Source organism: Nitrosopumilus sp. Nsub, from assembly GCF_001541925.1.
Lineage (GTDB): Archaea > Thermoproteota > Nitrososphaeria > Nitrososphaerales > Nitrosopumilaceae > Nitrosopumilus.
Genome location: NZ_LQMW01000019.1, coordinates 1 through 168,171, shown reverse-complemented (window position 1 = coordinate 168,171; position 168,171 = coordinate 1). Strand labels below are relative to the sequence as shown.

General features: G+C 32.0%; 197 protein-coding genes, 10 tRNA genes and 1 rRNA gene. 127 read left to right on the top strand and 81 right to left on the bottom strand.

The window, feature by feature from the left end; translation table 11 throughout:
- A partial coding sequence (locus tag AW732_RS05685; protein ID WP_253805576.1) for an FAD-binding oxidoreductase occupies window positions 1-463 on the bottom strand: 463 nt, incomplete at its 3' end.
- 123 nt (window positions 464-586) lie between these two features.
- Between AW732_RS05685 and AW732_RS05680 the strand changes: the two genes are divergently transcribed.
- Window positions 587-660, top strand: a tRNA-Ala gene (locus AW732_RS05680).
- Window position 661: 1 nt separating this feature from the next.
- Here the strand turns inward: AW732_RS05680 and AW732_RS05675 are convergent.
- The gene (locus tag AW732_RS05675; RefSeq protein ID WP_067959770.1) at window positions 662-1,198 is read right to left on the bottom strand and encodes a HEAT repeat domain-containing protein; all 537 of its coding nucleotides are present in this window, start codon (window positions 1,196-1,198) and stop codon (window positions 662-664) included.
- A 111-nt stretch (window positions 1,199-1,309) separates the two neighbouring features.
- Here AW732_RS05675 and AW732_RS05670 point away from each other — a divergent pair, with 111 nt between their 5' ends.
- On the top strand, window positions 1,310-1,597 hold the full coding sequence (locus AW732_RS05670) for a DNA-binding protein (RefSeq protein ID WP_067959767.1): 288 nt from the start codon (window positions 1,310-1,312) through the stop codon (window positions 1,595-1,597).
- Window positions 1,598-1,618: 21 nt separating this feature from the next.
- Here AW732_RS05670 and AW732_RS05665 read toward each other — a convergent pair whose 3' ends face one another.
- On the bottom strand, window positions 1,619-2,467 hold the full coding sequence (locus AW732_RS05665) for an isocitrate lyase/PEP mutase family protein (RefSeq protein WP_067959761.1): 849 nt from the start codon (window positions 2,465-2,467) through the stop codon (window positions 1,619-1,621).
- 611 nt (window positions 2,468-3,078) lie between these two features.
- On the opposite strand from AW732_RS05665, the gene AW732_RS05660 reads away from it, so the two are divergent.
- A complete protein-coding gene (locus tag AW732_RS05660) occupies window positions 3,079-3,282 on the top strand; it encodes a DUF1059 domain-containing protein (protein WP_067959758.1) in 204 nt (67 codons plus the stop codon).
- 94 nt (window positions 3,283-3,376) lie between these two features.
- Here AW732_RS05660 and AW732_RS05655 read toward each other — a convergent pair whose 3' ends face one another.
- Window positions 3,377-3,862 (bottom strand): PadR family transcriptional regulator, encoded by a 486-nt coding sequence (locus tag AW732_RS05655; RefSeq protein ID WP_253805574.1) that lies wholly within the window; start codon window positions 3,860-3,862, stop codon window positions 3,377-3,379.
- Between the two features lie 119 nt (window positions 3,863-3,981).
- On the opposite strand from AW732_RS05655, the gene AW732_RS05650 reads away from it, so the two are divergent.
- Genes AW732_RS05650 through AW732_RS05635 form a run of 4 tightly spaced genes read left to right on the top strand, consistent with a single transcriptional unit; the run spans window position 3,982 to window position 7,242 of the window.
- A complete protein-coding gene (locus tag AW732_RS05650) occupies window positions 3,982-5,694 on the top strand; it encodes a succinate dehydrogenase/fumarate reductase flavoprotein subunit (RefSeq protein ID WP_067959751.1) in 1,713 nt (570 codons plus the stop codon).
- On the top strand, window positions 5,695-6,126 hold the full coding sequence (locus tag AW732_RS05645) for a succinate dehydrogenase (RefSeq protein ID WP_067959748.1): 432 nt from the start codon (window positions 5,695-5,697) through the stop codon (window positions 6,124-6,126).
- A 1-nt stretch (window position 6,127) separates the two neighbouring features.
- Complete coding sequence (locus tag AW732_RS05640; RefSeq protein ID WP_067959745.1) at window positions 6,128-6,472, top strand: succinate dehydrogenase; 345 nt, start codon at window positions 6,128-6,130, stop codon at window positions 6,470-6,472.
- Between the two features lie 2 nt (window positions 6,473-6,474).
- A complete protein-coding gene (locus AW732_RS05635) occupies window positions 6,475-7,242 on the top strand; it encodes a succinate dehydrogenase iron-sulfur subunit (RefSeq protein ID WP_067959742.1) in 768 nt (255 codons plus the stop codon).
- Here the strand turns inward: AW732_RS05635 and AW732_RS05630 are convergent.
- Window positions 7,239-7,583 (bottom strand): iron-sulfur cluster assembly protein, encoded by a 345-nt coding sequence (locus AW732_RS05630; protein ID WP_067959739.1) that lies wholly within the window; start codon window positions 7,581-7,583, stop codon window positions 7,239-7,241. The genes AW732_RS05635 and AW732_RS05630 overlap by 4 nt on opposite strands.
- Before the next feature lie 48 nt (window positions 7,584-7,631).
- Here AW732_RS05630 and argH point away from each other — a divergent pair, with 48 nt between their 5' ends.
- Window positions 7,632-9,089, top strand: a complete 1,458-nt coding sequence (gene argH / locus AW732_RS05625) for an argininosuccinate lyase (protein WP_067959735.1) — start codon at window positions 7,632-7,634, stop codon at window positions 9,087-9,089.
- Window positions 9,090-9,100: 11 nt separating this feature from the next.
- Here the strand turns inward: argH and AW732_RS05620 are convergent.
- A tRNA-Lys gene (locus tag AW732_RS05620) sits at window positions 9,101-9,174 on the bottom strand.
- Between the two features lie 95 nt (window positions 9,175-9,269).
- Here AW732_RS05620 and AW732_RS05615 point away from each other — a divergent pair.
- From AW732_RS05615 to AW732_RS05605, 3 genes are all read left to right on the top strand, one after another.
- Window positions 9,270-9,347 (top strand) — tRNA-Asp (locus AW732_RS05615).
- A 111-nt stretch (window positions 9,348-9,458) separates the two neighbouring features.
- The gene (locus tag AW732_RS05610; protein ID WP_067959732.1) at window positions 9,459-10,175 is read left to right on the top strand and encodes a hypothetical protein; all 717 of its coding nucleotides are present in this window, start codon (window positions 9,459-9,461) and stop codon (window positions 10,173-10,175) included.
- A gap of 15 nt (window positions 10,176-10,190) precedes the next feature.
- Window positions 10,191-11,267 carry a hypothetical protein gene (locus AW732_RS05605; RefSeq protein ID WP_067959729.1) on the top strand — a complete coding sequence of 359 codons (1,077 nt, stop codon included), beginning with the start codon at window positions 10,191-10,193 and terminating at the stop codon, window positions 11,265-11,267.
- A gap of 6 nt (window positions 11,268-11,273) precedes the next feature.
- Here the strand turns inward: AW732_RS05605 and AW732_RS05600 are convergent, their stop codons facing one another.
- The 3 genes from AW732_RS05600 to AW732_RS05590 all read right to left on the bottom strand — a co-directional run bounded on the left by AW732_RS05600 (window position 11,274) and on the right by AW732_RS05590 (window position 13,225).
- A complete protein-coding gene (locus tag AW732_RS05600) occupies window positions 11,274-11,438 on the bottom strand; it encodes a DUF1059 domain-containing protein (RefSeq protein WP_082697423.1) in 165 nt (54 codons plus the stop codon).
- A 68-nt stretch (window positions 11,439-11,506) separates the two neighbouring features.
- The gene (locus AW732_RS05595) at window positions 11,507-12,349 is read right to left on the bottom strand and encodes an FAD-binding oxidoreductase (RefSeq protein ID WP_067959722.1); all 843 of its coding nucleotides are present in this window, start codon (window positions 12,347-12,349) and stop codon (window positions 11,507-11,509) included.
- 78 nt (window positions 12,350-12,427) lie between these two features.
- Window positions 12,428-13,225: an inositol monophosphatase family protein gene (locus tag AW732_RS05590; protein ID WP_067959810.1), complete on the bottom strand. Its 798-nt coding sequence runs from the start codon at window positions 13,223-13,225 to the stop codon at window positions 12,428-12,430.
- Between the two features lie 82 nt (window positions 13,226-13,307).
- Between AW732_RS05590 and AW732_RS05585 the strand changes: the two genes are divergently transcribed.
- From AW732_RS05585 to AW732_RS05560, 6 genes are all read left to right on the top strand, one after another.
- Entirely contained in the window at window positions 13,308-14,429 is a 1,122-nt protein-coding gene (locus tag AW732_RS05585) for a hypothetical protein (protein WP_067959719.1), read from the top strand.
- Between the two features lie 8 nt (window positions 14,430-14,437).
- Window positions 14,438-15,595, top strand: a complete 1,158-nt coding sequence (locus AW732_RS05580) for an AAA family ATPase (RefSeq protein WP_067959716.1) — start codon at window positions 14,438-14,440, stop codon at window positions 15,593-15,595.
- The gene (locus tag AW732_RS05575; protein ID WP_067959713.1) at window positions 15,592-15,903 is read left to right on the top strand and encodes a hypothetical protein; all 312 of its coding nucleotides are present in this window, start codon (window positions 15,592-15,594) and stop codon (window positions 15,901-15,903) included. Before AW732_RS05580 ends, AW732_RS05575 begins: the two co-directional genes overlap by 4 nt.
- Window positions 15,904-15,991: 88 nt before the next feature.
- Window positions 15,992-17,539 carry an acyl-CoA carboxylase subunit beta gene (locus tag AW732_RS05570; protein ID WP_067959710.1) on the top strand — a complete coding sequence of 516 codons (1,548 nt, stop codon included), beginning with the start codon at window positions 15,992-15,994 and terminating at the stop codon, window positions 17,537-17,539.
- 6 nt (window positions 17,540-17,545) lie between these two features.
- Complete coding sequence (locus AW732_RS05565) at window positions 17,546-19,033, top strand: acetyl-CoA carboxylase biotin carboxylase subunit (RefSeq protein ID WP_067959807.1); 1,488 nt, start codon at window positions 17,546-17,548, stop codon at window positions 19,031-19,033.
- Between the two features lie 5 nt (window positions 19,034-19,038).
- Window positions 19,039-19,554 (top strand): acetyl-CoA carboxylase biotin carboxyl carrier protein subunit, encoded by a 516-nt coding sequence (locus tag AW732_RS05560; protein WP_067959705.1) that lies wholly within the window; start codon window positions 19,039-19,041, stop codon window positions 19,552-19,554.
- A gap of 11 nt (window positions 19,555-19,565) precedes the next feature.
- On the opposite strand, the gene AW732_RS05555 is transcribed toward AW732_RS05560, so the two are convergent.
- Window positions 19,566-20,030: a peroxiredoxin gene (locus AW732_RS05555; RefSeq protein WP_067959701.1), complete on the bottom strand. Its 465-nt coding sequence runs from the start codon at window positions 20,028-20,030 to the stop codon at window positions 19,566-19,568.
- A gap of 154 nt (window positions 20,031-20,184) precedes the next feature.
- Here AW732_RS05555 and AW732_RS05550 point away from each other — a divergent pair, with 154 nt between their 5' ends.
- Genes AW732_RS05550 through AW732_RS05500 form a run of 11 tightly spaced genes read left to right on the top strand, consistent with a single transcriptional unit; the run spans window position 20,185 to window position 30,516 of the window.
- A complete protein-coding gene (locus tag AW732_RS05550) occupies window positions 20,185-20,517 on the top strand; it encodes an NADH-quinone oxidoreductase subunit A (RefSeq protein WP_067959698.1) in 333 nt (110 codons plus the stop codon).
- Window positions 20,518-20,557: 40 nt separating this feature from the next.
- Window positions 20,558-21,082 (top strand): NADH-quinone oxidoreductase subunit NuoB, encoded by a 525-nt coding sequence (gene nuoB / locus AW732_RS05545; protein ID WP_067959805.1) that lies wholly within the window; start codon window positions 20,558-20,560, stop codon window positions 21,080-21,082.
- Window positions 21,082-21,645, top strand: a complete 564-nt coding sequence (locus AW732_RS05540) for an NADH-quinone oxidoreductase subunit C (RefSeq protein WP_067959695.1) — start codon at window positions 21,082-21,084, stop codon at window positions 21,643-21,645. Before nuoB ends, AW732_RS05540 begins: the two co-directional genes overlap by 1 nt.
- Before the next feature lie 2 nt (window positions 21,646-21,647).
- A complete protein-coding gene (locus tag AW732_RS05535; RefSeq protein WP_067959692.1) occupies window positions 21,648-22,784 on the top strand; it encodes an NADH-quinone oxidoreductase subunit D in 1,137 nt (378 codons plus the stop codon).
- Window positions 22,785-24,098, top strand: coding sequence for an NADH-quinone oxidoreductase subunit NuoH (gene nuoH, locus AW732_RS05530; RefSeq protein WP_067959689.1), 1,314 nt, complete (start codon window positions 22,785-22,787; stop codon window positions 24,096-24,098).
- On the top strand, window positions 24,095-24,595 hold the full coding sequence (locus AW732_RS05525) for an NADH-quinone oxidoreductase subunit I (protein ID WP_067959686.1): 501 nt from the start codon (window positions 24,095-24,097) through the stop codon (window positions 24,593-24,595). Before nuoH ends, AW732_RS05525 begins: the two co-directional genes overlap by 4 nt.
- Window positions 24,588-25,100 (top strand): NADH-quinone oxidoreductase subunit J, encoded by a 513-nt coding sequence (locus tag AW732_RS05520; RefSeq protein WP_067959683.1) that lies wholly within the window; start codon window positions 24,588-24,590, stop codon window positions 25,098-25,100. The genes AW732_RS05525 and AW732_RS05520 overlap by 8 nt, the downstream gene beginning before the upstream one ends.
- On the top strand, window positions 25,081-25,386 hold the full coding sequence (nuoK, locus tag AW732_RS05515; RefSeq protein WP_067959680.1) for an NADH-quinone oxidoreductase subunit NuoK: 306 nt from the start codon (window positions 25,081-25,083) through the stop codon (window positions 25,384-25,386). The genes AW732_RS05520 and nuoK overlap by 20 nt, the downstream gene beginning before the upstream one ends.
- Window positions 25,386-26,939, top strand: a complete 1,554-nt coding sequence (locus AW732_RS05510) for an NADH-quinone oxidoreductase subunit M (RefSeq protein WP_067959676.1) — start codon at window positions 25,386-25,388, stop codon at window positions 26,937-26,939. Before nuoK ends, AW732_RS05510 begins: the two co-directional genes overlap by 1 nt.
- 3 nt (window positions 26,940-26,942) lie before the next feature.
- Window positions 26,943-29,018, top strand: a complete 2,076-nt coding sequence (locus AW732_RS05505; protein ID WP_067959674.1) for an NADH-quinone oxidoreductase subunit L — start codon at window positions 26,943-26,945, stop codon at window positions 29,016-29,018.
- Window positions 29,019-29,031: 13 nt separating this feature from the next.
- Complete coding sequence (locus tag AW732_RS05500; protein WP_067959671.1) at window positions 29,032-30,516, top strand: NADH-quinone oxidoreductase subunit N; 1,485 nt, start codon at window positions 29,032-29,034, stop codon at window positions 30,514-30,516.
- Here AW732_RS05500 and AW732_RS05495 read toward each other — a convergent pair.
- Both AW732_RS05495 and AW732_RS05490 read right to left on the bottom strand, forming a co-directional pair.
- Entirely contained in the window at window positions 30,506-31,357 is an 852-nt protein-coding gene (locus AW732_RS05495) for a polyprenyl synthetase family protein (protein WP_067959668.1), read from the bottom strand. The genes AW732_RS05500 and AW732_RS05495 overlap by 11 nt on opposite strands.
- Window positions 31,358-31,397: 40 nt before the next feature.
- Window positions 31,398-31,476, bottom strand: a tRNA-Glu gene (locus AW732_RS05490).
- 81 nt (window positions 31,477-31,557) lie between these two features.
- Here AW732_RS05490 and AW732_RS05485 point away from each other — a divergent pair.
- Together AW732_RS05485 and AW732_RS05480 are read left to right on the top strand one after the other, a co-directional pair.
- Window positions 31,558-32,190 (top strand): iron-containing redox enzyme family protein, encoded by a 633-nt coding sequence (locus AW732_RS05485; protein ID WP_067959663.1) that lies wholly within the window; start codon window positions 31,558-31,560, stop codon window positions 32,188-32,190.
- Window positions 32,191-32,231: 41 nt separating this feature from the next.
- Window positions 32,232-32,305: transfer RNA gene (locus AW732_RS05480), tRNA-Ile, on the top strand.
- A 111-nt stretch (window positions 32,306-32,416) separates the two neighbouring features.
- Here AW732_RS05480 and pyrE read toward each other — a convergent pair.
- Window positions 32,417-33,022, bottom strand: a complete 606-nt coding sequence (pyrE, locus tag AW732_RS05475; RefSeq protein WP_067959660.1) for an orotate phosphoribosyltransferase — start codon at window positions 33,020-33,022, stop codon at window positions 32,417-32,419.
- 50 nt (window positions 33,023-33,072) lie between these two features.
- Between pyrE and AW732_RS05470 the strand changes: the two genes are divergently transcribed.
- Window positions 33,073-34,155 carry a transcriptional regulator gene (locus AW732_RS05470; protein ID WP_067959658.1) on the top strand — a complete coding sequence of 361 codons (1,083 nt, stop codon included), beginning with the start codon at window positions 33,073-33,075 and terminating at the stop codon, window positions 34,153-34,155.
- Here the strand turns inward: AW732_RS05470 and AW732_RS05465 are convergent.
- Window positions 34,147-35,253: a site-2 protease family protein gene (locus AW732_RS05465; RefSeq protein WP_067959656.1), complete on the bottom strand. Its 1,107-nt coding sequence runs from the start codon at window positions 35,251-35,253 to the stop codon at window positions 34,147-34,149. The genes AW732_RS05470 and AW732_RS05465 overlap by 9 nt on opposite strands.
- Window positions 35,254-35,326: 73 nt before the next feature.
- Here AW732_RS05465 and rimI point away from each other — a divergent pair, with 73 nt between their 5' ends.
- Window positions 35,327-35,824, top strand: coding sequence for a ribosomal protein S18-alanine N-acetyltransferase (gene rimI / locus AW732_RS05460; RefSeq protein WP_067959653.1), 498 nt, complete (start codon window positions 35,327-35,329; stop codon window positions 35,822-35,824).
- 41 nt (window positions 35,825-35,865) lie between these two features.
- Window positions 35,866-36,096 (top strand): transcriptional regulator, encoded by a 231-nt coding sequence (locus tag AW732_RS05455; protein ID WP_067959651.1) that lies wholly within the window; start codon window positions 35,866-35,868, stop codon window positions 36,094-36,096.
- On the opposite strand, the gene AW732_RS05450 is transcribed toward AW732_RS05455, so the two are convergent.
- Entirely contained in the window at window positions 36,089-36,916 is an 828-nt protein-coding gene (locus AW732_RS05450; protein ID WP_067959799.1) for a class I SAM-dependent methyltransferase family protein, read from the bottom strand. The genes AW732_RS05455 and AW732_RS05450 overlap by 8 nt on opposite strands.
- Before the next feature lie 5 nt (window positions 36,917-36,921).
- Complete coding sequence (locus tag AW732_RS05445) at window positions 36,922-38,709, bottom strand: ribosome biogenesis/translation initiation ATPase RLI (protein ID WP_067959646.1); 1,788 nt, start codon at window positions 38,707-38,709, stop codon at window positions 36,922-36,924.
- 94 nt (window positions 38,710-38,803) lie between these two features.
- Here AW732_RS05445 and rrf point away from each other — a divergent pair.
- Both rrf and AW732_RS09000 read left to right on the top strand, forming a co-directional pair.
- A 5S ribosomal RNA gene (rrf, locus tag AW732_RS05440) occupies window positions 38,804-38,923 on the top strand.
- Between the two features lie 54 nt (window positions 38,924-38,977).
- Window positions 38,978-39,106 (top strand): hypothetical protein, encoded by a 129-nt coding sequence (locus AW732_RS09000; RefSeq protein WP_256381645.1) that lies wholly within the window; start codon window positions 38,978-38,980, stop codon window positions 39,104-39,106.
- A 2-nt stretch (window positions 39,107-39,108) separates the two neighbouring features.
- On the opposite strand, the gene AW732_RS05435 is transcribed toward AW732_RS09000, so the two are convergent.
- Together AW732_RS05435 and AW732_RS05430 are read right to left on the bottom strand one after the other, a co-directional pair.
- Window positions 39,109-40,584, bottom strand: a complete 1,476-nt coding sequence (locus AW732_RS05435) for a leucyl aminopeptidase (RefSeq protein WP_067959643.1) — start codon at window positions 40,582-40,584, stop codon at window positions 39,109-39,111.
- Between the two features lie 23 nt (window positions 40,585-40,607).
- Window positions 40,608-40,997, bottom strand: coding sequence for a hypothetical protein (locus AW732_RS05430; RefSeq protein WP_067959641.1), 390 nt, complete (start codon window positions 40,995-40,997; stop codon window positions 40,608-40,610).
- Between the two features lie 75 nt (window positions 40,998-41,072).
- Here AW732_RS05430 and AW732_RS05425 point away from each other — a divergent pair, with 75 nt between their 5' ends.
- From AW732_RS05425 to fsa, 3 genes are read left to right on the top strand one after another with little or no spacing between them, the layout of a single operon-like run.
- Entirely contained in the window at window positions 41,073-42,740 is a 1,668-nt protein-coding gene (locus tag AW732_RS05425) for a ribulose-phosphate 3-epimerase (RefSeq protein ID WP_067959638.1), read from the top strand.
- On the top strand, window positions 42,737-43,711 hold the full coding sequence (locus tag AW732_RS05420) for a transketolase family protein (protein ID WP_067959636.1): 975 nt from the start codon (window positions 42,737-42,739) through the stop codon (window positions 43,709-43,711). Before AW732_RS05425 ends, AW732_RS05420 begins: the two co-directional genes overlap by 4 nt.
- Window positions 43,708-44,373, top strand: coding sequence for a fructose-6-phosphate aldolase (gene fsa / locus AW732_RS05415; protein WP_067959633.1), 666 nt, complete (start codon window positions 43,708-43,710; stop codon window positions 44,371-44,373). Before AW732_RS05420 ends, fsa begins: the two co-directional genes overlap by 4 nt.
- 75 nt (window positions 44,374-44,448) lie before the next feature.
- Here fsa and AW732_RS05410 read toward each other — a convergent pair whose 3' ends face one another.
- Window positions 44,449-44,676 (bottom strand): hypothetical protein, encoded by a 228-nt coding sequence (locus tag AW732_RS05410; protein WP_067959631.1) that lies wholly within the window; start codon window positions 44,674-44,676, stop codon window positions 44,449-44,451.
- Window positions 44,677-44,836: 160 nt separating this feature from the next.
- Here AW732_RS05410 and AW732_RS05405 point away from each other — a divergent pair, with 160 nt between their 5' ends.
- A complete protein-coding gene (locus AW732_RS05405) occupies window positions 44,837-45,619 on the top strand; it encodes a hypothetical protein (RefSeq protein WP_067959627.1) in 783 nt (260 codons plus the stop codon).
- A gap of 10 nt (window positions 45,620-45,629) precedes the next feature.
- Here the strand turns inward: AW732_RS05405 and AW732_RS05400 are convergent, their stop codons facing one another.
- On the bottom strand, window positions 45,630-46,652 hold the full coding sequence (locus AW732_RS05400) for a magnesium transporter CorA family protein (protein ID WP_067959624.1): 1,023 nt from the start codon (window positions 46,650-46,652) through the stop codon (window positions 45,630-45,632).
- A gap of 162 nt (window positions 46,653-46,814) precedes the next feature.
- On the opposite strand from AW732_RS05400, the gene AW732_RS05395 reads away from it, so the two are divergent.
- Window positions 46,815-46,886, top strand: a tRNA-His gene (locus AW732_RS05395).
- A gap of 10 nt (window positions 46,887-46,896) precedes the next feature.
- On the opposite strand, the gene AW732_RS05390 is transcribed toward AW732_RS05395, so the two are convergent.
- Genes AW732_RS05390 through AW732_RS05375 form a run of 4 tightly spaced genes read right to left on the bottom strand, consistent with a single transcriptional unit; the run spans window position 46,897 to window position 48,682 of the window.
- Window positions 46,897-47,244, bottom strand: coding sequence for a hypothetical protein (locus tag AW732_RS05390; protein ID WP_067959621.1), 348 nt, complete (start codon window positions 47,242-47,244; stop codon window positions 46,897-46,899).
- Window positions 47,245-47,281: 37 nt separating this feature from the next.
- A complete protein-coding gene (locus AW732_RS05385; protein WP_067959619.1) occupies window positions 47,282-48,043 on the bottom strand; it encodes an SAM-dependent methyltransferase in 762 nt (253 codons plus the stop codon).
- 25 nt (window positions 48,044-48,068) lie between these two features.
- A complete protein-coding gene (locus AW732_RS05380; protein ID WP_067959616.1) occupies window positions 48,069-48,338 on the bottom strand; it encodes a UPF0147 family protein in 270 nt (89 codons plus the stop codon).
- A 35-nt stretch (window positions 48,339-48,373) separates the two neighbouring features.
- Entirely contained in the window at window positions 48,374-48,682 is a 309-nt protein-coding gene (locus AW732_RS05375; protein WP_067959613.1) for a non-heme iron oxygenase ferredoxin subunit, read from the bottom strand.
- A 39-nt stretch (window positions 48,683-48,721) separates the two neighbouring features.
- Here AW732_RS05375 and AW732_RS05370 point away from each other — a divergent pair, with 39 nt between their 5' ends.
- Window positions 48,722-49,501: a GNAT family N-acetyltransferase gene (locus AW732_RS05370; RefSeq protein WP_067959610.1), complete on the top strand. Its 780-nt coding sequence runs from the start codon at window positions 48,722-48,724 to the stop codon at window positions 49,499-49,501.
- On the opposite strand, the gene AW732_RS05365 is transcribed toward AW732_RS05370, so the two are convergent.
- Genes AW732_RS05365 through AW732_RS05325 form a run of 9 tightly spaced genes read right to left on the bottom strand, consistent with a single transcriptional unit; the run spans window position 49,498 to window position 57,558 of the window.
- Window positions 49,498-50,367, bottom strand: coding sequence for a fumarylacetoacetate hydrolase family protein (locus tag AW732_RS05365; RefSeq protein WP_067959607.1), 870 nt, complete (start codon window positions 50,365-50,367; stop codon window positions 49,498-49,500). The genes AW732_RS05370 and AW732_RS05365 overlap by 4 nt on opposite strands.
- Window positions 50,368-50,373: 6 nt before the next feature.
- Complete coding sequence (gene gltX / locus AW732_RS05360; RefSeq protein ID WP_253805572.1) at window positions 50,374-52,104, bottom strand: glutamate--tRNA ligase; 1,731 nt, start codon at window positions 52,102-52,104, stop codon at window positions 50,374-50,376.
- Window positions 52,105-53,085, bottom strand: coding sequence for a polyprenyl synthetase family protein (locus tag AW732_RS05355; protein ID WP_067959604.1), 981 nt, complete (start codon window positions 53,083-53,085; stop codon window positions 52,105-52,107).
- Window positions 53,072-53,722, bottom strand: a complete 651-nt coding sequence (idi, locus tag AW732_RS05350) for an isopentenyl-diphosphate Delta-isomerase (RefSeq protein WP_067959601.1) — start codon at window positions 53,720-53,722, stop codon at window positions 53,072-53,074. The genes AW732_RS05355 and idi overlap by 14 nt, the downstream gene beginning before the upstream one ends.
- Window positions 53,715-54,467: an isopentenyl phosphate kinase gene (locus AW732_RS05345; protein WP_067959598.1), complete on the bottom strand. Its 753-nt coding sequence runs from the start codon at window positions 54,465-54,467 to the stop codon at window positions 53,715-53,717. Before AW732_RS05345 ends, idi begins: the two co-directional genes overlap by 8 nt.
- Window positions 54,468-54,490: 23 nt before the next feature.
- Complete coding sequence (gene mvk / locus AW732_RS05340) at window positions 54,491-55,432, bottom strand: mevalonate kinase (RefSeq protein WP_067959596.1); 942 nt, start codon at window positions 55,430-55,432, stop codon at window positions 54,491-54,493.
- A gap of 18 nt (window positions 55,433-55,450) precedes the next feature.
- Window positions 55,451-56,074 carry a 30S ribosomal protein S2 gene (gene rpsB, locus AW732_RS05335; RefSeq protein WP_067959593.1) on the bottom strand — a complete coding sequence of 208 codons (624 nt, stop codon included), beginning with the start codon at window positions 56,072-56,074 and terminating at the stop codon, window positions 55,451-55,453.
- 7 nt (window positions 56,075-56,081) lie between these two features.
- Window positions 56,082-57,320: an enolase gene (locus AW732_RS05330; RefSeq protein ID WP_067959590.1), complete on the bottom strand. Its 1,239-nt coding sequence runs from the start codon at window positions 57,318-57,320 to the stop codon at window positions 56,082-56,084.
- Between the two features lies 1 nt (window position 57,321).
- A complete protein-coding gene (locus tag AW732_RS05325; RefSeq protein ID WP_067959587.1) occupies window positions 57,322-57,558 on the bottom strand; it encodes a DNA-directed RNA polymerase subunit N in 237 nt (78 codons plus the stop codon).
- A 50-nt stretch (window positions 57,559-57,608) separates the two neighbouring features.
- On the opposite strand from AW732_RS05325, the gene AW732_RS05320 reads away from it, so the two are divergent.
- Window positions 57,609-57,693: transfer RNA gene (locus AW732_RS05320), tRNA-Leu, on the top strand.
- 7 nt (window positions 57,694-57,700) lie between these two features.
- On the opposite strand, the gene AW732_RS05315 is transcribed toward AW732_RS05320, so the two are convergent.
- Entirely contained in the window at window positions 57,701-58,315 is a 615-nt protein-coding gene (locus AW732_RS05315; protein WP_067959584.1) for an RNA-binding protein, read from the bottom strand.
- 72 nt (window positions 58,316-58,387) lie between these two features.
- Here AW732_RS05315 and AW732_RS05310 point away from each other — a divergent pair, with 72 nt between their 5' ends.
- The 5 genes from AW732_RS05310 (at window position 58,388) to AW732_RS05290 (ending at window position 61,621) form a co-directional block, all read left to right on the top strand.
- Window positions 58,388-59,035 carry an NAD(P)H-hydrate epimerase gene (locus tag AW732_RS05310; protein WP_067959581.1) on the top strand — a complete coding sequence of 216 codons (648 nt, stop codon included), beginning with the start codon at window positions 58,388-58,390 and terminating at the stop codon, window positions 59,033-59,035.
- Window positions 59,032-59,640, top strand: a complete 609-nt coding sequence (locus AW732_RS05305; protein WP_067959578.1) for a hydroxyacylglutathione hydrolase family protein — start codon at window positions 59,032-59,034, stop codon at window positions 59,638-59,640. Before AW732_RS05310 ends, AW732_RS05305 begins: the two co-directional genes overlap by 4 nt.
- A 7-nt stretch (window positions 59,641-59,647) precedes the next feature.
- Window positions 59,648-60,718 (top strand): nicotinate mononucleotide-dependent phosphoribosyltransferase CobT, encoded by a 1,071-nt coding sequence (gene cobT / locus AW732_RS05300; RefSeq protein WP_067959575.1) that lies wholly within the window; start codon window positions 59,648-59,650, stop codon window positions 60,716-60,718.
- A gap of 65 nt (window positions 60,719-60,783) precedes the next feature.
- Window positions 60,784-61,185, top strand: coding sequence for a plastocyanin/azurin family copper-binding protein (locus tag AW732_RS05295; RefSeq protein ID WP_067959571.1), 402 nt, complete (start codon window positions 60,784-60,786; stop codon window positions 61,183-61,185).
- A gap of 112 nt (window positions 61,186-61,297) precedes the next feature.
- The gene (locus AW732_RS05290; RefSeq protein ID WP_067959568.1) at window positions 61,298-61,621 is read left to right on the top strand and encodes a hypothetical protein; all 324 of its coding nucleotides are present in this window, start codon (window positions 61,298-61,300) and stop codon (window positions 61,619-61,621) included.
- An 86-nt stretch (window positions 61,622-61,707) separates the two neighbouring features.
- Here AW732_RS05290 and glmS read toward each other — a convergent pair whose 3' ends face one another.
- From glmS to AW732_RS08760, 4 genes are all read right to left on the bottom strand, one after another.
- The gene (glmS, locus tag AW732_RS05285; protein WP_067959565.1) at window positions 61,708-63,465 is read right to left on the bottom strand and encodes a glutamine--fructose-6-phosphate transaminase (isomerizing); all 1,758 of its coding nucleotides are present in this window, start codon (window positions 63,463-63,465) and stop codon (window positions 61,708-61,710) included.
- Window positions 63,466-63,513: 48 nt separating this feature from the next.
- Window positions 63,514-64,125 (bottom strand): 30S ribosomal protein S4, encoded by a 612-nt coding sequence (locus tag AW732_RS05280; protein WP_067959562.1) that lies wholly within the window; start codon window positions 64,123-64,125, stop codon window positions 63,514-63,516.
- 9 nt (window positions 64,126-64,134) lie between these two features.
- Complete coding sequence (locus AW732_RS05275) at window positions 64,135-64,692, bottom strand: 30S ribosomal protein S13 (protein ID WP_067959560.1); 558 nt, start codon at window positions 64,690-64,692, stop codon at window positions 64,135-64,137.
- Window positions 64,693-64,819: 127 nt separating this feature from the next.
- Window positions 64,820-64,972 (bottom strand): hypothetical protein, encoded by a 153-nt coding sequence (locus AW732_RS08760; protein ID WP_172790403.1) that lies wholly within the window; start codon window positions 64,970-64,972, stop codon window positions 64,820-64,822.
- An 80-nt stretch (window positions 64,973-65,052) separates the two neighbouring features.
- Between AW732_RS08760 and AW732_RS05270 the strand changes: the two genes are divergently transcribed.
- Window positions 65,053-65,364, top strand: coding sequence for a hypothetical protein (locus tag AW732_RS05270; RefSeq protein ID WP_067959557.1), 312 nt, complete (start codon window positions 65,053-65,055; stop codon window positions 65,362-65,364).
- On the opposite strand, the gene AW732_RS05265 is transcribed toward AW732_RS05270, so the two are convergent.
- The gene (locus tag AW732_RS05265; RefSeq protein WP_067959554.1) at window positions 65,356-65,862 is read right to left on the bottom strand and encodes a hypothetical protein; all 507 of its coding nucleotides are present in this window, start codon (window positions 65,860-65,862) and stop codon (window positions 65,356-65,358) included. The genes AW732_RS05270 and AW732_RS05265 overlap by 9 nt on opposite strands.
- 146 nt (window positions 65,863-66,008) lie before the next feature.
- Between AW732_RS05265 and AW732_RS05260 the strand changes: the two genes are divergently transcribed.
- Both AW732_RS05260 and AW732_RS05255 read left to right on the top strand, forming a co-directional pair.
- A complete protein-coding gene (locus tag AW732_RS05260; protein ID WP_067959551.1) occupies window positions 66,009-67,040 on the top strand; it encodes a multicopper oxidase domain-containing protein in 1,032 nt (343 codons plus the stop codon).
- On the top strand, window positions 67,018-68,205 hold the full coding sequence (locus tag AW732_RS05255) for a divalent cation transporter (RefSeq protein WP_082697421.1): 1,188 nt from the start codon (window positions 67,018-67,020) through the stop codon (window positions 68,203-68,205). The genes AW732_RS05260 and AW732_RS05255 overlap by 23 nt, the downstream gene beginning before the upstream one ends.
- Here the strand turns inward: AW732_RS05255 and AW732_RS05250 are convergent.
- Window positions 68,202-69,554, bottom strand: coding sequence for a cation diffusion facilitator family transporter (locus tag AW732_RS05250; RefSeq protein ID WP_172790405.1), 1,353 nt, complete (start codon window positions 69,552-69,554; stop codon window positions 68,202-68,204). The two genes, AW732_RS05255 and AW732_RS05250, sit on opposite strands and share 4 nt — an antisense overlap.
- A 185-nt stretch (window positions 69,555-69,739) precedes the next feature.
- On the opposite strand from AW732_RS05250, the gene AW732_RS05245 reads away from it, so the two are divergent.
- The 3 genes from AW732_RS05245 (at window position 69,740) to AW732_RS05235 (ending at window position 71,583) form a co-directional block, all read left to right on the top strand.
- The gene (locus AW732_RS05245) at window positions 69,740-70,714 is read left to right on the top strand and encodes a CFI-box-CTERM domain-containing protein (protein ID WP_067959546.1); all 975 of its coding nucleotides are present in this window, start codon (window positions 69,740-69,742) and stop codon (window positions 70,712-70,714) included.
- A 54-nt stretch (window positions 70,715-70,768) separates the two neighbouring features.
- Complete coding sequence (locus AW732_RS05240; RefSeq protein WP_067959544.1) at window positions 70,769-71,092, top strand: hypothetical protein; 324 nt, start codon at window positions 70,769-70,771, stop codon at window positions 71,090-71,092.
- A gap of 116 nt (window positions 71,093-71,208) precedes the next feature.
- Window positions 71,209-71,583, top strand: a complete 375-nt coding sequence (locus tag AW732_RS05235; RefSeq protein WP_067959791.1) for a hypothetical protein — start codon at window positions 71,209-71,211, stop codon at window positions 71,581-71,583.
- Window positions 71,584-71,588: 5 nt separating this feature from the next.
- Here AW732_RS05235 and AW732_RS05230 read toward each other — a convergent pair whose 3' ends face one another.
- Window positions 71,589-73,169, bottom strand: a complete 1,581-nt coding sequence (locus AW732_RS05230) for a radical SAM protein (protein ID WP_172790402.1) — start codon at window positions 73,167-73,169, stop codon at window positions 71,589-71,591.
- Between the two features lie 138 nt (window positions 73,170-73,307).
- On the opposite strand from AW732_RS05230, the gene AW732_RS05225 reads away from it, so the two are divergent.
- The 3 genes from AW732_RS05225 (at window position 73,308) to AW732_RS05215 (ending at window position 76,037) form a co-directional block, all read left to right on the top strand.
- On the top strand, window positions 73,308-74,219 hold the full coding sequence (locus AW732_RS05225; RefSeq protein WP_067959541.1) for a PEFG-CTERM sorting domain-containing protein: 912 nt from the start codon (window positions 73,308-73,310) through the stop codon (window positions 74,217-74,219).
- Between the two features lie 120 nt (window positions 74,220-74,339).
- The gene (locus AW732_RS05220; protein WP_348625416.1) at window positions 74,340-75,149 is read left to right on the top strand and encodes a PEFG-CTERM sorting domain-containing protein; all 810 of its coding nucleotides are present in this window, start codon (window positions 74,340-74,342) and stop codon (window positions 75,147-75,149) included.
- 69 nt (window positions 75,150-75,218) lie between these two features.
- Window positions 75,219-76,037, top strand: coding sequence for a PEFG-CTERM sorting domain-containing protein (locus tag AW732_RS05215; protein ID WP_067959537.1), 819 nt, complete (start codon window positions 75,219-75,221; stop codon window positions 76,035-76,037).
- On the opposite strand, the gene AW732_RS05210 is transcribed toward AW732_RS05215, so the two are convergent.
- Genes AW732_RS05210 through larC form a run of 3 tightly spaced genes read right to left on the bottom strand, consistent with a single transcriptional unit; the run spans window position 76,034 to window position 79,220 of the window.
- Complete coding sequence (locus tag AW732_RS05210) at window positions 76,034-77,203, bottom strand: cysteine desulfurase family protein (protein WP_067959535.1); 1,170 nt, start codon at window positions 77,201-77,203, stop codon at window positions 76,034-76,036. The genes AW732_RS05215 and AW732_RS05210 overlap by 4 nt on opposite strands.
- A complete protein-coding gene (gene larE / locus AW732_RS05205; protein ID WP_067959533.1) occupies window positions 77,200-77,997 on the bottom strand; it encodes an ATP-dependent sacrificial sulfur transferase LarE in 798 nt (265 codons plus the stop codon). Before larE ends, AW732_RS05210 begins: the two co-directional genes overlap by 4 nt.
- Window positions 77,997-79,220, bottom strand: coding sequence for a nickel pincer cofactor biosynthesis protein LarC (gene larC / locus AW732_RS05200; protein WP_067959530.1), 1,224 nt, complete (start codon window positions 79,218-79,220; stop codon window positions 77,997-77,999). Before larC ends, larE begins: the two co-directional genes overlap by 1 nt.
- 89 nt (window positions 79,221-79,309) lie before the next feature.
- Here larC and AW732_RS05195 point away from each other — a divergent pair, with 89 nt between their 5' ends.
- From AW732_RS05195 to AW732_RS05140, 12 genes are all read left to right on the top strand, one after another.
- Window positions 79,310-80,224, top strand: coding sequence for a malate dehydrogenase (locus AW732_RS05195; protein ID WP_067959527.1), 915 nt, complete (start codon window positions 79,310-79,312; stop codon window positions 80,222-80,224).
- A gap of 33 nt (window positions 80,225-80,257) precedes the next feature.
- On the top strand, window positions 80,258-81,037 hold the full coding sequence (gene larB, locus AW732_RS05190) for a nickel pincer cofactor biosynthesis protein LarB (RefSeq protein WP_067959524.1): 780 nt from the start codon (window positions 80,258-80,260) through the stop codon (window positions 81,035-81,037).
- A gap of 103 nt (window positions 81,038-81,140) precedes the next feature.
- The gene (locus tag AW732_RS05185; protein ID WP_067959521.1) at window positions 81,141-81,392 is read left to right on the top strand and encodes a DNA-directed RNA polymerase subunit H; all 252 of its coding nucleotides are present in this window, start codon (window positions 81,141-81,143) and stop codon (window positions 81,390-81,392) included.
- A 2-nt stretch (window positions 81,393-81,394) separates the two neighbouring features.
- Window positions 81,395-84,742: a DNA-directed RNA polymerase subunit B gene (locus tag AW732_RS05180; RefSeq protein ID WP_067959518.1), complete on the top strand. Its 3,348-nt coding sequence runs from the start codon at window positions 81,395-81,397 to the stop codon at window positions 84,740-84,742.
- A gap of 1 nt (window position 84,743) precedes the next feature.
- A complete protein-coding gene (locus AW732_RS05175; protein ID WP_067959515.1) occupies window positions 84,744-88,538 on the top strand; it encodes a DNA-directed RNA polymerase subunit A' in 3,795 nt (1,264 codons plus the stop codon).
- A 15-nt stretch (window positions 88,539-88,553) separates the two neighbouring features.
- Window positions 88,554-88,784, top strand: a complete 231-nt coding sequence (locus AW732_RS05170; protein WP_067959512.1) for an LSM domain-containing protein — start codon at window positions 88,554-88,556, stop codon at window positions 88,782-88,784.
- 44 nt (window positions 88,785-88,828) lie between these two features.
- Window positions 88,829-90,007, top strand: coding sequence for a hypothetical protein (locus AW732_RS05165; protein ID WP_067959509.1), 1,179 nt, complete (start codon window positions 88,829-88,831; stop codon window positions 90,005-90,007).
- Window positions 90,008-90,111: 104 nt separating this feature from the next.
- Window positions 90,112-90,435 carry a ribosomal L7Ae/L30e/S12e/Gadd45 family protein gene (locus AW732_RS05160; protein ID WP_067959506.1) on the top strand — a complete coding sequence of 108 codons (324 nt, stop codon included), beginning with the start codon at window positions 90,112-90,114 and terminating at the stop codon, window positions 90,433-90,435.
- Between the two features lie 64 nt (window positions 90,436-90,499).
- A complete protein-coding gene (locus AW732_RS05155; RefSeq protein ID WP_067959502.1) occupies window positions 90,500-90,964 on the top strand; it encodes a NusA-like transcription termination signal-binding factor in 465 nt (154 codons plus the stop codon).
- Window positions 90,965-90,966: 2 nt separating this feature from the next.
- Window positions 90,967-91,404 carry a 30S ribosomal protein S12 gene (locus AW732_RS05150; protein WP_067959499.1) on the top strand — a complete coding sequence of 146 codons (438 nt, stop codon included), beginning with the start codon at window positions 90,967-90,969 and terminating at the stop codon, window positions 91,402-91,404.
- A 4-nt stretch (window positions 91,405-91,408) separates the two neighbouring features.
- Window positions 91,409-92,008, top strand: a complete 600-nt coding sequence (locus tag AW732_RS05145; RefSeq protein WP_067959496.1) for a 30S ribosomal protein S7 — start codon at window positions 91,409-91,411, stop codon at window positions 92,006-92,008.
- Between the two features lie 64 nt (window positions 92,009-92,072).
- Window positions 92,073-92,160: transfer RNA gene (locus tag AW732_RS05140), tRNA-Gln, on the top strand.
- Window positions 92,161-92,167: 7 nt separating this feature from the next.
- Here the strand turns inward: AW732_RS05140 and AW732_RS05135 are convergent.
- On the bottom strand, window positions 92,168-92,488 hold the full coding sequence (locus AW732_RS05135) for a hypothetical protein (RefSeq protein WP_067959493.1): 321 nt from the start codon (window positions 92,486-92,488) through the stop codon (window positions 92,168-92,170).
- Window positions 92,489-92,523: 35 nt separating this feature from the next.
- On the opposite strand from AW732_RS05135, the gene AW732_RS05130 reads away from it, so the two are divergent.
- Complete coding sequence (locus AW732_RS05130; RefSeq protein WP_067959490.1) at window positions 92,524-93,228, top strand: YkgJ family cysteine cluster protein; 705 nt, start codon at window positions 92,524-92,526, stop codon at window positions 93,226-93,228.
- A gap of 44 nt (window positions 93,229-93,272) precedes the next feature.
- Window positions 93,273-93,722, top strand: a complete 450-nt coding sequence (locus AW732_RS05125; RefSeq protein ID WP_067959486.1) for a GNAT family N-acetyltransferase — start codon at window positions 93,273-93,275, stop codon at window positions 93,720-93,722.
- Between the two features lie 2 nt (window positions 93,723-93,724).
- Here AW732_RS05125 and AW732_RS05120 read toward each other — a convergent pair whose 3' ends face one another.
- Complete coding sequence (locus tag AW732_RS05120; RefSeq protein ID WP_067959483.1) at window positions 93,725-94,738, bottom strand: NAD(P)/FAD-dependent oxidoreductase; 1,014 nt, start codon at window positions 94,736-94,738, stop codon at window positions 93,725-93,727.
- Between the two features lie 557 nt (window positions 94,739-95,295).
- On the opposite strand from AW732_RS05120, the gene AW732_RS05115 reads away from it, so the two are divergent.
- Entirely contained in the window at window positions 95,296-95,499 is a 204-nt protein-coding gene (locus AW732_RS05115) for a hypothetical protein (protein ID WP_067959481.1), read from the top strand.
- A 300-nt stretch (window positions 95,500-95,799) separates the two neighbouring features.
- On the opposite strand, the gene leuS is transcribed toward AW732_RS05115, so the two are convergent.
- Complete coding sequence (gene leuS / locus AW732_RS05110) at window positions 95,800-98,670, bottom strand: leucine--tRNA ligase (protein ID WP_067959477.1); 2,871 nt, start codon at window positions 98,668-98,670, stop codon at window positions 95,800-95,802.
- 7 nt (window positions 98,671-98,677) lie between these two features.
- Window positions 98,678-101,347 (bottom strand): alanine--tRNA ligase, encoded by a 2,670-nt coding sequence (gene alaS / locus AW732_RS05105; protein ID WP_067959473.1) that lies wholly within the window; start codon window positions 101,345-101,347, stop codon window positions 98,678-98,680.
- A 79-nt stretch (window positions 101,348-101,426) separates the two neighbouring features.
- Here alaS and AW732_RS05100 point away from each other — a divergent pair, with 79 nt between their 5' ends.
- The 3 genes from AW732_RS05100 to AW732_RS05090 all read left to right on the top strand — a co-directional run bounded on the left by AW732_RS05100 (window position 101,427) and on the right by AW732_RS05090 (window position 103,016).
- Complete coding sequence (locus AW732_RS05100; protein WP_067959470.1) at window positions 101,427-101,936, top strand: hypothetical protein; 510 nt, start codon at window positions 101,427-101,429, stop codon at window positions 101,934-101,936.
- Between the two features lie 60 nt (window positions 101,937-101,996).
- Window positions 101,997-102,299: a 50S ribosomal protein P1 gene (rpl12p, locus tag AW732_RS05095; RefSeq protein ID WP_067959468.1), complete on the top strand. Its 303-nt coding sequence runs from the start codon at window positions 101,997-101,999 to the stop codon at window positions 102,297-102,299.
- Between the two features lie 78 nt (window positions 102,300-102,377).
- Window positions 102,378-103,016: a trimeric intracellular cation channel family protein gene (locus tag AW732_RS05090; protein ID WP_067959465.1), complete on the top strand. Its 639-nt coding sequence runs from the start codon at window positions 102,378-102,380 to the stop codon at window positions 103,014-103,016.
- Here the strand turns inward: AW732_RS05090 and AW732_RS05085 are convergent.
- Both AW732_RS05085 and AW732_RS05080 read right to left on the bottom strand, forming a co-directional pair.
- Window positions 103,013-103,879, bottom strand: a complete 867-nt coding sequence (locus AW732_RS05085) for a 50S ribosomal protein L10 (RefSeq protein ID WP_067959462.1) — start codon at window positions 103,877-103,879, stop codon at window positions 103,013-103,015. The genes AW732_RS05090 and AW732_RS05085 overlap by 4 nt on opposite strands.
- Entirely contained in the window at window positions 103,872-104,534 is a 663-nt protein-coding gene (locus AW732_RS05080) for a 50S ribosomal protein L1 (protein ID WP_067959460.1), read from the bottom strand. Before AW732_RS05080 ends, AW732_RS05085 begins: the two co-directional genes overlap by 8 nt.
- Window positions 104,535-104,725: 191 nt before the next feature.
- On the opposite strand from AW732_RS05080, the gene AW732_RS05075 reads away from it, so the two are divergent.
- Window positions 104,726-105,157 (top strand): Lrp/AsnC family transcriptional regulator, encoded by a 432-nt coding sequence (locus AW732_RS05075; RefSeq protein WP_172790401.1) that lies wholly within the window; start codon window positions 104,726-104,728, stop codon window positions 105,155-105,157.
- Here AW732_RS05075 and AW732_RS05070 read toward each other — a convergent pair whose 3' ends face one another.
- The 3 genes from AW732_RS05070 to AW732_RS05060 are packed head-to-tail and all read right to left on the bottom strand — an operon-like array spanning window position 105,158 to window position 106,307.
- On the bottom strand, window positions 105,158-105,637 hold the full coding sequence (locus AW732_RS05070) for a 50S ribosomal protein L11 (RefSeq protein ID WP_067959455.1): 480 nt from the start codon (window positions 105,635-105,637) through the stop codon (window positions 105,158-105,160).
- Window positions 105,638-105,672: 35 nt separating this feature from the next.
- A complete protein-coding gene (locus AW732_RS05065) occupies window positions 105,673-106,131 on the bottom strand; it encodes a transcription elongation factor Spt5 (protein ID WP_067959452.1) in 459 nt (152 codons plus the stop codon).
- Between the two features lie 2 nt (window positions 106,132-106,133).
- Window positions 106,134-106,307 (bottom strand): protein translocase SEC61 complex subunit gamma, encoded by a 174-nt coding sequence (locus AW732_RS05060; protein ID WP_067959449.1) that lies wholly within the window; start codon window positions 106,305-106,307, stop codon window positions 106,134-106,136.
- A gap of 39 nt (window positions 106,308-106,346) precedes the next feature.
- Between AW732_RS05060 and AW732_RS05055 the strand changes: the two genes are divergently transcribed.
- A complete protein-coding gene (locus tag AW732_RS05055) occupies window positions 106,347-107,123 on the top strand; it encodes a D-aminoacyl-tRNA deacylase (RefSeq protein ID WP_067959446.1) in 777 nt (258 codons plus the stop codon).
- Window positions 107,120-107,419 (top strand): MGMT family protein, encoded by a 300-nt coding sequence (locus AW732_RS05050; RefSeq protein WP_067959442.1) that lies wholly within the window; start codon window positions 107,120-107,122, stop codon window positions 107,417-107,419. Before AW732_RS05055 ends, AW732_RS05050 begins: the two co-directional genes overlap by 4 nt.
- On the opposite strand, the gene AW732_RS05045 is transcribed toward AW732_RS05050, so the two are convergent.
- Window positions 107,416-107,871 carry a 50S ribosomal protein L19e gene (locus tag AW732_RS05045; protein ID WP_067959439.1) on the bottom strand — a complete coding sequence of 152 codons (456 nt, stop codon included), beginning with the start codon at window positions 107,869-107,871 and terminating at the stop codon, window positions 107,416-107,418. The genes AW732_RS05050 and AW732_RS05045 overlap by 4 nt on opposite strands.
- Window positions 107,855-108,259 (bottom strand): 50S ribosomal protein L32e, encoded by a 405-nt coding sequence (locus AW732_RS05040; RefSeq protein ID WP_067959437.1) that lies wholly within the window; start codon window positions 108,257-108,259, stop codon window positions 107,855-107,857. The genes AW732_RS05045 and AW732_RS05040 overlap by 17 nt, the downstream gene beginning before the upstream one ends.
- A gap of 196 nt (window positions 108,260-108,455) precedes the next feature.
- Between AW732_RS05040 and pckA the strand changes: the two genes are divergently transcribed.
- Window positions 108,456-110,012: a phosphoenolpyruvate carboxykinase (ATP) gene (gene pckA / locus AW732_RS05035; protein ID WP_172790404.1), complete on the top strand. Its 1,557-nt coding sequence runs from the start codon at window positions 108,456-108,458 to the stop codon at window positions 110,010-110,012.
- Window position 110,013: 1 nt separating this feature from the next.
- On the opposite strand, the gene AW732_RS05030 is transcribed toward pckA, so the two are convergent.
- Complete coding sequence (locus tag AW732_RS05030; RefSeq protein ID WP_067959434.1) at window positions 110,014-112,041, bottom strand: S8 family serine peptidase; 2,028 nt, start codon at window positions 112,039-112,041, stop codon at window positions 110,014-110,016.
- Between the two features lie 77 nt (window positions 112,042-112,118).
- On the opposite strand from AW732_RS05030, the gene AW732_RS05025 reads away from it, so the two are divergent.
- The 15 genes from AW732_RS05025 (at window position 112,119) to AW732_RS04955 (ending at window position 122,495) form a co-directional block, all read left to right on the top strand.
- On the top strand, window positions 112,119-112,742 hold the full coding sequence (locus AW732_RS05025) for a superoxide dismutase (protein ID WP_067959432.1): 624 nt from the start codon (window positions 112,119-112,121) through the stop codon (window positions 112,740-112,742).
- Window positions 112,743-112,826: 84 nt separating this feature from the next.
- Window positions 112,827-113,252 (top strand): prefoldin subunit alpha, encoded by a 426-nt coding sequence (pfdA, locus tag AW732_RS05020; protein ID WP_067959428.1) that lies wholly within the window; start codon window positions 112,827-112,829, stop codon window positions 113,250-113,252.
- 3 nt (window positions 113,253-113,255) lie between these two features.
- Window positions 113,256-114,587 carry a signal recognition particle-docking protein FtsY gene (gene ftsY / locus AW732_RS05015; protein WP_067959424.1) on the top strand — a complete coding sequence of 444 codons (1,332 nt, stop codon included), beginning with the start codon at window positions 113,256-113,258 and terminating at the stop codon, window positions 114,585-114,587.
- Complete coding sequence (gene argF / locus AW732_RS05010) at window positions 114,584-115,498, top strand: ornithine carbamoyltransferase (protein WP_067959421.1); 915 nt, start codon at window positions 114,584-114,586, stop codon at window positions 115,496-115,498. Before ftsY ends, argF begins: the two co-directional genes overlap by 4 nt.
- Window positions 115,499-115,534: 36 nt before the next feature.
- Window positions 115,535-116,017 carry a 50S ribosomal protein L18 gene (locus AW732_RS05005; RefSeq protein ID WP_067959418.1) on the top strand — a complete coding sequence of 161 codons (483 nt, stop codon included), beginning with the start codon at window positions 115,535-115,537 and terminating at the stop codon, window positions 116,015-116,017.
- A gap of 2 nt (window positions 116,018-116,019) precedes the next feature.
- Window positions 116,020-116,733 carry a 30S ribosomal protein S5 gene (locus AW732_RS05000; RefSeq protein WP_067959416.1) on the top strand — a complete coding sequence of 238 codons (714 nt, stop codon included), beginning with the start codon at window positions 116,020-116,022 and terminating at the stop codon, window positions 116,731-116,733.
- Window positions 116,734-116,737: 4 nt separating this feature from the next.
- A complete protein-coding gene (locus tag AW732_RS04995; protein ID WP_067959414.1) occupies window positions 116,738-117,205 on the top strand; it encodes a 50S ribosomal protein L30 in 468 nt (155 codons plus the stop codon).
- A 1-nt stretch (window position 117,206) separates the two neighbouring features.
- Window positions 117,207-117,653, top strand: a complete 447-nt coding sequence (locus AW732_RS04990) for an uL15 family ribosomal protein (protein ID WP_067959411.1) — start codon at window positions 117,207-117,209, stop codon at window positions 117,651-117,653.
- Between the two features lie 13 nt (window positions 117,654-117,666).
- A complete protein-coding gene (secY, locus tag AW732_RS04985; protein ID WP_067959408.1) occupies window positions 117,667-119,100 on the top strand; it encodes a preprotein translocase subunit SecY in 1,434 nt (477 codons plus the stop codon).
- Window positions 119,078-119,665, top strand: a complete 588-nt coding sequence (locus AW732_RS04980; protein WP_253805571.1) for an adenylate kinase — start codon at window positions 119,078-119,080, stop codon at window positions 119,663-119,665. Before secY ends, AW732_RS04980 begins: the two co-directional genes overlap by 23 nt.
- A gap of 3 nt (window positions 119,666-119,668) precedes the next feature.
- Window positions 119,669-120,298 (top strand): EMC3/TMCO1 family protein, encoded by a 630-nt coding sequence (locus AW732_RS04975; protein WP_067959401.1) that lies wholly within the window; start codon window positions 119,669-119,671, stop codon window positions 120,296-120,298.
- Entirely contained in the window at window positions 120,295-120,855 is a 561-nt protein-coding gene (locus AW732_RS04970; RefSeq protein WP_067959397.1) for a cytidylate kinase family protein, read from the top strand. Before AW732_RS04975 ends, AW732_RS04970 begins: the two co-directional genes overlap by 4 nt.
- Window positions 120,852-121,853, top strand: coding sequence for an RNA-guided pseudouridylation complex pseudouridine synthase subunit Cbf5 (locus AW732_RS04965; RefSeq protein ID WP_067959394.1), 1,002 nt, complete (start codon window positions 120,852-120,854; stop codon window positions 121,851-121,853). The genes AW732_RS04970 and AW732_RS04965 overlap by 4 nt, the downstream gene beginning before the upstream one ends.
- A complete protein-coding gene (locus AW732_RS04960) occupies window positions 121,820-122,326 on the top strand; it encodes a hypothetical protein (protein WP_253805570.1) in 507 nt (168 codons plus the stop codon). The genes AW732_RS04965 and AW732_RS04960 overlap by 34 nt, the downstream gene beginning before the upstream one ends.
- A gap of 67 nt (window positions 122,327-122,393) precedes the next feature.
- A tRNA-Ser gene (locus AW732_RS04955) sits at window positions 122,394-122,495 on the top strand.
- Between the two features lie 2 nt (window positions 122,496-122,497).
- Here the strand turns inward: AW732_RS04955 and AW732_RS04950 are convergent.
- Window positions 122,498-123,808 (bottom strand): FAD-dependent oxidoreductase, encoded by a 1,311-nt coding sequence (locus tag AW732_RS04950; RefSeq protein ID WP_067959391.1) that lies wholly within the window; start codon window positions 123,806-123,808, stop codon window positions 122,498-122,500.
- A 76-nt stretch (window positions 123,809-123,884) separates the two neighbouring features.
- Between AW732_RS04950 and AW732_RS04945 the strand changes: the two genes are divergently transcribed.
- Both AW732_RS04945 and AW732_RS04940 read left to right on the top strand, forming a co-directional pair.
- Window positions 123,885-124,163 (top strand): hypothetical protein, encoded by a 279-nt coding sequence (locus AW732_RS04945; RefSeq protein ID WP_067959388.1) that lies wholly within the window; start codon window positions 123,885-123,887, stop codon window positions 124,161-124,163.
- A 40-nt stretch (window positions 124,164-124,203) separates the two neighbouring features.
- Window positions 124,204-124,578 (top strand): ChuX/HutX family heme-like substrate-binding protein, encoded by a 375-nt coding sequence (locus AW732_RS04940; protein ID WP_067959385.1) that lies wholly within the window; start codon window positions 124,204-124,206, stop codon window positions 124,576-124,578.
- 195 nt (window positions 124,579-124,773) lie between these two features.
- Here AW732_RS04940 and AW732_RS04935 read toward each other — a convergent pair whose 3' ends face one another.
- The gene (locus tag AW732_RS04935; protein WP_067959381.1) at window positions 124,774-125,742 is read right to left on the bottom strand and encodes a D-glycerate dehydrogenase; all 969 of its coding nucleotides are present in this window, start codon (window positions 125,740-125,742) and stop codon (window positions 124,774-124,776) included.
- 52 nt (window positions 125,743-125,794) lie between these two features.
- On the opposite strand from AW732_RS04935, the gene AW732_RS08755 reads away from it, so the two are divergent.
- From AW732_RS08755 to AW732_RS04925, 3 genes are read left to right on the top strand one after another with little or no spacing between them, the layout of a single operon-like run.
- The gene (locus AW732_RS08755) at window positions 125,795-125,935 is read left to right on the top strand and encodes a hypothetical protein (RefSeq protein ID WP_172790400.1); all 141 of its coding nucleotides are present in this window, start codon (window positions 125,795-125,797) and stop codon (window positions 125,933-125,935) included.
- A 53-nt stretch (window positions 125,936-125,988) separates the two neighbouring features.
- Complete coding sequence (locus tag AW732_RS04930; RefSeq protein WP_067959378.1) at window positions 125,989-127,896, top strand: 2-oxoacid:ferredoxin oxidoreductase subunit alpha; 1,908 nt, start codon at window positions 125,989-125,991, stop codon at window positions 127,894-127,896.
- A complete protein-coding gene (locus AW732_RS04925; RefSeq protein WP_067959374.1) occupies window positions 127,886-128,848 on the top strand; it encodes a 2-oxoacid:ferredoxin oxidoreductase subunit beta in 963 nt (320 codons plus the stop codon). The genes AW732_RS04930 and AW732_RS04925 overlap by 11 nt, the downstream gene beginning before the upstream one ends.
- A gap of 5 nt (window positions 128,849-128,853) precedes the next feature.
- Here the strand turns inward: AW732_RS04925 and AW732_RS04920 are convergent, their stop codons facing one another.
- Entirely contained in the window at window positions 128,854-129,402 is a 549-nt protein-coding gene (locus tag AW732_RS04920; RefSeq protein ID WP_067959372.1) for a hypothetical protein, read from the bottom strand.
- Between the two features lie 96 nt (window positions 129,403-129,498).
- Here AW732_RS04920 and AW732_RS04915 point away from each other — a divergent pair, with 96 nt between their 5' ends.
- Window positions 129,499-129,828, top strand: a complete 330-nt coding sequence (locus AW732_RS04915) for a hypothetical protein (protein ID WP_067959370.1) — start codon at window positions 129,499-129,501, stop codon at window positions 129,826-129,828.
- Between the two features lie 14 nt (window positions 129,829-129,842).
- Here AW732_RS04915 and AW732_RS04910 read toward each other — a convergent pair whose 3' ends face one another.
- Entirely contained in the window at window positions 129,843-130,397 is a 555-nt protein-coding gene (locus AW732_RS04910; protein ID WP_067959367.1) for a hypothetical protein, read from the bottom strand.
- A gap of 47 nt (window positions 130,398-130,444) precedes the next feature.
- Window positions 130,445-131,221, bottom strand: a complete 777-nt coding sequence (locus AW732_RS04905) for a coenzyme F420-0:L-glutamate ligase (protein WP_067959782.1) — start codon at window positions 131,219-131,221, stop codon at window positions 130,445-130,447.
- Window positions 131,222-131,293: 72 nt separating this feature from the next.
- On the opposite strand from AW732_RS04905, the gene AW732_RS04900 reads away from it, so the two are divergent.
- The 4 genes from AW732_RS04900 to leuD (AW732_RS04885) are packed head-to-tail and all read left to right on the top strand — an operon-like array spanning window position 131,294 to window position 135,056.
- A complete protein-coding gene (locus AW732_RS04900; RefSeq protein ID WP_067959363.1) occupies window positions 131,294-132,565 on the top strand; it encodes a 3-isopropylmalate dehydratase large subunit in 1,272 nt (423 codons plus the stop codon).
- Window positions 132,562-133,053: a 3-isopropylmalate dehydratase gene (gene leuD, locus AW732_RS04895; RefSeq protein WP_067959360.1), complete on the top strand. Its 492-nt coding sequence runs from the start codon at window positions 132,562-132,564 to the stop codon at window positions 133,051-133,053. Before AW732_RS04900 ends, leuD (AW732_RS04895) begins: the two co-directional genes overlap by 4 nt.
- A gap of 1 nt (window position 133,054) precedes the next feature.
- Window positions 133,055-134,470, top strand: coding sequence for a 3-isopropylmalate dehydratase large subunit (gene leuC / locus AW732_RS04890; RefSeq protein ID WP_067959358.1), 1,416 nt, complete (start codon window positions 133,055-133,057; stop codon window positions 134,468-134,470).
- A gap of 1 nt (window position 134,471) precedes the next feature.
- Window positions 134,472-135,056, top strand: coding sequence for a 3-isopropylmalate dehydratase small subunit (leuD, locus tag AW732_RS04885; RefSeq protein ID WP_067959354.1), 585 nt, complete (start codon window positions 134,472-134,474; stop codon window positions 135,054-135,056).
- Here the strand turns inward: leuD (AW732_RS04885) and AW732_RS04880 are convergent.
- Genes AW732_RS04880 through AW732_RS04860 form a run of 5 tightly spaced genes read right to left on the bottom strand, consistent with a single transcriptional unit; the run spans window position 135,034 to window position 137,696 of the window.
- Window positions 135,034-135,750: a nucleotidyltransferase family protein gene (locus tag AW732_RS04880; RefSeq protein WP_067959349.1), complete on the bottom strand. Its 717-nt coding sequence runs from the start codon at window positions 135,748-135,750 to the stop codon at window positions 135,034-135,036. The two genes, leuD (AW732_RS04885) and AW732_RS04880, sit on opposite strands and share 23 nt — an antisense overlap.
- A 3-nt stretch (window positions 135,751-135,753) precedes the next feature.
- The gene (locus AW732_RS04875) at window positions 135,754-136,200 is read right to left on the bottom strand and encodes a 30S ribosomal protein S9 (RefSeq protein ID WP_067959346.1); all 447 of its coding nucleotides are present in this window, start codon (window positions 136,198-136,200) and stop codon (window positions 135,754-135,756) included.
- Between the two features lies 1 nt (window position 136,201).
- Window positions 136,202-136,711, bottom strand: coding sequence for a 50S ribosomal protein L13 (gene rplM / locus AW732_RS04870; protein ID WP_067959344.1), 510 nt, complete (start codon window positions 136,709-136,711; stop codon window positions 136,202-136,204).
- On the bottom strand, window positions 136,704-137,051 hold the full coding sequence (locus AW732_RS04865; protein WP_082697418.1) for a 50S ribosomal protein L18e: 348 nt from the start codon (window positions 137,049-137,051) through the stop codon (window positions 136,704-136,706). The genes rplM and AW732_RS04865 overlap by 8 nt, the downstream gene beginning before the upstream one ends.
- Window positions 137,052-137,096: 45 nt before the next feature.
- The gene (locus tag AW732_RS04860) at window positions 137,097-137,696 is read right to left on the bottom strand and encodes a DNA-directed RNA polymerase subunit D (protein WP_253805569.1); all 600 of its coding nucleotides are present in this window, start codon (window positions 137,694-137,696) and stop codon (window positions 137,097-137,099) included.
- 85 nt (window positions 137,697-137,781) lie between these two features.
- On the opposite strand from AW732_RS04860, the gene AW732_RS04855 reads away from it, so the two are divergent.
- Genes AW732_RS04855 through AW732_RS04815 form a run of 9 tightly spaced genes read left to right on the top strand, consistent with a single transcriptional unit; the run spans window position 137,782 to window position 143,169 of the window.
- Window positions 137,782-138,468 (top strand): ribosome assembly factor SBDS, encoded by a 687-nt coding sequence (locus tag AW732_RS04855; RefSeq protein ID WP_067959339.1) that lies wholly within the window; start codon window positions 137,782-137,784, stop codon window positions 138,466-138,468.
- Between the two features lies 1 nt (window position 138,469).
- The gene (gene rrp4 / locus AW732_RS04850) at window positions 138,470-139,150 is read left to right on the top strand and encodes an exosome complex RNA-binding protein Rrp4 (RefSeq protein ID WP_067959337.1); all 681 of its coding nucleotides are present in this window, start codon (window positions 138,470-138,472) and stop codon (window positions 139,148-139,150) included.
- On the top strand, window positions 139,150-139,884 hold the full coding sequence (gene rrp41 / locus AW732_RS04845; protein WP_067959335.1) for an exosome complex exonuclease Rrp41: 735 nt from the start codon (window positions 139,150-139,152) through the stop codon (window positions 139,882-139,884). Before rrp4 ends, rrp41 begins: the two co-directional genes overlap by 1 nt.
- A gap of 2 nt (window positions 139,885-139,886) precedes the next feature.
- The gene (rrp42, locus tag AW732_RS04840; RefSeq protein WP_067959333.1) at window positions 139,887-140,705 is read left to right on the top strand and encodes an exosome complex protein Rrp42; all 819 of its coding nucleotides are present in this window, start codon (window positions 139,887-139,889) and stop codon (window positions 140,703-140,705) included.
- Window position 140,706: 1 nt separating this feature from the next.
- Window positions 140,707-140,919, top strand: coding sequence for a 50S ribosomal protein L37 (locus AW732_RS04835; protein ID WP_067959331.1), 213 nt, complete (start codon window positions 140,707-140,709; stop codon window positions 140,917-140,919).
- Window positions 140,903-141,148: a KEOPS complex subunit Pcc1 gene (locus AW732_RS04830; RefSeq protein ID WP_067959329.1), complete on the top strand. Its 246-nt coding sequence runs from the start codon at window positions 140,903-140,905 to the stop codon at window positions 141,146-141,148. Before AW732_RS04835 ends, AW732_RS04830 begins: the two co-directional genes overlap by 17 nt.
- Window positions 141,149-141,171: 23 nt before the next feature.
- On the top strand, window positions 141,172-141,564 hold the full coding sequence (locus tag AW732_RS04825; protein WP_067959327.1) for a prefoldin subunit beta: 393 nt from the start codon (window positions 141,172-141,174) through the stop codon (window positions 141,562-141,564).
- A 50-nt stretch (window positions 141,565-141,614) separates the two neighbouring features.
- On the top strand, window positions 141,615-142,295 hold the full coding sequence (locus tag AW732_RS04820; protein WP_067959324.1) for an ERCC4 domain-containing protein: 681 nt from the start codon (window positions 141,615-141,617) through the stop codon (window positions 142,293-142,295).
- Between the two features lie 55 nt (window positions 142,296-142,350).
- On the top strand, window positions 142,351-143,169 hold the full coding sequence (locus AW732_RS04815; protein ID WP_067959321.1) for an SIMPL domain-containing protein: 819 nt from the start codon (window positions 142,351-142,353) through the stop codon (window positions 143,167-143,169).
- A gap of 13 nt (window positions 143,170-143,182) precedes the next feature.
- On the opposite strand, the gene AW732_RS04810 is transcribed toward AW732_RS04815, so the two are convergent.
- Complete coding sequence (locus AW732_RS04810) at window positions 143,183-143,659, bottom strand: nucleotide-binding protein (protein ID WP_067959318.1); 477 nt, start codon at window positions 143,657-143,659, stop codon at window positions 143,183-143,185.
- Window positions 143,649-144,464, bottom strand: coding sequence for an NAD(+)/NADH kinase (locus tag AW732_RS04805; protein ID WP_067959316.1), 816 nt, complete (start codon window positions 144,462-144,464; stop codon window positions 143,649-143,651). Before AW732_RS04805 ends, AW732_RS04810 begins: the two co-directional genes overlap by 11 nt.
- Before the next feature lie 169 nt (window positions 144,465-144,633).
- On the opposite strand from AW732_RS04805, the gene AW732_RS04800 reads away from it, so the two are divergent.
- Together AW732_RS04800 and AW732_RS04795 are read left to right on the top strand one after the other, a co-directional pair.
- Entirely contained in the window at window positions 144,634-145,581 is a 948-nt protein-coding gene (locus tag AW732_RS04800) for a ferredoxin family protein (protein WP_067959313.1), read from the top strand.
- A gap of 51 nt (window positions 145,582-145,632) precedes the next feature.
- Window positions 145,633-147,699, top strand: a complete 2,067-nt coding sequence (locus AW732_RS04795) for a glycosyltransferase (protein WP_067959312.1) — start codon at window positions 145,633-145,635, stop codon at window positions 147,697-147,699.
- On the opposite strand, the gene AW732_RS04790 is transcribed toward AW732_RS04795, so the two are convergent.
- Complete coding sequence (locus AW732_RS04790) at window positions 147,696-149,201, bottom strand: chemotaxis protein (protein WP_067959309.1); 1,506 nt, start codon at window positions 149,199-149,201, stop codon at window positions 147,696-147,698. The genes AW732_RS04795 and AW732_RS04790 overlap by 4 nt on opposite strands.
- Window positions 149,202-149,633: 432 nt before the next feature.
- Here AW732_RS04790 and AW732_RS04785 point away from each other — a divergent pair, with 432 nt between their 5' ends.
- Window positions 149,634-150,962, top strand: coding sequence for a cation:proton antiporter (locus tag AW732_RS04785; protein WP_067959306.1), 1,329 nt, complete (start codon window positions 149,634-149,636; stop codon window positions 150,960-150,962).
- Entirely contained in the window at window positions 150,955-151,383 is a 429-nt protein-coding gene (locus AW732_RS04780) for a hypothetical protein (RefSeq protein WP_067959303.1), read from the top strand. The genes AW732_RS04785 and AW732_RS04780 overlap by 8 nt, the downstream gene beginning before the upstream one ends.
- Before the next feature lies 1 nt (window position 151,384).
- On the opposite strand, the gene AW732_RS04775 is transcribed toward AW732_RS04780, so the two are convergent.
- Window positions 151,385-151,461 (bottom strand) — tRNA-Gly (locus tag AW732_RS04775).
- Between the two features lie 64 nt (window positions 151,462-151,525).
- Here AW732_RS04775 and AW732_RS04770 point away from each other — a divergent pair.
- On the top strand, window positions 151,526-151,789 hold the full coding sequence (locus tag AW732_RS04770; RefSeq protein WP_067959299.1) for a hypothetical protein: 264 nt from the start codon (window positions 151,526-151,528) through the stop codon (window positions 151,787-151,789).
- On the opposite strand, the gene AW732_RS04765 is transcribed toward AW732_RS04770, so the two are convergent.
- Entirely contained in the window at window positions 151,781-152,290 is a 510-nt protein-coding gene (locus tag AW732_RS04765; RefSeq protein WP_067959295.1) for a 50S ribosomal protein L16, read from the bottom strand. The genes AW732_RS04770 and AW732_RS04765 overlap by 9 nt on opposite strands.
- Before the next feature lie 97 nt (window positions 152,291-152,387).
- Between AW732_RS04765 and endA the strand changes: the two genes are divergently transcribed.
- A complete protein-coding gene (endA, locus tag AW732_RS04760; protein ID WP_067959291.1) occupies window positions 152,388-152,951 on the top strand; it encodes a tRNA-intron lyase in 564 nt (187 codons plus the stop codon).
- Here the strand turns inward: endA and AW732_RS04755 are convergent.
- The 4 genes from AW732_RS04755 to AW732_RS04740 form a co-directional block, all read right to left on the bottom strand.
- Window positions 152,948-153,604: a DNA repair helicase gene (locus AW732_RS04755; protein ID WP_067959288.1), complete on the bottom strand. Its 657-nt coding sequence runs from the start codon at window positions 153,602-153,604 to the stop codon at window positions 152,948-152,950. The two genes, endA and AW732_RS04755, sit on opposite strands and share 4 nt — an antisense overlap.
- 1,512 nt (window positions 153,605-155,116) lie before the next feature.
- On the bottom strand, window positions 155,117-155,641 hold the full coding sequence (locus AW732_RS04750) for an Lrp/AsnC ligand binding domain-containing protein (RefSeq protein ID WP_067959285.1): 525 nt from the start codon (window positions 155,639-155,641) through the stop codon (window positions 155,117-155,119).
- A complete protein-coding gene (locus AW732_RS04745) occupies window positions 155,642-155,881 on the bottom strand; it encodes an Lrp/AsnC ligand binding domain-containing protein (RefSeq protein ID WP_067959776.1) in 240 nt (79 codons plus the stop codon).
- A gap of 853 nt (window positions 155,882-156,734) precedes the next feature.
- On the bottom strand, window positions 156,735-156,938 hold the full coding sequence (locus tag AW732_RS04740) for a hypothetical protein (protein WP_067959282.1): 204 nt from the start codon (window positions 156,936-156,938) through the stop codon (window positions 156,735-156,737).
- An 893-nt stretch (window positions 156,939-157,831) separates the two neighbouring features.
- On the opposite strand from AW732_RS04740, the gene AW732_RS08750 reads away from it, so the two are divergent.
- Entirely contained in the window at window positions 157,832-158,008 is a 177-nt protein-coding gene (locus tag AW732_RS08750) for a hypothetical protein (RefSeq protein WP_172790399.1), read from the top strand.
- Between the two features lie 282 nt (window positions 158,009-158,290).
- Here the strand turns inward: AW732_RS08750 and AW732_RS08745 are convergent, their stop codons facing one another.
- A complete protein-coding gene (locus tag AW732_RS08745; RefSeq protein ID WP_172790398.1) occupies window positions 158,291-158,446 on the bottom strand; it encodes a hypothetical protein in 156 nt (51 codons plus the stop codon).
- Window positions 158,446-158,685 carry an Lrp/AsnC ligand binding domain-containing protein gene (locus AW732_RS04735; RefSeq protein ID WP_067959279.1) on the bottom strand — a complete coding sequence of 80 codons (240 nt, stop codon included), beginning with the start codon at window positions 158,683-158,685 and terminating at the stop codon, window positions 158,446-158,448. Before AW732_RS04735 ends, AW732_RS08745 begins: the two co-directional genes overlap by 1 nt.
- Before the next feature lie 138 nt (window positions 158,686-158,823).
- Here AW732_RS04735 and AW732_RS04730 point away from each other — a divergent pair, with 138 nt between their 5' ends.
- The gene (locus AW732_RS04730) at window positions 158,824-159,030 is read left to right on the top strand and encodes a hypothetical protein (RefSeq protein ID WP_067959275.1); all 207 of its coding nucleotides are present in this window, start codon (window positions 158,824-158,826) and stop codon (window positions 159,028-159,030) included.
- A 92-nt stretch (window positions 159,031-159,122) separates the two neighbouring features.
- On the opposite strand, the gene AW732_RS04725 is transcribed toward AW732_RS04730, so the two are convergent.
- Window positions 159,123-159,515, bottom strand: a complete 393-nt coding sequence (locus AW732_RS04725) for a hypothetical protein (RefSeq protein WP_067959272.1) — start codon at window positions 159,513-159,515, stop codon at window positions 159,123-159,125.
- A 783-nt stretch (window positions 159,516-160,298) separates the two neighbouring features.
- Here AW732_RS04725 and AW732_RS04720 point away from each other — a divergent pair.
- On the top strand, window positions 160,299-160,535 hold the full coding sequence (locus tag AW732_RS04720) for a hypothetical protein (RefSeq protein WP_067959269.1): 237 nt from the start codon (window positions 160,299-160,301) through the stop codon (window positions 160,533-160,535).
- Between the two features lie 360 nt (window positions 160,536-160,895).
- Here AW732_RS04720 and AW732_RS08740 read toward each other — a convergent pair whose 3' ends face one another.
- Window positions 160,896-161,042, bottom strand: a complete 147-nt coding sequence (locus AW732_RS08740) for a hypothetical protein (RefSeq protein ID WP_172790397.1) — start codon at window positions 161,040-161,042, stop codon at window positions 160,896-160,898.
- A 335-nt stretch (window positions 161,043-161,377) separates the two neighbouring features.
- Here AW732_RS08740 and AW732_RS04715 point away from each other — a divergent pair, with 335 nt between their 5' ends.
- Complete coding sequence (locus tag AW732_RS04715; protein WP_253805567.1) at window positions 161,378-161,776, top strand: hypothetical protein; 399 nt, start codon at window positions 161,378-161,380, stop codon at window positions 161,774-161,776.
- A 46-nt stretch (window positions 161,777-161,822) separates the two neighbouring features.
- Here the strand turns inward: AW732_RS04715 and AW732_RS08995 are convergent, their stop codons facing one another.
- A complete protein-coding gene (locus tag AW732_RS08995) occupies window positions 161,823-161,957 on the bottom strand; it encodes a hypothetical protein (RefSeq protein WP_256381643.1) in 135 nt (44 codons plus the stop codon).
- Window positions 161,958-162,131: 174 nt separating this feature from the next.
- On the opposite strand from AW732_RS08995, the gene AW732_RS04710 reads away from it, so the two are divergent.
- From AW732_RS04710 to AW732_RS04690, 5 genes are all read left to right on the top strand, one after another.
- Complete coding sequence (locus tag AW732_RS04710; RefSeq protein WP_067959265.1) at window positions 162,132-162,413, top strand: hypothetical protein; 282 nt, start codon at window positions 162,132-162,134, stop codon at window positions 162,411-162,413.
- Window positions 162,414-162,778: 365 nt separating this feature from the next.
- On the top strand, window positions 162,779-164,290 hold the full coding sequence (locus AW732_RS04705; RefSeq protein WP_067959262.1) for a hypothetical protein: 1,512 nt from the start codon (window positions 162,779-162,781) through the stop codon (window positions 164,288-164,290).
- A 39-nt stretch (window positions 164,291-164,329) separates the two neighbouring features.
- Entirely contained in the window at window positions 164,330-166,195 is a 1,866-nt protein-coding gene (locus tag AW732_RS04700) for a plastocyanin/azurin family copper-binding protein (RefSeq protein ID WP_156416071.1), read from the top strand.
- Window positions 166,196-166,381: 186 nt separating this feature from the next.
- Window positions 166,382-166,909 (top strand): hypothetical protein, encoded by a 528-nt coding sequence (locus AW732_RS04695; RefSeq protein WP_067959256.1) that lies wholly within the window; start codon window positions 166,382-166,384, stop codon window positions 166,907-166,909.
- 59 nt (window positions 166,910-166,968) lie between these two features.
- Window positions 166,969-167,178, top strand: a complete 210-nt coding sequence (locus tag AW732_RS04690; RefSeq protein ID WP_156416070.1) for a DUF6356 family protein — start codon at window positions 166,969-166,971, stop codon at window positions 167,176-167,178.
- 191 nt (window positions 167,179-167,369) lie between these two features.
- Here AW732_RS04690 and AW732_RS04685 read toward each other — a convergent pair whose 3' ends face one another.
- Window positions 167,370-167,792 (bottom strand): universal stress protein, encoded by a 423-nt coding sequence (locus AW732_RS04685; RefSeq protein WP_067959250.1) that lies wholly within the window; start codon window positions 167,790-167,792, stop codon window positions 167,370-167,372.
- Between the last annotated feature and the right edge of the window lie 379 nt (window positions 167,793-168,171).

Below are 168,171 nucleotides of genomic sequence, written 5' to 3'. Positions count from 1 at the left end.
AGACAACGATCTCTCTTTTGTCGTTTGTGTCATGAAGATGTTGTGCAAAACTGACAAAAGGTGCCAATCCTGTTCCACCGCCAATGCAGACAATTCTTCTATTGTCTTTTTCACCGTTTGGTAGTTCTTGACTAATTCCTAATGCTTTACCTGCTGGTTTTAACCAAAGAATTTCATCTCCTTCTTTTACATCAAATAATTGAGTAGTTAATCTACCTGGAAGTGGTTTTCTTACCCATCTAATTACAAATTCAATGTAATCCTTATTTTCAGGATGTGATGCAATTGAGTATGCTCTTCTAACAATTTTTCCACCATCCAATTTATTTGGTAAACCTAATGTGAGAAATTGACCTGCTTGGTAATCTGGAATTGGACCATCTTTTGGCACAATTCTCATTACAAGAAGATCTTCTTTTAACAATTGAACATAAGTGACCGTTGCTTTATTGTCTACTACCATGATAATTCAACCATCATATTGAATCTTAAATATATTGTGTTAATTTCAATTATCTCTCATAATTAATCGCTAAACGTTAATAACCAATTTACAAAATATTATTCAATCAGAATTCTGATTATTGGGCCGGTCGTCTAGTCTGGTAGGATAGGTGCATGGCATGCATCGGATCAAGGGTTCAAATCCCTTTCGGTCCACTTATTTTTTTAATTTCAATAATAGATTTTGTATTTGGACATCATTATTTTTTGATATTTCTTTAATTTTATGTTCTGGAATTGAAATTTTTGTTTGAATTGCTGTATTTAATGCACTAATTTGTACTTCCAAACTAGCATCTGAAATTAATTTTAAAACAATCTTTGAAATATTTTCTGCTTTAAGATATCCTAATGCACCAATAGCACAAGATCTTACTCTTTCGTGTTTATCATTTACAATTTTGATAATTTCTGGAATTGCATTTTTTTCATTTCTGTTAGCTAAAACTAGTGATGTAAAACCTTTGATATTTTTATTTGTAGAATCAAGATTTTTAATTAAAATTTTTGAAATTTCATTTTTGTTTAATAAAAGTGCATTAAATGCTTCACCCCTAACTTGTATGCTGTCATCATTTAATCTTGAAATAATCTGTTGTAATATTTTCAAATCATCGGTATTTTGTAGAGTTTCTAAAATTTCAATTTTTTTTTGACTTTCTCCTGTTTCTAATGCCTCTAAAATATTTTCCAACTTATCTTAAATTAAATTTTGAACTTAAAAGTCCTAGATTTTCTCAATTTTTTATTATTTTAAGAAAAAATTCATTTTAACTTTAAATTATCGTTAAATACTATATTATCCATGTCCACTGAAACAAGAGACACCATATTCATTGGTAAAAAACCATTGATGGCATATGTGACATCGACGCTAATTCAATTAGCAAATGTACCATCCGTAAACATCAAAGCTCGGGGACTCAGTATCGGTCGTGCAGTAGACGTAGCACAAATCGTTGCACGAAAAACTGAAAATGCCGGATATTCCATTGGAAATATCAAAATTGATTCAGAATCATTAGAATCTGAAGATGGTAGAACCCGAAATGTTTCAACAATAGAAATTGAAGTAAAGAGAAACGAACCTTAATCGTACTTTACTTGAAATTTTTTATTTTCTTTTTGAAAATTTGTATTTTGTTTCCATTTTTTTGAATTTATCTAATTCAACTAACTTATTGAATTGATCAAAATTTACTACTTTTTGTTTATATTTTGAGGTTGTTCCAGTATTTTTTAATTCTTGTAAAATATTCATTGTTGCAAAAGTATTTGCAAATAATACTGACAAAGGATATAGAATAATGTTAAATCCAATTTTGCTCAAAGTTTGAGCTGAATTAATTGGAGTCGCTCCTCCTTCAATCATATTTGCAACTAATGGTGCTTTGATTTCTTTTCCAATTCGTTTCATTTCATCTAATGATTTTGGTGCTTCAATAAACACTGCATCTGCTCCTGTCTTTTTATTTTGAAGTCCTCTTTCAATTGCTTTATCTAATCCTTCTGTTGCCCTTGAATCTGTTCTGGCTACAATAATGAAATCTTTGTTTTCACGTGCATCCATTGCGGCACCAAGTTTTTCAGTATATTCTTCTTGTGAAATTACATCTTTGCCTTGCATATGTCCACATCTTTTAGGCCATTTTTGGTCCTCTAGAAAAATTCCTGCTGCACCTGCTGCCTCTAATTCTTTAACTAATTTCCAAACACTTAATGCATTTCCATAACCTGTGTCTGAATCAACAATAAGTGGAACTGAAATTGCATTTGAAATTCTCCTTGCATTGTCAACTGTTTCAGTTGCACCAATGAATCCATAATCTGGCATTCCAAACAACGTTGCTGAAGTTCCATATCCAGTTTGAAACATTGCATCAAATCCAACTTTTTCTGCAATTTTAGCTCCAATTGCATCATAGATTCCTGGAATAACCAGTGGTTTTTTTGATTTAATCATACTGGATAATTTTTTCATAAGTTTCTACTTTTTTTGAATTATTTATGATTTATAATCTGACAAAAAATCATAGTTTGCCGTTTTGGAATGTTATTTTCGGTTTGAAAAAGGCCTTTTCTTGTAAGATATGGAACAAATGGACAATGTCACTTTTTTAAGAATAACCATCTACCATAGGGTTAATCATTTTAATCATATCCTTATGCTGTGCAAAAGATGTCGTGCTATGTGTGATAAGATATCTGCAACAGATACAGTTTGGAACGTATGTCCAAACTGCAAGTTCTATTATCAAGTAGAATGATAGTATAGTATTGGAATCTACTGATTATCTAATATTATTGGTATTATTGAAATCTCCAATTCTAGCTTTCATTGGTTACAAACTCAACAATAGAAAATCCAAGATTACAGCAACAGTAGAATGAAAGTCTTAAAAATAATTTGGCATTATTGATAATGAGAAATGATAATCCGTCAATATCATTATCCTCTTGATATTGTTGGTATCTTTCTCGCATAATTAGGTACGAAAAAGTCAATATTTCCAAGAAATATAAATTTCCAAAGGAAAGAGTTACTTGATATTTGATTAATTTGGGAAGTAAATTATGACAAAAACAATTAATTGTAATTTTACGGGTACAGATTGTAATTGGTCCGAAGAATCAACAAGAAATGATGATGAAGAATTATTGTCAAGGATCAAAGAACACATTTTAGCAGAACACAAAGAATTTGAATTGAATTCTGAAAATATTGAAAATATCAAATCACTAATTAAAGTCACGAAGAGATTTTGGTGGTGGGGTTAAGATTAAAAATTAATTGATGGATTTCAAATTTAAGATATTGTAATGCTTTAGTTATTTTGCAATTAGTGATTTTAATAATTTATTTTTAGATGTATTATTCGATTTTGATTTCTTTTCCTTTTTTCTTTACTGCTTTCCCATCCATTTTATTTAATTCATCTTGAAGAAACTGTTTATATTTTTGAGTTTCTTCATCTGTCATATTTGTTACATTTGAACTTAAAATCGATCCCATTGATGATATTTTTTCTAGTAAATCCAATGCAACAAATCTCCCTACATTTCCTAATCTGAAAAGAACATCTAATTGATTTTTAACAATATCGTTGATTTTATCTACATCTTGTGCCGTTTCTAAACCGTGTTTTGTTAATTGATATCTTCCATCTTTTGTTTCTTCAATTAATTTTTCATCTAACAATCTACCTAATAATGGATAGATTAATCCTGGAGATGGTTTCCATATTCCGTTACTTTGTTCAACTGCATAATCGATAATTTCTTTTCCTGTGTATGTTTTCTCTTTTAATAATTCTAAAATGAAATATCTTGAAAATCCTCTTGGTACTGAACTCCCCACTCTTTGAAACCATTCTGAAATCATCACTAGTGATATCGCTAGTGATATATTTTAATATTTCTGAATACTGTTGAACAATACTTCATATTTAACCCAAAAATACTATTTTTGTATTAAAAATGGCTAATTCGTTAGATTTTGATCTTATCATTTGTGGTTCTGGTCTTGCAGGATTAAGAGCAGCAATTTCTGCTGCAAAGAAGGGCCCAAATCTCAAGATTGGAGTTGTTTCTAAAGTTCAGGTAATGCGTTCTCATTCTGTTTCTGCAGAAGGTGGAACTGCTGCAGTTCTTTTTGAAGATGAAGGCGATACAATTGAATCTCACGTTTATGATACTGTAAAAGGAAGTGACTTTCTTGCAGATCAAGATGTTGCAGAAAGACTTTGTGTTGAAATGCCTAAAGAAGTTCATCAATTAGATCATTGGGGAATGCCTTGGTCTAGACGAGATGATGGTAGAATTGATCAAAGAAATTTTGGTGGTTATAGTTTTCCTAGAGCAACATATGCATCTGATAAAGTTGGTTTCTTTGAAATGCAAACATTGTATGACACATGTCAAAAATTTGATAATATTGAATATCTTAACGAATGGTTTGTAACATCAATTATTCATGATGGTAAAAAATTCATGGGTGTTACCGCAATTGAATTATCTTCAGGAAATTTTTACACCATTAAAGGAAAAGCACTAATTATTGCAACTGGTGGTGCTGGACGTTTGTATAGTTTTTCAACATATGCCCTTTCTTCAACTCCTGATGGATTAGATATGGGATTCCGTGCAGGTATGGCATTAAAGGATATGGAGTTTGTACAATTCCATCCAACTGGAATTTTACCTTCTGGAATATTGATTACTGAAGGTGCCAGAGGTGAAGGTGGATATTTGCTTAACAGTCAAGGAGAGAGATTTATGAAAACTTATGCTTCAGGAAAAATGGAATTAGCTCCTCGTGATATTGTGTCAAGATCAATTATGACAGAAATTCAAGAAGGTCGTGGATTCAAACATGAAACTGGAGTTAATTGTATGAAGCTTGATTTGAGACATCTTGGTGATGAAAAAATCAAAGAAAAATTAGGTGGAATTAGAGAAATATCAATTAAATTTTCCGGAATAGATCCTGCAAAAGATTTACTTGATATTCGACCAGTTTGTCATTATATGATGGGTGGATTACATACTGACATTGATGGTGCAACTGAGATTCAAGGTGTTTGGGCAGCTGGTGAAGCCGCATGTAATAGTGTTCACGGTTCAAATCGTTTAGGTGCAAATTCTACTTCAGAATGTATAGTTTGGGGAAAAATTACTGGTGAACTTGCAGCAGAATATGCAATGAATAACAACAACAGTGATCAATGGCCTCATCATTTAGTTGCAGCTGAAGAGAAGCGAATCTATGACGGAATATTTAGAGGAAATGGTGATGTTAATCCATATGAAATTCGACAAGAACTTACAGATACTTTGAATGATAAAGCATATGTCTATAGAAATGAAACTGACTTAGTTGATGGTCTAAAGAAAGTTCGTGAATTAAAAAAGCAATCTTGGAAACACGTTGATGATAAAGCAAAAGAATACAATACTAATTTTGCAAATGTAATGGAACTTGACTCTATGTTTAGAGTTGCTGAAGTTCTTTTAGTTGGTGCTATCAATCGTAAAGAATCTCGTGGTGCACATGCAAGAACTGATTATCCTAAACGTGATGATGAAAATTTCTTATATCATACACTTGCTTATTATGATCCAAACGAACCAATTATGAAAAAACATCCTGTAACAATTACTAAATACAAACCAGTGGAGAGAAAATATTAGATGACTCAAGATGAGAATAAAGAAGGCATTAAAGGAATGGCCAATCCTGGCCGATATGGGATTGAAAGAATAGCCTATTTGTTAATGCGTTTAACTGGATTAGGATTACTAGGTTACTTTATTGCACATGTTTATGAAACAAGTAATATTTTACGAGGTCGAATGGGCTGGGATGAATTTCTAGCTTTAACTCAAACTACTGAGGGACATATCTTTTTAGTTCTTGTAATTGGTATGTGTGTTTTTCATACTGGTAATGGAATTAGAATTATGTTGGGACATGGTGGTGTTGGTGTGGGAAAACCTGCCAGACCAGATTACCCGTATGATCCTGCATCTCAAAATTATCGACATAAAATAGGAATTTACTCTTCCATTGTTCTTGCAGCAGTTGCAATGATGTATGGTATGGCAGTAATGTTTGGAGAATAAAATGAAAGAAAGTACAATTATGAAAATTCACTATGGAACTGCTTTAGCATCAGTTGGTTTAGTGGCTGTACACATTTTGATGCGTCTAACAACTGGATTTTCAGATTCCTTATCATATGAAAATGTATTAGCTAATTACCAATCTATTCCATATGTTATCATGTTAGAATTAATTTTGATTTTACTTGCAGTTCATGGATTTAATGGATTAAGAGTAATTTTACTAGAATTAAAACAAGGTAGGGTTTATGAAAAGGCTGTTTCGTATGGTTGTGTAGTGGGAATGATTGTATTAATTGGATATGGATCTAATACAATTATTCAGACAAATATGGGGATGATATAGAGATGGCTCAAGTTTCTAGTATTGCAGAAGAACAAGCAACAACTCCTCTATCTGCATCAAAATCTGTTTTACTTCGAATTTCTAGATTTAATCCTGAAACTGACGAATCAAATAAATTCATGGAGTTTAGTGTTCCTTATCAAAAATGGACAACAGTACTAGAAGCGATTCTTGATGTCAAAAAGCATTTTGATCATTCTGTGGCAGTTCGTTATTCTTGTAGACAAGCTACATGTGGATCTTGTGGCATGTTGATTAATGGAAAACCTAGATTGGCTTGCTTTACTAAAATTAGTGAATTAAATTCTAATGTAGTAACTGTAGAACCAATGAATAATTTTCCAGTAATTCGTGATTTAGCAGTAAAATTTGAAAGACTGTTTGACACACATCAAAAAATTAAACCATATCTAATTCGTGATGATACTGAACTAGAATCTGATGAAAAAGAATTCTTACAATCTCCTGAAGAATTAGAAAATTTTATCCAATTTGCAAATTGTATCAAATGCGGATTATGTAATTCTGCTTGTCCAACTATGACTACTGATTCTTCGTTTGTAGGACCTCAAGCATTAGCACAAGCATATCGATATGTTGCTGACAGTAGAGATAAAGGAAAAGATAGTAGATTAGATATTATTGATGAATCTCACGGAATTTGGAGATGTCATTTTGCTGGTTCATGTAGTCAAGTATGTCCAAAAGGCGTTGATCCTGCAATGGGAATCCAATTCCTTAGAGGATATTTGTTAGGATTTAGAAGTTAATCTGTTTTTTTTGGAAGTTCATTTATTTTGTTTGGATTAGGACTATTGTTAACTTGATTATTGATTTGTTCTGCCATAAAATGATTTGATACATTTACTTTGACATCCTCAACCCCGTCTACCTTCAAAAGATAATCGTGAACATCTTGACAAATTTTGAAACCAAAAACTGCTGGACAAAATGGACTCGTGAGATGTAAATCTACTTTGACGTTACTATCATTGATGTCTACTTCATCAATTAGTTCTAATTCCACAATGGATGTATTGATTTCTGGATCTACAATCTTTGATAATTCGTCAAAAATTTTGACCCTAAGTAATTTGATATCTTGACTCATGTCGAAAAAACATTTATGCTATATATAACCATTTTACAATCTTAGTTGATGTATCGTTCACGATTAGGGACTGATTTGAGCAATATCACTTTAGATTATGTTTCATCAATAGATGATGATTCTCAAATTGCTTTGTATGATATTGTTGGTAGTCAAGCCCATACCGTAATGCTGCTAGAAAATAAAATTATTACCAAAAATGATGCAAAAAAAATTCTATCTTCGTTAGAAAATTTGAAAAATGAGAAATTTGATTCTTCATCTGGGGCAGAAGATATTCATGAATTAATTGAATCTCTAGTAATAAAAAAATCCGGTATGGCAAGTGGTGGAAAAATGCATACTGCAAGATCTAGAAATGATCAAGTAGTTTTAGACATAAGAATGAAAATTCGAGATGATATTAACATAATTTGTAATTGTCTTTTAGATACTATAGAATCACTTGTATCTGTTTCAAAAAATCATCAAAAAACAATTATTCCGTTTTATACTCATCTTCAACAAGCTCAAGCTGGTTTATTTTCACATTATCTTTTAGCTCAAGCAGATGTTTTATCTCGAGATTTTCAAAGACTGTTTGACACCTTTGAAAGAATTAATCAAAGCCCACTTGGAGCTGGTCCTGTTGGTGGAACAAGTATTACAATTGATAGACATAGTACTGCAAAAATGTTAGGCTTTGACGATGTTGTAGAAAATTCTCTTGATGCCACAAGTACACGTGATTTTGTAGCAGAGTATGTTGCAATGATTTCAATTTTAATGACTAATCTAAGTAGAATTTCTGAAGATTTTATTATCTGGTCAACTTCTGAATTTTCATTCATTGAATTATCTGATGAGTTTACATCACCCTCAAGTGTAATGCCTCAAAAAAAGAATCCTGACATCCTAGAACTTACTAGAGGTAAGACTGCAGAAATAATTGGAAATCTTACTGCTATCTTAACTACTGTAAAAGGTCTAGCTTCTGGCTATGGACGTGATTTGCAACAAATTAAATCATCTATTTGGTCTACATCAAAAATTTCCATTAGTGCATTACTAATTATAAAATCAATAATTCTAACAATGAAAGTAAATGAAAAACAAATGAAAAAAGTTACTGAATCTAGTAATCTAATTGCATTAGATATTGCTGAAAAATTAGTACAAGAGGGAATTCCATTTAGAGTAACTCATAAAATTGCAGGTGTCTTAGTTCAATTAGCACATAATTCAAAAAAACCTATTTCTAAATTAACACCAATAGAAATTAAAAAATCAGTAGAGGGAACTAAAATTGATTCTAAAGTGGTATCTGAGATAATTTCCAATACTAGTGTTGTCTCATCTCTGAAAGACCGAAAATCCTTTGGATCTTCAGGATATGATGAACAAAAAAGAATGATTTCTGATCGAACTGAAAAAATCAATTCTTGGAGACTAGAGATGTCTGAAAGAGAAAATAAAATCAAATCTTCTCTAAATGAACTTCAAAAATCAATTAATGATATAATTTGATAAAATGAAGGCGGGTCTAAAGGGATTCGGACCCTTGACAACCGGATTAAAAGTCCGGTGCGCTACCTGGCTGCGCCATAGACCCACACAAAAAAATTATTTTCGTGTATAATTTAGTCTTTTACTAATAGATATCGTGACAGAAACTTTTAATCTAGGATTTTGATTCATAGTACTTGTGCCCTTGTAGTATAGCCCGGTCTAGAATTCGGCCCTGTCACGGCTGAGACGCGTGTTCAAATCCCGCCGAGGGCGCCATTATTTTCATTTATTTCATTTTTTCAGCGATCAATACCTCAATCATCCTGAAAAATTATGCCAAAATTTCTTACAAGAATATTAAAATTCAGGGAATTTTAGGGAAATTTGTTGTCTGAAGAGAAAAAAGAATCTGAAGTTGAAGTAAAAGCAACTGAAGAGACTAAATCCGAAGAACCATCTGCTGAGGAAGTAAAGAAAGCAGAAGAAGCAAAAGCTGAAGCAGAATCAAAAGCTGCACAAGAAGCAGCAGCTAAAGTAGAAGCACATGCAAAAGCAGTTGCTGATGCAGAAGCTGCAGTAACAGAGGCTCTTGAAAAAGCAGAAGCTGCAAGAGCTGAATTGGAATCTGCAGCAGATGAGGAATACAAGGCAATTGCAGCTGAGGTTAAAGCCAACACTGCCAAAAAAGTTGATTATACTTTCAAACGTCAAGGTGAAGAAATTTTTAGAAGAGAAATGGGTGAACCAGAATTTTGGTTAGAAAAAGAGGATAGATTTCCAAGACCAATACTTTCTGCAGATGAACAAGAATCTATTACAAGACGAGCTGAAACTCCTCATGATCAAACTCCTGCATACAATCCGGAACATGTTCTCAGTCCAGAATTTGCTGGAGTCTCAAACTATGAACGTGGTGTAGATTCTTTCTTAGATGAATTAAGAACTAAACTTCAAAAACAAAAAAGTGATCCTGAATCAACAGAAAAAGAAATACTTGCAACAGAAAATGAAATTACTTACTTAGAATCAATACATGAAAATTTCTATATTGGAATGAATGTTTTTAGAACTGCAAAAGGCGGACGGAATAAAATTAGTGCATAGGAATGAGATGAGAATATGGACCATGTAATTTTTGATGTAATGAATGCGAGAGTAACTTTCAAAAATGTTCCACTACACGAGTTATCTAAATTCACGTTTAAAGATGTTGGAGCTGCAGCAGATGAATTTAAAAAAATTGATGGTGTTGATGAATGTATAATTATTCAAACTGCTAGCAGAATTGAAATTTTTACTGTTAGTAATACTGAAACTGTAGAATCTCCTGATGCAAGAAGAGCTGAAGGTAAAACTCTGATTTTAAATCAAGTGAAAGAAACATGGATAAGTTTAACAGAATTAGAACAGATTGACATTGATCACTTTGATCAAACTATTGAAGTTTACAAAAGTGATGATGTTTATCTTAATCTCTTACGTTTAGGTTCTGGTATTGACTCATTTGTTGTTGGAAAACAAGAAGTATTTGATGAAATAGTCCAGTCTTTATCTCATGCAAAATCTGCAGGAACATCCGGTACTATTCTCAATAAGTTATTTGAAAGTGTAATTCGATTATCTTCAAGAATGAGAGATACCACTGGAATTGCAAAAGATATTGTATCTCTTGGGGATGTTGCAGTAAAATTAGTTGAAGAGAAAGCTGGATTAGATGCAAAGAAAAAAGTTTTGTTAATTGGAACTGGAAATTCTGCTGCTTTAGTTGCAAAAACACTAAACAAAAAAGAGATTTCTTATGATGTTAGTAGTAGAACAATTGAACGTGCTACAGGATTTAGTAGTGTTGTAGGTGGAAACCCAATTGATTTCAATGATGTATTAACTACATTTGATAAATATGATATTGTTTTCGTAGCAACCACATCGGATTATTTCTTGATTACATTTGAAAGAATTCAACTTCTAATGAAAGAAAAGAAAAAGGGTACATTGATTTTAGATTTATCAGATCCTAGAACTGTTGATGAAGGTATAACTGCTCTTCCAGGAATTAAATTGCTCTTTAGAGACCAAATTGCTGAAATTTATGATGAAAGTGTAAGGAGTAGATCTAAGATAGTTCCTGCAGTAGAAAAAATTATTGCCAAAGAATTACCTGTATTATCTGCTAGAATGCGAAGACTAGAATCCTAAATTTTTCTATTTTTGTTTTCTTGTTATGAAATGTTTTACTGCTTCTACTGAATAATCTATTCCATGTATTTCTTCCATATGAGTTCTAAATTCTTCAATTACTTTACCTTCTTCACCTTCAGCTACAAAATCACATTCAAAACCATAATCTCGACACATTAGCTTTGGCATAATTTGATAAAAATTCATTTAGTACAAAAATTAAGATATTTTTTTGAATATAATGCTAGAATATTTTTTTAACCATATGATTCGTATTTGATTCCAAAACTACCATCCGATTTCTTTTCATGTTCTGTTACGAATCTTTTTGGACCTAAATAATCAATTACACCATCAATTGTACCTTGATATCCACAAATATAGATAATTGAATTTTCTGGAGTTAATTCTTCACCTACCATTTCTTCTACTGGTGATAATCCTGTTTTTTTATCTGGTTTGAAAAATGATTCTACTCTACCTACATGACCATTCCAAGATCTATTGAAAAACTCTTTAGGTCTACTAATTGCTGCTCTATATCTGAAATTCCATTGATCTCGTCCCCTCTTTTCACTTTCTGATTCATAATCTGTTAACAGTCGCTTGTAACTTAATTCGTCAACGTAACTTGCACCGTGTAAAACAATTACTTCTCTTTTATCATTAGTATCATGGAAATGTTTTGCAAATGCAACAAATGGAGCTAATCCAGTTCCACCTCCTACACAAATTACTCTTCGATTATCTTTTTTTCCATTGTGTAATTTATCGCTAATTAATAATGCTGCACCAGTTGGGTCACCTAAACTTACTTCGTCTCCAACACTGAGATAAAATAATTCTGTAGTAACTCTACCTGGAAGTGGCTTTCTAACCCATCTAATTACAAATTCAAAATAATCTCTATTTTCCGCATGTGAAGCAATTGAATATGCTCTTCTAACTATTTTTTTTTCTGCTGGAATTGGAAGACCAATTGTTAAAAATTGTCCAGTTTTGTATTCTGGCATCCCGTTTTCAGGAACTAATCGTATGACTACTAGATCTTCTTTTAGTAATTCCCTGTAGACAACTTTTGCCTTCATTTCAGTAACCATACAACGAGGTTTCCTGTTACTTTGGATAAATATATTTCTCTTATGAAGTAATCCTAGAGTTCAGATCTGATTAAAATTCTAATTAATTTGTGAAATTATTTCATCAAGAATTTTTTGATTTGCTGCTGCAATAAATGAAACCCTTGTTTCATAACTTAAATCTGCATCAAGTGGATTCAAATTAGCATCTAACAATAAACCCCCAGATTCTTTTACAATTATGCATCCCGCTGCAATATCTTGGATTCTAATTTTATCTCTAAAGTCAATAAAAATATCCATCAAACCTCTTGCAAATAATGCCATCTCTAATGCATTAGCTCCAAAATGTCTTGTATGATTATGATTTTGAAAAATTGGATACATGCGTTGCATTAATTCATTAGAACCACCAGATGTGTTAATTCCCACAATTTTGTAAATTGGTTCTTTTTGTTGTACTTTGATTTGTTTTTCATTCAAAAATGCACCCTTGTTTTTTGAAGCCCAATACATATCACCATTTGTTAAATCTGTAATTACACCATCTGTAATTGAACTAAGTTTATTTTCTGTTGCAAATGCTAATGAACTACAAAAAAATGGTACCCCTCTAACTGCATTTGCAGAACCATCAATTGCATCCATTATGACAAATCCTTTTGGATTATTTGATAATTCTACTCTGCCACATTCTTCACCTAAAACAACACATTCAAAATTAATTTCTTTTAGATAATCTAAAACAGTTTGTTCAGCTGTAATGTCAATATTTCGTGAAATGTCTCCACCTGCACCTCTTCCAAAATCTCCTGCAGCCTCTTCTGTTCCTGCAAGATCTTTTACATTTTTATAAATTTGACTTGATGCCTCGCGAAGAATATCTATAACTTCCACAAACAATAATTTTTACATCGTAATTTAAGTGAAGAAAATTTTTGTTTTGAAAGCATAAATAACAACACATTGAATTGTGTATGTGAGTGGAAAAGACGAATCAATTTTTAGTAAAAGTGCTTTAATGGGAACAAAGCCTGGAAAACAAATCATTAAACAAGGTTTATTCAAATCAAAAGGATTCAAATTATTTAATCAATACAAACAAGAGGCTGAAGATACATTTCCTGCATTTGCTCAAAGATTTGCAAAAAACCTATTTGATCAAATTAATGCTGATCAATCCCCAAATACAACACAACAACAATTTGCTGAAGAAGTAGGTTCTACTGAAATTATTTTAAATGCATCAGAAATTGAGCCTATAAAATCTAAGTTACAAGATTTTGACACATTACATGATAGAGTACTTAGAATTTTGAATTCTAATTTTGTCAAAATGACATTTCCTGTTTTTAATGGTCTCTTTGATGCATCAACAGATTATTTCAAAGACGATAAAAACACTACAATGAGAGAAGATATTGTTGATGGTCATATTATTGCAATAGATCTTAGTGAACCTATGGATAGAATTGTAGACAAAGATGAAGATCTGGAATACTTGGATGATTACAAATTGATGAATCCATATATTTTGAAACTTGCAAGAGAAAAAATTTCAAAAGGTGGTGAAGATGTACTCAAAGAATTTGAGGAAGGTTTCAAACAAGCAAGAATCGGACAATATCTTGATACAAAATTAAAGGATAAACCTACAGAAATTACCGAAGAGGAATTAATTGAAAGCTACAAAAAATATCGTTCTGTAATGGGAACTGCTGGTAGAAACATGGCTTTGAATCGTGCACCTTTAGCTGATATTTTTTACACTGGAATGGCAAAAGCTGCTGAATCTGTAGGATGTGGAAATGAAATTGAAGATAGTATTAGAGATAGATCTGCAAAAATTCCTTCTTGGCCATTATTTTATTCATTAAAAATGAATGATGCAAAGAGTGGATTTGAAGAAACAATGAAACATAGTGAATCTTATTTGAGTGAAGCAAGAGATGCTTTAGAAAAATTACCTAAAAATTTTTCACACACAAAATTCTTAGAATTTCTATTTCTCACTGTTGAACATTATAATCAATTCTGGTATAAGAAATTACAAGAAGAAAACATCTGGTCAGATCTGAACAAAAATCTTCCAACTAAGTGATAAAATTGATGTGGTCTGAAAAATATCGACCTCAGAAAATTTCTGACATGGTAGGTAATGAAGAATCTTGTGCTGCTATAATTGAATGGTTGGCTAAATGGAAAAAAGGAAAAAAACCTCTTTTGATAATTGGACCTCCTGGAATTGGTAAAACTACAATTGCATTTTTGTTGGCTAAGCAATTTAGTTATGATGTGATTGGGCTTAATGCCAGTGATGTACGAAGTAAATCTAGAATTAATGAAATTCTGACTCCTGTATTGGGCAATGTTAGTGTTTTAGGAAGTCCAATGATTTTTGTTGATGAAGTTGATGGAATTCATGGTCGTGGAGATTATGGTGGTGCTTCAGCACTTGTTGATATCCTAAAAAAACCAAATATACCAATTTTACTTGCTGCAAATTATGATGATTCTGATAAAATGAAAAGTATCAAAAAAGTAGTTACAACAATTTCATTTAAAAAAATCCCGCCACGATTATTGCGTGTTTATTTGGACAACATTCTAAAAAAAGAAAACGAGAAACTAAGTCCTGGTTCACTTATCAAAGTTATTGATAAATCAAATGGAGACATTCGTTCAATGATCAACTTAACACAATCATTGATAACAGGATTTAATCCTCCAACGGAATCTGTTTTTGAAGATATTAACGTTGAAGATGGAATAAATGCATTTTTCAAAGCAAATTCAATTGAAGAAGCTCGCAGTGTTTTGTATTCTATACAAATTGATCCTAGAGAAAAAATTAATGCGTTTTATTCAAGTATTATTACTAGTGAGTTAGATAATGATTCTCTTGCAAAATATTTAGAAATTATTTCCAATGCTGATATGCTATTTGGAAAAATTATGAAAACTCAAAATTGGAGATTGTTACGTTATCTAAATGACATCTTGATTAATTTGTATCAAAAAGATGATAGAATAAGATATTCAAAATATAATTTATCTTGGCCTGTACTTAACCGAATTCGTTGGGATGGTGCAAAAATTAAATCATTGTCTGCAGTAATGTCAAAAAAATTACATCTATCTTCTAGTGCATTTGTTACAATATGTTTGCCATATGTTCTATTTTGTATAAAAAACAAAACTTTGGAATTAGAATTAGAAGAAACTTATGGTGATATCATTGATAAGGAGATTGAAATGTTACAATGAGCTGGATCAAAATTCCTATGAAATTTCCTGGGACTTGTATTGTTTGTAATGAAAAAATTGAAATTAATGAAATTGGATTGTGGTCAAAAGGTGTTGGTGTAAAACATGAAAAATGTGCTAAAATTAATGAATTACAATGCATTGTATGTGGTTCACCTGCTGGATGCCAACAATGTGAATTTCAAGATATTTGTGATATTTCAAATGTGTCTCAATTCTGTATCTGTAAGAAATGCAGTGATGAAAAAGATGCTTTTAATTCATACCAAAAGGCATCACTTAAAAAATTCCCAATAATCAATTTTTGAGCTAATTTTTTAAATTTTTGTATATTGGATTGATTTTCACATTTGCAAATTAGATTAATATATGAAAACTATAGACTAAAGTCAAATAATGCATTCTGAGAAGATCGATGAATTCACAAAAAACAAAAACACTGCATTAGAAGGCGGTGGTCAGGAACGCATTTCTTCACAACATGAAAAAGGCAAATTAACTGCTCGTGAAAGAATTGATCTATTACTTGATGAAGGCACTTTTGTGGAAGTAGATCCAATGACTACTCATCATTATTATGAATATGATATGCAAAAAAAGAAGTTTTTCACTGATGGTGTCGTAGGTGGATATGGAAATGTTTCCGGTCGTCAAATCTTTGTCTTTGCATATGATTTCACTGTTTTAGGTGGAACATTAAGTCAGATGGGCGCTAAAAAAATTACCAAATTAATGGATCATGCAGTAAGAACTGGATGTCCAATTATTGGAATTATGGATTCTGGTGGTGCTAGAATTCAAGAAGGAATTATGAGTTTAGATGGATTTGCCGATATATTTTATCACAATCAATTAGCTTCTGGAGTAATTCCACAAATTACTGCTAGTGTTGGTCCGTCTGCAGGTGGTTCTGTTTATTCTCCTGCAATGACTGATTTTGTTATTATGGTAGAAAAAATTGGAAGTATGTTTGTAACTGGTCCTGACGTTGTTAAAACTGTATTAGGTGAAGAAATTTCTTTTGAAGAACTTGGTGGAGCTAATACTCATGGAACAAAAAGTGGTGTTGCACACTTTGTTGCTGAAAATGAATACGAATGTATGGATTATATTAAAAAATTAATTTCCTTTTTACCTCAAAATAATGCTGAGCAACCACCAAAAGTTTCAACTGATGATGATCCAAATAGATTAGATAACAATTTAATCAATATCATACCAGAGAATCCTTTACAACCATATGACATGAAAGAAATTATTAACTCAATTGTTGATGATCACGAATTTTTTGAAGTACATGAATTATTTGCACCAAATATTGTAGTTGGATATGGTAGACTAAATGGTAATGTAGTTGGAATTGTTGCAAACCAACCAATGCATCTTGCAGGTGCGTTAGATATTGATTCGTCAAATAAGGCTTCACGTTTTATTAGATTCTGTGATTCATTTAATATTCCAATAATTACTTTAGTTGATACACCAGGTTATATGCCAGGTTCAAATCAAGAACATAATGGAATTATTAGACATGGAAGTAAATTACTTTATGCATATTGTGAAGCAACTGTTCCAAGAATTACTTTAGTTATTGGTAAAGCATATGGTGGTGCATACATTGCAATGGGAAGTAAAAATCTTAGAACTGATATTAACTATGCATGGCCTACAGCCAAATGTGCTGTTTTAGGTGGTGAAGCAGCTGTAAAAATCATGAATAGAAAAGATCTTGCTGCTTCAGATGATCCTGAATCTCTTAAAAAACAACTAGTAGATGAATTTGCAGAGAAATTCGAAAATCCTTATGTTGCTGCATCTCATGGAACAGTTGATAATGTAATTAATCCTGCTGAAACCAGACCTATGTTAATCAAAGCATTAGAAATGCTTGCAAATAAAAGAGAAAAACAACTACCTAGAAAACATGGAAATATTAACTTGTGATTGAAGATGATTGAGAAAGTACTTATCGCTAACAGAGGAGAAATCGCTTTACGTGTAATTAGAACTTGTAAAGCACTTGGAATCAAAACAGTTGCTGTATACTCTGATGAAGATACAAATTCATTACATGTTAAACAAGCATCTGAAGCATACCACATTGGTGAAGCAGCACCGGCCAAATCATATCTTAATCAAGAAAAAATTCTAGATGTAATGTTATCATCTGGTGCAGATGCTGTACATCCTGGTTATGGTTTTCTTTCTGAAAATGATGATTTTGCTAGACTGTGTGAGAAAAATAAAATTACATTTATTGGCCCATCTGCTGATTCAATGAATCTATGTGGTGATAAGATGGAGTGTAAAGCTGCAATGTTAAAAGCTGAAGTTCCAACTGTCCCTGGAAGTCCTGGCTTAGTAAAGGATGCAGAAGACGCAGCAAAAATTGCAAATGACATTGGATATCCTGTTATGTTAAAATCAGTTTATGGTGGTGGAGGTCGTGGAATTAGAATTGTAACAAATGACAAAGAATTACACGAAGGTTTTGAAACAGTAACATCTGAATCTATTGCAGCTGTTGGAAAATCTGCAATCATTGTTGAAAAATTCTTAGAAAAAACAAGACACATTGAATATCAAATGTGCAGAGATCATCATGGAAATTCAGTACATCTCTTTGAAAGAGAATGTTCTATTCAAAGAAGAAATCAAAAATTAATTGAACAAACTCCTTCTCCTGTGGTAGATGCTGCAAAAAGAGAAGAAATTGGTGAAATAGTTGTTAGAGCAGCAGAGGCAGTTGATTATACTAATCTTGGTACAGCTGAATTCTTAAGAGCTGATAATGGTGAATTTTATTTTATTGAGATTAATGCAAGACTCCAAGTAGAGCACCCAATTAGTGAAATGGTTTCAGGATTAGATTTTGTTAAACTACAAATTGATATTGCAAATGGAGAACCACTACCATTCAAACAAAAGGATCTAAAGATGAATGGTTATGCAATTGAATGTAGAATTAATGCTGAAGATACATTTTTGGACTTTGCACCTTCAACAGGACCTGTTCCAGATGTTACAATTCCTTCAGGACCTAATGTTAGATGTGATACATATCTTTATCCTGGATGTACTGTTTCACCATTTTATGATTCACTAATGGCAAAACTCTGTACATGGGGACCAACATTTGAAGAATCTAGAACTAGAATGCTTACTGCATTAAATGATATGTACGTACAAGGTGTTGAAACCTCTATTCCTCTTTACAAAACAATTCTCAATTCAGAAGAATACAAAAATGGAGAATTGTCCACAGACTTTTTGAAACGTTATGATATGATTGATAAATTAACTGATGATCTTAAAAAAGAAAAAGAGAATAAAACTGATGCCGCATTAGCTGCTGCAATTATTCATTCTGAATACTTTAAGAGTCAAGTACAAAATAATTCTAACAATAGCGCAAACTGGAAAAATAAGCTGGACTGATAGATATGACTAATTTTAAAATCCAAGAAATTGAAAAATCATTTGATGGAAAAATTCTAGAAAATCTCGGTGACAATGACTACATTATCAAAATTAATGATAGTGAACATAAATTAAAAATAATTAGTATGAATTCACGTGGAATAGAATTTATCTTAAATCAACAATATCACAAGGCAAAATATCTTGAACAATCCACAAATGAAATGAATATTGTTATAGATAATGTGCCGATGATTATCAATTTACATACTCATTATGATAAAGTCGTTTACAAAAATTCTGGTGGAAGTGGTTCTGGTGGAGCACAAACAGCATTGAAAAGTCAAATTCCTGGTAAAGTAGTTTCAATTTCAGTTGAACATGGAGACTCGGTGAAGAAAGGTGACGTTGTTTGTACTTTAGAGTCTATGAAAATGCAAGTTGCAGTTAAAGCACACAAAGATGGTGTTATTCGAAACATCAAAGCTAAAGAAAGTGGAACTGTTGCTAAAGGCGATATCATCACTGATATAGAATAAAAAAAATTATTTTATTTTAAAAAGTTTTTAATTTCTTCGTAATTTGGTTCTTTTAACGGATCTTCAGATACCCATTTGTATCCAATTTTTCCATCTTCCATAATTATGAAAACTGAACGTTTTGCTGCATTGTAATCTTTAATGTGTAACAAATCTTTTAGTAAAATGTCGTAATCTTTGATTGTTTTACTGGTGTAATCCCCTAATAATGGAAAATTGAAATTGTATTTTTCTGCAAATGCTTTATTTGCAAAAGGACCATCATTACTGATTGAAATAATTTGTGCACCCATATCTGAAATTTCTTTCCATGAATCTCTGAAAGTACATAATTCAACTTCGCATACTGGTGAGCTTGCTGCTACTATGAACGATAATACGATCTTTTTACCCTTAAATTCCTCCAAAGTCCTCATCTTCAATTCTGTATCAGGAAGTTCAAAATTTGGAGCAAGATCGCCAACATTCAATGTCATGTTCGAATTCTTCAATTATCATATTAATTACTTTTCAAATTCCCCTTTTTTAAAATGCGATCGAAAAAACGAAACACATCTTATTATATAAGACTCAGAAATGAAAATTAAATTGGTCGGAGAAATAGCGGGCAATTACAGCACCGTAGTATTGATGTTTGGCTTTGCCGTGGTAGCAATGGCCCCCGCATTATTGATTTCTCGAATGATTTCACCTCGTAAAAAGAGCAATCCTGTAAAATTCCTGCCAATGGAATGTGGGCAAGTTCCTAGTGGTGAAGGTCGAACTCATTTTATGATGCAGTATTACCCGTACATTTTGATGTTCGTAATTTTTGATGTAGTTGCAATTTTCTTATATGCTTGGGGCAGTGCACTTTTGGAACTTCCAAAAAGTGCAACTTTACCAATGATGGGCTTCTTAGCAATAATGTTTGGTGCAATGTCTTTTGCACTCTATCAATCTGGGAGAAGAAGAATTTGGTAATTATTTATACAAATCATGCTAATGGGGGTTGGGAATAAAATTGCTTAAAGATCTAGTAACGCCAGAAAATGCAAATGTCTTCATTGGAAAACTAGGAGATATTTTGGAAAAGGCAATTGACAAACCATTGGGCTATGCTATCAATTGGGGTAGAATTTGGTCACTTTGGCCTGTGCATATTGAAACAGCTTGTTGTAGTGTTGAGTTTGGTGCAGCATCTAGTCCTAGATATGATGTTGAAAGATTTGGTATCATTGAAGCATTTGGATCACTTAGACAATGTGATCTAATTGTTGTTCAAGGTACAATTACACGAAAAATGGCTCCACGTTTAAGATTAGTTTATGATCAAATGCCAGAACCAAAATATGTGATTGCAATGGGTGCTTGTGCAATTACTGGAGGATTGTATTTTGATTCATACAATGTTCTTCCAGGAATTGATGGGGTACTTCCAGTTGATGTCTATGTTCCAGGTTGTCCGCCTAGACCTGAAACTCTCATACAAGGATGTATTTTGTTACAAGAAAAAATCAAGAGAATGAAGGCTAGGAAGTTTGTATAATGAGTTCTGATACTGAAACAAAACCAGCTGCAAAGCCAGTAGCAAAACCAGCTGCAAAGCCAGTAGAATTACCTGCTTTTGAAAAAAGTATTTCTGATAAAGTTGTTGAAAAATTTGGAGATAAAGTCGAAGTTGAATTTGTTAAAGAAAATAGAGTTGGAATTAAAGCTAAAAGAGAAGATGTTCATGATGTTGCTGAATTTGTTCGAGATGGATTGAATTATGATCACGTAGAATCCGTTTCAGGTGTAGATTATCCTCAAGATAAAGAAATTGAAGTAGTTTATCATATTGGTTCCTATTCGGACTCATCATTGGCTAAACAAATTCTTGTTTTATCTACTAGAGCACAAAGAGAGGAAAATCCACTTCCTGGTAAAGATGCAACAAAATTACCCTCTCTTAGAGATATATTCTACAGTGTAGAATTTCATGAAAGAGAAGTTTTTGAAATGTTTGGAGTTTATTTTACTGGTCATCCTGATAATAGACGATTACTTTTGCCTGAAGATTGGGCAGATTTACCACCTCTCAGAAAGGACTTTGCAATAAAAGGACGATAGAAATGACTGCAGAATTACCTCCTGGATTAGCAATCCAAAAAGTTGATGAGAGAATAATGACTCTCAATGTTGGACCACAACATCCTGGTTCTGGACATATGAGAATTGTTGTGCAAATTGATGGTGATTATATTGTTGCATGTGATCCTGATCCTGGTTATGTGCATCGTGGTGAAGAAAAAATGGCTGAATATAGAAATTATATTACAAACATTCCTCACTTAGAAAGACCTGTAATTCATGATTCTTGTAATGTTCTTTATCCATATGTTTTGGGTGTAGAGGAATTACTTGGTATTGAAGTCCCAGAACGTGCAAAATATGTCCGAGTAATCTGTTCAGAATTAAATCGCTGTATTTACATCATGTATTGGCTTGCAATTTATGGAATCTTCTTAGGTCATTCTACAATGTTTATGTGGCCAGCTGGAGATCGTGAACTCTTAATTGATTTGATGGAAAAAATTAGTGGTGCAAGAGTTACACATGCACACTTTGTTCCAGGTGGAGTTAGAAATGATTTGCCACCAAACTTTGAAGAAGTATGTTTACGTCAAGTCAATTACTTTGAAAAACGTATCAAAGAATATGCTGCAGTCTTTTATGATAATCCAATTTTAATTTCAAGAACTCAAGATACTGGGGTTCTTTCTCGTGAAGATGCAATTAGATTGGGTACAACTGGTTCTGTGTTACGTGCTAGTGGCGTTAATTATGATCTTAGACAAAAGGAACCTTATGATGTTTATGATGAGCTAGATGTTCATAGTCCTGTAATGAAAGAAGGAGATTCATATGCAAGATCTAAAATTCCATGGCTTGATATGTTGGAGAGTTGTAAAATTATTAGACAAGCATTAGAAAAAATGCCAAAGTCTGGTTCTGTTAGAGTAAAACTAAAACCAAATCCAAAAGGAAAAGGACTTGATTCAGTATACAAACGTGTAGAATCTGGAAGAGGTTCTTTAGGATGTCACATTGTTTCTGATGGAAAAGTAGAACCTTATAGACTAAAACTAAGTGTTGGTTCATTTAGAAATTTGATTGCATTACCATATCTGTTAAAAGGTGAAAAACTAGGTAACATGCCATCTGTTTATTGGAGTCTTAATTATTGGCCAGTGGAGGCAGATCGATAAATGTCTGTTATTGCACCAAATTTCAAACTAAGTGAGTTTATCAAATCTATTATTGATGATGTTGTTTGGACTATTCTAATTCTGTCATTAATTGGTCTTCCTGCAATTATGATGGTATTATTCGTTATTCCAATGCCTGTAATTGATGGAGAATTACTTACGCCATTTTTGGCATTTACTTATTTAGCGGATCCAACGCGAACACTTCCAATTGTTCAAGCATTTATGACAACTGATATGTTTAAAATTATGGCATTTCCTGGATTTGGTTTTGCTGCTCTAATAGCTGCTGGAACAATTTTTATTGAAAGAAAAATGTTGGCTAAATTACAATTAAGAGTTGGTCCATTTTACTGTGGAAAAGTTGAAGGTATTTTACAATTAATGGGTGATGGTTTAAAATTAATTTCAAAAGAAATTATCATTCCTGCGAAAGCTGACAAACCAATTTTTTGGGCAGCGCCAGTTTTGTTTGTTGCATCTGCAGCAGCATTTGTTGCGTTAATTCCAGTTGCCCCAGGCTGGGTAGTTGCTGATGTAGATATGGGTTTATTGGGAGTATTTGCTGTAATTGGATTTTTCCCAATTGTAACTATTCTTTCTGCATGGTCTGCAAATAGTAAATTCCCGTTCATTGGAGGAATTAGAGCATTATTCCAAATGGTTTCATTTGAAATTCCGTTAATTCTATCTTTGTTGGGAGTTGTAATGGTTACTGGAACTCTTAACTTATCTGAAATTGCTGCAAGTCAATCTAGTTTTCCGTGGATTGTATTTTTACCAGTAGGTGCAATTGTATTTTTCATTACTATGCTTGCAGAATTAGAAAGAATTCCATTTGATTTACCTGAAGCAGAAAGTGAAATTGTTGCTGGATGGTTAACTGAATTATCTGGAATGATGTATGGACTCGTTCAATTAGGAACTTATTTGAAACTTTATGCATTTGCAGCATTATTTGTAGTATTATTCCTTGGTGGATGGAATGGCCCAATGATAGTTCCACCATTCCCTATGGAAATTGCTACTCATGGAATGGAAATGGGTCCAGTTACAGTAAAAATAGGTGGATTGGCCCCAATACTTAGCCAAACAATTACTCAAGAAATGCTTAATGGAACATTATGGTTTGTTCTAAAAACCGTTGGTGTTATTTTCTTTATACTATTACCAAGAGGTGTTTTCCCAAGAATTAGAATTGATATGTTGTTAAATCTTGGATGGACCAAATTGATCGGTTTAGCTTTCGTTAACATCTTTATTGCACTAGCTTTGGTTTACGCTGGAGTGCTCGGGCCAGGAGGATTACAATGACAAATACTGCTACAGGAATTGTACGTGCACTAAATTCTGGAATTAAACATATTGCAACAAAACGATTTACTTTACGTTATCCTGAGGAGAAACTAAAATTTGTAGGTGATGGTTATCAATTTGATCCATCTACAGGTGTCGGAATTGCTGGACTAAAAGGTCGCCATATGTTATTCCACGATCACTGTACTGGATGTCAATTATGTTCTATTGCATGTGAGGGTGTTGCTGAAGCAATTGCAATGGTAAAAGTTCCAGAAGAACAAAAACAAAATAAAAAATCTATCATGCCTCAAATTGATTATGGAAAATGTGTTTTCTGTGGATTATGTGTAGATGCATGTCCATTTTACGCACTATACATGACAAATGATTATGAATTATCCTCCTTTTCTAAAGAAGGTTTAATCTACACCCCTGCACAACTTGCAGTCAAACCTTATGTTGAACAAGATAGTGAAATTGTAATTACTAAAAATGGAGCTACTCATGGCTGATGCTGTATTTCTTGCACTAACTGTTATCACAATTGGTTCTGCAATTGCAGCACTTGAAATGAGATCTTTAATTTATGGTTCAATTGCATTGATGGGGACTCTTGGTGGTATTGCTGGTTTCTTCTTTTTACTTGATGCACCATTTGTTGCATTGTTCCAACTAGCAGTTTATGTTGGTTCTATTGCTGTCTTAATTTTATTCACTGTAATGTTAGTAAAAAGAGAACTTATCTTCAAAAAAATTGAAGACCGAAAAAGAAAGTTTGCTGGAATTGGTTTAATGTTAGTTGTTATGGTATCATTAGGTGCTGTATTCTTAGATTCTGGAATTAAAACAATAACTACTGATGAACCAGCAGTTGATTTCAGAGATATTGGTACTGACTTTGTTACTTATTATTGGCCTGCATTAATTTTGATGGGTTTAATTTTAGCCGGTTCTGTAACTGGTGCATTAGTTTTAGCTAGAAGAGAGGATGTGGAGAATGACCAACGAGTTAGTTGATTTTACATTAGTTTCTATTGCATTACTAGCAATAGGAATCTATGGACTTGCAGTAAAACGTAATTTCATTAGAATGTTATTTGCTGTTGAAATAATTATCAATGCAGCAAATCTAAATCTTGTAGCATTTGGTAGATTCATACCAGATAGTGGTGGTCAAACTTTAGCATTATTTTCCATTGCAATTGCAGCAGCAGAAGTAGCCGTTGGATTATCCTTAATCATTGTAGCATACCGCATGTATCAAAATGTCGATATTGCAGACTTTAGGAGCTTGAAAGGATAATGGAATACGCATTACTACAAGCAGTTTTCCTGCCATTATTGTTATCGCCAGTAGCATATATTCTTGGAAGAAAAGTAGGTCCAACTCCTGCAATGTGGTTTACATTTGCAATTTTATTATACACTACAATAATTGTAATTAACGCAGCACTTTCTGGAACCGTAGAAGAACATTATCCATGGACAGAACAATTTGGTGAGTTTGGTTTCTTAATGGATGGACTTGCATCACCATTTGCAATAATGATTTATGTTTTGTCCACTATATTGGCAATCTACTCCAAACCATACATGATTCATAAATTCCATGAACAATTTGAAGAAGAACAAAAAATCAATCATTCAGAAAGTGGACAATCATCTGTTGTTGAATCATCAGCTTTAACAAACTATGTTAATGCAAAATCTGGTCTTTACTTTGCACTTTATCTTGTATTTGCAATGGGAATGCTTGGAACAGTTCTCGCAACAAATTTGATTGAATTTTATATTTTCTTTGAAGTTATGTTGATTCCTGGTTTCTTTTTAGTTGCTTTATGGGGTGATGGCCCAAGAAGAAAAATTGGTTTAATGTTCCTATTTTGGACTCATGCTGGTGCCGTTGTTTTATTATTGGGATTTTTGATGATAGGTCTTACATTAGGTAGCTTTGATTTTGCTGATATTCAAGAATCTGAACTACCAGCAGACATTGCGATGTATTCCGCGGTAGCTATTGCGATAGGACTAGGTGTCAAACTAGCAGTTTTTATGTATCACATTTGGCTTCCGTATGTTCACGGTGCAGCACCTACACCAATTAGTGCATTATTGTCACCTGCAATGATCGGAATTGGAGCTTATGGTATCTTTAGATTAATTGTTGAATTCTTACCTGCAACCTTTTCAGAACTTGCAATATGGTTCCACATTTGGGGTCTTGTTACTATGATTTATGGTGGTGCTATGGCATTAATGCAAGATGACTTGAAACGATTCCTTGCTTATTCAAGTATCAGTCAAATGGGGTATTTGCTATTTGGAATAGGTTCAATGTCTGCATATGGTCTTGCAGGTGCTGAAATGATGTATGTAACTCACGCAATTGGTAAAGGTATTCTCTTCATGATGGCTGGAATTATTATTGTAAAAGTTGGAACTAGAAGCTTCTCTAAACTTGGAGGTCTTGCTGGTAAGATGCCAATAACTGCAGTATGTGCCGTAATTGGTGCATTAACAATAATGGGTGTTCCACCAACTAGTGGCTTTATGGGAGAATGGATTATGTTTTATGGTGCATTAGAAACTGCAATTGCAGAAGGTTCTACAGTTAGAGCAGTAGCATTTGGATTAGGTCTTGTTGCAACTGCATTAACAATGTCATACATGCTTTGGATGTTAAAACGTGTATTCTTTGGAAAACTTCCTGAACATCTACAAAATGTTAAAGAAGGAAGTTGGTACATGACAATTCCAATGATGATATTAGCAGGATTTTCAATTGTAGTTGGAATTTATCCTGATATCTTCTTGAAAACAATTATTCCGTACATGAATGGAGTGATGGGGGTTTAGATTATGGCCACTGAATTAATGGGATTTGAAATTGGAACTTTAAGTGCTTGGTTAGTTTGGATTTTACCATTTGCAGCAGCAATGATTATGCCAGGTATTGGAAAATTATCTCAAAACGCAACCAAATTCATTGCAGTTGGATTTGCTCTAATGAGTGCAATATCTGCTGCTACTATGATTCCTGTTGCATTAGAGGCCCATGAACTTCATCATCAAATTATGTGGATTGAAGCAATTGGTCTTAAAGCTGGAGTCTTAGCGGATCCACTTTCAATTATAATGGCAAATGTTGTTGCTTGGATTTCATTCTTGATTATGATTTACAGTACAGGATACATGAAAGGCGATAAAGACATAACAAGATTCTGGTTCTGGATGATGTTCTTTATTGGTTCAATGCAATTAATTGTATTATCTGATAACTTGTTACAAGTATTCTTTGGATGGGAAGGTGTAGGACTTGCATCTTATGCTTTGATCAGCTTTTGGTATCGTGATAAAAAGAAAGATCATGTTGGTACTGAAGGACGTACCGTTCTTGGAATGTTAGATTACTATGCTCCAACACACGCTGGTATGAAGGCATTCATCATGACAAAAGTTGGAGACGTGATGATGATTGCTGGTATGCTTTTGATATTCTTGTTTGCAGGTACTTTTGGATTTAAAGAATTAATGGGTAATACTGATTGGGCAACTGCTATGGCTGCTCAAGGGTTGTTAGTTCCTGCATTTGTTTTACTCTTTGGTGGTGCAATGGGTAAATCTGCACAATTCCCATTAAATGAATGGTTGTTAGAAGCAATGACTGGACCTACTGCAGTCTCTGCATTAATTCACGCTGCAACAATGGTTAAAGCTGGTGTGTTCTTAGTTGCAAGAATTGGTCCACTTGTATTTGCTTTAGGTGCTGCAGGAATTTTAGCAGATCAATTCTTTGAAATTGTTGCTTGGGTTGGTGCAATTACCGCACTACTGTTAGCAACACAAGGTATGGTTAATCCAGAAATTAAGAAAGTATTAGCATATTCTACAGGTTCTCAAATTGGTTATATGATGATGGCTTTAGGTGTAGCAGGATTATCTCATCAATATGTTGATGGTTATACTGCAGGATTTTTCCACTTAATTTCTCACGCAATGTTCAAGGCTTCATTATTCATGGCCGCAGGTTCTTTGTTGCATATTGTTGGTTCTCGATTTATGACAGATATGGGTGGTCTAAGAAAGCATATGAAGAAAACGTATGCATTCATGTGGGCTGCAGGTCTTGGTTTGATGGGTGCACCATTTATCACAACAGGTTTCTGGAGTAAAGATGCAATCTTTGCAGCAGTATATGAATCTGGAAATGAATGGGCATTACCATTATTTGCTATCGCAGTTTTAACTGCTATAATTACAGCATTCTATACCACAAGAATGATTGGTTTGGTATTCTTTGGTAAGAAGAGTAAACATATTGAAAAGATGGAAGAGGAAGGACATCCCATTCATGAAGCATCAGTATCTATGTGGGTTCCATATGGTATACTTGCAGTATTGACAATTGGTATTGGTATTATTGGATTGTCTGCAGAAGAAGGATTACATCATACGTTTGAATATTATCTTAAAAACTCATTTGGAATTTATAGTTCACATGCAGCAGCAGATGAATCATCAATATTACCAGAATTCTTACAAGGACTTAATCCAGTTGCATTAGGTGCATCCTTAGTAGCATTTGCTACTGGTATTGGATTAGGTTACATCTTTTACATTGGAAGATGGGTTGATCCTGTTAAATTTGTAAATTCAAATATTTTCTTTTATGCAATTCACAAGCTTTTCTTAAACAGATGGTATCTTAACGCAATTGTCTATTGGTGCTTTGTTACAACACCATTATGGTTGGCTAGAGGCGTTTCAAGATACTTTGAGAAAACAGCAATTGATTATGGTATGAATGACGGCGTTCAAAAAGCCGCTAGTTGGGGTGCTAAAGTTATTCAAGGAACCCAAACCGGTGTTTCACAATCGTATCTATTTGTATTTGGAGCAGGATTATTATTTGTAGTTCTGATATTGTTGATGTAGGAGATTTGATGACATGTTAGAAATTACTTCAACTCCTCTTGTAATAATCGGTATATTGGGTACCGTTGGAATTCTACTTCCAATAATTAGCATTGCACGAAAAGAACAAGGTTCTAATACATTTTATGCCATTATTGCATTTGCAGCATTAATCGTATCTATGGGATATGTTGGATATCAATTCCTAGAAGAAAATGTGTCTCCGTCTGCTCTGTTTGCTGAAGATGTAGTTGTTGATGATGCATTTGGTGGTTTCTTTGCAATTGCCATGTTGATAGTTGCTTTGTTCACTACTGTTGGCTCCTTTAATTACATGAGAAAACATAACTCTCCGGCTGTTTACTATTCTCTAATTTTACTTGCAACTATTGGTATGGTTTTAGTTGCATACTCAACTGATCTTGTAATGTTATTTGTTGCATGGGAACTAATGAGTATTCCAACATACATTTTGGTTGGATTTAGGAAAAAGAACCCAAGCTCAAATGAAGCTGCTTTGAAATATTTCTTGTTTGGTGCATTATCTTCAGCAATTATTGTTTATGGTATTTCCCTTGCATACGGATTAACTGGTTCTACAAATATTGGGGAAGTCATTCAAGGTTATTCCACACTTGATCCATCAATGCTTCCACTAGCGTTATTATCAGTAGGATTGTTTATCGCAGGATTTGGATTCAAGATGGGATTAGTTCCATTCCATCAATGGCTTCCCGATACCTATGAAGGTGCACCTGCACCAATTACTGCACTTCTTGCAGCAGCAACCAAAAAAGCTGGATTTGCTGCAACAATTAGAATTGTAATTTTGGGAATGGTGGTACTGCATCTTGATTGGACTTTGGCCCTTGGTATAATTGCAGTAATGACAATGACTATTGGTAATATTGCAGCAATTATGCAAAAGAATATTTCAAGAATGTTGGCATATTCTAGTATTGCACATGCAGGTTACATTTTGATTGGACTTGCAGTTGCACCACACAGTTCTCTAGGTTTACAGGGTTCTTTGTATCAAATAATGAATCATGCAGTTATGAAAGGTGCTGCATTTATTGCAATTGCAGGAATTGTAACAACCCTTGCAGTTACTCATATTGATAAATTAAAAGGACTTGGAAGAAGAATGCCTGTTACTGCATTAGGTTTGGTAATTGCATTATTTGCACTTGCTGGCGTTCCTCCACTTTCTGGATTCTGGAGTAAATTGATGTTATTTGGAAGTGCATTAGATGCAGGTACTGCATTATGGTGGGCTCCATGGCTTGCAATTGCAGGTGTATTGAACAGTGCATTGTCATTAGCTTACTATGGTTGGTTAACAAGGAAAATGTACTTTGAAGGAGAAACTGAAAAGAGAGTTATTGAACCAAAGTCTGTAATGGCAATAATGATCATCTCAACAATCTTCTTGGTAGGATTTGGTGTTTATCCAGAACCATTGATTAAATTTGTAGAACTTGCAACACCAGTACTTAGTTTAGGTTCTATGCCTTAAACGAAGTAAATTTAATTAATTCTTCTAAATTTATTTTTGCTTCACCATCTGGAATCTTTCTCAAAAATGATCTTGCTTGTTCTGAATATTCTTTTAACAGGTCTTCCATTTTGTTAAATCCATCTCTTGGATCAACACTTTTCTTAATTAGTAAATTAAATAATTTTTCTTCATTTTTCCAATCTAGTAAATCATCTCTTATTTGATATGCAATTCCAAGATTTTTTCCATATCCTGTTAATGCTTCAATTTGTTCTTCTGTTCCATTGGCTACAATTCCTCCAATCCTTGCTGCAACTTCAAATGCAGTTGCAGTTTTGTATTCTATTACTTTCAAATAATCATCAAATGTAATATCTCCACTTTCTTCTAACCTGCCTTCAATAATTTCTCCTTCACTCATTAACATGGCAGTAGTTGCTAAATCTTTTGTAATTCTTGCATTATCTAATCTTGATGAAATTGCAAGAATTAATCCTAAAACAAAGTCACCTGTTAAGACGCTTGTATTGTAACCATATTTTACATGAAATGGTTCCTTTTGTCTTCTCATAGTTTCATCATCGATGATGTCATCGTGAATTATTGACTCCATATGTAAAAATTCTATCGCACATGATGCTGCTAAAACGTTTTCATCTATTTCTCCAATACTTTCAGCAGCTAAACTTAAAATAATTGGTCGAATTCTTTTTCCACCTTCCAATGAATATTTTAGAGGCTCAATAAATTCCGATTCTGAATATAATGATAGTTCTTTATCTAATGCCAGATCAATTTTTTTAATATATTCCCCATATGTCTCAAGCAGAGGGTTAATTTCGATATTTTTTCTGTCCAAGATAATTGATCAAAATCCCTCTTCATTAGTAATTAAATCTTGGTGCTCCAGCCGGGATTTGAACCCGGGATCACTGCCTTGAAAGGGCAGTATGCTTGACCGGTCTACACCACTGGAACCCATGGAAATTTTTCTTTTAGATCATAAAATCTTTTGGTACACAACAAAGATTTTTGTACTGGCAAATTTAGACAAGAATTATGAATGTAATTCAAAGAATTGATAAAATTATTGAAGAAAGAAGCCTTCTAAAACATCCATTTTATGAAATGTGGTCTGACGGTAAATTAACTCAGGAATCTTTAGCAGGATATTCAAAAGAATATTTTCAACTTGTAAAATCTGTTCCTGAATTTATGGCACCAATTATTGAAAAAGCACCTAATTCTGTAATTTCTGAATTAGTTGATAATCAACAAGAAGAATCTGATCACATTAAACCGTGGATTAGTTTTGCAGGAGAACTTGGTGTTTCTGAAGATGAATTAATTCCATATTCTGGATTAGAAAAAACCAATAAAGCTGTATCTGATTTGGCTGAATTAATGAATACTTTTGATGGTGGTGCATGTGCCATGTATGCATTTGAAAAAGAAATTCCAAAAATTAGTCAAACAAAACTAGATGGATTATCTGAATTCTATCAAATTACAACTGATAAAGCAACTGAATATTTCAAACTCCATACTGAGGCTGATATTAGACATGCAGCATCTTGGAGAAATATTCTTGAAAAATCAAATGCTGATACAAGTGACCTAATTGAAATTGCTGAAAAATCAGTTTCAGCACAAAACTTGTTACTTGACAGTTGTTATGAAGAATATTGTTAATCTCATAACATTTTATACCTCAGAAAATTTTTGTTCTTTTAGGGCCCGTAACTCAGCTTGGTAGAGTAACCGGCTCATAACCGGTGAGCCAAGGGATCGAAGCCCTTCGGGCCCATTTTTCAATTAGTTTTAAAATAAGTCAATACAAAAATTACTGGCTGCAATGAAGAATCAGAGTTATATCTGAAATTGATGATTGGAAGGCATTTGTCTGAGCTGCCTTAATTTATTTACTAATTTGCTTCTTTACTTTGTCTAGTATTTCTTCATCAATCATTTCTTGTTCATATAATGTCTCTGCAATTTGTAGTATGTTTAGAATTGAGTGCATTTTTACTCCCAGTTCATCAAAGGCTTCCGTAGCTCCTTCCATTCTATCTACAATTACATATGTATCTTTTACTGGAACATTTACTTCTCTTAGTGATTTAATTGCATTTACAACTGAACCGCCAGTAGTTGCAACATCATCTATCATTACAACTTTCATATCGTCATGAATTTTTCCTTCAACTGATTTTGAAGTTCCGTAATCCTTTGGTTTACTTCTAACATAGATCAGTGGTTTCACTGTTTCAATTGCTAATGCTGAAGCAATGACTAATCCTCCTGTTGGTACAGAAACAATACTTTCAAAATTTTCTAATCCTATATCTTCACTTATTTGATTTTCTAGATGTTTTATCATCATTCTAAATTCATGAGGATAACTGGGAACTAATCTTAAATCAACATAATAAGAACTACTTTTTCCACTGGCTAGTGTAAAGTCTCCAAATCTAATTATCTCTTTTTGATGTAAAAAGGTTACAAATTCTTTCACAAATTCCATACCAAAGTTCACTACATTGGATTTATTTTGGTTTGTATTTACTATCTATTATGCCTGAAATTTGGTTAAATTATGGGATTACAGACGTAGTTTTGGATATAAAGGCAGAGAATTTAGAGCAAAAAATTGATTCTGATGGCAAAATTCTAGATGATCAAGCAATTACAGAGAAACTCAACACTCTTGATTTATCTAAACCTATGGAATTGGTAGTTTTACATAATTCTAAATCTATTCTAAAAATTATCTCATCATTATTCACTTTATGTGAACAAAAATCTAAACCATTTCCAAAAATTTTAACTGATAAAAAAATTCTAAATTTAGTCAAATCTGGACTTCCTGAAGGAAGTTCCATAAACGAATTTGATGATGTTGAAATTAAAAATTCCAATCTTGTTTTTATGGGAGAAATGGGTTTTGATGGCTTGTTTGGATATGAGATTGTTGCAACTCGTTTAATCAAAAAATTTGGAGAAGAATCCATGCTTTCTGCATATGCTAAAAGACAAGGTAATCTTCCAACACCCGGACAATATCCTGAAAGTTTAACTGAAGCAAAAAAATTTGTAGATAATTTTGAAATACAAGCAATTGAAATTATTGCAAACTCTGAAGGAATAATTGATTTTACAATAGGTCATCCTTCAAAAACACTTTCTACAACAAAAATTCTAGAATCAAATTCAATTAAAGATGTAGGTGAACACAAAACAGTAATCATGAGTACTGGTAAGGATGCAAGTAATGATACTTTGGGAAATTCATTATCATCTCTATGGAATTGTTCAAATGCAATCAAAAAAGATGGACTAGCAATTTTAGTTGCTGAATGTAAAAGTGGGTTAGGTTCAGATGCTATTCAACAATATATCGAAGATAGGATAACACTTGAACAATTAAGAAATCCTACAAAATACATTAATGGAATGGAAGATTTACTTTTTCTTTCTGAAATTCAAAAGAATTTTCAAATTGGTTTGGTATCTATTTTACCTGAATTTTATGTAAAAAAACTTGATATGGTTTCTTTACCTGGCATTAAATATTCAATGGATTATATTTTAAAAACACAAGGTGCTAGACAAAAAGTTGCAGTAGTTGCAGATGGTGCTAGGCTTTTTCTAAGGTAAAATACCTGAAAACAATCCTGATGGGAGCGGTGCACATAAAATTGCTAGTACTATAATTCCAATATACGCCAGTTTTCTATTTCGTGTAAGGGGTGATATATCATCAAGTGGAGTTGCACTTGGATTTTTCATTGACATTACTAAAATTAAGATTGCCATTAACCAATAATTTAACAAAACAAGTATCAACATGCTTCCATATGTTGCATATCTATGGATTTTTTGACCCAAAAGAGTTCTTGCCATATGTCCACCATCAAGTTGCCATGCTGGAAGTAAATTCAAAAACGTAATTAAAAATCCAATCCACGCTGCAAACATTACTGGTGTCATTATTACTTCATGACCTGGACCTCCTTTGCCAAATACTGCTAAACTTGCAGTCATTAGTATTGGTTCTCCCTGTTCCCATTCCATTAACACTTGTTCTGCAAAAAGTCCTTCGGCAATTTCTTGGTCTAATATTGGAGCAGTATATGCACCATAAAGCGATACAATAACTGCAATTACTAATCCTGCAATTGGTCCTGCAATTGCAACATCAAATAAGATATTGCGATTAATTGTTAGTCCTTTTGATTGAATAAATGCACCAAAAGTAGGAATTCCAACTATTGGTAGACCTGGAATAAAGTAAGGCCAACTTGTTTTTAGTTTATGTGCTTTTGCTGCAATAATGTGACCAAGTTCATGAGTTCCTAAAATTCCTAATAATGCAAGTGTGTAGACAATTGCCATTTCAAATGGCTCTCCAATATCTATGATGAAATTTGTTCCTGATGTTCTATAATGCCCGTCAATCATTACAAACCCAATTACAATTGCAAACAATATTCTGGGTGTCCATGTTGCATTGAGCCATTTTCTTGGTTTTTTTATTGTAAATTTTTGAACTTCAATACAAATATCTTCATCTTTTTTTACTACCTTGCAAACATAGCTCATATTTTCTAATGCTCTAGCTAAATTTTCAAATTTTGTTTGAAAATCTGAATTAGTAATTTTAAATTGTAAAGTAAATTCTGTTTTTGTAAATTCTTCAACATTGAAAATTGAATTAACTAATGAAATTACACCATCCTGAGAATCTTCAACCATCTATTTTCCTATTTTTTATTCATTAATGATCTTTTTGTTTAAAATTAAATATTGATTGTTTTATCTTGTTATTGTGCAAGTGATTTTGAGACAAATTGGTGATTGTAATATTCGTAGAGCGGCCCAAAGCGATCTAATTTCTGTTATGGAAATTAATCTCAAAACTTTACCTGAACATTATTCTGATTATTTTTATGAATCACTACTCCAAGAATTGCCTGAAGCATTTTTGGTTGCAGAAATTGATGGTAAAATTGTTGGATATGAAATGTGTAAAACTGAATTTGGTTTCTCAAATTTTAAAAAATTGGGTTTTGTAAAAAAAGGCCATGTTGTATCTATTGCAGTATTGGATGAGTATAGAAAAAAAGGAATTGGAAAAGCACTGGTTGAAGAATCTGTAATTGGTGTAAAGAACAGGAATTGTGATGAATTCTACTTAGAAGTTCGATGCAGTAATACTGATGCTGTTCGCCTTTATGAAAAACTTGGATTTGTAATTAAACAAGAACTTAATGCATACTATCGTGATGGTGAATCTGCTTATTTGATGGCAACTGAATTGAATTAATTATATTAAAACAATAAATAAGTCCGAAAAAATTTTCCGATATGGATAAACGTAAAGGAATGGGAGTTCTAATTTTTGTTTTATGTATTGGTGGATTCTTTGTTTATGCATATTTACTAATGTTGTCCGAATGGTCTCCAATTGTTTTACAATTATCCGTTCTAATGGCAGTTGGTGGTATTCTTGGTATTGTTGCTTGGATAGGATATGTAATGGCAACGACAAAACCTACGTCTGCTACTATTACATCAGCTGATGATTCATCTACTTAGTGATTTTAACATCAACAACAGTCTGGTAATATCGTGGACCAACTGCTCTAACAATTTTTGACCCAAGAATTTCTGATTTTACTGGTGTGATTTTTTTATAATGTTCTTCAGTTAATTTTCCAGCTTCTGATTTTTTGTCAGCATGAATATGTGAATAATAATGAATTATTCCACCACTTTTTGTTGTACTTATTGCAGAATCTAAAAATTCATCTGACCTCTCTGGTAATAATGTCAGTGTTCTATCTGATTTGTCAATTAATTGTTCTTCAATAATTTTTGATGCATCACCATTGATTGAAATCACTTTTCCTGCTAGTTTGTTAATTGCAATATTTCTTTCACAAAGTTTTGATGCAACTGGATTCAAATCGAGACTATATACTGTACATTTTTTCTTTTTTGCAGCCATTATTGAAAACATTCCTACTCCTGCAAACATATTTGTAATAATTTCTCCATCTTGTGTCAATTTTGCAATTCTTTCTCTTTCTGTTGATAATCTTGGTGAGAAAAATGCATTTTCTACATCGACAATAAATCTACATCCAAATTCCTTGTATTCAGTTTCGGTATTGTCTTCACCAGCTAGGATTTCAAGATTTCTTGTACGAAAATCCCCATCCACTGCTGATGATTGATAAAATACACTTTTTACAATTTTTACTTCATTTAGTAGAGTTTCTCCAATAATTTTTTTCTTAGATAATAATGAATCTGGAATTCTAACAATGATTATGTTTCCTATCTGATCAAATGCTGAGATTAATTCATTACTTTCTTGTAATGTCAAAACGCTTTCTAGTGCTTTTTTTAGCATTCGAGTCAATGTTTGTAGTAAAAGTTTCCTGATGCTTTTTGATCTTTATCTAATCTGCTTTCTATTTTATTTACTCTTGGTCTCAAACTTTTTTCATCTCTTCTAAATGACATATCTAAAGATTTTAGGAATCTATTCATTGCTTCTGATTTTGGAAGTGGTGATGTGGCAATTCCTGCTTTTCCTGATTCGCCTTCAAATATTATCATTGAATCTGACATTAAATCCATTAATTGTAAATCATGATCAATAATTATTGCTGATTTTCCAAATGAACGAACAAATTTTTGTAAAAATTTTGCAACTGCAATTCTATCTTCTACATCTAAAAATGCTGAAGGTTCATCTAGTGCATACAAATCTACTTTCTGAATTAAACATGATGCCACAGCAATTTTTTGAAGTTCTCCTCCGGAGAGATTTTTTACTGATTTGTTGTATAGTTTTTTAATTTTTAATGGATCTAGAATTTGTTCTTCTTCTTGACTTCCTTCGATTGGTCCTCCATTTGCTTTTTCTAAAAGTGCAATTACTTCTACATCGATATCGTTTTGAAGATACTGAGGTTTGTATGCAATTTTGATCTTTTTATCTACTGAACCTACGTCTGGTTTTTCAACCCCTGCAATCATTTTCATCATTGTTGTTTTTCCAAGAGCATTTGCACCCATTATTCCTAAAACTTCACCTTTTCGTACTCTTCCAGGCTCAATTGATACTGAAAATGAATCGAATTTCTTTTCTAATTTTGGATAATTTACTATCTCTGTATCTTCTTGAAAAATATCTGTTGAAGACGATGAGACATCCATAGAAAATTTTTTCTCCCTAAACCTGACATTTTCGTTTGGTAAATACCCATCAAGAAAAACATTGATTCCTATTTTAGTTGATAAAATATTTGAAACAATTCCATATGCAGCTGGTTCCCCGTATAACACTTCAATGTAATCACTAAGAAAATCTAATAATGTCAAGTCATGTTCTACAACCATCACACTTTTTCCAATTTTAGCTAAACCTTGAATTACTCTTGCAACACCTGTTCTTTGAAATACATCGTTGTATGATGATGGTTCATCAAAAAAATAGAATTCTGTATCTTTTGATGCAGCAGCAGCTACTGCAATTCTTTGTAATTCACCTCCACTAAGTTCTTTCAAACTTTGTTCCATTGAATTTTGTAATCCTAGTTCTCTTACTAGTTCTCTTGTAATTCCTCTTTCATCATATTTATCAAGTAATTCATTTCCTGTTCCATCAAATGCTTCTGCAAGATGATGGATTTGTTGTGGTTTAATTGATGCGCGAATTTGATTTTGTTCAATTTTTTGGAAATGTTGTTTTAACTCTGTTCCACTATAATGTTTAAAAATTTCATCCCATTCTGGTGGATTTTCGTATCTTCCAAGATTTGGTTTTAGTTTTCCAGAAAGAATGTTTACGACTGTACTTTTTCCCATTCCATTTCTACCTAATAATCCAACAACCTCTCCTTTTCTTGGGGTTGGCAATTTGTATAATCTGAAAGAATTTACGCCATATTGATGGATTTTATCTGTAGCTATTTCACTTGCTAAATTAACAATCGTTATTGCATCAAATGGACATACTTTGACACATATTCCACAACCATTACAAATATCTTCATCAATCTGCGCTTTTTTTGATTCTTCATGAATTGTAACACATTCTGCGCCTGATTTGTTGACTGGACAATATTTTATGCATTCTAATCCGCATTTTTGAGGCTGACATAGATCTTGATCTAATACTGCAACTCTATGTGTCATAGTTGTAATTCGATATTTTCTTTGCTTTATACCTATTTTGAGTTGATTTCAAATCTGTCGTTACCTTAATACATTAGAATTATGGTATGATTTTCAAGCCGGCCATAGCGTCAGGGTGCGACCTAATCCCGTTCCGAACTTAGAAGTCAAACCTGATGTCGCTGTTGTGCTACTAAGATGCGAGAGCTCTTGGGAAGCAACAGTGCTGGCATTTTCTAATTTCCAATCAATCTTTTAATACCCATTCAATTGGGTTGAATTGATTTCAATGTCAAACTGTAGTGTTTGTGGACAAAAATGTGATAATGACATTAGATTACTAAATCATATGATGGAAAAACATGGTTGGAGAAATCCAAATGTTGGAACACCTGATAGAAATAGTAGAGGTTACTAATTTTATAATTTCTGTAAATAATCTAAAATTAATCTAACACCAAATCCTGTTGCACCTTTTGGATTATATGGTTTATCTTTTGTTGCTGCTCCTTGGGTCCATGCAACACCTGCGATATCTAGATGTGCCCATGGTGTATCTTTGATAGCACTTTTCAAAAATGCAGCAGCTGTTATAGTTCCAGCAGCTCTTCCAATTCCAATATTTTTAATGTCTGCAACATCTGATTTTATCATATCCATATAGTCTTGTGTTAATGGTAATTCCCAAACCTCTTCTGTTGTTGATTTAGATGATTTTGTAATTTTTTCTGTTAATTGATTATTGTTTGAAACAATTGCTGCTACATTATTTCCTAGAGCTATTATACATGCACCTGTTAAAGTTGCAAAATCAATTATTGCTTTTGGTGAATATTGTTTTTCACCATAAGCTAATGCATCTGCTAAAATAAGCCTGCCTTCTGCATCTGTATTTAGAATTTCTGCAGTTTTTCCATTGTATAGTTTTATTATGTCTCCCGGTCTATATGCTTCTCCTCCTGGCATATTTTCTACTGAAGGAATTATTCCAACTACATTAATTGGTAATTTTAATTCAGAAACTGATTTCATAATTCCTAACACTGTACATCCTCCACATTTATCAAATTTCATTTCATCCATACTTTGTCCTGGTTTTAATGAAATTCCGCCAGTATCAAATGTCACTGCTTTTCCAACTAAAACAATTGGTTTTTGATTTTTAGGACCATTGTTATGTTCCATTGTAATTAATTTTGGTTCATTTTTACTTCCTTTACCTACTGCTGTAATTCCTCCAAATCCTTTCTTCTTTAATTCTGGTTGTGAAATTACAGAACATTTCATTTTATTCTTTTTTGAGATATTTTTAGCAAAGTTTGCTAATGTTGTTGGAGTACATTCGTTTGGAGGTAAATTTCCAATACTTTTTGTAAATATTGCGCCATCTGCAACAGCTTCAGCAATTTTGATTGCTTTTGAAATTTTGCTTGATTTAGAAACTATGATTGTCATATCGGGTGATTTTTCTATTTTTTCAGCTTTGAATTTATCAAATTTGTATAATGACATTTTTGCACCTTCCACAATCTGTGAAACTGAAGAAATTGAATCGTTTACAAAAGTTGGTGGAGTTATAATTGAAAATTCTTTTAATTTTAATTCTCTTGCTGTTTGTGCAATTTTGCCTGAAACAAATCTTATTGTATCATTTGTAATATTTTCTTTTTTCCCAATACCTGCAAGAAGAATTCTTTGAGCCTGTTTTTTACTTGGAATTGGAATAATTGTTAATTTTCCTAATTTACCATTCATATCTTTAAGTGATTGATTTATTGAAGAAGATGTCTTAGCGTCTACTTTTGGTAATCCTAAAACTTTGTTTGAATCTTCTAAAACAAATCCACATAGAAGTTCTGTTTTTCTTTTTGCAGAACTCTCTACTTTAATTTTCATTATATCCTTCTGTTTTCAAAGCATTATTTAGATTTTTTATATGCCAATTTCTTACTATTTGTAATTAATGTAAATGATCTGACAAATACAGCTTTTACACTCTTACATTCATTACTGCAAATAGTATCCATTTGAGCAAATTTTGTTTTTCTTGATTTTGTAGAGAAAATTGATTTGATTAATGGCAATAATGCTGCTCTTCCACCACTTGCAAAATATTCATCAATAAACCAAAACATCTCTAATGCTGAATCATCTAAAATTTCTTCTCGAATTTTCTTGCCAAAATCTGAATAATGTCCTATCATTGTAATTTTTCCTCTTGAAAAAAAATTTACAATTGTTGCAAATTTTATGCAAACATAACATTGATCATCAAAAAGTACAATTGGAATCTTGTTTTTAATTTCCACATTTACATTAAGTTGCGATCAAATTAAAATATTGCAGAAGTAGATTTTTATTCAATTTGTGAAGAAATGATCCAGATGGGTCTTAATTATTACCAAATTAAAAAAAATATTCTAAGAGCTCGTAAATTAGTTATTAAAGCAACAAATACTGCCGGTTCTGGACATCCTGGTGGCTCATTTTCAATGGCTGAAATTTTAGGTTGTTTATTTAACAAACATTTGAAATTTGACCCTCAAAATCCTCAATGGGAAGATCGTGATAGATTAGTATTGTCAAAAGGTCATGCTGCACCTGGATTATTTTCTAATATGGCTGTTGCAGGATATTTTCCTGAATCTGAAATTGAAACTTTACGAAAATTTGGAAGTAAATTACAGGGACATCCAGATTTGAAATGTCCTGGTGTTGAATTTTGTGGAGGCTCGTTAGGTACTGGATTATCTTATTCAGTTGGAATTGCACTTGCAGCAAAAATTGATTCTAAAGATCATCATGTCTATACTATTATTGGTGATGGTGAATCTGATGAAGGTCAGGTTTGGGAAGCAGCAATGACAGCTTCAAAATACAAAGTTGATAATCTAACTGTTTTTCTTGATAGAAATTTCATTCAACAGGACTCTTACACTGAAAAAATAATGCCACTGGATAAAAAATTAGAAAGTGATGATATTACAGAAATGTGGAAAGATGCATCCCGATGGAAGACTGGTGATAAATGGAGATCATTTGGTTGGAATGTTCTTGAAATTGATGGTCATAGAGTCGAACAAATTGATGCAGCAATAACAAAAGCTAATTCAATTAAAGGAGTTCCTACAATTATTATTTCTCGAACTATCAAGGGAAAATCTTTGGAACATATGGAAGATAATCCTCAATGGCACGGTAAAGCTCCCGATTCTGATGTTGTTCCAATAATCAACTCTGAATTGGATTCTCAATTTTTGATTGCTCCTTCAATAATTGCAGGTGATATGTCTAATTTAGAAAATGAAGTAAAGAGATGTGTGACTGGAAGATCTGATTTAATTCATCTTGACGTTATGGATGGTCAATTTGTTCCAACAAAAACTTTTGATCATAATAAAATCAAAGAACTTCGACCATTAACTGTGATTCCATTTGATACACATCTTATGATAAATGATCCTGTTAAACATGTTAAAGATTACATAGGTGCAGGCAGTGATATTGTCACAGTTCATGCTGAAGTAACTGATGAATCTAGTTTTGGAGAGATTCATGATATTTTAAAACAAAATCATGTTGGTGTTGGTTTTGCTATTAATCCTGATACTGAATTACCAGAATGGTCTTACAAATTTTTGTCAACATTGGATCAGCTAATTGTAATGTCTGTTGTTCCTGGAAAATCTGGTCAAAAATACATCGAAGAAACTCATTCCAAAATGGCTAGATTGAATTCTATTCTCAACGAACATAATTTCTCAGGCTGTATTGAGGCTGATGGTGGTGTAAATATTGAAAATATAGGCTCTGTATTTGCAGATGGTGCACGTGCTTTTGTTGGAGGTGGTGCAATTATTGGGCAGCAAGACGTTAGGGCTGCAATCATAGATTTTAGAAATGCAGTTTTAAAATCAAGAAGACGAATGTTACTTGATAAAGCAAATCAATTAGGTGGTTCTGATTTAATGAATAAATGGATTGGATTGCATGTTATTGGTGCTAAACAAGAAGAAATTAAAAAAATTGCTCAGGAGGCAGGATATCTATGAATGACCCAATAATGACTGACATGCGTTCAGAATATTCAAAATCATTAATTCAAGTTGGACATGATAATCCTAATGTCGTTGTTTTAGGTGCTGATACAACTGATTCATTAAAAACTTCTGGATTTGGAAAACAATTTCCTGATAGATTTTTCAATGTTGGCATTGCTGAAGCAAATTTAGTTACTGTATCTGCAGGATTGGCCGTGTCCGGAAAAGTTTCTTTTGCAAGTACTTATGCAATTTTTTTACCTGGAAGAGCTGTTGATCAAATTAGAAATAATATTGCATATCCTTCACCTCCAGGAAAAAAAGGACTAAATGTAAAATTGGTTACATCACATGGAGGTTTATCTGTTGGACCTGATGGAGGATCACATCAACAAATTGAAGACATTGCAATAATGAGAGTTATCCCAAACTTTCGTGTTTTTATTCCAGCTGATACAATTGCTGTTTCAAAATTAACTAACTTGATGGCATCTGAATATGGACCATTTTACATGAGAATGGCAAGATCAAAAACACCTCTTGTTCATTCAGAATCTCAAGAATTTAAAATTGGAAAAGGAATTACTGTTCGAGATGGTTCTGATTGTACAATTGCTGCATGTGGAATAACTGTCAGAATGGCATTAGAGGCTGCAGAAATGTTACAAAAAGATGGAATTTCTTGTAGAGTTTTAGATATGTTTTCAATCAAGCCTATCGATAACGAAATTTTAGAAAAGGCTGCAAGGGAAACTGGATGTATTGTCACAACTGAGGAGCATAATATCTTTGGTGGAATGGGCTCAGCCGTAGCAGAATCTGTTTCTGAATCATATCCTGTTCCAATTAAGAGAATTGGAGCCCAGGATATGTTCGGTGAATCTGCACGTGATGCTGAAATTCCTTTACTTTTAGAAAAGCATGGAATTACATCTTTTAATATGGCAAAACAAGCAAAAGAACTAAGGAGTAAAAAAATATGAAAATTTTTCTTGATACTGCTAACTTGGAATCTATAAAAAAATTTAATGATATGGGTTTGTTAGATGGGATTACAACTAATCCCTCTTTAATGTCAAAAGAAGGTGGTAATCCTAAAGATGCAATGGAAGAAATTACAAAAATTATTCAAGGTGACGTTAGTTTAGAAGTTGTTAGTACTGATTATTCTGGAATGCTTGAAGAAGGTAAACGTCTTCGTGAATACGGCGATAATGTTGTTGTTAAAGTTCCAATGACTCCTGATGGTCTAAAAGCATGTAAATCATTTTCATCACAGGGAATTCCTGTTAATGTTACTTTGATATTTTCTGCAAATCAAGCTTTACTTGCAGCAAAATCTGGTGCAAAATATGTAAGTCCATTTATTGGAAGATTAGATGATATTGGTCAAGATGGAATGACTTTGATTAAAGAAATTAAAGAAATCTTTTCAAATTACACTTTTGACACACAAATTCTTGTTGCAAGTGTTCGTCATCCATTACATGTAATTGATGCCGCAAAGATTGGTGCAGATGTAGTTACATTACCTCCTGGGGTTTTAGATAAAATGCTTCAACATCCTTTAACAAAAATTGGTTTAGATAATTTTCTTGCTGATTGGGAAAAATTAAAACAAAAAAATCCAGATACTAAAATATAAGAAATTTCAGAAAAAATTAATAAAAATAAAATACAAAAAGGAGTTTTTGTTGTACCTTTTCTAGAACCCATGCTTCTATCTGATGTGTTTTGTTCTTTTTGCAGTAGGTCTAGATTTTGGTTCAGGGGTGTCTGAAAGTTTTCTTCTACCAGTACCTCTACCTGTTGAAACTGTTCTACTACCTCCGGCTTTCTTTCTTTCAGCTTGAATTTTTTTAAATTCTTCACCTGAGAATTTAAGATCCTCTACATCCACTTCTATTGTTCCAGTTCCTCTGCCTGTTCGGATTTTAACTTTAACCATGTTTTTACTAAAATCATCTACGGGCTTTTATAAGATATGTCTATATTTTTAACCTAAAAACAAATTATCATAATTTTAATTTTTTATGATACGATTGAGTCTTTTCTCATTTCTGATATATGCCATTAACGTAAAATTATCTAATTTTAAGAAATTCTATATGAAGAAAATATTTCTAATTTTACCTATTATCGCATTTACCATACTTATTTTGAATGGATTTTATGGTCATTTACTATACACATCTCCGTATGATCAAGACATTAACAAATATTCAATTTATGTACATTTTCAAGAAGAATGGAATAGTTTTCCTGTGAATGTTTTATTTGAAATTACAAATGTCTGGTCTAATTCAAATCAAAATAACCATGTTTATTCTACTGATTTTTCTGATGTCACCAATTTTGATAATTATAATTCCAACAATCTACAATTTCAAGACAATCGTGGTTATGTTGAATTAAAACATCAATTCAGTGATTGTAATTCAAGCTGGAAACCTATGACATATCGTTATGTAATTGATACTGTTAGGAATCAAATTGAATTAATTCAAGGTTCTGAATTGAATAATGATACTTATGTTTCCATTTTGCCTAATATCAAATCTCAAAATTCAATTGAATCAAATTATTATATTCAATTTATTCCAATTTGTTCTGATAAAAAAATAACTTCTTATGAATATTCTATTTCAATTGATGATCAAAATTCTTGGTTTGATGTATATTTTGTTGATTCCAAAAAACAATTTGATAATTATTTAAAATCTGAAAAATTCAATTTTTATACAAGTGATAGTTGCTTTGGAAAAGGTTATACTAGTTTTAGTGGAGTTTGTGAAAATATACGTGGAGAATCTGGATTATTGATTCTAATTCCTGATACTCTGAGTCGTTCTTTAACAAAAATAACAGTAAATCTTCATGAAAAAATTTAGAATTTATTTATCAACTGTTTATCCAGCCTAATTTTTTGAAATAAATGAACATCAAAATTGCAGGTATTGCAGATGCTAGAATTATGACTATGAACGTGGTAAATGGTCCTAAAATCATTAAATTTTCTCCAATTCCTCCTGGTAGATTTACATTCATTCCATAAAATGTTCCAATTACTGTTGATGGAATAGCTAATGTGAAAATCATAGTTAGAACAGCTAACACTTTGTTTGTTTTTTCATTACTTAATACAAAATCTGTGTCTTTGTAAATTTCCATAGTTTCTCTTGATTCTTCTAATGTTTCTATAACTTTGTCAATGTGATCAATTACATCATCAAAATACAGTGTAAGTTCATTATCTGAATTATCTGAAAATCTTTTAACATTTTTTGCAATTTCTAGTACAAATCTCTTTAGCGGTACTGATATTCTTCTTAACCTGTTGATTTCTCTTCTAAGTAATGCAATATTTCTGGCAACTGGTTTTGATTCATCAAATACATTATCTTCCATTTCATCTAGATTTGCAATAATTTTTCTGGATGTGTGTAAAAGATCGTCTACTAACGCATCTATAATTTCGTGAAGTAAATCCCCCGATGACTCCCCTACTAATCTATTTTTTAATTCTGTATCAGAATCTAGAATGCATGTTTGTACTAATTGTACTAATGGTTTTAGATCTCCTTGATGTACTGTTACTAGAAAATTTTTTCCTACAAAAATAGACAATTGACTATTTTTAGAAATTCCAATCTTCTGTGCAAGTGGTGGAAATTGTAAAATTACAAAGAAATGATCATTATAACTATCTAGTTTTGGAAGCTCAAATTTTGTCATACAGTCTTCTATGTTTAATTCATTGAAATTGTAGTCTGTAGCTAATTTTTCAACATCTTCTCTGTCTGGATTTTGTAAATCTATCCATGTAAAACCATTACCTTGAATTGTTTCTATTTTTTTTTCTATAGGTATCTCTAGTGCTTTCTTCCCAGAACGTAGTCTGTTAGTAATGAATCCTCGTTTCATGGTGAAAAATACCCAGATTCTTCAAATTTAAAGCGATCGTTCTGCTATTCACAAATAATCTATAACTTGAATTTGAGGCTAATTTTTTATTAAATTTTGATTATTTTCCTCTTCATTCAATGTTAAAGATTATTACAGGATTAAAAAATTAATTTTTTTGTGGCCTTCGTAGTACAGTGGTTAGTATAGAGGATTGTGGATCCTCGGACAGGAGTTCGATTCCCCTCGAGGGCCCTTTTTATTTTTAAAATATTCCGAATTTACTTGATTCCATCTCTTCTTTGATGGCCACTTTAAATCTGGGTGATTTTTTTTCAACATTTTTTGTTAACCATGTAAGAAACTTTTTGTCAGTTGTTTTACCCTTTAATTTTTGAAAATCCTGTGCCATAATAGATTCTAGTTTTTGAATTAATGTTCTATTAACACTTAGTACAAAAAAATGCCAACCAAAAGCAAATTCTGAATCTGTCATCACAAAATCATCTTCTCCGTGAACCATTTCTTCTAAAAATGTAAGTTGTTGTGTTAATGCTTTACTTGTTTTGTCATAATCTATTGCAGATACATTGATGTTTAATCTGCTTTCCATAATTTTTTTATGGATTTACAAGATAAAAGGATTGCACTCATTTCTTAAGTAAATATTCAAAATCTATATCAAAATGCATTTTCATAATTCCGATATATGTTCGAATTGACTCTGGAATCTCTTCTGTACACGTTACACCTAATTCCTTAGCATTAATCCAAATTATCAATGTTTGAAGAATTGTAAGAAATCTGTCATTTTTTATTTCTGATCCTGACATTGATTTAGTATATCTTTCTGCAAATTCCCATGCTGTAACAAAATCAATGCATTTAACGCCAAAAATTGCTAATAATTGCTCTTGCAAATTTTTTGCTTTTTGAAATGGGATTTTGTTAATGATATATGGAAAATTCACTTTATTTGGAAGATAGTTTGGCAGTGGTCCCCAAATTGTAATAATCCTTGCTTCTGGTTTTAGTTTTTCAAATTTTTTTGTCATTTCATTAATGATTTCTTCATCTGTAAACCAAAATAATATTACAGTTGCATCTGACAAATTTGATTCTTGAATATTCTGATGAATGATTTTTACATCAATGTCTTTTTCATTTATGATATTTTGTGCATTTTTAATTTTTTCAATATTATTATCAATACCTGTTGCTGTTTTTACTTTGAATTCCTCCTTTGCTATTTGTAAGCCTCTTTCATCATGACAACCTAGATGATAAAATACGTCATCCTTTCCTAAATCCACAAATTTGAAAATTTCTCTAAATGTTTTTTCAGGTAATTGAACATCTTCTCCACTGAGAACATTTTTTGGAAGTGTTTCTAAATATTCTTCAAATTTCAATACTTAGGCTATTTTCAACTGGAATTTATTCTCTTATGCTTTCTAATTTTGAAACTGCTTGCCATAATTGAGTTCTTACATATGATGGCATGTTTGGGTCTTGTGTTACATCATCTAATAGACTAATTGTATTTGCAGCTCTAACTGATAACGAATACTCTTCCTTTACCAAATCTGCAACAAGATCTGTAATTGATTTCTTTATTGTTTTTGGGGTTGAATTTGTTGATATGATAAGATTTAGTGTGTCAACAGCTTCTTTCATTGCTTGTTTATTTTGAGTATCATCAGCCATCTTTAACATATTTTGTTAAAAATTCGCATATATAGTTACAGCTCTACAAACACATTTTCTGATTCAACTACTACCTTGTATGATGTCACATCTCTTAATTTCATTGGAAATTTTAAGAATTTACCATTTTTACAATCAAATTCTGCTGCATGCCATCCACAAGTAATTACACATCCATCTAACTTGCCCTCTGATAAACTAGAACCTGAATGTGTACATGAATCATCTGTAGCAAAATATTCTCCATCAATATTTGCAACTAAGATATCTCTGCCATCAATTGAAAATTTTATCATTTTTCCAGGAGATATGTCTGATGTTTTTCCTGCAATTATTTTTCCCATGATAATTTTTATTTGATAATTATTAATATTTTTTCGTATATGAAAATTAGAGAAGCAAATATTTCTGATAAAAATTCTGTATTAAAATTTTGTAAAAATACATTTTCTTGGGGTGATTATATTGAAAAAGTCTGGTCATCATGGTTAGATGAAGGAAATCTGTTTTTATTTGGAAAAAAATTTCCAGTGGGAATATGTCATGCATTTTATTTTGAAGATCAAATATGGATAGAAGGTATTCGAATTGATCCAAATCATCGTAGAGAATTAATTGCATCAAAACTTGTTACTCATGCAGAATCAATTGGGAAAAAAAATCAAAAATTGTTTTCTTACATGTTGATAGATGTTGAAAATAAAAATTCCATTTCCATGGCTACCTCATTAAATTATGACACATTTGAAACATGGAATTATTATTCATTGACTCCTAAAAAAAATTCAAATTTTAAAATTGAATTTGAAAAATCTATACCTCCTGATATTTTTCATTTTTATGTAGATTCATGGAGGTGGATTAAAACCAATGAACACATTTTGACTAATCTGTCTGCACAAAATAAAATTATTAAATCAAATTTAAATGGTAAAATTACTGCTGCCATAATTGGAAATTACAAACACATTGATAATACGTTAATTGTTACTCTATCTCCAGGCTCATTTGATACCTTATCTAATATTTTATCTTATTTACAAAATTTTGGATTTGAAAATAACTATGAACGAATTCAAATTCTAACTAATAAAAAATTAGACTTTTTTGATTCCTTAGAATACAAAATTTCATTTTATTTAATGAAAAAATCTTTACACTAATTTGATTTTATGACTTTAATTGTATTGTTTAGAATTCCTAAACCTTCAATTTCCATTTCAATTTGATCACCATCTTTTAGATATACTGCATTGGGTTTGTTTAGCATTACACCTGCAGGCGTTCCTGTTGAAATAATATCTCCTTTTTGTAATGTCATTACTTTTGTAATTTTTGAAATAATTTCTGGAATTTTAATAAACATATTACTTGTTGAAGAATTCTGTCTAATTTCTCCATTAACTTTAGTTGTCATTTTTAGATTTTGAGGATTTTCTATTTCATCAGCAGTTGTTATCCACGGTCCACATGGTGCAAATGAATCAAATCCTTTTCCTCTGGTAAATTGTTTATCTTTATTTTGAATGTCTCTTGCTGATACATCGTTAAAAATCATATAACCAAAAATCATTTCTGAAGCATTTTCAACACTTACATTTTTACAATCTTTTCTAATTATTAATGCTAATTCTATTTCATAATCTAGTTGGGTAACAAAATCTGGACAAATAATATCTGATTTTGTATGATTTAATGCTGTTCTGGGTTTAATCACCAATGCTGGATCATCAGGTGCTTGTAATCCTTGTTCTTTTGCATGATCCACATAATTAAATGCTAAACAGATTATTTTATTTGGATTTGGAATAGGTGCTAATAATTTGTATTTTGAAAGTTCTTCTCTATATTCTAATTCATTTGTTTTATTCTTAATTTCTTCATACCATCCATCAAACAAGAAATCTTTTACATTAATGGGAATTGGCACGCCTGTTAATTCTGTAATTTCACTTTTAATTGCTATTTTATCCCCTTTAACAAAACCATATGTTTCATTTATCCCATCTGTTACTCTAACTATTCTCATGTGACATCACTTGTGTGTGAAAATTGTTTGGTTTTGTGAATCTTTTCTACAATATCCAAATCTAATAAATTGTATTTCTTCACCTTCTTTTAATTGTAAGTAATGTGGTTCACAATAAGCATCAAGTTCTTCTAGACTATCTTCGTTAAACTTTTCATCAATAAACAATACTTTGGGAATAATCACTTTAATTTTATGTCCTGTTTTTTGTGCAACCCATTGTATTTTTGGAATATTTGTAATATCTCCATCTTTTACATATTCTCCTTCTAACTCCTCTCCTTGTTTTGTAATCAAAATATTTCCTAATCCTAAAAGTCGTACTTGTTCTCCCTCTTTGAGATTCTCTGCATCTTCTCCAGAAATGTAAAAATTTTCATCAACATCAATTTTACGTTTACCCAAATCATTTACTGGGTGATTTGAAACCTCAACTGATGTGATTGTTAAATTTTTTACTGATAATTTTTTTGGATTAATAACCATATACAATCTAATGCTACTTTCATCAACAAATTTTCTGTTAAATGCCTCTAGAGAATCAAAGGGTGCTAGAGTATTTGCTTTGGTTAAACCTAATGACATAATGAATTTTCTAATTGCCTCCGGTTTGATTCCTCTTTTCTTTAATGCTTCTAAAGTTGGTAACCTAGGATCGTCATACCATGAAACTTTACGTTCCTCAATCAATGGTTTGATGATTCTTTTTGAAATTGGCATACCTTTGAATTCCAATCTTGAGAAAAATCCTTGTTGTGGTTTTCTCATATTTAGCGAATCTAAAATTGCTTCTGTTAATTCTTCTCTCAATTCAAATTCTTTTGAACGAAAAGCGTGCGTAATTCCATCAATACTATCTTCAATTGCAACTGCAAAATCATAACTTGGCCAAATTCTGTATTTTTCGCCTACTGTGTAATGTTTGCCTTCAATAATTCTGAATAAGACCGGATCTCTCATCACTGCATTATCAGCTTGCATGTCTCCTCGAAATCTAACTATTGCTTCCCCTGGTTTGAATTTAGTTTCCATTTTCCCCCAATTACTGATATTTTTATCCACGTCCTCTTGACTGCATTTACATGCTTTTCTTTCCCGTCTATTTTTACTGATGTCGTCTCTTTTACATTTGCAAATGTATGCTTTTCCAGAATTGATTAACTCCATTCCTTTTTCATAAAATATTTTCATATCATCAGAAGTACTTTTGACAATGTCAAATTCTATTCCTAACCATTCTAATCCCACTTTAATTGCAGCATGATATTCCATTCTTTCAGCTTCAGGATTTGTATCATCCATTCTTAGAATGAATTTCCCTCCATACATTTTTGCATATTCTGAATTGATGATAGCTGCTTTTGCATGACCTATGTGTGGATATCCGTTTGGTTCTGGTGGGAATCTTGTAATGACATTTCCTTGTTGTGCATTTTTTAACTCTGGTAAACCTTCTTTTTCCTTAATCTTTTCTTTAGGAGCTAATATTTCTGGAAAATTTTCTTCAATCTCTTTTTTTTGATCATCTATTGATAATTTATTTACATTTGAAACAATTTCAGAAATCTCAATCGAAATTTCTTTAACCTTAGTTCTAAATTCTGGTTTTGTTCCAAGAATCTTTCCTAAAATTATTTTATCTCTAGTTTCGCCTCCGTGCTCAAACGCGTTTTGAAGAGTAAGTTTTCTAATCTCTTTTTTAATTTCTTCATCCATGTTGATACTACCTTTTTTCAACTAAACGCTTCGTTTAACTACAAAATCTAATAATGCAATTAACTCTATTTTTGCAGTTCCCTTGTATTTTGTAAGTGATTTTTCAGACTTTTCTGCATATTTTAGAGCCTGATTTCTTACTTTTTCTTCAATTCCTAGTGAACGAATGATTTCAACGGCTTTATTCAAATCTTTTTTTGAAATCTTTGGATTTCCAAATGCTTTTAGAATTATCTTTTTTTCATTACCCTTTGCTAATTTTATTGCCATTAAAATTGGCAGTGATTTTTTACCTTCTCTCAAATCATTACCTACTGCTTTTCCAGTAATCTTGGGATCCCCCATTACTCCTATCAAGTCATCTGTAATTTGAAATGCAATTCCTAAGTTTTTTCCAAATGTTGAAAGATTTGAAATATCTTTAGGTTTGTTTGTTGCAGAAATTGCTCCCATTGCACATGAAACATCAAACAACGCTGCAGTTTTTTTCCCTATCATTGTGATGTATTCTTTTTCTGTTGGGATTCTTTTTTCATCTGCCATTTTAATATCTAATAATTGTCCTTCACAAACATCTACGCAAGCTTTTGCAAGTCTAGAAATTAGATGCGTTGTAGCTTTTGGTGATAATTTTGATTCTGAAATAATCTGAAATGCTTTGGAAAATAATACATCTCCTGCTAAAATTGCAATTGGCATTCCAAATTTTTTATGTACTGTTGGTACACCGTGGCGCATTTCATCATTATCCATAATGTCATCATGCACAAGAGTAAAGTTGTGTACCATTTCTACAGCACTAGCAGCTATCATTGCATTTGATGATTTACCACCTAAAATCTGACAACTTTTGATTACCATGTATGGTCGAAGTCTTTTTCCACCATTTACAATTAGATGTCCTGCTGCATCATATAGCTTTTTTGGATTTCCATTTAATTTAGAATTTAAAAATCTGTTAACGATTTTAGCATTTTTCTCAATTTGTTTATTTTTCTTCATCTAATAATCTCCATTTTTCTTTAGGTAAGTGGGTCTTAATTGCTTCTTGTAATCCCTCATGAATTTCAGTATTTATCCACGTAGATAATACATTTTCGTGTTTTTTGAGCATGTCTTTGTCTGATTTATCAAGAAATTCTAATGCAATTAACATCCAGGGACAATAAATCTCAGGATTTATTTTTATTTCTTTGATTAATTCTTTGGCTGAAATCCATTTGATTTCATCAATTTCTCCTTCAATTTCTTTTAATTTTGTATTTTTATCAATTACTCCAACTAATGTTCCACAAATTTCATTTTCTGAACCAACGTCTTTGTAAGGTACATGATATTCAAATTTATGAAAATAATCTAGTTTTCCATTAATTCCTAATTCTTCAGGCATTCTTCTTTCTCCTGATGAGACATATCCTTCTGATTCTCTTGGATGGCTTGCAAATGTTCCATCCCAATCCCCTGGCCACAGCATTTTTTCTTTTGCTCTTTTAGTTAGTACCAGTCTTCCATCTTCATCAAATAATAATGCAGTAAATGCTCTATGCAATTTCCCATTTGGTAAATGACATTTTACTTTCTCTTCTAATCCTATGGGGTTGTCATTTTCATCTACTAATATCACAAATTCTTCAGGCATTTCTTTTTCCTTTAAACATGGTTCCTTTAAACTCTCTATTTTGAATAGCTTTTACAATTCTTTCTGGTTTTTTTCCATTAACAAAAAACACATTCATACCCATTTTAGAAATTTTAATTGCTTCTTCTACTTTCCTAGTCATTCCTCCCGTAACATCCATTTTATTTTCTGATATTGATGGCATGGTTCCTTTTAATTCTGAAATTAATTTTTTTGATTTAAGATCTGAATATAGCCCATCTTCATTTAATGCAAAAATACACAATCTTGGTTTTAGAACTTTTGCAAAATGAGTCATAATTTTATCCCCTGATAAAATGTATGTTTTATTTTGACCAAACCATAATGCATCTCCATATGTAACTGGAATTAAGCCTGATTTTGCTATTTTTTCAACTTCTTTAATTTTTTTTGAAATTGGTTTGTTACCTGACATAAAATCAGTTGGGGGTAAAGAATATGGATTTAATTTATTTTTCAAACATGAATCTAAAATTATTTTATTCAAATCTATCATTGAATTTTTAATAATTGAAACCCCTCTGATATCGTATTTTCTTTCTTTGGTATGCATATCATATTTTACTGACCAATAATGCCCATATGATCCTCCGCCGTGAACAATTATGATTGGTTCTTTAATTTTTTTCAAACTTTTTGTTAAATTGTCAATTGTCTTTCTTCTTGCTGATAATGGTTTTTCTTTATTTGTAATTATTGAACCGCCTAATTTTATTAGAATCATGTTGTACCAAACTAATTAATCAATTAAAAAGTGTTCAGTCCTTTGAAATCTATCTTTGCTGCAAAACATTCGTATTCCTTATTGGTAAATTCCTTTAAGGTATATTCTAAATTTGAATTATTTGTTAATGCAAAAATACATCCGCCACCACCGGAACCTGTTATCTTTGCACCATATGATGATTTTTGTCCAATTTTGATCATAGTTTCTAATTGTTCATTAGAGATACCGATTTCCTCTAAAAATTTTTGATTTAAATTTAATTTTTCTCCAATTTCTTCAATCTTATTTTCTTTAATTAATTTTAAAACATCATTGACTAATTTTGATTCCAAATTTGACAATTCGTGGAATTTTTCTTTATTTTTATTTTCAAACTCTTTTACTTTTGAAACCATTGTTTCAGTTGAATGTTTAATGTTTGAATTTACAATTATTAATTGAAAATTAGGCTCGTCTTCAATTTTTCTAAATCCATTATTTTTATCATATTCCATTAACCCTCCATACGTGGAAACTGTGCAATCTGCTCCTGATGTATTTTGATAAATTGTTTTTTCAGCCTCAATAGCAAGTTCTAATATTTTCTCCTTTGAAATTTCTCCAAATACTTTAAAAATTGCTGCCGCACCTGCTACGCAACATGCTGATGATGAACCTAATCCAGCCCCTAATGGAATCTCTGATTCAATTTGAATTTTTAATCCTTCATTTTGATCTTTGAGTGCTTTGTTTGCTAAATAATAAAATGGTTTTAGTGGAGAATTAATTTTTGTAATTGATTCATCTGGATCTAAAACTAACGTTCCAATCTCTGAATTAATTGAAATTTTTCTTTCATTAGTTTTTTCTGCAGTTACTGTAACTCTTTTGTTGATAGAACATAAAATTGATTTAATTCCATAAACAACAAAGTGTTCACCAAACAGAATAACCTTTCCTGGAGCTGATGCTTTAGATTTCAATTAAACACTTGAAATTTTCTATTCGATTTCCTCTTCGGTAATCTTTGCTTCAAAATCATCAATTTCATATTTCATTGATTCATTTTCTTTCAACTCACCTTTCTCAATGAGAATCTGTCTAACTAGTAACCAGTAAATTGTAGCTAGTGATTTTCTTCCTCTATTATTTGCTGGAATGATAATATCTAATTTTGATGTAATGTTGTCAGTGTTTGCAATTCCAACTACTGGAATTCCTGCATTAGTTGCTTCAATTAATGCTTGTTCGTCTACTTCAGGATCTGAAATAACAACTAACTTTGGTTCAATGTAATATGGTAATGATGGATTTGTCAATGTTCCTGGCATAAATCTTCCAAGATGGTGTTTGGCTCCTGTCATCTCACAGAATTTTTCAATAGGAACTTCTGCGTATCGTCTACTAGAACAAACAATGATATTTTCTGCCCCTAATCTATTGATGAATTTAGCTGATGTTTCTATTTTTGCTAGAGTCATATCAATATCTAGCATATAGAGTCCTTCTGGACTAGCTTTTGTAATGAAAGGTTTCATGAATTTGGTCTTAACTTGTGTTCCAACTCTGATCCCAGTTGAAATGACTTTTTTCTTAATGTCTATTACTTCTGTTTGTTCACTCATGCCGATTTTAAATCTCCTCCATGCCACATATAAAATCATGCCCTGATAAACGTAATAATTCGTTCAATTTAGCTACTCTTTCACCTCCTACCACACCTACTTTGAGCATTTTTGATTTTGTTGCAATTCCTATATGTGAAATTTGTGAGTCTGTAGATTCTCCAGATCTATGTGATGTGATTAATCTGATATTGTTTTGATTTGCAACACTTGCAAATTCTAATGCATCATGGAGACTGCCTGCTTGGTTTACTTTCAAGATTGCTGCATTACATGCTTTAATGCCAATTGCCTTTGTTAGGATGTCTTTACTGGTTACCGTCAAATCATCCCCTGTAACTAATGTATTTGGGAATTTTGCAGTCAATTCTGCCATGTCTTCAAATGCCTCTTCATGAACTGCATCTTCAGCATAAATTAATTTGAATTTATCAATAATGTCAGCTGCAAAATCAATTTGTTCACCTGTCGTGTTTTCAAATCCAGCTCTGTCATACAGATATTTTTCTTTTTCTTCATTCCATTGTGTTGATGATGCAAAATCTACTCCCAATGATACTTCTTTACCTAAAGTGAAACCTAAATTCTCACAAGCTTTTGCTGAAACTTCTAATGCTTTTTGATTTTCTAATTTTGGTGCCCATCCTCCTTCGTCTCCTCTTCCGTTAGTAAAATTAGGATCTTCCTTTTCCAAAACTTTTCTTAGTTCTTTATGTACTGCTAGATTTGTTTCAATTGCATCTTCAATAGTTTTTGAACCTGTTGCACAAATTAAAATTTCTTGTATGTCTGGAGTTCCAGGCCCTGCATGTGCTCCTCCTCCTAAAATATTTCCTAATGGGAATGGACATTTAGCTTCTGAATTTGGAGATAATGTTTTGAATAATGGTTGTTCTAATGATTGTGATGCTGATTCCATTGAAGCAATTGTTACAGCAAAAGCAAGTGCACCACCAATGATTGAATAATTGTTAGTATTGTCTAAACTTCTTAATGTGTCATGAATTGTTTTCAAATCTGATGAATCTAATCCGATAAACTTTTGTGAATTTTCTTTTAGGATTTTTAGACTTTCTTGGGGACCTCCACTAGGAAAGCTTGTTGCTTCATATTTTCCTACACTTGCACCTGATGGTGCACAAACTCTTCCAAGGAATTTATTGTCTGATTTTACATCAACTTCAATTGTTTTACTGCCTCTACTATTGAATAAAATGCGTCCTTCAATAGAAGTAATTTTAGACAAATTAATCTAATTCAGATTGAACTTCTTGTTTTCTTTTCTGAATTGATTCATAGAATGGAATTACTTGTTGAATTGTCTCTACAGTAGTCAAAAGCATTCTTCTACAACAGTATCTGTTGATTTGCAAATCATTTAGAACTTTTTCAGGATCTTCTCCTGCTTTTAATTTAGTTTGATAATCATCGAATTTATCTGCAATTAAGTTTCCACAGGTAAAACATCTAACAGGAATTAACACGATGAAAAAAGTCGTCAAGGATTATAAAAACCATACAAGATTATTTCGTTGCGGGCGTCGCCCAGCCTGGCCAAAGGCGCTAGCTTGAGGGGCTAGTCTCTCAGGAGTTCGTGGGTTCAAATCCCATCGCCCGCACTAAAATTTATTTTTCTAACTTTTCTAATGCTTTAATTAATTCAATTCGTCTTTTTTCTTCTGTAATTGCCGATCTAACATCATCAACTAAAATTCTATTTACGTCAATTTTTCTCCTAGCTTCTTTAATCACTTTATCGTATAACGAGAATGTATAAAGTTGAAGATATAGATTTTCCATTATTTCAAAAAATCTTATAGCTTCATCTATGTTTCCTTTTCTCATTTCATCAAAAACCCTTCTTTTTAATTCGCCAACACAATCCAGTAATCCTAAAACATATGATTCTGGCATCACTGCTAATTTTTTATCTGAAGGAATATCTTTTTTTTTAACCACTGCAATTAAACATGCTGCTTCAACATATTCTTGTTCTGGAGTAATAAGATATCTCCTTAATTGACCCGTTGCTTTTTTCTTATATTTTTTTAATAATTTTTCAGCTTGCTTCAAATTATTTTTTGCTGTTACTAATTCTCCTTTGTGAACAGCAATAATTGATTTACTGCATAGACTAATTATTTCTCTGGTGTTTTTTAATAAAAATTCTCTTGAATCTTGTGTAACAGCTAAAGACTTTGTAATTTTATTTAATGATGGTTTAACGTTTTTTAATGTCATGTAACAATATTTTAAAACTAGGATAAAGCCGTTTGCTAAACTCTTATTTTGGTAATAATTTTGAAGTAAGGTATGGAAATAACAGTAGATCAAATGTATCAAATTGAAAATAAAGGTCATGATATGGGTTTTTTAAAAAAGTTCATGATGGAAAATGCTGGAGCAGCAGCAGTTAGACGTTTACTTACAAAATTCGATGACGTAGCCTCAAAAAATATCTTAATTTTTGTAGGCTTGGGAAATAATGGTGGTGATGGTTTAGTTATGGCTAGGCATTTAGCTGGTTATGGTTCAAATGTCACCGTAATGCTTCTTGGCGAACCTGAAAAAATTAAAACTGAAGAAAGTAATTGGAATTGGTCAATTTTACAAAAAATGCCTTCTGTTACTTTGATGTCTGGAAACTCTTTGAATTTTGATTTCAAACCAGATATCGTTATTGATGGAATTTTAGGTACTGGAATTTCAGGTGAAATTAGAGAACCATATGCATCAGCAATTAATTTCATCAATGACACTGATTGCTACAAATTTGCTGTAGATGTTCCATCTGGACTAGATCCTCAAACCGGAAACACTGCAAACATTTTCACAAAATGTGACATGACAGTAACATTTCATAAAATGAAGGAAGGAATTCCAAAAAGAAAAGATTTGACTGGTGAACTATATGCAGAAAAAATTGGTATTCCTGTTGAAGCTGAAGAGGGAATTGTATGATAGTACATCAAATACCTGTTGGACCAATGCAAAATTTTTCTTACATTATTGTTGATGAGGATACTAGCGAATCCTTAATTGTTGATCCTTCTTGGAATTTGATGGAATTGGAATTAATAATTAAAGAAAATAATTTAAAAATCAAATACATTGTTAATACACACTATCACGATGATCATACAAGAGGCAATGAAGAAATGGTTACATCAACAAAAGCTCCTATCGTTCAACATGAATCATCAACATTGAAAAATGATATTACTGTAAAAGATGGAGATTTCATTGAATTTGGTAATTCAAAACTAATGGTTCTTCATACTCCTGGACATTCTAATGATAGTATTTGTCTAGTTGGTGATGGAAAAATTTTTTCTGGTGATACGTTATTTGTTGGAAATTGTGGTAGAATTGATTTACCTGGAGGTAGTGCATCTAAACTTTATCACAGTCTTTTTGATGTACTTTATTCTTTGGATGATGATTTAGTATTGTATCCTGGTCATAATTATGGTCCTACTGAAACATCTACTATCGGAAAAGAAAAAATGACTAACATGATAATGCAAAAACGAACAGAACAACAGTTCTTAGATATGATGGGTTAGTGATATTTTGAAAGATTTTGAGTTATTTGGTAATGTTGATCAGGCACAAAATTTCCTTGATTCTGTAAAATCTGGCCGATTTTTACTCTCCTTTGTCATATCATATACTCAAACATGTGAGATCCCTGGAATTACTATTGCAGGTGCTGATAGTGATTCTATGAAATATACTCCTCCTGCTGATGCAGAATATCTCCACTATGGATATTGTAAGACTATTGATAATATTCCAATGACCCCTGATGGAAAACCCACTCCTGCTCTATTAACTAAAACAGCTTTAGAATCTGCCAGCATTCCTCATTTGACAATTAATGCTGGAAGTAAGATTGCTCCTCAATTACCTTTCATTGAAACTGGTTTATCTTTTGGAAAAAATATTTCTGTTGAACCTGCAATGACTGATTCAGAAGTTTCTAGTGCAGTTGAATTTGGTAGAATTGTTGGAAGAAATATGGCTTCATTAACTGATTGCTTAGTTATTGGCGAATCAATTCCTGGTGGAACAACCACTGCTTTAGCTGTATTACGAGCTTTTGATTTTGATGCAAAAACAAGTTCCAGTATTCCTACTAATCCAATTAAATTAAAAAATGAAATTGTAGATTCTGCAATAAAACGAATTGATTCTGATCATCCATATACCATACTTGCAAAAGTTGGTGATCCTATGATTGCTTTTGTTGCTGGAATGTTAAGTTCTGCTTCTGCTGTTTCTAAAGTTATGTTGGCAGGTGGTACCCAGATGACTGCAGTTTTGGCATTTGCATCTAAAATTGGATTTAATGAAGAAAATACTGCAATTGGAACTACGTCATATATCACAAATGATGAAAATGCAAATTTTACAAATCTTGTAAAACAGATTGCAGATATTCCTGCAATTTCTGTAAATCCTGGATTAAGTAATTCAAAACATTCTGGATTAAAGGCGTTTTCAGAAGGATTTGGAAAAGAAGGTGCTGGTGCTGGTGGTAGTATTATTTCATCAATGCTCAAAACTGGTAATGATTCCGCAAAATTCTTGAATCTTGCAGAAAAAGAATATGATAGATTATCTTCATTATCTGATTCTTAAAATCTAAAAAAGTAGAAAATTAGGCACGAAAATGTTTATCTTAATGAAATTTTACAAGTTTTGATATGGTTACTAAATCCAGTATTCTTGGATTAATTGCAGCCCTTGCTGTTGTATTGATTGCAGTATCTATAGTGGGTGAAGATGTTAACAATCAAATTCCTAAAATTGAAACAGTAAGTGAATCTGGTTCTTCACAAGCATGTGTTGATTCTGGATGTTATACTCCTAGTGTATTGACCGTAAAATCTGGTACTGTTGTTACAATGACAAATACAGATTCTTTTGGAATTCACACCTTTACATCAGGAACTGTTGATGGATTTACTCCACAACCTGATGGAATGTTTGATTCAAAAGTATTGATGTCTGGAGATTTTTATGAACGTAAATTTTCTCAAAAAGGAACATATGATTACTACTGTACATTACACACTTGGATGACTGGTCAAATTATTGTTGAATGATTTTTAAAATTAATTACAAAATTTAAATAATTTTTTAGATTATCGATAAAAACTAAACATTCTTTTTGAATCTGTTTCATCCTAGTTATCTTCTTTTTTAGAATAATCTCCCATGAGTCAAACAATACAATACGGAATACTGTTAAACAGACTCTTTGATTTGGATCATTGCATACGATTCACTGCAGTAACAAACAAGTCTGGAGATATTTTTGCAAAGGGTTCAAAACCTGACGCCAAACTTTTCTTGTTTCCTGAGGAAACTCAAGAAACAACACATCATGCAATTAATGCATGGAGTTCTAGAGAAAAATACTATTACAAAATTGGTCATGGTCTATACGCTCTAGCAGGATATGAAAAACTTCAACGTGCAACAATTCCATTATCCCGTGGAAATTTGCTTTTGGTGACAATAGATAATGCCGGAGGATAACAGCAGATAATGGAAAAAATTCTCAATGAAGTAAAAGTTCATGATATCTCTGAAACCATTTCAGGTGCCTAGATATCCAAATTTTATTATTTTACAGTAACAGATTTTGCTAAATTTCTTGGATAATCTGGATCTGTATCTTTTTCTAATGCAGAATAATATGCCAAAAGTTGAATTGGAATAATTTCTGAAATCGGATATAAAATTTCATTAATTTTTGGAATTTCTATCCAGAAATCATAAACATCACTTTCGATATCTGATACTCCAATAATTTTTGCTCCACGAGCTTTAATTTCTCGTGCACTTGTTAATGTGTCAGAATAGGTTGAATCATTTGGATTAATTATGATTACAAAAACATCTGTATCCATTAATGCAAGTGGACCATGTTTTAATTCCCCTCCTGGAATTCCTTCTGCATGAATATATGTCAATTCTTTTAATTTTAATGCTGATTCAATTGCAATTGGATAATTAATTCCTCTACCTAAAATGTAGATATCTGATACTTCTTTCAATTCTTTTGCAATCTCTTGAATTTTATTTGTATTCTCTAATATTTTTGAAATTGAATTTGAGAACTCTTCAAAATTAATTGTTATTGTACCGTTTAATTTTTGTACAATTTTGTATAGTAGAATTAATTGTGCCGTAAAGCTTTTCGTTGCAGCTACTCCTATTTCTGGTCCACAATTCATTCCTAATACTACATCACCTTTGCGTGTAAGAGATGATGTTAGTAAATTAACTATGGAGATGATTTTACAATTTAGTTTTTTTGTTATTCTTACTGCTTCCAATACATCTGCACTTTCCCCACTTTGAGAAATTGCAATTAAAACTGAATCTTCTTCAATTGCTTCTGGTGCAAATTGCAGCTCACTTGCTATTATTGGCTCTGTCTTAATTTTGACATATTTTGATAAAATTTGTTTTGCAATTAATGCTGAATTATAACTAGTTCCACTGCCTGTAATGTAGATGTTTTTAGCATTTCTAATGAGTTCTGCAGCTTTTTCAGTTCCTTCTGTTGTAGTTTCTCCTGCTTTTAAAATTACGTCTGGTTGCTCGTAAATTTCTTTTAATGTAAAATGTGCATAATCGCCTTTGTATGCATCTCCAAATTCTTTTGAAACTTTTGTAATTTCATGTTTTACTTTTTCACCATTAAAATCTAAAATTTCAAATTCTTTATTTTCTAAAATAATAAAATTTCCACTTTTCATGTAAATTGCATTATCTGTATATTCAATGAAACCTAGAACATCGCTTGATAAGAAAATATTTTCTTGCCCAATTCCGACAATTAATGGTTCGTGAAATCTTGCTGCTGCAATTTGACCATTTTCAAACATTGCAACAAATGCATAATGTCCTTTGATTACAGAAACTGTTTTCATGATTGTTTCTTTTACATTTTTTGTTACTTCATAATTTTTTTGTAACAAGTTTGCAATTATTTCACTATCTGTTTCACTTTTGAAATTATATCCTTCTTCCTCTAATTGTTTTTTTAATTCTTCAAAATTTTCTATTATTCCATTATGTACGATTGCAATTTTTCCAGAATTACTTGGATGTGGATGTGCATTTAGATCCGTTACTTTTCCATGAGTTGCCCATCTTGTATGACCAATCCCTATTTTTCCTGGTAATCTGTCTAATTGCACTTTGGAATTTACTTCATTAACTTTTCCTGTTCCTTTTTTTAATTCAATTACATTGTCTGATTCAGTTGCTACTCCTACACTATCGTATCCTCTATACTCCATTCGTTTTAGTCCTTTCACAATAATTGGAGCTGCAATTTCATTTCCAGAATAACCAATAATTGAACACATCTTATTTTATCTGATAATTGGGGGTATTTACTGATAATGATGCTATGATTAGTCTGCTTTAGGACTATCTTCAGCAGGAGTTGCTTCAGCAGGAGTTGCTTCAGCAGGAGTTGCTTCTTCACCTTCAGTAGGTGCTTCAACTTTTGGTTCTTCAGCCTTTGCTTTTTCTAACATTTCTGGAATTTTAGATTCAGGACTAAAATGAACACTATCTTCTTCTGCTACTGTGACTGTGTATGATGGTATGTCGACTTTTCTATCTCCAACCATGATGTGACCATGAATAACAGCTTGTCTTGCTTGATATGGTGTTTTAAATCCTAATTTCTTTGAAACAATTGTTTGTAATCTTCTTGCAAGTAAATCAGTTGGTTTAAGATTTAGCACATCATCTAATGATGCGTTTTCTGATACTAGTCCGATTCTTACTAATGATTTTAGTAAAATTGGTTCTTTTTCTGCTCTAGCTTCTTGTGTTAAAGCAAGTAATGATCTTGCTTGTTGTCTAACACGTGATAGTTCAGTATGTGCTTTCCATAATTCTCTTTTAGTTCTTAATCCAAATGTACCGAGAGTTTGCAACTCATCCATTTTTAATTCATAATTAAGAGGTCGCTTTGGTTTACGCCAAACTTTACGTGGATATTTTGGATCTCCCATTCAAAACACCTATTCTTTTTTCTCCGCTGGGGCTGCTTCTGCTGCTGCATCCCCTGATGGTGCTGCTGGGGCTGCTGCTGCAGGTGCACCTGAACTTGCTTTCTTAACTGGTGCTGCTAATCCACCTTTTGCAACTCCTACTGCTCCACCTTTTCTACCAGATGTTCTGGTTCTCTGTCCTCTAACTTTTAGACCACTTAGATGACGATAACCTCTCCAACTGGCAGTGATTCTTTCTCTTTCAATATCATTTCTTAAAGTAAATGGAATGTCTGATGTTAACAAGTGTAAATCTTTTCCAGTTTCAATATCTCTTTGTCTGTTCAGGAACCATGATGGAAAATTTGCTTCACTTGGATTTGTAATTAATTTTTCAATTTCTTGAACATTTGCATCTGTAAGATTACCTATGTTTGAATTTGTATCAATTTTTAATGTAGTTGCAATTGCTGTTGCAAAATTATGACCTATGCCTTTGATTTGGGTTAAACCTACGAGAAGTTTTCTTTCTCCTGGAATATCGTTTCCAATTATTCTTACAATGTGTCTATATTCTTGGCTACTCAAGTATTCCAAAATTCTAAGAAACCCCGATAAAAACCATTGCTAGGCGTCAATCATTTTGTTGAAATTACTGCTTTTTTCAGCGATCACTACTAACAAGTGGCCGATTTTACTAAATTTTTACTTGAAATTATCTAAAGTCCTCATCATTTGTCCAATCATTACCTTGAACGTTCCATTCGTTGCATTTACAGCATTTTTTAACTCCTCTCTGGGAATCAATATCTATGCAATAGCAGTGCTCACCTTTACCAGATGGATCATTTCTACAGAGTTTTTGCATACTTTGTGATATCTCTATTTCTTAATTATTCTATTGACTTTTTCAAAAAGTTATTACATTCTAATTTTTCAATTTATCTTATGGATGAATCATTTGATCGAGAAAAAATAATTGATTGTATGTTTGATCCAATCACATCTGAAATTTTAGCAAAATTAGAAGATGGGAAAAAAGAATGTTCTGTTTTATCTCAAGAATTTTCAATGTCTGAATCTGATATTTTACAAAGACTTGATTATTTGATAGAGTATGAATTTATTTTTAAAACTAGTGAAAATCAAAAATATTTTGTCTCTGCAAATAATGAAAAACTTAGTTCATTACTTGAGAATAATGATACATTTGATGGAGCAATTAATGGTTTGGAAAAAATGGATAGTTATCTAAATTGATCTTTTTTTATTTCTAATTTCAACAATTGCGAAAATTACTAATCCTATCATTCCTAAAATTATACAAACTGTTGAAATTATTGAAAATATGACTTTGTTATCTGCATTTGGAAGTGGACCAATTGCACCTGCTACATATCTTTCTTTATCATCTGAACTCTGTATTATTAATTCATAATTCCCAGAATCTAATACTCTGAATTCTTGTTCAATTGTATCTTCGTTAATTCTTTCTGAAATTATTTCAATTCCTGAAGGGTCCAAAATTTTTGCTGAAAATGTATTTTCTTTAAATTCCATTATTTGGACGGCAAAAATTCCTGTTGCTGTTTTATCTTTATCTAAATCCACTGAAATTGTTACAATATCAGACGTGCTCACTTTTCCATTACCTTGAGTAATTCCTTCTAATGTGGTTTGATTTTCAAGTACGGATGTTGCAAGACCTGCAACAATTAAAATCCCAAAAATAACAATTAGTAGTCCTCCTTTTTGCACAGATTTTGTTTAATTTTCTTTATTTTAAACCTAATTTTTGATTCTTATGAATAACTTAGATTAGGCTAAAAAAGTTAGCTTGTGTTAACTTTAAATATATTATTTCTGATTTTGTCAGTATATTGAAAACTACTCGTTCAACTCTTATGATCATATTACTTGCCACAACAATTGGTTTATCTGCTGTAATCCTATTTCCAAATCTCTCTGAAGCTGAATCTGAACTGAAAACATTTGTAACTCATTCAGGAAAAGTTATTCGAACCACTGGAGAAGTCATTGATCCTCTCTATACAGTATCTGAAGTAGAATTTGATCCTATGGAATATTTACGTGAATTCAATTACGGTAATGTTTCAAAACTTGAAGATGGTACAACTGTTCGAGAATATACTATTATTGCTGAAGATGATAAAGTAATGGAAGTTTCACCTGGTGTTTTTTATAATGTCTGGACTTACAATGGTACTGTTCCTGGTCCTACAATAAGAGCTACTGAAGGAGATTTACTTAAAATAAATTTCATCAATAACGGTTCAAAAGAACATACTATCCATTTTCATGGAATTCATCCTGCTGAAATGGATGGTGTTTTTGAAATAGTGGGCCCTAATGGTGGAAAATTCATTTATGAATTTGAAGCTGGTCCCGTTGGAGTTCATCCGTATCACTGTCATGTGATGCCTTTGGAAGAACATATTGTTCATGGTCTTTATGGTGTCTTCATAGTTGATCCTAAAGAAGGACGTGAGCCAGCTGATGAAATGGTTATGGTTCTAAATGGATTAGATACTGATTTTGATACTGAAAATAATTTCTATGCTGCAAATACAATTCCATTTTATTACCAACATCATCCAATTCAAATTAACACTCATGAATTAATTCGAGTTTATGTTGTCAATATGGTGGAATTTGATCCAATAAACAATTTCCATCTTCATGGCAATTTGTACAATTATTATCCAACTGGAACTGATTTGATTCCTTCCTTTTACACTGACATGATAACTTTGTCTCAAACTGAGCGTGGGATAATGGAATTTGAGTATACTTATCCAGGAAAATATCTTTTCCATGCCCACAAAGTAGAATTTTCAGAAAAAGGCTGGGTTGGAATGTTTCTTGTAAATGATAAGGCTGAATCTGATGAGAATGGAATGGAATATGGCAGTTAATAATACTTCAAAATTTAAGGTTGCAGCAAGCGGTGTAATTCCGTTTACATTTATCATAATTTTGATGTTGTATATTTTTGGTCCTGGAGGGGATTTGTTGGATTTTGGAGTTGCACTTCCTGAAATAACTATTGAAAAAGTAGATTTTATCGATTCAGAAATTCAGGCCACTGTTAGAAATACTGGTCCAATTCCTGTTCAAGTTGTTGTTGCAGATGTAAATGATAGAATTCAACCATCTGCAGTAGAACCTGATGGATATTTAGAAAGATTTGAAACAACTTTAGTTAGAATTCCCTTTGAATGGAATGAGGCTGAACCATATAGAATTGGAATAACTGTTGATGATGGAACCCGTTTTGAAAAAGAAATTGAATCTGCTGCTTTTGCATTAGAATTTACTCCCGATCTTGCTATCTTTTTTGCAATTATTGGAACATATGTTGGAATAATTCCTGTAATGATTGGACTATTGTGGTTACCATTTATTAAAAAAATCAGTAAACAAAAATATCATTTCTTTTTGGCATTGACTGCTGGATTATTGTTATTTCTAGCCATTGATTCTATAGAAGAGTCCATTGAAGTTTCTAATGAAAATTTGGCAAATAGTTTCAATGGTGCATTACTTGTTGCTACAGTTGTTGTGTTGTCCTTTTTAGCACTGTATTATGTTGGAAATAAGATTGTCTCAAAATCTGATTCACTCAATTTTTCAAAACCTGTTGCAATTGGATTGATGATTTCTATTGGAATTGGACTACATAATTTTGGTGAAGGTTTAGCTATTGGTGCTGCAGTTGGAATTGGTTCAATTGCATTTAGTACCTTTTTGATTGTTGGTTTTGCCTTACACAATACTACTGAAGGTATTGCAATTGCAGCACCTATGTCTAGAGGAAAATTGATGATTGGTAAATTAGCTATTATGGGTATAATTGCAGGCTCACCTGCTATTTTTGGTGCCTGGATTGGTGGATTTGCTTATTCTCCCTTTACTTCAGTAATTTTTCTAGCAATTGGAGCAGGAGCTATTTTTCAAGTAATTTTGATCTTGTTACAATGGATTCAAAAAGAAAATGATGGTAATCTCTCTACTCTTTCTGTTGTATCTGGATTTGCAATAGGAATGTTAGTCATGTATCTTACTAGTATTTTGGTCTAATTTGGTTCTGGATGAATTGTTATTACTGAATTTTTAATTTCTAATCTAATCGCATGTTCAATTTCTGAAGTTAGATCATGAACTTTTTCAATTGACAATTCTTTTTCAAATGAACAATCAATATCTATTTTGAAAATATTTTCAAACTTTAATGATACGATTCTTCCCACTTTTTTTACTTCTGAATAATTTTCAACAATTTTTTTGATTTCTTCTTCTGTTGCAATATCTTCTATATTGATATTCTTTGGAACTGTGATAAATGGTTCAAGGTGAATTGTTGCATGTGTGATTTCTGGAATCTCCTTTTGAATTCGCTCTTCAATAATTTCTGAAATTTTATGTGCTGATAATAAATTGCTTTCTTTGTCTACCATTACGTGTAAATTACAATATGTATTTCCTTTTGTTTTATTTGTATTGACGTTGTGAACTTCTTTGACTCCTTTTACACTTTTTGCAATTTCAAAAATTTTCCCATCAAGTGGAACATCTTTCCAATTAGGTTCAAAATGAATTGTTGTTTTTGCATTAGAAATTTGATTTTTAATATTGTTTTCAACACTATCGCTAATTTCATGAGCTTTTTCAAAACTGGTATCCCCCCTTAATGAAATTGTTATATCTGCAAAAATTATGTCGCCTGATCTTCTCATGAGAACCGAACCTGTATCCATTACTCCATTTGTTGAATTTGTAATCTCTCGAACATTTTTTACAAGTTCTGGTGATATCACATCTGTCAAATCTAGAGCTGTTCTGTGAATCAATTTTATGCTAAGTATTGCTAATAATCCTCCTAGAATTAAGGCTGCAACAAAATCTCCAAAATAGATTCCATATGTTACCAAAATAATTCCAATTATTGCAACTGTCGTAGAACCTAGATCCATAAATGCATGATAGAAATCTGCTTTGAGTGTAGTTCCTCCAATTGCTTTGATACTTTTTCTAAGAAGTATTATTCTGAAAAAATCAATTCCTATTGTATAGAGTCCTCCAATAATTGCAAATAATCCTGGTAAAACACTTGGTGGTGGACTTTGCAATCTATTAATTGATTCATAAATAAAAAAGCAAGCAATTAGAAAAATTGCTATTCCACCAATTAATCCTCCCAATGATTCAATTTTTCCATGTCCGTAAGTGTGCTCTGCATCTGGTGGCTTTATTGCCCATCTTGCTGCTAATAGTAAAACTAGTGTAACGACAGCATCCAACAATGCATGAATACTATCTGTAATTAGTGCCAGACTGTTTGAGACTAAACCAAAAATTAATTCTACTACAAATGCAGAAAATATTGCAATTAGTGAAATTTGTAAAACTTTAGTTCTTTGAGCAAATATTTCCATTGCATTTAGATTCTTTATCTTGTATTACAGGTTTTTCAAAGAATTGATAATTTGATAGCAAATCTAATTTACAACTTTTTCATCGTCTTCTAATATCTTGTCAAAAAATGGAATTTACACCATAAATTAGTCAATTTTAATTCGATTGAAAACATAAATACTCTGAGGCTCGATTTAAGATGGAAATGAAAGTATCTGGATTCTTAGCATTTGCATTATTATCTATCTCCATTCTATCTTTTGGTTTAACTGGTGCAGTAAATGCACAGTCAAACCTCCCATTATCTGTAAATACTGATTCTTCAAGCTATACAACTGGTAACACTATTGAAATTTCTGGTATGGTCAAAACTTTATCTGAATTTGAACAACCTGTAGTTTTGATGATTGTAAGTCCTGAAGGAAGCATTGTTACTGTTCAACAAGTAATGCCTAATTCTGATGGATATTATTCTGCAACTGTAAAGGCTGGAGGTACAATGAACTCCAGTGGTGAATTTGAAATTCGTGCACAATATGGGGCACAAAAAATTACTGGTACGTTTGATTTCATTTCATCTGATTCTGCACCCGTATCTGTTCAACCAGAACCAACACCTGAGCCAGAACCAACACCTGAGCCAGAACCAACACCTGAGCCAGAACCAACACCTGAGCCAGAACCAACACCTGAGCCAGAACCAGTTGTTGAACAAGTTGTAAACTGTGGACCTGGTACTGAATCTGTAAATGGTGTTTGTCAAGTAATCAAAACAGAAGAACCTGAAGAGAAAGAAGGTGGTGGATGTTTAATTGCAACAGCAGCATATGGCTCAGAACTTGCACCACAAGTCCAAATGCTTAGAGAAATTCGTGATAACCAATTAATGAATACCGAATCAGGTTCAGCATTTATGTCTGGATTTAATGAGTTGTATTACACATTCAGTCCAACAATTGCAGACATGGAACGACAAAGTCCAATGTTCAAAGAAATTGTAAAAGCTGGCTTGACTCCAATGATTAGCACTTTGTCAATCATGGAAAGTGCTGAAACTGAAAGTGAAGTTCTCGGATTAGGTCTTTCAGTAATTGCATTAAACCTTGGAATGTACATTGCAGCACCAGCATTAATTGCAATGAAAGTTAATCAACAACTAAGATCCAGAATTTAGAACTTCTTAATTTAACATAATAGGTTCTTATACTGAAACAAATTATTCAGTATTATGAATACTGAATATGAAGAATTTGAAAATATTGAAGACCTCTTTATGTACATGTCAGCAGCAGCACCTCCAATGAAAAACACAATTCCAATTAATTCTTACAAAGGCAATGTCATGTCATTTATTCCACTTAGCCCATCAACTGGAGAATCATATCTAATGCTTTATGCAAAAGGTGAACTTGAAGCAGGAATTTATGAATTTGATATATCTTCAAAATTATACAAAAAAGTAGAATCCGTTGAAAGAGCAGATAAAGTCTACTTTGTCTCATTGACCCCAAAACGAAATACTATAGCTGATAAGGCATTACAAAGTCTATAGTTTATTCATTTTATTTGGCATATGATTTTACATTTGTTCATTTTATTTGATTTTTTTTAACATCTTTTTAGAGAATCATCTATTCCCTTTATGTGCAATATTCTCATAATGAATTCATGAGCATATCTGGAATGTACATGTTAAACTCTGAAGAGTACAAACAAGAAAAAATTCATGAAGCCTTAGAAATGTTATACCTGGACAGAAAAAACGAGTTCCGTGAATTAGCTGAGGTACTGTTGCCTGAAAACGCTACTAGTACAATGTCTACTTGGAGAGAGTTTGTACTAAACTTTAGCTTGGATGTTGAATGTGCTTTTGAAGCATGGTCTGACCAAATCCCATTGGCACAAAATTCGCCTCAAAAGGCTTTAACTATTTTGAGAAGATTAGGCCATGGAAAGACGTCTATGAATCAGTTGGTACATTTGCTTAACATGTCGTACAATCTTTCAACAGAATTCAAAGAGATTTACAAACGTCTAAAGTAATTTCTCTATAGTTTTTTTGTTAGGAATTTTGGTTCGGATACTGATTTAGCTCTTGCATATTTATCAATGATTTGATCAGGTGTCTTCCCATTGAATAGATCTTTACATAACCCTCTGAGATATCTCATAATTGCCCAAGTACCTGCTTTGAGAATACCATACATGAATACCTTCATTGGTGGTCCGTATGTTTTGTTTCTTAGAATGATTGGAATAATGTCGTTAATTACACGTAAGTTATTTTCCCAACATTTCCAAAATAGGGTGAATTGGGCTTCGTTAAGATTTCCAAAGTGCATCGAATTTTTCTCACTAAAGTCTTGATAAAGTAATGGTGCTACTAATCCTCTAAAGTCCATCTCTCTAAAGTCGCTCATCATGTCAATAGTGTATTGAATATCATCTGGGGTTTCATCTGGCCATCCAATAATGATGGTTGCTGCTGGGAACCAGTGGTTCTCATTGAGAATCTTTGCCCCTTCTCTAACTACACTGCCCCATTCTTCAGGTGCAAATGGTTTTGTTTTTACTCCCAAGTGCTTTTTGACCATATCTGGTGCAACTGTTTCAATTCCTAGGTTTGTTGCAAGCCATCTACCTGTTTTATCTTGTTCATTGACTTGAGAAATTTGTTGCATTAATGTAGGATCTGCTGCAACTGCTGAAAATGTCATATGTGTAGTTCCAATGAAATTAGCTCCTAATCCTTTGAGACCTTTCCACAAATCTACAATTGCATCTCTGTTTGGAACAAAGTCTCTACTATCACATCCGTAAAGTAACATCTCATCAGAATGCAACCAAACAGAATCAAATCCATAATCTAAGTTAGTTTTTGCTTCGTGTTGAAGTCTCTCTAATGGTAAATCTTTTTTTGATCTTTTATTGACATCACAAAAGTCACATCCTCTTCCACAACCTCTCATTGCTTCAATCAATGAGTTAATTGTAGGGCCTTCAATTACTGGGATGTTTTCTAAATTTCTTACAAAACAATGCATTAATTCTGGCGCATCATTTTGTTCTAAATCTTGAAACAAATCAACTGCTAATTCATCTGCTTCTCCAACAACTACTGTATCAATTCCGTGAATTTTCATTCTATCTGATTTTGCTAATTCCCATGCACCATTACCTCCAACTACAACTTTGAAATCATATTTCTTTTTGAGTTGAATAATACTTGCACACATTTTTTTAAATTTCATTGCTACATAAGATAATTTTTCAGGTGACATTGTTGTGGTAACTGGTGCCATTCCAAGAGGATCCATTACATTGATTCCTACAACTTTAGTATCTGGTCCAATTGATTTTTGAAGCATCTCTGGATGTGCCATAAAAACTTCTTCTTTTTTGTAGCCTCCTTGGATTAGTGAACTTTCAATTCTTCTTAACCCCACTTGAGCTACTTTTACTTCGCCTGTAACTGGGTCAGTTTCTACAGATGGACAAAACACTTTGTCAAATACCCATTCTGGTAAAACTTCGTAAGGACCACATGCGATAAATCCATACAAGAAATTTCCTCTGTAATTTGTCATCAAACTACGGTCTGCAGTTAAAACAACACGTTTGCCAGCCAACTATTTCAAACCCTCTCATTATGTTATATATCATTTACGAGCACGACAAACCTAGATTTTTGTTACTTTATCATTTTTCTCAAATTGTCAAAAAATATTTTCACAACCTTAAATATCTAATATTGAGTTTTATCGTCAGTGAAAACTCCATTACTGATTTTTGCACTATTTGGAATTTTAATTACAGGTGTTGGTGCTTTTCAGGTATTTGCAGAAAATGGAATTATTGATGTTTCTACTGATAAACCAAATTATTCTGATGGTGATGTTATGATAATTTCTGGTGAAATAAAAAATATGGTTCCTGGTGATCAACTAAGTATACTTATTCAATCTCCAAATGGAAATTTAGTTGCCCTTGATCAATTAACAGTTAGTTCCGATAATCAATTTAGTACTGAAATTAAACTTGGTGGAAAATTAATGAAAACAGAAGGTACTTACACAATTAAAGTTCAATATAGAGAACAATCTGCAACTACTTCATTTGATTTTGGTGGAATGGTAAGTTCATCCACAAATGAATTAGATGTTGTTGAAGATACTGTAATTGAAGACACTGTTGTAGAAGGTGTAATGATTGAAGATTCATTTGTCGATGTTGTAATTGTTGATTCTGTAGTTACTGCAACTAATGTCACAGTTCAAGATTCTAATGATTTAATTTCATACGAAATTACAAATGCAAAATTACTTAATGTTGTTCCTGATTTGGATGCCGTTTCATTGTTGATTTACATTGAAACAACAGATGAAGGTTCAATAACATTAACAATTCCAAGGTCTGTTTTGGATGCATCAATTAATGGAGGCGATGATGAATTTTTTGTATTAGTTGATGGTGAGGAAGTAGACTTTGAGGAAATTACGACATCTGAGGATAGAACTTTGACAATTGATTTTCTTGCAGGAACTGAACAAATTGAAATTATCGGTACCTTTGTAATTCCAGAGTTTGGTACAATTGCAGCCATGATTCTAGCAGTCGCAATTATCTCAATAGTTGCAATCTCTGCAAAATCAAGACTAAACATGTTGTCAAAATATTAAAATAATTACTTTTTTTCATTTGGTATATATACATAAATACCGAGAATACATGACTGCAACTAGATGAATTTCAAAAATTCAACCAGATCAATTAGCCTAGTTCTTATGGCAGTAGCTATAATGTCAGTAACCTCGGTTCACCAAGACGCCTTTGCAAAAGACGCTGGTATGTCATTAACAGCTGTTGCTGAAGAAGATGGCGCAATAATTTCTGTTTCTGGAGAAACTACATCTAACATAACTGATGTAACTTTTAGAGTAATTTCTCCAAACGGACAAAATGTTGTTGCTGTTGATCAAGTAGCACCAGATGCAAACGGAGAATTTAGTACGCAATTCAATGTTTCCAACTGGAGCCAAGATGGAATGTATCAAATTAAAGCCAATCAGGGAACTTCTCTACTTTACAGCATCACAGTTAGTGTTGATGTAAATGGTGGAATGACTGCAGAAACCTCTGCGACCCAATCTAGTATGGTTGATAACTATGCAAGTTCTGAAGCATTAGAAGTAACTACTACATCAACTGAAGATGTTGGTGGACTAACTATTTCAGCCAATGCTGTGGAAGGATCAGATACTATTGAAATTACTGGCCAAACCAGTAAAACCAATCAAGATGTCACATTTACTGTAACATCTCCAAATGGTAATTTAGTCAGTGTTGATCAAATATCTCCAGAATCCAGTGGTGACTTTGCTACTGATATTCTAGTTGGCGGTCCGTTGTGGTCCCAAGATGGAGCATATACAGTAACTGCTCAACAAGGAAGCGGTTCAGCATTTACTGATTCAGTAGAAGTTGAAGTGGCAGATGGACTAGTAGTTCCAGAGTTTGGTACAATTGCAGCCATGATTCTAGCAGTCGCAATTATCTCAATAGTTGCAATCTCTGCAAAATCAAGACTTAGCATCGTTCCAAGATACTAAAATTACAACTTTTTTTCATTTTTTATTTTTCATAGTAAAAGAGATATAGAAATTTGTATTTCTAAGATTATGGATTTAAGAATATTTTTTGTTTTAATTATTTTAATATTGATTCCAGTGGGAACTGTTTTAGCATCTGGTTCTTTGATTTCTGTTCAAACCGATGATACCACTTATGATGAAGGTGACACAATTGCAATTTTTGGACAAATTGAAACAATCATAGGACAAACTCCTGTAACATTACAACTGTTTAAAGATGGAAATATGGTTGAAATTGCACAAATAATAGTTTCTAAGGATGGAAATTATTCTTACACTATTCTTGCTGAAGGTAGTATGTGGCAAAGTCAAGGTGAATATGTTGTTAAAGTGACTTACGGTGAGGGAAATATCGCAGAAACCACTTTTTTGTATACTCCTAACTCTGAAGTTTTAACAACTACTGATATCTTTGAAGTAGATGCAGGAAGTAGTGGAACATTTGACTTATCTTATACCATTAGAGGTGGAACATTATCTGACATATCTGTTGATGAAAATATTTTTGGATTGATAGTGAATATTGATGCCTCTGATGAAGGAAAAATTGTTTTAGATTTGCCTAGAAAATACATAGATGCTGAAAAACAAAATGGAAAAGATGAGGTCTTTATAATCTTGATTGAAAAACAAAATGGAGATGTTATTGAAACAACATATCAAGAAGAAACATCTCATTCAGAAATCAGAACAATAACAATTGATTTTGAACCAAATGATTCAAAAATACAGGTTATTGGAACTTATGTTATTCCCGAATTTGGCACAATTGTCATGATCATTTTGACAGTAGGAATTATGGCCTCGGTTCTATTAACTAGAAACAGATTTCAAATTAAAATTTAATTTTTAGATTCAAAAGAATATTTTTCTTTGAATGGTGAAACTGCACGAAGTTCTTCAATTATTTTTTTGAGAATTTCTACAGTCTCATTAATTTCATTTTCTGTATTAAAAATTCCTACAGTTAATCGTAATGAACCTGTAATTTGTTCTAAAGAAAATCCCATTGATTTTAAAACATGTGATTCTTTTTGCGTATTTACTGAACATGCTGAACCAGTGGATGCAGCAATTCCATATTCATCTAGTTTGATAATGAGATCTTCGCCATTAACTCCAAGAAAAGTAAAATGTGCATTATTGTCTAATCTAGATTCTACATGACCGTTAAAAGTGACTTCTGGAATTTCATCTAAAACTTTTTTGATCAGTTGAGATTGAAGTTTTTTTATAAATGACATATTTTTATTTAAATGATTTTGTACAATTTCACATGCTTGACCAAATCCCACAATATTTGCAACATTTTCAGTTCCAGATCTTAGTCTGAATTCTTGTCCTCCTCCTAAAATCATAGGATCTACCTTTACTCCATCTTTGATGTATAATGCACCAATTCCTTTAGGTCCATGAAGTTTATGAGATGAAATTGATAGTAAATCTACACCTAATTCTTTAACATCTACGGGAATTTTCCCTACTGCCTGAACAGCATCCGTATGAAAAACAATCTGATTTTCATGACAAATTTTACCAATTTCTTGAATTGGTTGAATTGTGCCTACTTCATTATTTCCAAACATCACTGAAACAAGACTTGTTTTTTCAGAAATAATGTCTTTTAAATCTGATAGTTTGATCATGCCAAATTTGTCTACTGGTAGATAATCCACTTTGAATCCTTTTGAATTCAATTTTTTACAAGGTTCTAAAACTGCATCATGTTCAATAGATGTTGTAATTATATGACTAGACGGAAATCGTGATGCTATTCCATTTAGTGCAGTATTGTTAGACTCTGTTCCTCCCGAAGTTATCAAAACTTCTGCAGGATCTGCATTAATTATTGATGCAATTTGTTTTCGAGCTTTGTTGACAGCTTTACGAGTTAATCTTCCTTGTCTGTGTATGGATGACGGATTTCCATACTGCTCTTTAAGATATGGCAACATTGAATTTAATACATCATCATGAATTCGTGTTGATGCAGCATTATCTAAATAAATCAATTTGAAATCACATTAATTTTTCCAGGTTTATATCCGTCTTTATCAATTTCAATTGAAGTAAATCCAATCATCTTTAATTTTTCACTTAATTGATCTATTGTATTCTCATCAAAAATAGAAACTTTTTCTTTATCCACTTCAATTTTTGCACAACCTTGCATATCTCTTACTCTAACTTGTTTTAGATTGGTGAGTTGTTTTACTAGAATCTCTCCTAATTCAATTCGTACTAGTCTTTCTGCTGTTACCCTTTGGCCCCAAGGAATTCTTGATGCTAAACATGAATTTGCTGGTCTGTCATGTACAGTTAATCCCACCAATTTAGTAATATCTCGAATCTCTGATTTAACAAATTTAGTTTCCACCAGTGGACTTCTAATCCCGTTTTCTTTTAATGCTTGAATTCCTGGGCGATAATCTCCTAGATCATCAAGGTTGGTTCCATCCACTATAATTTCCACGTTGTGAGTTTTAGCCAATTTGATTAAATGGTCCCCTAGTTCCATTCTACAATGAAAACATCGGTTTGAGTCATTTTTGACAAATTCTTCATTTTCTAGTTCACTATAATCTAAAATCATTTGTTCAATACCTATTTCTGAACAAACTTGTTTTGCTGATTGAAGTTCTTCTTGAGACAAAGTTTTGTAATCTGCAGTAACTGCAATTGCAGAACTTCCTAGTGCTTGAAAAGCAGCATATGCAACAACTGCGCTATCTACTCCCCCTGACAATGCTATCATAACTTTACTTTTGTCTGCAAACCAATCTACTAAGTCATTTAATTTGCTCATTACGGGTCCTCTATTTTTTCGATTTCTTTTCTCAAAAATACTTCAACATCTCTAATTGGCTTATCTAGTGTTTCTGCGATATTTTTCAAATCTTCAAATTCTATTTTAAAATGAGTTTTTTGCCTGTAAATTGATTTTTTATAATTTATTTCAAAAGATTTACCTTCAAAGGTTAATGAGAAACTATGATTTGTTCTAGAAACAATAAGGCGATTTGAGTCTGATATTCTGATTCCCAAAGTACCTGTCTCTAATACCAAAATATCTGTGATGACATCAATTTTTTCATCGTCACAAATTACACTAATCAAGTTAGTTGGTCTTCCCTTTTTTGTAATTCCTGGATAAATTGAAATATCTTTTGCTCCGACTTTCATAATTTTTTCAATCAAATATCCTAAAATCTCCCCCGAAACATCATCAACATTTGTCTCAAGAATTTTCACTGAATCCATATGAGATTTTTCTTGACTACCTTGAACAATTTTTAACACATTTGAAAATAATTCAAAATTTTTCTGACCTGCACCATAACCAACTGAATTGATATTCAGTGAAGGATAATATTCCACCGAATCATTTGTCAAATTTACCAAAATACAAGCTCCTGTAGGTGTTGTTAATTCTTCATTTGCATTATTTCCCTTAATCATTAAATTAGAATTTTTAAAAATTTGGAGAACCGCACTTGCAGGATTGGACATTGTCCCATGAGAAAAACTAACAGTTCCACTTCCAACTGATACTGGCAAACAAACAATTTTTTCATCAAAAAATCTCAATTTATCACATGCAAGAGTTACTCCGACAATATCTATCAGTGTATCAATACTTGACGCTTCGTGAAAATGAACTGAATCCTCCGATGTGCCATGAATTTTAGATTCTGATGAAATTAAAGAATTAATGCATGATTCTGCAAATGATTTTGCTTTATCTGAAAGTTGTAATTCCTTTACCGAATTAATTATTGCATCTTTAACCTCAATTCCTTTTCTTTCAGAAACATTTTCATCAACTTCTAAAATTAATTCAGTTGATTCAATTCCATGTTTTTGAATTTTTTGGAAATCTATTTTGTTAATCTTTGAATTTGGAAGAAACTTTTCTATTTTTTTTATTCCATTAATAATCTCGTTTTTATCTACTCCTAAATCTATTAAAGAACACAAAATCATATCTCCTGAAATCCCTGCTATTTGGGGATCAATGACAATAACCATGATTAAAAATTATCAAAAATGCTTATAAATTCGCCTAATATTTTGTCCATTTCATTAGATTTATAATTTCAAAATTAACACTGATTTTCATGATTACAATAATTGGATCTGGTAAAGTTGGTGGAGATGCCGCCTTATTTTCAGCATTAAAGAAATTAGATGATCAAATTTTGTTACTAGATGTTGCAAAGGGATTGCCACAAGGTGAAGCCATGGATATCAACCACATGTTATCTGAGCAAGGTATTGATGTAGAAGTAAAAGGCTCAAATGATTATGAAGACATGAAAGGTTCTAACGTTGTAGTTGTTGTTGCAGGTTCTGGTAGAAAACCTGGTATGACAAGAATGGATTTACTCAAAATTAATGCTTCAATTGTAAAAAGTGTAGTTGAAAATGTAAAAAAATATGCTGATGACTCTATGATAATTCCAGTAACCAATCCATTAGACCCAATGGCATACATTACTCAAAAAGTATCTGGATTTGATAGAAGTAGAGTATTTGGTATGGGTGGAATGTTGGATTTATCCAGATTTAGACAATTTATTCATGAATCAACTGGTTATTCTAGGGATTCTATTAGAGGATTAGTAATTGGTGAACATGGAGAAAACATGCTTCCTTTACCAAGATTTTCATCCGTTTCTGGAGTTCCACTTTCATCATTCTTACCAAAAGAAAAATTAGATGAAATTGTTCAAAACACAAAACAAGTTGCAGCTAAAGTAATTGAACTAAAAGGTGCTACAGTACATGCACCAGGAAATGCAATATCTGCAATTATTGAAACAGTAGTTAGAGATAGAAAACAAGTCATTCCAGTAGCAACTTACCTTGATGGTGAGTATGGTCATTCTGATGTTACAATCGGTGTACCTGCAGTAATTGGTAAAAATGGTGTAGAGAAAATCATTGAGTTAGATCTTAATGATGAAGAAAGATCCATGTTTGATAAAGGAGTTGCTAATGTCAAAGATGCAATTTCTGGAATTGAAATCTAAGCATTTTAGTATAGATATCAATTATTATAATTATTGAAAATCCATGAAGTTTTAGAATCCGTAAAATCTGGAAAAATTTCTACTAAAGATGCAAAAAAACTTCTAACATTATATTCAATTGAAGAGGTAGAAAACTTTGCAAAAATTGATGTCAATAGAAGTAAACGCAGAGGAGTTCCAGAAGTAATTTTTGCAGAAACAAAAGAATTAGATGATATTAAAAAAATTATTAAAAAAACTTTGGAAAAAACAAATTCTGTTCTTGTTTCAAGAATCAAAAAAGATGATTACAAAAAAATACTGTTATTTGTCAAGAAATTAAAAGTCCAAATCAAGACTGGGAAAAATTCTTCAACTATTTTGATATTTAAAAAACCCATTAAATTCCATGGAGGAACTGTTGGTATTTTGACTGCTGGTACATCTGATATTGGAGTAGCTGAAGAATCTAGATTAATGTGTGAAGCAATGAATTGTAAATGTATTACAAGTTATGATGTTGGTGTTGCTGGCATTCAAAGGATATTTCCAATTTTAAAAAAAATGGTTGAGGATGATGTTGATTGTATTGTTGTTGCAGCTGGGATGGAGGGAGCCTTGGCTACTTTAGTTTCTACACTTGTAGATATTCCAATTATTGGAATTCCAACATCTGTAGGATATGGCTATGGCGAAAAGGGAATTGCAGCTTTAGCATCTATGCTACAAAGCTGTTCATTGGGATTATCTGTTGTAAATATTGACAATGGAATTGCTGCTGGTGGAATTGCTGCAAATATTGCAAATAGAGTCAATAAGAAAATTATCTCTTGATTTGAAGTTTCAGATTAGATATATATTAACCCGAACGTGATTTTTTTCAGTTTGTGTGTATTATTTACTATTACATTTGATGTTCGATCTGGGGGCTTCTTAAATGGCAACTAAGAAAAACCAAATTTTAGTTCCGGATCATGTTTATGTTCCAAAACACGAAATTATTCCTAAATCAGAAGCTGAGGAAGTTTTAAAAAAATACAATTGTAAACCAACAGAATTACCATTAATTTTTGTAAATGATCCTGCAATTTTGGGACTTGGTGTAAAACCAGGTGATATGATTAAAATCACTAGAAACAGTCCAACAGCAGGTGAAAGTCTCTATTATCGATATGTGGTGGAGATTTAGATTTGGCTGATCCTTCAAACAAACGTTGGCCAGTAATTCAGGATATTTTAAAACGTGAAGGTATTGCACGTCAACACCTTAATTCTTTTGATGAATTTTTAGAAAGAGGACTTCAAAGTATCATTAATGAAGTTGGACAAATTGATATTGAAAATGCCGAATATCCATATAAAATTCAATTAGGAAAAGTAAAACTTCAACAACCAAGAATGATGGAACTTGATGGTTCTATTACTCACATTACTCCAGCTGAAGCAAGATTACGAAATGTTTCTTATTCTGCACCTGTAATGATGGAAGCTAGTGTTGTTGAAGATGGTAAAATTTTGGAATCAAGATTTGTTCACATTGGTGACGTACCAGTTATGGCAAAATCAAATGCATGTATCTTGAATAATTTCTCTAATCAAAAATTAATTGAACATGGTGAAGATCCAAATGATCCTGGTGGCTACTTTATCATTAATGGTTCAGAAAGAGTAATTGTTGGATTGGAAGATCTTTCTTACAATAAAATAATTGTTGACAGAGAACTTGTTGGTGGAAACACTGTTTTCAAAGCAAAAGTTTATTCTTCAATTGTTGGTTACCGTGCAAAATTAGAACTTGTAATGAAAAATGATGGGTTGATAGTTGCAAGAATTCCTGGTTCTCCAGTAGATATTCCAGTTGTCACTTTAATGAGAGCACTTGGATTAGAATCTGATAAAGAAATTGCTTCAGTAGTTTCACTAGTAGATGATCTTCAAGATGAATTAGAAGGTTCATTTGAAAAAGCAGGAGATGTTCCTACATCTAAAGATGCCATTGTTTACATCAGTAAAAGAATTGCACCTGGAATGTTAGAAGAGTTCCAAATTAAACGTGCTGAAACTTTACTTGATTGGGGTCTCTTACCTCATTTAGGAAAACACCCTGAAAATAGAAAAGAAAAAGCACAATTCTTAGGTGAAGCAGCTTGTAAATTATTAGAATTAAAACTCAATTGGATTACTCCTGATGACAAAGATCATTATGGAAACAAAGTAATCAAATTTGCTGGTCAAATGCTTGCAGACTTGTTTAGAACTGCATTTAGAAACCTAGTAAGAGATATGAAATATCAATTAGAGCGTTCAGGTCAAAAACGTGGAATTAATGCAGTTGCTGCATCAATTCGTCCTGGAATTATTACTGATAAACTAAACAATGCTATTGCAACAGGAAACTGGGGACGTGGTAGAGTTGGAGTTACACAATTACTTGACAGAACAAACTATCTATCAACAATTAGTCATCTTAGAAGAATTCAATCCCCTCTTAGTAGAACTCAACCAAACTTTGAAGCAAGAGATTTGCATGCAACACACTTTGGAAGAATTTGTCCTAGTGAAACACCAGAGGGCTCAAACTGTGGTTTAGTAAAGAACCTTGCATTATCTGGAATCATTTCAGTACACGTTCCTTCTGAAGAAATTGTTGAGAAACTATATGATCTTGGAACTGTACATTTCTTTGATGCAAAAGATGATTTGAAACAAGATGGAACTAGAATATTTGTTGACGGTAGATTAATTGGATATTATAAAGATGGACTTGAATTAGCAGAATCCCTTAGAGACCTTAGAAGAAATTCAAAAATTCATCCACATGTTGGAGTTTCATTCCATAAATCTGACATTGAAGGTTCTACTAGAAGATTATATGTTAATTGTAATGCTGGACGAGTTTTAAGACCATTAATAATTATCAAAGATAACAAACCCTTACTTACTCAAGATCTCTTAGACAAAATTTCCAAGAAATTACTATCTTGGAATGATTTGTTAAGAATGGGTGTTTTAGAAATGATTGACGCAAATGAAGAAGAGAATTGTTACATTACATTAGATGAAAAAGATTCAAAAAAACATACACACCTTGAAGTATTCCCACCAGCAATTTTGGGAGCAGGTGCATCTATTATCCCATATCCAGAACATAATCAATCTCCAAGAAATACATACGAATCTGCAATGGCAAAACAAAGTTTAGGATTTTCAACACCTATGATGAATACTAGTACCTATGTTAGACAACACCTTATGTTATACCCACAAGTTCCAGCTGTTAATACAAAAGCAATGAAACTATTGGGATTAGAAGATAGACCGGCAGGTCAAAACTGTGTAGTTGCAGTATTACCATTTGATGGTTACAACATTGAAGATGCAATTGTTCTCAGTAAGGCTTCTGTTGATAGGGGATTGGGTAGAACTTTCTTCTTTAGAATTTATGATGCTGAAGCAAAACAATATCCTGGTGGAATGAGAGATACATTTGAAATTCCAAATGCTGAAGATAATGTTAGAGGTTACAAAGGTGAAAGAGCATATAGATTACTTGAAGAAGATGGTGTTGTAGCATCTGAATCCCAAGTTAAAGGTGGAGATATTTTGATTGGAAAAACTAGTCCTCCAAGATTTATGGAAGAATACCGAGAGTTTGAATCCTCTGGACCTTATCGAAGAGATACATCAATTGGTGTAAGACCTTCTGAAGCCGGTGTTATTGATACAGTTGTAATGACTCAATCAAACGAAGGTGGAAAAATGTATAAAATTAGAGCAAGAGATATGAGAATTCCAGAAATTGGTGATAAATTTGCTTCAAGACATGGACAAAAAGGTGTACTTGGAATTTTAGCAAAAGCAGAAGATTTACCTTACACTGCTGAAGGAATGTCTCCTGACGTCTTGATTAATCCTCATGCATTCCCATCAAGAATGACTGTTGGTATGATGATGGAATCCATTTGTGGAAAAGCTGCATCATTCCGTGGAAAGAGATTTGATGGCTCAGCATTTGTTGGAGAAAAAATGGATGAAGTTAAAGAAGTCATGGATGCACACAATTTCAAATATTCTGGTAAAGAAATAATGTATGATGGAAGAACTGGTAAAGCATTCCCAGTTGATGTCTTTATTGGTGTAGTATATTATCAAAAACTTCATCATATGGTTGCTGATAAAATACATGCAAGAGCACGTGGACAAGTTCAGATGTTAACCAAACAACCAACAGAAGGTAGAGCAAGAGGTGGTGGATTAAGATTTGGTGAGATGGAGAGAGATTGTTTGATTGCTTATGGTGCTTCAATGATTCTAAAAGATAGATTGTTAGATGAATCTGATAAATCTGATGTATTTGTTTGTGAAAGATGTGGTCTAGTTGCTTATCATGATGTTAAACAAAGAAAATATGTTTGCAGAGTTTGTGGGGATAAAGCTAAAGTATCTTCAGTATCTGTAGCATATGCATTCAAATTATTATTGCAAGAAATGCAAAGTCTAAACGTTGCACCAAGATTGCTCATAAAGGAGAAACTCTAAGATGTCTATTCAAGCAATTAAAGCAATTGATGGAATTAGATTCTCTGTTTGGTCTCCAACTGAAATTAGGAAATACTCTGTTGCTGAAATCACTGCCCCAGAAACTTATGATGAAGATGGAATGCCAGTTCAAGGAGGTCTTATGGATGGAAGACTCGGAACACTTGAGCCTGGACAAAAATGTCTAACTTGTGGTAACACTGCAGCTAGATGCCCAGGACACTTTGGTCATATTGAACTTGCAGAACCAATTTTACACATTGCATTTATTGATAATATTTACAAATTATTACAATCAACATGTCGTTCTTGTAATAGATTAAAGGTACCACAAGAAGATCTTAACGCATTCCAAAATATTAAAGATAAACAAGCTGCATATACCACAGTTTCACAAAAACGTATTCCTGAACAAATTATTGACAAAGCAAAGAAAGCAAAAGAATGTCCTCATTGTGGAAAAACTCAATACGAATTAGTTTTTACAAAACCAACTATCTTTGTTGAAAAAACTGAAATTGGTGAACACAGATTATTGCCAATTACAATTAGAGAAAGATTTTCACAAATCATTGACGATGATTTGTCACTATTATCATATGATCCTGTAACTGCAAGACCTGAATGGTTTATTCTTCAAGCATTACCTGTTCCACCAGTTACTGTCAGACCTTCAATTATTCTTGAAACTGGAATTAGATCTGAAGATGATCTAACTCACAAAATGGTAGATATCATTAGAGTTAATCAAAGACTAAAAGAAAGTAAAGAAGCAGGAACTCCTCCGTTAATTGTTCAAGACTTAGTTGATTTGTTACAATATCACTCTACAACATATTTTGATAATGAAGTTTCTGGAATTCCTCAAGCTCATCATCGTTCTGGACGTCCTCTAAAGACTTTAACTCAAAGACTGAAAGGAAAAGAAGGAAGATTCAGAGGTTCCCTTTCTGGAAAAAGAGTTGACTTTTCAAGTAGAACTGTAATTTCTCCAGATCCAAACTTGGATTTGTCTGAAGTAGGTGTACCTGAAGCAGTTGCAATGAAACTAACCATTCCTGAAATTGTTACAGAATGGAATATTGAAAGAATGCGAAAATTAGTTATTAATGGACCTGAAAAATTTCCAGGAGTTAATTATATTGTAAGACCAGATGGTGTAAAAATTAGATTAGACTTTGTTGAAGATCGTTCAACAATTGCAGAAACAATTGAAATTGGATATTTGATTGAAAGACATCTTGCTGATAGAGATATTGTAATGTTTAACAGACAACCTTCACTCCATCAAATGTCAATTATGGCTCACTATGTAAGAGTACTCCCTGGAAAAACTTTCAGATTACATCCATCAGTATGTCCACCATACAACGCAGACTTTGATGGTGATGAAATGAATCTTCACGTTCCTCAAAGTGAAGAAGCAAGAGCAGAAGCAATTCTTTTGATGAGAGTTCAAGACCAATTAATTTCACCAAGATATGGTGGTCCAATTATTGGAGCACTAAGAGACTTTGTAACTGGTGCATATCTGTTAACAAAAGATGACACTATCTTATCTGTTCAAGAATTCTCAAACTATGCAATGCTTGGAGGATACACTGATGCACTTCCAAAACCATCTACTAAAGCAAAAGACGGTAGCCCTGCATACACTGGAAAACAATTATTCTCATTATTCTTACCATCTGATTTCAATTATACTCTAACATCAAAATGGTCAAAAGGTACTGGTGGAAAAGCAAATGATGTTGTAATTAAAAATGGTGAATTAATCAGTGGTGTTATTGACAAGACATCAATTGGTGCAGAGGAACCAGAAAGTGTCTTACACAGAATTACTAAAGATTATGGTAACGCAGTTGGAAAGAACTTTTTGAATTCTATCTTAATTATGGTAAAACAATTCATTACTCACTATGGATTTAGTTATGGTTATGGTGACTTGGAAGTTCCAGAAAAAGATGAACAACAAATTTTAGATGACATTAGTGAAACATATGATGTTGTAGCAGACTTAACTGATCAATATGAAAAAGGAACATTGAAACTTACTAGAGGTATGAAAGCTGAAGAAGCATTAGAGGCCTACATTGTTAATGAATTAGGTAAAGCCAGAGTTAAAGCAGGTGATACTGCAAATGATTCACTTGATGACGGAAATGCTGGAAAAATTATGGCTACAACTGGTGCAAGAGGTTCAGCACTTAACGTAGGTCAGATGGCTGGAGCATTAGGTCAACAATCAAGAAGAGGTAATAGAATGAATGAAGGATATGCAAATCGTGCATTAACTCACTACAAAGAACATGATAGTAATCCTGATGCTCACGGATTTGTAAAATCAAATTATCGAACTGGATTATCTGCATTAGAATTCTTCTTCCACGCAATGGGTGGTAGAGAAGGACTTGTAGATACTGCAGTCAGAACACAACAAAGTGGTTACATGCAACGTAGATTGATTAATGCATTAGAACACATCAGATTAGAATATGATGGAACTGTAAGAGATCCTCACGGACACATTGTTCAATTCCTTTATGGTGAAGATGGTATTGATGTGCAGAAAAGTGACCATGGTGAGGCATTTAATCCAAGTAGATTAGCTGCATCACAAGCTATGATTGATTCTGGAGCAAAGGCAACAAAAGATGAAATTGAAACATTAACTAAAAAATACACCAAAACATTTAGTCCAAGATTAACTAAACTTGTTACTGACGCACTAAACAAATCCGGTCTTAGTAAATCCGGAATTGAAGCAGTATGTAAAAAAGGTCTTTCACTTTATGATAAAGCACGTGTAGAACCAGGACAAGCAGTAGGAATTGTTACTGCACAATCAATTGGTGAACCAGGTACTCAGATGACTTTGAGAACATTCCACTTTGCAGGAATTAAAGAAAGAAACGTAACATTAGGTCTTCCAAGATTAATTGAATTAGTTGATGCCAGAAAGAAACCTGTTACTCCAACTATGGATATTTACTTAGAAAAAGAGAATAAAGGAAATAGAGAAAAAGCAATTGAAATTGCAAGAAATGTTTTGCAAACTAAAGTAAGTGCTTTGATTGCAGATACTGAAACTGATTATTCTACAAACATTAAATTGATTTTAAGTGAGAACAGACTTCGTGAAAGAGGTTGTTCTGTTGCAGAAGTTGAAGCCGCACTCTCTTCTAATAAAAAATTCAAGATGGAAGTTACTGGTGAATTAATCACTTTGAATTTAGTTGAAGAAGTTGATACTGCAACTGCAATTGCAATTAGAAATAAAGTACTTAACACAACTGTGAAAGGTGTTCCAGATATTGAACGTGTAACATTAGTTCAAAAAGATGATGAATGGGTTATTCAAACAACTGGTTCAAACATTGCCAAAGTCTTAGAAGTTAAAGGAATTGATAAAACAAATGTTAGAACAAACAATGTCTTTGAAATTGCAGGTACTTTGGGAATTGAAGCAGCAAGATTTGCATTAATTGATGAACTTAATCATACATTGGGAGACCAAGGATTGGAAGTTGATAGTAGATACATTATGTTAGTATCAGACTTAATGTGTTCACGTGGTTACATGCAACAAATTGGTAGACACGGAATTGCTGGAACCAAAGATAGTGTACTTGCAAGAGCTGCATTCGAAATTACTGTACCAACAATTGCTCATGCTGCACTTGGAGGAGAAATTGAACAACTAAGAGGTATTACTGAAAATGTAATTGTTGGAAGTAACATTCCAATTGGAAGTGGTACTGTTGATTTGTACATGCAAGTGAGCAAAAAGAAATAAAATTAAGTGATAGTTATGGCTGATGAAATTTCTACATTAATGACTAGTTGCCAAGGAAAGAGTGTTTTACTTCGTTTAAGAAATAATAAAACTGTTCAAGGTAACCTGATTGACTTTGACATCCACATGAATTTGACATTAGATAATGCTGAAGACATTTCTGAAGAAAAACATTTGAGTCTTGGAAAAGTCTTGTTGCGTGGAGATAATATTTTGGCAATTTCTTTACCTACTGATAAATCCTAAAATTTATCATCAAACATTAAATCTGATTTTAATCAATTTAATCTGTGTACGAATTTTTACTGGGATTTTTTCTAATTTTAGCTCCTGTTTATGCCGAATCTATTCCTGATTATGAAAAACCTTTTGCACCAATTTATACAAATAAGCCTGAATATTCTTGGACTGATAAAATCATAATTTCTATCAATGCACCTAGTTGGAATAGTAATTCAAATCAAATCGATTCGATTGGTGAAAGTACTTCACATCCAATTAAAATTTCATCAGGTGAAAATTTTTTAAAACCATACCGATTAACTGAAACTTCATCTGGTTCTGGAATTTTTTCAGGTGAAATAATTCTCACAGGTTTTTTACATGATGTAGATGGTGATGGAATTTTTGATACAAATCCTAAAACTTCTGGCAGTGGACCTACAAATGGATTTTTACAAGTTGAAAATGATGATTCAATAACAATCTCCTTTGAATTTGCAGATGGTATTGTGTTAACTAAATCAATTCCAATAACATGGAACATGGGCGTAATACAATTTTCAAAAGATATTTTTCTCACAAGTGATTTAGTTGAAATTCGTGTAATTGATCAAGATATGAACTTGAATCCTGAAGCAATTGACACAATTACAATTGATGTCTTTTCAGATTCTGATAATGGTGGAATTCAAGTTGTTGCAACAGAAACTTCTGAACGTTCTGGTGATTTTTTAGCAAACATTAGTTTGTCAACAAATACTTCTAGTGGAAATAGACTTTATGCAGTACCTGGAGATAGTATTTTTGCAAAATACGATGATCATACTTTACCAAAACCATTTTCAAAATCTGATGAAATATCCGTTGAAACTTCTGCTACTGTTGATTACTCTGTATCATCAATTAATCGAATCCATGTTTCACCAATTTCTTTCTCTGACAGTTTTGGTAATACATTGGATTCCCTTATCTCAGAAATACAAATACAAGTTGTAGGAAAAGTTGAAAATCAACTAAACTATGATCAGGAATTTATTTATTTTTTCCAAATTAAAAATTCTGATAATTCTGTAATTTCTTTATCTTGGATTCAGGGAAAACTATCTCCTAATCAACTTTTAGATATTTCTCAATCTTGGATTCCTGAAAAATCTGAAAATTATGTTTTAGAAACTTATGTGTGGAATTCGCTAAATGATTCAATTCCTTTGAGTCCTCCTATGATAACTTCGATAATAATTAATTGATTTAATTAAATTCAAAAATAATTTTTAATTGATTTTTTATACTTAGAAATATTTTTCAATAAACCTATAAAGGACTCTCAAGACGATCGTGATAAGGAAACTACATGAGTAAAATACTTGAGAAATCATTGAAGGATGCCCGTAAAGAGAATAGATTAACTATGGGCAGTAAAGAAGTTTTGAACTCTGTAAATAATTCCAAGTTAATTGTATTATCTCAATCCGTAGACAAAAAAATGCTTGAGAAAATTGAATCTGATGCAAAAAAACAAAAAGTCCCCCTCGTAAACTTTCAAGGAACTTCAGTTGCACTAGGTAGATTGTGCGGCTTACAATTTAGAATTTCAACAATTTCATTTACATCCATTGATGAGGCAAACATCAAATCAATTTTGAACGATACAAAAACTGAGGAAAAAAATGACTAGTTGTTTTTTGACTAACCTAAGTTTAAATGAGACATTTTTGGTCTGGAGATAAAAAGGAATTCTTATGGCACAATCAATCAAACTTTCAACAGATCAAATGCGAATGATGTCGCTATTTCAAAATGTCACTGGTGCTGTTGCAAGAGATTGTATTGAAGACGAAAAACAAAATAGAGTAATTTTTGTAGTAAACACTGGAAAAATGGGATTAGCCATTGGTAAAGGTGGTATGCATATCAAATCCTTACAAAATATGGTTAAACGCAATGTTGAACTTGTTGAATTTGATGAAGATCCGGCAAAATTCTTATCTAATTTATTGAATAATAAACTAATTTCTGAAGTAAAAATAAATACACGAGCTGATGGAACAAAACAGGCAATTGTTATGGTAGACCCAAGAAAGAAAGGAATTGTAGTTGGTAGAGAAGGAAGAAATGCTGAGAAAGCAAGATTATTAGCTAAACGATATTTTGATATTGGAAGTGTATTGATTAACAGTCCTGAAAGGGCAACCATGGAGTTATAGATATGAGAAAATCACCACTTGGATTATTTGCAGGTAGAGTACTAACAACTAAAAAGAAAAAACAACGTTGGGCAATTTCTACTTTCAAAAGAAGAAAACTCGGTATTGATAAAAAAGCAGATCCTCTTGGAGGTGCACCACAAGGACGTGGAATTGTTTTAGAGAAAGTTGGTATTGCCGCAAAACAACCAAACTCTGCTATCAGAAAATGTGTTAGAGTTCAATTAATTAGAAATGGTAAATCAGTTACAGCATTCTTGCCAAGAGACGGTGCAATGAACTTCATTGATGAACACGACGAGGTTACAATTGAAGGAATGGGTGCAACACAAGGCGGTGCAATGGGAGATATTCCTGGTGTTAGATTCAAAGTTTCAAAAGTTAACGGTACATCATTACATGAATTAGTTATTGGAAAGAAGGAGAAACCAAGGAGATAGAGAAATGGCTGAAACAAAAAATTTGTTACTATTTAGAAAATGGGATTTATCAGACATTGAAGTAAAAGATCCTGGATTAAAAACTGCTATTTCATTAAGAAAACAAATCTTACCTTACACTTATGGTCGTTCAGCACTTAAACGATTTAACAAAGCCGATGTTAACATTGTTGAAAGATTGATCAACAAGACAATGCATTTCGGAAAAAAATATGCAAAGAATACTGGTAGAATGACTGGTAAAAAAGCTAAATTAATCAATACTGTAAAAACTGCTTTTGAAATTATTGAATTAAAAACTGGACAAAATCCTGTTGAGGTTTTAGTTAGAGCAGTAGAATACTCTGCTCCAAACGAGGACACAACTAGAATTGTTTACGGTGGTACTGTTTATCACGTATCAGTTGATGTTGCTCCAATTCGAAGAGTTGACTTGGCTTTGAAATTCATTGCTGATGCAATTAAAGAGGCTACATTCTCAAATCCAAAACCAATTGAGGAACACATGGCTGAACAATTAATGCTTGCAGCATCTAACGATACCAATGCTCCTTCTGTTAAGAAAAAACATGAGTTAGAACGTATTGCACAAGCATCACGATAGATATTTTACAAAATAATTTTTCACCAAATCATTATATTCTAAATTACTTGAATTTCTATCAAGTAGCCCGATAGTCTAGCGGTCAAGGATTCTGCCCTCTGGATCTCAAGAGTGGATAGGCGGAGACGGCAGTTCGAATCTGCCTCGGGCTACTGGTAATTATTTTATTCTTACTTCGTGAATCGCAGTTGCATAATCACATTTTGCTTTTAATCGCATGTATGGAATCAATTTGTAATGAATTGAATACGTATCATTTTCTTTTAGTAAAATTCCTTTGAGAACAAGTGAAACTAATCCTCTTGAAGCAATTGTGATTGTTGTATTTTTTTCCTTACAAACTTTTTCGCGTTTTTCTTGAAATTGTTTTAATGAAAATGTAATGTCGTTAATTTCTAAAACTAGTGGCCAAATTATTTCAGCCCAAACAAATCTTCTGTTTTCTGTAGCTGCTGCATATTTTCCTTTTTCACTCAACATTAATAAGATCTGCAAAAGCGGTTATAACTGAATACTTGTCTCAAAAAGAAATTCAAGAATCATTAGATTTACTAGAAAAGGATTGGGATTTTGATCCTATCTTAAGAAAATTTGTACTTGGTCAAATTACTGATGTATCTGACTATACTATCAAAGTCAAAGATGTAGTTTTTCATGTCCCATTTCTTAATTCAGAAAAAAAATATATTTTATGGAAATGCTTTTGGCCTGATTGCCATAATTGCTGTGATAGACAAGGTAGATTGCCATTAACTTCTGATGATTTAATTACAATTGGGAAGGGATTGAAATACAAAAACACTGCTGAATTTATCAAAAATGAAACACTAACTGTCACTTATGATGAACCTGGACCATCTGGTCAAATGACAACAATGACTACCATTAATCTCAAAAGAAAAACTGATGAGACTCCAGAAGAAGATGGAACTCACATTTCATGTAGATTCTTAGATGATAAGGGAGGCTGTAGCATGCATCCTGACAGACCGGGAGTATGTTATCTATACCCATTTGCTAGTTGGCTAGAAAATGAGGGAGGCAAAGCACGTGTACATGCAACTTATCAATTTACAGGTGATTGTCCTGGATTTTATCTTGCAGACAATTTGGATCAAATGAAAGAAGAACTACAAGCATATTCTACAACTATCTATGATTACAACATGGCAAGTAATAGAACAAACCGAGAAGGATTTAGTTCTGTTAGTTTTTCTTAGAAAAAAACCATACTTGTTAAAAGAAACAATTACTCAACATAACCATGGAAAATTTAAACATTAGAGAATCTATTTATGATGACATTCCATTACTTTTAGAATTACTATACGAACTTGGAAGACCAAAACCACAAAACGAAAATGAAATTGAATCTTTTACTAAACTGTTAAAAAATTACATCGATGATAATGATAAAAAAATTCTAGTTGCTGAAATTAATGATTCCGAAATTATTGGCTTGATAAGTTTGGTATTTTTATCACGGTTAAACCAAAAAACATTAGAATTGTATGTGCCTGAATTGATTATTTCACAACAGTATCACAATCAAGGAATTGGGAAAAAATTGTTAAATTCATCAATTGAACTTGGAAAAGAAAAAAAATGTCATAGAATAAGACTGGAATCTGGTAATCAACGTGTTGAGTCTCACAAATTTTACGAGCATTTGGGGTTTGAAAATTCTAGTATGTTTTTTACAAAAAATCTTTAAGATTATGCTTTAGCAACTTTTAGTAAATCTGCAATTCTAATATCCATCCCAAATCTATCTTCGTTCTTTTTCATGTATCTGAAAATTGCCAAAAAGTCAGGCAATGCTTTCAAAAAGTTGAAATCTTTGTGAATCTTTGCTCTGACAAAATTGAAAACTTTGGCATAAACTTTGTAGTGTTTTTCTACAGCTTTTTCATATGCTGCAAAGTCATGCATATTTTCAACAAAGATATCTACACATTGCATTGATGGAATAATTCCTTCACCAAGTAGAGCATAAACTGTTCCAATTGATTCACCAACACCTACAACTTTACCTGAGTAGTATGGTTTGCATCTATCTGGTGTTGCAAGTCTGATTGGACGTCCTTTAGTTTTTAGAACTTTACCGCCGTGTTTTTTAAGAAATGCATCTGTTGCTTTAATGTGGTTTTTATTATAATCTCCTGCTCCAATGTGTGCCCATTTCTCACCTAGTGGGAAATACCAAAAGTATCCAGACATTCCTGGGAAAGGTTCAATGTAAAAGTCATCATATGGAACTCCGTTTTCATATTCTACTTTGTATTCATAAGTTGGTAAAAAGAAATCTTCTTTCATTTTTGGCAAATATACTCTATGGAATCCAGTACAATCAACTATCATGTCGTATTCTTTTTCAAGTTCTTCTTTTTTTGGTGGGTTACCGTAAATTATTTTTGAATCTTTGATGAAATCTTTGATTAAAGCTAATTTGTCATATGTACACATTCCATGTAATCCTATATCGAATTTTACATCGTCATTCATTTTGACATGCATATTTTTTCCTTCATGAATCAAAAAGTCATCAAAATTTCTTCCAGTCTTTTTACAAAATTCACGTAAAACTGGTTTGATTGTCCCCCATGCACAAATTGAGTCATGTGCTTCTTCAGATTTTAATTCATATCCTGTAACATCATGTTCAGAGTCCTTTAGTCTGGCCATTAGATAACTTCCAGCTACACCCATTCCCATTACTGCTATTTTCAAGATACTTTGCAACTTTCTATCTCTAATAAATAGACTATCTGAAATCCAATTCTGTGACACTAGTTTGATCGATTTTTGGCACTAGTAGGATTGTGTAGTCTTGGTTATATACCAAAATCAGCTTAGGATAGTTACAAGAACAAGTCTGTCATCTACAAACAATCGTTTGGGATCTTAAGACGAACACTGTCACCAGAAAAGGAACACTTGCTGGTCTTAAGTGGCATGGGCTCTCATCGTATACCTAGCGGTAATGATCTTAAGTCCAAAAACTTCTTTTTTTTACTTTATTTTTGAAAAGGGATAATGTCTATGGAAATTATCTCAAAATAATGTGAACAATTGGTATAATTGCAATTGTAGTTGTTGTAGGGATTTTCATTGGAATAATTGCAACTGCTGATTATGGTGATTTTGTTAAAGAAAGGGAGTTAAGAAATCTGGAACTATCATACTATGAATTACAACAAAAAATTAAACAATGTGAGGAACTATCTGGTTATTCCCAAGATACATGTAAAGAAGAATTAAAAAGATTTGAAGCATCTCATGAAAAAATGATTCAAAGATATGAGGGCTTTACAGGTCTTGAAGTTTATCAAATGGCAAAGGATGGAAAAAATTCTCTACTTCAAAGCGATGAGTTTTGGAATACATATGAAGAACAAATTCAAAATTGTCGTGAAACCTGGTTAGGTGATGAGGAACAACTCAATTCATGTATACAACAGGTTCATGTTGATTTAGATGTTGATAATTAATTTTTTTAAATTTTCTTTTATTGTCCTGAAATTAAATCCCATACAAATCCAATTATTTCTTTAATCATATGGTACATTTACCAAAAAGTAGTTAATTTCGTGGGTAAATTACGCATGACCTTGATCGAACCTGATTTTGACACATCTGATTAACTCTAAATTTTACAATCAGTACTGTTGCGAGGGATTTGTAAGATTTGCAGAGGATTCACCATACTACAACTAACTAAAGTAAGCATTCCTTATGATTTAGAAATTAAGTATGCTTATGTTTGCTCTACTTGTAAAAATCGCTATTAATTATTCAATTAAGATTGCTGGTTTGAATGGTCTTGCGTGTCTAGCTTTGCCTTTTGGATCATAGATGTTCTCATCAGTTGCTCCAAACACTTCAATATCTACTCCAAATTCTTTTTTACCAATACTTGATAGTTCTGCAGATAAGAATTGTTTTTCATCAAATTCTTCAGATTCTAATTTTGTTGATTTAATTTCTTCAGATTCTGAATGTAAATCTTTGATTACTTTTTGGATAAAGTCTGGCATCTTTTTAGCATCTGTAGTTTGAGGATCAGCAATCAATTCTTTCATTACTACTCCCATATTGTTTTGACCTCCTACCATAATTCCTAGAATTTTTCTATAAACTTTAGATTTGAATTCATCAGAGTTTACATAAATTACAATTTTTTGTGGAGTAATTTTTGTAACTTTTAAAATATTTGCAATATCATCAACTGTTGATTTTAGTAATTCTTCAGATTGAATTGATGTTGCATCAACACTTTCTTTTGAAAATTCTGGCCATTTTGATTTTGATACAAGTTCGGTATATCCTAGTTTTTCCCACATCTCTTCAGCTACATGTGGTGCAAATGGAGACAACATTGCAACTCTTGATGAATAAATTTTATGTAATATTCCTGAAACATTGTCTCTTCCTTTAGCCTCTACTCTCTTTGCATACCAGCCTAAATCCGATTCAAATGAAAATAAAATATCGTGCAATCCCTCTCTTAGCCTCATTTTCTCTACAGCTTCTGTAACTTGGGCAATCATGCCTTGAGTTTTTGATAAAATCCACTTATCTTCAGCCTCCAAATCGCCTACATCTGATGCTTTGAGGCTGCTGCACTCCTCTAGCAGTGACTCTAGCTTGCTTTGAATGCCTGTAACACTATCCATATTGAAATCTGCATCTTGAAGTAGTTCTGCTGATGAGATAATTGCTAATCTAATTGGATCTGCACCATGATCTTTGATTGCAGTTCGAAGTGGAATGATATTTCCCATACTCTTACTCATTTTTGCACCATCCATCATCACTGAACCGTTTACAACAATTTCTTGTGGCCATAATTTTTTCTCAAATATTGCAACATGGTTTAAGACAAAAAATGACAAGTGGTTTTGAACTAGGTCTCGTCCTGAATGTCTAGAGTCAACTGGATAAAAGTATTGGAATTCTTTTTTGACCATACTAATTACATCTTCAGATAATTTTGATGTACTAACAGCTAGCGACATGTCTCCTTTATCTAGTAAAATATAATCAAAGAATTCTTTTGTAAGATTTTTAGGTTTTAGTGTTCCATCATTTACAAATCTTGACATGGTATAGTATGCCATGTAAATTACACTATCAGATAAACTCTCAACAATCCAATCATTATCCCAAGGTAGATTTGTTCCCAATCCTTGTTGTCTTGCACATGCTCTTTCGTGTAACCAATCAATTACTTCTTTGAATTCTGTTGTAATCTTATTTGGTAAAATATTCATTTCATCAAAACAATTTCTAGCAGTTTCTTTCCATTCTTCATCTCCATAATTCAAAAACCATTGATTGTTCAAAACTTTAACAACACATTCAGTTCCACAACGACATTTGACTGGAGCATTTTCAAGTACTGGGAATTTTTCTAGATGTTTATTTTCCATTAGCCAGTCTCTGACTTTGTTTCGTCCAAACTGAACCTTCTCATTTTGGAAATCTCCACATTTGTCATTTAATTTTCCATCTGTGAATTCTTTGAGATACAATTCGTTTGTTGCTTCCTCTAATTTTTGGTCTGATTGGTCTGATACTCCCATTTTCTCACAAATCTCTTTTGCTGGAATTTCTCCATACCCTTCTGTAGAAATGATTGGAATAGGCTCAATTTTTGAGGCTAATTCGTGATTTTTAGCCTTGAGGTCCATTAATGCCTGGTAATCCTTTGGTGCGTGGGCTGGAACTGACATGACTAGACCTGTTCCAATTGCAGGCTCTACAAATTCTGCTTCTAAAATTGGAATCTCTTGATTGTTGTGTAATGCTGTAGCATATTTTCCAATTATTTCACTTCCTGCAATGTCTCCTTCAATTGTAATTTCTTTTCCAAAGAATTCAATTTTCTTTGCACATTCTTCTGAAACAATCCATTTTTCATCATCAGCTTTAATTTTTTTATAAATGGTATTTGGATTAACCCAAAGATTAGTAATTCCAAAAATTGTTTCAGGGCGAAGTGTTGTTACTGGAAAAATATATTCTTCAAACTTGAATTTTACAAGATGATTTTTATCATCAATTTTTGGTTCAACATCCCCCATTGTATCGTGTTGTGATACTGGGTTTTGATCACGTGGACACCATCCAACTGGATGTGATCCTTGAATTATTTTTCCATTTTCTTTTAGTGTTGTAATTTGCCATTCAATAAATTTTTGATATCCTGGAACAATTGTAGTAAATTCTCTTCTCCAATCAATAGAGTAACCCATCTCAATCATTCCAGCTTTAATTTCTTCATGGAAATAATCTGCAATCTTTATTGGTTCAACAAATGTTTTGATGTCTTCTTCTGGAACATGATAGATGTTTCGTAATCCATCAAGAATTTCTTTTTCTTGTGATTGGATTCTTTTTGCCATTCCTAAAACTGGAGTACCTGTATAATGGAATCCCATTGGGAATAATACGTTGAATCCTCTCATTCGGTAAAATCTTGAATGTACATCAGCTAGTGTGTATGTTCTTCCATGTCCAATATGCTGTGGTGAATTTGGATATGGATATGCAACTGTAATGAATTTTTTTGGTTTGTCATTTGGATTTGTTTCAAAGTCTTTTGACTCATCCCATTTGGCTCGCCATTTAGTTTCAATTTGGTTCCAGTTAATTTCCATTTTTCATTTATCCTAAAATCATTGATTTTGCTTTTTGTATTGCTTCGTCTTTTTTAGATGTGTCTTTACCTCCGCCTTGAGCAAATTTAGCATCACCGCCACCAGAACCCCCTAAAATTGAGGCTATTTCTTTGGCAATTTCACCTGCGTTTACGCCTGATTTCTTGCCTGCAAATATCATTACTCGTATAGTTGGACCGGCCTCAAAAATTCCACAAAATGCTGCAGTATCATCTTTAGCAACTAGTTTCTTGCCAAAGTTTTGATTGAAATAATCATCATAATTATTACTAGCTGTAAAGCAAAGTTTTCCTTTACTGTTGATTTCTTCAGAGTCTAATGATTCTCCTGCTAAAATTTTCTCTATGAATACTGGGATTTTCTCTCTTGCTTTGTCTTTGTTTTCTTCTCTTTGTTTTTCTAATTGTTGTTTTTCAATTGCTTGTTGTTCTTTTCTCTTTGATTCTTCTTCTTGTTCTTTGACATATTCAAATGCATTTGGTCCTGATACAAACTCTAAACGAACAACTCCATCTTGAATTCTCTTTGTTTTTGTAATTTTGATTAATTCTATATCTCCTGTATTTTTTACATGAGTTCCTCCACAAGCTTCAATGTCTTTATCTTCAATTGACACAATTCTTACAGATTTTACTGGAACAACTCCCCCTTGATAAATTCTAAATCCGTACTGTTGTTCTGCAGTTCCTCTATCAAAGTATTCAATTTTGACAGGATAGTTGTCTTTAATCATTTTATTTGCTGCATCTTCGATTTGTTTTACTTGTTGATCATTAAGTGAAGAGTGATGTGTAATGTCTAATCTTGCGTGATCATCATCTTTGAATGCAGAGTGTTGCCAAACCCAGGATCCTAAAACACTTCTAGCTGATGTATTGATGATGTGAGTACTTGTGTGGTTCTTTGTAATGTTAGAACGTCTTGTTGCATCTACTTTACACTGTACAGTATCTCCTTCGTTTGGAATTCCACCTTTTAATTTATGAACAATAATGTCTGCATGTTTATCTACATCAACTACTTCAAACTCTGCGATACTTCCATGGTCTGGTTCTTGACCTCCTCCTCTGGCATAAAATGATGTTTTGTCTAATACCACTTGGTCGTCAAATACTTTGATTACTTTAGCCTCAAATTCCATTGGGTCATCTTTGTAAAATAGGGTTTCAGTCTCTGGAAGTTTTTCTAATGGTAATTCTGTAATTGCTTTTTTCTTTTCTGATTGGTGTAAATCTGATAATTTTGAGTAAAATGATGATGGAACTTCAGCAATTGCATCAACTTCTTTTAGATATTCTGGAGTAATTCCATCTGATTCGTAAAACGTAATGAGTTCCTCCACTGTTGGAGTGCCTTTTTCACGAATTTTCTCTGCTTTTTTCTTCATGTGTACCTTTGATTCTTCATATCTGGCAGATTCTATTTTGAGAATTTGTTTGACATCTTCTCTTTTCTCGTTGAGTTCTGGATAGGTGTCTTTTAGATAATCAATATGTGTATCAATCAAGTCATCAATGTCTAGTTTGAGATTTAATTTACCCACTGTTGCATTTATTCTTCGTAACATCATTCTAAGATTATATCCGCCACCAACATTACTTGGTAGTGCCCCATCTGTAATTGCAAAAATCAATGTTCGTAGATGATCTGCAATTAGATACATTCCTTCCATTGGTGTAATCATTTTTGTTAATTGTGAATCTGTAATTCCTGCATTCTTTATTGCAAGACGTCTTACTTCGTTAAGATCATCGTAGTGATCAATTTCTTTTGCAATTTCTGTAAAGTACTTTCGTAAAATTTCTGAGTCTGAATCTATTCCAATTTTGTTAAACAATTTTTCATTAATTGGTCCAAAACAACAATCATAGGCTGTAGGTGTGCCCATTGTAATCCATGCAAATCTTTCTAGTCCTGCTCCCATGTCAATTACTCTTTGATCTAGTGTTGTATGTTGTCCTAGTTCGCCTTGGAATTCCGTAAATACTGCATTTCCTAATTCTAATCCTCTTACAAAATATTCAAGTGATGGACCAAAAGAACCCCCACCGGCCCATACATCTTCTACAAAAACCACTTCTTCTTTCTTAATTCCAAATTGATCAGTTAGTAATCTATAATCCAAATCAACACATTCATCTTTCCAATATCCTTGATTGTTTGGAACACTGTGTTGTCCAATCATACAAAAACTTGAAAAATGTCTTCCAGTAACTCCTACATTCTCCAAGTCTTTGAATCTCAAACATGTTTGTGGAACTACTAATGGGTTTGCAGGAAATTCAAAAACAACTTTTGAACCCATAATTCTCTGAAAATCCACAATCGATGCAATTGTAAAATACAAATCATCACGCCATCTACATACTACAGGATATCTGCTAACTGATGTATGATTATTTTTTACAAAAAATTCTTCAACTTGTTTCCAAGATTGTGTATAATCAAATCTCTTAGATGTTGGTGGTTCTCCAATGAATGAATATGTGTCAGTACCATCATCTGGACAAAGTGTTCTATCTGCATCTAAAGTCCAAAAAAATCTCCCACATTTGGAACATGATTTTCTGATAAATCCTTGTTCTTGAAATAATTTGACATTATAGTACTTGTCTGGATCTGAGGAGAATTCTTTTAAAATCTGATTTTTATCCAACGATGTGCATGCCTCTTTCCGATATTAAGTATTGTCGATTAATGATTACATTAAATACAATCAATCTTTTATCTTAATCATGTTTGGAAGCAAACCTAAACTCAAAGAGGGCACTCATATTTTCTCAGTTAAAAAAAATGGTGATTATAATGACTTTATTTTTGCTGTAGTTAGCGGGGTAGATGGCCGAAAAGTGGGAGTTAATGGTGTAATTGTAAATCCAATTGGTCTCAAAAATAAGATTGAACAAGGTAAAACTGGTGAAAGATCTCAAGAAATCCTCAATCATCCAACTCCTGATAATGTTGTTTTGGCATTGGTCTATAGAGTAGAGTCTGAAAATTTTGCAGATGTTTTAGATCTTGATGTTGATAAATGTGATATTCTTCCTCCAAAAATTTATGCAGTCTTGGATGGTTGGATTCGTGAATCAATTCCAGAATTCATCAATACTGTTTTGTCTTTACCTCCAGGTAGTGAAAGAGATGAAGCAAAAAGAGTTTTGAGAAATAGGAAGGATACTTTAACTGATCCAAACTTGAAGAGAACTTTATACGCTGTTTGTAGAAGTTTGAAAATTTTAAATTAGATTTTTTCAGGCGTCACTTCGCCATAGTTTTATATTATGCCCTAAGAGATTCATGTTACAATGGAATATGTTTACGCTGCTTTACTTCTTCATAAACTAGATAAAGAAGTTAACGAGGCAAACCTCAGTTCAGTTGTTAAAGCATCTGGCGCTGAAGTTAATGAAGCCCAAGTTAAATCACTAGTTGCAGCCTTAGCTGATGTTGACATCAATGAGGCAGTTAAAGCCGCACCTGTAGCAGTTGCAGCAGCCGCACCGGCAGCAGACGCAGCAGCAGCAGATGCACCAGCAAAAGAAGAAAAGAAAGAAGAACCTAAAAACGAAGAAGCAGCCATGGAAGGACTCTCATCCTTATTCGGCTAAGCAACTTTATTCTTTCACCTTAATTTTATACTTATTTTTAATTAATCTTAATTACTCTGTTTACCATTTTTCTATTCGTTGACAGAATTCTCTTTTAGTACTGAATTTTTTATCTATGTTTTAGATCTATTTGGTACTGTATCTTTTGCTATTACTGGAGCCTTTAAGGCAATTGAGAAAAAATTTGATGTTGTAGGAATTTTGTTACTTGCAACTATTACTGGAGTAGCAGGTGGTACAATAAGGGATGTTGTGTTGGGCAGGGTTCCAAATTCTATTGTTGATCCTGCATATGTGATAGCTACTATTGCTTCAGGAATTGTAATTTTCTTTTTGTACTCTAAATTAAAAAAACATTGGAATCTATTTTTGAAATTTGATGCAATCGGTCTTGGTGTTTTTACAATAATTGGAGCAACTTTTGCATACAATATTTTTGGATTGAATTTTTTGGCCATTTTACTAGCAGGTATTTTGACTGCTGTTGGTGGTGGTATATTGCGAGATGTATTTGTCAATCAATTCCCTATAGTATTTGTAAAAGAATTCTATCTATCTGCTAGTTTCATTGGGATTGTAATTTTTTCAGTACTTTTGTATTTTACAGAAGAAATCTATGTTGCAACAATTCTTGGAATTGTTCTAACTACTGCATTGAGACTAATTGCAATAAAGTATAATTGGAATTTACCTAAAGTAAAAAATACTGATTCTTAGGCTGGTGTGTAGTCTTTTGCTTGACCTGCTAAGCCTTTAGCTTGTGCATCTGCTTTTTGTAAGATTTGTTCTTTTGTTTCATCTGTCATGAAACCAGATTCAATAGATACTGAGCGTGCAGATTGTGCTGCTTTTGTAAGAATTTGTGTTACATTATCTGCAGTAATATAGCCTGCTTCAATTGATAGTGAAACTGCTTCTTGATGGAATTGTGCAAACAAGTCTCTAGTTTTCTCAACATCAACTATCATTTCTTCTTCAGTGTATTTTAGACCCCCTTCAACTGCTGAATAGAGTGAAATTCCTGCTTCTACTGGTTTGATATCTAATTTACCTAAAATTGCTGCTAATTTTTCATTAATTGCATCGCCTTTCTTTGCTGGTGTTGTTTCTTTTGCAATCCAAATTGTTCCTTGATCAATCTTTGTTGGAATTCCTGCCTCTTTGAATTCTGTGAGCATTGGTCCTGGTGCAATTCCTGTATTCTTCTCTGGAACAACAATATCGATACTTGCAATATCTCCACTACGTGCACCCATCATGACTTTGTTTTTACCTAGTAACACATTGAGTTTGAATGGTGACATGTTTGTAAATATGAACATAATCTGACCTTTTAGTTCTGTAGAAATTTCTTTCATTCCTGGAATGTCTGATGATTCAAGTGCTTTTCGTGCAACTTTATCTTTTACACAAACAAATTCTACTTCACCTTTCAAAGTTTTTCTTAATGGTAAAATTTGCGTTGAACGAACTTTGTTCATTTGAATAATTGAAATGGTTTTGTATTTTTTTGGTAACTCTACTAATTGTTGATACATTTCCGTTTTTCTTTTTGGATATGTAGTTCTATTTTCATGCATACTTCTTCTTTATCTCCTGTACTTGTTTTACTGGTTTACCCATTGTAGTTTTTATCATAACTTTTTTAATATTTTTTTCACCGTTTGGTAATTTTTTCTCAATTGCATTTAGAACAGTATGTGCATTAGTTGCTAAATCTGCATCTTCCATTGACTCATCACCAATTTTACATGAGATTGATAATGATGCTCTTGTTCTAACTTTGACTGATGTTCTAAATCTTGCTAGAAATGCATCGATAGGTGCGTTAAATGGAACTGGTGTTGGCATTTTTCCTCTTGGACCTAAAAGTTGACCAAGTGCTTTACCAACTGTTGGCATAATTTTTGTATCTGCCAAAAAGAAATCATATTTGTTAATGAATTTTCTAGATTCTCTTTTGTTAGCTTCAAATTTTGCTAATTCTTCATTTCCGATTACTGAATCTGCATTTGCTGCTTTTGCTTTTTGACTCATGTCACCAGTAGCAATTACACAAACTGTAGCAGGAGAATTGGTTTTTGGAAGTTGAACTACTTCATTAATTGCAAATCCTTTCTTAACATCAATATCTTTGAAATTGATAATCAGCTCTACTGATTGCTTAAATTTCATTTTTTTAGTCTCCTCTTTTGCTTTTGTTACTACTTCTGCCAATTGTGCTTCTGTAATCATTACGAACAAATTCCAGAAAACCTACTTAAAATCGTTTAGAGATTAACCCTCCTGACTCTCATTTATTTTAAAAAATTTCCTTTTTTTACATGAAATAATTGCAATTTAAAAGCAATTTTTGACAAAAATTATAGATATATTAAATGAGAACCAATCTTTTCATCATATTGCATCGATTTGATGACCTTGACATGAAATTACTCTATGAACTAACTAAAGATGGATCTATTTCTGTTCCAATTTTATCAAAAAAACTTGGAATCAATGCATCTGTTTTGTATAGTAGGATTAAACGGTTAATGAAAAAGAAACTCATCAAAAAATTCACTGTTGATATTGATCAATCTTTGTTGGGATTTGGAGTTAAAGCTTCAGTAGGAATTAATCGTGATCCAAAATTAAAAGAAAAGATTCATGATAAATTTATGGAAATTGTTGAAATTGTTTCTATTTCTGAAGTAACAGGTAGATTTGATATAATGATTGAGATATATGCCAAAAATCTTGAAACCTTACACTCTGTAGTAATTGAAAAAATTGGAAAAATAGAAGGTGTTCAAAATACTGAAACCTTTGTAGAATTACAAAAAACCGATAAAGATCCTGTTTATCTTATTGAATAATTATTGGAATTTTTGATCCCATTTACCTTCATTGATTTCTGCAGTAATCTCTTTTGGAGTCTTTCCTTCTACTTTAACTCCTAAAGCTACACATGTACCAATGATGGTTTTTGCAACTGATTTTAACGATGATGCATAAGATTTTTCGAGTTTTGTATTTGCTACTTTGACAATTGAATCCATTGTAACATCCCCTACCCATTCTGTACCTGAAGTACCTGAGCCTTTTTGAATTCCTGCTTCTTTCATGATTAATGCAGCAGCAGAAGGAATGCCAATTTCAATTTCATATTTTTTTGTATCTGTATCTACTACAACAGTTACAGGAACTTTCATTCCCTCGAAATCTTTAGTTTTTTCATTAATTGCTGAGATAACTTCCATGATGTTAACTCCTAGAGGGCCTAATGCTGGACCTAATGGTGGACCTGCTGATGCTCCTCCTCCAGTTACAAGTGATGATACTTTTTGTTCTCCCATGTTAAATCAGCTTAATCCCGAAAATTTAATCCTTCCTAAGCTCCACTCGAGAGTTTAAGATAATTTGCATCTACAGTTACTGGTAATTGATAAGATGCATCAAGTAACACAACTGTTGCTTCTTCTTTATCTGCATCTATTCTAGTAATTGTTGCTTTCATTCCTTTGAATGGTCCGCCGGTAATTTCAATAACGTTATCTACTGCTAATGTTGAAACCGTTGATTTCTTGACAAGGTAACCTTCGATATCTTTGAATTCTAATTCTCCTCTTAATTGACCACGAATATGTCTAACTCCCTCTACTGCCATATATGCATCACTTGGATTGATTGCTTCTATTACTACATATCCTTTAAGATTGTCAACTAGTAAAACTGATTGAATGTTAATTTGATTGGCATTTGCTTTAGCTTCTAATAATCTCATTACCACTTTTTCTTGACCTCCTGTGGTTCTAATTGCAAATAAATGTGATTTAATTTCTTCAGACAATTTTATCGACCAAACGTTAGTACCGAAAACACAAATTGAATTGTAAATCCAATTGCACCTACTCCGAGAATTCCTGTTAATACTAATCTGAGATGTTGTTGATATTCGTCTTTGTCTGGCTTTTTTGCCATCTTCATAGTATTAGACATATTTTTCAAAGTCTGTTTCGGGTTCATTGGTGGAAATTAATATGGTGTACTTATAATCCTTATCTCATGGAACTACTCATTGCATATCGAGATGACCCTGCAGGTTACAATATGGCAAATTTTCTTTTAAAAAACATGACTTTGGATGGGGATGTTTTTCGAGGTGATTTTTATGATTTGATCATCATTTCTACTCCTACAATTTCTGCTGACTGGCTAGAAGAAAAATATGATTATGATGGCTTTGTATTTTTGTCAAAACATGCTGCAGAATCTGGAGTTTTGGCATTGACTTGTCATAGTACTGGAAATTTCTCTGATGCAAAATTTGGTGGGAATGACAGACAAGTTGCTATTCCTCATCCAGATCTTCAGAAACGTTATCTTCAAACATTACAAAAACACCAATCTAATTTTTCAGAGTTTCAAATTACAATTGAAGCAACTCATCATGGACCAACTGGATTAACTAAACCAACTATCTTTATTGAAATTGGTACTACCCAAAAACAATGGAATGATGTATCTTTATGTGAATCTGTTGCAAAATTGGTTCATCAAGTTTTTACTAATAAGATAACTGAAAATCCTGTAGCAATTTGTTTTGGTGGGACTCATTACTCTACAAAATTCACTCATGAATTATTAGAAGGAAAATTTGCTCTTGGAACAGTAATTCCAAAACATGCCTTAGATGAATTAGATGAAGAATTATTTTCCCATATCATATCACAAAATAAAATTGCAAAATTTGCTCTTTTAGATTGGCGTGGACTAGGAACAAACAAACAAAAAATTCTTGAACTTCTCAAATCTACTTCACTTGAGATAATAAAATTATGAATCTTGAAAAAAGAGTTTACAAAAAATTACTTGATGTTCCTAAAGGTCAAATTACTACTTATGGTGAATTAGCAAAGGCTGTTGGATTAAAAAACGGTCAAAGAGTAATTGGAAAAATTATGAATAACAATCCTTATCCAGTAATTGTTCCATGTCATCGCGTTGTAATGTCAACTGGAAAAATTGGTGGTTATGCTTATGGTGAACATATCAAAACTAAAATGCTAAGTGATGAAGGAATAGAAATCAAAAATGGCAAAATTACAAGTTTTGATAAAAAATTATTTAGATTCTAATCTTTTCTTTTGGTTTTAATTTCTTCCATCAGAGTTCTCAGGTGAGCCTTGTTTCTGACAGTATTTCCACCTACTTTTTTGTATAATGTCCAAAATTCTGGATTTGTTAAATCCTTTCTATCTTTTGCTATTTTTAATAATCTTCTAAGTGAACGAACTTTTGCAACATAAACTTCTTTTTTACCAACTCTTGCACCTTTTCTACCTTGTTTGGAACCTTGAGTTGTTCCTCTTTTGTTTCTTTGATTTAATTTGGTTTGTGCTCTACCTCTTGATGTTCCAGTAAATGGTTTGATTTGAATTGTATTTGCAGTGATTAAACTTCTAATATTTTGTCTAGTAATTGCATCAGCAATATCATCTAAGTGATCAGTATCAAATCTAATTCTGTGAATTCCTACTCCAGTAACTCTGGATGCAAGTCGTTTTTTATCTTTAAGATTTATTGGCAATTACACTCACTCTTGCATTAAATATTTTAAATTTGTTTTCTACTGCTTTAACAACAATTTCTTTTCTCTTTTTAGTACCAACACCATGTCCTAATCTAACTCCATCTTTCTTTGGGTCTAATTTTTCTAAATCTGAAATATTGTAAACTAGATTATCTGTAAATCCTGAAGGATGTAATCCTCTTGCATCTTTAGGTCCACCATATCCAACTTTAACTAAACCTGGACGTCCTCTACTTTTTTGCTTTCTTTGGTGGTGATCTATTCCTTTTGGTTTTCTCCAATTAGTTTGAAGTCTAACATATCGCCAACTTTCTGGTCTGACAAAATCAGGTTTGTTTTGTTTTACTTCCTGTCTTTTCTCGATCTTTTCTTTATTGATTGGCATGGAACTAAGTCTTGGATTTTGGAATAAATACGTTCCTCGACCTCAAAAAATACTCATGGTAAAGAGATAATAAGGAAAATCTAGGCGGATCTAAATATTATATGGCCCTCGATTATGCTCAAAAACACACAATTTGGAGATTTAACTATTGACAGAATTACTTGGAAGAAATGCAACTGAGAACTTTTTGTCACAATTGAATGATTTTGGCATAAATCCATCTAAAGTTCATAGAAATTTACCTACTGATGAAATGGTGGCAATTTCTGTAGATAGAAAAGAAGGTGTTGTTAATTCAACTGGGTCTCTATCAGTAAACACTGGAAAATATACTGGTAGATCCCCTGATGATAGATTCATTGTATATGATGATAAAACACATGATACAATCGATTGGGGAAAAATAAATCATCAATTCCCAAGTGGTAAATTTGAAAAACTTTTTGAAAAAATGAAAAAATTTGTTGATAACAAAGAACTTTTTGTATTTGATGGTTTTGTTGGTGCTGATCCTGAAACTCGTTTACCAATTAGAGTAATAAATGATCATGTTTGGCAAAATATGTTTTCTAGTAATTTGTTTATTAGACCAACAGATGAAGAACTAGAACAACATAAACCTGAATTCACAATTTTATGTATTAATGACTTTTTAGCTGATCCTGAAATTGATGGAACACGTACTGATGTTTTTATTTTAATTGACTTGACAAGAAAAATTGTTTTGATTGGTGGAACTGAATATGCAGGTGAAATGAAAAAATCCATGTTTGGTGTAATGAATTTCTTATTGCCAGACCGAAACATCTTCCCAATGCATTGTTCAGCAAATATTGGCGAAAATGGTGATACTGCATTATTCTTTGGTTTGTCTGGAACCGGAAAAACAACTCTTTCTGCTGATCCAAATCGAAAATTGATTGGTGATGATGAACATGGTTGGTCTGATAATGGAACTTTTAATTTTGAAGGAGGCTGTTATGCAAAGTGTATTAATCTTAGTCAAGAAGCAGAACCAGAAATTTGGAATGCAATTAAGCCTGGTGCACTTTTAGAAAATGTTGTTTTAAATGATAATGTACCTGATTATGATGATAACTCTTTAACTGAAAATACTCGTGTTGGTTATCCTTTAGATTTCATTCCTGGTGCAGTAATTCCTAGTGTTGGAGGAAATCCCCGTGTTATTGTATTTTTGACTGCTGATGCTTTAGGCGTTTTACCTCCTGTTTCTCGATTAACAAAAGAAGGAGCAATGTATCATTTCATGTCTGGTTACACTAGTAAATTAGCAGGCACTGAAAGAGGAATCAAAGAACCAAAATCTGTCTTTTCACAATGTTTTGGTGCTCCATTCATGCCTAGACCTGCATCCGTTTATGCAAAGCTTCTAGGTGAGAAAATTAATCAACATAATACTGTTGTTTATCTTGTTAATACTGGATGGTCTGGTGGACCATACGGTGTTGGAAAAAGAATTAAGATTAAGTATAGTCGTGCAATGGTTACTGCAGCAATTTCTGGTGCACTTGATATTGTAAAATATCGTCATGATGATTTACTTAATCTTGATATTCCAACAGAAGTTGAAGGTGTTCCATCTGAAATATTGGATCCAAAACATACTTGGGTTGACAAAGATTCCTATGATCTTTCAGCAAAAAAATTGGCTCAAATGTTTGTTGAAAACTTTAAGAAATTTGAAAACGTTTCAGATGATATTATTGCAGCTGGACCAAAATATACTGCATAAGTTATTTTCTAATCAATAATCCTATAATTCCAACAATAACAATAATTGAAATAATTAACATGATTTGTTTTTCTGGTATGTTTCTTAATTTTAGTACTTCTGTTTTTTCTGAAACTGAATTGATTTTAATTACATCAAATGCATCTGTTGTATTTCCATTTGACATAATTTTTGCTTCTATCCAATATTCTCCATTTTCATAGACTTTCATTGATGGTTTTTTTTCTGGTGTTGCAGTAAGTGTTTCAGTATTTCCATTCTTACTATTTGTAATTGTTATTTTTGTAAAACTCCATTTATCTGGATGATTTATTTCAAAAAATAATTTTTCGTCATCTTGATGTGTGGAAATTGAGCCTTCTGTATAATGAATGATTATTGGAATTGTATATTTTATTTCTTCATGATTGATGAAAATTTTTCCTTCATACTCTCCAAATTCTTTTCCAGATATTGTAAACTCTGTTTGTAAATTATTGTCTTTGATTTTATACTCAAATTTGATTGATTCTGGTCCTTCAAATTTTACCTCAATTTCCCTCATTTCTTTTTCCAATGATTTTATTTGCAATTCTTTTAGAATTGATTTTTCATCTGATGAAAAGTTAATTACAAAATTTGTTGGGTTAATAATCAATTTTGCATTATGTGCACTTTCTATGTCTAATCTTCCTGAACCTGATTCATGAATTGAAAATTCTTTTCCATAAACATTAGACACAGGCTTAACTGTAGTTACCAATAATGATTTTAATTCATGATTTTCTAATTCTGGGTTATTTTGTAGTAATAATGCAGCTGCACCACTTACGTGAGGTGCTGCAAAACTAGTTCCACTGGTAAAGTTGTAACTAGCACCAATCTGCGTTGTATTGATATATGCTCCTGGTGCAACCATATCTGGTTTCATGTAAAATGGCGAAACTGGTCCTCTTGAACTAAAATGTGCAATAAAATCTGGATTGTAAAATAAATGTATTATTCCATTACTTTCATTTTCTAATTTTTCAATAATTTCTAATCCTTCTTCTCTGTCCACTGAAACTACTGGAATTTGTGGACTGTATTCTGGACCTGAAAACTCATGAATTAATTCTCCCAAAAAAATTCCTGGTTCGCTATTGTATACAATTAGTGCTTTTGCTCCTGCATCTGCAGCATTCTTTTCTTTAATTGAAAAAAATAATAATTCTCCTTCAACATCACTTCCTCTTTCTACAATTAAAATTGAATCCTTGACATCCAAATTTTCTAAATTACTAATTTTTCCAAAACCTCCAAAAATCACTTTTCCTGTAATTGGTTGATCTGTTTTTGGAGCACCTACCATTGGAATTGCAGTATATTGGTTTTCATCTATTTCTAATGTGGCAATTAAACTAGAAGTCATGTTGTTGTATGTTGCACCAACTGTTAATGATTCAAAATTCCTTCCTGGACTTCCAATTGTTTTCAATTCTGGACCATCATTTCCAGCAGCAGTAACAACAAAAACTCCTTTTTCTAATGCATAATTTACAGCACTATCAATTTTTGAATTTGTTCTATTTACTCCTAAACTAATGTTGATGATATCTGCATCATCTTCAATTGCTCTTTCAATTGCACCTGAGATTAATTCTGATGATACTCCTTCCCCATCTTCTGATACTTTGTAAGCTAAGATTTTTGCTTTTGGTGCAACACCTAAGGTGTTTCCATCTGCTGCAATTATTCCTGCAACTTTTGTCCCATGTCCATTTTTATCCATAGGTAACTGATTTGTTTGAATGAAATTATGTCCTCCAATTACCTTGCCATCAGGACCCCAGCCCAACAAATCTGGATGATTGAAATCTACTCCAGTATCAATAACTGCAACTTTAATTCCATACCCATCTAGTCCTTCAGTTCTTAGAATTTCTGTTCCCACATATGGAACACTGTTTTCTATGTATGTTCTAATGTCATTTTCAGATTGGAAAACATGTGATATGAAAATACTTGATATAATTACAAAAGTAATGGAAAAAATTATTGATAATTTCATGATTTTTTTAGTTTTTTAACAAGTAAAAATGAATTGTTTACTAAACCAATAAATGGAATAAAAATTTAATTTAATTCATGGGAAAATATATCCTTCCTGAAATGCCATATGCTTATGATGCATTAGAACCTCACATTGATGCAAAAACAATGGAGATTCATCACACAAAACATCATCAAACATACACTGACAAATTAAATGCAGCACTTGAAACATGTCCAACTGAAATTCAAGAAAAAGATATTCTAGATATCTTATCTGATATTAATTCAGTTCCTGAAGACAAACGAGGTGCAATTAATTTCAATGGTGGTGGTTATGACAATCACAGGTTATTTTGGAATAGCATGAAACAAAATGGAGGCGGTGAACCTGGAGGGGCAATTGCAGATGCAATTAATGATTCCTTTGGAAGTTTTGCTGACTTTAAAGAGAAATTCTCATCTACTACTGCAGTAATTCAAGGCAGTGGTTGGGGATGGTTAGTATACAATCCTTCAACATCCAAAGTTGAATACAAATCAATGCCAAATCAAACTAGTCCAAGAACAGAAGGATTAGTTCCATTATTGGGATGTGATGTTTGGGAACATGCATACTATCTAAACTATCAAAACAAAAGACCAGTATACATCGAAGCATGGTGGAATGTAGTAAACTGGGATGAAGTAGAAGATAGATTCTCTAAAGCAATACAATAAAGCTAGTTCTTTATTTTTTATTTATTTTTTAATTTCTTAACTTCATGAATGAATTTATAACCATCTGAGCATGATTTGTTGTACATGAGTGAACAACAGGCTGAACAATTGATGCAACAGATGCAAATGCTTGAAACATATTTCTCTGATCTATCTCAAAGGGAAGGAACTTTTGTTAGCATTTTAAGAGAAGCAACTGCTGCAATTGAATCCATCAAATCTCTTGGCACTCAACCTGATTCTGATACTTTGGTTCCACTTGGAATGGGAGCATATGTTCCAACAAAAATTTCATCAAACAACAAACTTGTTGTCAATATAGGTGCAGGTATTGCAGTCGAAAAAGATTTTCCTGCTGCAATAAATTATTTTGAAGCTAGAATAAAAGAAATTGAAATTGCTTTACAAGACACTGCAACTAAAAAACAAGATGCTGCAAATCGATTAGAACAAGGTAAAGCACAAATTAATCAATTAATGCAATCTCAAACGCCACCAAAAATGGGATAGAATATGTTTGATAGTCTTCGTAAGGCGTTTTCCAATGCTGCTAAAAGTCTTGGAGAAAAAGAACTTAATGAAAAGGATATTGAAGATATACTTTTTGAACTTGAAATTTCTCTTTTAGAATCTGATGTAGCTGGTGAAGTGATTGATTCCATTAAATCTGATTTAAAAGAAAAATTAATTGGTTCTAAAGTTGATAAAAATGAAATTGAAAAATTTGTTAAAGATAATTTAATTTCTATAATTTCCAGTTTATTTGACAGTGTCGGTGATGTAGATATCTTTGAAAAAATTGATGAGAAAAAGAAAAAGGAACAACCTTTTTTGATTGTGTTTGTAGGAATTAATGGAACTGGAAAAACTACTTCTTTAGCAAAACTTGCAGCGTTACTACAAGAAAAAAAGTATTCTGTTGTAATTGCAGCTGCTGATACTTTTAGAGCTGGTGCAATAGAACAATTACGAGAACATACAAATCGTCTAAATCTAAAACTAGTTGCACAAAATTATGAATCTGATCCTGCAGCAGTAGCTCGAGATGCTGTTTTATACGCTAAATCTCATAAAACTGATTGTGTTTTGATTGATACTGCAGGTAGAATGCAAACTAGTAAAAATTTGATGGAACAGATTGCAAAAATTACTAAAGTTGTAAATCCTGATATGACTATTTTTGTTGGTGATTCTTTAGCTGGAAATGATACTGTCAATCAAGCCCGTGAATTTCATGAACATGTAAAATTTGATGGGTCTATTTTGACAAAGAGTGATGCTGATGCAAAAGGTGGTGCTGCATTATCCATTGCAAAAGTTACTTCTACGCCTGTACTTTATCTTGGAACTGGACAAGAATATTCTGATTTGAAATCCTTTGATAAAAACATCTTTTTGGAAACTGTATTTGGTTCACTAACTGATGTAAAAATTGAACAAACAGATGTATCTAAATTAAAAGAATCACCAGAACCTGAACCAACACCAGAACCTGAACCAACACCAGAACCTGAACCAACACCAGAACCTGAACCAACACCAGAACCTGAACCAACACCAGAACCTGAACCAACACCAGAACCTGAACCGATTTCTGATGATCCATTCTATGGAGTCAAAGACGATGAGATTACAAAATATTCTGACTTATTTGATATTCCTCCACCTGAATCTGATGCTGAAGCTATCAAATTAGGTAACACAATCCGAAAATGGATTAAAGATGGTAAACCTAAACCTGGAGAGTCTAAAGTAGTTTCATCTGATAACGAAGATGTCCACAAACAAGATAAAGAAGAAGAACCTAAAAAGAAACGAGGATTATTTGGAAGGTTTAAACGATGAAAATTAAAACAAAAAATTTACTTACTTTAGCTGAACTGACTCAAAAAGAATTTTTAGGATTAATTGATGATTCCATTAAATTAAAAAAAGAATTGAAAAAAGGTGGAAACAAACCTGTTTTAAAAAATAAAACACTAACTATGATTTTTCAAAAACCTTCAACTCGAACACGTGTAAGTTTTGAAACTGGAATGTATCAATTGGGAGGTCATACAATTAATTTATCATCAAATGACACACAGTTATCTCGCGGTGAATCTGTTGAAGATACTGCAAAAACTCTTTCACGTTATACTGATTGTATAATGGCACGTGTTTATGATCATTCTTTACTTGACAAATTATCTGAATATGCAAGTGTTCCTGTAATTAATGGATTGTCTGATTCATTTCATCCTTGTCAAATTTTGGCAGATTTTATGACAATTAAAGAAAAGAAAAAATCTTTCAAAGGATTAAAAATTGCTTGGATTGGAGATGGAAATAATGTTTGTAATTCTATGATTTATGGCGCTGCTTTATCTGGAGTCAAAATGTCTATTGCAACACCTAAAGGATTCCAACCAAACAAATCCACTGTTCAAGTTTCTCAAAATTTGACTGATATTGAATTAACAACTGATCCAAAAAAGGCTGCTGAAAATGCCGATGTTGTAGTTACTGATACATACTCTTCAATTCATAATGATGATCCAAAAAGAATCAAGAAATTCCTTCCAAAATATCAAATCAATGACAAAATCATGGATCTAACCAAGAAAAATGCGATCTTTTTACATTGTTTACCTGCAAAACGTGAACAAGAAGTCACTACATCTGTAATTGATGGACCTCAATCAGTCGTCTGGGATGAGGCAGAAAATCGACTTCATTCTCAAAAAGCACTGCTTTCAGCACTACTTCACGCTTAACGTATATAATAGCAGTTTCAAAGTCAGATCCTGTAGATGGCATATTCAAAAATATTGAGAAGACTTAGAGAGGAAAAGACCAATTATCGTAAACGTGGTACCATGTTAATGGGTAAACGTGATTTCATTACTGTAAATATTTCAAATGAGAATACACAAGTTCAAGTTCTTAAACCTGGAATGACTGGAGATACAGTCGTTGCATCAGCACATTCTAGATACTTACTTGAAAAAGGATGGAAGGGCTCTAGAAAAAGTATCTCTGCAGCATATCTTACTGGCTATTTGGCAGGTAAGAAAGCATTAGGTAAAGGAGCAAAAGATGCAATTTTGTATACTGGTACTAAACGATACACACAAAGAATGGCAGCAGCTTTGAAAGGAGTTATTGATGCTGGCCTTGAAGTTCCGGCAAATTCAGAAACTTTTCCTGCAGATGAAAGAATCAACGGTGAACACTTAACAGTTAAAAATGAAATTTCTAAAATTAAATCTACTATAGATAGTGAGGTCAAGTAGATATGAGTCAAGCAACACAATCAAAACCAGGACAAGGCGGAAGAGGAAAAGGTGCGCCAGTATATGGAAGAGGTCCACCTGGAACGGAATCATCACGTCCTAGAAGACCTAGAAGAGAACCAGAAGAAGAAGTTTGGATACCGAAAACTATTTTGGGACAAAAAGTTGCGGCTGGAGAAATTACTTCTGTTGAAGAAATTTTAGAAGCTGGATTAAGAATTCAAGAATTTGGAATTATTAAAAAATTATTACCTGATTTGAAAAGTGAAGTCGTTGATGTTGGAATTATTCAAAAAATGACATCTAATGGTCAATCAACAAGATTCAAAGCAATTGTCGCAGCAGGTAATGAAAATGGATACTTGGGAATTGGTCAAGGTAAATCAAAACAAATGAGAATTGCAATTGAAAAAGCAACTAGTCAAGCTTTCTTAAACATTAACCCAATCAAAATGGGATGTGGAAGTTGGGAATGTAAATGTGATCAAAAACATTCTGTTCCATTCAAAGTAAAAGGAAAAGGTGGAAGTGTAACTATTGAAATCATTCCTGCACCTCGTGGATTAGGTTTGGTTGCAGGCGGAAAAATTAAGAGATTATTAGAATTAGCAGGATTAAAGGATGCTTGGACTACTGCAAAAGGTTCAACTCCTACAATGAATTCAACATCAAAAGCAGTACTGGATTGTCTTAGACAGACATTCAGTCAAGGATGATAAAATGGCAAATGCATATCTTGTTGTAAGAATTAAGGGTCAAGCAGATTGTCCCTATTGGGCTACTCATACCATGAATCTGTTAAAATTAGATAAAAAATATCGTGCTACAATTTTACCTGCAAAAGACAATACATTGGGAATGTTAAGAAAAGTACAACATTACGTATCATGGATTGAACTTGATTCAACTTTGGCACAAGAACTAGTAGAAAAGAAAGCACGAAAAAGCGGTTATCAAAAAATTACTGATGAAGATCTTAAAGAATTAGGATTTGCAAATGCTGCAGAACTTGGAACTGCATTAGCTGAGGGAAAAACATCACTATCAAAATTAAAACCATTAAAACCTTGGTTTGCTTTAGCACCTCCAGTTCACGGATTCAAAAGAAGTACAAAGAAACTTTATGGTCAAAAAGGTATTCTTGGTTCTAACAAAGAACTTGATACTATAGTTAGGAGAATGATTTAACATGGCAACTAGATTACGAAAAACTCGAAGACTAAGAGGTGGCAGACACATGGGATGGGGACAAGTAGGTCAACACCGTGCAAGTGGTCATAAAGGTGGTCTTGGAGTTACAGGTTTCCAAAAACATCATTACAGTAGTTTACTAAAAGATGAGCCGGATCATTATGGACATGAATCAACAAGTCCTCCTCATCCAAACATCACAAAAAAATGGGCTAGTGTTAGAGATTTAGATGATTTATTCACTAAATTTGGTAAAGAAGAAGGTGGAAAGAAAATTGTAGACCTCGAAAGTGCAGGATATGATAAACTTCTTGGCGGTGGAAATATTTCCAACGCATACTCTGTAAAAGTAGAAAATTTTACTGCATCAGCTGAAGAAAAGCTAAAAGCCGTTGGCGGAGAAATTGCTCAATCTTCAACAGATGAAAAACCTGAAGAGGATTAGGTGTTAACTGAGAATGGCTGAGGGTACTATTACTTCAATCATTAGAAAAGTAGTATTCAAAGCAGAACCATATTTACCACAAGTTCCAAAACCAAAAAAGAAAATTCCATTACCAACTAGATTGCTCTGGTGTGGTGTTGCATTACTAATTTACATGGTAATGGGACAAACTCCCTTATTTGGAGCAACAGCTCCTGAATTTGATTTCCTAGCTTTTGCTAGAGTAATTTTTGCATCCCAACAAGGTACTTTAGTTGAATTAGGAATTGGACCCATTGTTACAGCTGGACTCTTGATGCAATTGTTGAGAGGTTCTGATATTCTCAAATTTGATTTCAAAAAACCAGAGGAAAGAGGAATTTTCCAAACTGCAACAAAAATTGTAACTTACATTGTAATTGTAGCTGAATCTATTGTTTATGCTGCAGCAGTATATGGTGGTGCAGCAACTGAACCGTATGTCCTGTATGTGATTATAGGGCAGCTGATGGCAGCGTCTATCATAATTATGTTCTTAGACGAATTAATCCAAAAAGGTTGGGGACTTGGTAGTGGAATTAGTTTATTCATTATGGCAGGTGTAGCTCAACAAATTCTTTGGAGTATGTTTAGTCCATTACCTGCTGGTGATGGTGGAATGATAGGTATTATTCCATATCTTGTAGAATCATTAACTGGAAATGGTGATCTTGGAAATGTATTATTCCGTTCAAATCAACTGCCTAGTATTTTTGGCCTATTCCTGACAGCAGGAATTTTGCTGATACTTGTGTTTACACAAGGTATGAAAATTGAAATCCCAATTGTTTCTACAAAATACCGAGGATTTCAGGCTGTTTATCCTATCAAATTGATGTATGTTTCTAACATCCCTGTAATTTTGGCATCTGCTTTAACTGCAAATGCTGTATTTGTCTTCCAAATGATTTGGTCTCAATTCAATCCTCGTAACAATAATTTCTTTGTAAACTTTATAGCTCAATTTGATCCTACAAGTCCTTCTACTCCCGTTGGAGGAATTATTTACTACATCACACCACCTCGTGGTTTAGATGTTGCAGCCCTTGATCCTATGAGAGCTGTGGGATATGTTTTGTTTATGATTGGAATTGTAATTGTATTTGGTAGATTGTGGGTTGAACTTGGTGGTTTATCTCCAAAGAGTGCAGCTCAAAACTTACTTGATGCAGATGTACAAATTCCTGGATTTAGAAGATCTAACAAACCTGTTGAGGCACTATTGAACAAATACATTCCATCTGTCACAATTATTGGTTCAATGATTTTGGGTCTTTTAGCAGGAGTATCTGATGTCCTTGGTGTATTTGGATCTGGAATTGGGATCTTACTTATGGTAGATATTCTCATTAATTATTACACACAATTAGTTAGAGAACAAGTAGAAGTTGTTATGCCACGGTTGGGTGCCTTGCTTGGTAGAAAATAAAAAAATTATTCTTGTCGGAATCCCTGGAGTCGGGAAAACTACCTTGTTAACAAAAATGGTTGATATCTTAAAGGATCACCACAAAAATGTAATTGTGATAAATTACGGAAGTTTGATGTTTGATGTTGCAAAAGAAAATGGTTTAGAGGATAGAGATTTACTAAGAAAATTATCTGTTACTGAACAACAACGTCTTCAGAAAATAGCTGCAGAAACAATTGCTACACATGAAGAAGAAGTTGTAATTATCGATACTCACGCATTTATCAGCTCTCCTGAGGGATATTATCCTGGATTACCAGAACATGTTTTGAAAATCATTAAACCTAGCAATTTCGTTTCAGTTGCAGCAAAACCTGAAGAAATCTACAATAGACGAATGAAAGACGATTCCAGAAATAGGGATAAAATTACTCTAGCTAACATTAAGAAGGAGCTAGACTATCAATCAGGTATGATTTCGGCATGTGCTGTAATTACAGGCTCACCAGTAAGACATGTTCTTAATGGTGAGGGAAAGGTTGAAGAAGCAGCTGATAAAATAATTAAGGCAATAGGACTGTAAAAAATGGATTTTAACTTTATTCTACTCTTTATTGATTCAGCATTTTTACAATTACCTGACTTTTTGGGTGGTGATAGAATGGCTCTTGGCAGTGATGATCCTATAATCAAAGGTTTGATTTTATCCATGTTTGCTGTATCTGGATTTGGAATATTGCTAAATATTTTCAATTCTGCAGTTAGGAGAAAAATGGTTGATCAAACCAAATTAAAAAGAATCATGAAAGAAACGAAAGCTTGGCAAAAAGAAAGAATGGCTGCCATGAGATCTAAAGATACTGCTAAATCCGCTGAACTAAATAAAAAATCTTCGTACATGAACAAAATGTCCATGGAGATGATGCAAATGAATATGCGACCTATGATGATTACTTTTGTTCCATTAATTTTGATTTTCTATCTTGTATTGCCACAACTGTTCACATATACTGTAGCAATTTCTCCTATTCCCCTAAATGTGATTCCTGGAGACATGTTCCAACTAACTTGTACAGCACAACAAGCTTTAGATTCTACACACATTTGTTTTGGTAAAGAAAACCATCTAATGCTATGGGCTTGGTATTTCCTTTCTTCTATTGCATTTAGTGGAATCATTATGAGACTCACTAAAACATCAATGGATCTAGGTTGACCAAATCTATCGTAATATCTGGCCCTCCTGCAGTCGGAAAAACAACTGTTGCTAAAGGATTATCTAAAGAATTCAATTTACAATATCTTAGTGGGGGAGATGTTTTAAAAGAAATGGCAAAAGAACAAGGATTCAATTCAGATGGCGATGATTGGTGGGATACTAAAGAAGGACTCAAATTTCTAAATCAACGTGAGGAAAATTCTGAATTTGATAAAAATTTAGATAAAAAATTAACTGATTTGTTTAATCAAGGTGGAATGGTAATTACAAGTTACACGTTACCTTGGCTAATTGAAGATGGAATTAAAATTTGGTTAGAGGGTTCTCATGCTAGTAGTACTAAAAGAATGCAAACAAGAGATAACATGAGTTCAGAAAATGCCTATGAAATTACAAAATCTCGTTTTGATAAAAACAAAGCACTTTACAAAAAACTTTATGGATTCAGCTTCGGTGATGATAAATCTGTATTTGATGTAATCATAAATACTGATAATCTAACTGCAAATCAAGTTATTGATGTAACTACTGAAACTGTGAGAAAATTACTATGACTTTAAAACAACTTGAAAATTTAATTGAAATTGATCAAGATATAACTGATGAAGCCCATGGAACTTACTATGATAAACGAACTATAGAACAATTATTAGATAATGGAATTATTTTGTTAGACAAACCCCCAGGACCTACTAGTCACGAAACAGTTGCATGGACAAAACGAATTTTAAAAATTGATAAAATAGGACATAGTGGAACATTGGATCCACAAGTTTCTGGAGTTTTACCTCTTGGATTAGGTGAGGCAACAAAAGCTTTGGGAGTTTTACTTTATGGTCCTAAAGAATACCATGCATTAGGTAGAGTTCATTCATTGCCTTCTAAAGAAAAATTATCTGAAATTATTGAAATGTTTACAGGTGAAATTTTTCAAAAACCTCCTCAACGTTCTGCTGTAGTAAGACAAACAAGAACTAGAACAATCTATGAATTAGAATTAATTGAACAAAAGGAAAGATTACTTTTAACTAGAATTTTATGCGAAGCTGGAACCTATATTCGAAAATTATACTATGATATTGGTGAAGTTTTGGGTCCTGGAGCAACTATGATTGAGCTTAGACGTAGTCGTGTTGACCAATTTCATGAAAAAGATGGATTAGTTACATTGCATGAACTTGCTGATGCATTTGCTATTTGGGAAGAAAAAAAAGATGATTCTAAATTAATGGAAATCATTAAACCTGTTGAACTTGCATTAAGTGAATTAAAATCTATAGTAATTCGTGATTCTGCAGTTGATGCAATGTGCCATGGTGCTCAACTTGCAATTCCTGGAATTTTAAAAATTTCCCCACATTTGAAAGAAGGTGACATTGTTGGAATTTATACACAAAAAGGGGAGGCAGTCGCATTGGCTGAATCTACAATGGATGAAGAACAAATTCGTGATGCAACAAAAGGATATGCATTTGTTACAAAAAGAATCATTATGGCTCCTAACACTTATCCAAAAAAATGGAGAACAAAACCTACTGCTCCAAAAGATTAAAAAATACTGAATTTATTTTCAAAGAATTGCTAGCTAAAAGTCTTGTTGTTTTTATTGCTGTTGGGGTTGCATCTGGATTTGCATTCGGAACTTATCTAATTGATTTTAAAAATACATCTCAATTGGAATTTGTTGAAGGATCTTCACTCTCAATTGTAACTGAAAAGTTTGATTTTAAACAAGATGAATTAATTCAAATCCGAATTGTAAATTCAGGTACTAATGAATTAACTTTTTCAGATTCATCATATGGGTTGAAGATTACTGGTTTGGCTGGAATCTTGATGTATTCTCCAACATCTGCACAAGTAATTTCAACTCTTGAACCTATGGATGAAGTAACTTTATCATGGGATCAAATTAAAAATGATGGTGATACTGCCTTGGAAGGTGTTTACAAAATTTCTGCAAAGGGATTAGATCTGGATGGACATATTGTAGAAAAATCGACTACCATAACAATTTGGAAATAACTTTTCTTATCGCTAATAACATAATTTATAATCACATTTTATGAAATAGAATTGTCGCAAGACTTCTGCAGAGGTCGCCTAGCCTGGTAGGGCGCGCGCCTGGAAATTGTTTAACCATAAAGCGCGTTCTCGCAAGGGAACGGGAGTTCAAATCTCCCTCTCTGCGCCATTTTATTTTTCTAATTTTTCAACAATTTCATTAAATTTCCAAGGTCCACACTGTGAGTGAATGTCTTCGCTCTCAAATAATCCTCTTTTATGTAACTGATATATGACATGTGCTGAAAATGGTAATGCTCCTGTTGCACCCGGTGAATTATAATTCAAAATATGGAATGATGAATCTTCTTCTAGTAAAATTACATCTGGAACAAATTTGCCCTTATCATCAATCACAGATGATCTAATTCCTGCTGTACCTTTGTTTGTAATTTCTTTTGGATCAATTTTTGGAAGAAATTTTCTTACTCTTTCAATCATTGAAGATTTTGACATTGATGATTGTATTTCACTAAAAGCTAATTCCTGAAAATCTTTATCAAATATTATTTTTCTTGCACCCGAATTAATCATTTCCAATATTTTTGGAATGAATTCCTTGATGTTTTCTGCAGTATCGTATCCATAAGGACTAAAAACAGGAACTGCATTTGGTCCAATTTCACAACTTCCATCAACTCTAACTATCCAATGAGGATCTAAAAATGGATAATCTGGGAATTCTGGAACTGAATATACACTAGTTTTTGTTAGATTGTGATATTTTTTTGGTGTTTTCCAATATTCTCCTCTAAAATGTACATCTGTAAGGTTTTTTGCAATTCCGATATTGTGTGCAATATCAATTGCCTGACCTCCTGCTGCATTAATCAAAAAATCAGAGTAGATTTTTTCATTGCCCTTAATTGTTATTTCCCACTTGTCATTGATTTTTTTAATTTGATTTATTTTATTATTAAAAAGAAAATTAATTCCATTTTTTTTACTGTCTTCCATTACTGCATTTGTTAATGTAAAATAATCTGTTGAACCATCTCGATATGCGTAAAGAGCAGATTCACATTTTATTTCAGGTTCAATTTTTTTTAATTCTGTTTTATCTATTAATTCGATATCTTTTTCTTCTAATCCATTTTGTTTTCCCCATTTGAGATATTTTTCAAGAACTTTGATTCCTTTTTCATCTAATGCAACTTCAATTACTCCATCTTCCTTAAATGGTAAATTTTGTAGTTTTGAATATTCTTTCCACATTTCATATCCGTGAAATGCTGCATTAGCAAATAGTTTCTTTTTTTCTGGGTTGTATAGATACGGTGCATGAACCTTTCCAGTATTTCTGCCACTAGTATGGTGTGCAACATTCTTTTCTTGTTCTATCACTGCAATTTTTTTTGATTTGTTTAGAAATGATAAGAAATATGAAATTGAAGTTCCTAAAATTCCGCCGCCAATAATTACTAAATCAAAATTTTCTTTCAACTTGCTTTATCTAATTATGATTAATATTAAATCACATCTATGAAGATTAATATCTGATATTTTTTTTAATTTAATTATGATGCCTGATAAGTGTTCAGTTTCAGAAGAAGGAAAACAGTGTGTTAATCCCCCTGAATTTATTGTATCCATTGTTGATGGAAAAGATGAATACATGTTTGGTTTAACTTGTAAAAAACATCAACACATTGTTACCGGTAAACTCACAATTTTACAAAATGAGGGAAAAATGCACAGCGGAAAAATTAGTTTCACTCCTGTAAAATCAATTGGAACTGATTGTATTCATGGTGATACTGATGATCTTGTTCAAATTGATTTGAAAAAATCTAATTGATATGAAAATATTATAATAATTTACTTGAGGTGATTGGTTATTGCTTTTTGAACTCTTGTCTGATATTGTTAAAATTGATGATGTTTTATTGATTACAAAAAATATTGGTGCTACGTGCGAAATTCGTAGTAATTCTTTAACGATTAAACAAAAAGAAAAATGGATTACAATTGGAGATAATGATGGCCCTGCTCATATGCACATTAATTCTGAAATGATAAAATCTGCTGAATTTGTTAAAGAGCAAAAACCTGATAGAATCAGTTTTAGTGTAAGATTTTTTGATATTGATAATCATCGTATTGTAGCTGCATTTTTTACAAAAATGTATGATGAATCAAAAAATTTGATTTCTGAAAGAGAATCTCTGTATAATTCATTAAATGAAAAGTATTTTTCAAAAATTAAATTTTAAAAAAAAACTTGTCTGAAAAAGACAAGCAAAAAAGTATCAATCTTGTGATTCTTTTTTCTTTTTTTCTTTTTCAGTTTGTATTTTAGCTAATTCTAATTCTTCGTTAGTGTGTTTGAATTTTTTCAACTTAACTCTATTTCACAATTTCAATATAAAAACTCAACATATTATTTGATGTGAACTTACGCGTAATTTTCAATATCCTACTGAATAAATTGGTTTTTTTCCATTAATTCCATTAATTATGTTTTTTACAGTTAATTCTGCCATTTTGCTTCTAGTTTCTTTTGTTGAACTTCCAATATGTGGTACTAAAACTATGTTTTCTAATTTTGTAAATGGATGATTTTTGTTAATTGGTTCAATTTCAAACACATCTAATCCTGCACCTGCTATCATTTTTTGTTTTAATGCTGTAACAAGATCTTTTTCATTAACTACTTTTCCTCTGGACGTATTGATTAGAAATGCAGTCTTTTTCATTTTTTTTAAAATTTTGATGTCAATAATTTGATTTGTCTCAGTTGTGTGTGGAACATGAATTGAAATTATGTCACTTTGAGTAATTAATTTATCAAACGTTGTGTATTTTACCCCTAATTTTTCTTCTTCTTCTTTTGAAATTTTTTTCCTATTATGATAAACTATTTTCATATCAAAGGCTTTAGCTCTTTTTGCAAGAGTTTTGCCTATTCTACCTAATCCCATTATGCCTAAAGTTTTTCCCTGTAAATCAAATCCTGCATAATCATACGCTCCGTAGATCTGTTTCCATTTTCCTTTTCTGATTATTCTATCTCCTTCTGAAATTCTTCTTAAAGAATCAAGCAATAATCCAAATGCCATATCTGCTGTTGCATCTGTTAAAATTTCTGGAGTAAATCCAACCCTGATTTTCTTTTTTTTTGCAAAATCTAAATCAATATGATCATATCCGACGCTATACGTGCTAATTACTTTGAGTTTTTCTGCACTTTGTAGAATTTCTTTATTGATTTTGTCGTACGGAAAACAGATTAAACCATCTGAATTTTTAATTTTAGATTTTAATATGTTTTGAGGAATTGGAATTTTTCCTTTATGTATTTCCACTTGAAATTTCTTTTTTAATTCTTTTAATGCAAAATCATGTAATGTTCTTGTGAGAAATATTTTTTGTTTCATTCATCTTTAGGTTTATCTTAAACCATTTATACGATTTCCTTGTATCTACATCATGTCTTCTAAAATTGAAGAAGAATTTGCTATTTGTGTGGATTGTGGTAATTTTATTGAAAAATGTATGTGTGTTTGTCCTTACTGCGGCGAACGTGATAAATGTGAATGTGCACTATTTGATGCAGCAACAGGTGGATAATTGATTTTTTATATCTTTTCTAATTATTATTTGAAAAAGGACTGTAATTGACTATGAATGTTGATTTTACTTGGTTAATTGGTGGTCCTCAAGGGAGTGGAGTTGAAACAGGCGCTAATATTTTTTCTAAAGTTTGTGCTCAAATGGGATATCAAATATTTGGTAAAAGAGAATTTTATTCAAATATCAAAGGTGAACATAGTTACTTTGCAGTTAGAGTCTCTGATCAAAAAATTCATTCTAATGTTAATGATGTAAATTTAATGGTTTCATTTGATGCTGAAACAATTTTTCGTCATTTTGATGAAATCTCTTCTGGTGGTGGAATTATTTATGATTCTGAATTAACAAATACGGATACTGATAGAGTTAGAACTTTAGATGATCCTTTCAAAGAAAGATTGCATAAATTACTTGAATCAAAAAATAAGCCGTTTACAATTGCTGGAGTATTAGAAATAGCAAAAGAAAAAGGAGTAAAACTATACCCTGTTTCTTTCAAAAGTTTACTTGAAACTTTATCTGAAAATATTGATAATCCTAGATTACGTGGTTTAGTTAGATTGTATAATGTGATTGGTGTTTCATTATCTCTGGGATTGATAAAAATGCCATCTACTTCTTTAGTTAATTCTATAAATGAAATCTTCTCTAAAAAACCTCAGATTGCAGAAATAAATCAACAAACTGCAAATTTTTCTTATGATTATGCATCCAAAAACTTTGAAAACTTTAATCATGTATTAACTGGAACAAAAAAACAATTTGATACAATTTTAGTTCAAGGTCATTATGGAACTTCACTTGGTAAAATGGTTTCTGGGTGTAGATTTCAACCCTATTACCCAATTACCCCTGCATCTGATGAAAGTGTTTTTTTGGAATCTAATGAAATTCTAGAAATTGAAAATGATGTGCCTGGTTCTACTATGGTAGTGCAAACTGAAGATGAGATATCTGCAATAGGGATGATGATTGGTTCTGCACTTACTGGAACTCGTTCATCTACATCTACTTCTGGTCCAGGATTTGCGCTAATGACTGAAGCATTAGGTTGGGCTGGAATTAATGAAGTTGCAGTTGTAATTACACTATATCAAAGAAGTGGGCCTTCTACTGGTCTTCCTACTCGTCATGGTCAGGATGATTTACTTTTTACAGTATTTGCAGGATGTGGTGATTTTCCAAAAATTGTTTATGCTTCTGGTGATATTGAAGAGAGTTTCTATGATACTGGTAATTGTTTTAATTATGCAGATAAATATCAAATTCCTGTTATTCATATGATGGACAAATTTTTGTCTAGTTCTGTTGTTACTTGTAAAAAATTTAACCCTAAGAAAATTTCAATTGATCGTGGAAAATTACTCAATAAAGTAGAAGGAGAATACAAACGATTTGCATTAACTGATGATGGGATTTCTCCACGTGCAAAATTAGGAATGGATAATGGTGTATTTTGGAATACTGGTGATGAATCTGACGAGATGGGGCATATTTCTGAAGATCCCCAAATTCGAATAAAGATGATGGATAAGAGGATGTCTAGATTGGATTTGGCATTACAAACTATCCCTGAAAATGAACAAGCTATTCCCTTTGAGATTCATGATTATACAATAATTTCTTGGGGCTCTACAAAGGGTCCTATTCTTGATGCACAAACAATGTTAAAAAAAGAAGGTATAGACATTGGATTTGTTCAAATCAAATTATTACATCCTTTCCCTGCCGAATATGTTAAATCTTTACTCAAGGATGCTAAAGTGTTGATTGACATCGAAGCAAATCATTCTGGACAGCTGGGAAAGATTTTCAAACAAAATATTACTAGAGAGATTGATTATCATATTTTGAAATACACTGGAAGAGGAATGACAAGTACTGAACTTTATGAGTCATTAAAGAAAATTGTAGAAAATAAAGCTTCAAAAAGGGAGGTTCTTAGTCATGGCGCTTAAACTAGCTGATTTCAAGACTGATGTACACAATGATTGGTGCCCAGGATGTGGTGATTTTGGAATTGTGAATGCATTACAAATGGCATTAGCAGAAATGGGAATCGAACGTGATAAAGCAACAATTTTCTCAGGAATTGGATGTTCTGGAAAAACATCTCATTTTATCAACACATATGGTGTTCATACATTACATGGTCGAGTACTTACATTTGCTCAAGGTGGCAAATTAGCAAATCCTGACATGACTGTTGTTGCTGTTGGTGGTGACGGTGATGGTTTGGGAATTGGTGCAGGTCACTTTGTTGCAGCTGGTAGGCGTAATATCGATATGACTTACATTATTTTTGATAATGGCGTTTATGGACTGACAAAAGGACAAGCTTCTCCAACACTCAAACTTGGTGAACAAACAAAATCTCTTCCTACTCCAAATTCTAATTCTAATGTTAACCCCATTGGTTTAGCAGTAGCTAGTGGATTTACATTTGTTGCACGTGGATATTCTTATGATGTCCGACATCTCAAAGATTTAATCATTAAAGCAGTTAAACACAAAGGTCTTTCATTTCTTGATGTACTACAACCATGTCCGACTTACAATGATGTCAATACAAGAGATTGGTATGCAGGAGTTGATTTAGCAAAAGAATCCATGGAGCGACATTCTAGGATCTATAAACTTGAAGATACTCAATTTGATCCAACTGTAAATTATGCTGGTGAAGTTGAGGTAAATGAGAAACTATCTCAAGCTTTAGTAAAATCACTTGAATGGGGAGATAAAATTCCGACAGGTGTCTTCTATCAAAATGAATTGGTTTCACCATTTAGTACTAGGCTTACTGATAAAATTCCCAATTATCTGGAAAATCCCCCTGCAAAGCAGATTATATCTGATGCAGGATTGCCTAATACTGATATTTCAAAAATCCTTGATTCTTTGAATGTGTAGAGTATTTACTGTTTATCTTCTTTTTTAATTTCTTTCCAAACATCACCTCTAAAAGAAAATTCTTTTTCTTTTGATTTTGATTTATCTAATCTCCATCTAATTGACTCTGCATCAAATTTGTAATTCACCTCAACAATGTCTTTTGGAATTTTTTGAGGATCTAAGTGATGTGGAAGTAATTCTACCACAAAATCTATTTTTTCTACTGCATTGTTGAACCATTCTCGTTCTATTACATCAATAATGAATACAATCTTTGGATTTCCTGTAAAATTAATTTTAATTTTTAATGGATTGCGACTTCCCCTTCGACGTTTGTATTCTTTTAAAGCATCTTTTACTTTTTCCCATCGTTTAAAATCAAACCATTTGAAAAATGCTTCATTAAATTCTAAAGGAATATCGATATTTAGAAAACTGACAAAATTCTCGTCATTTGATTCAATCATTTCCTCTAATACTGTAAATCTAGAATTTAGAAATCCGTACAATACTTCTATTTCCCAAGGTGAAATTCCATAGTACGTTAATTTTGTTTTTAATGGTTCAGACAATAATTCATTTTATTCAAATTTGTAATTAAAGCTTCAATTTTTGTTAAATTGACTCAAAATATTAAAATTATATTAGATTAATTAGTTAAGATAGCCATGAAGAAAGAGTTTGTTGTAAAAAGCATTGATTCTGCCCCTGATGGAGCACCATATGTAGTACTATCTTTATCTTCGTTAAAAGATCTTAAAGAAGGAAATCAAAACCCTCCTTCGCCGTTTGGTTCACCTAAAGTGATGGGATTTTCAAACATGAATGATATGATGAAAGACCTAAACAAGATGATGTCTGGTGCAGGTGGTGGTTTTGGAATGCAATCTGGTATTACTCAATTAAAACTCGAAATGCATGAATACAAAGAGATGAGTCTTTCAGTTGGTGATAAAGTCTTTCTTGAATTAACAAAAGAAGAAACACTTGGAGTTTAGAAAATTTTTAGTTTTTACCAAATTGTGTTGAAAAACTTCCAACCATAAAATGCAGCTACTGTTGCAATTACAAATAACATTGGTTTCCATGCAAATACTGGGATTCCCGGAGTTGCAAGTTTTACCTTGTAGTTATCAACTACTGTAGTGATATTTTTCTTAATTTTATCGTGCCAAATATTATAATCGATTTGATATTTCTTTAAAATTTCTTCAACTTCATAAACTACTGGTGTTCTTTGTGAAAACAAATGTTGAAGATAATCTCTAGATACTTCAACTTCTGCATGAATTCCGATCTTACCGTCTTCTAAATCAACCATTCTAACATGCATCTCCCAAGGTTTTTTTAATTTTAAATTTAGACCACTACCAATTTGATCTGGTTGTTTATGTTCTAATTTTACTTTTGTAAATCCCTCTTCTCTGAAAATTTTAGTTAATTCTTCAAAACTTTTTTTGACTACAATATGGAGCTGTTCTACTCCTTCTGTACTATCTACGTGAATTTTGTGTTTTATTCCATCGATAAATGAAACTGTTTTTGGATATTTTGTTAAATATTCCATGTTTTCTCTCTCTGATTCCCATATTTAAAAAAACTTCCCTATCACACCTAGTTTTTTGGTGAATTTGAAAGTCCTCTTACATACACGCATTGTTCTGGTGCAATTGCCATTTCTGATGAATTTATTTTTCTATCTGTAAGTTTTGCACCTGAATTTCTTACAATTGCAAATGGTTTTGATTCTCCACCTTCGCCCATTTTGTGATTTGCAATTGTTGCAAGATTGTCCACTACGGCTTGAAATGTTACCTTTAAGGGATTTCCATCTAAATCTTTTTTAGATCTCATATCTAAAACTGGTTCAATTCCTGCACAAGAGATTGCTACACCTGATGTTCCAATTCTAGCAGGCATTAATCTACTATCTACTAAAATCACTCCAACATGGATTAATGATTTTAAGAATATTTTTCTTTTAATTTGTTCAGCAATCAGATAAGGATCTTTTGGATATAGTATTGCTTTGCCTTTTTTTGCATTTGATTTATCAATTCCTGCATTTGGTGCCATGATATTGTCTGCAGAAGTGATTACAAATCCTCCAATACCTCCAAAAATTTTATCAGATTCTCTGATGATAACTTCTGCCATTTCTGGTTTTAAATTAAATTCATTTGCAATTTCCCCCCCGTATTCTGATGCTCTGATTTTTTCTAAATCTACAATTCTTCCTTGTGAATTTGATACATATTTTGTTGAAATAACTATAATGTCCCCCTCTTCTAACATTATTTCATTTTTTTGCAAAGTATTTTCTAACTCTTGGAAAATATCGAACTTCTTTTCCATTCTTTTAGCCAGTAGAGGGAATACTGTCAATTGCATAAAATTCCTGTGTTCTTTTTCTTTTTTATTGTTCTGAAAAGCTTTTAATCCCAAGACTGAACTTTTTCAATTATGAATATAGTTGAGAAGATTCTTGCACGTGCTTCAGGTAAGTCCTCCGTAGCACCTGATGATGTAGTATTTGCTAATGTGGATAAAGTAATGATGCATGATGTTTCTGGACCTGGTGTACTAAAGGTATTTGATAAATTAAAAAAACAAAGAATTGAAGTTGATAAGTTATGGGATCCTGCCAAAGTTTGGGTAGCTGAAGATCATTTTGTGCCTTCTGCTGATAAGTTATCTGCAGAAAATATTGTAAAATTAACTGATTTCACAAAAAATTATGGAATTGAGAAACATTTCAAATACGGCATGGGCCAATATGGAATCTGCCATACTCTATCTCATGAACAAGCAATGGTGATGCCAGGTGATGTTTATGTTGGTGGTGACTCTCATACAAATACTACTGGTGCTTTAGGAGCATTTGCAGTTGGTTTGGGACATACTGATATTGCTTATGTTTTGTTAAATGGAAATATTTGGTTTAAAGTTCCTGAAACTTACTTTTTCAAACTAAATGGAAAGTTACCTGAACATGTTATGGCCAAAGACTTGATTCTAAAAATTATTGGAGAAATTGGTAATGATGGTGGTGCATACAGAACAATGCAATTTGGTGGAAGTGGTATTGATGAAATGTCTGTTGAAAGCAGATTGACTTTATGTAATATGACCACTGAAGCAGGAGCTAAAAATGGGATTGTAGAACCTGATCAAAAAGTTGTTGATTACCTTTCATCAAAAGGCGCAACAAATTTCAATTTGGTAAATGGTGATGATGATGCAGAATATGCCAAAGTTTTTGAATTTGAAAGTTCCGAAATGGAACCAATTATTGCAAAACCTTTCTCTCCTGATAATACATGTGTAGTAAGTGAAGCTCCATCAGTTGAGTTGGATAAATCTTACATTGGTTCTTGTACTGGTGCAAAGTATGAGGATTTGGAAGCTGCAGCAAAAGTTCTCAAAGGAAGAAAAGTTAAGATAAGAACTGAAATTTTACCTGCTGCAATCTCGATTTATCAACGTGCGATGGAAAATGGATTATTGAAAATTTTCTTAGATGCCGGTGTAACTGTTGGCCCTCCAACTTGTGGTGCCTGTTGTGGTGCTCATATGGGCGTGTTAGCAAAAGATGAAATTTGTATTAGTACCACTAACAGAAATTTCCCTGGTAGAATGGGACATGTTGAATCACAAACATATCTTTCATCACCAATGGTTGCAGCAGCTTCTGCAGTTACTGGAAAAATAACTGATCCAAGGGATTTGATATGAAAGGCAACGTCATAAAATACGATCGTGATAACATCGATACTGATGTAATTATTCCTGGCCAATATCTCAAAGTACACGATTATGCTGAGCTAGCAACCCATGCAATGGAAGGATTAGATCCTGATTTTCATTCTAAAGTAAAAGAAGGTGATTTTATTTTATCTGGAAAGAATTTTGGTTCTGGCTCTTCTCGAGAACATGCACCAATTGCATTATCTCATTCTGGAGTTAAAGCAATTCTAGCTTTATCTTTTGCAAGAATTTTTTATAGAAATTCTGTAGATGGTGCATTTTTGTTACCTATTGAAATTGGTCAAGATGCATATGATGGAATTTCAGATGGTGATGAACTTGATATTGATATCACTAGAAATGAAATAAAAAATCTTTCAACAAATCAGTCATACAAAATGAAACCTTTTTCTGAAATTATTGGAAAAATTATTGAAGCAGGTGGATTATTCAAGTATAAACCAGAATTGGATTAAAATGGGAAAAACACTTTTTGAAAAAATTTGGGAATCTCATATTGTAGTAGAAAAACAAAATCAACCAGCTTTAATTTACATCGATAGACATCTTGTTCATGAAGTCACTTCTCCTCAAGCATTTGATGGATTACGTATGAATGACAGAAAAGTTCGAAGACCTGATTTAACTATCGCAACAATGGATCATAATGTTCCAACTAATGATCGTTCTTTACCGATATTGGACCAAACATCTGCAATCCAAATTAAAACACTAGAGAAAAACTGTGAAGATTTTGGAATAAAATTATTTGATATTAACAGCCCAAATCAGGGAATTGTACATGTAATTGGACCTCAATTGGGCATAACATTACCTGGAACTACAATTGTTTGTGGTGATAGTCATACTTCTACACATGGTGCTTTTGGTGCACTCGCATTGGGAATTGGTACTAGTGATGTTGAACATGTTTTGGCATCTCAAACTTTATGGTTGGAAAAGCCAAAAACATTTGAAGTTAGAGTTGAAGGAAAAAGAAGGAATCCTCATGCAGTAACTGCAAAAGACATTATTTTATCAATCATCAAAAATATTGGAACTGCTGGTGGAACTGGAACAGTAATTGAATATCGTGGTGAAGGAATAACTGATCTTTCTATGGAACAACGAATGACAATTTGTAATATGTCGATTGAAGGAGGAGCTCGTGCAGGATTAATTGCACCTGATCAAAAAACTTTTGATTATTTACGAAATAGGGAATATACTCCCAAAAATTATGAATCTCTAGTAGATTTTTGGAAAAAAAATCTCAAAACAGACCCTGATGCTACTTTTGATAAAACATTTGTTTTAGATATCAATGAAATTGCACCTCAAGTAAGTTGGGGTACGAATCCTGGAATGACTTGTGATGTGGATGAATCTATTCCATCTCCTGATGAATTTTCTAATGGTGATGCTAATCAAAAGAAAGGTGCTGAAAAAGCCCTTGAGTATATGGCACTTGATTCTGGAACTATGATTGAAGATATCAAAATTGATAGAGTGTTTATTGGTTCTTGTACTAATGCAAGATTAGAGGATCTTATTGAAGCTTCAAAAGTTATTCAAGGACAAAAAGTTGCTTCAAATGTTAATGCCATGGTTGTCCCAGGTTCCCAAATGGTAAAAAAACAAGCTGAAGAAATGGGATTGGATAAAATTTTCATTGATGCTAATTTTGAATGGAGAGAGGCTGGTTGTAGTATGTGTTTAGGCATGAATCCTGATATTTTATCTCCTGGTGAGAGATGTGCTAGTACGTCAAATAGAAATTTTGAAGGTAGACAAGGAAATGGTGGTAGAACTCATTTAGTCAGTCCGGTAATGGCAGCAGCTGCTGCAATCAATGGACATTTTGTTGATGTAAGGAAATTGGATTTGAATTAACATGGAACCTTTTCAAAAAGTAAAAAGTATTGTGACTCCTCTTGACAAAGTAAATGTAGATACTGATCAAATTATTCCCAAACAATTTTTAAAATTAGTTCAAAAATCTGGATTTGGTAAATTCTTATTTTTTAATTGGAGATATGATGAAAATGAAAATTTAAAATCTGATTTTATTCTAAATGATTCTAAATATGATGGTTCAAAAATTTTGGTAGCAGGTGACAATTTTGGATGTGGTTCTAGTAGAGAACATGCTGTTTGGGCTTTGGATGATTATGGTTTTTCTGTAATTATCTCATCTTCTTTTGCTGATATCTTTTTTAGTAACTGTTTCAAAAATGGAATTCTTCCTATAGTTTTAGAATCTACCCTTGTTGATAAACTTCAACAAGAGACTGACCTGATTGAAGTGGATTTAGAAAATCAAGTTATTAAAACTAATTCCGAAAACATTGCTTTTGAAATTAATTCTCACAAGAAAAAAATTCTCTTAGAGGGATTGGATGATATTGCACAAACTTTGCAGTTTGAAGAAAAAATCTCATCTTTTGAAGAGAAATCTACAATCCCATCTGTTTTATGATTTTCGTTACTAATTTTTCGTTTCTCTCTAAAATCATTGGTGATTCTGCATCAATCCACTCAACTCCTTCTATATCGTGAGCACTAATTTTTCCTTCTTTTGATAATTCTTGTAAAATGTCAAATGACAAATTTACTTGTTTTTTCTTTTTCTTTTTAATTCTCTGAATGATTTCTTTATCTAACATGTAGATTCCTAAACATTCTGATAATTGTAATTTCATTATTGGTTTTTCTTTAAATTCTGTAATTATCCCATTGTCTACTACTGCAAAACCTGTTTCTTCCTTTCTCTTTGTTCTAGTTGCGATACAAGCTAAACTGCTTTTCTCTTTGAATGTTTTTCTCATTTTTGTAATATCTAATGCACATAGATTATCTACAAACCACAAGAGAAATTCTGATTCATTTTTTAACTCATTTTGAATGTGAAGTAAATCTCCTCCTGTTCCACTTTGTGAGTCTTGGATGAATTTGATGTTTTTTTGATTTCCATAATAGTTTTTGATTTGTCCTCCTAAACCCATGTAATCTGAAATTATGATTATTTCTTTAATGAATTTGAATGATTTTAGATATCTTACAACATAATCAATCAGAGGTTTTCCATTAATTGGTGTCATTGCTTTTGGAAAATATTCTGTATATGGTTTTCCACGGGTACCTTTACCCCCAGCTAAAATTACAACTTTCACAGTCTAACGGTATGATTTCTGCTTTCTTCTTCTTGCACCAGGTCCGCCAAATTTCTTTGGTTCTTTTTGTCTGGCATCTCCACTTACTAGATACTTATCAAAATCAGTAATTCTTTTTCTAAGGTCTTCTCTAGTTGATTTTGGGAAAGGATGATCTTTTGGCTCTTTTTTAGATTTTGTCCAGCCTACTAATGCTCTGGTGATTGCTGTTGCTACTGCACTTGCTTGTCCCATGAATCCTCCGCCTCTTACTCTTACTGAAATATCAATTTTATCTCTCAAATCTCCTGTAATTTCAAGTGGTGCTAAAATGACTTCACGAGCTGTTTCTTGTGGAATCATTTCTACTGGAACATTGTTAATTCTGACTTTGCCTACGCCTTTTGTAATGTATACATGGGCACTAGCTGTTTTTCTAGTTGCAAAATAAATTTCAGTTTTTGGAATCATATTATTCTGTCCATCCTATTACTCTACATATTTCTGCTAATGTAGTATAATTTGAAGCTGCTCTTTTGATTAATGCTTTTTCAAATTGTGTTTTCTCTAATGACTTTGTATCGTTAGGTGCGCCAATGTATGTTCTTAATCTTTGGAAAGCTAACTTGCCTGATGGTTTTCTATCAAATGGTAACATTTGACGAATCATCTTTGCAATAATTGTATCTGGTCTTCTGTAGTGTACAGGTCCATGTTTGTAATTGATAATGCTGTTAATTTCTAAAAATTCTCTATACTCTTGAATTTGATTCGATCTTGTTCCACTCATCATAATTTTTTCACAATTGATTACTGTAACTCTTTGTCCTTGTAATAGTAATTTTGCAACGTTTGATGCTAATCTACCTGCAATGTGATTTGTTGCATCAACTACAATTGGTCTGTCTGTTCTAATTACAACTTCTTGTTTGGAAGTATTTGAATTTCTTCCAGCAGGTCTGTTTAATCTTCCATTAGCCAAGTAGTACTACTCCTTTGCCTGTTGGATTTTGTTTTATTAATTCCTCATGTGAAATTAATTTTCCGCCATTTTCTAAAACTTTGGCTGCTGCTGAATTTGAAATTGAAAATGAACATAATGTGATTTTATGTGAAATATTTCCTGTTCCCAAGACCTTGCCTGGAAATACTACTGTGTCATTATCTTTGGTTAATTGACTAATTCTATTGAGATTGATGTCTCTTCTTGCAATTGATGGTTTTAAGGCATATTCTGCTAATTTACCCCAAATTGGAGCATCATTTTTAGTTGATGCTTTTTTAAGATCGCTTGCCATACGAATTACAACTTGATTAGTCATGTGAATAATCCGGCTTAAAACCCAAATATAATGTCTATGCTTCACTTATTCTTCGATATTGTTGATCATATCTTTAAATTCAACAACTCTTCTGCTAACTTCTTGCACTCCTTCTAGAACAATTTGTTCTGGATTTAGTGCTCCTGTGGACTCTATGGTGAGTATTTTCTCATCATCTTTGTCTGTATCTGTAAGCATAGCAACGTTAGAAGCATTCCATTTTGCATGTTCTGTACCACGTCCTAGTCTTGCATAACACTCAACTTTGATTTTTTGACCTGGGGCTAATTGAACAATTGGAACTTTTTCAGAGACTGGTTTTACACTCTCATCTTCTGAAGATAGTTCTCCTGATAAAACAGCTCTAGTTTCTTCAGATTCTCCAGAATCTAATACTAGTAAGACTTTGTCTGATTCGTTGAATTTACTCAAGTCTGTTCTTAATGGAATTAATCCCAATCTGTGAGCTAAACCTTCATCAGGTAACACAGATGTATTTTCAATAATGTCTACTGTATCAATTGCAAGAACTGGAACTCCGTTTAAACAAACACGTCTTAGAGCGTTTGCATATTGTAATGGAACTCCTTTTAGCTTTAAGGATATCTTCTCAGAATCTTTTGTAATAACGTCTAATGATGACAAATCTTGATGAAAATCGTCAAAGTGCACATAAAAATCTAGCTAGCTTTACGTATAGATAAATACCAAAATGTTATAGCAATAAGATATGGCTGATGTTACTGTAGTTAGATACTCTTTTGAAGGTGAAAAATTTGAGATACTGGTAAAACCAGATCCTGCTTTAGATTACAAATTAGGTAAGAAAAAAGATATTTCTTCGGTTTTAGTTTCTGAGGAAATCTATACTGATTCGGGAAAGGGTACAAAACCATCTACTGAAAAATTACTTGCTGCCTTCAAAACTGAAGATAAAATTGAGGTTGCTCAAATAATGTTTGAGAAAGGAGATCTAAATCTTACAACTGATCAGAGACGAAAAATGGTGGATCAGAAAAGAAAACAGATTATTGAATATATTGCAAAGACCTTTGTTGATCCAAAAACTCACTTACCTCATCCTCCATTACGAATTGAACAAGCAATGAAAGATGGCCGTGTCTCCATTGAACCTCAAAAAAGCGTAGAAGAACAAGTTAAAGATATTGTTGAAAAATTACGTTCAATTATTGCATTAAAATCTGAAAATCTCCAATTAGAGATCACTATTCCTGCACAATACGCCTCTCAGTCCTATTCTGTTTTGAAATCTGTGGGTTCACTAAAAAAAGAAGAATGGCAAAACAATGGTTCACTAAAAGCAATACTTGAAATACCCGCAGCAGCAAGGCCAAACGTGATTGACAGATTAGGTTCTATAACTAAGGGCTCTGCAACTGTAGAGGTAATGAAATAATATGGCTGATAAGCGAAAATACGTTATTCCTGGTGATGTAATTACTAGTGGACCTTTTAGACCAGAACAAAATGTAGTTTTAGAAGGAAACAACATAATTGCAACTGCTGTTGGTATATCTGAAATTTATGAAGATTCTGTTAAAGTCATTCCTTTAACTGGAAAATATATTCCTAAAATCAACGATCTTGTAATTGGTAAAGTCATTTCTCACACTTCATTATCTTGGGAATTAGATGTAAATTCTTGTTATGTTGGATTTTTACCTGCTCAAGATGTTTTCGGACGAGACTTTTCAACTCATGCTGATGAACTTTCAAGTAAACTAAAAACCGGTGATTTGGTAGCTGCCAGAATTGCAAATTTTGACAGAACTAGAGATCCTCTTGTTACTATATCTGATAGAGACTTAGGTAAAATAGATGATGGAATTTTAGTAAAAATTTCTCCAAGTAAAGTTCCACGTTTGATTGGCAAAAAAGGAAGTATGATACAAATGATTGAAATGGCTACTAATGCTGCCGTTACAATTGGTCAAAATGGTTGGGTTGTAATCTCATGTGAGACTGATGAAGGACTCTTAAAAGCTAAAAAGGCAGTTGAAATGGTTAATGAAAAAGCACATATTGCTAACTTAACTGATTTAATTAAAGATATGTTAGATGGAAAGGATGAATCATAATGGGTGGACGAGATGCAACCATGGTTCTATTGGACGAAAACGGTATTCGTTGTGATGGACGTAAAATAGATGAACCACGTAGAATTATGATAAAAGCTGGTGGATTAAAAAATGCTGATGGTTCTGCTTACATTGAATTTGGCGATAACAAAATCTTAGTTGGTGTATTTGGACCAAGAGATGTTCATCCAAAACACATGTCAGATACTGATACTGGAATTTTGAGAGTTAGATATCACATGGAACCATTTTCTGTTGGTGAAAGAAAAAGACCAGCACCTTCAAGAAGAGAAATTGAAATTTCCAAAGTAATCAAAGAAGCATTAGAGCCTGCAGTAATGTTGGAGAAATTCCCAAGAACTGCAGTTGATGTATTTATTGAAGTTTTACAGGCTGATGGTGGAACTAGATGTGCTGCCCTTACTGCAGCATCTGTTGCATTAGCTGATGCTGGTATTCCAATGAGAGATATGGTTGCAGCAATTGCTTCAGGTAAAGTTGCAGATACCATTATTCTTGATGTTAACAATGAAGAAGACCAAGCAGGTCAAGCAGACATGCCAGTTGGATATATGCCAAGTCTTAAGAAAATTACATTATTACAATTAGATGGTGTCTTAACTCCTGAAGAATACAAAAAATGTGTAGATGTTGGAGTTAAAGGATGTGAAGTTGTTTACGAACTTCAAAAGAAAGCACTTCATGACAAATATTTTGGGAATAAAGGAGATTAGATATGACAAGCGATTCAGTTATTGACGAACTAAAAAAAGCACAAATTCTTGAGTTATTAGAACAAGGAAAAAGAGTTGACGGAAGAACACTGGATGAACCAAGAAAAATCTGTATTGAAATTAACGCAATTCCTAAAGCAAATGGTTCTGCAAGAGTTTACCTTGGTGATACCCAAGTTTTATGTGGAGTAAAAATCCAACCAGACAAACCTTTCCCAGATGTGGGTGACAAAGGTATGTTTATGTGCACTGCTGAATTGTTGCCACTTTCACATCCAACTGTTGAAACTGGACCGCCACAAGCTCCTGTTATTGAATTGGCAAGAGTTGTTGATAGAGGAATTCGAGAAAGTCATATGGTTGATGTTTCTGATTTAGTAATTGAAAAGGACAAATCTGTAGTTGGTGTATTTGCAGATGTTGTGGCAATTGATTATGATGGAAATCTTTTTGATGCATGCTCCTATGCTGCAACTGCTGCTTTACTTACATCAAAAACTCCAACATGGGAGATGGTTGATGACCAACCTTCAGTAGTTGAGGGTGCAGACAAACCGTTACCTGTTACCACAATTCCTGTATCTGTAACCATGGGAAAAATTGGAAATTATATTGTTGTTGATCCTAATGGTGATGAATGGGACAGTATGGATTCAAGAGTTACAATTACTACTGATTCTGATGGAAATATTTGTGCACTGCAAAAAGGTGGCAGTGATGGATTTACCCAAGACGAAATTAACCAATGTGGTGAATTATCAATCAAAGTAGGCGCAAAGATAAGGGAACAATTAAAATCAGTCCAACAGGAGAGTCAATAATATGGCAAAAGCAAAGAAATCACTTAAAGGCTTAGGTGCACGTTACGGAATTAAACTTAGAAAACAATACACAAAAGTTCATCTCCAATTAAAACAAAAAAGAAGTTGTCCTGAATGTGGTTCAAAGACCTTTGGTAGAGATGCTGTTGGAATTTGGTCTTGTAAAAAATGCAATTACAAAGTAGCCGGAACTGCATATGACATTAAACTATAGTGCAAAAATTACTGTAGATGCTAAAGATAAGAATAATGCAATTTTTGATTCTGTAAATACTGACAATGAATTTTATCCAGAAAACCCTGTAAAAACTAAAATCCAATTAAATACAAAATTAGTAATTTCTGCTGAAACTGATCAAATTGCACATCTTCGAGCAAATCTAAATTCAACTCTCAGACTAATTCAAGCAAGTTATGATACAATTGAATCGGTAAAGATATAATCCGATTAATTTCACAAATATTCATGTCATCTCCACAAATGCCTCCATGGCTTCAAGAGCAAGTTGGAAAATTACAACAATCTCAACAAAATTTACAGTCTATTATGACTCAACGACAGCATCTTGAAATGGAGAAAGCAGAAACTGAAAAAGCTATTGATGAATTAAAGAAAGTTGCAGATGGTGATTCTGTCTTTAAACAAGCTGGAACTGTTTTAATTAAATCTGATAAAAAAACCATATTGGATGAATTAGAGGAAAAAATAGAATTGGCAAAAACTCGATCAACTGTTCTTGAAAAACAAGAAGTTCGTGTAAAAGAAACTCTCAAAGAACAAGAAGCAAAAATCACTGAAATGATGAAAAGTGGAAATGCTCCTTCACCTCCAGCATCAGATGATAACCCTAGAAAATAATTTTAGTCTATTTCAAATAAGATATTAACAATTCATTATAACTAATATTTGTGAAATTAGAACATCTTCGAATTATTGTTGATGAACGAGAAACAAAAAGTGGGATTCCGAAATTACTCAAAACAATTGGTATGAATGTGGAAATGAAAACACTTCCAATTGGTGATTATATTGTTGCACCTGAAACTATTGTTGAAAGAAAAAGTATCAAGGATTTGATGGCTTCTGTTTTTGATGGGCGATTATATGACCAATGCAGCAGGCTCAAAGAACATTTTGCATATCCTATTGTTTTATTGGAAGGAAATGTTGATGAAATCGAAGAAATTACTGACAATCCTTTAGTTTTCTATGGTGCTATCTCTCGAGTTGTATTAGAATTTAAAATTCCTATAATCCCTACCCCTAGTGCATCTCATACTGCAAAATTATTAGTTTCAATGTGTTCTAAAAAAGATGGGCCAACAGGACCATACTTGAAAAAAATAAAAAAATCATCAAATTTAGAAACTCAACAACTCTCAACCCTTTGTAGTTTACCTGGAATTGGTGAAAAATTTGCAGTACGAATGCTTGAAAAATTTGGTACTCCGTCAAAAGTTTTTAGCGCAACAACTTCTGAATTGGCTAAAGTTGAAGGATTGGGTGAAGCTCGTGCAAAAAAAATCAAAAATATGTTAACCACTAAAAATAAACTTCAAAAAGAAAGTAACCAAAAGACACTAACATAACCATTACTGTCATCTTATTTCACGAATTTTTATAGTACATGCTTTAAGAAAATTTATGGATAATCGTGTGAATATTGCAGTTGTAATTGGTGTAATCTTTGTTTTAGCTTTTGCTGTAACTTTAACTCAAAGTGATAAACAAGTTGAATCTCAACTTATCGAGGATGAAATTCCTGAAGAATTAATCTATGAGTGGTTGAAAAAATATGATCCTTCTGAACAAATCATTTCTGTTTCTGGCAGTGCTATGGCCTCTTCAAATCCTGATACTTTAATTATTGTATTGGGAGTAGAATCTGAAGCCAAAACTGCTAATGAATCTCTATCTCAAAACTCAAATTCACTAAACTCTGTAATTTCTTCATTAAAAAATTCTGGAATTTCTGAAGATGATATCCAAACCTCAAATTTTTCAATTTACCCATTATATGACAGCATCAAAGATTCTAATGGAAATTGGCAACAAATTCTAAATGGATATCGAGTATCAAATATTTTATCAATTCAAACTGAAAGAATTGATTCTGCTGGAGATATTATTGATGCTGCAGTTTCTTCTGGAGCAAATCGTGTTGATGATGTTTCATTTCAATTATCTGATGATAAATTACAAAAAATCAGCGATGACTTGATTGCTGATGCTATTAATGATGCAACCCAAAAGGCAGAAAAAGCACTTGTTCCGTTAAAACAAAAAATTGTTGGAGTAAAATCTATAGTTATTCATGATAATGTAGTTCCTTACTATGATGGTCCAATGCGAGCATCCTTTGATGGATTTGCTGAATCTTCAATGAATTCTTCTCCAATTATGTCTGGTGATGAAGAAATTACTACAAATGTTAGTGTTGTATTTTACATTTCACAAAAATAATTCTTCTAAAAAATTATTTTATTAATTTTCTTTTTAATGCTGTTCCACAATTCGAGCATTCTTTTCCACTTTGAAAACTAGTTTTACATCCTGGACAATAATGAATCCATTTCCCAACATCCTTGATTCCTTTTGTCATGATCGGTGCAATATCTAATCCCATATTTTTAGCGACATTTGAAATCGCAAAATCATCTGTAATGATTTGACCTTTTGTTTCTAATCCTAATGCAATAATTGAAATATCTTGTTTTGACAACTGTGGAAAATCTCCTGTTTCTTTTGCTGATTTAATTGCATCCTGCGTTGATTGTTTGTCAGGCTCCCTAATTTTTAATCTATTAGTTTCGAGAAGAGTTCCTAAAACATCTTGACTTTTTTTGATATGTTGAATTTCATCATAAACTAGGGCTGTTGTGTAATAATCTTCTGATGATCTAAATGGAACCCCTGCATAAAATGCACTGGCATCTAAAATTCTAAAACCCAAGTTTACTCATTTGTCTCAAACCTCTTTTTTTCAACCTAATGAAAACTGCTGGGCTTTTGTATTTTTTAATAATTATTGGTTCTTCGTATCCTGCAGATTTTACAACTTGTGCATCTATTGCAATATTGCAATCATGTGAAGAAATAATTTCAATTTTTTCATCCGGTACAACTAATGATGCTAATCTGTAAACAGGTGCAACTGGTGTAATGATCAAGACATCTAAACTTTCGTGTAATATTGGACCTCCTAATGAAAATGAATGACCTGTTGAACCACTAGGTGTTGCAATAATCACTCCGTCCATTTTTTGTTTTACTGTGTCATTTTGAAATTTAATTTCAATTTGTGCAGTTTTTGTCAGGTTTGCTCTACTAATGTAAATTTCATTTAATGCTGGTGGGAATTCTTTGCCTCCACATACTGCAGTAACTCTTGTTCTTTTATCTAAAAAGAAATTATCTTCTAAAATTTCATTTAATGCTTTATCAATTTCTTCAATTGTAATTTCAGCTAAAATTCCTCTATTTCCACCAACATTGATTGTTAAAATTGGTGTCTCATTTTCTAAATTTCGAAAAACACGAAGTGTTGTTCCATCTCCTCCTAATGTTATTACAAGATCTAACTTCACATTTTGAATTTCTTCCAATTCTTCCATCTGTTTTGCTCCCTCCACCTTAACTGGTGAAATTGTATACACTGTTGCTTTTTTTTCTAATAATTTTTTAGCAACATCTTTTGCAGCATTTTCTGAATCTTTGTTTCCTACTTTACTTACAACGGCAACATTTTCTAGTTTCAAGTAAGTTCTTTTGAATTGTATTTACATAAAAATGATATTTTTACGGATATTCTATTTGATTCTTGATATTGTAAATTTTATGGGTAAAATAACTAAATTTCAAGAATTAATCTGTCCTCAAGATGACAACTGATAACGTTTTTAACTAAATTCTGCTCATAAAAAATGGATGTCATTACTTTTAAAAGATCGGGTGTGGTCAATGGAAGCACCAACTGCAAAACGTGGTGTTTACCCCTTACATGGTTTTAAACTTGGATTATACAGATTACCAATAGTACTTGAAGATCCTAATGAAATTAAATCAGTTCATGATGGTTTGAAAAAAGCATTTGAGATGGACAAATATGCAGACAGAATTTATGCAACATATCGCTGGAAAGAACAAAACATGGAAGATCCTGATGAAAAAGGATACGAAGAAGTTGATTTATCTGTAACAGTAGAAATTGTTACTGGTGAAGTTGTCGATATAATTTATCAGGTTTTTCCAATTGAGAAATTTGGAGATCCTAATTGGGTTAAAGATTATAGAAAGAAAGCAGACCATTTTGCAAAAATGGTAATTGATACTATTTTAAGAAATACGATTTTGGCTGATAAGATGATTTCTTATTTGGCAAAAAGTGAAAAGATTCCTGAACTTAATGCAATTCAAAGATTAGAGGAACTAACTCCCTTGGCAAAAATTGTTCTTGGTGCAAAACCAAAACCAATTGAAGCAACAGATGAAGAAGAAGAGGAAGATGATGCATCTATTGAAATTCCAGATGGTGCAAAACCTGGACCTATTGACGTTGATTATAAATCAAAAATGAAACAATCTGCTGTTTATGAAGCTGCAGAACACACTATCAAAACCTGGGGTCGTAAAGGTACCAGTAATGGAATTATGGGTGTATGGGGAGAATTTGTATCAGTAGATTATGATATTTGTGTTGCAGATGGTGGATGTATTGAAGCTTGTCCAGTTGGAGTTTACGAATGGTTTGATTCACCAGGAAATCCTGCATCTGATCAAAAACCATTAATGTCAAAAGAACCCGATTGTATTTTCTGTCTTGCATGTGAAGGTGTATGTCCTCCACAAGCCATCAAAATTTATGAGCAAAAATAATTGCAGTTATTGCAACTATAAATAGAGATAATTACTTTTGAGCAGCTAAAGATGGCTGGAAATCCTTTCACCCAATTGGTTTTTGATTTATTCATAATTTCTGCAATTTTGATTACTGCATATACTTGCAATTTTTACTATCTTGTTTTACTAGCAAATAAACGAAATAAATCTACTAAAACTGTTGATTTGGGAACTCCTTCTGTAACAATTCAACTTCCAATTTACAATGAAAAATATGTTGCAAAACGACTTGTAGATGCAGTATGTAATTTGGATTATCCAAAAAATCAAATGAATATTATGGTTTTAGATGACTCTGATGATGATACTGTTGATTTACTTGAAAAAACTGTAAATTATTACAAAACACAAGGATTTCAAATTGAACATATTAGGCGTGGAACACGAAAAGGGTACAAAGCAGGTGCTCTAAAATATGCAATGCAAATTACTGATACAGAACTTGTAGCCATATTTGATGCAGATTTTATTCCTCCAACATGGTTTCTCAAAAAAGCAATTCCTCATTTTTCAAAATCAAACATTGGTTTAATTCAATGTCGTTGGGGACATGTAAATGAAAATTATTCTACTATCACTAAAGTACAAGCTTTAAGTCTTGATTTTCATTTTCTAATTGAACAAAAAGCAAAAAGTGATTCTCATTTATTCATGAATTTCAATGGTACTGCTGGAATTTGGAAACGTGATTGTATTGAAGATGCAGGTGGTTGGCATACTGCAACTTTGGTAGAAGATCTTGATTTGAGTTATCGAGCACAAATGAAAGGATGGAAATGTGTATTTTTGCCTGACATTGTAGTTGATGCAGAACTTCCTGCTCAAATGAATGCTGCAAAAAGACAACAATTCAGATGGGCAAAAGGCTCAATTCAATGTGCTACAAAATTACTTTTTGACATTACTGCAAAACGTAAAATTTCAGTTGAAACTAAAGTACAGGCATTTGTTCAATTAACTCGCCATATTGTTTATCCATTAATGTTAATTCAATTTTTGGCATTACCGATACTTTTAGCAGGTCAAGTTAATCTTTATGTTGTTAGTTTTCTTCCAATTATTACATTTGCAACTTATCTTGCAATGGGACCTGGTGCATATATTTTGATTATACAAAATATGTATGGAAAATCGTGGAAATCTAAAGCAAAATTATTGCCTGCATTATTGGTTTACAATGCTGGAATGTCTGTAAATAACACTGTAGCAGTTTTTGATGCAATATTTGGAAAGAAAAATGAATTTCTTAGAACTCCAAAATATGGTATTATCAAAAAAGAAGATGATTGGAAAGGTAAGGCTTACAATTTGCCATTTACTCAAACAACCTTACTTGAAATCTTTTTTGGAGTTTATGGAACACTTGCAATTTTTATTTCAATATTTTCGAATAATCCTGTATTTGTTCCAATTATAGCAATTCAAACCATTGGATTTTTCTTTATTGCTTACATGAGCCTATCGCATACTAGATTTAAAAGAAATAAATCAAGTGAACAACGTAAAAGGACGAAGAAAGAGAAAATGGCAAATACAATTTACAAATTATCCATGATTGGAATTTTAGGATTGATTATTTTTGGTGGATTTATGGCAATTAATGGATATAATTCTGATATTTACCCTTTAGATAGAATCCGAGGTCATTTTGATGGAATTATAGGCTCATCTGACCCAGAAATTATTCGTGCACATCTAATAGCAATTCAATTAGATTTGGAGCCTATGTTGGAAAAATTACCTGAAACTACTGATACTCATAGTCAAGTTATTTCAAAAAACCCTGTATGGATATTTGCTACTGAATCAACAAACTTCATTAGAATTCAAAACAATGTTGATGCTATGCTTGTAAGTGTTGATGAACTCTCTACAATTCCTCCAGACAATTCAGCATATCATACAGGCATGATGGATATTAACAACAGAGCTGATCTCTTAAGACAAAATATTATGGATGCAACACCATACATGTATGTCAGTCTAGCAAATGTATTTTCTAGTATAATTTGGATAGCTGTAATTATTGGAATCTTTACTGCACTTAAACGAAAGAGAACACAACTTAAAGAATCTGATACAATTGGTGTCTAAGAAATATTTAGATCATTTCTGATTTCGTCTACTGCTCTAATTCCATAAATGTCTCTAACTTGTTGAATTCTAATTGATTCTTTTAACATGTCTCTACCAATAGCATTTGTTAAAATTGAATACACATCACTGAATCTTATTTCCCATCTGTCTGCACAATCTAACATTTTGCTTATTGCCCACTGTCTTACTTCGTGAGGTAATGGTATTTTTTCATCTGATTCAATTGAAATTTTATCAAACAAATTTACAATTTCTGATGTCAGTTTTGCCATCTTTTCAATATCCTTTACATCTCCATACTTTGATTCTGTATTCATTCTAATGTTTGATTGATATTCTGATAGTTTTAGCAAGGCCATGATTTCTTTTGATGAATCACTAGAAGCTTTGTTTGTGACATTTCTAACTGATTGTATCTCTTCAAAGAGTTTTTCAGACTTTTTATGAAATTCTGTAGTTGATGTTTCTTGTCTTTTTAGAGAATCTGAGACTGAACCAATTTTTTGTTCAATGTTGTTTGTTTTATCATAAACATTGGATTTGAAATTTGAGAAATCCTCTTGAACTAGTTTTAGATTTTCTCCTACAAATGCTGTCTGATCTGCCCTTTTTGTAATTGTTCCAATCTCTGTTTCAATTTTATCTATTTTGCCACCTAATTCTTTGATTGATTCTAAACTTATTGCATCACTGGAATTCACACTAGAAGAAACTGTTTCAAATTGTTGTTTGAGACCATCAATTACTCCACTTAGTGAATCAATTTTTGAAGATTTTGAAGATATTGTGTCAATTGAAATTTTAATTGCTTCTAATTCTGCATTTACATTTGATGCATCTGCTACTCCTGCAACAATCTTCTCAAATTGTTGTTTGAGATTTTCAACTACTTGAGTATTAGTTTTGATATTTTCTGTTTTTCCAGAAATTTCTTCAATATTTTCTTTTAGTTTATTCATCTCTGAACTAATTTCTAAAAATGAATTGGTTTTTCCAGAAACTTCTCTTAAATCATCTCTTACTTCGTCAATTCTCTGAGCAATTTTAATAATCATTTGAGAATTATTTGTAATTGAATTCATACTATCTTCAACTTTTTGAGAAATTTCTTGTGTTTTTGATTTCTTTTGTACTTCTGAAATTTTACTTAATTCATTTTCAAGTTTTTCAGTTTGATTGTTAATTTTATTAATTAAATTTGATTGTGTTCTAACTTGATTTAATCCTGCATACAATTTTTGAGTATCTTCTTCTATTATGTTGATTTGTTTTGATTGTTTTTGAATATGTTCTAATGTTAATGTCAGTGTATCGATCATCCCTTTCATAGATACTAGAACTTTTTGATTTTCTCCAAAAATCTTTGACATAACTTTGATTTCTTTTTGTAATGCTTTATTGGAATCTGAAACTGTTGAAACTTTTTTTAAAACTGCTGCTGGAGTTGGTTGTCTCTTAACTGTTTTTGTAACCTTTTTCTTTGTTGTTTTTGATACCATATAAGATGAATCAAGTACTAAGAATAAAAAATTTGGGTATAAAATAAAAAATGTAAAGAGTCACTTGTTTACAACTTCAGGTTCATGAAGTAATTCATGAAATGTCTTTTCAGCAAGACCATTTGTTGTCTCAATGAATCCTCTTGCACAGTATTCGCATTGAATCATATAGTACAGTATGGTACCGTACTATTAATAATTAGGTTATCTCAATGTAACCATAATTGCAGTCAGTTACCCCAGGTCATATCTCTTCATCTTAATCCTAATCTGCTGACCTACTCATCACTCTGCAATTTCACTAAGATAACTGGGCATAAAGAAGTTTCAAATTGATAATCTTTTGATGATCAATTTTTCATATTTTTGAAAAATTTTTTTCTAAATTTTAACTACGTAATCACTTTTTAATGAAAATTATTAACTGATATTATGCAAAATAATTTGTTTCAATTGGATTCTAGTGCAATTCGAAATTCTCTTGATTCCACTGTTGACACTTTGATTGAACAAGTTACCCCAGAATTACCTCATACAAGTTTTGTAACTGATTTAGCTTTTATCATGATAATTGGTTCTATTGTAACACTTGCATTTTTTAAAATTAGACAACCTTTGATCATTGGATACCTGTTTGCAGGAATGCTGCTTGGTCCATTATCCCCTCTTTGGACTTGGCTATTGCCTAAAAATAATTCCCCGTCTGAAATGTTAGATGGTGTTGGAATTTTATCTGACATTTCTGCGTTGCATTTATTTTCAGAAATTGGTGTAATTTTATTATTATTTGTAATTGGAATTGAATTTCCATATGCCAAGATCAAATCTATTGGAAAAGTATCTGTTGGTGTAGGTACACTGGGACTATTTTCAACATTGGGTGTTTTGTTTTACGCTTCAACAGCTCTTGGTTTACAATTTATGGATGCATTGTTTATTTCAGCAGCTTTATCAATTTCTAGTACTGCCATTATTGTTAAAATTTTAGAAGAGATGGGAAAAATCAAAAAAGAATCATCTATTCTTGTTTTAGGTATTTTGATTGTTGAAGATGTTATTGCTGTAATTTTAATTTCTACCCTACAATCTGTTGCTTTAGTTGGAACTGTATCTGTAGAATCTATTGTTGTTGTTGTATTAGTTGCAATTGGTCTTATTGTTGGAACCTTTACAATTGGAACAAGAATAGTTCCTGGTTTAATTGATAGAGTTGCAGCTGCTGAAAATCGTGAAATTCTACTCCTAAGTGTTCTTGGAGTGTGCTTTGGTTATGCTCTGTTGGCCAATATTGTGGGATTATCTGTTGCAATTGGTGCCTTTTTAGCTGGTGTTTTAGTAGCAGAATCAAAATCTGCTGAAGTTGCAAAATTACTTTCTAGCCCAATTAAAGACATGTTTGTAGCTATATTTTTCATATCTGTTGGTGCTCTGATGGATGTTTCTCAACTTGAAAATTATATCTTCATTGCAATTGCTTTGATTGCTGTTGCAACTGGTATGAAATTTGGTGGGAACATGTTGGGTAATTTCATCTTTAGACAAAAACGTGGAAAAGCACTTCGCTCAGCATTTACATTAGCAGCTCCTCGTGGTGAATTCTCAATTGTAATTGTAAAAGTTGGAGTTGATATTGGTGCAGTATCTGCATTCTTGTTCCCTCTAGTTGGTATTATCTCGATAATTACTGCATTCATTTCTCCATTCTTAGTTAAAGCAAGTGATAGAATTGTTCCTGCATTGGAGGAAAAAGACGATGTCTGATGAATTACAAAAAATGTTAGATGATGTTCATGAGGGTATTACAACATTTGATTTTGAGGGAAAAGAAACTCCGTGCATAATTGTTGATGAAGAAAAATATGGTTTGATTCGAGCAAAAATTGAGGGTCAGCCTTTTTCTGTTAATACTGATCTAAATATTTTACAAGATGGATTGGGAAATGTATTTGTAGAAATTGTTTTAACTTTTTCAGTTGGCAATATTTCAGAAAAGTTTCTTGTTAATGCAAAAACTGATTTGAGCTTTTTTGAAGTTTTAGCAAATACTTCTATGCTTGTACTAAATTCACCTGAATCTAGATATGGACAGGACAATGTAATTGCAATTCAATTGCCTAGACCTGAGAAGGCTCATGATGCTCTTGAAATAATTAAAAATGGATTAATTCCTAAAAATCAATAGATGGTGCAGTTACCGGGATTTGAACCCGGGTCACGTACTTGGCAAGCACGAGTACTAACCAGACTGTACTATAACTGCAACAATTCAAAGGGCTGAATTTGCAGATTTAAGCGTTTTTAAGCTTTCATTGCTTTAGTAATTCATGGATGAAGTTCTTTTAAAGAAAATTCAACAAAAAATTCATGATAGTATTTCAAATCAAGATGACATTAAGGAATTGATAAAATCTCTTTCTTCTATAGATAATTCTCAATCTTTTGCATTAGGTATTATTGTTGGTAGATTATACAATACTTTTTTTTATCAAAGTAAAAGAATTCTTAATCGAGAACCGACTAAACAAGAATTTGATGATTTTCTAAAATTTATTGAAAGTAAGAAATTTGATTTAGAACACTTATGGTGATGGTTTATTCCATTCAATTACTTTGATTGTTGGAGTTCCTGGTAGTTTAACACATGCTCCATGAAGTGCTTTCTTTGCTGCATTAAGATTTGTTTCTCCATTTACGTATAATTCCATAATACATTGTCCTTGTCTTACTCTTGCTCCTAAACTGGTTGCTTTGCCCCATGATCTTCTCATTCCTTCTGAAACTCTGTCTGCACCAGCAGTTGCAATTTGTTTATTTTCTCTTAAGAGATTATGTGGATAAATTCTTAATCTTGAATAATAGCCTGATTCACCAGTTGTTTTTTCTAGTGTCTTGTTAGCTGCTAATCTGGTTGACTCTATTGCCATATGTCTAATTTGAAGACGTTCATTAATCAATAATTGTACACAGTACTCGTATGTGTTTCTTTTACCACCTTGAAATTTTGCAATTTTAATTTGAGGTTTTCCTTTGATGTATTCTTTTCTTGTGAATACTTGCCCTGTTCCGTCTCTATAATTTGCACCATGCATGATAATCTCAACTAAGAACCCCCATATTTTAACGATAGGTAGCAATTTACTCTCATTTCCAATGCTTATATGGAAATCTTCCATTTTTCTCAATATTATGGATGAAACCATTGAATTTCGTGGAGATTTGATTGCAGACAAAGCCAGTGTTTCTGAAAATAAAATGATCCATGATCTTGAACAAAAGGGATTTGGTGAAATAGAGAAAGGAAAATTACTTCTTAAATCTTTTGAGACATTATATCTGCTATATACTGGTAAATTATTTCTGAAGAAAAATAAAAAACAAATTGATTTTGATAGTTTTATGAATATTTGTCAAAAGACAAATCCTGAGATCCTCACAAAATTTTTGATATTTAGAGATCTTAAAACTAGAGGGTATGTTGTAAAAGATGGATTCGGATTTGGTTCTGATTTTCGAGTTTATGAAAGGGGTCATTTTGGAGAAAAAGGTGCTAAATTCCTGATTTTTGGTCTTAACGAAGGACAACAAGAGAAGATGGGCGCATTACAAAAAAAGATTCAGGAAATCACCCAAATGGGAAAAGAACCAATTATTGCAGTAATTGAACGTCGAGGTGAAGTGATTTACTACAAAATTAATAGAATGAATTTTTATGAAAATAAATCTAGATTAAATGACTCTTTTTCTTTCTAATCTTGTATTACCCATTCTGATGAATATTTCAAAAGATTCTTTTCTTCTGCTTCCATAAAATCATACACATCAATATGCTTTGTTTTATTTTCCCATAATTCTTCAAAATCTTTCACTTTTCTTTCAACCCTTGATTGATCATTCCATGACGTAAATACATCAACTGATTCAAAATCTCTTGTTTGAGTAGAAAATGACTCTTTAGATGTGCCAGTAAATGCAACAGTTTGATCCTCGTTATCTCTGAATATCCCTATCCTTTCGGAAAATGAATCTGCCACTTGTTCTGAATTTGGAATTGCAATCTTAAGTTCAATTTGTCCATTATTTACAATATTTTGTAATTTTTGGATTTTTACATCTTTGATTAATTTCCCATCAATTTTTTTTGTGTATTTCTCAGAAAATAACTTTGTAAACAAATTCAAGTCTGTTGTTTTGAATCTGTGTCCTGTAACCATTCTTAGTTTTGCTTTTCCTCTTGAAAAATTCTCAAACGCCATAACAATTGTAGTTAATGTTTGAATTGATAGAAGATCTACACATCTATCATATTCTATACACTGACCTAAACAAGGGAAGAAAAATTCTGCAACTATGTCGTTTCTATCAGAACGATATTCTTCTTTTAATTTGATTTCTTTTAGACCCAATATGATCTGTTTAATAATTAATTATTTAAATTCATGATTGTCATGTGTATCTATTTTTGTTACCCCTTAAACATATTATATAATTGTGAATCTTGTTTCATTATTTGTCAATATGACTGTGCCTCAATCTTTTGCTTTTTTGGTCTTACTTTGGTTTTGATACCTTTTGTTACCTTTTGATACAAAAATAACCAAACTGGTTCTGGTTTGGTTTTGGTTTTGTGTATTATGGATATAATCAGGTAACAAATTAGGAACAAATTGCAGTCATTTGGAACCAAAATCACTTTTGATGTTGTGTGGTTTTAAGTTGGTTTTAGATAAAAAAAAACACCTTTTGGAAACGTGCCTGTATGCAAATTATACTAAAACCAGTTGGTTTACAGTTGGTTTTGGTTTAAAATTGGTTTAATGGCTATTCATTAGCCTACTGTTTAGTTTATTGATATTTTACTAAATGAGATTGTGCTCCTATCGGGAATTACTCGTTTGATTAAGTGCTCTCCGCAAAACCTTGTAGAAATTTGTATTGTTGTGACTTTCATCGTATAATTCAAGACAAAGTACCTATTGAGAATTGATAAAATATTTGATATTCTGTTCTTTGAATATTCTTGATTATTTTTTATCTGGTTAAAATGACCTGATGACATTCAATTTTTAGTAAAGAACCACAATCCAAATAAATTCCAACAAAAACTAAACCAACTAAAATTACCCAAATTAAAAACTTCCACTTGAATTTCAAATTTCTAAATTTTTTAAATATTGTTCTCATCATGTTTTCCGTATCATTCTATTTTAAAATATTTGTTAATCATTTATTTGACTTGGCAAAATTATTTGGTTATGTATATTTTGGATTTGGTTAATTTGATGCAAGTGTTCCTAATGTGGAATAAATTCCCCCTTTATTCAGATACAAAAAAATTTGTTATAATTTGAATTATTTTGTTTTATGACAATTACCGTTGCTTGCAAAACTCCTCTAAATTTGTTTAAAGTTCAACGAATAAAATTCATTTTTCTACCTAAAAATATTCTGGGTTCTTTTTTAACAATTTTCATATCTGACAGATAACATAGTTTTGATTTACACAAATCACATACTATGTCATAAGACAAATCTCTACACCCACATATACAAACGCAATATTGTAAATTCATGTTATTTTGTTTTCTGCCCGGGTTGCATGTTTTTTTCCAATCTCATGAAAAATTGAAAATTAAAAAAATCTCGATTATATTCATTCCAAATGAATTCGCTTATCTTTTTAGTCATTATTTTAATTTGGTCCAATTAAAAATAAACAATATGTAAAAAAATATTAAAATTTATTTGAAAATTATTAAAAAATTTAAACAATTTTTAATTTTAATTTACAAATTATTTTAATATGATTTACTCTTTATTGACTATTGAAAACTTCAGATGGATAATGAAAATTAAATTTTTTTTATTATTTCATTAACATTATCCATCTAATGACGGTTATGATAAAAATTTAACAATTATTCCTCTTGTTCAGCAATTACATTTAGAGTCATACTGGTTTTGATGTGAGGTAGTGCTCTAATTGATTTTGTAATTATTTTTTCTAAAGACTCGTAATCATTTGTTTCAATTTTACATAAAATATCGTAAAATCCAAAGACTACATCTGCCTCTCTAACTTGTGCAATATGACTCAAATTTTTTAACACTTCGTATTCTTCTTCTTTGTCAGTATGGATTACCACATATGCTTGTGAAGAATTTTCCTCAGATTTGAAATCTTTTTTTTCTACTGATGGAAACAAATCTTCGCATTCAGAACGAGTTAAAGTCATGGTGGAATGAATTTCTGGCATTTGGCGAATTGAACCTGTAACTATCTTTTGAATTTCTTCTTCATCATCTGCTTCAACTTTAGCAAATATGTCATACAAACCAAATGTACCGTGTGTCTCTGTAACTCCATTTATTGCATTTAATTTTGAAATGATCTTTTTTTCATTTCCCATATCGCAATTCATTAAAACATATGCTTTTGCCATTTATTCTTGACCTTTAATTCCCATCAGTGTTAATGTAGAACGAATTTTTTCTATCTTTCTAATCTTCCAGGTAATTGTTTCACGAACCTTTTCAATTTGTTCTGCTTGTACTTTAGCTAAGATATCATATGCTCCAAATGTACCATGAACTTCGACAACTTCATCAAATGACTTTAATTGCGAAATCACCATTTCTTCTGAACCTAAATCACAGTTAATCAAAACATATGCTGTAGTCATTTTTGTAAAACTCCAATTTTCATATATTGGTTTTGTACTTAGCATATTTAAAGAATTATCTAAAATAACTTGAAAATTAAATCATGAAATATTATTAAACTAAATATTTTTTCAATAAATTATCTCTTTTTTCATAGTAAATTTTATAGAAAAATTAAAGCCAACTGTTTCACATCCTTTACGTAGCATAGCAGGTAGGCTTATGCCAGTAACACGACGGGGAGTTATTTTGACAATGGGATATTGTGTTGGCTTCTAATTACTATATACAAACATTTTATAAAAAAATGATCTTTTTTCCTAAAATTAAAAACAACAAGAAAAACTGGAAAACATTGGAGACGTAAACGAATCCTAACATGAATTGTTTTCCTTACTCACCACTCTACTACGCAGACATGGCGGTTTCTTGTTACTATTATTATGATAATGTGATATTTAATTATGATCAGTAATCTTTAAAAAAAAGAATTTTTTTAGACATTCAAAATTGTTAAAACAATTTTTAAAATTAAAACAATTATGTAATTTGATAATGTGAAAAGAATTACAAGTCAAAACGGAAGCAAGGCGACTTGTAATTCCGAAGGTTGGAAATGCTATTTTGTTATGGGGAAACTAGTAATTAAGTAATCACACAAATTTTTGAAAAAACACTTTATTTTTATGAAATAATTTCAATTTACTTTTAAATTATTTTTTAATGAGTATTGCATAATTATTACATGTATGAAGGAAAATGTCCATTTTTCAAATTGTTAGATGGTGTGTTTTGTAAATACATATCAGATAATTATTCCGATAGTGACAAAAAAAATTAAAATTTTGTCACAAAATTCTTTTTGTAACAGAATTATTTTGAACCCATTCTGCTAGGCTCACCAATTTTGGTATTGACAAATTGGTCCATTGCCTCTTTGTCTGAAACCTCTCTGAGGTTGGTTTGCTCTTTTTGAACAGACTCTAGAGAATCTGAAATTTTTGAGATACAATTTTTTAATTGCTCTTCAGAATGTTCATCGATTTTGTTTTTACATTCAAAACAATTTTGTGCCATGCTATGGTTGCGTGAAAAATAGTATTAAAGATTTGATAATTTATTTTGTAAAATAAAGATTACATTAGAGAAATTAAGATGGCGAAGCCCACTTCATTGCAGAACCATTAGAGATTTCCTCTTATGGTCAAGCGTCTAAACGCCTGAGTACCTTTTTCGTTCTGCGGGGCTACGCAAGTTATTTGTCAGATTTCGTAACTAACAAAGTATTATTCTATAAGATACTCAACTATTTAAAATTTTTATGTAATTATTTTAAAAAAAATTTAATATTCTTATTAATAATTAATTATAAGTATTAAAATAATGAAATTTTTTATTGTGTAGATAAAAAATACTGTTTATTTTCATTATGTCTTGATTATATCATGTCAAATCATGTGGAATAAATTTAAACAAATCAAATTTAGATGGAAATTTCTAATTTGAGTGGTGGTGTCTGCCTTGATTATTTTTGGAATCTATCTTAACTGTAGTTCATTACATAAAGTCAAATGTTATCACGTAATTTTGAATAGATGAGAAATATTCAATACTCTCAAAACAAAATTATTTTTATGGATAGAAATCTCCTTTTGATAATTTTGGGGTGTATTGGATTTGCAGCAATTGAAATCTTTATGCTATCTGGAATCCCATTAATCTAAAATTCATCTGGAATCAATTTTGATATTTGAATAATGTGAAATCTTATGTTTCTAATTTTCTCAAACATACAATTGACTTCTATACTGATAGGATTTTTTTACTAATCCCAGTGGAAGTCAAAGAATCTATATGTTTTATTTGCGACTTGTAAAAGATTCCCTCAAAACATAAATGGTTTTTCTTTAATATTACGGTGTTTAATGAATAACATATTACTAAAATACTAAATCACTGTATCTTTTACGATGAAAAATACCTTTGATTGTAGCTGCAATACATGTGATAAGGAAATGGTTGGACTGTATTTGCCACAATCTAACAAGTTTGTCAAGGCAAATGTTTGTGCCAAAGATCTAAAATCAATCATTTCCGAACCATATGTGTTTGTCAAAGAAGAACTTGAATACAATTTTCTAAAATAATGTGTATAAATCAAGTTCTGCATTTTTATTTAAAATAATAAAATTCTAAGAAATGAATTTGTAAAAATTAAATGCAGAAAGAAAATTATGTGAATTCAAATATTTCTGCAGCATCACTTTTTTGTTGAAGTTTTTCTTTGTATTTTTCTTTATTTTTATCCATACTGACTTAAAACAATTCTATGTTTTATTTTTATTAAAATAATTCTTAAAATTTATCCAAAAATTGAAAAAAAACTAAATATGTTTTAAAAGTAATTTTTTATTTAGAAATCATTGAAATTAACCGCCAGTTGCAGCATCAAATAATGCACATTCACATTCATCTCTTTTTCCACAAAACATGCATTTACAATGACAATGCAATAAAGGATTTTGACATTGTTGACAATCTGTGTATTGAATATCTTCTTTTAAAATAACTTTTTGTTTAATCATTAACTTTGTCCCTCTATGCCAACTAGTGTTAAAGTAGCTCTGATATCCACAAGTTTACGAATTTTCCAAGTTATCTCTTCACGAAGTGTTTCTGATGTTTCTGCAATTACTTCTGCAATTATATCATATGCGCCAAAAGTTCCATGAGCTTCTTTAACAGTTTTCATACTACGTAATACTGATAAAATATCTTCTTCTGATCCTAATTTACAATTGATTAACACATATGCTGTTTTCATAATAATTGATTAAACTAATTATATTTTAATAAAGTGTTATTATAATTAAAAATATATTAAATAATGTTTGATTATACTGAATATATTTTAATATATTGAAACTATTTCTTTATATTTATTTTTATCTAATTAAAATAAATGTCCTGGTTAATTCAATGTCCAAAACATGGTGCAATAATTGAAGAATATCATTTTAAAGCATTAAAAAAATTAAAAATACATAGTACAAAAAAATGTGAAATAATTCAAGATGTGGCTTTTTTAATTGAATATAAAAAACATGGAATTTGCGAACGAATAGAAGAACAATTAGATTCAATTGAATTATTAGATGATATGAAATGATTATAAAAAATTATTTGTACTGAAAATAATGTGAGAAATTATTTTAACAAATGATTTTAAATTTTAACGTCTGCAATATGTCAAAAAAAAGATTATAGTCCCATATTGGTATTTACCCAATCAACTATAGTCATTATATTTTTGATGTTTCCAAATTCTTCACCTTCCAAGCTTACGAACAACAAATGATTATTTGGAAGTGGTACGGTAATTCTCTTGATTTTATCATATGCAACAATTGCATATTTCCCATTTCCAATTTTGTTTGAAAGTTTGTCACGTTCATCCCAAGAATCAATAGATCTTTTCAGAGATTCTTTGGTTTCGTCTATGCTTAGAAAGCTAGTTGTGTTATCTCTAACACTATTCCACAAAATATTTCCATCATGATCACAAATAATTGCTATTCTAGAACTAGGAATTTCACCTAATATCATATTAAGCAACTTTTCTTCATTTTCATGAATGATTTGTGTGGCAGACATTGGATATACTTGCCATTAAAACAACATAACTTTAATGCATAATCTATTTTAAAATTATTTAAAATCATTAAACAATTATGAACAAATGTTTAATAGATAAATTGAAACATATTAAAAATTATTAATTATTAGGTTGGTACATCAATTAATTCATGCAAATGATTAATCCATTTATGGATCACAAATTTTTTCATGATGTATGATGTCATAAACAATTTCTGCATGACCAATTATTGAACATTCACATTTTTGGCAAGTATATTTCATAACTATTATACTCATTTATCATTAATGAAATTTTTGTCATATTTTCTTAAACATTTGTTAAAATCATCTAAAATAAAATTAATAAAAACATGTACAAAAAATATCTAAAAAATCAGATAATTATTAAGAAATAATTTACTTGATTTCATATACTAATAACGATAATAGAAATTATGTTTTGGCATTACCAAAAACCGTGTATTGATTGTGTTCGAGTTCAATGTGAAATAAATTGTATTTGTGATTGTCATTATGACCCTCGACATTAATGGAAAGACAAAAAATATCTTGTTAACTTGATATTTATTTTTCTGTTAATGCCAAAAATAGATTTAAAATATGATTTTCATCATTATTTAATTACATTTATTGTGTATAAAATAATTATTATTAATAAAATAAAGGTTAAACAATGGTCTAATTTTACAAACGTATTTTCTGATAATTTATTTAATATCAAACAATCATTTTATAAATAATTAGTTATCTTTAAATCTATTAAATACAATATTTAGTATGGCAATTGCATTTGTTTTGATAAATTGTGAAATGGGAAATGAATTACAAGTAATTCCAAGTCTCAAAAAATTTTGTGATGCAGTAAGTGGAACGTATGGGATTTATGATTTTATTGGAAAATTAAATTATGCAAACATGGATGAATTTGAAGAGTCATTAAAGGAGATTAGAAAAATCCGATTTGTTACACATACAATTACTATTCATACAATTCCTGAACAATCTACAAAATGATGTTTTAAGATTAAATCTACTGATTTTTGATATTTGCTTTAAACAAATTTTAGTTTTTCAATGATGGTTGTTTTGAGATTTAAAAATTGAAATTGTATTGATCATCTAAAATACAATCCAGTGTTGGAAGATATGATTAATCATAGGAACCAATATGTGGAATTTCTTTTTCTTCAAATGATTGATATGTAATTATTTTATGATTTAAAATTATAATAAAATTGTGGGACTCAATCCTATGCCATACAAAAACATTCTGGACATAAATTTTGTGGAACCTATATCTCAATTTGTATTAATTTCAATATGTGTGCTATTGTACAAAAATAATTATGATTTTAAATTACAAAAATTGTACACCTAATATCCCAAATCTCTCCACTTGATTGGAACAAGTTCACATCTACACCCTTCTCTTTTTCCACATTTAGGACAAATACAATCACATAGTAATAATGATGTATTACATTCAATGCATTTTGTATATTCTGCATAATCTTCATTCATACAAATAATGTGAGAAAATAGAAATTAAATTTTAAAAATAAATTATTAACATTTGTTTAAATATCTTAACAATTATTAAATTAATAGCAAATATAATTTACACATATAACGTAATTCTACATTTAACATTAAATTTCATTGTTTCATATTTAAAATAATAATGGTTCTTTTATGGCTGGGAATTGGAATTGGAATGATTTTAATAATTTATTTGGCAATAAAATATTCAAAAACTCAAAAAAATGAATATGTAAAATTTAACATGCAATGCATTCATTGTGGTTCCAAAATAAATGGATTAAAATGCATAAAATGTAATGGAGCACAGCATTAGAATGAGTAATACTCTGAACTATACAAATTCAGAAATGAATTATGAAAAATTTTGTTCATTAATTTTAGGAATAGAATCTCAAGTTAGGGGTGCTTTTGTGTATAATAACAATGGAGATTTTATCGCAGGAGGGATGCGAGACAGCATTAAATCATATCTTCCAATAGAAGAAATATCAAAATCGCTAATTAATACAATTTTACGTTGGAATGCTCGGGAATTACTGTATCCGTTTGTTGGTTATGGTAAATACTCTTTTACAGAATATGAAAAAATTAAAAGAATTACTTTTCCATTAAAAAACCATAAATTGTTAATTGTTGGTACTGATATTGGAATAGATCATGATAGAGTAATTAAAAAAATTTTACAATTAATTGAATCAAAAGAATCTCTATAATTCCGTCACAAAAATATTTTTAAAATTATAATTAAAAATAATATTTTCAATGTTTAATCAAATAAGGCATTTTATCTCTAACATGTGGCGTGGGATTTGAACATTGAGAACATTTTGGCAAAATAACTTCTGCATCATAATCTATTTCTCCAATTACTTTTCCACAATCTTTGCAAGCCAATGGTCTCGTATCATAAATATTCAATCTAAACAAAATTGGGTCTTAATGCTCAATAAAGGAATAGTTTCAATAAATAAATAATTTTTTAAAATTATTGTATATTATTAAAAATATTTTTAATTTATTAATAATCAATCATAAATTCAATAATTCCCCATCTAGTATAAGTTGATCATGTTTTGGTTTGAAATTGGATTTGGATTATTTGTATTGTTGATCTTAATTTCACTGGGAATAATTACATTAAAAGAAAAAACACGTATTTCTGATGACAAGATAATACAAATTGTTAACAAAAAAATGCTTTATGAGGGACATTGTAATTTTGAATTAACATCAATAGTAACTATTGATAAAATTACTACTGTTTTTGTCCATGTAGGTTATCAAGAAATTGCCTTAGAAATTGATAATGAATCAGGATTGATTCGTAATGTTGAGAGAATAGCTAGGTAATACTTTACAAATGTTCACAATTACAATGAGATTGTTTTTATTTCATTATTGCTAAAAATCAATAATAGCAGTTGCCTAAATTAGAATGTTAATTGTGTCGTATGACCACTGATATTCTACCAAAAAATGGTTTTTTAGAATGCTGCTATTTAAAAAAACTGAATTATTTCAGCATAACATGTCTTGGTGAGATAAAGTATGTAGATACATCATATCTCTTCAGGACATGAAATCAATTCAAGGAATTTTAAAAAATATTGTGATTTTTATAATTATGTTGTATTTTTTTTAATTATTACTATTTAATTAGTACATCTGTCGAATGAACCATTTTCTTTTTATTTATTTTCTAATTTTATAAAACATTGAACAAGTCTAAGATCATTACATTTGCAATTTTAACAACATTTGTACTTTCTATGCCATTTTCAGCAATTAATGCCAATGCAATTCCTCCAAGTTCCTTTTCTAATACATATGAAACTCCTGGAATTATAATGAAATTCTGTCAAAACGCTGCAACCACATTACAAGATTGTGATGAAAAATATAGTGGATATACTCATACTGATAGAATTTATGTTTTAATTTATGCAAATGGATTCAATGAGGATCCTCAAAAAATTGACAATATTGGATTGGGACAAAATGGTTATGGTAAAATTACTGTAACTACAAGAGATGCAACTGCAGATGAAATAGCATTTTCAGAAACTGGTCCTGATACGGGTGTATTTTTAGGAATTGTAAAAATGACTGGTGAAAAAGATTTTGTTGTTCATAATGAAAATGGTGTAGAAATTAAAGCAATGGGGATGAATATGGATAATCTTATGCCAATGATGGGAACCTATGATTGGATGAAGAGTGCTCATGATGTTGCAGTAAAAATTCCAACTGGAACTCAGGATGGTGCAGTTACTGTAAACTGGGAAGCAAATGAAGATATCAACATTGTAAAATCTGCTACTTGGGAATGGCAATTGGGAGAATTATCATTTGATAAACCCCAATTTATTGCAGGTGAACCAATTACCTTCAAACTACATGATGCTGATTTGTGGATACACCATGAGGATTTCCATAGTTACTATATTCATGCATATTCTGATTCTGACATGGCAGGAATCTATGTTCCAGTTCAATTTATTCCAAATCATGATCATGGTGGTCAACTAGGTGGAGGTGAAGTTGAAGATGTACAATTAACTGAACCTGCATCATCATCATTAATCAAGTATACTCCAGATGGTGAATACAAATTATACTTTTGGTGGCAACCAGGTGGTGTAATTGGTGTTGATAAAGACTATAACATCAACATAATGGTTCATGACGGATTAACTGATATCATGAAAAGTAAATTGACTTACGGACTTGAAATTTATCTTAATGGTGAATTAATTGAGAAAAGAACTGAAAGATTTGCAGATGATGGTCATGCTGTTGAGCCTGTAAGATTTGATGAAAGAGGAACGGCAAAAATTATAATTACTGACATATTTGATGGTGATGCAAAACAAGACTTTTCATTTCAAGTAGCCCCTGAAGCTATTGTTAAGGAAGTAGTTGGAAAACATTCTGCATTTGTTGAAGGTAATATTCCTGAAGATTGGAAAGGTAGAATGCACGGACACTATGTAGATCTTTTAGAAGGATCATTTGATGTAACATTTGATGATCATTCTTTTGCTAAAAATACTCTCAGAGTAAGTAACGGTGATTCAATCTATGTTGAATATGAGGATAGAACCTTACCTGATGATAATGATGGGTTAATCGGCGGACCTTATTCTTCAGCAGATCAAATAGATGTCATTGCACAAACATTTGTCTTTGACCATGTTACTGGTTATGTTGATAATTTAGATGACTGATAATTTATTATCCTCAAACAAGTCCATAATGTAAGTGAAATGAATTCTATTACCCTCTTGTTGATTTTTTCTATAGTTATAATTTTTGGAACAGTTCAATCTGCATATGCTCATGGATTAGGTTCTGTTGAAAGTGACATTCAATTTGTCAATGACAATTTCTATAAGGTGAAAGTCCAAACAACTCCTGATGTTTTACATGGAAATGAATCTGAGATAGGATTTGAAATTTCAACAATTAACCATGACAAGGAAAGTATTGTTTCTAACATTGAATATTTTGTAGATGTTATTGATCCTAAAACTGGTGACTCTATCTTATCTTTTAATGCATACAGTCCAAATGAATCCTTTATTGCAAAAATTATTCCAAAAAATCAAATAGATTTTTCAGGTGATAAAACATCTAATGATTTTTGGATTGGAACTGCTCAAAAACCTCTTACAATAGATGCTCCTTTGTTTATGAACGGTGGATTAGTGCAGGTTGACGTAACGATTTTGTCAATTGAGTCTGAATCTCTTCCTAGACCTCCTGTTTTTGAAACTCTATTAACTATTGGTGAGTATATTCCATTTGAAATTAATTCAGATAAAAAATATGATTTGATGTTTGCAACCTATTTTGACAAAATTGATGAATTTCATTATGATGAGAATAGTCAAAAATTAACTGCAGATATGCCGTTTAATTGGGATGTTGATTTTATTAAAAAAATCCCTTATGTTCATGCTGAATATTATATTCCAAAATCAATGAAAGCATTCCATGAACATGAAATCAAAATGACTGTAAACACTATTCCTGTTTTAGGCACTATTGATAGATCCGGTGATGAAGAAATTGTTGTGCATTTTTTAATCCCTACAAAAAAATTGGTCAAGCTATATGATGAAATTCCATCTGATACACGCGATAAAATAATTTTTGGACTTGAATCTGGAAAACTTCGTGATGTTCAAAAAGATGACGCGTCATTAGAATCTGGAGATAAAGTAATTGTCTTGTCTACTCAGGAGGACTGGAAATTCCACTTGACATTAACTCCCGAAGGAAAAATTCATCCTAACAATGAAATTAATCTGAATTTAGAATTTAGAGATCCAATTACCAATATTGTAATTCCTCAAATTACATATGATTTGGATATTTTTCTAAATGGAAACCAAATTGAATCATTAAGTGGAGTTGAATCTTTTACTGGTAGAGATTCAGTTCCTGTAATTTTTGATAGTACTGGTGCAGTAATTTTGAGAATTTCAAATGTAAACAATTTTGATACTTCTGGCGAATTTTCATTTAAAGTAACTGAGCCTAAAAATGAAATAATTGCTGATAAGATTATTGATATTGCATTGGGTTCTTCTGTTCCAGGTTGTGAATTAACAGAATCATGCTATCTGCCTTATGACGAAAAATTATCTGTAGGTGAACTAGTTTTGTGGAAGAATGTTGATTCAGCTGCACATACAGTTACTTCTGGAAATCCTGCAGAAGGAAAATCTAATTATTTTGATAGTGGTATAATTGCACCTGGCAATAATTTCTCACAAAAATTTGATACTGCGGGATTGTTTCCTTATTATTGTGAATTACATCCATGGATGATTGGAGTAATTTCTGTAGGTGATTCTGTAATTCCTTCATGGATTAAAAACAATGCTGGATGGTGGGCTGATGGTACTATAGATGATGATTCCTTTGTTCAAGGAATTCAATATTTAATTGAAAATAATATTTTGAATGTTTCTTCTCAAACAATAAATTCCTCACAAGAAAAAATTCCATCCTGGGTTAAAAATAACGCAGGCTGGTGGGCTGATGGAACAATTGATGATGATGCTTTCATTCAAGGAATTGAATGGTTGGTCACTAATGGAATTATCTCTATTGAAAATAGCTAATTTGTTCTTGTACAACAACTATCATTTAATTCTAAATATATGATCATACATCCTAATGAACCTGATGAGGGTTGAAATTTTATTTTACATTAGACCTTTTGAAAACACTGAACATTTTCAGACATTAATTTCTGGATAATATTTTGATGATTCTTTTAAATAACAATATGAGGGCAATTCTATAGTATGAGTAAAAGAAATACTAATACAATTACATTTAGAATAGATGAAAAAATTGATGAAAAATTAAGAGAGATTGCAAAAGAACAAAAAATAAGTCTCAATATTTTAGCTAACCAAATTTTTGGAAATTATTTGGATTTGGATACGTATATGGAAAAATTTGGAGTGATGAAAATGAGTAAAAAAGTATTCAAAATGTTTTTAGATAAAACAGATGTAGACGAACTCAAACTTTTGGCATTGGATGCAGGTTCAAATGAACCTAAGGAGTTCATATTGTTCAAATGGAAAGAAATTACCTCACAAAATGTATCTATGTTTATGAAAATTTATTGTGAACATTGTGGGTATGGTCAATGTGATCTTGAGCAATCTGATAACAAAGTCTCTATGAGTATACGTCACAATTTTGGCAAAAAAGGTTCAATTTACATTGCCTCATTTTTAACTGCAGTAATTTCATCTACATTAAACTGTGAATGTAATGTTGTAGAATCTGATGGATCTGTAACTGTTTCTTTTGTTAATTGATTGCAAATGATTGCAATCAATACATGTTGCTTAATTATTATCTTAAGAAATATTGTGCTATGAGTACAAGACAGCATGCAAAAGAAAATTCAAGAATTCAGGATTTTCTAAAACAAAAATTAAACCTGACTAAACATCCTAAAGAAAACAATATGACCTACAAATCTCATTGGTGGAGAGCAATGTCTATGTCAATAGCATTATTCATTCATGCTTGGGTTCCCTCGTTATTTCCAACTTATGCCTCAGACAAAATGAATCATAAATAGATTTGAGAAAGTTTACTAAAAAACTGCATCAAAGGAACTTGCAAGTCAAATTACTTTTCTAGTGTAAGAACCCTGTCACACCGCACGTAACAGGGAACAATGTTGGGCACATATGCCAAATTGATTTGTTTTCTGCAATATCTATACGCAATTATAGATGATAAAGATTGTGTTTTTTTTGGATATGTGGACTATTTGATTATCAATACGGGTATCTTGGTTTTATGCATAACATAGTTTGATGTACTTCCAAGAAATGCTTCTTTTACCCCGCCTAATCCACGTGCACCAATTACAATCATGTCAAATTTACCCTTTTGAGCATATTTGACAATTTCAGAACCAATATGGCCTCCACCTGTATGGTATTGGAATTTGGAACCAGCACTTTGTACTTTTTTCATTGCAGGACCAATAGCTTTAACAGCCCTTTTTTGAGATTCGTCTTTCATTTTTTGTGTAAGTTTTATTCCTGCAGCAATAGGCAAATCAAATACATAAAATCCAGTGATTTCTGCATCACTCAATTTTGCAAGTTCAAGTGCCTTATTCAAACCACGTGTGGCATTTGCAGAACCGTCAAGTGGGACAAGAATTTTAAATGATTTTTTCATATATTGAAAAAAACAATTATTGAATATAAAAACAAGGATAATTTTCAAAAATGATAAACAATATCACATATTAATTCCGTAGAAAATGCGTTTTCGAAATTTTCTTAATGAAAATAAATTCTAGTGATAATCAGTTACTTAGATCATAATAGAGGCCTCATATCTTTTGGCTGACATTGATAGACAATTTTTCAAAAACTATTTTCGTTACACAACATGATGTTGATTTCATAAAAATAAAGTTGATTTGGAATGTATAAAAAAACTATAGAGAAATTACTTTAGACGTTTGTAAATCTCTTTGAATTCTGTTGAAAGATTGTACGACATGTTAAGCAAATGTACCAACTGATTCATAGACGTCTTTCCATGGCCTAAT

What these genes read in the sequence shown, in the direction of transcription:
- AW732_RS05630 (WP_067959739.1), bottom strand. Translation starts at nt 7,583, where the DNA reads ATGAGTCAAGATATCAAATTACTTAGGGTCAAAATTTTTGACGAATTA.
- AW732_RS04960 (WP_253805570.1), top strand. Translation starts at nt 121,820, where the DNA reads ATGGAGAACAAAACCTACTGCTCCAAAAGATTAAAAAATACTGAATTT.
- AW732_RS05420 (WP_067959636.1), top strand. Translation starts at nt 42,737, where the DNA reads ATGAATGACCCAATAATGACTGACATGCGTTCAGAATATTCAAAATCA.
- AW732_RS05560 (WP_067959705.1), top strand. Translation starts at nt 19,039, where the DNA reads ATGACTAATTTTAAAATCCAAGAAATTGAAAAATCATTTGATGGAAAA.
- AW732_RS05355 (WP_067959604.1), bottom strand. Translation starts at nt 53,085, where the DNA reads ATGAAGAAAAATAAACAAATTGAGAAAAATGCTAAAATCGTTAACAGA.
- ftsY (WP_067959424.1), top strand. Translation starts at nt 113,256, where the DNA reads ATGTTTGATAGTCTTCGTAAGGCGTTTTCCAATGCTGCTAAAAGTCTT.
- glmS (WP_067959565.1), bottom strand. Translation starts at nt 63,465, where the DNA reads ATGTGTTCAATTATTGGTTATTCTGGAAATGAAATTGCAGCTCCAATT.
- AW732_RS05405 (WP_067959627.1), top strand. Translation starts at nt 44,837, where the DNA reads ATGAAGAAAATATTTCTAATTTTACCTATTATCGCATTTACCATACTT.
- AW732_RS05485 (WP_067959663.1), top strand. Translation starts at nt 31,558, where the DNA reads ATGAATGTAATTCAAAGAATTGATAAAATTATTGAAGAAAGAAGCCTT.
- AW732_RS04925 (WP_067959374.1), top strand. Translation starts at nt 127,886, where the DNA reads ATGGCGCTTAAACTAGCTGATTTCAAGACTGATGTACACAATGATTGG.
- AW732_RS05650 (WP_067959751.1), top strand. Translation starts at nt 3,982, where the DNA reads ATGGCTAATTCGTTAGATTTTGATCTTATCATTTGTGGTTCTGGTCTT.
- AW732_RS05145 (WP_067959496.1), top strand. Translation starts at nt 91,409, where the DNA reads ATGGCTGAAACAAAAAATTTGTTACTATTTAGAAAATGGGATTTATCA.
- AW732_RS05540 (WP_067959695.1), top strand. Translation starts at nt 21,082, where the DNA reads ATGAGTTCTGATACTGAAACAAAACCAGCTGCAAAGCCAGTAGCAAAA.
- AW732_RS05025 (WP_067959432.1), top strand. Translation starts at nt 112,119, where the DNA reads ATGGGAAAATATATCCTTCCTGAAATGCCATATGCTTATGATGCATTA.
- AW732_RS05055 (WP_067959446.1), top strand. Translation starts at nt 106,347, where the DNA reads ATGGAACTACTCATTGCATATCGAGATGACCCTGCAGGTTACAATATG.
- AW732_RS05245 (WP_067959546.1), top strand. Translation starts at nt 69,740, where the DNA reads ATGGAAATGAAAGTATCTGGATTCTTAGCATTTGCATTATTATCTATC.
- AW732_RS05075 (WP_172790401.1), top strand. Translation starts at nt 104,726, where the DNA reads ATGAAATTACTCTATGAACTAACTAAAGATGGATCTATTTCTGTTCCA.
- AW732_RS05220 (WP_348625416.1), top strand. Translation starts at nt 74,340, where the DNA reads ATGTCAGTAACCTCGGTTCACCAAGACGCCTTTGCAAAAGACGCTGGT.
- AW732_RS08750 (WP_172790399.1), top strand. Translation starts at nt 157,832, where the DNA reads ATGAAAAATACCTTTGATTGTAGCTGCAATACATGTGATAAGGAAATG.
- AW732_RS04690 (WP_156416070.1), top strand. Translation starts at nt 166,969, where the DNA reads ATGAGTACAAGACAGCATGCAAAAGAAAATTCAAGAATTCAGGATTTT.
- argF (WP_067959421.1), top strand. Translation starts at nt 114,584, where the DNA reads ATGAAAATTAAAACAAAAAATTTACTTACTTTAGCTGAACTGACTCAA.
- AW732_RS05455 (WP_067959651.1), top strand. Translation starts at nt 35,866, where the DNA reads ATGGATAAACGTAAAGGAATGGGAGTTCTAATTTTTGTTTTATGTATT.
- AW732_RS05600 (WP_082697423.1), bottom strand. Translation starts at nt 11,438, where the DNA reads ATGCCAAAGCTAATGTGTCGAGATTATGGTTTTGAATGTGATTTTGTA.
- idi (WP_067959601.1), bottom strand. Translation starts at nt 53,722, where the DNA reads ATGCCTGAAGAATTTGTGATATTAGTAGATGAAAATGACAACCCCATA.
- AW732_RS04720 (WP_067959269.1), top strand. Translation starts at nt 160,299, where the DNA reads ATGGCAATTGCATTTGTTTTGATAAATTGTGAAATGGGAAATGAATTA.
- AW732_RS05000 (WP_067959416.1), top strand. Translation starts at nt 116,020, where the DNA reads ATGAGTCAAGCAACACAATCAAAACCAGGACAAGGCGGAAGAGGAAAA.
- AW732_RS05555 (WP_067959701.1), bottom strand. Translation starts at nt 20,030, where the DNA reads ATGACATTGAATGTTGGCGATCTTGCTCCAAATTTTGAACTTCCTGAT.
- AW732_RS04945 (WP_067959388.1), top strand. Translation starts at nt 123,885, where the DNA reads ATGATGCCTGATAAGTGTTCAGTTTCAGAAGAAGGAAAACAGTGTGTT.
- AW732_RS05550 (WP_067959698.1), top strand. Translation starts at nt 20,185, where the DNA reads ATGTTTGGCTTTGCCGTGGTAGCAATGGCCCCCGCATTATTGATTTCT.
- AW732_RS05500 (WP_067959671.1), top strand. Translation starts at nt 29,032, where the DNA reads ATGTTAGAAATTACTTCAACTCCTCTTGTAATAATCGGTATATTGGGT.
- AW732_RS05380 (WP_067959616.1), bottom strand. Translation starts at nt 48,338, where the DNA reads ATGGCTGATGATACTCAAAATAAACAAGCAATGAAAGAAGCTGTTGAC.
- AW732_RS05435 (WP_067959643.1), bottom strand. Translation starts at nt 40,584, where the DNA reads ATGAAAATTAAAGTAGAGAGTTCTGCAAAAAGAAAAACAGAACTTCTA.
- AW732_RS05665 (WP_067959761.1), bottom strand. Translation starts at nt 2,467, where the DNA reads ATGATTAAATCAAAAAAACCACTGGTTATTCCAGGAATCTATGATGCA.
- AW732_RS04790 (WP_067959309.1), bottom strand. Translation starts at nt 149,201, where the DNA reads ATGGTATCAAAAACAACAAAGAAAAAGGTTACAAAAACAGTTAAGAGA.
- AW732_RS04910 (WP_067959367.1), bottom strand. Translation starts at nt 130,397, where the DNA reads ATGGAATATTTAACAAAATATCCAAAAACAGTTTCATTTATCGATGGA.
- AW732_RS05085 (WP_067959462.1), bottom strand. Translation starts at nt 103,879, where the DNA reads ATGCATGAAAATAGAACTACATATCCAAAAAGAAAAACGGAAATGTAT.
- AW732_RS05445 (WP_067959646.1), bottom strand. Translation starts at nt 38,709, where the DNA reads ATGACACATAGAGTTGCAGTATTAGATCAAGATCTATGTCAGCCTCAA.
- AW732_RS08755 (WP_172790400.1), top strand. Translation starts at nt 125,795, where the DNA reads ATGTCTTCTAAAATTGAAGAAGAATTTGCTATTTGTGTGGATTGTGGT.
- AW732_RS05135 (WP_067959493.1), bottom strand. Translation starts at nt 92,488, where the DNA reads ATGTTGAGTGAAAAAGGAAAATATGCAGCAGCTACAGAAAACAGAAGA.
- AW732_RS04780 (WP_067959303.1), top strand. Translation starts at nt 150,955, where the DNA reads ATGTCTGATGAATTACAAAAAATGTTAGATGATGTTCATGAGGGTATT.
- leuD (WP_067959354.1), top strand. Translation starts at nt 134,472, where the DNA reads ATGGAACCTTTTCAAAAAGTAAAAAGTATTGTGACTCCTCTTGACAAA.
- AW732_RS05315 (WP_067959584.1), bottom strand. Translation starts at nt 58,315, where the DNA reads ATGACATTAAAAAACGTTAAACCATCATTAAATAAAATTACAAAGTCT.
- rrp4 (WP_067959337.1), top strand. Translation starts at nt 138,470, where the DNA reads ATGGCTGATAAGCGAAAATACGTTATTCCTGGTGATGTAATTACTAGT.
- AW732_RS05470 (WP_067959658.1), top strand. Translation starts at nt 33,073, where the DNA reads ATGCCTGAAATTTGGTTAAATTATGGGATTACAGACGTAGTTTTGGAT.
- AW732_RS05670 (WP_067959767.1), top strand. Translation starts at nt 1,310, where the DNA reads ATGTCCACTGAAACAAGAGACACCATATTCATTGGTAAAAAACCATTG.
- AW732_RS05605 (WP_067959729.1), top strand. Translation starts at nt 10,191, where the DNA reads ATGGACCATGTAATTTTTGATGTAATGAATGCGAGAGTAACTTTCAAA.
- AW732_RS05375 (WP_067959613.1), bottom strand. Translation starts at nt 48,682, where the DNA reads ATGGGAAAAATAATTGCAGGAAAAACATCAGACATATCTCCTGGAAAA.
- AW732_RS04900 (WP_067959363.1), top strand. Translation starts at nt 131,294, where the DNA reads ATGAATATAGTTGAGAAGATTCTTGCACGTGCTTCAGGTAAGTCCTCC.
- AW732_RS05400 (WP_067959624.1), bottom strand. Translation starts at nt 46,652, where the DNA reads ATGAAACGAGGATTCATTACTAACAGACTACGTTCTGGGAAGAAAGCA.
- pfdA (WP_067959428.1), top strand. Translation starts at nt 112,827, where the DNA reads ATGAGTGAACAACAGGCTGAACAATTGATGCAACAGATGCAAATGCTT.
- AW732_RS05525 (WP_067959686.1), top strand. Translation starts at nt 24,095, where the DNA reads ATGACAAATACTGCTACAGGAATTGTACGTGCACTAAATTCTGGAATT.
- larC (WP_067959530.1), bottom strand. Translation starts at nt 79,220, where the DNA reads ATGGTTATTGTCATTGATCCCCAAATAGCAGGGATTTCAGGAGATATG.
- AW732_RS05215 (WP_067959537.1), top strand. Translation starts at nt 75,219, where the DNA reads ATGGATTTAAGAATATTTTTTGTTTTAATTATTTTAATATTGATTCCA.
- AW732_RS04765 (WP_067959295.1), bottom strand. Translation starts at nt 152,290, where the DNA reads ATGCATGGTGCAAATTATAGAGACGGAACAGGGCAAGTATTCACAAGA.
- AW732_RS05305 (WP_067959578.1), top strand. Translation starts at nt 59,032, where the DNA reads ATGATAGTACATCAAATACCTGTTGGACCAATGCAAAATTTTTCTTAC.
- AW732_RS05570 (WP_067959710.1), top strand. Translation starts at nt 15,992, where the DNA reads ATGCATTCTGAGAAGATCGATGAATTCACAAAAAACAAAAACACTGCA.
- AW732_RS05510 (WP_067959676.1), top strand. Translation starts at nt 25,386, where the DNA reads ATGGAATACGCATTACTACAAGCAGTTTTCCTGCCATTATTGTTATCG.
- AW732_RS05565 (WP_067959807.1), top strand. Translation starts at nt 17,546, where the DNA reads ATGATTGAGAAAGTACTTATCGCTAACAGAGGAGAAATCGCTTTACGT.
- AW732_RS05060 (WP_067959449.1), bottom strand. Translation starts at nt 106,307, where the DNA reads ATGAACCCGAAACAGACTTTGAAAAATATGTCTAATACTATGAAGATG.
- AW732_RS05030 (WP_067959434.1), bottom strand. Translation starts at nt 112,041, where the DNA reads ATGAAATTATCAATAATTTTTTCCATTACTTTTGTAATTATATCAAGT.
- AW732_RS05150 (WP_067959499.1), top strand. Translation starts at nt 90,967, where the DNA reads ATGAGAAAATCACCACTTGGATTATTTGCAGGTAGAGTACTAACAACT.
- nuoK (WP_067959680.1), top strand. Translation starts at nt 25,081, where the DNA reads ATGACCAACGAGTTAGTTGATTTTACATTAGTTTCTATTGCATTACTA.
- AW732_RS05070 (WP_067959455.1), bottom strand. Translation starts at nt 105,637, where the DNA reads ATGGGAGAACAAAAAGTATCATCACTTGTAACTGGAGGAGGAGCATCA.
- AW732_RS05370 (WP_067959610.1), top strand. Translation starts at nt 48,722, where the DNA reads ATGAAAATTAGAGAAGCAAATATTTCTGATAAAAATTCTGTATTAAAA.
- AW732_RS05125 (WP_067959486.1), top strand. Translation starts at nt 93,273, where the DNA reads ATGGAAAATTTAAACATTAGAGAATCTATTTATGATGACATTCCATTA.
- AW732_RS05195 (WP_067959527.1), top strand. Translation starts at nt 79,310, where the DNA reads ATGATTACAATAATTGGATCTGGTAAAGTTGGTGGAGATGCCGCCTTA.
- argH (WP_067959735.1), top strand. Translation starts at nt 7,632, where the DNA reads ATGTATCGTTCACGATTAGGGACTGATTTGAGCAATATCACTTTAGAT.
- AW732_RS05505 (WP_067959674.1), top strand. Translation starts at nt 26,943, where the DNA reads ATGGCCACTGAATTAATGGGATTTGAAATTGGAACTTTAAGTGCTTGG.
- fsa (WP_067959633.1), top strand. Translation starts at nt 43,708, where the DNA reads ATGAAAATTTTTCTTGATACTGCTAACTTGGAATCTATAAAAAAATTT.
- AW732_RS04825 (WP_067959327.1), top strand. Translation starts at nt 141,172, where the DNA reads ATGTCATCTCCACAAATGCCTCCATGGCTTCAAGAGCAAGTTGGAAAA.
- rpl12p (WP_067959468.1), top strand. Translation starts at nt 101,997, where the DNA reads ATGGAATATGTTTACGCTGCTTTACTTCTTCATAAACTAGATAAAGAA.
- AW732_RS05175 (WP_067959515.1), top strand. Translation starts at nt 84,744, where the DNA reads ATGTCTATTCAAGCAATTAAAGCAATTGATGGAATTAGATTCTCTGTT.
- AW732_RS05040 (WP_067959437.1), bottom strand. Translation starts at nt 108,259, where the DNA reads ATGCCAATCAATAAAGAAAAGATCGAGAAAAGACAGGAAGTAAAACAA.
- AW732_RS04965 (WP_067959394.1), top strand. Translation starts at nt 120,852, where the DNA reads ATGACTTTAAAACAACTTGAAAATTTAATTGAAATTGATCAAGATATA.
- AW732_RS04700 (WP_156416071.1), top strand. Translation starts at nt 164,330, where the DNA reads ATGAATTCTATTACCCTCTTGTTGATTTTTTCTATAGTTATAATTTTT.
- AW732_RS04865 (WP_082697418.1), bottom strand. Translation starts at nt 137,051, where the DNA reads ATGACTAATCAAGTTGTAATTCGTATGGCAAGCGATCTTAAAAAAGCA.
- AW732_RS05155 (WP_067959502.1), top strand. Translation starts at nt 90,500, where the DNA reads ATGGCACAATCAATCAAACTTTCAACAGATCAAATGCGAATGATGTCG.
- AW732_RS04930 (WP_067959378.1), top strand. Translation starts at nt 125,989, where the DNA reads ATGAATGTTGATTTTACTTGGTTAATTGGTGGTCCTCAAGGGAGTGGA.
- AW732_RS05425 (WP_067959638.1), top strand. Translation starts at nt 41,073, where the DNA reads ATGGGTCTTAATTATTACCAAATTAAAAAAAATATTCTAAGAGCTCGT.
- AW732_RS05290 (WP_067959568.1), top strand. Translation starts at nt 61,298, where the DNA reads ATGAGTCAAACAATACAATACGGAATACTGTTAAACAGACTCTTTGAT.
- leuD (WP_067959360.1), top strand. Translation starts at nt 132,562, where the DNA reads ATGAAAGGCAACGTCATAAAATACGATCGTGATAACATCGATACTGAT.
- AW732_RS05260 (WP_067959551.1), top strand. Translation starts at nt 66,009, where the DNA reads ATGATCATATTACTTGCCACAACAATTGGTTTATCTGCTGTAATCCTA.
- AW732_RS05535 (WP_067959692.1), top strand. Translation starts at nt 21,648, where the DNA reads ATGACTGCAGAATTACCTCCTGGATTAGCAATCCAAAAAGTTGATGAG.
- AW732_RS05410 (WP_067959631.1), bottom strand. Translation starts at nt 44,676, where the DNA reads ATGGTTAAAGTTAAAATCCGAACAGGCAGAGGAACTGGAACAATAGAA.
- AW732_RS04800 (WP_067959313.1), top strand. Translation starts at nt 144,634, where the DNA reads ATGTCATTACTTTTAAAAGATCGGGTGTGGTCAATGGAAGCACCAACT.
- AW732_RS04905 (WP_067959782.1), bottom strand. Translation starts at nt 131,221, where the DNA reads ATGCAATTGACAGTATTCCCTCTACTGGCTAAAAGAATGGAAAAGAAG.
- AW732_RS05170 (WP_067959512.1), top strand. Translation starts at nt 88,554, where the DNA reads ATGGCTGATGAAATTTCTACATTAATGACTAGTTGCCAAGGAAAGAGT.
- AW732_RS05580 (WP_067959716.1), top strand. Translation starts at nt 14,438, where the DNA reads ATGTGGTCTGAAAAATATCGACCTCAGAAAATTTCTGACATGGTAGGT.
- AW732_RS05640 (WP_067959745.1), top strand. Translation starts at nt 6,128, where the DNA reads ATGAAAGAAAGTACAATTATGAAAATTCACTATGGAACTGCTTTAGCA.
- AW732_RS04975 (WP_067959401.1), top strand. Translation starts at nt 119,669, where the DNA reads ATGGATTTTAACTTTATTCTACTCTTTATTGATTCAGCATTTTTACAA.
- nuoH (WP_067959689.1), top strand. Translation starts at nt 22,785, where the DNA reads ATGTCTGTTATTGCACCAAATTTCAAACTAAGTGAGTTTATCAAATCT.
- AW732_RS05345 (WP_067959598.1), bottom strand. Translation starts at nt 54,467, where the DNA reads ATGATTCTAATAAAATTAGGCGGTTCAATAATTACAAATAAAGAAAAA.
- AW732_RS05365 (WP_067959607.1), bottom strand. Translation starts at nt 50,367, where the DNA reads ATGAGAATAGTTAGAGTAACAGATGGGATAAATGAAACATATGGTTTT.
- rrp42 (WP_067959333.1), top strand. Translation starts at nt 139,887, where the DNA reads ATGACAAGCGATTCAGTTATTGACGAACTAAAAAAAGCACAAATTCTT.
- AW732_RS05390 (WP_067959621.1), bottom strand. Translation starts at nt 47,244, where the DNA reads ATGGAAAGCAGATTAAACATCAATGTATCTGCAATAGATTATGACAAA.
- AW732_RS08740 (WP_172790397.1), bottom strand. Translation starts at nt 161,042, where the DNA reads ATGAATGAAGATTATGCAGAATATACAAAATGCATTGAATGTAATACA.
- pyrE (WP_067959660.1), bottom strand. Translation starts at nt 33,022, where the DNA reads ATGGAATTTGTGAAAGAATTTGTAACCTTTTTACATCAAAAAGAGATA.
- AW732_RS04855 (WP_067959339.1), top strand. Translation starts at nt 137,782, where the DNA reads ATGGCTGATGTTACTGTAGTTAGATACTCTTTTGAAGGTGAAAAATTT.
- AW732_RS04770 (WP_067959299.1), top strand. Translation starts at nt 151,526, where the DNA reads ATGGATGAAGTTCTTTTAAAGAAAATTCAACAAAAAATTCATGATAGT.
- AW732_RS05255 (WP_082697421.1), top strand. Translation starts at nt 67,018, where the DNA reads ATGGAATGGAATATGGCAGTTAATAATACTTCAAAATTTAAGGTTGCA.
- AW732_RS04695 (WP_067959256.1), top strand. Translation starts at nt 166,382, where the DNA reads ATGAGTAAAAGAAATACTAATACAATTACATTTAGAATAGATGAAAAA.
- leuC (WP_067959358.1), top strand. Translation starts at nt 133,055, where the DNA reads ATGGGAAAAACACTTTTTGAAAAAATTTGGGAATCTCATATTGTAGTA.
- AW732_RS05660 (WP_067959758.1), top strand. Translation starts at nt 3,079, where the DNA reads ATGACAAAAACAATTAATTGTAATTTTACGGGTACAGATTGTAATTGG.
- AW732_RS05080 (WP_067959460.1), bottom strand. Translation starts at nt 104,534, where the DNA reads ATGATTACAGAAGCACAATTGGCAGAAGTAGTAACAAAAGCAAAAGAG.
- AW732_RS05235 (WP_067959791.1), top strand. Translation starts at nt 71,209, where the DNA reads ATGAGCATATCTGGAATGTACATGTTAAACTCTGAAGAGTACAAACAA.
- AW732_RS05310 (WP_067959581.1), top strand. Translation starts at nt 58,388, where the DNA reads ATGGAAATAACAGTAGATCAAATGTATCAAATTGAAAATAAAGGTCAT.
- AW732_RS05575 (WP_067959713.1), top strand. Translation starts at nt 15,592, where the DNA reads ATGAGCTGGATCAAAATTCCTATGAAATTTCCTGGGACTTGTATTGTT.
- AW732_RS05050 (WP_067959442.1), top strand. Translation starts at nt 107,120, where the DNA reads ATGAATCTTGAAAAAAGAGTTTACAAAAAATTACTTGATGTTCCTAAA.
- AW732_RS04875 (WP_067959346.1), bottom strand. Translation starts at nt 136,200, where the DNA reads ATGATTCCAAAAACTGAAATTTATTTTGCAACTAGAAAAACAGCTAGT.
- AW732_RS04685 (WP_067959250.1), bottom strand. Translation starts at nt 167,792, where the DNA reads ATGAAAAAATCATTTAAAATTCTTGTCCCACTTGACGGTTCTGCAAAT.
- AW732_RS05240 (WP_067959544.1), top strand. Translation starts at nt 70,769, where the DNA reads ATGAATACTGAATATGAAGAATTTGAAAATATTGAAGACCTCTTTATG.
- AW732_RS04725 (WP_067959272.1), bottom strand. Translation starts at nt 159,515, where the DNA reads ATGTCTGCCACACAAATCATTCATGAAAATGAAGAAAAGTTGCTTAAT.
- AW732_RS05635 (WP_067959742.1), top strand. Translation starts at nt 6,475, where the DNA reads ATGGCTCAAGTTTCTAGTATTGCAGAAGAACAAGCAACAACTCCTCTA.
- AW732_RS05160 (WP_067959506.1), top strand. Translation starts at nt 90,112, where the DNA reads ATGAGTAAAATACTTGAGAAATCATTGAAGGATGCCCGTAAAGAGAAT.
- AW732_RS04915 (WP_067959370.1), top strand. Translation starts at nt 129,499, where the DNA reads ATGAAGAAAGAGTTTGTTGTAAAAAGCATTGATTCTGCCCCTGATGGA.
- leuS (WP_067959477.1), bottom strand. Translation starts at nt 98,670, where the DNA reads ATGGAAATTAACTGGAACCAAATTGAAACTAAATGGCGAGCCAAATGG.
- AW732_RS04785 (WP_067959306.1), top strand. Translation starts at nt 149,634, where the DNA reads ATGCAAAATAATTTGTTTCAATTGGATTCTAGTGCAATTCGAAATTCT.
- larE (WP_067959533.1), bottom strand. Translation starts at nt 77,997, where the DNA reads ATGAGCAAATTAAATGACTTAGTAGATTGGTTTGCAGACAAAAGTAAA.
- AW732_RS04990 (WP_067959411.1), top strand. Translation starts at nt 117,207, where the DNA reads ATGGCAACTAGATTACGAAAAACTCGAAGACTAAGAGGTGGCAGACAC.
- AW732_RS04995 (WP_067959414.1), top strand. Translation starts at nt 116,738, where the DNA reads ATGGCAAATGCATATCTTGTTGTAAGAATTAAGGGTCAAGCAGATTGT.
- AW732_RS04815 (WP_067959321.1), top strand. Translation starts at nt 142,351, where the DNA reads ATGGATAATCGTGTGAATATTGCAGTTGTAATTGGTGTAATCTTTGTT.
- secY (WP_067959408.1), top strand. Translation starts at nt 117,667, where the DNA reads ATGGCTGAGGGTACTATTACTTCAATCATTAGAAAAGTAGTATTCAAA.
- AW732_RS05185 (WP_067959521.1), top strand. Translation starts at nt 81,141, where the DNA reads ATGGCAACTAAGAAAAACCAAATTTTAGTTCCGGATCATGTTTATGTT.
- AW732_RS05280 (WP_067959562.1), bottom strand. Translation starts at nt 64,125, where the DNA reads ATGGGAGATCCAAAATATCCACGTAAAGTTTGGCGTAAACCAAAGCGA.
- AW732_RS04735 (WP_067959279.1), bottom strand. Translation starts at nt 158,685, where the DNA reads ATGAAAACAGCATATGTGTTAATCAATTGTAAATTAGGATCAGAAGAA.
- AW732_RS05595 (WP_067959722.1), bottom strand. Translation starts at nt 12,349, where the DNA reads ATGGTTACTGAAATGAAGGCAAAAGTTGTCTACAGGGAATTACTAAAA.
- AW732_RS04745 (WP_067959776.1), bottom strand. Translation starts at nt 155,881, where the DNA reads ATGACTACAGCATATGTTTTGATTAACTGTGATTTAGGTTCAGAAGAA.
- AW732_RS05645 (WP_067959748.1), top strand. Translation starts at nt 5,695, where the DNA reads ATGACTCAAGATGAGAATAAAGAAGGCATTAAAGGAATGGCCAATCCT.
- AW732_RS09000 (WP_256381645.1), top strand. Translation starts at nt 38,978, where the DNA reads ATGTCAAACTGTAGTGTTTGTGGACAAAAATGTGATAATGACATTAGA.
- AW732_RS05520 (WP_067959683.1), top strand. Translation starts at nt 24,588, where the DNA reads ATGGCTGATGCTGTATTTCTTGCACTAACTGTTATCACAATTGGTTCT.
- AW732_RS04830 (WP_067959329.1), top strand. Translation starts at nt 140,903, where the DNA reads ATGACATTAAACTATAGTGCAAAAATTACTGTAGATGCTAAAGATAAG.
- AW732_RS04835 (WP_067959331.1), top strand. Translation starts at nt 140,707, where the DNA reads ATGGCAAAAGCAAAGAAATCACTTAAAGGCTTAGGTGCACGTTACGGA.
- AW732_RS08760 (WP_172790403.1), bottom strand. Translation starts at nt 64,972, where the DNA reads ATGCAAAAACTCTGTAGAAATGATCCATCTGGTAAAGGTGAGCACTGC.
- AW732_RS05005 (WP_067959418.1), top strand. Translation starts at nt 115,535, where the DNA reads ATGGCATATTCAAAAATATTGAGAAGACTTAGAGAGGAAAAGACCAAT.
- rpsB (WP_067959593.1), bottom strand. Translation starts at nt 56,074, where the DNA reads ATGAGTGAACAAACAGAAGTAATAGACATTAAGAAAAAAGTCATTTCA.
- AW732_RS04935 (WP_067959381.1), bottom strand. Translation starts at nt 125,742, where the DNA reads ATGAAACAAAAAATATTTCTCACAAGAACATTACATGATTTTGCATTA.
- AW732_RS05465 (WP_067959656.1), bottom strand. Translation starts at nt 35,253, where the DNA reads ATGGTTGAAGATTCTCAGGATGGTGTAATTTCATTAGTTAATTCAATT.
- AW732_RS04730 (WP_067959275.1), top strand. Translation starts at nt 158,824, where the DNA reads ATGTCCTGGTTAATTCAATGTCCAAAACATGGTGCAATAATTGAAGAA.
- AW732_RS04795 (WP_067959312.1), top strand. Translation starts at nt 145,633, where the DNA reads ATGGCTGGAAATCCTTTCACCCAATTGGTTTTTGATTTATTCATAATT.
- rrp41 (WP_067959335.1), top strand. Translation starts at nt 139,150, where the DNA reads ATGGGTGGACGAGATGCAACCATGGTTCTATTGGACGAAAACGGTATT.
- AW732_RS04750 (WP_067959285.1), bottom strand. Translation starts at nt 155,641, where the DNA reads ATGGCAAAAGCATATGTTTTAATGAATTGCGATATGGGAAATGAAAAA.
- AW732_RS04715 (WP_253805567.1), top strand. Translation starts at nt 161,378, where the DNA reads ATGAGTAATACTCTGAACTATACAAATTCAGAAATGAATTATGAAAAA.
- endA (WP_067959291.1), top strand. Translation starts at nt 152,388, where the DNA reads ATGGATGAAACCATTGAATTTCGTGGAGATTTGATTGCAGACAAAGCC.
- AW732_RS05100 (WP_067959470.1), top strand. Translation starts at nt 101,427, where the DNA reads ATGTTTGGAAGCAAACCTAAACTCAAAGAGGGCACTCATATTTTCTCA.
- AW732_RS05115 (WP_067959481.1), top strand. Translation starts at nt 95,296, where the DNA reads ATGATTCAAAGATATGAGGGCTTTACAGGTCTTGAAGTTTATCAAATG.
- AW732_RS05450 (WP_067959799.1), bottom strand. Translation starts at nt 36,916, where the DNA reads ATGCTAAAAAAAGCACTAGAAAGCGTTTTGACATTACAAGAAAGTAAT.
- AW732_RS04710 (WP_067959265.1), top strand. Translation starts at nt 162,132, where the DNA reads ATGTTTTGGTTTGAAATTGGATTTGGATTATTTGTATTGTTGATCTTA.
- AW732_RS04740 (WP_067959282.1), bottom strand. Translation starts at nt 156,938, where the DNA reads ATGGCACAAAATTGTTTTGAATGTAAAAACAAAATCGATGAACATTCT.
- AW732_RS08745 (WP_172790398.1), bottom strand. Translation starts at nt 158,446, where the DNA reads ATGATTAAACAAAAAGTTATTTTAAAAGAAGATATTCAATACACAGAT.
- AW732_RS05270 (WP_067959557.1), top strand. Translation starts at nt 65,053, where the DNA reads ATGGATGAATCATTTGATCGAGAAAAAATAATTGATTGTATGTTTGAT.
- AW732_RS05295 (WP_067959571.1), top strand. Translation starts at nt 60,784, where the DNA reads ATGGTTACTAAATCCAGTATTCTTGGATTAATTGCAGCCCTTGCTGTT.